General features: G+C 35.3%; 232 protein-coding genes, 3 other RNA genes, 10 pseudogenes, 4 riboswitches and 1 other annotated feature (1 of these 250 cut by a window edge). Of the genes and pseudogenes, 53 read left to right on the top strand and 192 right to left on the bottom strand.

Going from position 1 to position 230686, the window contains the following annotated elements:
* The 3 genes in view from BAQ49_RS09255 to BAQ49_RS09245 are tightly spaced (at most 5 nt apart) and all read right to left on the bottom strand, a layout consistent with a single transcriptional unit that may run on beyond the window.
* A protein-coding gene (locus tag BAQ49_RS09255; RefSeq protein WP_071745077.1) for a YndJ family protein crosses the window boundary here: on the bottom strand, window positions 1–721 show its 5' portion. 905 nt of this gene lie to the left of the window's left edge; only the first 721 of its 1626 coding nucleotides appear in the window; it begins with the start codon at window positions 719–721; its stop codon lies beyond the left edge, outside the window.
* A gap of 5 nt (window positions 722–726) precedes the next feature.
* The gene (locus BAQ49_RS09250; protein ID WP_071745076.1) at window positions 727–1338 is read right to left on the bottom strand and encodes a DUF4166 domain-containing protein; all 612 of its coding nucleotides are present in this window, start codon (window positions 1336–1338) and stop codon (window positions 727–729) included.
* A gap of 4 nt (window positions 1339–1342) precedes the next feature.
* Window positions 1343–2251: a DoxX-like family protein gene (locus BAQ49_RS09245; RefSeq protein WP_071745075.1), complete on the bottom strand. Its 909-nt coding sequence runs from the start codon at window positions 2249–2251 to the stop codon at window positions 1343–1345.
* 192 nt (window positions 2252–2443) lie between these two features.
* Window positions 2444–2630, top strand: a riboswitch (Lysine riboswitch).
* A gap of 201 nt (window positions 2631–2831) precedes the next feature.
* Between BAQ49_RS09245 and BAQ49_RS09235 the strand changes: the two genes are divergently transcribed.
* Together BAQ49_RS09235 and BAQ49_RS09230 are read left to right on the top strand one after the other, a co-directional pair.
* Window positions 2832–4061, top strand: coding sequence for an aspartate kinase (locus tag BAQ49_RS09235; protein ID WP_071745073.1), 1230 nt, complete (start codon window positions 2832–2834; stop codon window positions 4059–4061).
* A 280-nt stretch (window positions 4062–4341) separates the two neighbouring features.
* Window positions 4342–4794, top strand: a complete 453-nt coding sequence (locus BAQ49_RS09230) for a VOC family protein (RefSeq protein ID WP_071745072.1) — start codon at window positions 4342–4344, stop codon at window positions 4792–4794.
* Between the two features lie 363 nt (window positions 4795–5157).
* Here BAQ49_RS09230 and BAQ49_RS34230 read toward each other — a convergent pair.
* Window positions 5158–5286: pseudogene (locus BAQ49_RS34230) on the bottom strand (helix-turn-helix domain-containing protein); the annotation flags it as partial.
* Between the two features lie 178 nt (window positions 5287–5464).
* Complete coding sequence (gene asnA / locus BAQ49_RS09225) at window positions 5465–6448, bottom strand: aspartate--ammonia ligase (protein WP_002118166.1); 984 nt, start codon at window positions 6446–6448, stop codon at window positions 5465–5467.
* 70 nt (window positions 6449–6518) lie between these two features.
* Window positions 6519–6778, bottom strand: a binding site (T-box leader).
* Window positions 6779–7184: 406 nt separating this feature from the next.
* Between asnA and BAQ49_RS09215 the strand changes: the two genes are divergently transcribed.
* Window positions 7185–7319 (top strand): DUF3934 domain-containing protein, encoded by a 135-nt coding sequence (locus BAQ49_RS09215; protein WP_000047591.1) that lies wholly within the window; start codon window positions 7185–7187, stop codon window positions 7317–7319.
* Between the two features lie 101 nt (window positions 7320–7420).
* Here BAQ49_RS09215 and BAQ49_RS09210 read toward each other — a convergent pair whose 3' ends face one another.
* The 6 genes from BAQ49_RS09210 to BAQ49_RS09185 all read right to left on the bottom strand — a co-directional run bounded on the left by BAQ49_RS09210 (window position 7421) and on the right by BAQ49_RS09185 (window position 17561).
* Window positions 7421–10627 carry a DEAD/DEAH box helicase gene (locus tag BAQ49_RS09210; protein WP_071745071.1) on the bottom strand — a complete coding sequence of 1069 codons (3207 nt, stop codon included), beginning with the start codon at window positions 10625–10627 and terminating at the stop codon, window positions 7421–7423.
* A gap of 114 nt (window positions 10628–10741) precedes the next feature.
* Window positions 10742–11674: a response regulator gene (locus BAQ49_RS09205; protein WP_071745070.1), complete on the bottom strand. Its 933-nt coding sequence runs from the start codon at window positions 11672–11674 to the stop codon at window positions 10742–10744.
* A 2-nt stretch (window positions 11675–11676) separates the two neighbouring features.
* Window positions 11677–12975 carry an ATP-binding protein gene (locus BAQ49_RS09200; protein WP_098888141.1) on the bottom strand — a complete coding sequence of 433 codons (1299 nt, stop codon included), beginning with the start codon at window positions 12973–12975 and terminating at the stop codon, window positions 11677–11679.
* Window positions 12976–13038: 63 nt separating this feature from the next.
* Complete coding sequence (gene malS / locus BAQ49_RS09195) at window positions 13039–14751, bottom strand: oxaloacetate-decarboxylating malate dehydrogenase (protein WP_071745140.1); 1713 nt, start codon at window positions 14749–14751, stop codon at window positions 13039–13041.
* Window positions 14752–14825: 74 nt separating this feature from the next.
* Entirely contained in the window at window positions 14826–16265 is a 1440-nt protein-coding gene (gene aspA, locus BAQ49_RS09190) for an aspartate ammonia-lyase (RefSeq protein ID WP_071745068.1), read from the bottom strand.
* 24 nt (window positions 16266–16289) lie between these two features.
* Window positions 16290–17561, bottom strand: a complete 1272-nt coding sequence (locus BAQ49_RS09185) for a cation:dicarboxylate symporter family transporter (RefSeq protein ID WP_060751549.1) — start codon at window positions 17559–17561, stop codon at window positions 16290–16292.
* A 376-nt stretch (window positions 17562–17937) separates the two neighbouring features.
* Here BAQ49_RS09185 and pyrH point away from each other — a divergent pair, with 376 nt between their 5' ends.
* Complete coding sequence (pyrH, locus tag BAQ49_RS09180; RefSeq protein ID WP_071745067.1) at window positions 17938–18681, top strand: UMP kinase; 744 nt, start codon at window positions 17938–17940, stop codon at window positions 18679–18681.
* Between the two features lie 51 nt (window positions 18682–18732).
* Here pyrH and BAQ49_RS09175 read toward each other — a convergent pair whose 3' ends face one another.
* Window positions 18733–19944, bottom strand: coding sequence for a phospholipase D-like domain-containing protein (locus BAQ49_RS09175; RefSeq protein WP_071745066.1), 1212 nt, complete (start codon window positions 19942–19944; stop codon window positions 18733–18735).
* Window positions 19945–20062: 118 nt separating this feature from the next.
* Here BAQ49_RS09175 and BAQ49_RS09170 point away from each other — a divergent pair, with 118 nt between their 5' ends.
* Window positions 20063–21001 (top strand): esterase/lipase family protein, encoded by a 939-nt coding sequence (locus BAQ49_RS09170; RefSeq protein WP_071745065.1) that lies wholly within the window; start codon window positions 20063–20065, stop codon window positions 20999–21001.
* Between the two features lie 44 nt (window positions 21002–21045).
* On the opposite strand, the gene BAQ49_RS09165 is transcribed toward BAQ49_RS09170, so the two are convergent.
* The 5 genes from BAQ49_RS09165 to BAQ49_RS09145 all read right to left on the bottom strand — a co-directional run bounded on the left by BAQ49_RS09165 (window position 21046) and on the right by BAQ49_RS09145 (window position 26195).
* Complete coding sequence (locus BAQ49_RS09165; RefSeq protein ID WP_071745064.1) at window positions 21046–22191, bottom strand: ABC transporter permease; 1146 nt, start codon at window positions 22189–22191, stop codon at window positions 21046–21048.
* Window position 22192: 1 nt separating this feature from the next.
* A complete protein-coding gene (locus BAQ49_RS09160) occupies window positions 22193–23302 on the bottom strand; it encodes an ABC transporter permease (protein ID WP_071745063.1) in 1110 nt (369 codons plus the stop codon).
* A 36-nt stretch (window positions 23303–23338) separates the two neighbouring features.
* Complete coding sequence (locus BAQ49_RS09155; RefSeq protein WP_002148977.1) at window positions 23339–24277, bottom strand: ABC transporter ATP-binding protein; 939 nt, start codon at window positions 24275–24277, stop codon at window positions 23339–23341.
* A gap of 174 nt (window positions 24278–24451) precedes the next feature.
* Window positions 24452–25552, bottom strand: a complete 1101-nt coding sequence (locus BAQ49_RS09150; RefSeq protein ID WP_071745062.1) for a sensor histidine kinase — start codon at window positions 25550–25552, stop codon at window positions 24452–24454.
* A 4-nt stretch (window positions 25553–25556) separates the two neighbouring features.
* On the bottom strand, window positions 25557–26195 hold the full coding sequence (locus BAQ49_RS09145; protein WP_046959036.1) for a response regulator transcription factor: 639 nt from the start codon (window positions 26193–26195) through the stop codon (window positions 25557–25559).
* A 219-nt stretch (window positions 26196–26414) separates the two neighbouring features.
* Here BAQ49_RS09145 and BAQ49_RS09135 point away from each other — a divergent pair, with 219 nt between their 5' ends.
* From BAQ49_RS09135 to exsE, 4 genes are read left to right on the top strand one after another with little or no spacing between them, the layout of a single operon-like run.
* Window positions 26415–26960 carry an RNA polymerase sigma factor gene (locus tag BAQ49_RS09135; protein WP_341865881.1) on the top strand — a complete coding sequence of 182 codons (546 nt, stop codon included), beginning with the start codon at window positions 26415–26417 and terminating at the stop codon, window positions 26958–26960.
* A complete protein-coding gene (locus BAQ49_RS09130; protein WP_071745059.1) occupies window positions 26957–27400 on the top strand; it encodes a hypothetical protein in 444 nt (147 codons plus the stop codon). Before BAQ49_RS09135 ends, BAQ49_RS09130 begins: the two co-directional genes overlap by 4 nt.
* Entirely contained in the window at window positions 27393–28463 is a 1071-nt protein-coding gene (locus tag BAQ49_RS09125; protein WP_071745058.1) for a hypothetical protein, read from the top strand. Before BAQ49_RS09130 ends, BAQ49_RS09125 begins: the two co-directional genes overlap by 8 nt.
* Entirely contained in the window at window positions 28460–29416 is a 957-nt protein-coding gene (gene exsE / locus BAQ49_RS09120) for an exosporium protein ExsE (protein WP_071745057.1), read from the top strand. The genes BAQ49_RS09125 and exsE overlap by 4 nt, the downstream gene beginning before the upstream one ends.
* 32 nt (window positions 29417–29448) lie before the next feature.
* Here the strand turns inward: exsE and BAQ49_RS09115 are convergent, their stop codons facing one another.
* Together BAQ49_RS09115 and BAQ49_RS09110 are read right to left on the bottom strand one after the other, a co-directional pair.
* Window positions 29449–30696 (bottom strand): DUF445 domain-containing protein, encoded by a 1248-nt coding sequence (locus BAQ49_RS09115; protein ID WP_071745056.1) that lies wholly within the window; start codon window positions 30694–30696, stop codon window positions 29449–29451.
* Between the two features lie 151 nt (window positions 30697–30847).
* Window positions 30848–32185 carry a D-serine ammonia-lyase gene (locus tag BAQ49_RS09110; RefSeq protein WP_071745055.1) on the bottom strand — a complete coding sequence of 446 codons (1338 nt, stop codon included), beginning with the start codon at window positions 32183–32185 and terminating at the stop codon, window positions 30848–30850.
* Window positions 32186–32333: 148 nt separating this feature from the next.
* On the opposite strand from BAQ49_RS09110, the gene BAQ49_RS09105 reads away from it, so the two are divergent.
* A complete protein-coding gene (locus BAQ49_RS09105; RefSeq protein ID WP_071745054.1) occupies window positions 32334–32879 on the top strand; it encodes a helix-turn-helix domain-containing protein in 546 nt (181 codons plus the stop codon).
* A gap of 53 nt (window positions 32880–32932) precedes the next feature.
* Here the strand turns inward: BAQ49_RS09105 and BAQ49_RS09100 are convergent, their stop codons facing one another.
* The 6 genes from BAQ49_RS09100 to BAQ49_RS09075 form a co-directional block, all read right to left on the bottom strand.
* Window positions 32933–33613 carry a prolipoprotein diacylglyceryl transferase family protein gene (locus BAQ49_RS09100; protein ID WP_071745139.1) on the bottom strand — a complete coding sequence of 227 codons (681 nt, stop codon included), beginning with the start codon at window positions 33611–33613 and terminating at the stop codon, window positions 32933–32935.
* A gap of 17 nt (window positions 33614–33630) precedes the next feature.
* Window positions 33631–34185 carry a TlpA family protein disulfide reductase gene (locus tag BAQ49_RS09095; RefSeq protein WP_071745053.1) on the bottom strand — a complete coding sequence of 185 codons (555 nt, stop codon included), beginning with the start codon at window positions 34183–34185 and terminating at the stop codon, window positions 33631–33633.
* A gap of 18 nt (window positions 34186–34203) precedes the next feature.
* On the bottom strand, window positions 34204–34917 hold the full coding sequence (ccdA, locus tag BAQ49_RS09090) for a cytochrome c-type biogenesis protein CcdA (RefSeq protein WP_071745052.1): 714 nt from the start codon (window positions 34915–34917) through the stop codon (window positions 34204–34206).
* A gap of 54 nt (window positions 34918–34971) precedes the next feature.
* Window positions 34972–35784 (bottom strand): M56 family metallopeptidase, encoded by an 813-nt coding sequence (locus tag BAQ49_RS09085; RefSeq protein ID WP_071745051.1) that lies wholly within the window; start codon window positions 35782–35784, stop codon window positions 34972–34974.
* 1 nt (window position 35785) lies between these two features.
* Window positions 35786–36202 (bottom strand): BlaI/MecI/CopY family transcriptional regulator, encoded by a 417-nt coding sequence (locus tag BAQ49_RS09080; RefSeq protein WP_071745050.1) that lies wholly within the window; start codon window positions 36200–36202, stop codon window positions 35786–35788.
* Between the two features lie 114 nt (window positions 36203–36316).
* Window positions 36317–36715 (bottom strand): DUF3942 family protein, encoded by a 399-nt coding sequence (locus BAQ49_RS09075; protein WP_071745049.1) that lies wholly within the window; start codon window positions 36713–36715, stop codon window positions 36317–36319.
* A 544-nt stretch (window positions 36716–37259) separates the two neighbouring features.
* Here BAQ49_RS09075 and BAQ49_RS09070 point away from each other — a divergent pair.
* Entirely contained in the window at window positions 37260–37958 is a 699-nt protein-coding gene (locus BAQ49_RS09070) for a peptidase E (RefSeq protein WP_071745048.1), read from the top strand.
* Between the two features lie 54 nt (window positions 37959–38012).
* Here BAQ49_RS09070 and BAQ49_RS09065 read toward each other — a convergent pair whose 3' ends face one another.
* Together BAQ49_RS09065 and BAQ49_RS09060 are read right to left on the bottom strand one after the other, a co-directional pair.
* Window positions 38013–39422 carry an MATE family efflux transporter gene (locus BAQ49_RS09065; RefSeq protein ID WP_071745047.1) on the bottom strand — a complete coding sequence of 470 codons (1410 nt, stop codon included), beginning with the start codon at window positions 39420–39422 and terminating at the stop codon, window positions 38013–38015.
* Window positions 39423–39676: 254 nt separating this feature from the next.
* Window positions 39677–40441 (bottom strand): DUF2087 domain-containing protein, encoded by a 765-nt coding sequence (locus BAQ49_RS09060; protein ID WP_071745046.1) that lies wholly within the window; start codon window positions 40439–40441, stop codon window positions 39677–39679.
* A gap of 226 nt (window positions 40442–40667) precedes the next feature.
* Between BAQ49_RS09060 and BAQ49_RS09055 the strand changes: the two genes are divergently transcribed.
* Window positions 40668–41453, top strand: a complete 786-nt coding sequence (locus tag BAQ49_RS09055; RefSeq protein ID WP_071745045.1) for an MBL fold metallo-hydrolase — start codon at window positions 40668–40670, stop codon at window positions 41451–41453.
* A gap of 38 nt (window positions 41454–41491) precedes the next feature.
* On the opposite strand, the gene BAQ49_RS09050 is transcribed toward BAQ49_RS09055, so the two are convergent.
* Complete coding sequence (locus tag BAQ49_RS09050) at window positions 41492–41683, bottom strand: hypothetical protein (RefSeq protein ID WP_071745044.1); 192 nt, start codon at window positions 41681–41683, stop codon at window positions 41492–41494.
* A gap of 146 nt (window positions 41684–41829) precedes the next feature.
* Between BAQ49_RS09050 and BAQ49_RS34225 the strand changes: the two are divergent.
* Window positions 41830–41904: pseudogene (locus BAQ49_RS34225) on the top strand (PH domain-containing protein); the annotation flags it as partial.
* 96 nt (window positions 41905–42000) lie between these two features.
* Here BAQ49_RS34225 and fumC read toward each other — a convergent pair.
* From fumC to BAQ49_RS09030, 3 genes are all read right to left on the bottom strand, one after another.
* Window positions 42001–43389, bottom strand: coding sequence for a class II fumarate hydratase (gene fumC / locus BAQ49_RS09040; protein ID WP_071745043.1), 1389 nt, complete (start codon window positions 43387–43389; stop codon window positions 42001–42003).
* Between the two features lie 125 nt (window positions 43390–43514).
* Complete coding sequence (nhaC, locus tag BAQ49_RS09035; RefSeq protein ID WP_071745042.1) at window positions 43515–44918, bottom strand: Na+/H+ antiporter NhaC; 1404 nt, start codon at window positions 44916–44918, stop codon at window positions 43515–43517.
* Between the two features lie 334 nt (window positions 44919–45252).
* Window positions 45253–45912 carry a class I SAM-dependent methyltransferase gene (locus tag BAQ49_RS09030; RefSeq protein ID WP_071745041.1) on the bottom strand — a complete coding sequence of 220 codons (660 nt, stop codon included), beginning with the start codon at window positions 45910–45912 and terminating at the stop codon, window positions 45253–45255.
* Between the two features lie 254 nt (window positions 45913–46166).
* On the opposite strand from BAQ49_RS09030, the gene BAQ49_RS09025 reads away from it, so the two are divergent.
* Complete coding sequence (locus tag BAQ49_RS09025) at window positions 46167–47132, top strand: DMT family transporter (RefSeq protein ID WP_071745040.1); 966 nt, start codon at window positions 46167–46169, stop codon at window positions 47130–47132.
* 16 nt (window positions 47133–47148) lie between these two features.
* The gene (locus BAQ49_RS09020) at window positions 47149–47826 is read left to right on the top strand and encodes a GntR family transcriptional regulator (protein ID WP_071745039.1); all 678 of its coding nucleotides are present in this window, start codon (window positions 47149–47151) and stop codon (window positions 47824–47826) included.
* A gap of 49 nt (window positions 47827–47875) precedes the next feature.
* Here BAQ49_RS09020 and fbpA read toward each other — a convergent pair whose 3' ends face one another.
* Both fbpA and BAQ49_RS09010 read right to left on the bottom strand, forming a co-directional pair.
* On the bottom strand, window positions 47876–48046 hold the full coding sequence (fbpA, locus tag BAQ49_RS09015) for a Fur-regulated basic protein FbpA (RefSeq protein ID WP_000098300.1): 171 nt from the start codon (window positions 48044–48046) through the stop codon (window positions 47876–47878).
* A gap of 193 nt (window positions 48047–48239) precedes the next feature.
* Window positions 48240–49139, bottom strand: a pseudogene (locus tag BAQ49_RS09010) (cation diffusion facilitator family transporter).
* 212 nt (window positions 49140–49351) lie between these two features.
* Between BAQ49_RS09010 and BAQ49_RS09005 the strand changes: the two are divergent.
* Complete coding sequence (locus BAQ49_RS09005; RefSeq protein WP_071745038.1) at window positions 49352–50425, top strand: WD40/YVTN/BNR-like repeat-containing protein; 1074 nt, start codon at window positions 49352–49354, stop codon at window positions 50423–50425.
* A gap of 40 nt (window positions 50426–50465) precedes the next feature.
* Here BAQ49_RS09005 and BAQ49_RS09000 read toward each other — a convergent pair whose 3' ends face one another.
* Window positions 50466–51566 carry a DUF4179 domain-containing protein gene (locus BAQ49_RS09000; protein WP_071745037.1) on the bottom strand — a complete coding sequence of 367 codons (1101 nt, stop codon included), beginning with the start codon at window positions 51564–51566 and terminating at the stop codon, window positions 50466–50468.
* Complete coding sequence (locus BAQ49_RS08995; RefSeq protein WP_071745036.1) at window positions 51563–52129, bottom strand: sigma-70 family RNA polymerase sigma factor; 567 nt, start codon at window positions 52127–52129, stop codon at window positions 51563–51565. Before BAQ49_RS08995 ends, BAQ49_RS09000 begins: the two co-directional genes overlap by 4 nt.
* Before the next feature lie 269 nt (window positions 52130–52398).
* Here BAQ49_RS08995 and asnB point away from each other — a divergent pair, with 269 nt between their 5' ends.
* The gene (gene asnB / locus BAQ49_RS08990; protein WP_071745035.1) at window positions 52399–54222 is read left to right on the top strand and encodes an asparagine synthase (glutamine-hydrolyzing); all 1824 of its coding nucleotides are present in this window, start codon (window positions 52399–52401) and stop codon (window positions 54220–54222) included.
* A 46-nt stretch (window positions 54223–54268) separates the two neighbouring features.
* Here asnB and BAQ49_RS08985 read toward each other — a convergent pair whose 3' ends face one another.
* A complete protein-coding gene (locus tag BAQ49_RS08985; protein WP_071745034.1) occupies window positions 54269–55096 on the bottom strand; it encodes a PP2C family serine/threonine-protein phosphatase in 828 nt (275 codons plus the stop codon).
* 124 nt (window positions 55097–55220) lie between these two features.
* On the opposite strand from BAQ49_RS08985, the gene BAQ49_RS08980 reads away from it, so the two are divergent.
* Genes BAQ49_RS08980 through BAQ49_RS08970 form a run of 3 tightly spaced genes read left to right on the top strand, consistent with a single transcriptional unit; the run spans window position 55221 to window position 56837 of the window.
* A complete protein-coding gene (locus tag BAQ49_RS08980; protein WP_071745033.1) occupies window positions 55221–55631 on the top strand; it encodes a MarR family winged helix-turn-helix transcriptional regulator in 411 nt (136 codons plus the stop codon).
* On the top strand, window positions 55615–55944 hold the full coding sequence (locus BAQ49_RS08975; RefSeq protein WP_071745032.1) for a DUF3147 family protein: 330 nt from the start codon (window positions 55615–55617) through the stop codon (window positions 55942–55944). The genes BAQ49_RS08980 and BAQ49_RS08975 overlap by 17 nt, the downstream gene beginning before the upstream one ends.
* Entirely contained in the window at window positions 55905–56837 is a 933-nt protein-coding gene (locus BAQ49_RS08970; protein WP_071745031.1) for an alpha/beta fold hydrolase, read from the top strand. Before BAQ49_RS08975 ends, BAQ49_RS08970 begins: the two co-directional genes overlap by 40 nt.
* A gap of 18 nt (window positions 56838–56855) precedes the next feature.
* Here the strand turns inward: BAQ49_RS08970 and BAQ49_RS08965 are convergent, their stop codons facing one another.
* From BAQ49_RS08965 to BAQ49_RS08945, 5 genes are all read right to left on the bottom strand, one after another.
* Window positions 56856–57230, bottom strand: a complete 375-nt coding sequence (locus BAQ49_RS08965; protein WP_000461761.1) for a hypothetical protein — start codon at window positions 57228–57230, stop codon at window positions 56856–56858.
* Window positions 57231–57319: 89 nt separating this feature from the next.
* The gene (locus BAQ49_RS08960) at window positions 57320–57895 is read right to left on the bottom strand and encodes a histidine phosphatase family protein (RefSeq protein ID WP_071745030.1); all 576 of its coding nucleotides are present in this window, start codon (window positions 57893–57895) and stop codon (window positions 57320–57322) included.
* A 123-nt stretch (window positions 57896–58018) separates the two neighbouring features.
* Window positions 58019–59110, bottom strand: a complete 1092-nt coding sequence (locus tag BAQ49_RS08955; RefSeq protein ID WP_071745029.1) for a serine hydrolase — start codon at window positions 59108–59110, stop codon at window positions 58019–58021.
* 101 nt (window positions 59111–59211) lie between these two features.
* The gene (locus BAQ49_RS08950) at window positions 59212–59847 is read right to left on the bottom strand and encodes a cupin domain-containing protein (RefSeq protein ID WP_071745028.1); all 636 of its coding nucleotides are present in this window, start codon (window positions 59845–59847) and stop codon (window positions 59212–59214) included.
* Between the two features lie 161 nt (window positions 59848–60008).
* Window positions 60009–60170 (bottom strand): hypothetical protein, encoded by a 162-nt coding sequence (locus tag BAQ49_RS08945; RefSeq protein WP_002158451.1) that lies wholly within the window; start codon window positions 60168–60170, stop codon window positions 60009–60011.
* A 296-nt stretch (window positions 60171–60466) separates the two neighbouring features.
* Between BAQ49_RS08945 and BAQ49_RS08940 the strand changes: the two genes are divergently transcribed.
* On the top strand, window positions 60467–60889 hold the full coding sequence (locus BAQ49_RS08940; RefSeq protein WP_071745027.1) for a YfmQ family protein: 423 nt from the start codon (window positions 60467–60469) through the stop codon (window positions 60887–60889).
* A gap of 59 nt (window positions 60890–60948) precedes the next feature.
* Here BAQ49_RS08940 and BAQ49_RS08935 read toward each other — a convergent pair whose 3' ends face one another.
* From BAQ49_RS08935 to BAQ49_RS08920, 4 genes are read right to left on the bottom strand one after another with little or no spacing between them, the layout of a single operon-like run.
* Entirely contained in the window at window positions 60949–62217 is a 1269-nt protein-coding gene (locus BAQ49_RS08935; protein WP_071745026.1) for an MBL fold metallo-hydrolase, read from the bottom strand.
* Window positions 62217–63887, bottom strand: a complete 1671-nt coding sequence (locus BAQ49_RS08930; protein ID WP_071745025.1) for an ABC transporter permease — start codon at window positions 63885–63887, stop codon at window positions 62217–62219. Before BAQ49_RS08930 ends, BAQ49_RS08935 begins: the two co-directional genes overlap by 1 nt.
* 12 nt (window positions 63888–63899) lie before the next feature.
* Window positions 63900–64925 carry an ABC transporter substrate-binding protein gene (locus BAQ49_RS08925; RefSeq protein ID WP_071745024.1) on the bottom strand — a complete coding sequence of 342 codons (1026 nt, stop codon included), beginning with the start codon at window positions 64923–64925 and terminating at the stop codon, window positions 63900–63902.
* Complete coding sequence (locus tag BAQ49_RS08920; RefSeq protein WP_071745023.1) at window positions 64903–65895, bottom strand: ABC transporter ATP-binding protein; 993 nt, start codon at window positions 65893–65895, stop codon at window positions 64903–64905. The genes BAQ49_RS08925 and BAQ49_RS08920 overlap by 23 nt, the downstream gene beginning before the upstream one ends.
* Window positions 65896–66058: 163 nt before the next feature.
* On the opposite strand from BAQ49_RS08920, the gene BAQ49_RS08915 reads away from it, so the two are divergent.
* A complete protein-coding gene (locus BAQ49_RS08915) occupies window positions 66059–66952 on the top strand; it encodes a LysR substrate-binding domain-containing protein (protein WP_071745022.1) in 894 nt (297 codons plus the stop codon).
* 40 nt (window positions 66953–66992) lie between these two features.
* Here BAQ49_RS08915 and BAQ49_RS08910 read toward each other — a convergent pair whose 3' ends face one another.
* On the bottom strand, window positions 66993–67517 hold the full coding sequence (locus BAQ49_RS08910; protein WP_071745021.1) for a COG3014 family protein: 525 nt from the start codon (window positions 67515–67517) through the stop codon (window positions 66993–66995).
* A 109-nt stretch (window positions 67518–67626) separates the two neighbouring features.
* Window positions 67627–68895, bottom strand: a complete 1269-nt coding sequence (locus BAQ49_RS08905; RefSeq protein WP_071745020.1) for an MFS transporter — start codon at window positions 68893–68895, stop codon at window positions 67627–67629.
* Between the two features lie 119 nt (window positions 68896–69014).
* Between BAQ49_RS08905 and BAQ49_RS08900 the strand changes: the two genes are divergently transcribed.
* From BAQ49_RS08900 to BAQ49_RS08880, 5 genes are all read left to right on the top strand, one after another.
* Window positions 69015–70229 carry a helix-turn-helix domain-containing protein gene (locus BAQ49_RS08900; protein WP_071745019.1) on the top strand — a complete coding sequence of 405 codons (1215 nt, stop codon included), beginning with the start codon at window positions 69015–69017 and terminating at the stop codon, window positions 70227–70229.
* Window positions 70230–70295: 66 nt separating this feature from the next.
* Complete coding sequence (locus BAQ49_RS08895) at window positions 70296–70475, top strand: H-type small acid-soluble spore protein (RefSeq protein WP_001025738.1); 180 nt, start codon at window positions 70296–70298, stop codon at window positions 70473–70475.
* A gap of 183 nt (window positions 70476–70658) precedes the next feature.
* On the top strand, window positions 70659–70994 hold the full coding sequence (locus BAQ49_RS08890) for an antibiotic biosynthesis monooxygenase family protein (protein WP_071745018.1): 336 nt from the start codon (window positions 70659–70661) through the stop codon (window positions 70992–70994).
* A 3-nt stretch (window positions 70995–70997) separates the two neighbouring features.
* Window positions 70998–71591, top strand: a complete 594-nt coding sequence (locus BAQ49_RS08885; RefSeq protein WP_071745017.1) for a dienelactone hydrolase family protein — start codon at window positions 70998–71000, stop codon at window positions 71589–71591.
* A gap of 11 nt (window positions 71592–71602) precedes the next feature.
* The gene (locus tag BAQ49_RS08880) at window positions 71603–71962 is read left to right on the top strand and encodes a DUF2768 family protein (RefSeq protein ID WP_071745016.1); all 360 of its coding nucleotides are present in this window, start codon (window positions 71603–71605) and stop codon (window positions 71960–71962) included.
* 26 nt (window positions 71963–71988) lie between these two features.
* Here BAQ49_RS08880 and BAQ49_RS08875 read toward each other — a convergent pair.
* The 19 genes and pseudogenes from BAQ49_RS08875 to BAQ49_RS08785 all read right to left on the bottom strand — a co-directional run bounded on the left by BAQ49_RS08875 (window position 71989) and on the right by BAQ49_RS08785 (window position 86819).
* Window positions 71989–72365: pseudogene (locus BAQ49_RS08875) on the bottom strand (hypothetical protein).
* Entirely contained in the window at window positions 72358–72942 is a 585-nt protein-coding gene (locus BAQ49_RS08870) for a TetR/AcrR family transcriptional regulator (RefSeq protein ID WP_071745015.1), read from the bottom strand. The pseudogene BAQ49_RS08875 and the gene BAQ49_RS08870 overlap by 8 nt, the downstream one beginning before the upstream one ends.
* Window positions 72943–73029: 87 nt before the next feature.
* Window positions 73030–73200, bottom strand: a complete 171-nt coding sequence (locus tag BAQ49_RS08865) for a DUF3951 domain-containing protein (protein ID WP_016088508.1) — start codon at window positions 73198–73200, stop codon at window positions 73030–73032.
* Window positions 73201–73262: 62 nt separating this feature from the next.
* The gene (locus BAQ49_RS08860; protein ID WP_071745014.1) at window positions 73263–73574 is read right to left on the bottom strand and encodes an AzlD domain-containing protein; all 312 of its coding nucleotides are present in this window, start codon (window positions 73572–73574) and stop codon (window positions 73263–73265) included.
* Window positions 73565–74290, bottom strand: coding sequence for an AzlC family ABC transporter permease (locus BAQ49_RS08855; RefSeq protein ID WP_071745013.1), 726 nt, complete (start codon window positions 74288–74290; stop codon window positions 73565–73567). Before BAQ49_RS08855 ends, BAQ49_RS08860 begins: the two co-directional genes overlap by 10 nt.
* Window positions 74283–75119 carry a TrmB family transcriptional regulator gene (locus BAQ49_RS08850; protein WP_071745012.1) on the bottom strand — a complete coding sequence of 279 codons (837 nt, stop codon included), beginning with the start codon at window positions 75117–75119 and terminating at the stop codon, window positions 74283–74285. Before BAQ49_RS08850 ends, BAQ49_RS08855 begins: the two co-directional genes overlap by 8 nt.
* 177 nt (window positions 75120–75296) lie before the next feature.
* Window positions 75297–76595 carry an NtaA/DmoA family FMN-dependent monooxygenase gene (locus BAQ49_RS08845; protein WP_071745011.1) on the bottom strand — a complete coding sequence of 433 codons (1299 nt, stop codon included), beginning with the start codon at window positions 76593–76595 and terminating at the stop codon, window positions 75297–75299.
* A gap of 168 nt (window positions 76596–76763) precedes the next feature.
* Window positions 76764–77567: a flagellar hook-basal body complex protein gene (locus BAQ49_RS08840; protein ID WP_071745010.1), complete on the bottom strand. Its 804-nt coding sequence runs from the start codon at window positions 77565–77567 to the stop codon at window positions 76764–76766.
* Between the two features lie 43 nt (window positions 77568–77610).
* Window positions 77611–78882, bottom strand: a complete 1272-nt coding sequence (flhF, locus tag BAQ49_RS08835; RefSeq protein ID WP_071745009.1) for a flagellar biosynthesis protein FlhF — start codon at window positions 78880–78882, stop codon at window positions 77611–77613.
* Window positions 78883–78896: 14 nt separating this feature from the next.
* Window positions 78897–80963 (bottom strand): flagellar biosynthesis protein FlhA, encoded by a 2067-nt coding sequence (flhA, locus tag BAQ49_RS08830; protein ID WP_071745008.1) that lies wholly within the window; start codon window positions 80961–80963, stop codon window positions 78897–78899.
* A gap of 24 nt (window positions 80964–80987) precedes the next feature.
* The gene (gene flhB / locus BAQ49_RS08825; protein WP_071745007.1) at window positions 80988–82034 is read right to left on the bottom strand and encodes a flagellar type III secretion system protein FlhB; all 1047 of its coding nucleotides are present in this window, start codon (window positions 82032–82034) and stop codon (window positions 80988–80990) included.
* Between the two features lie 10 nt (window positions 82035–82044).
* Entirely contained in the window at window positions 82045–82806 is a 762-nt protein-coding gene (locus tag BAQ49_RS08820) for a flagellar biosynthetic protein FliR (RefSeq protein WP_071745006.1), read from the bottom strand.
* A gap of 15 nt (window positions 82807–82821) precedes the next feature.
* Window positions 82822–83097 carry a flagellar biosynthetic protein FliQ gene (locus BAQ49_RS08815; RefSeq protein ID WP_001098085.1) on the bottom strand — a complete coding sequence of 92 codons (276 nt, stop codon included), beginning with the start codon at window positions 83095–83097 and terminating at the stop codon, window positions 82822–82824.
* Between the two features lie 33 nt (window positions 83098–83130).
* Window positions 83131–83889 (bottom strand): flagellar type III secretion system pore protein FliP, encoded by a 759-nt coding sequence (locus BAQ49_RS08810; RefSeq protein ID WP_071745005.1) that lies wholly within the window; start codon window positions 83887–83889, stop codon window positions 83131–83133.
* Window positions 83886–84206 (bottom strand): hypothetical protein, encoded by a 321-nt coding sequence (locus BAQ49_RS08805; RefSeq protein WP_000121171.1) that lies wholly within the window; start codon window positions 84204–84206, stop codon window positions 83886–83888. Before BAQ49_RS08805 ends, BAQ49_RS08810 begins: the two co-directional genes overlap by 4 nt.
* A gap of 30 nt (window positions 84207–84236) precedes the next feature.
* Complete coding sequence (gene fliN, locus BAQ49_RS08800; protein WP_071745004.1) at window positions 84237–84578, bottom strand: flagellar motor switch protein FliN; 342 nt, start codon at window positions 84576–84578, stop codon at window positions 84237–84239.
* A 10-nt stretch (window positions 84579–84588) separates the two neighbouring features.
* Window positions 84589–85575, bottom strand: a complete 987-nt coding sequence (gene fliM / locus BAQ49_RS08795; protein WP_071745003.1) for a flagellar motor switch protein FliM — start codon at window positions 85573–85575, stop codon at window positions 84589–84591.
* 14 nt (window positions 85576–85589) lie between these two features.
* On the bottom strand, window positions 85590–85814 hold the full coding sequence (locus BAQ49_RS08790) for a flagellar motor switch protein FliN (RefSeq protein WP_071745002.1): 225 nt from the start codon (window positions 85812–85814) through the stop codon (window positions 85590–85592).
* A 216-nt stretch (window positions 85815–86030) separates the two neighbouring features.
* Window positions 86031–86819 (bottom strand): lytic transglycosylase domain-containing protein, encoded by a 789-nt coding sequence (locus tag BAQ49_RS08785; protein ID WP_071745001.1) that lies wholly within the window; start codon window positions 86817–86819, stop codon window positions 86031–86033.
* Between the two features lie 244 nt (window positions 86820–87063).
* Here BAQ49_RS08785 and BAQ49_RS08780 point away from each other — a divergent pair, with 244 nt between their 5' ends.
* Entirely contained in the window at window positions 87064–88023 is a 960-nt protein-coding gene (locus BAQ49_RS08780) for a flagellin N-terminal helical domain-containing protein (RefSeq protein ID WP_071745000.1), read from the top strand.
* Window positions 88024–88401: 378 nt separating this feature from the next.
* On the opposite strand, the gene BAQ49_RS08775 is transcribed toward BAQ49_RS08780, so the two are convergent.
* The 18 genes and pseudogenes from BAQ49_RS08775 to BAQ49_RS08690 form a co-directional block, all read right to left on the bottom strand.
* Entirely contained in the window at window positions 88402–89457 is a 1056-nt protein-coding gene (locus tag BAQ49_RS08775; RefSeq protein ID WP_116733442.1) for a P-loop NTPase, read from the bottom strand.
* A 20-nt stretch (window positions 89458–89477) separates the two neighbouring features.
* Window positions 89478–89966 (bottom strand): cyclic pyranopterin monophosphate synthase MoaC, encoded by a 489-nt coding sequence (moaC, locus tag BAQ49_RS08770; RefSeq protein WP_071744999.1) that lies wholly within the window; start codon window positions 89964–89966, stop codon window positions 89478–89480.
* Between the two features lie 46 nt (window positions 89967–90012).
* On the bottom strand, window positions 90013–90249 hold the full coding sequence (gene moaD, locus BAQ49_RS08765) for a molybdopterin converting factor subunit 1 (RefSeq protein ID WP_071744998.1): 237 nt from the start codon (window positions 90247–90249) through the stop codon (window positions 90013–90015).
* Between the two features lie 4 nt (window positions 90250–90253).
* Entirely contained in the window at window positions 90254–90718 is a 465-nt protein-coding gene (locus tag BAQ49_RS08760; RefSeq protein ID WP_071744997.1) for a molybdenum cofactor biosynthesis protein MoaE, read from the bottom strand.
* Window positions 90699–92012 carry a molybdopterin molybdotransferase MoeA gene (locus BAQ49_RS08755; protein ID WP_071745137.1) on the bottom strand — a complete coding sequence of 438 codons (1314 nt, stop codon included), beginning with the start codon at window positions 92010–92012 and terminating at the stop codon, window positions 90699–90701. Before BAQ49_RS08755 ends, BAQ49_RS08760 begins: the two co-directional genes overlap by 20 nt.
* Window positions 92013–92031: 19 nt before the next feature.
* Entirely contained in the window at window positions 92032–93048 is a 1017-nt protein-coding gene (locus tag BAQ49_RS08750; RefSeq protein ID WP_071744996.1) for a molybdopterin-synthase adenylyltransferase MoeB, read from the bottom strand.
* Window positions 93049–93091: 43 nt separating this feature from the next.
* Window positions 93092–93886 carry a formate channel gene (locus BAQ49_RS08745; RefSeq protein ID WP_063217900.1) on the bottom strand — a complete coding sequence of 265 codons (795 nt, stop codon included), beginning with the start codon at window positions 93884–93886 and terminating at the stop codon, window positions 93092–93094.
* 207 nt (window positions 93887–94093) lie between these two features.
* On the bottom strand, window positions 94094–95110 hold the full coding sequence (moaA, locus tag BAQ49_RS08740; RefSeq protein WP_071744995.1) for a GTP 3',8-cyclase MoaA: 1017 nt from the start codon (window positions 95108–95110) through the stop codon (window positions 94094–94096).
* Between the two features lie 20 nt (window positions 95111–95130).
* Window positions 95131–95928 carry a formate dehydrogenase accessory sulfurtransferase FdhD gene (gene fdhD, locus BAQ49_RS08735; RefSeq protein WP_071744994.1) on the bottom strand — a complete coding sequence of 266 codons (798 nt, stop codon included), beginning with the start codon at window positions 95926–95928 and terminating at the stop codon, window positions 95131–95133.
* A 16-nt stretch (window positions 95929–95944) separates the two neighbouring features.
* A complete protein-coding gene (locus BAQ49_RS08730; RefSeq protein WP_000041502.1) occupies window positions 95945–96289 on the bottom strand; it encodes a Na-translocating system protein MpsC family protein in 345 nt (114 codons plus the stop codon).
* 150 nt (window positions 96290–96439) lie between these two features.
* Window positions 96440–96922, bottom strand: coding sequence for a helical membrane plugin domain-containing protein (locus BAQ49_RS08725; protein ID WP_071744993.1), 483 nt, complete (start codon window positions 96920–96922; stop codon window positions 96440–96442).
* Window positions 96923–97080: 158 nt separating this feature from the next.
* The gene (fdhF, locus tag BAQ49_RS08720; protein WP_071744992.1) at window positions 97081–100029 is read right to left on the bottom strand and encodes a formate dehydrogenase subunit alpha; all 2949 of its coding nucleotides are present in this window, start codon (window positions 100027–100029) and stop codon (window positions 97081–97083) included.
* Window positions 99998–100190 (bottom strand): annotated as a pseudogene (locus tag BAQ49_RS34220) (hypothetical protein). The gene fdhF and the pseudogene BAQ49_RS34220 overlap by 32 nt, the downstream one beginning before the upstream one ends.
* A 104-nt stretch (window positions 100191–100294) precedes the next feature.
* On the bottom strand, window positions 100295–101071 hold the full coding sequence (locus BAQ49_RS08710) for a TerC family protein (RefSeq protein WP_071744991.1): 777 nt from the start codon (window positions 101069–101071) through the stop codon (window positions 100295–100297).
* A gap of 376 nt (window positions 101072–101447) precedes the next feature.
* Complete coding sequence (locus BAQ49_RS08705; RefSeq protein WP_071744990.1) at window positions 101448–102392, bottom strand: DNA-binding domain-containing protein; 945 nt, start codon at window positions 102390–102392, stop codon at window positions 101448–101450.
* Between the two features lie 546 nt (window positions 102393–102938).
* Window positions 102939–103184 (bottom strand): annotated as a pseudogene (locus BAQ49_RS08700) (response regulator); the annotation flags it as partial.
* A gap of 108 nt (window positions 103185–103292) precedes the next feature.
* A pseudogene (locus BAQ49_RS08695) lies at window positions 103293–103415 on the bottom strand (OmpA family protein); the annotation flags it as partial.
* A pseudogene (locus tag BAQ49_RS08690) lies at window positions 103412–103750 on the bottom strand (MotA/TolQ/ExbB proton channel family protein); the annotation flags it as partial. The pseudogenes BAQ49_RS08695 and BAQ49_RS08690, both read right to left, overlap by 4 nt.
* Before the next feature lie 152 nt (window positions 103751–103902).
* Between BAQ49_RS08690 and BAQ49_RS08685 the strand changes: the two are divergent.
* Window positions 103903–104505 (top strand): HD domain-containing protein, encoded by a 603-nt coding sequence (locus tag BAQ49_RS08685; protein ID WP_000400778.1) that lies wholly within the window; start codon window positions 103903–103905, stop codon window positions 104503–104505.
* Window positions 104506–104543: 38 nt separating this feature from the next.
* Here BAQ49_RS08685 and hfq read toward each other — a convergent pair whose 3' ends face one another.
* Both hfq and BAQ49_RS08675 read right to left on the bottom strand, forming a co-directional pair.
* Window positions 104544–104732 carry an RNA chaperone Hfq gene (gene hfq, locus BAQ49_RS08680; RefSeq protein WP_000400656.1) on the bottom strand — a complete coding sequence of 63 codons (189 nt, stop codon included), beginning with the start codon at window positions 104730–104732 and terminating at the stop codon, window positions 104544–104546.
* A 55-nt stretch (window positions 104733–104787) separates the two neighbouring features.
* The gene (locus BAQ49_RS08675; RefSeq protein ID WP_071745136.1) at window positions 104788–105006 is read right to left on the bottom strand and encodes an aspartyl-phosphate phosphatase Spo0E family protein; all 219 of its coding nucleotides are present in this window, start codon (window positions 105004–105006) and stop codon (window positions 104788–104790) included.
* Between the two features lie 281 nt (window positions 105007–105287).
* Between BAQ49_RS08675 and BAQ49_RS08670 the strand changes: the two genes are divergently transcribed.
* From BAQ49_RS08670 to BAQ49_RS08645, 6 genes and pseudogenes are all read left to right on the top strand, one after another.
* On the top strand, window positions 105288–105404 hold the full coding sequence (locus BAQ49_RS08670; RefSeq protein WP_002149182.1) for a YjcZ family sporulation protein: 117 nt from the start codon (window positions 105288–105290) through the stop codon (window positions 105402–105404).
* 309 nt (window positions 105405–105713) lie between these two features.
* Window positions 105714–106622, top strand: a pseudogene (locus tag BAQ49_RS08665) (MFS transporter); the annotation flags it as partial.
* Between the two features lie 145 nt (window positions 106623–106767).
* Window positions 106768–107031: pseudogene (locus BAQ49_RS31220) on the top strand (MFS transporter); the annotation flags it as partial.
* A 179-nt stretch (window positions 107032–107210) separates the two neighbouring features.
* Window positions 107211–107660, top strand: a complete 450-nt coding sequence (locus BAQ49_RS08655; RefSeq protein ID WP_071744989.1) for an ArsR/SmtB family transcription factor — start codon at window positions 107211–107213, stop codon at window positions 107658–107660.
* A 17-nt stretch (window positions 107661–107677) separates the two neighbouring features.
* Window positions 107678–108898: an MFS transporter gene (locus tag BAQ49_RS08650; RefSeq protein ID WP_071744988.1), complete on the top strand. Its 1221-nt coding sequence runs from the start codon at window positions 107678–107680 to the stop codon at window positions 108896–108898.
* Window positions 108899–109047: 149 nt separating this feature from the next.
* Entirely contained in the window at window positions 109048–109773 is a 726-nt protein-coding gene (locus tag BAQ49_RS08645; RefSeq protein ID WP_071744987.1) for a sulfite exporter TauE/SafE family protein, read from the top strand.
* 201 nt (window positions 109774–109974) lie between these two features.
* Here BAQ49_RS08645 and BAQ49_RS08640 read toward each other — a convergent pair whose 3' ends face one another.
* The 5 genes from BAQ49_RS08640 to BAQ49_RS08620 all read right to left on the bottom strand — a co-directional run bounded on the left by BAQ49_RS08640 (window position 109975) and on the right by BAQ49_RS08620 (window position 113313).
* Complete coding sequence (locus tag BAQ49_RS08640; protein WP_071744986.1) at window positions 109975–110586, bottom strand: PH domain-containing protein; 612 nt, start codon at window positions 110584–110586, stop codon at window positions 109975–109977.
* A 1-nt stretch (window position 110587) separates the two neighbouring features.
* Entirely contained in the window at window positions 110588–111133 is a 546-nt protein-coding gene (locus BAQ49_RS08635) for a sigma-70 family RNA polymerase sigma factor (RefSeq protein ID WP_071745135.1), read from the bottom strand.
* A 217-nt stretch (window positions 111134–111350) separates the two neighbouring features.
* Complete coding sequence (gene nfsA / locus BAQ49_RS08630) at window positions 111351–112085, bottom strand: oxygen-insensitive NADPH nitroreductase (RefSeq protein ID WP_071744985.1); 735 nt, start codon at window positions 112083–112085, stop codon at window positions 111351–111353.
* Window positions 112086–112269: 184 nt separating this feature from the next.
* Entirely contained in the window at window positions 112270–112587 is a 318-nt protein-coding gene (locus tag BAQ49_RS08625; RefSeq protein ID WP_071744984.1) for a magnetosome magnetite crystal formation protein family, read from the bottom strand.
* A 147-nt stretch (window positions 112588–112734) separates the two neighbouring features.
* Window positions 112735–113313, bottom strand: coding sequence for a YdcF family protein (locus tag BAQ49_RS08620; RefSeq protein WP_071744983.1), 579 nt, complete (start codon window positions 113311–113313; stop codon window positions 112735–112737).
* Between the two features lie 160 nt (window positions 113314–113473).
* On the opposite strand from BAQ49_RS08620, the gene BAQ49_RS08615 reads away from it, so the two are divergent.
* On the top strand, window positions 113474–114139 hold the full coding sequence (locus BAQ49_RS08615; RefSeq protein ID WP_071744982.1) for a DUF421 domain-containing protein: 666 nt from the start codon (window positions 113474–113476) through the stop codon (window positions 114137–114139).
* Between the two features lie 37 nt (window positions 114140–114176).
* On the opposite strand, the gene BAQ49_RS08610 is transcribed toward BAQ49_RS08615, so the two are convergent.
* Both BAQ49_RS08610 and BAQ49_RS08605 read right to left on the bottom strand, forming a co-directional pair.
* Window positions 114177–115532: an MATE family efflux transporter gene (locus BAQ49_RS08610; protein WP_071745134.1), complete on the bottom strand. Its 1356-nt coding sequence runs from the start codon at window positions 115530–115532 to the stop codon at window positions 114177–114179.
* Between the two features lie 89 nt (window positions 115533–115621).
* A complete protein-coding gene (locus BAQ49_RS08605) occupies window positions 115622–116464 on the bottom strand; it encodes a MerR family transcriptional regulator (protein ID WP_071744981.1) in 843 nt (280 codons plus the stop codon).
* Window positions 116465–116730: 266 nt separating this feature from the next.
* Here BAQ49_RS08605 and BAQ49_RS08600 point away from each other — a divergent pair, with 266 nt between their 5' ends.
* Window positions 116731–117894: a cation:proton antiporter gene (locus BAQ49_RS08600; RefSeq protein WP_071744980.1), complete on the top strand. Its 1164-nt coding sequence runs from the start codon at window positions 116731–116733 to the stop codon at window positions 117892–117894.
* A 63-nt stretch (window positions 117895–117957) separates the two neighbouring features.
* Here the strand turns inward: BAQ49_RS08600 and BAQ49_RS08595 are convergent, their stop codons facing one another.
* The 8 genes from BAQ49_RS08595 to BAQ49_RS08560 all read right to left on the bottom strand — a co-directional run bounded on the left by BAQ49_RS08595 (window position 117958) and on the right by BAQ49_RS08560 (window position 124501).
* On the bottom strand, window positions 117958–118236 hold the full coding sequence (locus BAQ49_RS08595; protein WP_071744979.1) for a DUF3986 family protein: 279 nt from the start codon (window positions 118234–118236) through the stop codon (window positions 117958–117960).
* 80 nt (window positions 118237–118316) lie between these two features.
* Complete coding sequence (locus BAQ49_RS08590) at window positions 118317–119666, bottom strand: aspartate aminotransferase family protein (RefSeq protein WP_071744978.1); 1350 nt, start codon at window positions 119664–119666, stop codon at window positions 118317–118319.
* A 188-nt stretch (window positions 119667–119854) separates the two neighbouring features.
* A complete protein-coding gene (locus tag BAQ49_RS08585) occupies window positions 119855–121405 on the bottom strand; it encodes a solute symporter family protein (protein WP_002117856.1) in 1551 nt (516 codons plus the stop codon).
* Between the two features lie 2 nt (window positions 121406–121407).
* Window positions 121408–121749, bottom strand: coding sequence for a DUF485 domain-containing protein (locus BAQ49_RS08580; RefSeq protein WP_071744977.1), 342 nt, complete (start codon window positions 121747–121749; stop codon window positions 121408–121410).
* Window positions 121750–121974: 225 nt separating this feature from the next.
* Window positions 121975–122604, bottom strand: a complete 630-nt coding sequence (locus tag BAQ49_RS08575; RefSeq protein WP_071744976.1) for a sterol desaturase family protein — start codon at window positions 122602–122604, stop codon at window positions 121975–121977.
* 83 nt (window positions 122605–122687) lie between these two features.
* A complete protein-coding gene (locus BAQ49_RS08570; protein WP_000286371.1) occupies window positions 122688–122981 on the bottom strand; it encodes a hypothetical protein in 294 nt (97 codons plus the stop codon).
* A 19-nt stretch (window positions 122982–123000) separates the two neighbouring features.
* A complete protein-coding gene (locus BAQ49_RS08565) occupies window positions 123001–123633 on the bottom strand; it encodes a LysE family transporter (RefSeq protein ID WP_071744975.1) in 633 nt (210 codons plus the stop codon).
* Between the two features lie 139 nt (window positions 123634–123772).
* The gene (locus BAQ49_RS08560) at window positions 123773–124501 is read right to left on the bottom strand and encodes a YqcI/YcgG family protein (RefSeq protein WP_071744974.1); all 729 of its coding nucleotides are present in this window, start codon (window positions 124499–124501) and stop codon (window positions 123773–123775) included.
* 262 nt (window positions 124502–124763) lie between these two features.
* Between BAQ49_RS08560 and cspB the strand changes: the two genes are divergently transcribed.
* Window positions 124764–124961 (top strand): cold shock-like protein CspB, encoded by a 198-nt coding sequence (gene cspB, locus BAQ49_RS08555; protein ID WP_001161729.1) that lies wholly within the window; start codon window positions 124764–124766, stop codon window positions 124959–124961.
* Window positions 124962–125080: 119 nt separating this feature from the next.
* On the top strand, window positions 125081–125329 hold the full coding sequence (locus BAQ49_RS08550; RefSeq protein WP_002117839.1) for a DUF2564 family protein: 249 nt from the start codon (window positions 125081–125083) through the stop codon (window positions 125327–125329).
* 33 nt (window positions 125330–125362) lie between these two features.
* On the opposite strand, the gene BAQ49_RS08545 is transcribed toward BAQ49_RS08550, so the two are convergent.
* The 3 genes from BAQ49_RS08545 to BAQ49_RS08535 form a co-directional block, all read right to left on the bottom strand.
* Window positions 125363–125539, bottom strand: a complete 177-nt coding sequence (locus BAQ49_RS08545; protein WP_071744973.1) for a zinc-finger domain-containing protein — start codon at window positions 125537–125539, stop codon at window positions 125363–125365.
* 12 nt (window positions 125540–125551) lie between these two features.
* Window positions 125552–126211 carry a ribonuclease H family protein gene (locus tag BAQ49_RS08540; RefSeq protein ID WP_071744972.1) on the bottom strand — a complete coding sequence of 220 codons (660 nt, stop codon included), beginning with the start codon at window positions 126209–126211 and terminating at the stop codon, window positions 125552–125554.
* 127 nt (window positions 126212–126338) lie between these two features.
* Complete coding sequence (locus BAQ49_RS08535; RefSeq protein WP_071744971.1) at window positions 126339–126824, bottom strand: QueT transporter family protein; 486 nt, start codon at window positions 126822–126824, stop codon at window positions 126339–126341.
* A gap of 6 nt (window positions 126825–126830) precedes the next feature.
* Window positions 126831–126875: riboswitch (PreQ1 riboswitch) on the bottom strand.
* A gap of 131 nt (window positions 126876–127006) precedes the next feature.
* Between BAQ49_RS08535 and BAQ49_RS08530 the strand changes: the two genes are divergently transcribed.
* The 3 genes from BAQ49_RS08530 to BAQ49_RS08520 all read left to right on the top strand — a co-directional run bounded on the left by BAQ49_RS08530 (window position 127007) and on the right by BAQ49_RS08520 (window position 129254).
* Entirely contained in the window at window positions 127007–127879 is an 873-nt protein-coding gene (locus BAQ49_RS08530; RefSeq protein ID WP_071744970.1) for an aldose 1-epimerase family protein, read from the top strand.
* A gap of 69 nt (window positions 127880–127948) precedes the next feature.
* Window positions 127949–128335, top strand: a complete 387-nt coding sequence (locus BAQ49_RS08525) for a reverse transcriptase-like protein (protein ID WP_000573871.1) — start codon at window positions 127949–127951, stop codon at window positions 128333–128335.
* A gap of 13 nt (window positions 128336–128348) precedes the next feature.
* Complete coding sequence (locus BAQ49_RS08520) at window positions 128349–129254, top strand: DMT family transporter (RefSeq protein WP_071744969.1); 906 nt, start codon at window positions 128349–128351, stop codon at window positions 129252–129254.
* 2 nt (window positions 129255–129256) lie between these two features.
* Here the strand turns inward: BAQ49_RS08520 and BAQ49_RS08515 are convergent, their stop codons facing one another.
* Entirely contained in the window at window positions 129257–129517 is a 261-nt protein-coding gene (locus BAQ49_RS08515) for a DUF6123 family protein (RefSeq protein WP_063224108.1), read from the bottom strand.
* Between the two features lie 182 nt (window positions 129518–129699).
* Between BAQ49_RS08515 and BAQ49_RS08510 the strand changes: the two genes are divergently transcribed.
* Window positions 129700–130260, top strand: a complete 561-nt coding sequence (locus tag BAQ49_RS08510; RefSeq protein WP_071744968.1) for a cysteine hydrolase family protein — start codon at window positions 129700–129702, stop codon at window positions 130258–130260.
* A 34-nt stretch (window positions 130261–130294) separates the two neighbouring features.
* On the opposite strand, the gene BAQ49_RS08505 is transcribed toward BAQ49_RS08510, so the two are convergent.
* Entirely contained in the window at window positions 130295–131155 is an 861-nt protein-coding gene (locus tag BAQ49_RS08505) for a GNAT family N-acetyltransferase (protein ID WP_071744967.1), read from the bottom strand.
* Between the two features lie 122 nt (window positions 131156–131277).
* Between BAQ49_RS08505 and BAQ49_RS08500 the strand changes: the two genes are divergently transcribed.
* Window positions 131278–146310 (top strand): CLIPPER-2 domain-containing protein, encoded by a 15033-nt coding sequence (locus tag BAQ49_RS08500; RefSeq protein WP_071744966.1) that lies wholly within the window; start codon window positions 131278–131280, stop codon window positions 146308–146310.
* Window positions 146311–146448: 138 nt separating this feature from the next.
* Here BAQ49_RS08500 and BAQ49_RS08495 read toward each other — a convergent pair whose 3' ends face one another.
* The 15 genes from BAQ49_RS08495 to BAQ49_RS08425 form a co-directional block, all read right to left on the bottom strand.
* The gene (locus BAQ49_RS08495; RefSeq protein ID WP_071744965.1) at window positions 146449–147996 is read right to left on the bottom strand and encodes a glycoside hydrolase family protein; all 1548 of its coding nucleotides are present in this window, start codon (window positions 147994–147996) and stop codon (window positions 146449–146451) included.
* Window positions 147997–148089: 93 nt separating this feature from the next.
* Window positions 148090–149142 carry a glycosyltransferase family 4 protein gene (locus BAQ49_RS08490; protein WP_071744964.1) on the bottom strand — a complete coding sequence of 351 codons (1053 nt, stop codon included), beginning with the start codon at window positions 149140–149142 and terminating at the stop codon, window positions 148090–148092.
* Entirely contained in the window at window positions 149139–149939 is an 801-nt protein-coding gene (locus tag BAQ49_RS08485) for a glycosyltransferase family 2 protein (RefSeq protein ID WP_071744963.1), read from the bottom strand. Before BAQ49_RS08485 ends, BAQ49_RS08490 begins: the two co-directional genes overlap by 4 nt.
* Window positions 149914–151128, bottom strand: a complete 1215-nt coding sequence (locus BAQ49_RS08480; protein WP_071744962.1) for an O-antigen ligase family protein — start codon at window positions 151126–151128, stop codon at window positions 149914–149916. Before BAQ49_RS08480 ends, BAQ49_RS08485 begins: the two co-directional genes overlap by 26 nt.
* A gap of 3 nt (window positions 151129–151131) precedes the next feature.
* Window positions 151132–152568 carry an oligosaccharide flippase family protein gene (locus BAQ49_RS08475; protein WP_071744961.1) on the bottom strand — a complete coding sequence of 479 codons (1437 nt, stop codon included), beginning with the start codon at window positions 152566–152568 and terminating at the stop codon, window positions 151132–151134.
* A 74-nt stretch (window positions 152569–152642) separates the two neighbouring features.
* Window positions 152643–153281 (bottom strand): sugar transferase, encoded by a 639-nt coding sequence (locus tag BAQ49_RS08470; protein WP_071744960.1) that lies wholly within the window; start codon window positions 153279–153281, stop codon window positions 152643–152645.
* A gap of 18 nt (window positions 153282–153299) precedes the next feature.
* On the bottom strand, window positions 153300–153920 hold the full coding sequence (locus tag BAQ49_RS08465; protein ID WP_071744959.1) for a CpsD/CapB family tyrosine-protein kinase: 621 nt from the start codon (window positions 153918–153920) through the stop codon (window positions 153300–153302).
* A complete protein-coding gene (locus BAQ49_RS08460) occupies window positions 153907–154650 on the bottom strand; it encodes a YveK family protein (protein WP_071744958.1) in 744 nt (247 codons plus the stop codon). Before BAQ49_RS08460 ends, BAQ49_RS08465 begins: the two co-directional genes overlap by 14 nt.
* Window positions 154651–155844, bottom strand: coding sequence for an acyltransferase family protein (locus tag BAQ49_RS08455; RefSeq protein WP_071744957.1), 1194 nt, complete (start codon window positions 155842–155844; stop codon window positions 154651–154653).
* A gap of 327 nt (window positions 155845–156171) precedes the next feature.
* Window positions 156172–156312, bottom strand: a complete 141-nt coding sequence (locus tag BAQ49_RS08450; RefSeq protein ID WP_001228048.1) for an FbpB family small basic protein — start codon at window positions 156310–156312, stop codon at window positions 156172–156174.
* Between the two features lie 361 nt (window positions 156313–156673).
* The gene (locus BAQ49_RS08445; RefSeq protein ID WP_071744956.1) at window positions 156674–157540 is read right to left on the bottom strand and encodes a 5'-3' exonuclease; all 867 of its coding nucleotides are present in this window, start codon (window positions 157538–157540) and stop codon (window positions 156674–156676) included.
* 132 nt (window positions 157541–157672) lie between these two features.
* Window positions 157673–158398, bottom strand: a complete 726-nt coding sequence (locus BAQ49_RS08440; protein ID WP_071744955.1) for a P-type ATPase actuator domain-containing protein — start codon at window positions 158396–158398, stop codon at window positions 157673–157675.
* Window positions 158399–158746: 348 nt separating this feature from the next.
* A riboswitch (M-box (ykoK) riboswitch) is annotated at window positions 158747–158912 on the bottom strand.
* A 183-nt stretch (window positions 158913–159095) separates the two neighbouring features.
* Window positions 159096–159482, bottom strand: a complete 387-nt coding sequence (locus BAQ49_RS08435) for a DUF350 domain-containing protein (protein ID WP_000606860.1) — start codon at window positions 159480–159482, stop codon at window positions 159096–159098.
* Complete coding sequence (locus tag BAQ49_RS08430; protein ID WP_071744954.1) at window positions 159479–160714, bottom strand: glutathionylspermidine synthase family protein; 1236 nt, start codon at window positions 160712–160714, stop codon at window positions 159479–159481. Before BAQ49_RS08430 ends, BAQ49_RS08435 begins: the two co-directional genes overlap by 4 nt.
* A gap of 3 nt (window positions 160715–160717) precedes the next feature.
* Entirely contained in the window at window positions 160718–161029 is a 312-nt protein-coding gene (locus tag BAQ49_RS08425; protein ID WP_000169032.1) for a hypothetical protein, read from the bottom strand.
* Window positions 161030–161112: 83 nt separating this feature from the next.
* Between BAQ49_RS08425 and BAQ49_RS08420 the strand changes: the two genes are divergently transcribed.
* Entirely contained in the window at window positions 161113–161562 is a 450-nt protein-coding gene (locus tag BAQ49_RS08420; protein WP_071744953.1) for a hypothetical protein, read from the top strand.
* Between the two features lie 54 nt (window positions 161563–161616).
* Here BAQ49_RS08420 and ssrS (BAQ49_RS08415) read toward each other — a convergent pair.
* From ssrS (BAQ49_RS08415) to BAQ49_RS08395, 5 genes are all read right to left on the bottom strand, one after another.
* A non-coding RNA gene (ssrS, locus tag BAQ49_RS08415) (6S RNA) lies at window positions 161617–161800 on the bottom strand.
* 21 nt (window positions 161801–161821) lie between these two features.
* A non-coding RNA gene (ssrS, locus tag BAQ49_RS08410) (6S RNA) lies at window positions 161822–162004 on the bottom strand.
* A 116-nt stretch (window positions 162005–162120) separates the two neighbouring features.
* Entirely contained in the window at window positions 162121–162954 is an 834-nt protein-coding gene (locus tag BAQ49_RS08405) for a sulfurtransferase (protein WP_071744952.1), read from the bottom strand.
* 2 nt (window positions 162955–162956) lie between these two features.
* Entirely contained in the window at window positions 162957–163229 is a 273-nt protein-coding gene (locus BAQ49_RS08400) for a YpbS family protein (RefSeq protein WP_000451820.1), read from the bottom strand.
* A 21-nt stretch (window positions 163230–163250) separates the two neighbouring features.
* Entirely contained in the window at window positions 163251–163718 is a 468-nt protein-coding gene (locus tag BAQ49_RS08395; protein ID WP_071744951.1) for a GNAT family N-acetyltransferase, read from the bottom strand.
* A gap of 70 nt (window positions 163719–163788) precedes the next feature.
* Here BAQ49_RS08395 and BAQ49_RS08390 point away from each other — a divergent pair, with 70 nt between their 5' ends.
* Window positions 163789–164043 carry a DUF3931 domain-containing protein gene (locus BAQ49_RS08390; RefSeq protein WP_000369740.1) on the top strand — a complete coding sequence of 85 codons (255 nt, stop codon included), beginning with the start codon at window positions 163789–163791 and terminating at the stop codon, window positions 164041–164043.
* 3 nt (window positions 164044–164046) lie between these two features.
* On the opposite strand, the gene BAQ49_RS08385 is transcribed toward BAQ49_RS08390, so the two are convergent.
* Together BAQ49_RS08385 and BAQ49_RS32155 are read right to left on the bottom strand one after the other, a co-directional pair.
* Window positions 164047–167706 (bottom strand): dynamin family protein, encoded by a 3660-nt coding sequence (locus tag BAQ49_RS08385; RefSeq protein ID WP_071744950.1) that lies wholly within the window; start codon window positions 167704–167706, stop codon window positions 164047–164049.
* Window positions 167707–167900: 194 nt separating this feature from the next.
* Entirely contained in the window at window positions 167901–168158 is a 258-nt protein-coding gene (locus BAQ49_RS32155) for a hypothetical protein (RefSeq protein ID WP_071744949.1), read from the bottom strand.
* A 100-nt stretch (window positions 168159–168258) separates the two neighbouring features.
* Between BAQ49_RS32155 and BAQ49_RS08375 the strand changes: the two genes are divergently transcribed.
* Window positions 168259–169422 (top strand): DUF418 domain-containing protein, encoded by a 1164-nt coding sequence (locus BAQ49_RS08375; protein WP_071744948.1) that lies wholly within the window; start codon window positions 168259–168261, stop codon window positions 169420–169422.
* Between the two features lie 14 nt (window positions 169423–169436).
* On the opposite strand, the gene pbuX is transcribed toward BAQ49_RS08375, so the two are convergent.
* From pbuX to BAQ49_RS08310, 13 genes are all read right to left on the bottom strand, one after another.
* Window positions 169437–170759 carry a xanthine permease PbuX gene (gene pbuX / locus BAQ49_RS08370; RefSeq protein ID WP_071744947.1) on the bottom strand — a complete coding sequence of 441 codons (1323 nt, stop codon included), beginning with the start codon at window positions 170757–170759 and terminating at the stop codon, window positions 169437–169439.
* A 2-nt stretch (window positions 170760–170761) separates the two neighbouring features.
* Window positions 170762–171355, bottom strand: coding sequence for a xanthine phosphoribosyltransferase (locus tag BAQ49_RS08365; protein ID WP_071744946.1), 594 nt, complete (start codon window positions 171353–171355; stop codon window positions 170762–170764).
* Window positions 171356–171463: 108 nt separating this feature from the next.
* Window positions 171464–171565, bottom strand: a riboswitch (purine riboswitch).
* A gap of 116 nt (window positions 171566–171681) precedes the next feature.
* Window positions 171682–172428, bottom strand: a complete 747-nt coding sequence (locus BAQ49_RS08360) for a type I methionyl aminopeptidase (RefSeq protein ID WP_071744945.1) — start codon at window positions 172426–172428, stop codon at window positions 171682–171684.
* A gap of 159 nt (window positions 172429–172587) precedes the next feature.
* Window positions 172588–173061: a GNAT family N-acetyltransferase gene (locus BAQ49_RS08355; protein ID WP_071744944.1), complete on the bottom strand. Its 474-nt coding sequence runs from the start codon at window positions 173059–173061 to the stop codon at window positions 172588–172590.
* Window positions 173062–173109: 48 nt separating this feature from the next.
* Window positions 173110–174627, bottom strand: a complete 1518-nt coding sequence (ypwA, locus tag BAQ49_RS08350; protein WP_071744943.1) for a carboxypeptidase — start codon at window positions 174625–174627, stop codon at window positions 173110–173112.
* A gap of 101 nt (window positions 174628–174728) precedes the next feature.
* Complete coding sequence (locus BAQ49_RS08345; protein ID WP_071744942.1) at window positions 174729–176666, bottom strand: ATP-dependent DNA helicase; 1938 nt, start codon at window positions 176664–176666, stop codon at window positions 174729–174731.
* Window positions 176667–176804: 138 nt separating this feature from the next.
* Window positions 176805–176987 carry a DUF3921 family protein gene (locus BAQ49_RS08340; RefSeq protein WP_071744941.1) on the bottom strand — a complete coding sequence of 61 codons (183 nt, stop codon included), beginning with the start codon at window positions 176985–176987 and terminating at the stop codon, window positions 176805–176807.
* A 61-nt stretch (window positions 176988–177048) separates the two neighbouring features.
* Entirely contained in the window at window positions 177049–178188 is a 1140-nt protein-coding gene (locus tag BAQ49_RS08335; protein WP_071744940.1) for a THUMP domain-containing class I SAM-dependent RNA methyltransferase, read from the bottom strand.
* A gap of 180 nt (window positions 178189–178368) precedes the next feature.
* Window positions 178369–178759: RNase P RNA component class B (rnpB, locus tag BAQ49_RS08330), an RNA gene on the bottom strand.
* Window positions 178760–178846: 87 nt separating this feature from the next.
* Window positions 178847–179182, bottom strand: a complete 336-nt coding sequence (gene gpsB, locus BAQ49_RS08325) for a cell division regulator GpsB (protein ID WP_000622426.1) — start codon at window positions 179180–179182, stop codon at window positions 178847–178849.
* A 97-nt stretch (window positions 179183–179279) separates the two neighbouring features.
* Window positions 179280–179834 carry an SLOG family protein gene (locus BAQ49_RS08320; protein WP_071744939.1) on the bottom strand — a complete coding sequence of 185 codons (555 nt, stop codon included), beginning with the start codon at window positions 179832–179834 and terminating at the stop codon, window positions 179280–179282.
* A gap of 55 nt (window positions 179835–179889) precedes the next feature.
* A complete protein-coding gene (locus BAQ49_RS08315; RefSeq protein ID WP_071744938.1) occupies window positions 179890–180312 on the bottom strand; it encodes a CotD family spore coat protein in 423 nt (140 codons plus the stop codon).
* A gap of 153 nt (window positions 180313–180465) precedes the next feature.
* Window positions 180466–181104, bottom strand: a complete 639-nt coding sequence (locus tag BAQ49_RS08310; protein WP_071744937.1) for a YppG family protein — start codon at window positions 181102–181104, stop codon at window positions 180466–180468.
* Window positions 181105–181281: 177 nt separating this feature from the next.
* On the opposite strand from BAQ49_RS08310, the gene BAQ49_RS08305 reads away from it, so the two are divergent.
* On the top strand, window positions 181282–181473 hold the full coding sequence (locus BAQ49_RS08305; RefSeq protein ID WP_071744936.1) for a YppF family protein: 192 nt from the start codon (window positions 181282–181284) through the stop codon (window positions 181471–181473).
* A 27-nt stretch (window positions 181474–181500) separates the two neighbouring features.
* Here the strand turns inward: BAQ49_RS08305 and BAQ49_RS08300 are convergent, their stop codons facing one another.
* Both BAQ49_RS08300 and BAQ49_RS08295 read right to left on the bottom strand, forming a co-directional pair.
* On the bottom strand, window positions 181501–181845 hold the full coding sequence (locus BAQ49_RS08300; RefSeq protein ID WP_071744935.1) for a YppE family protein: 345 nt from the start codon (window positions 181843–181845) through the stop codon (window positions 181501–181503).
* Between the two features lie 15 nt (window positions 181846–181860).
* A complete protein-coding gene (locus BAQ49_RS08295) occupies window positions 181861–182103 on the bottom strand; it encodes a hypothetical protein (RefSeq protein WP_001252038.1) in 243 nt (80 codons plus the stop codon).
* Window positions 182104–182188: 85 nt separating this feature from the next.
* On the opposite strand from BAQ49_RS08295, the gene BAQ49_RS34070 reads away from it, so the two are divergent.
* Window positions 182189–182368, top strand: a complete 180-nt coding sequence (locus tag BAQ49_RS34070; protein WP_083595859.1) for a phage portal protein — start codon at window positions 182189–182191, stop codon at window positions 182366–182368.
* A gap of 345 nt (window positions 182369–182713) precedes the next feature.
* Here BAQ49_RS34070 and BAQ49_RS08290 read toward each other — a convergent pair whose 3' ends face one another.
* Complete coding sequence (locus BAQ49_RS08290; RefSeq protein ID WP_071744934.1) at window positions 182714–183739, bottom strand: DUF2515 domain-containing protein; 1026 nt, start codon at window positions 183737–183739, stop codon at window positions 182714–182716.
* A gap of 102 nt (window positions 183740–183841) precedes the next feature.
* On the opposite strand from BAQ49_RS08290, the gene recU reads away from it, so the two are divergent.
* Together recU and BAQ49_RS08280 are read left to right on the top strand one after the other, a co-directional pair.
* The gene (recU, locus tag BAQ49_RS08285; protein ID WP_071744933.1) at window positions 183842–184444 is read left to right on the top strand and encodes a Holliday junction resolvase RecU; all 603 of its coding nucleotides are present in this window, start codon (window positions 183842–183844) and stop codon (window positions 184442–184444) included.
* 65 nt (window positions 184445–184509) lie between these two features.
* The gene (locus tag BAQ49_RS08280; protein ID WP_071744932.1) at window positions 184510–187224 is read left to right on the top strand and encodes a penicillin-binding protein 1A; all 2715 of its coding nucleotides are present in this window, start codon (window positions 184510–184512) and stop codon (window positions 187222–187224) included.
* A 23-nt stretch (window positions 187225–187247) separates the two neighbouring features.
* On the opposite strand, the gene BAQ49_RS08275 is transcribed toward BAQ49_RS08280, so the two are convergent.
* The 17 genes from BAQ49_RS08275 to BAQ49_RS08195 form a co-directional block, all read right to left on the bottom strand.
* Window positions 187248–187766 (bottom strand): YpoC family protein, encoded by a 519-nt coding sequence (locus tag BAQ49_RS08275; RefSeq protein ID WP_071744931.1) that lies wholly within the window; start codon window positions 187764–187766, stop codon window positions 187248–187250.
* Between the two features lie 3 nt (window positions 187767–187769).
* The gene (gene nth / locus BAQ49_RS08270; RefSeq protein ID WP_000933020.1) at window positions 187770–188417 is read right to left on the bottom strand and encodes an endonuclease III; all 648 of its coding nucleotides are present in this window, start codon (window positions 188415–188417) and stop codon (window positions 187770–187772) included.
* A 15-nt stretch (window positions 188418–188432) separates the two neighbouring features.
* A complete protein-coding gene (gene dnaD, locus BAQ49_RS08265) occupies window positions 188433–189140 on the bottom strand; it encodes a DNA replication protein DnaD (protein WP_071744930.1) in 708 nt (235 codons plus the stop codon).
* Window positions 189141–189261: 121 nt separating this feature from the next.
* Window positions 189262–190449, bottom strand: coding sequence for an aspartate transaminase AspB (gene aspB, locus BAQ49_RS08260; RefSeq protein WP_071744929.1), 1188 nt, complete (start codon window positions 190447–190449; stop codon window positions 189262–189264).
* Window positions 190450–190467: 18 nt separating this feature from the next.
* Window positions 190468–190971 carry a cell wall elongation regulator TseB-like domain-containing protein gene (locus tag BAQ49_RS08255; protein WP_071744928.1) on the bottom strand — a complete coding sequence of 168 codons (504 nt, stop codon included), beginning with the start codon at window positions 190969–190971 and terminating at the stop codon, window positions 190468–190470.
* A 7-nt stretch (window positions 190972–190978) separates the two neighbouring features.
* Window positions 190979–191149 carry a YpmA family protein gene (locus BAQ49_RS08250; RefSeq protein ID WP_000358352.1) on the bottom strand — a complete coding sequence of 57 codons (171 nt, stop codon included), beginning with the start codon at window positions 191147–191149 and terminating at the stop codon, window positions 190979–190981.
* A gap of 250 nt (window positions 191150–191399) precedes the next feature.
* Window positions 191400–194204, bottom strand: a complete 2805-nt coding sequence (gene dinG / locus BAQ49_RS08245; RefSeq protein WP_071744927.1) for an ATP-dependent DNA helicase DinG — start codon at window positions 194202–194204, stop codon at window positions 191400–191402.
* A 128-nt stretch (window positions 194205–194332) separates the two neighbouring features.
* Window positions 194333–194716, bottom strand: coding sequence for an aspartate 1-decarboxylase (gene panD, locus BAQ49_RS08240; protein WP_071744926.1), 384 nt, complete (start codon window positions 194714–194716; stop codon window positions 194333–194335).
* A 12-nt stretch (window positions 194717–194728) separates the two neighbouring features.
* On the bottom strand, window positions 194729–195577 hold the full coding sequence (gene panC / locus BAQ49_RS08235) for a pantoate--beta-alanine ligase (protein ID WP_071744925.1): 849 nt from the start codon (window positions 195575–195577) through the stop codon (window positions 194729–194731).
* Complete coding sequence (panB, locus tag BAQ49_RS08230; protein WP_071744924.1) at window positions 195577–196413, bottom strand: 3-methyl-2-oxobutanoate hydroxymethyltransferase; 837 nt, start codon at window positions 196411–196413, stop codon at window positions 195577–195579. The genes panC and panB overlap by 1 nt, the downstream gene beginning before the upstream one ends.
* Before the next feature lie 342 nt (window positions 196414–196755).
* Window positions 196756–197736: a biotin--[acetyl-CoA-carboxylase] ligase gene (locus BAQ49_RS08225; protein WP_071744923.1), complete on the bottom strand. Its 981-nt coding sequence runs from the start codon at window positions 197734–197736 to the stop codon at window positions 196756–196758.
* The gene (locus BAQ49_RS08220) at window positions 197721–198914 is read right to left on the bottom strand and encodes a CCA tRNA nucleotidyltransferase (RefSeq protein ID WP_071744922.1); all 1194 of its coding nucleotides are present in this window, start codon (window positions 198912–198914) and stop codon (window positions 197721–197723) included. The genes BAQ49_RS08225 and BAQ49_RS08220 overlap by 16 nt, the downstream gene beginning before the upstream one ends.
* A complete protein-coding gene (bshA, locus tag BAQ49_RS08215) occupies window positions 198901–200046 on the bottom strand; it encodes an N-acetyl-alpha-D-glucosaminyl L-malate synthase BshA (RefSeq protein ID WP_071744921.1) in 1146 nt (381 codons plus the stop codon). Before bshA ends, BAQ49_RS08220 begins: the two co-directional genes overlap by 14 nt.
* The gene (gene bshB1, locus BAQ49_RS08210) at window positions 200043–200747 is read right to left on the bottom strand and encodes a bacillithiol biosynthesis deacetylase BshB1 (RefSeq protein ID WP_000015676.1); all 705 of its coding nucleotides are present in this window, start codon (window positions 200745–200747) and stop codon (window positions 200043–200045) included. Before bshB1 ends, bshA begins: the two co-directional genes overlap by 4 nt.
* Window positions 200748–200758: 11 nt before the next feature.
* Window positions 200759–201154, bottom strand: a complete 396-nt coding sequence (gene mgsA / locus BAQ49_RS08205; protein WP_000684753.1) for a methylglyoxal synthase — start codon at window positions 201152–201154, stop codon at window positions 200759–200761.
* A 14-nt stretch (window positions 201155–201168) separates the two neighbouring features.
* Window positions 201169–201969 (bottom strand): dihydrodipicolinate reductase, encoded by an 801-nt coding sequence (dapB, locus tag BAQ49_RS08200; RefSeq protein ID WP_071744920.1) that lies wholly within the window; start codon window positions 201967–201969, stop codon window positions 201169–201171.
* Window positions 201966–202310: a nucleotide pyrophosphohydrolase gene (locus BAQ49_RS08195; RefSeq protein WP_002158575.1), complete on the bottom strand. Its 345-nt coding sequence runs from the start codon at window positions 202308–202310 to the stop codon at window positions 201966–201968. Before BAQ49_RS08195 ends, dapB begins: the two co-directional genes overlap by 4 nt.
* Before the next feature lie 384 nt (window positions 202311–202694).
* Here BAQ49_RS08195 and BAQ49_RS08185 point away from each other — a divergent pair, with 384 nt between their 5' ends.
* Window positions 202695–203576 (top strand): YitT family protein, encoded by an 882-nt coding sequence (locus BAQ49_RS08185; RefSeq protein ID WP_071744919.1) that lies wholly within the window; start codon window positions 202695–202697, stop codon window positions 203574–203576.
* 28 nt (window positions 203577–203604) lie between these two features.
* Here BAQ49_RS08185 and BAQ49_RS08180 read toward each other — a convergent pair whose 3' ends face one another.
* The 30 genes from BAQ49_RS08180 to BAQ49_RS08035 all read right to left on the bottom strand — a co-directional run bounded on the left by BAQ49_RS08180 (window position 203605) and on the right by BAQ49_RS08035 (window position 229413).
* The gene (locus BAQ49_RS08180) at window positions 203605–204246 is read right to left on the bottom strand and encodes a uracil-DNA glycosylase (protein ID WP_071744918.1); all 642 of its coding nucleotides are present in this window, start codon (window positions 204244–204246) and stop codon (window positions 203605–203607) included.
* Window positions 204247–204377: 131 nt separating this feature from the next.
* Window positions 204378–205058, bottom strand: a complete 681-nt coding sequence (locus tag BAQ49_RS08175; RefSeq protein ID WP_000499538.1) for a zinc metallopeptidase — start codon at window positions 205056–205058, stop codon at window positions 204378–204380.
* A gap of 105 nt (window positions 205059–205163) precedes the next feature.
* Window positions 205164–205949, bottom strand: a complete 786-nt coding sequence (gene ypjB, locus BAQ49_RS08170) for a sporulation protein YpjB (protein WP_071744917.1) — start codon at window positions 205947–205949, stop codon at window positions 205164–205166.
* Between the two features lie 108 nt (window positions 205950–206057).
* Entirely contained in the window at window positions 206058–206744 is a 687-nt protein-coding gene (lit, locus tag BAQ49_RS08165) for a lipoprotein intramolecular transacylase Lit (protein WP_071744916.1), read from the bottom strand.
* A gap of 25 nt (window positions 206745–206769) precedes the next feature.
* Window positions 206770–207360 carry a lipoprotein heptaprenylglyceryl N-acetyltransferase LhaT gene (gene lhaT / locus BAQ49_RS08160; protein ID WP_116733441.1) on the bottom strand — a complete coding sequence of 197 codons (591 nt, stop codon included), beginning with the start codon at window positions 207358–207360 and terminating at the stop codon, window positions 206770–206772.
* 119 nt (window positions 207361–207479) lie between these two features.
* Window positions 207480–208247, bottom strand: coding sequence for a menaquinol-cytochrome c reductase cytochrome b/c subunit (gene qcrC / locus BAQ49_RS08155; RefSeq protein WP_071744915.1), 768 nt, complete (start codon window positions 208245–208247; stop codon window positions 207480–207482).
* Between the two features lie 43 nt (window positions 208248–208290).
* Complete coding sequence (gene qcrB, locus BAQ49_RS08150; protein ID WP_000932700.1) at window positions 208291–208965, bottom strand: menaquinol-cytochrome c reductase cytochrome b subunit; 675 nt, start codon at window positions 208963–208965, stop codon at window positions 208291–208293.
* Window positions 208966–209478, bottom strand: a complete 513-nt coding sequence (gene qcrA / locus BAQ49_RS08145) for a menaquinol-cytochrome c reductase iron-sulfur subunit (RefSeq protein ID WP_070141534.1) — start codon at window positions 209476–209478, stop codon at window positions 208966–208968.
* 143 nt (window positions 209479–209621) lie between these two features.
* Window positions 209622–210077, bottom strand: coding sequence for a YpiF family protein (locus BAQ49_RS08140; RefSeq protein WP_071744914.1), 456 nt, complete (start codon window positions 210075–210077; stop codon window positions 209622–209624).
* Between the two features lie 155 nt (window positions 210078–210232).
* Window positions 210233–210769 (bottom strand): ReoY family proteolytic degradation factor, encoded by a 537-nt coding sequence (locus BAQ49_RS08135; RefSeq protein WP_001095919.1) that lies wholly within the window; start codon window positions 210767–210769, stop codon window positions 210233–210235.
* Between the two features lie 73 nt (window positions 210770–210842).
* Window positions 210843–212105, bottom strand: coding sequence for a tetratricopeptide repeat protein (locus BAQ49_RS08130; protein WP_071744913.1), 1263 nt, complete (start codon window positions 212103–212105; stop codon window positions 210843–210845).
* Between the two features lie 108 nt (window positions 212106–212213).
* Window positions 212214–213488, bottom strand: coding sequence for a 3-phosphoshikimate 1-carboxyvinyltransferase (aroA, locus tag BAQ49_RS08125; RefSeq protein WP_071744912.1), 1275 nt, complete (start codon window positions 213486–213488; stop codon window positions 212214–212216).
* 157 nt (window positions 213489–213645) lie between these two features.
* Window positions 213646–214758 (bottom strand): histidinol-phosphate transaminase, encoded by a 1113-nt coding sequence (gene hisC, locus BAQ49_RS08120; RefSeq protein ID WP_071744911.1) that lies wholly within the window; start codon window positions 214756–214758, stop codon window positions 213646–213648.
* 117 nt (window positions 214759–214875) lie between these two features.
* Complete coding sequence (gene aroB / locus BAQ49_RS08115) at window positions 214876–215961, bottom strand: 3-dehydroquinate synthase (RefSeq protein WP_071744910.1); 1086 nt, start codon at window positions 215959–215961, stop codon at window positions 214876–214878.
* Window positions 215961–217133: a chorismate synthase gene (gene aroC, locus BAQ49_RS08110; RefSeq protein ID WP_071744909.1), complete on the bottom strand. Its 1173-nt coding sequence runs from the start codon at window positions 217131–217133 to the stop codon at window positions 215961–215963. The genes aroB and aroC overlap by 1 nt, the downstream gene beginning before the upstream one ends.
* A gap of 230 nt (window positions 217134–217363) precedes the next feature.
* Window positions 217364–217810, bottom strand: coding sequence for a nucleoside-diphosphate kinase (gene ndk, locus BAQ49_RS08105; protein WP_002064527.1), 447 nt, complete (start codon window positions 217808–217810; stop codon window positions 217364–217366).
* 124 nt (window positions 217811–217934) lie between these two features.
* Window positions 217935–218897, bottom strand: a complete 963-nt coding sequence (hepT, locus tag BAQ49_RS08100; RefSeq protein WP_071744908.1) for a heptaprenyl diphosphate synthase component II — start codon at window positions 218895–218897, stop codon at window positions 217935–217937.
* Window positions 218898–218928: 31 nt separating this feature from the next.
* Window positions 218929–219642: a demethylmenaquinone methyltransferase gene (locus tag BAQ49_RS08095; RefSeq protein ID WP_071744907.1), complete on the bottom strand. Its 714-nt coding sequence runs from the start codon at window positions 219640–219642 to the stop codon at window positions 218929–218931.
* A gap of 29 nt (window positions 219643–219671) precedes the next feature.
* Window positions 219672–220424, bottom strand: a complete 753-nt coding sequence (locus tag BAQ49_RS08090) for a heptaprenyl diphosphate synthase component 1 (protein WP_000332838.1) — start codon at window positions 220422–220424, stop codon at window positions 219672–219674.
* A gap of 271 nt (window positions 220425–220695) precedes the next feature.
* Entirely contained in the window at window positions 220696–221265 is a 570-nt protein-coding gene (folE, locus tag BAQ49_RS08085; protein WP_071744906.1) for a GTP cyclohydrolase I FolE, read from the bottom strand.
* 121 nt (window positions 221266–221386) lie between these two features.
* The gene (locus BAQ49_RS08080) at window positions 221387–221659 is read right to left on the bottom strand and encodes a non-specific DNA-binding protein Hbs (protein ID WP_001043860.1); all 273 of its coding nucleotides are present in this window, start codon (window positions 221657–221659) and stop codon (window positions 221387–221389) included.
* A gap of 297 nt (window positions 221660–221956) precedes the next feature.
* Entirely contained in the window at window positions 221957–223435 is a 1479-nt protein-coding gene (gene spoIVA, locus BAQ49_RS08075; protein WP_000416521.1) for a stage IV sporulation protein A, read from the bottom strand.
* A 242-nt stretch (window positions 223436–223677) separates the two neighbouring features.
* The gene (locus BAQ49_RS08070; protein ID WP_071744905.1) at window positions 223678–224391 is read right to left on the bottom strand and encodes a YphF family lipoprotein; all 714 of its coding nucleotides are present in this window, start codon (window positions 224389–224391) and stop codon (window positions 223678–223680) included.
* A 65-nt stretch (window positions 224392–224456) separates the two neighbouring features.
* On the bottom strand, window positions 224457–224660 hold the full coding sequence (locus BAQ49_RS08065; protein ID WP_001289003.1) for a DUF2768 domain-containing protein: 204 nt from the start codon (window positions 224658–224660) through the stop codon (window positions 224457–224459).
* Window positions 224661–224887: 227 nt separating this feature from the next.
* Entirely contained in the window at window positions 224888–225139 is a 252-nt protein-coding gene (locus BAQ49_RS08060; RefSeq protein WP_000369757.1) for a stage VI sporulation protein F, read from the bottom strand.
* Window positions 225140–225257: 118 nt separating this feature from the next.
* Complete coding sequence (locus tag BAQ49_RS08055; protein ID WP_071744904.1) at window positions 225258–226280, bottom strand: NAD(P)H-dependent glycerol-3-phosphate dehydrogenase; 1023 nt, start codon at window positions 226278–226280, stop codon at window positions 225258–225260.
* 18 nt (window positions 226281–226298) lie between these two features.
* Window positions 226299–227609, bottom strand: a complete 1311-nt coding sequence (gene der, locus BAQ49_RS08050; protein WP_001125887.1) for a ribosome biogenesis GTPase Der — start codon at window positions 227607–227609, stop codon at window positions 226299–226301.
* A 124-nt stretch (window positions 227610–227733) separates the two neighbouring features.
* Complete coding sequence (locus BAQ49_RS08045; protein ID WP_071744903.1) at window positions 227734–227919, bottom strand: capping complex subunit for YIEGIA; 186 nt, start codon at window positions 227917–227919, stop codon at window positions 227734–227736.
* Window positions 227916–228809, bottom strand: coding sequence for a YIEGIA family protein (locus tag BAQ49_RS08040; protein ID WP_071744902.1), 894 nt, complete (start codon window positions 228807–228809; stop codon window positions 227916–227918). The genes BAQ49_RS08045 and BAQ49_RS08040 overlap by 4 nt, the downstream gene beginning before the upstream one ends.
* Complete coding sequence (locus tag BAQ49_RS08035) at window positions 228802–229413, bottom strand: YphA family membrane protein (RefSeq protein ID WP_071744901.1); 612 nt, start codon at window positions 229411–229413, stop codon at window positions 228802–228804. The genes BAQ49_RS08040 and BAQ49_RS08035 overlap by 8 nt, the downstream gene beginning before the upstream one ends.
* Window positions 229414–229531: 118 nt before the next feature.
* On the opposite strand from BAQ49_RS08035, the gene BAQ49_RS08030 reads away from it, so the two are divergent.
* Complete coding sequence (locus BAQ49_RS08030; protein WP_000513901.1) at window positions 229532–229666, top strand: YpzI family protein; 135 nt, start codon at window positions 229532–229534, stop codon at window positions 229664–229666.
* Window positions 229667–229850: 184 nt separating this feature from the next.
* Here the strand turns inward: BAQ49_RS08030 and fni are convergent.
* Window positions 229851–230686 (bottom strand): type 2 isopentenyl-diphosphate Delta-isomerase (fni, locus tag BAQ49_RS08025; protein ID WP_071744900.1); only part of this gene is annotated, 836 nt, incomplete at its 5' end.

The following is a 230686-nucleotide window of genomic DNA, read 5'->3' as shown; positions in this document are numbered from 1 at the left end:
GTGCACTAGAAGAAATAACTAAAAGTACCTTTGCACTTATAGCATTGAATTTCGTTCTCCATACATAAATTCCATATCCATAAATGGCACATAAATATATGAATACTGCAAAGAATTCAAACACCCTCGAATACGTAATTCCTATTGCAACTGTCATTGGAGAAATGACGATGATAAACATAATAGCGTCATATAACTTACTTCCCCGTTCTCTTTTTCTTCCAAGTAAACCCGCTGATAACGGCAATAAAAATGCCGAGTAATGAAAGTGTGCAGCTGTGAGTAAAACAATGTCAGAACTAAAGTGCATAATTGAAAGTTTTGCTACAGAAGCAAAAAACCAGAAACCACCTAAAAACAAATACATAAAGGCACTATCAATAGCTGTCTCTTCTAACGGTTTCCATCCTCTTTCTAGCAATCTACTTACACCAAATAACGCGACAATTCCTGTATATACAAACCAAAATAGCGCAAAGAAATAGTGATTTGTTACGAAAGCTAACATTGCACTAATTGCTGCGATTGGATATAAAAACGATACAAATTTATAAAAGAATACATACGATCCATTTCTTGTTTTCTTATCAATGATGCAAAATGACATCGGTATAAATAACAAAATAGATAATAAAATAATTGCTTCAACAGGATCTACATTCGACCACTCGTATATTAGAAATACAATATAACAAGCAAATCCAAATAGTATATTTTTCATCTCGTTTATTTCCTTTCCACAAATGTTCCCTTATATGAAAATAACGAACCAATTAACGGATTCCGTACTTGTACATGAATTCGAAAACATTGTAGTGTTTCATCATAACTTTCTACAATTTTTGCCTCTCCGTATAAAAATCTAGGTAACGGTATTTTTCTTCCAAACATAAAAAACCATTGTTTCTTTGAAGAAATATGTATCCCGCCTTTTTCATCAATATAAAAACTCAATGTAGAAACAAGTATATGTGGCTCACCAAAATAATCTACAATTTCATTATTCTCTTCATCCAACTTCATAACAGCGTTAAAATATCTTTTCTTATTATGAAAATAAAAAGTACGATTCCATGTTACAAATTCTTTCCCATATTCATCTCGCTCAGCGGTATTATGTATCGTAAATGGCACTTTCTTTCCTCGCTCAGAGAAAAACATTCGAAACTTCGATGCAATTTTCAAAATCAATTTAACGAAAAAAGAGCCACCGTAAATTTCATCCATTTCCCCTTCTCCTGTAAAACTATTCTCTTCTGTAATCGCATATCGCTTCTGTAATTTTGGATGAAGATTTTTATAGGTATCTCCTAATAATCTTTCATAAATATTAGCCATATATTTATCCCTTTCTCTTCCTCTTACAATTTTTTGCGCTTGGCAAATTAGTGCAATTCATATAACCGACGATTGATAACCCTATTAGAAGAAAATTCAATGTAATCGGATTAAACGGCTCTGTAAAACTTGTGATATTCGTAACTCCTGCCACTATAGTTAAACCTATTAACATAACAATATGTAATATAAACAATTTTCGTTTTTGAAATGGCAATAGCCACATAACACCCCATATTATTTCTAAAAATCCAACTATTTTAAGTATAAAAATACTACTTTCATTCGATCCGATTAACTCAGAAAGCATCTTCAGTTCCTCTGGATGAGTAAAAATCACTTTCGGTACAATCCCTTGATATAACCATACGAAGGCAAATAAAAAGCAAACGAGCCAATACGTCATCGTTCTTCTAATTAACAACTTCGGATGAAGTCCCTTTTCTAACCATAATTTTAAAGCATCAAAACTCCAAGCAGTCGCAGAGCCTAATAAAGGTCGAAAAACATATGAATCTATCACATTTCCTATACGACCAAACCTTGTATCATAATCATATTTCGTCTCAAAATAAATATGTTCTTCATTCGGTGTATATTTCCAATAACCACGCCCGATTTGTATAAGTGATAATTGATTGTCTGTCCAAAATTTTAAAGAAGAAATGCGCTCTCCAGTTTCTTTTCTTACTTCACCTATCGATTCTCCTTCTCCAGCTATTTCAAGTCCGAAACCAATCTTCGTTTTATATAAAAACTTCTGCGGCTCCCCCTCCTTTTTCTCCAAATACGAGATTTCTGTAAAACGTGCATCCCACTCTGTATGTAGGTCCGGTTCTTGCGTATATTTCCATAATTTCTCCATTGTTGTTTTCATTTCTATCGCTACATAAATAGGCTTTTTCTTGCCCATCCTTCCACCTCCCATGCTCTATATTTTTAATGTACATGCAACGAATTTATTTTGCTACACTTTTCACAAACTAACCTTCAAAAAAGATAGAATTTTTAAAAAATATATAAAACACTTGATTCCCTGAAAAATTTAAATTATTATAAAACAAATGTTACCAACAACTTCATAAATCAAACACTCTCGCCTAAAACGTGAGATAGAGGTTGCAACGCTTATAAGTATTCTAAAGGAGACACAGAGATGTCTATGAATTTAGAAGAAAGGAAGTGTTGCCGAAATTGATAAATTTCTCTGCATTTATCAATTGGGGCTGTTTTCGAATAGAAACAGAACTGTCATATGTACAGACATGTACGTGTGAAGAGCTATCTACAAAAAAGAGATATCATCTTTATGATATTCCTTTTTTGGCGGTTTTTTTATTAGCTCCGTTTTCTGTTTCCCTTTTCCTGTAACAGCACCATCCTCACTTATTTGAGATGGTGTTTTTTGTTTTTCTCTCTGGTAACTACAGGAATATTGGGATTTGTATATGTCCTAACCTATTCTTAAAAATGGACGAAAGAAGGAATTCGTAATGGAAACGATTGTACAAAAGTTTGGCGGTACTTCTGTTGGAAGCGTCGAACGCATTCAACATGTAGCAAGCTTAATTATTGAAGAATATGAACGAGGACATAGCATTGTCTCTGTCGTTTCAGCAATGGGAAAAAGTACAGATGAACTTGTCGCACTTGCTAACGCTATTACTGAAAATCCAAGTAAACGTGAAATGGATATACTCCTATCTACAGGAGAACAAGTAACCATTTCACTATTAACAATGGCACTACAAACAAAAGGTTATAATGCAATTTCATTAACAGGATGGCAAGCTGGTATTACGACTGAATCTGTACATAGTAGTGCACGGATTACTGACATTAATACTGATCGTATTCAGTCCTATCTTACTAAAGGCACGATTGTTATAGTAGCTGGTTTCCAAGGAATAAGTGAAGAAAATGAAATTACAACACTTGGCCGCGGTGGCTCCGATACGACTGCTGTTGCATTAGCAGCGGCATTAAAAGCAAAAAAATGTGATATTTATACGGATGTGACCGGCGTATATACGACTGATCCACGTGTTGTAAAAACTGCTTATAAATTAGATGAAATTTCTTATGACGAAATGTTAGAGCTTGCCAATCTCGGTGCTGGCGTGTTACACCCACGCGCTGTTGAATTTGCTAAAAATCATAATGTAGTTTTAGAAGTACGATCAAGTATGGAACAAGAAAACGGAACAATTGTAAGGGGAGAATGTAACATGGAACAACAATCAATCGTTAAAGGTATTGCATTTGAGGATAACATTACACGCGTCACAATTAAAGGGTTAGAACAAGGTGCACTTTCAACAGTTTTCTCTACGTTAGCAGCGGCACATATTAATGTAGATATTATTATTCAAAGTATTACAAATGAAGGAACTGTTCACCTCTCTTTCTCAATCCATTCTAATGATTTAAGAGAAACATTAGAAGTATTGGAACAAAATCAAGAAGCACTTCACTATGAATCTGTGGAATATGAAAATCATTTAGCAAAAGTATCAATTGTAGGATCAGGTATGGTATCTAACCCAGGTGTCGCTGCAAATATGTTCACTACTTTAAAAGAAGACGGTATTCATATTAAAATGGTAAGTACATCTGAAATTAAAGTATCAGTTGTCATTGATCGAATTCACTTAGTAGATGGTGTGGAAGCACTACATCAATCATTTATGGCGAAAATTGAGCCTTTAGTGCAAATGAGCTAATTTCCGCCAGTAAAACTTACAACAAATTATATTAATCTATTTCCTTCCTATATAAATAGAAAGCTGTTTGCATAGTGGAAAGTGAGAAAAAGGTTATTTAGTTTAAAATAAAGTCGTTTGAAAAATAATAAAATTGTTAAAAAATAGAAGCAAGTCGTTCTCTTCAACAATTGGGCAGTTATCTACCACCTAACTTCCTCGCATTCGCCGAATTTTGAGGTGGGAATCTTACTGCCTGCAAATAGCGGGATAAATTTTTACACATAAGGAGATAAAGACTATGACAAAAAACAAATTACTAAGAATGGACAATGTCAGCATCGTTGTAGAATCCCTTGATGACGCAATCTCTTTCTTCGAAGAGATTGGCCTGAACCTCGAAGGGCGAGCCACTGTCGAAGTTGAATGGGCTGGTCGCGTAACTGGACTCGGTTCTCAGTGCGTAGAGATTGCTATGATGGTTACGCCAGATGGCCACAGCCGAATTGAACTTTCACGATTTCTCACCCCACCTACTATAGCAGATCATCGGACAGCTCCTGTAAACGCTCTCGGTTATCTGCGTGTCATGTTCACCGTTGAGGACATTGACGAAATGGTATCCAGACTTACTAAGCATGGTGCAGAGCTCGTTGGCGAAGTAGTTCAGTACGAGGACTCGTATCGACTCTGCTACATTCGTGGAACCGAAGGAATTTTAATCGGTTTAGCGGAAGAACTCGGTAACAAATAAGTAAGTGACGTTTTATAAAGTGAAACTTTAATCAGTGGGAGGGTGTTCCTCCCCACTGATTATTAGCTCTCACCAATCGGGCTTTAGCGGGATAAAAAGTCGTTGGCTATGCCAAACAGAAATTCATTCAAAATTAAATAAGTATAACCCCGTCCTAAAGTTAGGACGGGGTTATACTTATTTAATTTTGAAACTTTATTATCATTTTACACATGGATTTCAAGCCTCTACACAAACAGCTTTTTAACATATTATCAACATCAAAAAATTATTATAAAACAATTAAATTATTCGTTATATCCTTTCCTAGGAAATATAACTGACTCCTCCCACTCTTCATTATATATCTTATCGCTCTTTCCCTTGAATTCCTTCATAGTCAATGAAAGCACTCATAATTAATAATCCGCAGCCAATATAAAAACCAAACTCATTCTCTTTCTCAAAATCCGCCTCTTCTTCATCAATATGTATTTTCTCTTTAAAGCTTTGATTCTCGTAGTTTTTTTAGCGGTTCTCCTATGCTCATAACGTCTCCTCCTTTAATAAATTATGACATGAAAGGAGATACAAATGACAGAAACTATTGGTAAAAGCCACTGTAAACTATTCGTTTACACAATAAAAAAAGAGAGAATAGCTCTATATTTAAGCTATTCTCTCTCTTCTATTAAAACAGATGAATGTTTTCTTTCTTACAAGCTTCACGTAAATCATCAGGCCATACAGAAGATTGAACTTCACCGATATGTGCTTTACGTAAGAAGTACATGCACATTCTTGATTGTCCAATACCACCGCCAATTGTTAATGGTAGTACGTCTTCTAATATACCTTTATGGAAATCATACTCACGTTTGAAGTCATCACCAGTTTTCGTTAACTGTTCATCAAGTGATTTACTATCAACACGGATTCCCATGGATGATAATTCGAATGAAGCTTGTAGTACTGGGTGCCAGAATAAAATGTCACCGTTTAATTTCCAATCATCATAGTCAGCTGCACGTCCATCGTGTTTTTCACCTGAACGGAGTGCATCACCAATTCCGATAATAAAGACTGCACCGTGTTCTTTCGCTATTGCATGTTCACGATCTTTCGGTGTTAATTCTGGATATTTATCTTCTAGTTCTTGGGAAGTAATGAAAACAACATCTTCTGGTAAATACTTTCCAAGGAACGGATACTTTTCAAATAAGTGATCTTCTAAATCTTTGAATATTCCATAAATTGTTCGTACTGTTTCTTGCAAGTATTCTACAGTGCGCCATTCTTTTTGAACAATTTTTTCCCAATCCCATTGGTCAACGTAAATGGAATGTGTTGCATCTAGTTCTTCATCACGACGAATCGCGTTCATGTTTGTATATAAGCCTTCACCAGCTTCATAGCCGTATTCATGTAGTGCGAATCTTTTCCACTTCGCTAGTGAATGAACAATTTCTAATTCTTCTCCTGAATGTAGCATATCAAATTCAATTGGACGTTCTACACCGTTTAGATGATCGTTTAATCCTGATTTTTTCGTTACGAATAATGGTGCAGATACGCGGAATAGTTCAAGACGTTTTGCTAATTGGTCCTCGAAAAATGTTTTAACTTCCTTAATTGCGATTTGAGTCTCTCTTACTGTCATTAATGATTGATACATGGTGGTTTCCTCCTAAAATGTTTGGATGTTGTGAAAAGAAGCCAACAAAAAAAGCCCTTCTATCCCAAAAAACTGGGACGAAAGGCTTTGGTTCCGCGGTACCACCCAAATTAGCAACAGAGGTTGCTCACTTATACAATACGGAGATGAAAAAATCTCGATACTGTTCTTCTTGTAACGGCGAAGTTCCCGGCTAAGTCTACTTTCCTATAAAGGATTTCGGTTAGCGACTCCAGGAGGTTCTTCATAATAGGCTTCGTATCAGGCTCACACCGTCCCTGACTCGCTTAAACTACATCCTACTACTACTCGTCCTTTCATAGTCGTTTTGTTGTCACATCTCTGAAACATTTTATTAATGATTATTCTATACAAAAAACAAAGAAAGTCAACAAAAAGTTTTAAAAAATTTTTCAATTCTTTATTTTACGGCTTTATTGATTGTTGTTAATTTAACATCTTTACTTCTTCTGTCTCGTCATTCCAAAAAATGTTTCACTAACCGAAACTAACGTATACACAACTATTAGTGTAATCGTTCGAAATATAGAATCCGCAGTATTTCTTATTATTTTCATTTTCTTTGTAATTCCTTTCAGTTTACTTGCAATTTCATGATATACTATAGCATTCAAGCAGTTTGTTTTTACTTAAAGCAAACATAGTCATTTATCAAGAGTATTTTCTAATTCATTGACTATTATCAAACAAGATTTTTATATAACGGAGTGATCATATGAGCAAAACGAAAGCGAAACCGAAAAAAGGTGTAGGACAAGGTACAGGAAGTAAGGGATGGAACCGTTGGCAATCAAGTGCAAAGAAAAAGAAAGCAGCAAAACCATACAAAAGTAAAGGCACAAAGAAGTAATTTAAATACCATTTGATTTCTTTACTTTGTTCAAAACAAAATATAATTATTACAACAAAAAAGCTATGCTCTCATAAATTTGAAAGCATAGCTTTTTTATTTTAAATCATAAGAATTTCTCGAATTTCTTCCTCAGTTATGGAGGATAATTTCCCTTCTCCTGGCTCAATTACTTCAGAAATTAAATTTTTCTTCGTTTCTTGTAGTTCATGCATTTTCTCTTCAATTGTTCCGTGGGCTACTAACTTAATAACTTGCACCGTATTTTTTTGTCCCATTCTATATGCTCTATCTGCTGCTTGCTGTTCAACAGCTGGATTCCACCATAAATCATATAATATCACTGTATCTGCACCAGTTAAGTTAAGACCCGTACCACCAGCTTTTAAAGAAATAAGAAATAAATCACCTTCACCTTCGTTAAACCGATTGCATAGCTCTACACGCTCTTGCGAAGGTGTACTCCCGTCTAAATAAAAGTATGGAATCGCTTGACGGTTTAACTCACGACCGATAATGGAAAGCATCTTCGTAAATTGAGAAAAGATTAAAATTCTCTTCCCAGTACTTCTACATTCTTCTAAAATCTCTAACAGTTGTTCAAATTTAGCTGAACTGCCTTTGTAATCATCAACGAATAAAGCGGGATGATTACAAATTTGTCGTAATCTCGTTAAACCAGCTAAAATTCTAATTTTATTTTTACGTAACGTATCTTTATCTAAATGCTTTAACGTTTCTTCCCTTAATTTCGCTAAATATGCAGCATACAATCTCTTTTGATCTGGTAACAACTCCGATGACTGTAAATGCTCTATTTTATCTGGCAACTCATTTAATACGTCCTCTTTTAATCGTCTTAATACGAATGGTTTCACTCGCTTCGCTATATCCTCACGTCTTAAATCACCGAACTCTTTTCTTCCAGGTAATAATTCTGGGAAGACGACATGGAAGATAGACCATAGCTCTTCTAACGAATTTTCTACAGGTGTTCCTGTTAATCCGAAACGATACTCCGCTTGAATCGTTTTCACCGCTTTTGCAGTTTGCGTTGTAGGGTTTTTAAACGCTTGTGCTTCATCAAGAAATAGTGTATGAAACGGTCTTGCATACAACCTTATATCTCTTCTCAGCAATGGATATGACGTAATTATGACATCAAATTCTGCTATATCTTTTAAAATTTTTCGGCGCTCTATTTGATTTCCATCTGCAATAACTGCTCTAATATGCGGGGCGAATTTTTTCAATTCACTCAGCCAATTATAAACGAGGGATGACGGAGAGACGACTAATATAGGCATGTTTTTCTCTCGAATTTCCGGCAAAACAGAATCTATAAAAGCAATGCTTTGCAACGTTTTTCCTAGTCCCATATCGTCTGCTAAAATACCCCCAAAACGATAATGTGCGAGTGTTTTCATCCACTGAAATCCGTATACTTGATACTCTCTCATTTCTGCATTTAACGTATTTGGCACAGCAAACTTTAATTTTTTCGGATTTTGAATATTTTCTACTAACTCTTGAACAGACTCATCTAAACTTAAAACATGTCCTTCGTGAAGTCCGTTCATCCATTTTACACTACGGATAAGCGGAACATTCACTTCTTCCCCATGTAAAAATTCTTTCCGAATACCCGTTTCTTTTACAAATTGATTAATTTCATTAAACTCTTTACTCTCCAGTGATAATAAAGAACCGTTCGCTAATCGGTAATATTTACGTTTCTCTTCAAGAGCTACTAATACCCCTTTAATTTCAGCTTCTGGAATACCTTTTATATCAAAGCGAAATGATAACCAATCAATTCTCTCCTTCCTCCTAACTCTTATAAGAGGAGCTGTGTCTCCTTTATGAATTCGTAATTTGATTGCTGTCGTCGCATAAATATCAACTAAACCTTTTAACGTTGGAACAACATGATATAAAAAATTATACTCAGCTTCTTCATTATGCATAAAATAACCGCCTTCCGTTTTCGCAAAGGCACTTTCACGCATAATGTCTAAAATCTCTTTTTCCTTTTTCTCATCACGATTAAAAACAGACGGCTGTCCATCCTCTTCTAACGGATTAATTAGGACGTTTCCATAGTGAAATTCAAGACCTGCTAATAAGCGATTTTTCACTCGATCTAAATATAATTTCGCTTTTAATGCGGGTGTTTCAACACGATCTGATACTACCTCATCTATTCGCACAGTTCCTAGCTTCATTAACCCTGGTACAACTTTTTCTACAAAGTGCTCCATCTTATCTGCTGGAATATACAATTGGTTACTACTAGAACGATTCATCATTTTTTGTAATTCGATAAGCCGCTTGCAATCCTCAGCGTTCAACTGATACAGTTTCCCTCCAAATAGAGCATAACTATACGTATCCATTACGTCTACTTGTTGTAAGCCGTCAATATAAAGTGTAAACCCACCGTTACTCCCTTTATTAAACTCAAAATGTAAAGGAAGTAGTCCTTTTGAAATTTGTAAACCGTGAAAAGATTGTCCATCTTGATTAAGTCTGACAAACTCAGCTTTAGAAAGGAAAGAAAGCATATCCATCCACGAAGCTGGCGGTATTAAAATCATGCTATCATCTCGTTTTGCATGTACTTCTAGTGTATCTTCATACATTTTTTCATTATGATACATTTTAATAAGTTGCTGAATAATCGTATCCGTTTCTTGCCTAAAGCTATGTACATCTGGTGTGTATGTGAATTCATTAGAACAATTAAAAGGTTCTCTTTTTTCCACATTAGAAAGAAATTCTCTAATATGATTTACGAAATACGTTTTGGCAAGTATCAACTGAATTCCCAGAAGTGCCCCGCCCTTTTTCGTAACTACTGGTGTACAAATAAATTCAACATGAAGTAATTCACGTGTATCAAAGCGGTGTTGTTTACTTTTTGGCCGCAGTGGTTTGTCTGCAAATAACTGAAACATCCCGCTTGTTAATTGTTCATCTCCGCTCATGCTTTCGCTACTAGCGGGGAGCATTCCACCCGTTTGCTGATTATAATTTATTTGTATCAATACTGCTGCAACATGTTGACAATACGTTTGAAAAGAAGCTAACGACGGACAACTACATTTCGCAACAACATCACCTTTTTTAGCTTTTTCTACTGTAACATGAAAATCTTCGTTCCCTTTTACCGTCGCCTCGCAAATTTCTTTATTTTCATCATAATGATTTACTATCACTTTATTTGCTTTATAATAAGCTTCGCCTCTTTTATATGAGGTTTCTCCGCATACTTCTTTAATAATCGATTTGTTTAATGTAAAACTCATTTTTTACACTTCCTTAATTTAAACCAGTTTCTCTCAACTAACATTTTACATGCTCCAAGAGAAAATATAAAATGTAGATTTAACAAAAAAAGATGCTTATTTATAAGCACCTTTTCACTCTATCTCCATCAACCGTTTCGCCTCAAAATACAACACTTGAATAAACTTTTTCGTATTAATTCGCGTATGTCCGGAAGTTGCTACTTCTTCCTTTGTCATTTCTGTCATACGTTTTCTAACTACAGTGAAATCAAAAAATTTCGGAGCATAGCTTTCAAATTTCGGATTTGAAAAATCTGTTAATCCAAGGGAAGCTAAGTGATTTAACGATTGATAAATCGCTCTACGTACCCTTTGTTCAGATGCTTTTCTCTCCTTATCTATATGTGCATCTGAAGCTATATTCTCTAATTTCCTTATAGTTATATGGTGAAAGATATCTTTTAGCGCAGGAAATCCAAAGTCAAATGTTTGTGCTTTTTCTTGTCCATATAAATATTCCAGCATACTAAGTAAATCTTTACTTCCATTCTCTCCCGCAATACCAAGTTCTGATAATAAATAGCGTCCTGAATCCGTTATTTTTTTCCCTTCTTGCATTGGCTCATTTCGAACTTGCGGCTGTTCCCACTTAAAAACGTTATTCAATGATTTTTGAATATCATGTATAGAGCGCTCTAAACGAATACGTTCCATTACTTTACGTACAACAGATATAACCTCAATTTTATTTAATGGTTTTGTAATATAATATTCAACACCAAGTGTATACGCCTCACCTATAAGCTGCTTCGATTCAACTTGAGAAATCATAATAATTTTCCCAGTAAAAGAGGATGCGATATGGAGAACTGTTTCAATGCCGTCTCGCATTGGCATTAATAAATCAATAAATAAAATATCTACTTTTTTAAAATTTAGTTGATCTGCTTCAATAAAAGCTCCGTCTTCCGATTCTCCAATTACTTCCCCAAGATCACCATCTTCAATAATTTGTGAAAGCATGGAGCGGAAAACTTCATCATCATCTACGATATAATAAAACAACTTTATTCCCCTTCCCGCTTTAAACTACACTCCGGCAAACAAACGACAAACTTACAGCCTTCCCCAATTTCCCCATCTTCCAATCTTACTTCTCCTCCGAGCTCAGTTACCATTTCGTTTATGTAAGAAAGTCCAATTCCCGTAGATGGTGTTCCTGTTTGATCATACTTCGAAGTAAACCCTGGCTTAAATACTAGTTTCTTATATTTTTGCGCAATACCAGGCCCATCGTCAATTACTTCAAAAAATATACGTTTATCAATTTTATATAACTTAATAATGATAGCACCACTACCCTCAATTGCTTCAACCGCATTTGCAACTAAATTATTAAAAATTGATAAGACCGTATACACATGATATTCTGCATGCTCACCTTCTATATGTTTAGAAAAACAAATATCTTTTTCCAACATTTCAGCATACTTCTCATTTATTCTCACAATCATTTCTGCAAGCTCATGTCCTTCTACATACTCAGCTACATTTTTATCTAATAATAGTTTAGATAGTCCTGCAAAAATCCTTTGATTATCCTTTTTTATTTCGTGCACTTCTCCTGCTATTTTCAATGCTGTTTTACTACTTGAATCATCGTTCGCTTGTAAATTCCGATATAATTGATACGCTTCTTGTGTAATTAACTCCGCATTTTGCAACGTTTTTTTCAAATGAACAGATTCCACATATAAGTTAGAAAGGTGCATCAACATTTTTTCATTTTCTTTTCGAACTTGTGATTCTTTTAATTTTGTTTCATATAAATTCATCATATTTAAAAAACCAAGTGCAAAGAAACTACGGAAAATAGCAATTATGATTAGTTTATTTATTTCAGAAACTGTTATTGTTGTACTGAGCACTACCATGTGATAAATCGCAAGTTCTGACATACTTGCGATAATTTCAATTGTAATTCCAAGGCACCCAATTACAACTGGATTCTGATGGAACTTATTCACTCTACAAAGCGAAAATAAGCTTCCATAAACAAAATAATAAAAGAACACAGGATAGCGCAAATAAAATGATTCTGTCATATAAAATGAACCTTGCAATACCCAGTCAAGACATACACGGAATAAGACTACAGATATACCAACAAGAATACCTGCAACCGCTGCTGGTATTCTTCTTAAAAATAGTAATAAAAAGAAGAAAAGCGGTGTCCCAAAGCTAACGCGAAACGTATCATTAAAAGGATGAAAATTTAGCTCTCCAGCAATCGGAACAACAACCATTAAAATAATTAAAAGAGATATATCTTTTTTCCATAATTGATTCCAATTCAAAAGTGCCACTTCCTATGTATTTTTTCAATATTATACAAGTAAGCCCGTTTATTATTATAAACGGGCTTTTTTCTATATGTTAACCTTTTCTACCGCTTTTATTTGACGATACTCAGGCGTCCACATTGATTCTTTCACTGCTATCTTAATATCGTTATCACTTAAGTTCTCTCTAGCAACACCTTCTGCAACAGCAACTTTCGCTACTTCAATTGCAACCATTTCAGAGATATTACGTAACTCTTCAACTTCTGGCAAGATAGGTGCTCCTGGTTTACTTGCATCTACCATACTTGCAACTGCTTCAGCAGCTGCTGCGAACATACCATCAGTCATAACGCTTGCACGAACAACAATTGTACCAAGACCTAGTCCCGGGAAAATAAGTGCGTTATTTGACTGCCCAATCACATACGTTACACCGTTATATGTAACTGGTTCAAATGGACTTCCTGTTGCAACTAACGCTCTTCCTTCTGTCCACTCGATTAAATCTGCTGGTTTCGCTTCCGCAAGTGGCGTCGGATTCGACATTGGTAATATAATTGGTCTCTCTATATGAGAAGCCATTTCTTTAATAATTTCCTCTTTAAATGCGCCGGCAACAGTAGATGTACCAATTAAAATTGTCGGTTTTACATGTTTCACAACTTCAGCAAGTCCGATCACACCATTTTGTTTCCACTCACTTACTTCAGCTTCTTTTCTGGCATACGGAATTTGGAAATCAAGAAGATCTTCCATATTATCTGTAACTAACCCGTTACGGTCGATACACCAGAAACGATTATGAGATTCTTCGTCTGATAAGCCGACGCGAACCATTGCATCTCTTACTTGGTCTGCGATACCGATTCCAGCTGTACCAGCACCAAACACCACTACACGGTGTTCACTTAATGGTACACCAGAAGCTTTCACTGCCGATAATACTGCAGCAAGTGAAACTGCACCTGTACCTTGAATATCATCATTAAATGTACAAACGTCATGACGGTATTTATCTAAAATTTTTCGTGCATTGCGAGAACTGAAGTCCTCCCAATGTAAAAGTGCTTTCGGGAACTTATTGCCTACCGCTTGTACAAATGTATCAATAAATTCATCGTAAGCTTCACCAGTTACACGTGGATGACGATTTCCAATATAAAATGGATTGTTCAATAATTCCTCACGATTTGTACCTACATCTAAAATTACTGGTAACACACGACTAGGATCGATTCCAACTGCGGCCGTATATACAGCTAGCTTTCCAATCGCAATGTTAATACCACCAACACCCCAGTCACCAATTCCTAATATACCTTCTCCATCTGTTACAACAACTAAATCAATATTATCAGCTGTTGCACCGATATTTGCAAATGCTTCTTCAATACCTGAAGGATCATTAACTGATAAATAAACACCGCGTGGTTTACGATATTCATGGCTATATCTTTGAATTGCTACACCAACAGTAGGTGTATATACGATTGGTAACATTTCACGTAAATGATTTGTTAAAATACGATAAAATAATACTTCATTTCGATCATGTAACGCTGTTAAGTATACATTCTTTAATAAATCATCCGGCTGAGAACAAAATTGCTCATACGCTCTACGTGCTTGTTCATCTAGCGTTAAAACTGCTGGCGGTAATAACCCTTTTAAACCTAATTCTTCTCTTTCTTCTTGCGTGAAAGCTACCCCTTTATTTAAAAGTGGTGTTGATAATACTTCTACTCCTCTTAATGTCGTTTCTAATGAACCATTAGAAGCCACTGTAAACTTACTCATAACATCCCTACCTCTATTCATATATAACATTTCTATATTGTAAACAAAAAAGAGGGGATTGTCCCCCTCTTCTTTTAATTTTTCTTTAAAAGAGTTGCTCCTGCAATCCCTGGATGTGTCATTTCGAATGGATCTAGAATTAACTCTAATTCTTCTTGTGACAATACACCATTTTTCACACATAGTTCTCGAACGGATTGCCCTGTCGCAATTGCTTCTTTCGCAACGCGAGCTGCTGCTTCATAGCCGATATGAGGGTTCACGGCTGTAATAATTCCTACACTCTTCTCAACATACTCTTTTAGGCGATCTTCATTCGCTTCAATTCCTTTTAAGCAATTATCTGTAAAGGCACGGAAACCGTTATTCATAATGCTAATAGATTGAAGTAAGTTGAAAACAAGTACTGGCTCCATAACATTTAATTCTAATTGTCCTGCTTCTGAAGCAAGGCAAATTGTATGGTCGTTACCAATTACTTGGAACGCAATTTGATTAATTACTTCTGGCATAACAGGGTTTACTTTCCCTGGCATAATAGATGAACCTGGTTGACGAGCTGGTAGCATGATTTCCGCTAATCCAACGCGTGGACCTGATGCCATTAGACGAAGGTCGTTCGCAATTTTAGACATGTTCATCATACATACTTTAAGTGCTGCAGATACTTCAGTGTACGCATCCGTATTTTGGGTTGCATCTACTAAATCTTCTGCACCAACAAGTGGTAGTTCACTAATGGTAGCTAAATGTTTTACAACTGCTTCAATATATTCTGGATCCGCATTTAAGCCTGTACCAACTGCAGTTGCTCCCATATTTACTTCATATAGATGTTGACGTGATTGCTTGATACGTTTCATATCACGTTCAAGTACGCGAGAGTATGCTTTAAATTCTTGTCCAAGACGAATTGGCACAGCATCTTGTAAATGTGTACGACCCATTTTAATAACATGATCGAACTGTTCTGCTTTTAATTCAAATACATCATGCATATAACCCATCGTTTGTAATAAGCCTTCTAATGCATTTAATGTTGCAATATGAATTGCTGTTGGGAATGCATCATTTGTTGATTGCGCCATATTTACATGACTGTTTGGACTAATATAATGATAGTCTCCCTTTTCCATTCCTAATAATTCAAGAGCACGATTGGCAATGACTTCATTTGCGTTCATATTCATTGAAGTTCCTGCACCGCCTTGAATTGGATCAACGATGAAATGATCATGCCATTTCCCATCAAGGATTTCTTGTGATGCTTCTGCGATAGCACCACCCTTTTTCAATTCCAATCTTCCTACATCTGTATTAGCAAGTGCTGCCGCTTTTTTTACAATTGCTAACGCTTTAATTAAACCTTCATGGACTTTATATCCTGTAATTGGGAAATTCTCTACTGCACGCATTGTTTGTACACCGTAGTACGCATAATTTGGCACTTCTTTTTCACCTAAAAAATCTTTTTCAATTCGTACTCCATTTTTAACTTCAGTTAATGTTGACATGACTTTTCACTCCTTAACGATTTCTTATGCTGCTTTTGTTTGTTTGACTGTTTCTACATATTGTTTTGCTTTTTCATCATCGAATTCGCCTTCCCACTTCGACATAACAATGGCCGCTAATGCATTTCCTAATACATTGACAGCTGAGCGAATCATATCTAAAATACGGTCAATTCCCGCAATTAATGCGATGCCTTCTAGCGGTAAGCCCATTGATCCTAACGTCGCTAATACAACAACGAATGATGCACCCGGAACTCCCGCCATACCTTTGGATGTTAACATGAGAACGAATAATAACGTTATTTGCTCTGTCAGTGACATGTGCACACCATACATTTGTGCAACAAACAATGCCGCTAACGCTTGATAAATAGCCGATCCAGTCAAATTAAATGTATAACCTGTCGGAATTACGAAAGAGGCAACTGCCTTTGGACAACCGAACTCTTCCATTTTTCTCATTATATTAGGTAAAACAGCTTCTGAACTTGCTGTCGTAAATGAAAGAATAAGTTCTTCTTTTAAAATTTTCATTAATGTAAAAATGTTTACGCCAACCATTCGTGCATTAATACCTAATACAATCACAACGAATAGTATAACAGTTACGTATACAGCTAGCACTAGTTTTCCTAAAGGAAGTAGTGTTGCTACACCAAATTTTGCAACCGTAACAGCAATTAATGCGAATACACCAAATGGTGCGAATTTCATCACTTGATTTGTAACCCAAAACATCGCTTCGAGTACACCTTCAAAAAAGTTAAAAACAGGCTTTCCCTTTTCACCGATTGCTGCAACTCCTAAACCGAATAGTACTGAGAAGAATATAATCGGTAATAAGTCACCTTGTGTAATAGACTCAAATATATTTTTCGGTACAATATGAACAATCGTTTCTGCGAAGCCTTTCTTCTCTGTTGCATCTGCTGTTTGTTTATAAGAAGAAATATCACTTTGCTGTAAATTACTCATATCAACGCCAGTACCTGGTTGGAATATATTTGCCGCAAGTAATCCCATTAAAATAGCAATCGTCGTAATAATTTCGAAATAAAGAATTGTCTTCCCGCCCAGTTTCCCAAGCTTCTTCATATCTCCTACACCAGCTACCGCAACAATTAATGCTGAAATAACAATCGGTACTACAATCATTTTAATTAAGTGAATAAATATATCCCCAATTGGTGTGATATAAGAAATCGCCGTTTTATTGCCATAAAAGATTGCCCCTACTACAATCCCTAAAACAAGTGCGACAAAAATTTGTGTTGCCAATCCGAATTTTTTCATTTATGTTCATCCCCTTCATGCGAACGCTTTCATTTAATATTTATAAAAGCTTACTCACACATGATATAAGTGAACCTACAAAATCATACAAAAACCTACAAGTTCGTCACAAAAAATTCAATTTTTTTCTTATATTTTTCATTGACACCATTTTGTTAAAAAGCGATAAAATATACTTGATAAGTAATCGGATTATTTTGTATAATCAAAAAGATATACACTTACAATAAATTGGAATGAAAAGGAGTGGATGTTATGAAAAATTATGTACAGAAATTCAGCCTATCTTCTTCTTTTCTTTTTCATTTTCTCAGCAAGGAACAAGGGCATTCGCCTTTGTTCCTTTTTTATTGCCATTTATATAGGGGGAATTGTTATGAAACCATATAAACGCGTCTTAATTAAACTGAGCGGTGGCGCACTTGCTGATCAATCTGGAAATAGCTTTAACTCCAAACGATTAGAGCATATCGCAAACGAAATTATATCCATTATTGACCTAGATATCGAAGTATCCATTGTCATCGGCGGCGGTAACATTTTCAGAGGTCATCTAGCTGAAGAATGGGGAATTGATCGTGTAGAAGCTGATAATATCGGTACGCTAGGTACGATTATTAACAGCTTAATGCTTCGCGGCGTTTTAACAAGTAAAACAGATAGAGAAGTACGTGTTATGACTTCCATCCCTTTTAATGCAGTAGCTGAGCCATACATTCGCTTGCGTGCAGTACATCATTTAGATAACGGCTATATCGTCATTTTTGGAGGCGGGAATGGGCAGCCATTCGTTACGACAGATTATCCAAGTGTACAAAGAGCCATTGAAATGAATAGCGACGCCATTTTAGTCGCAAAACAAGGGGTCGACGGCGTCTTTACAAGTGATCCGAAACATAACAAATCAGCGAAAATGTACAGTAAACTGAACTATAACGATATTGTTAGGCAAAACATACAAGTAATGGACCAAGCCGCTTTGTTGCTTGCTCGAGATTATAATTTACCGGCACACGTCTTTAACTTTGATGAGCCTGGAGTGATGAAAAGAATTTGTTTAGGTGAGCATGTCGGGACGTTGATTAATGATGATGCGTCGATGCTTGTGCATGAAAAATAGTTATTTTCATTAACAAAAGGGTGCCTTTTATAGACACCCTTTTGTTAATCATCACAAATAAAAATCAACCCATCCAACTACTTTCTCTTTACAACGCTCCCAGAAAGATAAGTTGTCAAAAAATGTTTCTGTCATCTCTTTCGAATCACCAATGTCTTGCGTTAACGCCTCATTCACTTGCGCTATGATAGGTCCACCGTGAATATACAAATTCATCTCATCATTTATATAGAAGCTACGTGCAGTTATGTTCGTTGTACCGATAACAGTTAATTCATTATCAATCAGCATTAACTTTCCATGAAACATCCCTTTTTTATAACCATACACAGTAATCCCATTTTTAACAGCTTGACGGATGTAAGGATATGCCGCCTCTTTAATAAGAGGTATATCCGGTTTATATGACCAAAGTATTTTCACTGTAACACCACGCTTTTGCGCTCCAATTAAAGCATTCATTAATTCTTTATTTTTCGCTATAAAATATGGTGTTGTAATGACAATTGAATGCTTCGCTTGGTCTATTAACTCTATATATTTTTCAGCGACGTGGTGTCCATTGTAACTAGTCATAGTATGTAATGTGTTCCCTTTACTAGCTTTATTCGTACTTCTCTTTATATCTTCTTTCGTATCTCGTTTCCAATCTAAAGCAAACTGTTCCTCTAAGTCCTTTGCTCCTTCTCCTCTTATCCGCACATGATAGTCACGCCAATATCCAAAACGCTTATCTTTCCCTAAGTACTCATCCCCCATATTAAAGCCACCCGTATAGCCAATCCCCCCATCAATCGTCGTAATACGGCGATGATTACGATGGTGCAGTGAATAAAATCCGAATGGCAATTCAGGTTTTCTACTATATGTAAAATGTACACCACTTTCCCGCAATTCATTTTTCATCTTTCTTTCAAATGATAAATCATTAATGCGATCAACTGATAAATAGACGTTTACTCCTTCTTTTGCCTTCTCTTTTAATAAGTTTAAAAAAGTATGGCTACTTTTATCATCCGACAAAATAAAAAAATACGTGTAAATAGATTGCTTCGCTTCTCTTACATCAGTAAATAACTTTTTATAAAATGACTTTCCTTCTACATATAATTGAAAATCACTATAATGAGGCGCGTACTCTGTCGGCATATTTTTTCCGGCTTCCATTTTTCTTCCGAGCGTAACGTCAATATGCATCCAAATTAATATAAAAATAACAATAGCCATAATAATAGAAGTAACTCGCAATATTTTTTTAATCATTTTGATTTCCTTCCGCTCAAATTACGTTCTACTCCGTAGTGTTTCATTTAAATATGTTTTCATACGAAATGTAGTTCTTAATTTTTATCGATGTTAAACAGGTAAAGGAGAGAAGAGTATGAGAAAAGGAAAAATCCCTATTATTTTTATCCCAGGTCTTTTCGGTTCAATGAGTAATATTATTATTCCGGATACTGGTAATTGGAGCTTTGGACTTTCTTCGTTTATCTATGAACCATTCATCATGATGTTAGAAAGTATAGGCTATGAACGAAATAAAAACCTGTTTATCTGTTTTTATGACTGGCGTCAGCGTATTGCTGTTTCTACTCAAAAATATTTATTAAAAACGATTGCTTATGTTAAAGAATTTACAGGGTACGATAAACTAAATTTAGTTTGTCATAGTATGGGTGGACTTCTTGCACGTTCTTACGTTCAAAGTGAAGAATATGAAAATGATGTGGAGCAACTTATTATACTCTGTACACCAAACGCTGGATCTCCTCCCAATTATAGTTATTGGACTGGGGGTAGTCTCCCTGTTCATGCCTCTTCTAAAATAAATATTGTTCATTTTTATATGGAACAATACATTCACTACGTAAGCACCTTACACAAAATGAATAAAATTGAAGCAATACACCGTTACTTTCCAGGATTACAAGATGTTATTCCTTGTAAAGATTACGGAAATTATTTATTTATAAGATCCGGCTCTTCTATTACATTTCTTCCTTATAACAAGATGAAAACGAAAAATCCTTTCCTCGATACATTAAATAAAAATAGATTTATTATCGAGAAAAGAAATATTGAAACTACACTCATTGCAGGAGATGGAGTAGAAACGATTCAATATTTACAAGTCGTCCCTTCATATTCAAAACTGGAATGGACAGACGGAAAAGTCGTCGGTGATATACTTACAAAACATGGTGATGGTAACGCTGTTCTACATAGCGTTTTTCTTCTAGAGGGAAATAAATATGTTGTGCATGCTTCACATAACGAAGTGCTCTACAAAAGCATTCCTATATTACAAAAGATACTTTAAATTACGAATACAAAAAAGGTGTGGCATTGCGCCACACCTTTTCATTAAATGAAGTTCCTTGCATCATTATTTCTTCCAAACTTATAAATCGCAATTAAGAAGAATGCTATCGCGAAAGCGAATAAGATTAAAATGTTTAAATACAACTCTGAAAACGGAATTCCTTGCTGTAATTTCGAAATCGTGTCCATTAGCCAGCGTTGCGGTAAAAAATCAGCTATTTTTTGTACTGTTTTCGGCATAATATCATATGGAAAATAACATCCCGCTAATAAACATGTCGGTACAATAACAACATTTTGCATCGCATTTGAAGCAGTTGAACTTTTTGAAAAAGACACAATGACTAATGATAAACCAATTGCGATTAAAGCAAATATCATGAGTACACCAATCATCACTGTGAAAGGCATATTTATATTTGTATGGAAAACATACTTCATAAATAATACGGCAATTACAATTTGCACTGTTAGTATAATCATATTCACCGCGACATTAGATAATATAAATTTCTTTCCATCTATCGGTGTCGATAATAATCTAAAATACGTTCTGTTCTCTTTTTCTTTTAAAATAATTCCAGATAAATTCGCTGCCGAAAATAGCATAAACATGATAAGATAACCAATCGTTTGATTTGTCATATCCTTATTTTTCGAAGTATCTTCAAGTGTCTCTGCTTTTACTTTAAATGAACTTTTTTGATAACCAGCGTACATACTATCAAACGTACTTTGATCCGCCCCTGCCACTTTACTAATCGCAGCTATATTATCAACATAGTTATATAAATATGATTTTATAAATACTGTTACTTGATCACCTTTAATCGATGAAACTTCAATATGACTCGGTTTCCCTGCTCGAACACTTTCGGAAAAACCAGACTGTAATGTAATAACACCATCAAGTTTTTTTGAAATGAGTTTATCTTCCACTTCGGATTCCTTAATTTTACTAACATTTACATGATTGAGTCCTTCTAAAAATTTTACTGTATCATTTGCGATAGGCTGATTTTCTTTATTTATAACCCCAATATTTAACGTTCCTTGCCCTACATTACCATATATTGAAAAAGAAATGAGTGTTCCTATTATCGGCAAACTTACAATAAGTAATAATCCTTTTTTATTTTTAAAAAGCGCAGCTAATGTTTTTCGTATGAGCCATAAAATATCTTTCATATTACAGCCCCTCCCGTCTACGTAATGCGATAATCGCAATTAATAAAAAGATTGCTGAAATTCCAAGATTTAAAGAAATAACCGGCAGTGCTGCTCCTATGTCATTTGCATAAATAATTTTCATAATAGCTGTGTTGGCCCACGTTAATGGTGATAAATTCGTAACGACATTTTCTTCCACTACGAAATACGCACCACCAAAAATAGAAGCTAATTGCACAACAACCATAATAATTGCTCTAGATGCCTCACCTGTTTTTGTAATAAATCCGATTCCTAAACCGAAACTAATTGCTAGAAAGACTTCTGTTAGTAAAATAATAAATATGATTCCAAGATGGTCGCCCCAATTCGCTTGAAAAACAAATTTACTAAATATAACGACGAGTAATAGACAAAGTGCATTTGCTACAAGACTACCGAGCACTTTCCCAATGAAAATTTCAGCCTTACTTATAGGTGCTGCAATTAAACGATCTCCTGTTTTACGTACTCGTTCTCCTCGAATTAAAAAACTCGCACCCATTGCAGCATACAATGCAATCATTGTCGTCATTACAACCGCGTAGTAATCCATAGAACCTGGTTTTTTAGCAGCTTGTAAAGATGTTTCTTTAATATAATCATTATGATTTCCATTTGAAATAACTGTGCTAACCTTACTTGGATCTACTTTTGCAACTTCTGCCGCTACATTGTACTTATCAACAAATGTCGTAAGCATTCCTTCAACAATACTTCCTTCAATACTACTTCTGTCGCTTCCGTAAAATTTCGCACCATCTTTATTCAATTCTACATATGCAGCATATTTATTTTGCTTCACTTCTTCTTTCCCCTCTATACCTTCGGAAGCTTTTTTAAAATGGATACCCGATTTATCGACCTCTTTCGTAAATGCTTCATATGATTGAGAAAACGTGCTTCCCGCTTCATCTTTATAAAGTACTTGTATATCTTTAATCGAATGACTATCGCTATTAAATGCGTTACTTAACGCTGTTCCTAATACAAGCATAAGCACAATCGGAAATGCTAACATAAAAACTAAAGTTCTTACGTCCCTGAAATCTCTTTTAATGTGCATAACTGCAATATTGAAGATGTTCAATCGATGAACCTCCCTTTTCCTATTCTTACAATCACTTTATTTATCTCGTAAGTTTCTTCCGGTCAATGTAAGGAATACTGTTTCTAAATTCGGAGCCTGCTCTTCTAATGAACGAATTTCAATATCATGATTAATAAAGTGTTGAATAATTTTATTTAAATTATTTAATCCTGCATCAGAATTTACTTTGATTACGTTCTCTTCAATTTGAACAGCTTTCACACCGTTTATCTCTTTTAATTTTTCGACGTCTAGATTTTCTACTGACTTCACTTCAATCCAAATGTCTTTCGTATCGGTAATAATCGCTTTTAACTGTTCTTTCGTGCCTTCTGCAATTACTTTACCGTGATCTACAATTGCTATTTTCGTACAAATCTCTTCTACTTCTTCCATGTAGTGACTTGTATAAATAATCGTACTTCCCATTTCATTTAATTTCCGAACAGACTGAAGGATATAGTTTCTTGACTGTGGATCAATTCCAACTGTCGGTTCATCCATAATAATTAACTTCGGTCTATGAGCGATTGCACAAGCGATATTCAGCCTTCGTTTCATCCCGCCAGAAAAGTTTTTCGGGTAACTTTTATGTTTATCACTAAGGCCTACAAATTGAAGTGCTTCCTCTACTCTCGCTTTTAGCTCGGCTCCTCGTAATCCATACAATCCAGCAAAGAATTTCACATTTTCATAGGCAGTTAACTCTTCATAAATCGCAATATCTTGCGGAACGATACCAATATTCATTTTCGCAAATCGATTATGTTTCTTTATATTTTTTCCTAGTATGCTAATTTCACCTTCATTACTTCTTAATAAGCCAGCAATCATATTAATTGTTGTACTTTTACCAGCACCATTTGATCCTAAAAATCCAAATATTTCTCCTTCTTTAATAGATAAAGACATATTATCTACCGCGATGAAATCACCAAATTTTTTCGTTAAATTTTTAATTTCTAATGTGTTCATCATTTCACCCCTATTTCGGTTTCTCTGCTTTTATCCCGCTATTTGCTATCAGTAAGACTCCCACTGATTGAAGTTTCACTTTATTATAAGCAAAAAGAATGAACCTGCTCAGTGCAGAAGTTCACTCTTTTCACATGAGATTATTCACTTTTTTCATATGAGATGATTCATCCCTCATATCGGCAACAACATCGTTACTGAAAAACCACTTGTTCCATCTATAATAATTTTTCCGTTTACTGATGCTGTTCGCTCCTCCATCCCCATAATCCCGAGACCTTTCTTAACAAGAGCTGCACCTTTTCCATTATCCTTTACTTGTACTTTGATCATCTTGTTCAGTACATGAATATCGATTGAAATGACTGTCGCATCAGCATATTTCATCGCGTTTGTTAGTGCCTCCATAACATTTTCACCGATAATCTTCCACTGAATCGGTGAAATCATATCTAAGTTCCCTTTATATACGAATGGAATATTTATATCATGCTTACCAGCAAATTCCTCTATGAATAATTTCATACGATGAATTCCAATTTGTTCAGTTGGCGGCTTCATATTTTTTAATGTAATCCGAATGCTTTCGATTCCATCTTTTGAAATATGAATGGCATTTTGTAATAATTCCGCAGATTTTTCTTTATCTATTTCCATTAATCTCTTTGCTGCTTCCATTTGAATTAGTGCACCTGTCATTGAGTGACCGATTTTATCATGAATTTCTTGAGATAGTCGATTTCTCTCTTCTAACTTAAATGTGTACTCTGATTGCCTTATGTACTCTTTATTTTCATTTAGGCTTTTCGTCAGTCGTTGCATATCTTTTCGCATCTTATCATTTTGTGATTCAAGCTTTAATACACGAGGGATATAACGATCTGCCATAGTTAAAATGAGAAAAGAAAATGCAACAATTAATCCATAGGTCATTCGAATACTTTCATCTGTAATCGTAATTGGGAGCATCATAATCACAAAGCGTGACCAATTCTTTTCTATGTAATGGAATGTAATTTCGTATAAGTTCAAAGGTAAAAACAAAATAAAAAATGGATGAACCCTCCATGTTAATAACATAACTACACTAATTGAAATACAGATTAATATTTTTTTGTACGTATCTTTTTTAAATATAGAGATCAGCACGTTTACAGAAAGATATAAAAGCAAAGCAAATATAACCCATGGTAAGTTCGTAACATTTGAATGTATGTAACTGAACACAATATATATAAAGACAATTAATTTACTTACAGTTAACCAAAATTCCATATCATTAATCTACTTTCCCTGTTAAGTAGTAAATCGCAATTTGTGTGCGGTGTTCAAGTCCCGTTTTCCCTAAAACTGATGTAATATAATTTGCGATTGTTCCTTCAGATATAAAAAGCTGTTTCGAAATTTCTTTATTTGAGAAACCTTTTGCAATTAATGCGATAATACTAAGCTCCCTTTCTGTGAAAAGGCTCTTATCAATTTTACATTCTTCCTCTTTACTTTCCATTAAATTAGACTTAATTTTATCAAGGACTACATCTTGCATAACAGTTTGACCGTTATATACTCCTTTTATCGCATCACGAATACGCTCCGGATCGTTATTTTTTAATAAATAACCTTTCGCTCCGTTTTTTACTGCATCCAAAATATATTCATCATCATCAAACGTCGTTAAAATAAGCGGTTTTGTTTTTGTCTCTTCACAAATTATTTTCGTCGCCTCTACCCCGTTCATGTTTGGCATACGAACATCTAAAAGCGCAATATCAACTTCATGCTTTTTACAATACGCTACAGCTTCTTTTCCATCATTTACAGTATCTAATACTTCGAACTCTTCATATGTATTTAAAATAATTTTCATACCTTCTCTAATAAAAGAATTATCATCGGCTATTAATATTTTAATTTTCATGTTTGTTAGTATGGACCTTATCCTACTAACATTCACATCCTTTCTCCATGTAGCATTTCCTCTTTGCTCATTATATACTTCTCTTTACCATTTTTTCACACCTTTTTCATATAGCCCTCCTGCTAAAAATATATTATTCTTTTTTTACAAAATGTGTAGGGTGACTTATCATTCTTTACGTCTATATAATAGAATGCGTCAAAAAGGAGGGAGAGACCGATTGAGGAAAAACAATTAATTGAAAAAGCACAGCAAGGAAGCGAGCATGCTTTTCGTATCCTTGTACAAACATATCGTCATTATATTTTTCAAGTTATCTTTTCTATTTTAAGACATGAAGAAGATGCTAAAGATGTTACACAAGAAGTATTCGTAAAAATTCACAACTCTCTCCCAAATTATCAATTTCGCGGATTAAAAACGTGGATGGCACGTATTGCCACCAATCACGCTATTGATTATAAGAGAAAGAAAGCTAGAGAAAACGAAGAACTCTCCTTATGTAAAGAAACAGAGGAAAATATAAAATCCTCTCATAACATTGAAGCTTTACTATTGACGAAAGAGCAAAAATTACTCATTGCTCAAAAACTAAGAGAACTTCCCGACAATTACCGTGACGTCGTTCTCGCGCATTACTTAGAGGAAAAAAGTTATCAAGAAATTGCTTTCCAAGAAAACATCGAAGTGAAAACGGTCGAAATGAAACTGTATCGGGCAAGAAAATGGATTAAAAAACATTGGAAGGAGGAAGAGTTTCTATGATGCATTATTCAAAAGAAGATTGGCACAAGTATACATTAGATGTTATAGCAAGCAATGAACGTGAATCTATGGAAGAGCACCTTTATGAATGTGATCATTGTTTAGCACTTTATATGGAAAATATTGATGAACAACATGAAAACCTTCCAATGATAAATGATGATTCATTTACGAACGAAGTTATATCGCAAATTAATTTCGAAACGTTACAGCCTAATGAAAATATGAAATCAAACCAGCTAAAGCGTACGATTATTCACTACATAATTGCGACGGCGGCTACAATTATTTTTATGGTAAGTGGTTTATTCCATTATATTTTCACAGCGACATCAAATTTCGAAAAATCTTCGAAACACAATGAGACTTCTATCTCACAACAAATTGTAAACAAATCGGTAGACACACCAAAAAAGGACGGAGGTTCAAAGCATGAATAAAAACCCCTTTTTAGCACTTGTATTAGGGCTAATTCCTGGGCTTGGACATTTATACTTAAAAAAGCTAGGACGGTTTATTTTATATAGCGGAGGATCTTTATTTCTATTCTCCTTTGCAGTATTTTGTACCATAGTAGTAAGAGAACGTGATATTGCTTTTCTTTCTCTATTTTTACTAGCTGTTCTATGGGTAATTAACTTACTAGATTTAGTTATCACCATTATAAAACAAACGAAAAAACAAGAAACTGGAGAATTGATAAATTCCTCTAAAGAGAGCGAACGATTTTATATCATTCTCCTATCCATCATCCCTGGACTTGGCCATTTCCAATTAGGACTTATGCAACGTGGTCTTACATTTTTAGTCGCTTGCGCTGGCTTGGGCAGCATGATTATATTTGTGACTTTATTAACATCTCAAGGAAGTTTCCTTATCTTTCTTATTACGTTACCTGTTTTATGGATTTATAATTTCTTCGATGTCGTTCAGCAACTACAGAAAAAAGAACGTGGCGAGCAACTAGATGATCGCACTATTTTCGAAGATTTTGAAGAACATCGGGAACAAGGAAAGAAAAGTAAAACATTTGCTTCTATTTTAGCGATGTTCCCTGGAGCAGGACATATGTATTTAGGTTTACAACGTCGTGGTCTTCAGCTTATGGCAGCCTTTTTACTATCTATTTATTTACTCGATTTATTACGACTCTCTGCATTTTTATTTTTAGTACCAATCATTTGGTTCTATAGCTTTTTTGATGCGTTACAGCAAACAGCAAAATACGGAAAAGAACGAGTACAAGACGAACCAATTATCGATTATTTTATAAATCATCAAAGATGGATTGGTATCGGATTAATCGCATTAGGTGTTTATTATTTATTAGATCAAACAGTCCTTCCTATTTTGAATGATTATTTTGTAACTATATTTAATATTCATCTTAGTGAACTATATTATCGCTATTTCCAAACATCTATCGTTGCGCTCCTTTTAATTGGCGGCGGCTTTAAATTGTTACTTGGAAATAAAGAAAACAAAGGTGGGACAAGCGAATGAGGACTTGGCGTGTTGGAACATTCTCAATGGGGCTTTCTATTATATCGTTAGGATGCTTTTTACTATTTTCAGTCGTAAAAGGAATTCAAGTATTAGATACACTAACTGCATGGTGGCCAGTTTTACTTATCATACTTGGAGCTGAAGTTTTACTATACCTTTTATTTTCTAAGAAGGAACAATCATTTATTAAATATGATATTTTTAGCATTTTCTTTATCGGCGTTTTAGGAAGCGTCGGAATTGCTTTTTACTGTTTATTATCAACTGGATTACTAGAAGAAGTTCGTCACTCTATTAACACAACGAGACAAACGAGTAATATTCCAGACGGACAATTTGATATATCTGAATCTATCAAAAAAATCGTAGTAGATGCAGGACATCAACCTCTAACGATAGAGGGAAATAATACAAATCAAATTCATCTTTTGGGAACTTATGAAATGACGACGAAAGCAAATGAAAAACTCAATTTAAAACGAGATGATTTCCTTTCAGTTCAAACGGCTGGAGAAACGATGTATATCACTTTAAAATCATTACCTGTTCAGCATACGTTATTTAATTCAGCACCACAGGTGAAACCAACGCTTGTTCTTCCGCAAAATAAAAATGTGGAAATCCGTGCTTCAAATAACGAACTATCTCTTTATCCAGGTCAATTACAAAATAATTGGTTTGTACAGGAAAGCTCAAGAGTGTCTATCCATCTTGCAAAAGAGAGTGATGTATCTTTAACAGCAGTAACGAATCAAAAAGAAACACATGGAAGTACACCTTGGGAACAAGTAGAAGATTTAACGAAAAAAGAAAATAATTCTTCAGAAGAACATCCAGAATTAAACAACCAAGAACATTGGTATAAAAATTCAATTAAAACTGGAAATGGCACGTACAAGTTAAATATTGAGAAAGCTTATAATTTAAATATGAGCGTTATTGAAAAATAAGAAAAACCTTCCGCAATTGCGGAAGGTTTTTCTCATATAATCGCTTTAATTCCTTCTAACACTAATCCAATCATAAATCCGCAAACCGCCCCGTTCACTCGTATCCACTGCAAATCTTTACCGACATTATTTTCAATCATTTCGATTAATGTTTTATCATCTAACTTATCAAGGTTTTCTTGCACAAGCTTTCCAATTTTAGAATGATTTTTTTCAACAATAGTAACAACTTGTTTTTGTAACCAATCTTCTATTTTTTGAACAGTCAGTTCGTCTTCTTTTATTTTATTCATTTGTGTTTGTAAGAATGGAACAACATATTTATCGGCAAATTCTTCATTCTTCACAAAGGTAACCGCCCTACTCTGTACTTGCTCTAGCATCTCTTTTATTTTGTCAGTAGCATCCCAATTTGCAATCCATTTTTCTTTCCACTTCTCTAATTCCTGTAATAAAGATTCATTTTCTTTTACATTTATAATTTCTTGACGAATCTTCGCTAATATAAGTTGTCTTGTGCTATTATCAGCATCTTGCAAGCTGTTAATATTGCTAATAATAAACTTCTGCAAAATGCCGCCAATTTTATCTTCATCTACAATATTCATAAATGATTTCAAAGTAAACTGTAAGAATCCATCTACTTTTATATTTTCCATCGCCTTCATTCCTAAGCTTCCGAGCTGATAACGTGCTTCATCTTGAGCTGTCCAATCTTTCACTTTTACTAATATGTAATCAAGTGTTTTTTCATCATACTCTTGCACAACTAATTGATCCACGAGAACTTGTAATATGTTACTTGTGTTAATTGTATGCAAATATGTTTTCAATTCTTTTTCAATAATAACTGCTAATTTTTCCGTATCTATTTGAAGAATCGCTTTCTCAGCAATTGTTACAATCCCTTTTTTCACAGCATCAGACTGTAACTCTTTCTCAGCAATTTGCAGTACCATTTGTGCTAGCTGCATTTCTTTTACTTTACTTGTAATACTTTCTTTCGTCAGCCAGTCATTTTCTAACGTAGAAACGAGTCCCTTTGTTACCCGCTTCCGATTTTTAGGTAATAATGCTGTATGTGGAATTGGAATTCCCAACGGATGACGGAATAAAGCTGTAACCGCAAACCAATCCGCAAGTCCACCAACTAAACCAGCTTCAAATCCCCCTTGAATAATCTCTCCAGCTACCGTTCCTTGAAAAGGGATTGAAGCCGCAAAACCTACGCCCATAACCCCAAGCGAAATACCCGCTATATATTTAGTCTGTAATGACATCGTATACACATCCTCTTATTATGTAAAATAAAGCTGTTTGTTATATTTATTCAATATTAGTTATCCTTTATATATACTATAAAGAACTATTGTGAAAATAACAAAGAATTTTATGTACATGAAAAAAATGAGGCTGCAAATAGCCTCATTTTCATTTTAACGTTAATTCCACACCTGTTTTATAATACCCATTCATCACGTCTTCTGGAACCATACTCCCACCAGTTCCCCACACGATATGAGTACCTTTCTTCACCTTCTCAGTTAACTGTTGCTTTTGTAAATACCCATTTTCAGCTTTACATACATTAAGCGGACCAATCATACCCGCTAACGCAGAAGGCTCTAAATAAATATTTTCCGTATCAGCCAGTTCTTTTAATAATCTATATAACTCTTCATCACTCACTGTGTAATTTCCACTCAAAAATGGTTCCATCGTTTTACCGACAAATCCAGATGGCCTTCCTACTGCAAGTCCGTCCGCGTCTGTTACATTATCAATCCCGATATCTTGAACAGCAATTTTATCATGAAGTCCTGTCATTAACCCGAGTAACATACACGGGGAATGCGTCGGCTCTGCAAAGAAACAGTGAACGTTGTCTTTATATAATAACTTTAAGCCAAATGCCACTCCGCCAGGTCCGCCTCCGACACCACATGGTAAATAAACGAATAAAGGATGTTCTTCATCTACTACAATCTCTAACTCTTTTAATTGATTTTGTAAACGGGATGCTGCTACTGCGTACCCTAAAAATAAATCATGTGAATTTTCATCATCTACAAAATAACAGGTAGGATCAGCATCTGCTTGCCTTCTTCCTTCCTCTACTGCTTTACTATAATCAGCCTCATATTCAATAACATTTACACCTTTACTTCTTAATAAATCTTTTTTCCATTGTTTTGCGTCTGCTGACATATGAACAGTCACGTTAAAACCTAGTTTCGCACTCATAATCCCAATGCTCAGTCCTAAATTCCCTGTCGAACCTACCGCAATTGAATATTTCGCAAAAAACTCTCTACATGTATCACTATCTAAAATTGAATAATCATCTTCCTCTGTTAACATTCCATGCTGAAGTGCTAATTGCTCGGCATGTTTCAGCACTTCGTATATTCCGCCTCTAGCTTTTATTGAACCTGATATCGGAAGATGACTATCACATTTTAATAGTAATTCTCCCCATATAGATTGCCCGTAATTTTTCTCTAAAGATTGTTTCATAGTAGGTATTTTCACTAAAGGAGATTCTATAATGCCACTCGTTTTTTTCGTTTCCGGAAAAACTTTCGCAATATATGGTGCAAAACGCTTTAACCTCTCTTCGGCATCTTTTACATTTCCTTCATTCAATGGAGAATCTTTTATTGCCGTTTCATACCTTTCTGTATTCGGATTTATCCAAAATACTTCTTCCGTTGCAATAAGGTTATTTACTAATGGGAATCGTTCTTTTAATACCTCTATCTCCTTCATTCCTCTTCCTCCTCATATCCTTGTAGCTCGCCATACAATAAATTATAATTAAATTAATTTAAATATAGTTTAACATAAAATTCAGTTTCGGTTAATTTCAATTTAATTTATTTAAATATAATTTAATAATTATTAAGGAGAATGCGTTATGGAAAATATAGATATTGGAAAAAAGATTGAAAAACAAAGAAAAGAAAAAGGGTTAACTAGTAAAGAACTAGCAAAGATGGCTGAAATCACACCATCTATGCTCAGTCAAATTGAACGTGGTTCTGCTAACCCTTCTATTCAAACATTAAAGGTGCTCGCTAAAGCTCTTGATGTTCCAACATTTAGTTTTTTACTTGAAGAGACAAATACAGACGATTTAATCGTACGCTCTCATAAACGAAAAAAAATGATTATCGATAATTTATCATATGAATTGTTATCGCCTGATTTCACAGGAAATTTAGCAACAGCAATTATGACTGTTCCTCCAAATACTTCTTCATCAGAAAATCCTTTAGAACATAAAGGAGAAGAATTAGCATTTGTATTAGACGGAAAAATCACATTGCACTTAAATGAAGAAGAATACACATTAGAAACTGGTGATAGCGTAAAAATACCAGCTTATTTAAAACATAAATGGGTAAATCAATTCAAGAAAAATGCGATTGTTTTATTTTCTGTTACTCCGCCGATTTTTTAATATAAAATAAAAAGATAGCCACGCATGGACATACTCCATATGTAGCTATCTTTTTATTTTTTCGGCACGAACAAAATCCCTAAACTAATAACAAAGAAGCTCATTATTTGCTGTATTGATAAACCAAGTAGAACCGAATTTTGCTCACTAATAAGCGAAATAATAATATGAGCAACGCCCTCAATAATTAGAAAAACACTTATATTCTTTCCATTTCCGAGTCTTTCATTTTTCACCCATAACAAGCCCATTATACAAAGAGCAAGGATGATCTCATATACGAAAATAGGGTGATATAAAAATTTTGATTCATATATTTTCACACCCCAAGGCAGTGTCGTTTGTACACCTATTTTGTGGTTGAATAGAAAATAAAAAATAATACTCATACATAGTCCAATAGGCAATGCATCAAGTAAAATACAAAGCGAAAATTGTCCCTTTTTACTTTTCCAAACAATGTATACACTCGCAATTACACATCCTGCTATAATATGCTGCATACTTCCTACAGCTAATAATGCTTGCAGTGGCGCTCCAATGGCCCATACCGGATTTAAAATTGCCGGTGCGAATTTCCATGCTAATACAATGATGAGAAAACCATTCGTTACCGCATCCATCATTTTTTCATATTGAATATTTTGCTTTTTCATCCTTAGTTTCATCATAGTAAATCCAAATAGACTTCCTATTATAAGAGAAACTGGTTGTAACCTCACCATCCACTCCATCACTATGAAATCCCCTCTTAATTCTCAATTATTTTTTTAAACTTCTCTTCTAATTGATCTGGAGGTAATACACCTCGTGCATGATCTACAATAATTCCATCTTTATTAACAAAAAATGTCGTTGGTAAAGAAAATACTTTATAATCTATTCCAGCTACTCCGTCCATATCTAATAGAACAGGAAATTTAAATCCGTGACGATCTGCAAATGCACTCGCTTCTTGTACTGGATCCCCGATTGTTGCATTTACCGCAAAAATTTCAACATCCTTTTTATATTTATCATACAAACGAACTAAATCAGGAGCCTCCATTTCACATGGCCCACACCATGATGCCCAAAAATTAATAACATATGGTTTTCCCTTTGCATCATTTAACGAATGCAGCTTCCCGTCTAATCCTTTTAATGTTATGTTTGGCGCTTTAAATCCTACTTGTGGTAATACTTCTGTTTCTTGTAACTCCGCTTGTTTTGCTTTTCTTTCTTTTTCTTCTTTCTTTGTATTATAAAAGTTAACCCCTGCCCAAATTAATGCCCCGGCCAGTATAATAGCAATTAGTTTCTTCACTTTTCTTCCTCCTCATTTCTAAAATCCTGTAAATCCACCAAATATACGAATAAAAAATGCTGTAATTTTCGTCATTTGATTTGTATATAATAAAACTCCTGTTACAAGCATAATTCCACCGCCAATTTTCATCATGACATTGGCATATGTAACAATCCATTTTACCTTTCCAATAAAAAATGCCATCACGAAAAACGGAACCGCAAATCCAAGGGTGTACGCTGTAATATACAGAAGCGCACTTTCAGGATTGGTCGCACCAAGCATAAGCACTGCAGAAAATATTGGTCCAACACACGGTGTCCATCCTGCTGCATATGTCATGCCGACCAAAACTGAGCGAATATAGCCTGTCGATTTTCTTCTATATTGTACTTTTTTCTCTGCCATAAGCCACTTAGGCTGAATCAATCCAGTCATAAATAGCCCCATCAAAATAATAAATATCCCACCAATTTGCTGAATCAACCTTTGATTAGATGAAAAAGTGATCCCAATCCAGCTTACCGATAAACCTAACGCATAAAAAATAACCGAGAAACCGATCATAAAAAATACTGTATGTATAATCGCTGACTTTTGCATAATTCCACGATTTTCTTTTAAATCTTGAATAGAAACACCTGTAATATATGATAAATAAGATGGATATAGCGGTAAAGAACATGGTGATATAAATGAAAGTATCCCCGCCCCTACTACTAGCCAAATTGTTAAATCCGTCGCATTCATTTTATCCCTCCTAAAAACACTACAACGTGTAGTGTTGATTATTAAAAAAAGAGGCTATATGCACTCTCCGACAATAAGTACAATCGACATACAAAATAGCCCTAACGTTACATATACTGAATTTGTATGTAATGGCATATTCAGCTTAACAACTTTCTCATTCAATACTTGCTCAATTCGTAAATTAATTGCGGTTTTCGCAAACGACGCTGTAATACATTGATTTTCCATCGTCTTTATTTTAATTAACTTTAATAATGCACTACCTAGCTCAAATGAAGATTTCATTTTTTGCATCGCATATTTATCAGCTGATAGCTCTTGATATACATGATAACGCTGCAGCATCCCTTTTAATATAGGAATATACATCATTCCCTCAGCTAACAAGGTAAAGAAAAATAACTTTAATGGATCTCGATTTTTTTGATGATATTCCTCATGTAATACAATCGCATCAATTTCTTCCTCAGAAAATGCCTGAAACATTCCTTCTGAAATGACAATTTTCGGTCGAAATAATCCAATTGTAAATGCCGTAATCTGTAACGTTGATAATACGTACACTTGCTTTCCTTTTCTAGTAATGGACACGAGATTTCTTTTCAATCTTTTACTATAAAAAAATTGCTTCCAAATTCTTTTACTCATAATGATTACAGTAAATAACAGTAATCCGACTATCATTATACGAAGTATCGATAGTTCCCTCATATGTTTTTGTAATTCAAATAAACAAAATTGCGAAAGGAAAAATGCTTTATTTTGAAAAAGAAATGGGTATGTAACATAGTATACTAACATGCTTAAAAAAAGCACACTAATAGTCACTGCTAACAAAATGATTTTACGCATTTGCCACTTCATTTTATCGGTCCTCTTTTTTTAGCTGACTTAATTTCTCTTCTAATTTTTTTATTAAAGATGGATCAGCTTGTTCTAACTCATCTATCATATGGTTCACAACAAGAGCCCCAAATTCACCCATTAATTCCTGTGTCATTTTCTTCGTTTGATTAGATAAAAATTCTTCCTTCGTTTGTGTAGTACGATACATACCACTTCTTTTCACAATATGCTTTTCTAAATGTGCTTTCTCTACTAATCTGTTCATAACTGTCATTACAGTATTAAAATTCACCGGGGATTCTTCACTTAATTTCTGTTGCACATCTTTAATGGTAATACCCTCCGTAGCCCAAACAATCTCCATTATTTTCGCTTCAAGCGGTCCGAAAAAGTGATTTAACCCTTGCTCATTTAACTTGTAGTTTTGAGTAAACATCGTATGGCCCCTTTCACACTACAGATTGTAGTATAAAATATATAGAAGGTCAAACATAAATGATATTAACTGAATCCTAATCTCCACTAATTAGTTAGCTGTACCGCGTTCGATTCATTGTAAACCTAACTTCTCACCAAATGTATCATAGAGATAATATTCTAATATTTGCACACTAAATTTCTCATTACGCCCGAGTGCAAATAATTCCCGATCTTTAGCTACGATAGTATCTAATGGAATCGCCACATTATCCACTATTTTTGTAATTTCAATTATATTACTTTCTACGTTTACTTCTGTTTTAAATTCAATATTTTCTAATACTATATGTGAACGTCTTCCTGATGCAAAAAAAGTAAAGTTAGGATTTTTAAAAATTCCAATTTCACTCTCTAACGGATATAAATATTTATAAATTATATCTCTGTGTCCATCTTTTATTATTTTTTCATCTTTTTCATCATCTAAATATTCTTTCACCTTCGCTGCGAACTCAAATCGAAAATCCACTCTTTCACGCTCCCTCTTTTCAGTCTACGCCAATAAATATATTAATATAATTTTACCATATTATAAAATAACTTCCAATAAAAAGTAAAAACCGCTTTTGTAAAACCTCTGGTATTCCCCGCACTTTTTAAATATAAACACTCTTTCAATATTAATTAGTACGCCGTTATATTCATTTAAACATATTGTTTCCATACTTTGAAACAATATTATCCAGTATTATATATCAATAAAGTGAAACTTTAATCAGTGGGGGTTTTGTTCATCCCCCACTGATTATTAGCCTTCACCAATCGGGCGTTTACGGGCAGCAGGGCTTCCACTTAACTGCTTTGATCCAGTCGAATTTTGAGTTGGGAATCTTACTGCCCGCAAATAGCGGGATAAACTGCTTCTAATTCCTTTCTATCCACAGCTATCGACTCCTTATGCTATTCTAATATATTGTTCACTTTATTTCCCCTTATTCATTAAATCACAGAAGGAATGTAACTCCCCACTATCGAATTTTTACATAACAAATATTATTAGGTGGTGCTTTACTATGAAATTAGCTGTCATTGGTGGCGGTGATTTACAAGATCCAAATCACTTGCATATTAATGAACGACTTATAGAATTAACGAATAAACAATACCCAAAAGTATTATTCATTCCTACAGCTAGTCGTGATGATGAAGGATATATAAAGTTATTTTTAGAAACATTTGAAAAGCAATTACATTGTGAGGTTCAAATTTTACGCATTTCAACCGAAACACCTACTAAATATGAAATAGATGAGATGATTCATTCTGCCGATTTAATTTATCTTGGCGGTGGAAATTACGTTCACATGCTTGAACAATGGAAAGAACATAAACTAGATGAAAAGTTACTATTTGCTTTAAAACGTGGAACACTTATTGCAGGGTATAGTGCCGGTGCGATGTGCTGGTTCACATCTAGCATTCGTTCAGATTATGAAGGTTCTGGTTATATAGAAAGTAGTGGCTGGAGCATTGTTAATAAAAGATTTTGCCCTCATTACAATCAATTAAATAGAATGAATGCTTTCCATACGTTTTTACAAACTCACCAAGGTAATATAGAAGGCATTGCATTAGAAGATAATTGTGCTTTATATATTACAGAAGGTTCATTTGAAATTATCGGTGAGCCAGATACAGCTTGGGAGTTTTATATGAATAATGGAAAACTCATTAGACAACATTTTGACATAACTTTAAAAAGTTATTTATAAGCATTCATCAAAAAAATGTCCCTAAGTATAATGACTTAGGGACATTTTCATTTTTTAACTCACTAATCGTGTAATTCGTTTCTTCTGCCATGAAAGCTTATAATACGCATACTGTAATATTAAACTGACGATGAATGCCGCTGGGTATCCAATCCAAATTCCTTCTATACCAAGACTCGTATGGTAAGAAAGATAATACGCTACAGGTACTTCAACAAGCCAGATGGATACAACCCCAATCACAGTTGGCCAAAGTACTGTACCACTTGCTCGCATTGTCGCACTAATAATTTGTGCATGACCGAAAATTAAGTAACTCCATAAAGTAATCATAACTAAGCTATGAGCAATTTCAATTGTAGTTTGACTTGTCAAAAATAACGCTAAAATATCTCTTGAGAACAAGTAAATAAGTGATATTAATACACCACCAATGATATAATTCATGATAATTCCGGCCTTAACAACTTTCTGTAATCGATCAAATTGGTTCGCACCAATTGATTGAGCTGCAAAAATCGATACTGTAATGCCTAGGCTAACGGCTGGCATTTGTACATAACTTGCAACTTGGTTCACAACACCATACGCCGCTGTTGCATCTGATCCATAGCGATTCACAAACGCGATTACCGCAATTTCAGATAATGAAACTAATATCATATTAATACTCGCTGGAATACCAAGTCGTAACAATAGCTTTAATAACTCCAAATCCATTCGAAGATATTTTCTTACCGTTGTATCTAGTTGTAGTGGGTGATTTTTCTTCTTTAAATACACTAGCATGACAATAAACGTAATAACTGTAGATATAACTGAAGCATATGCTGCTCCGTAAACATCTAATTTCGGAAGTCCTAACCAACCAAAAATAAGAATCGGTAATAATAACATATTTAGTGCTGTACTAACGATCAAAAAGTAAAATGGCGTTTTGGAATCTCCCGTCCCTCGCATAAAAGTTGTATACGCAAAATATAAAAATAAAATTGGCATAGATATAAATAAAATACGTGCATAATGTACACTTATATTAATAATATTTTCTGGAGTTCCCATGATGCGCATAATATCCAGTGCAAACACACTTCCTACTACCGCCAACACAACTCCGATAATAAAAGTAAACGTAAGCGTCGTACCAACGATAGCTTTTAAACGTTCTTCATTTTTAGCACCAAATGCCTGACCAATTAAAATAGAACTACCAGAACCAATTCCAATTACAAATGAAACGAGTAGAAAAAATAATGGGAAGAATGCCGATATAGCCGCTAAATCATTTACACCAAGCCATCTCCCTACGACTACCATACCAAATAATTGTCCAACTGATTGTAATACATTACTTAATAGTAACGGAACTAAAAACATAGACATCGATTTCCATATTGGTTTATTTCCCTTTTCTGACTGCTGTGACTCTACACCTTCTTCATTGTTATCTGTAGGTGGTTTCAAATTTCATTTCTCCTTTTATTAAAAGTTTGCACGGTTACACCCGTGTGCTCCGTACTGTTGCATTTTTTCAATTCTACTTTCGATATTGAAATGCCCATTCCCTTTCTTTTTGAGACCTCTCATGCTTCAAGCTCATCATACTTTCAACATACGTTTTTTTGTCTTTATAATGTGCTACATATTTCAATCTCTATCTCTTTGTATAGTTGTTTTTATGATGTGCTTCTATTCACTTTCTTTGCTTTGCTTCATTCTTATAATTTCACCCAATATTGGCTTCCATCGGCTGTTCTATCTAAAAAACCATACTCGATTAAATATCTTCTTAAAGTTACAAAATCCGGATATACACTTTCTAAAACTGCGTTTACTTCTTTTTCAGTATACTTTTCATTACTATCAAACTTCTTCACTAAGTGACGTAATATAATTAATTTACGCTTTTGCTTTTTCGGAAATTTAGAAAGCGGCCCATCCAATCCTTCTGTAAAATGCGTTGTTAAAACTTCATTATTTTCTTCTTCTGTAATATTGTATCGATCATCCACCATCGTAGCTGTTCTATGAATCGGTACAAATTTCGATTGAACTTTTGATTTTTCTTCTGACAATTCCATTAACGCTAAAAATACTTTCGCTTGCTTCATCTTCTCTCGCAATGTAAATCGATGATTACGAATTGTTGATGTGCTCCCGCCATCCATCTCTTTTACAATCTCTTTATCATTAAGTCCCATATAGAAAAACTGAACCATCTTCTTTTGCAAATCGGTTAAACCTGTAAACTTTTTATCAAGATTTAATAAATACTCAAACATAGACGAATGTTCATTTTGAATATGCAATTGTACAAACTTCTCTGCTTCATACAAAACCTGATTATCTTGATAAATAACCCCCTTTATAAACGTTTCTCCGCAAGCTAAACAAATATATTCTTCTGCTACCTCGTCAAACACATACCCTTTCTTCAAATCCTCTACCGACGCATCCCAAAACTTCTCTGAAATATCACTCATACTAAACATTCCTCCAAAAAGTTTATTAAAACCATAAACAAATTAAGATATCGTTTATTATCACTCCATCATCTTAACATAACAAAAGCAAACAATTCAATATTTCGTTTGCCTATTTTACAAACTTTTATAAAAACATCTATTTATACATTATAAAAAGGACTTATCACAACAAACAGCGAATGTGTTTTAATAAACCACTTATTATTAGGATGTGAAATAAAATATGGTTACTATGAAAGATCCTTGGTTTACCATAAAACAAATCGCGAAAAATACATATGCAATTAGTGAATATGGCCATTGGGAGAAAGTACATTCCTTCTTACTTACGGGCAATACAAATGCACTGCTTATCGATACTGGACTAGGTATTGATAATATAAAACGTATTACTGACAAACTAACAAACTTACCAATTATAGTAGTCACGACACACGTTCATTGGGATCATATTGGTAGTCACGGACAATATGATGAAATCTATGTACATGCTTTAGAAGAAGATTGGCTCATTAACGGTATAAAAGGACTTCCTATTTCTCAAATCCGGAAAGACATCGCTCGTGATATCACTTTACCTCCCCCTAAAACATTTCAACCTGAAACATTCAAACCATTTCAAGGAACACCAACAAAATTACTAGAAGATGGATATCTTATTGATATCGGAAATCGGAAAGTTCAAATTATACATACTCCTGGTCACTCACCGGGACATATTTGTATATACGATTACGAGACTGCGTTTTTATTTACAGGAGATTTACTTTATGAAGGCACAATTTTTGCATTTTATCCATCAACAAACCCTGTAGATTTAGTTCAGTCTCTAAACAAAATTACAAATTTCTCTCCTATTAAACAAATTTATGGTTCACATCACACCCTTGGCCTTTCGCCTATTATATTGAAAGAAGTGAAATATGCTGTTCAATATTTAAGTGATAAAAACCTAATTCAACATGGAACCGGCATTCATACATTCCAAAACTTCAGCATTCAATTTTAACTACAAAAAAGGTGTTTCCACATATAGAAACACCCTTTTTACCCTTTATATATTTTATAAACAACTTCCACTAAAACTTTACTCGCTTGTACAAATACATGTTTTCGCTTTCCATCCTCAACGAATCTATTTGAGCAGCCACTCATAATCATCATACAACTAATTATAACTAGCACTACACTTCTATTCTTGTTAGTCACTTTATGCCACTCCACTACTAAAAACTTCATTTAAATTTATCCTATCAAAAAATTTTACACGAATAATAAACCGAAAGAATATGCAATTCTGCATATTTCCACGTTTTATTACGATGTTGTGATTTAATTTATTTAAAGAACACGTATACCGAGGTGACTAGCTTGAAATTTAAAGCGAAAAAAAATCCATTTCCCTCTTAAAAGAGAACTGCCCACATATGAAAGTAATGAATACGTCTGCTAACAAATAATATCTTTTGGAGCTTGCAGTAGTACAAGTGGAGGAAACATAAAAATGAATATCAAAAAAAGCCAAGATTCTATACTAAGAACCTTGGCTTCTTCTATTACTCTTTCGGAGCAATCATTTTTTTCGGATCTACAATTTCATCAAATTGCTCTTCTGTTAGTAATCCAGATTGCAGCGCTGCCTCTTTTAAAGTTAACCCATCTTTATGAGCATGCTTCGCAATTTTCGCTGCGTTTTCATATCCAATATGCGGGTTTAATGCTGTTACAAGCATTAATGAACGATTCACATTTTCATTAATTACTTCTTCATCTGCTTCAATACCTACTGCACAATTATCATTAAATGAAACAATCGCATCCGCTAATAAGTGAGCTGATTGTAAGAAGTTATAGGCAATAACAGGTTTAAATACGTTTAACTCAAAGTTACCTTGACTCGCAGCGAATCCGATTGTTGCGTCATTCCCCATAACTTGCGCTACAACCATCGTTAACGCTTCACTTTGCGTTGGATTTACTTTACCTGGCATAATAGAGCTTCCTGGCTCATTTGCCGGAATAATAATTTCTCCTAGACCACTACGTGGACCACTTGCAAGCCAGCGTACATCGTTAGCAATCTTCATTAAATCAGCAGCTAATGCTTTTAATGCTCCGTGTGCAAATACAACTTCATCATGACTCGTTAACGCATGGAACTTATTTGGTGCAGAAATAAATTTCTTACCTGTAAATTGACTAATTTCCTCTGCTACCATATCACCAAATTTAGGATGAGCATTAATACCTGTTCCAACCGCAGTACCACCAATTGCTAATTCTTTCATATATGTATTGCTATCCGCAATCATACGCTCTGTTTTTTCAAGCATACGGTGCCATCCGCTAATTTCTTGTCCTAACGTTAATGGTGTTGCATCTTGTAAATGCGTACGACCGATTTTAATAATATGTTCAAATGCAGTCACTTTTTCTGCTAATGTTTCTTTTAATTTCGTAATAGCTGGTAATACATGATTTTCTACCGCAATTACACACGCTACATGAAGCGCTGTTGGGAACGTATCATTTGAACTTTGAGACATGTTCACATCATCATTCGGATGAATATGTACGTCAGATCCCTTTTCTTTCAAAATTTGATTACCGCGGTTTGCAATTACTTCATTTACATTCATATTCGATTGTGTACCACTACCTGTTTGCCATACGACAAGTGGAAAATGTTCATTCCATTTCTCTGCAATTACTTCATCAGCAGCTTCCACAATGGCTCCTGCTTTTTCTTCTGATAACTTTCCTAATTTTTGATTGCTAAGTGCTGCACTTTTCTTTAAAATTGCAAATGCTTTTACAATTTCAAGCGGCATTTGCTCTGTTCCAATTGGAAAGTTTTCTTTACTACGCTGCGTTTGCGCTGCCCATAATTTATCAGCTGGAACTTTTATTTCTCCTAATGTATCTCTTTCAATTCTGTACTCCATTTTTTCATCCCCTTGAAAATAAAATACCTACATTTCTCATTTTAACAGACTCCCACCCAAATGATAAGAATTCTCACTCTTATATATAAAAAAAATACCTTCTGCCACCGCAGAAGGTATTTTTTTTATGATGCTTGCTTTCCTTTTTCAACGTCATCTACATACCAAATGAATTTGCCTGTATATCCGTAAATAACTGCCAAAATTAATGAAACGAAGCTTAACCACATAAATGGAACGTATGAGAACGTTGCCACACCTAAAATACCAGCCATAAAAATACCATTATCCGACCACGGAACCATACCAGAAGTTAACGTTCCACCTACTTCTGAGTTACGCGCTAATACACGGCGGTCTATTTTTAATTTATCATAACTATCTTCCATAATTTTCGGTGTTAAAATAAGCGATACGTACATCGCACAACCAAATATATTAGCTAAGAATGCCACGATTAATGTAGACAATGTTACATTACCTGCAGAATTTAATTTCTTCTCAAATTTTGATACGATTACTTTTAAAACACCTAGCTTTTCAAGTAGTCCACCAAAACCTAATCCGAAAATAATCACGGCTACTGAACCAAGCATACCGTTAATTCCACCACGATTTAATAACTTATCTACAAACTCAACACCCGATTGAATTGAAAATCCGTTATATGCTGTTCCAATCGCCTCTCCAAAGTTCATTCCTTGGAAAAGAGTTGCCCAAATTGCACCAATTAAAGCTCCCATAGCAATTGTTGGCATAGAAGGTTTCTTCAGCGCCAATAGCACAATAACAATGACTGCTGGAACAAGCATCCATATTTTAATATCAAAGTGCTTTAATAAAGATTCTTTTAAAAACTCTACTCTATTCAAGTCTACATTGTCCCCGCCGTACATCCATCCAGCAACAGTAAACATAATGCTGGTAATAATATAAGCCGGAACGTCTAACACGAGCATAGCCCGAACGTGAGCAATAACATCTACTTTCGCCATAGAGGCTGCAAGAACTGTGCTATCAGAAAGTGGTGATAACTTATCCCCGAAATAAGCTCCTGAAAGGACTGCACCCGCAACAAGCGGAAGTGGTAATCCAAGCCCTTCACCAATCGCCATCATAGCAATACCAGCTGTTCCAACTGTTCCCCATGATGTTCCTGTCGCGATAGAAGTTATGGAACAAATAATTAAAGTTGCCAATAAGAATATGCTAGGGTGAATGAATTCTAATCCATAATAAATTAATGTGGGTACAACACCACCAGCTATCCATGTTCCAATTAAAGCTCCAACTGCAACTAAAATAAGAATTGCTTCTAATCCATTAGAAATCCCTTTCGTAATTGCATCTTGCAATTCTTGATAACGAAATCCTAACCTTAATCCAAGCGCAATAACTAAAAACCATGAAATAAATAGCGCTAATTGAATTGGGAGATCAAAAATCGTTTGGAAGGAAAAGACGACAGCAAGAAATAGGAATAAAAGAATGATGATTTCTAGCATCGAGGGTAATCTTACACTTTTCATTTTCTTCTCTCCTTACAAGTCGATAACATGATGTATGTCGTCTTACGTGTATGTAGTATACAATTAGCGAAGACAAAACAAAATTTTCATATTATTTCGATTTATTTTTTCAGTATAATATATTCACAACCCTTTCTATTGTAAAAGTAGATGCTACTTTTCGCAATGAAAAAAATAAAAATATTATATTTTTATTTATAAAGATCAATCCAAGAGTAACTTTTTTAATATTTGCCACGACAAAACTTTTTACTATTATCCTCACCTTTTACGCAGCCCTATTATTTCCCAGATAAAAAAAGCACACATCATTAAAATGATGCATGCTCCACTTCTACTTATACATATTTTGTATTTCTTCTTTATTTTTAAGTATTTCCACAAACTTATCGCTATAACCTTTCGGAAATAATACACCAAGCCCATATGAATGCTCAAACTGAAAATGAGGGTGCTTCGCTTTAACTTCATCCCAAAATTTATACACCCCAAAATCAAGTTCTTTAACTTCAATATCATGAAATAAAACGATACCGTTATCCGCAAGTTTCGGTAACCATGTTTTATAATCATGAGAAACTGCTTCGTACGTATGATAGCCATCAATATGCAACAAATTTATCGTTCCATCTTGAAATTGATCCACAGCCTCGTCAAAAGTAGAGCGAATTAAATTACCTATATTAGGATAACTCGTATTTACTACTTTATTTACTATTTGAAAAACACCTTCCCCATATGGACCTGTATGCTCATCTCCCGTCCAAGTATCTACAGCAAAACATTTTGTACCTAATCCTCCATCTTTTACCCCTTGACAAAAACTGAAAAAGGAAGCCCCTAAATGTGTCCCTAACTCAACTAATACTTCCGGCTTTTCAAACCTTACTAAATCATATGCGAAATTTAAATGCCCAATCCACGCTGTATTCGTCCGAATAAAATGACTATAATTATCGAATTCAAATGTTGGTTTATGGGTGACCCAGCTCATCACATATCTCCTTATACACATATTTTTAACAAATCAAATTACTCTTATCTTTATTTTTTTATCCTCTTGATTATGATTTAATTTTATAATTTTATCTTGCTTTATTTAGCCTACTTCCTTGTATTATAGACCTAACTACACTTCATACGATTTCCATTTAAGGAAATCAGAAATTTCAATTTATAAATCCCCCATTTCGTGATATATTGCATATTGTATCCAATATATATTTTGGAAGGAGGACTATATACCTTATGAATCCAAATCGATTAAAAGGAATTATAATGGTCATAATCGGTGCTTGTTTATGGGGGTTGTCAGGAACAGCCGCGCAACAACTTTTTCAATATGAAAATGTTTCAGCCGAATGGTTAGTTACGATCCGTTTGCTTATATCTGGGGTTATTTTACTCATTATTTCATCATTCGGAACGAGAAAAAAAGAGATCTTTGCCATCTGGAAGCAAAAATCCGACGCTAGTAAAATGATTTTGTTCGGTCTTTTAGGCATGCTTGCTGTACAGTACACGTACTTCGCCTCTATTAAAGAAGGAAACGCTGCTGTTGCAACTTTGTTACAATATTTAGCCCCTATATTTATTACTGTATACTTACTTTTCAAATGGAACGTTCGTCCATCAAAAATTGATTATATTTCAATTACACTCTCATTAGTAGGGACTTTTCTCTTATTAACAAACGGGTCTATGCATAGATTAGCTGTATCTACACCAGCTATCATTTGGGGCATTTTCTCTGGACTATCTCTTGCATTTTATAGTTTGTATTCAAAAGAATTGTTAGAAAAGTGGTCTTCATCTGTTATCGTTGGCTGGGGTATGATTATTGGGGGGATTGGTGTAACGATTTTACACTTTATTTCCACAAACGAATTCATTTTATTATCCACTATGAACTATGTAAATTTAAGTACCCTCCCGCTCATTACATTCGTAGTCATTTTCGGGACACTCATAGCATTTTATTTATACTTAGATAGCATAAGATACCTTACGCCGAAAGAAACAACGTTATTTGGTTGTACAGAGCCGCTCGCAGCTATTATTTCTTCCGTACTTATTTTGCACGTACCGTTTCAATCTTTTCAGTTATTAGGTGCTTTTTGTGTCATTGTAATGGTGCTTATATTAAGCCAAAAGCCGGATGAAGGAAAACCGAAGCTAAAACTTATGAGTAGAAAAAAACAAAATATACAATGAAAGGATTGAATTATTTATGCCTGTCCCTCAAAATTATAAAAAACCTGGAAGAGTTTCCGCAAAGTCACTCGTTTTAACCCAACTACAAGATTGGATTATAGAAGGTGTATTACAACCAGATGAAAAAATTAATGATGGGGAATTGGCAGAAGCATTAGGAGTAAGTAGAACACCAGTTAGAGAAGCTTTACAAATTTTAGAGCTTTCTGGGCTAGTAGAAATGATTCCCGGTCAAAAAACGAAAATTGCTCCTATTAAATTAGAAGACGTATCTATCATTTATGAGACGCTGGCCGTTCTTCACTCAATTATAGGAAAACAAGCACTTCAAAAAGTTACAGATGCTGATATTAAACTACTTTCCGAGATAAATGATACTTTTCAACAATCTATGCATGAAAAAGATTCAAAAAAAGCTTTAAAACTAGATATACAATTTCACAATACAATTACTTCTATTGCAAAAAACCGATATATTGAACCTTTTCTAGAAAATATGCAGCTTCACGTTTTACGACTTGAATATTTGTTTTTCCAAAACTTTGTGCCTGCAAGTCAATCTATTAAAGAACATCACTCTATCATTCAAGCACTTCAAAAGCAGGACGAAAAACGAATGGAACAAATGATGGCTCAAAACTGGCTCCGTCCCATGAAAGAAATACAAAAAATGATTTCTATGAAAGAAGAATAAAGCTGGTTACACAAAAGTGTAACCAGCTCCTTCTTTAATAATCTATATGCTATGCCTGAATATTTGCGTAATCTTCAATATCTTCGTACTCTTTTTCCAATTCCTCTAAAGATAGCTCGTATAATTGTCGGTCGCGAATCTTAAACACCCCTGCTCCAATTAACTCATCAATTAAATGCCTCTTACGATTTTCAACAGCAAAACGGAGTTGACTACTCATCTTTTAAAAAACTCCTTTCTACGATCATTGAAAATGATAATCTTTATCAATTACCACTTTTGATTATAAAAGATGATTCTTAATAAGTAAAGTAATCTTATGAAATATTTACCTTACAAAGTATTTGTGGCCACATTATATATATGTATGCCCTGCGAAAAATGTTATGACACTTTTTCTTATCCTTTTTCTTTCATACTTTGCAAGTTGTTTCACTATGCTTGAATTCACCGTCTATTTCTACTTGAATGGTGACATGTTCTACATGAAACCTCTCCTTTAATACATCCGTTGCCTCTTCTAATACACTTTGCGTCTCATTACCTTTTATAATAAGGTGACAAGTTAATACTTGAAAATCAGATGTGACAGACCATAGGTGCAAATCATGAACTTCTTTTACAATCGGAATATTTAACAATGTACTTTTTACTTCTTCAACATTTATGTGTTGCGGTACACCTTCCATTAATATATGGACCGTATCACGTGTTACACGCCACCCACTAATAATGACTAAAATAGACACAAGAATACTAGCCATCGCATCTGCAGCAGTCCATCCGAAAAATTTAATAAGTAACGCAGCAATAATCGCTCCAACTGAACCTAATAAATCGCCTAGTACGTGTAAGAAAGCACTTCTTAAATTCAAATTACCTTTCACATCTCCGCCTCTCATTAATATCCAAGCTGATACAATATTAATAAGCAGACCAAGCACAGCAATAACGAGCATTCCATTACTGGCGATTTCAACTGGTTCCTTAAAACGACGAATTGCTTCAATAAAAATATATACTGAAATGACAATAAGAACGACACCATTACATAATGCCGCTAACATTTCGACTCGCTTATACCCATATGTTTTCGCGGCCGTTGCCGTTTTTTCTCCAAGCTTGAACGCAAGTAAACTTAAAGCTAAGGATACTGCATCACTTAACATATGCCCTGCGTCAGACAATAGTGCTAAGCTATTTGTTACAAACCCGCCAATAACCTCAGCAATCATAAAGCTTGTTGTTAATAGGAAGGCAATTAATAACGCCTTTTTATTTTTTGAATGACCGTGATCATGTCAATGTCCCATACTTATACTCCTTTAAGTGCAATATCTGTATGTTAGTATGAAACAAACTCCCCATCTTTATCCCGAATTGACTGCTCGTAAACGCCCGCTTCCTCTGTATACACTCTTCGCTACTTTTCAAACAAGTCCTTTTTCTCAACAAAAAATAAGACTACTTCTTTTTCAACTTCATATTGTTTAATAATGAAAGAATTTTTAAGGAGGTTACTAAAATGAAACGTTTATTTCTCTGCATGGAGCGTGAACTTGTTGTAATAAAAGAACAATATGGTAACTATGAAACCACATATCATTTACAAAATATGCAACCTACCTGTATTGTGGTTGATCCATTCCAAACAAATCGTGTTTATTGCGGCACCTTTGGACGAGGTTTATGGCTAAGTGACGATGGCGGAGATTCATGGAGACCGATTGGAGATTCTTATCGTTACTTTGATTTCCCTAAAGAAGATGGTATTTTACATTCTTCGATTACTTCCATTACGATAAGCCCTAATGAACAAGTTAACGGATATGGTGTCGTTTATGTAGGTACAGAACCTAGTACTTTATTCCGTTCAGAAAATGGTGGTGAAACGTGGACTGAACTTAAAAATATGAAATCATTATTATCTTCCTATACGTGGGCTTTTCCGCCTAGACCTTTTACCCATCACGTACGCTGGATTACAGTTGATCCAACTAACCCAAATACAATCCATGTTTCAATCGAAGCTGGTGCCGTTATTCAAAGTAATGATAAAGGGCATACATGGATTGATAAAAAATTCGGTGCTCCTATCGATGCTCATCAATTACTTATGCACCCTGAAGCCCCAAATCGCCTTTATGCATCATGTGGTGATGGATTTATGGGCGGACCTGATCGTGCATATCTTGAAAGTTATAACAGTGGAAACAGCTGGATCTCATGTAGTGACGGACTTGAGCATCATTATTTATACAGCATGGCTATCGATCCAGCTGATTGTAATACAATTCTCGTTTCTGCCGCACCGAGTGCTGATCTCGCTCATCACCGTATTCCTTATGAATCTTATATTTATCGAAAAACGAAAGATACTCCTTTCGAGCAAGTACAGCAAGGTCTACCATCTGCAATCGGTACAGTCATTTCGATGTTTGCTACAAATCAAGCAGAACCACATACGTTTTACACTTTAAATAACAACGGCGTGTTTCAATCCAATGATAGCGGCGAATCGTGGGAACAACTAAACATTCCGTGGAAAGATGAATATAAAACGCAGCATCCGCATGCATTGCTCGTTACTAGTCCTTAACGAAAAAAAGACTGCCTAACGATTTTAGGCAGTCTCTCTTTTATTTCTTTAAATCAATTACGATATCATCTAGAACAATATCTTTACTCTTCGCTTCTTTTTTCGGCACTTCTATTTTCTTCTCTTTTCCATTCACATACTCCACTCCACCATGATTTTCAGGTGTATGAACTCGCAAGTGTACACGAGGTGTAACGATAAGCTTTGTTGCATTTTCGTTTAACTTTTGGAATGTAGCACTCCATCGAATATTGTAAGGATCGTTGCCACTTCCCCCATTTCCTTCACCCGAATAATCATTCCCTAAATCATCCTTAACCGTCAATTCAACATCTACACTATCCCATTCTTTCCTCGCACCCTTAGAAACTTCTTGATTGTAATAAAGAATAAATGAAACCGGCGACATTGCGATCTTTTCCATATTTGCTTTTATACCTTCTTTTTCCGAACTTCCACCAATTGTTCTCTCTTTACTATCCATTGATTTTACAGTTAACGCGAAATTCCAATTACCTTGTATTGATTTTTTCCTATCTGGTATCTCTATTCCCTCTATATTCCATCTAAAGTTTATTTTGTCCTTTTTATTACTATCATGGTGCGTCGTTGTTACCATACCTACATACTTTTTTTCAGTAACTTTAGTCATTTTCCCACTTCCTGAACTACCATGAGCGTCCATTATATCCAATCCGCCTAATATGATAGGATCATCCCCTAAGTCTTGCTCACTTTCCAGTGAATACGTTATAGATAATGTTCTGCCATCAGAAATTACATCATTAATTGTAACCTTAACCCCATTACTCTCCCTCGTCATATTCAACTCAGTCGAAAACTCTTTATAATTTTCATATAACCCTGTTCTACCATTATCTAAAAATCGGAATATGTCACCTACAATTGGCAATCCCCCGGCATATGTAGGAAATCCGATACCAAGCGTTGCAACTGATAATCCTACTAAAATAGATGCAGCAGCGACACCTTTTTTCCAACTTTTCATCTTTTTCTTCGTACGTATTGATTGTTTTACATTACGCTTCACTTTTTCTTTTTCAATTTCAGAAGCCTCAATTTCCTCAAGTTCTTTTTCATCTATATCAATATCATTTAATAGTTCATAAATGTCTTTCATATTGCACTACCTCCAAAACTAATATTCGTAGCATTTTGTTGTAGTTTCTTTTTTCCACGGTACACACGGTTATCAATCGCCGCCCTGGTTAATCCTAATTTGTCACCTATTTCCTCTGTCTTCATACCGAGAAGATATTTCATGATGAATACTTTTTGATCTAACGGTTCTAATTGATTAATAAGCTTCAATAATTCTTCCCTATCTTCCATAACGATTAATTCGTCTTCTGCCGATTTTTCCGTACTTATATGAAACTCATCTGAAATGATTTCTACTTTTTTATTCGCTTTTCGGTAATAATCAATTGCCTTAAATTTTGCAATCGCTGCAATCCATTTTTTAAAATCACTCGGCTCTCCATGAAACTTATTTGCGTTATTCCAAATGGAAAGAAATATATCATTTACACATTCCTCTATCAATCCATCATTTTGAACTGGAAGAAGAACTTTGTGCGTTATCCCCTTTATGAGCGGTAAGTATGTATCGACAACAAATTCTAGCGCATCTTCTTTTTGCCGCTGTAATCTTTTTATAAAATTTTTCTCATTTGATTTCATGTAGCGATTCCCCTTATTTTTTTGTAAAAGCTTTTACACCCTATATAACGTTTTGGAAATTTTTTTCTCTCATCTTTTTTTATTTTTTGTATGTAATGGGAGACTTTTCCTTAGCCATTGTCTCATATAAATATAAGCTTGAAGAAAATTTTCTCAAGTCTGGAATTCAATTAGTGTAGTACACTGTTTATGCAGACATTCTTTAACCTGATGTACATTTCATTTAATTAATCTATTTTTATAATTTTAAATTAGGAGATGAGATATGTATGTGTGGAATTACAGGTTGGGTAGATTGGAAAAAGGATCTTTCAAATCAACATGTTATTTTAGAAAAGATGGCAAATAGTATTCAGCATCGTGGTCCTGATGCTGAAGGATTTTGGTTTTCTCCTCGTGCGGCCTTTGCACACCGACGTTTAATTGTTATTGACCCAGAAGGCGGGACGCAGCCGAAGACATTTCGTGCTGATGATTATACGTATGCTCTTACTTATAATGGAGAAATTTATAATTTCCGTGAACTGAGAGAACAACTTCGAAAATGTGGTCATGCATTTGAAACGCATTCAGATACAGAAGTGTTACTACATGCTTATTTAGAATGGAAAGAAGATTGCGTACAACATTTAAACGGAATTTTCGCTTTCGCCTTATGGGATGATCAAAAGCAACAATTATTTTTAGCACGTGATCATTTAGGCGTAAAGCCACTCTTTTATACTGAAAGAAATGACAGCATTATTTTCGGATCTGAAATAAAAGCACTACTAGCTCATCCATCTGTTCCTGCTGAAATTGATGCGGATGGCATAAATGAAATATTTGGATTAGGCTTATTTCGAACTCCTGGATGTGGTGTCTTTAAACGTATTCAGGAAGTGCGTGCTGGACATTCTATAACATTTACACGTGATAAAAAAATAGTTAAGAAGTATTGGAATTTAGAAAGTAATGTCCATACAGACTCTACCAGAGACACATCTTCACATATTTTATCTATTTTACAAGATACAGTGAAAAGACAATTAATTGCCGATGTTCCCCTCGTTTGTATGTTATCAGGCGGATTAGACTCTAGCGGTATTACTGCACTAGCGGGTAAAGAATTTGCAGCGAAAAATAAAACACTTCATACGTATTCCGTTGACTTTGTAAATAGCGCAAAAGATTTCGAACTTACATTTGCTCGCACTGGTCTAGATGCTCCTTGGGTAAAACGTGTTTCTGATTATGTGGGGACATCGCATCATGACATAATTGTGAATGCTGAAGAATTAGCAAATCACTTATTCGTTCCCCTTCACGCGAAAGATTTACCGAGTGCTGGCGAAATGGAAACTTCACTTTATTTACTATTTTGCGAAATGAAAAAAGATGCAACCGTAGCTTTATCTGGAGAATCTGCTGATGAAGTATTCGGGGGATATCCTTGGTTTCATCAAGAAGAACTATTATATGTAGATAAGTTTCCATGGTTAACAAACTGGAAAAACACATCTTCTCTATTATTAAGCGAAGTAACAAATCAATGTAATCCTGAGCATTATATTAATAAACGATTCCATGAGGCTGCTCTTGAAGTACCTACTCTTGAAGGGGAAAGTAAAAAATCCGCGAAACAACGTCAAATGTTTTATTTATTTTTAACACGATTCCTTCCGTTCTTACTCGACCGTAAAGACCGTATGAGTATGGCTGTAGGATTTGAAGTTCGTGTACCGTTTTGCGATTATAGATTAGTTGAATATTTATGGAACGTTCCTTTCAACATAAAAAGTATTGATAATATTGAAAAAGGAATTTTACGTAGGGCACTGAAACCAGCTTTACCTGATGACGTCCGAAATAGAAGAAAAAGTGCTTATCCAACTTCACAAGATCCACACTACTTACAAACAATCCGTAATTTAACACTTGATATGTGCAGTAATAAAAACAATCCTGTTTTCTCACTCATTAACCATTCCATATTACTTGCAATTGCTGATCAAAGTAATAAAGTGATTAACAATTTTGAAGCAAGAAGTGCTATGGAGTATATGCTACAAGTAAATGAATGGTTAAAAACGTATCATATTCATATTGCTTAACAAAAAAGAGTTCAAGGACAAAAACCCTTGAACTCTCTTTCATTTATTAATTGGCACATTGTCTATTTTCAGTATCAATGGACCATCCAATAATAGTGGCACAATCTCTCCCTTTCCACTGCAGTACATTTGTTAATACTGGCTCAATCTGTAAGCAACTTCCGTCGTGTAATATTTCTATTAAAGATTGATCATCATCAAACTTTCGTTTATCACATTCTAAAATACCATCTGTTGCCATTACAATGTGATTTTGACCTTTTTCTAATCCCCTTATCCCTGATGTAAAGCAAGGTGTATTCGCTGCAAAAACATTTTTTCTTCCTATATATTCATAGTTCTTACGCTTATTTAGCCTACCTTTTCCATTTTTCGTTTGCTCTGAATGGAATAAATACGCGAAGCAATCACCAACTGATAGCCAATATAAGAACTCGCCTTTTCGTAAACAAATTAAACATGCAAGTTCCTCATCATCTTGGTCACATTTCTCGATAAAGAGCTCATCTGTAAATAACGCTAATAAATACATATGTGTATGATGAAAAGCTAAATGGATTGGGTATGAAAATAACTCTTTTAGTTTTTCTTCTCTTTCTGAAATCGCTTCTATTATATAATGTATATTTTTCGTTTTATGATGTGTATCAAAAATCATAACAAATTCAAATTCTAATTTCGGATCCCACCAAGCTAGCACTGCATCTCCTCTTTCATATGCATCACTCTCTTGATTTCCTCCATATACGCCGACTGAAAGAGGACCACATTTTTCAACATGTATTTGATCTACATACATCTTTTCATGACTAATCCATTTAAATGTATTCACAGCTATCATCCTCTCTCTTGCTAAATGTATACCTTTACACATAGATTACCTTATATTTCAATAAAAATAAACTTTTTCAACATTTATTATGAAAATAACAGGAATTTAATTCTTACAAAGCGAATATATCTTATAATACGATATAAAAATCAGGGGGAATTATAATATGAAAGACATTAATCCACATTGGGAGACAATATACTATCACTTACGCTATGAATATGAAGACAATCTTTCTCATCAAGCAATTCGTATTTTACAAATCATTTCTCGAGAGAAAGATATAACAATTGGAAAAATTGCTTCTGAACTTGGTTTATCTCATAATACAGCGTCCGAACATGTAAAACGCCTTATTCAAAAAGGATTTATCATTAAAGAAAGAAATAAACAAGATGAAAGAGTTGTGAATCTTACATTAACGACAGAAGGAATTGAAGCATTAGAAAAGCATACTTTGCTAGACAAAGAAAAGATACAAATATTAGAATCACAGTTATCAAAAGAAGAACAACAACTAATAGAAAAAGCCTTTTCGTTATTAGCTAAGGAGGCAAAATATGCATTTCCTCGTTAAGGTCATCGTCTCCGCCCTCATTATTGGGGGTGTAACCGAATTTGCCAAATATTTTAGTACGCTTGGTGGCTTTATCGCAGCCCTTCCTCTTATTAGTTTGCTTAGTTTAGTTTGGATTTCTTTCGAAGGTGGGAGTAAACAGGAATTAAGTCAATTCGCTTTAGGCGTATTATATGGATTTCCTGCATCTGCACTACTATTATTTATTGTTTATATCGGTTTAAAGAACTCCTTTTCACTTAGTACATCTATACTCTTCGGCATAGTCGCCTGGTGTATCGTCTTTACTTGCCAAAAAGTATTTCAAGCTTAGGGGGAATTACTATTAATAGATCAGTAGAGATATTTGGACAAAATGTAGAAGTATATATGAGAGGTAGTAGTAAACAAACTGTAGTCATTCAAACAGGAATGGGTTGCTCATTTTACGATTGGCTTTCTATTATAGAAAAGCTTTCACAAAACTTTACGGTCATTTCATATCATCGCCCAGGTTACGGAGAAAGTGAGCTAGGAACTAATCGACGTACAACAATGCAAGTTGTAAAAGAACTACATATGTTACTACATGAACTTGATATTTATGAGCCAATCATTTTAATCGGTCATTCCTATGGAGGTTTATGCGCACAACATTTTGCAATGTTACATGAAGATAGGCTGCAAGCACTTCTTTTAGTTGATTCTACTTCCATGAACTTACACCGATTAGATGAACTGCATTTACCGGTTTCTGATCAAACTGATTCTGATGATATGTGGCTACAAAAATATCATACTTACTCCAACATGGATGCAGAAGCACTTTATAATGAACTAAAATCAATGCTTGTCCATACAACAAAACAGCATATCAAATTTTCCACATCTCCTTCCTTATATAAAGCGACAGCTGCTGAGCTGTCCGAGTGGAAATATTGCGCTCACTCAATAAAAAAACAACATAAAACATTAGTAATACCATTAATCGTTATCGGTAGAGATCCTCAATATTCTATTAATCAATTAATTGAGGGTGGTATGCCAAAAGAAGAAGCTACACAACTTGAAGATATGTGGCAAGAACTTATTCGTGAACAACTAAATCTCTCAATAAATAGCCAATATATTTTGGCTGAACATGCTAGTCATCGGATAGAAAATGATCGCCCAGATACTATCATTGAAGCCATTCACTCATTGTCAATAAAAAAAGGAAGCAACTGAAGTTGCTTCCTTACTTATCTATTCATAGTCTTCTTCGTCATCATCAACTTCTTCATAATACGAACTCCCATTGCTTACATATATAGGACCATTCGCAACATCAATACGTAATACCCATGCCCATGGCACAGCTAAACGTTTATGTATTGCTCTCCAAAAGTTCATTGATTTTCTTTCGTACTCCTGGAACTCCTGAAGTAACTCTTTATAGGAGGAACCGTCTAACTGAATATTTGCTTCTAATAAACGAGAATGGGCATAGTACTGTAACTCTAGTTCAGCAGCAATCTCCATTTCTTCTTCCGTTGCCATACCTATAATTGCTCCATCTGCTGGTGCGATTTCATATACGTTGTGAACTTCAATAAGCCCTTCTTTCTCTTTCTCAAACATGTAAACAGCCTCCTTTAACCAATATTTTTTATGTTACAAAGTCATACTTCTACAATACCTTCTCTCTTTCCTCTTTTTTTGATAAACTTTTACAAAATATTTATCCGATGACCTGTTTTCTCTATTCTTTCAGCAGAAATGAAACGATTATTATCAAAAGTTAATTTATACACATCAGGCATATGAAGGGTTTTCCAAAATTGAAAATCATATTTCGGATCAAAATAATTCATAAGTAAAACCATAATATTCCCATGAGTACCTATTACAATATTTTTACCTTTATATTTTCCCAATATATTTTGCATACATATTACAGCACGCCTTTGCGCTATATTGCTTGATTCCCCGCCTTCGTATGCAAAAGTCCAGTCTTCCCACGCTTTCTGAATAGTATCGTTAAAATCTGTTACTGGCTCTTTACTTAATAACCTCTCTCTTAAATCTTCTTCCAGTTGTATTGATAAATTATATGTATTCGCAATCCCTTGCACGGTTTGAATCGCCCTTTTATACGGACTATAAATCACAGCATCAATATGTTTATCTTTTAATAATCTTGTTACATTCTCTGCATCACAGTGTCCCTTCTCAGATAAGGGCCGTTCCCTTTCCTCCTTTGTATATGTAGAGTGAGCATGCCGCACGAAATATACTGTAGTCATTATTCAACTTCCTTTCTTAGTTTCAATCTATATTCCATGCAGTAAATAGGAAATCCTGTATCATGAATAGAAAAGAGCACCTTTTAAAAAGCGCTCTTTTGTTTACATAATAAAATTATTCCATTATAACTTTCTTCTGAATTCTTCACTTGTTATAACATCTCGAATAAAGTAATCTATATTATTTCTAAGCTTTTGGTGCGTAATTTGATTATCTATATCATTAAACATGATTACAACTTCTACCTTATTCCCCTGCTTATCTGTAGTATACAAGCTTTTTGTCAATACGAATGCGGTAGAACCACCTTTTTGACCAGCATATTCAAACTTACTATTTTCAACTGTTCCTTTAAAAACATTCTCAATTTCATCTTGCATTGATTTTGGAAAATAATTTCTACTATTTATCTTTTCCATTATACTCATATAATCTTTAGCATTTGCACCCACTAATCGATCTGACCAAATCCGCTGAAATTCCATATCTACTTTTAATGGGATATCCCGTTTTTTCCATTCTTCTTCATCTTTCATCCATTCATGTATTTGTAACACATGTTTATTATATTCATCTTTTGACATGTTACGTATCGTTTCTAACGATTGAGTTTCTGGCTCATGAAGCTCTTTTTCTACGTATCCTCTCATATATAGTGAAGCAGTATATGAGGAGAACTTGTCATGACCGGTAAGCTCTAACTCTTTTATACTTTCATTTACTCTTTCTATTCCAAGCTTTTCTAACAAATATGTTGTATTTGCATTAGAACTATAATGAATCATCCCTTTAGCGACTTCTTCTAAAGTAATCTGTCCATTTTTCACTAATTCTCTCGCTTTGGCATCTTCTAACCAGTCAGGATGTGCTCCACCATCAGTGTTTTTAACGTAATATTTTTCTAGCTCCTGTAATGAAATTTGTTCATCTCGACTTATTTTCCCTTCTGACACTTGCTTAGCAAATTCAACTGCTATTACGATTTTGGCCGTACTCGCTAATGGCAATTTTACATTTTCATTTATAGATGTTAATACTTCCCCATTTTTTCTAATCAGTAATGAACATGTTTTATCGCCTTTATGTTCTTTTATGTACTTTAATACGTAATCAGGATCTTCTTTTGACAAATAGTACTTCATAATAACAAAGAAAGCTATAACGGCTACTATAATGACTCCTGCAACAATTCCTATAATCTTTAATATGTTCACAATATGCCCCCTCTAATACATTCCCTTCTATATCATAATTATAACGAATCCAATTACAAAATTATACAAAATAGAATAACTCTTCCTAATAATAGAAAGAGTTATTCTATTTCACATGAAGTTATTTGTCCATTTAACGTAACTACTATATTTGAATCGTCAGTCTGTTTATCACTTTTTGAACGATTTGATGTGGGCGGCCCAATTACAACTGACTCTTTAATTGGTGAAAGATCCATCGCTAGCTTCTCTGCACTTACACCGTAAGCAGCTTGAAATACTTCTGGAGGCGTTAATCTAAGTACGTCCGATCCTTCTGCTGTTTCAAACTGATCGTTATTGAAGAATAAATGTAATTGTACTTCTTCTGTTACGGCCGTGATCCAGTGCCACCACCCCATTGGAATAAAGACCGTTTGCCCCGCTTTCAAATGATAATTTTGCAATTGATTCGTTTCGGGATTTAAAATGGATGTAACTGCTTCCCCTGAGACAACAACATCTAATTCCCAAGCATTCGGATGCCAATGTGGTTCTCGCATATGACCCTTCGTCATAAACAAATCAACAAATGCTCCTCCGATCATCGCCGGTAACTGTGTTGACGTAACTTCATACGCAACATTTTTCTCATCTCTTTTAAAAAAGACATTTTTTCTTGAATCAAAGAAAAGATTTGGCGTTCCTGAGCTTTTCTTTAAATTTTTATTATCTGTAACATAACCTGAATTACTCATTTTATCCCTCTTTCCCGATCCGAACATTTCTGATTTCACACTGTATCGTATGGGAATTTTTTAGGAATGTGCCTATTAACAACATAACAAAAAAACATGCTTTCATTACGAGAGCATGTTTTGTGATATTCTTCACATTGTTTAGTTAAAAAATAACTCTTTTACTTACCATGATGTAACATTAAATCACTAAGTTCTTCTTCAATGTGATTTAATTTCGCAACGCCTTCTTTCCATTTATGAATATAACGTGAAACCCCAACGAAAAATAAAATAATAATTGTGGAAAGAATAATACCATATACGATAGCTACAGTACTCATAGTTACACTTCCTTGTAATTAGTTATATTTTTATTATAAACCTTTTTTTTATAAAAAGCTTTGATTTCAACTTTTTGTAACAAAATTGTTTTTTCTAATATTTCGTTCAGGAAAAGGAAAATTTTTCACAAAATATACAAAACTTAACCATATGTACTATTACCATATGAGTTATATTGTTAAATAGGATGAAGTGAAATTTTAATCAGTAAGGGGGATCATCCCACACTGATTATTAGCCCGCACTAACCAGGATTTTACGGACCATTAATGCGGGATAAAGGGGATGAAATACTATGACGACTTGGTTTATTGTAATGTTAGTTGTATTTGGAGCATTTAAAATTATCGTTTCTAGCCTTCCTAACTCTGTTATTGAATCCATCATTAGCAAGTACGAAACACATCCACAACTTGAAGAAGAGAATGTGACTGTTACAATCAATGGAAATAATTTAGAAGGCGAACAGAAATCCAAAATTATTCATGATTTTAACGAAGGCTTATTTTTAGATCGCTATTATGCACCGCCTCACAATGAGGGCACACCTTTAATTATCAATGCAAAACGTGGCAAAAAAGAGTTTACATTTTATATTTATAGTCATGAAGAGCATGTTGATGTTGTAAAGCAACATAAAAAGAAGGTAGTTGCTTATAGTTTACGCTCTAAAAACCTTCAAAATAATGATATGTTCGTGTCAGCTGATTTAGCTTAATACTCATATATTAGAAAAAGGAATCCATATGTCTATGGATTCTTTTTTTCCTATACATGTTAAGTCAATTCTACACATTCCATTGCAAGTGAATATACATTTTCATATCCTGCTATACTAAGCTTTTTCTGCAATCGATCCGTATCTTCTTTCAAAGCGTGTACTAACACCGTATGTTCTGGTAATAGTGTATTTAACATCTCTTTCACATCACTTATACTTTGGTGAACTTTATATGGCACTCGCTTCACCCTACATTCTTTACCTACACGTTCTTTCAAAACTTTTTCTGCAAAACTCCCTTTTGCAATATACCCAGTAAAGATAATAGAATTTCGTTCTTCATGCCGAAGTTGTTCATAATATAATTGCGCTCGTTTCGTTTGCATATTTGCATCACTCATTACAACTATTCCATAACTATGTTGCATACCGCTGTCATCATCCATAACTATTATGTTTCTTTTTAAACTCTCCATTAGCTCTTCAAGTTCTTCATTATTTTTGATCCAATCTTTATATATAATCATCTCTTGGAATCCATCTAAAATTTCTTGATCTACTATAATGGGAAGTTCTTTATATTCTTTATATTTTTTATATAAATACAATACGATATCTTGCGCCCTACCAAGCGGTGGCAATGGTAGTAATGCTATTCCTTTTTTCCCCGCAGCTCGTTCAATTTCTGCATATAGTTCGTTTACTCGTTCATGTTGCGAAACATCATCAGTATGATAAGCGGCATCTACAATTGCAACTTTTATATTGTGGCCTAATTTCTCAGGTAAATTAGCTCGTAGTATATTAGACTCTGCTGAATAGTCGCCTGAATAAAATACGTATGTACTACACATATCAACTAAAAACCAAACAGCTCCTAATACATGCCCACTATATCCCCATTGAAACCGCAATGTAGGAGTAATTTGTATCCATTCATTTGGATTACTAATCTCATCAATACATACATAATTTAAATCTTTTATGTGCTGGTCGCTATAAGGTAAATTCCACCCTTGCATCAGATTGTAGTTTCTCCATTTTTCATAATATAACGGCAGTTGCTCCTTCGTATAACGAGTCGTCCAAATTTTTTTATTATATCCATACTTCGCTAATAAAGGTAAACCCATCGTATGATCTTCATGAATATGTGATAAAAATACCGCATCTAAAAATGGAACAACTTCTCTCACTATTTTTGGATAACTATCCTCATAGGATCGATTAATACCACAATCAAATAATATTTTCGTCTCTTTATTTTTTACGAAGTAGCAGGAACGACCGTATTCTCCTGCTCCTCCCCATACTTCTACCCTCATCATGCTACCCCTTTTCGTTTTTGCTCCATATGTTGCAGAAGTAATAAGCACATTGTTGTAAGTCCAACAGAAACAACGGCCATCGCCATTCCTATAGATACTTCCCCTTGTTCAAATTGAGCAAAAATAAACGTTGCTGACGTTTCTACTGATGGAGGTAGTACGAGAAGCGACGCTACTAACTCTCTTATCGAAATCGTAAATGTCATCGCCCATCCAGCAAGAACGCCCGGGATTATAAGAGGCAATATTATTTTTCTAAAAATATAAATATAATTTCCAGAAAAAATACTCCCTGCCTGTACAAGGGAATCATCAATTTGTCCGAGCGAAGCTTTTACATACTGCACCGTATAAGGTAAAAAAAGAACAACATACGTTACGATAACCATGACTGGTGTATTGTAAATTGACATAGGCATATATGGTGAATTCCAAAATAAAATAAGCCCTACAACCATCACTATTCCTGGTACCATATTCGGTAACATACCGCACATATCAAGCCATTTTTCAGAGGACTTTTTCCCCTTTCGAATCATAAGTGCTAAAAAGACTCCAATAATTACAGCAACAATCGCTGTTACAAGTGAAAAAAGAAAACTGTTCCATAAAGCTTCTAACCCTGGGGATCCCATTGTAAACAATGCCTCATAATGGTTTGTTGTAAAGTTATTTAAATGTAAGCCACCGCCTCTTAATTTTGACAAAGAAGCAATAAGTATAGAAAAGTATGGGATTCCAATTGCTACTATTAGTAAACCAATTACATAAATCCATGCTATAAAACGTGTAACTATAGACAAAGTATACCTTTTAGATTTCACACCTTTTCCACTAACCATGGCATATGAATACTTTCGATTCAATACATTTTGCATATACCAAATAAGCATACACGCACTTAGTAATAAAGAAGATAATGCTGTTGCACTACTAAAATCAATTGGCCAACTCGAAATAAATTTATGGATTTCTGATGTTAGCACGTGAAATCCTATTCTACGTCCGAATGTAGCCGGTGTTCCGAATTCAGCAATCGTCTTTACGAAAATAAGTAAAGCACCCATCACATAACTTGATAACAATAACGGTAGTATTATTTTTCTTAAACGATAGAAAAAGCTTCCACCATGAACTGCTGCCGCTTCTTCTTTACTACTTCCAATTTGAAGTAACGTATTTTTCAACATGAAGTAAAGGAATGGGAATAAATGCAGACTCATAATTAAAACCATACCACCTAAACTAAAAAACGATGATGAGATCGACTTTAAGCCTGGAAAAAATTGTTCAAAATAGCCGTTAGGTTGCATAAACAAAATCCATCCCATTGATCCGATATAAGGCGGGGTCATAAATGGAATCATAAAAACAATATCTAACTTACTATACTTTCCTACATCTGTTTTGCTCATAATGAACGCCAATGGAAATGCAAATATGGTAGCTCCTATTACAACGAGTACACCTAGGAGCATCGAATTTAGAAAAATCCCAGCTAATCCACCACTCTGCATGACTTCAAAAGGCTTTAAAAAATTCCAACCGCTATTTTCATATACACTAGAAAATAAAATGAGACAAAGCGGAATGACGATTAACATCGCCACAAGTAACAACGCTACCGTCACTCCAAATTGTCTTACTGATACGAATCGATTTACCATGTAATCACCATCTTATTGAAATACTTTCTTAAATTGTTTTGCTATTTCATCTTGTTCTTTCTCAACTGTTTTCCAATCAATATTTAATACTGGAATCTCTTCTACATTTGGTCTATTTTCAGCTTTTATATCTGTTCTACCTGGCAATAAGTACGCTTTAGAAACTTGTTTTTGCACATCATCTGATAATAAATAATCAATAAACTCTTTTGCACCTGCTACATTTTTACTATCCTTCATAATGCCTGCCGCACGTGGACTAATGACTGTTCCGCTTTTTGGATATACGATATCCACAGGTTCACCCTTTGCTTTTGCACTGTACGTCATATAATCAACACCCGCAATTACCATATCTTTCGCACCTGTTACAACTGGATCTAACGCTTCTTGGTTTGCCCCTGCTACTGTAACTTCATTTTTCTTAAGCTGTTCAAATAACTTCCATCCATCTTGTCCATTCTTTTTCACGTATCCTGTTACAAAGTCTAAAGCCGAACCTGAAAGTGCTGGATCTGGAAGATTCACTTTGCCTTTCCATTCTCCTTTCGTTATATCGCTCCAATCTTCAGGCGCTGTCTTCACATTTTTTGTGTTGTACACAATTCCTAATGCTGAAGCACTATACCCGAAATAATGTCCTTTATCATCCGACCATTCTGGACGAAGCTTATCAGCTTGTTTCGCTTCTTTATAAGCTAACGTTTGACCATCTTTCTTTAATCCTTCCATCGCTGGTAAAGAAGCGAGTACGACAACGTCAACGACTGGATTTTTCTTTTCAGCTTCCATTCTCGCTAAAATCTTACCAGTTGTTCCTTGAAACATTTCCACCTTTATACCGCTTTTCTTTTCAAAGTCCTTTTGAATTTTTTCTGCTAACCCTTTTGGCCCTGCACTATATACAACAATTTTCTTTTCATTAGTATTTTTATTTTTTGCATCTACATTACCTGTCTTTGAGCTACAACCTGCTACTACAGCAGAAAATAGTAAAGTGCATACAAATAAAGACTTAAGCGAACTGAATTTCTTCATACGATTCTCCCCCTATATGATGAATACATTTTTTTGGTACATATAACGATACCGGTTTACCGACGCTTAGCTTACTATTGTGATAAGCTGTCCATACACCGAGTGTCCCCATATTTACTTTTACTTCATAACGTTCTCCTACATATGTAACGTGCTGAATTTCACCTGTATACATGTCGCACACTTCATTTTTCGTCCAGCTCACATGCTCTGGACGAATCATTTGTTTACCCTCTACAAGCCAATTTGCCTTACCAACAAACTTTGCAACAAATTCATGAGACGGCTTCACATAAATATCTTCTGGCGTTCCTTTTTGTAATACTTCTCCTTGTTTCATGACAATAATTTGATCTGACATTGACATAGCTTCCGTTTGATCATGCGTTACATACAATGCCGTTAAACCAATAGAATGAACGATATCCATAAGCTCTAAGCGCATTTCTTCACGCAAAATTGCATCGAGTGCACTTAACGGTTCATCAAACAAAATAAAATGAGGTTTTGTTACAATTGCTCTAGCAAATGCAACACGTTGCTGCTGTCCACCAGAAAGTTCGTGCGGATATCTTTTCTCCATACCTTGCAGACGAACTCGCTTTATCGCATCTTCTACCTTTTCTCGTAAATGATTCGTTTGCTTTGTAGCCCTTAATCCAAATGCAACATTTTCAAACACTGTCATATGCGGCCATAAAGCAAAATCTTGAAATACCATACCGATATTCCGTTCATGAGGAGATGTTTTTATTTTTTTTGCACCAGAATACATGCACTTATCTCCAAAATATATTTCACCTCTATCCGGCTCTTCAAGCCCTGCAATCATTCTAAGTAAAGTCGTTTTTCCGCATCCCGAAGGCCCTAAAAGTGTGGTAAATTCCCCTTTTTTCATTACAATTTGTAGCGGTTTTAACGCCTGCATTTTTCCAAACGTCTTTTCTAATCCACTAATTTTAATATCCATCGTTTCACCTCTCTCCCCTCATTCTTAACCTGCTTTCATTCTATATGGAAGATTTATACTGAATGTTAATGTACTGTAAAGATTAAATTAAAAAACTTCTAATAAACTATTTATTTCTATAGATTTTTTCTATAGTTAAAATAAAAAAGGCGGACAATTCATAATGAATCTCTTAAAATTAGAAATTGTAGTGCTTATTAAGAAATACAAAAAGCTTACGATTGTTGCAGAAAAACTTGGCGTGAAACAACCCACTATTACATTTCATATAAAAAGCTTAGAAGAGGAACTCGGTGTGTCTTTATTTGAATTACGTTCCGGAAGGTATTTCTTAACAGAGGCTGGCGAGGCATTACATCATTATGCTTGTAAAATAGATGCACTTATGAAAGAAGCTAGGCGGGTCACACAAGAGTTTAAAGATTTTCATAAAGGTGCTATAACAATTGGTGCTAGTTATGTACCAGCGACTTATCTTTTACCAGAAGTTGTTCACCAATTTCAATGCGAATTTCCTAATATAAAAATAACACTCATGGTAAAAACGGCTCCTGAAATTCGTACGATGCTACAAAATCATGAAATTGATCTCGGGGTAATTTCTGCTGCACCATTTGATGAACCACTTTTAAAACAAGCAAATATAATACCTGATACACTAGTTCTTGCATTTTCCAAAGAACATCATTTTTCTAAAAGAGCAAATATATCATTACAAGATATTGAAAAAGAACGCATATTATTGCATCGAAACCCATCTACAACGCGAGATTTACTTACACAATGGATGCTAGCACATAACATTACATTCCAATCTGAAATTGAACTAGATTCATTAGAAACGATGAAACAAATTTTAAAATATGGTGATGGTGTCGCTTTTATTTCTAAACTTGCTATTGAGCAAGAAGTGCATCGAAATGAGCTATGCTATATACCGATCCCTGATTTTGAATTTCAGCGTAATATTTATACCATTCATCATGAGGACAGGTGGAATTCTAAAATAATTTCTTTTTTACTACATAGCATTACTTCTTTTGCAGAAAAAAATTAAAAGGCTGTCGTTATACACGACAGCCTTTTAAACTAAAACTCTATTTATTTTTCTTCGCCTCAATTTTTGCTTGTGCCTCTTCAGTCTTATCTAATGCTTCTGAAACTTTTTTCTCTTTTTCTTTCACGTCATCTATACTATCGACAGCTTTAATAAGTTTATCGATTCCTTCTTCTTCTACCTTTCTACTCTTTGCCACTCTTTCATTTACTTTTTCTTCCACATCCTTTGCTTTTTGAAGCATATTCTCTGCATTTGATGTCACAGCTGTTTCAAGTGCATCGTCTTTTTTCATTTGTAACACTTCATTTGCAATATCTTTCGCTTCTAAATACTTACCGTCTTTTAATGCTGTTGCTCCGTGATCCATTTTCTCGGCCATTTCTTTATATGATTTCGCTTCATTTCCTGATTTCTCTTTTTCTGCTTTTTCAAACCACATCGTTGCATCACTATATTTTTCATTTTTCAATGATTGCATACCTGTTTCAATATACGTATCATAATTGCTACATCCAGTCATTACTACTAACAGAAAAAGCATAACAAAACTTAATTTTTTCATGATGTTTTCTCCTTTTCTTTGCCTGCTCACTTTACTGTAACATACATGAAAAAGAGTTTCAAAAACTAAAATACTAATTTGGTCATTTTTATTCTGTTAAAATTTTCCTTTAAGCTGAAACATTCACTTTTCTTTTCGCCATATGCTGCTTTACTCCAACTAATACAACTAACAATAATCCTCCACCTATTGTCATCATAACAATGCTAGTTGGCAACATATCTAATAAGAATCCATATACAATCATACCAAGCGGCGCGATTGCAGTAGCAATTGTTTCAAGTAGGCCGAACACACGCCCTAAATAGCTCGGATCTGTCGTCTTTTGCATATGTACTTGCATCGGAATATTTACAATCATAATTGATATACCAGTTAACATCATAAAAGCAATATAGTAAATAAAACTTGCTACTTTCGGAATGGTAACTAACAACGGGAAAACTGTACATAAACTCAAACCCGCAAATAAAAACAGTCCACTATAAATAGAACGAAACAGATTATTCACTTCTTTACGCACTGATAAAGCAATCGCACCCATTAACATCCCGACTGCTAACATTCCCTCTACAGTACCGAGTTGCTTTGAAGATAAATGCAATGTATGGACGATAATGTATGGAAGTGCAACTGTTAGCCCACACGCAAAAAAGTTTACCCACAATGCTATTTTCATTAAACCATATATTTCATGCTGTCGTTTTACATATGAAAAACCTTCTTTTATACTCGTCAAGAAATGCTCTTTACTCTCAGCCACTTCTTTTTTATATAAATCAAATACAATAAATAATTGCAAAATAACCGCTAAAAAGAACGTAATACTATTTAACAAAAAGAACGACTTGATTGAAAAGAAACCAAATACAACTCCACCAATAATCGGCCCTAAAATATTTGATAAAGAAGCTGCCGTTTGATTTAAAGCACTCGCTTTTTGAATACGCCCCTCATCTACTAAACTCGGAATAGACGAAGTTAATGCAACAGAATAAAAACTTGCACAAATTGATAATAATGCTGCTGAAATATAAATAAAAAGAAGTGATGGTCCAAATATAGTAGCAAGAATAAACATAATAAGCATCGTTAAGCTACTTAATAAATCAGTGCCAATGACAAGCCATTTTCGATTAACACGGTCTGCTACAGCACCTGCAATCGGACCACAGATCATCCTTGGAAGTGATCCACAAACGAGCGTAGTAGCAAACCCCATCCCTGAACCAGTTGTCTTTAATACGTATAACCCCATTGCGAACGTATAAATACCTGCCCCTAGCAAAGACGTCATCTTTCCAATCATCATTAAAATAATATTTCTCGTTGCAGTCTTCATTTTTGAATCATTTGGAACTATACTTACATCCCCCATTATGACACTCTCCCCTCAAAAGTTAAATTGTGTTAAACTTATTATATAATTAACTTTCAAATTTTTACAACAAAAAGTTAAATTGTATTTAACTTTCTTAATTATAAAGGAGCAATAATATGGCAACTCTCGGAGAAAAAATTAAAGCATTACGAAAAGAAAAAAAACTTACACAAACAGCACTAGCAGGTTCCGAATTGACAAAAAGCATGCTTAGTCAAATTGAAAATGGAAAAGCTACACCTTCCATGAAAACATTACAATATATCGCTGAAAAACTTGGGTGCGAAACGAGTTTTTTACTAGAAGATGATGATGTAGAAATTGTAGAACTCATTCAACAAATGGATCAACTTATAAAGGCTAATAAATGTGATAAGGTGTATGAAACTTTACTTCCTATCGTTCAAAAGGAACTCCCTCTCACTTTAAATACTGCCCGATTATATAAACAATTTATTACTGGAGCAGCTATAATGAAAGATTACAGCATTGAGTCTTACGTTGAAAAAGCAACTTCTATTTTTGAAAAATATACTTTATACAGAGACAGTACTGAAACAAAATTAACATTTTCTTATACGTTATTCTCACGTAAAAAGTATGAGGAATGTTTGCAGCTTATTGCTCGTATTCGAGATGATTATGAAGCGAACCATTTAGAAATGGATCTTATTATACATATCAGATTGTGCTTAAAAGAAGCCATTATTTTACTCGCATGTGGCAAATATGAGGAATGTGAAAAAATCATATTAGAAGCATTAGCATTTTCAAAAAAACATCAAGTGTATTATAAAACAGATGAATTTTATCGCATATTATCTTATCAAAAAGTCATGACGGCTGATAAAGAACAGTATTTACATTACATTAAGAAATCTGAGCAATTCGCCATTTTTACAGAAGACACTTTATCCGTTGCGATCGTAGATATATTAAAAGCGTATTACTACAACACGATTACTAAAGAATATACAATTGCATTAGAACATGTAGAACAATTTCGAGAAAAACTAAAAGACGAACCGATTTTCCAAGAAGATGGGTTGTATTACCTCGAAACTGGAAAAGCTTTGTACGGATTAAAGAAATACGAGGAAGCTCTGGAAGCTTTTCAACGTGCTAAAATACCAGATTATATGATGCATCCACTTGATCAAGCATGGCTTACAACAGCAGGTGCATATCGTGCCCTTTGTTATGTAAAACTTAACGATAAGCAAAGAGCGCTTGAAGAAGCAATCGAAGCAGCTCAAAAAATACAACCTTATCCGGATTCCATCTTTTCATCATTTATTAAGGAAACATTACAAATAATACAAAAACTTTAAAAATGTCTATAAATGGTATATTATTCCTCCTTTTTAGCAAAGATAATAATGATGGGAGGAATATAAATGAATATTCAACGTGCTAAAGAGCTTTCTGTGTCAGCGGAACATGCTAATGTCAGTTTTCAAGGCATGCCTGTTATGATTCAACACGTCGACGAAAGCAACGAAACCGCCCGCATATATGAAGTAAAAAATCCAGGTCGCGAATTAACTGTTCCAGTTAATAGCTTAGAGGAAATATAAGAAATGCCACTTCGATTTTGAAGTGGTATTTTTCTTACTTTAGATTACTTAATATAAATTCCTTCTACCCTCTGTTTTACAACACCTAAAAAATAAGAATCTTCTACTTCTTTTCTTTGTTTAACCTGCTAAAATACAAACTATGAATTAATTATTCGCACTATACATTAAGGGGGAAAGATAATGAAATCTGATTTAGAAAAAAACAAGCCCTATTATGCAGTTATATTCACTTCTAATCTATCGAATGATACAACAGACTATAATGCCGTTGCCGAAAAGATGGAGGATCTTGCGAAACAGCAAACTGGATTTTTAGGTGTCGAAAGCGCACGTGATAATTCGGGACTCGGAATTACTATTTCTTATTGGGATTCACTTGAAGCAATTGAAAATTGGAAAAAAAACGCCTTACATAAAGAAGCGAAAAAAAGAGGCCGTGAACAATGGTATGAAAACTTCCACCTGCGTATCTGCCTTGTTGAGAAAGAATATAAGTTTCATAGAGGTACCTTGTAACTTATGAAGAAAAAATTGGCTCTCGTTGTTGTTCATGAAATATACGGTGTGAATGATCATATGCAGCACGTTATAGACCACTTCACATCATCTAATACAGATGTATTCTGTCCTAACCTTCTACAACTACAAAATTCATTTCATTATAGTGATGAAGAAAAAGCATATCAATATTTTATGAATCATACTGGATTTGATTATGGGAAAGAACAAATTAATGAGGTAATTTCTACCCTTTCAAATGATTACACGCATATAGGACTTATCGGCTTTAGTGTTGGGGCTACCATCGCCTGGCTCTGTAGTAACAATCCAAAAATAGATTTTATCATCGGATGTTACGGTTCACGTATACGCGACTATTTACAAATAAAACCTGCATGCGCTACATTGCTTATTTTCCCTGAAAAAGAAGTGAGTTTTTCAGTATCCTCCTTGATCAAAACATTACATCAACAAGACAATCCGTTATTAGGAATAAAACAACTACATGGCGAACATGGATTTTTAAATCCATCCGCAGTAACATATAACGAACAATCTACAACGCAAGTATACAAAATAATAGATTCGTTTCTTATGAAAATTATGTTGTAAAGGAGTTTCATATGCCACTAACATTACTATTGCTCATATTCATAATCATTCCCTTTATTTCAGCATTAGCTCTCATTTTTATGACAGTTAAAAAAGGAAATTTTTTAAACAGACCATACTTACAATCATTCATCGTATGTGCTCTATTTTTTGCGAATTGGATATTATATTTAACAAATTTTTATTCATTGCTACCTGAGAAAGTTAGTCGATTTATATTTCTACCTATTTGGTTTTTCCTTTGCGTTTTAGGCTTTATCGTTTTCTCACGCGAATGGAAAAACAATCGTGTTTTTTCCATCTCTATCGGTTTTCTTTCTTTTATTAGTTTTCTACTTGGATTATTGTTGTTAGTTCTTTCGGGAATGTGACTGTTGTAAAGAAGATAAAAACCTCTTTACAACAGTTTTTTTCGTTCCATGACTAAAGGAATTATTAAATATAAAGCATAAGCAATAACCATCCAAATGGTAAATGATATGATTTGCTGTGAGGATAATTGCGAAAGTATACTGGAAGAATTATACAAGATGTAAGAATCTAAAATTAATCCAATTGCTGTACTGCATATTTCGAGGAGTCTAGTTTTTCATATAACCACATCACAAAATAAATTGCTACTGCCGTTCCTAATTCTAGAAAGGTCATGTGTAGAAAAAATTTACTTGATGTGTACTCTTCTAAAACTGAAGAACCGAGGACAATAAAAAACGCTGAGGCAACAAACCAAATACCGACAGAAAACAAAATGGTAATCCATAATTTTTTATTCACTACCATTCCCTCCCTTTTGCAATCTCATAAATGTTTCTAAAAGCAAAGACAAATCGTCATATATTCTTTCTGTAGAAAAAGATTGATTGAATAAAGCTTGCAATGCCAATCCGTCAATTAATGCATTACATACAATGCTCCACGTTTCAGCTGAAATTTGAGACGTAATTGCACCTCCTACTTTTTTATCTAAAACTCTTTTTAATTCTTGATTTTCATAATGTAACAGTTCACCAATTTTATCTTTCATCGCATCATTTTGTAGTCCACTAGCTACTAATTGAAAAAACAAATGATGATACATTGAATCTTTCACACATCTACTTTTGGCCGATTGTAAAGCCTTTTCTAGCTGTACATCCCTTCCTATTTGTTCCCACGATGCTTTACAAAACGATTCAGTCACTTCAAGTAATAATTGATCCTTCGTTTTAAAATGATAATATACGGTTCCCTGTGTAACTTTAGCATTCTCTGCAACTGCTTTTAACGTTAATTTTTCCATCCCGTGCTCTGCAATAATTTCTTTTGCTGCTTCTAGCAACTTCTGTTTGTTAACAACATTCGGTTTAGCCATTTATATCACCACCTTTTAAGTTAGTTGAATAACTAACTTAAATTATACAGAAGAATCAGATAAAATAGAAGGAAGAAAAGCCAAACATCAACTTTTCTTCCTTCTATGTTTACCTTTAGATTTCACTGTCACTGACTCACAAGGTGTGTAGTAAATTTGAGGTGTCGCCTTATCCACAAACATCATAAACGTAATAAATCCGATAATAAAAAAAATAAACAACGTTAACAATATTGCTCCTATCGTTAAAAGTATCATAACACCACCCCTATATATTTCATGTTATTACACCTTTCGCTATTATATAAGCTGAATCCTTTTTAGAAAAATAAACGTAACAAAATAATCACAATAACTCCAGTTAATACTGTTCCTAATAAACTACGAGTATATATCGCAACAAGAAATGTTGGAATTGCGGCGATAAGATAATCCCATTGCATCGTCTCATGCATAAGTAATACTTGTGCTAAAAGTGCTGCTAATATCGCAATCGGTATGTAATTCAACCATTTCAAACCCCAGTCTGGAATTTGTAGTTTACTAAATACGAGTAGAGGTAATATACGGGGCACAAGCGTAACTGCTCCTGCTGCTAGTAAAAGTAATAATACTTCTAATCTCATTTCCATTTCTCAATCACCACCCCAATAGTCGCAGCTAACAGCGTTGCGATAATAACTGCTATACTATCTGGCATAAATAAGTGTGAAACATATGCGATAATAATCGCTATAATTGCAACACTTAGATGAATTGCCAGTTTCGGTTTACTACTTATTAGCTGAAGTACAAATAATCCGATAAACATCGCTGGTAATGCATAATCCATCCCGTACGTATGTGGATCTGGTATCCATTCACCAAAGAGCCCACCGATAACTGTAGCAAGAATCCAATTTAAATATGCTGTTACGTTTAGTCCTAGCATCCACCTTTCACCTAAATAACCTTTTTGCGCTGCATGCTGCACTGCAACGCCGAAAGTTTCATCTGTAATTTGCGAACCAATGATCAAGTTTTTAAATAGAGGAATTTTCGTGAAGTAGGGTGCGAGCGCTGCGCTCATTAAAAGGTGCCGTAGATTAACAAAAAATACGGTAAAAATGATTGCCGAAGCCGGAGCACCAGCTGCGTACATACCCGCTAAAATGAATTGGGCAGAACCTGCATAAATTAAAGTGGACATAAAGGCAATTTCTATAATGGAAAAACCCGCTGTTTTTGCAATAACACCAGCCGCTATACCAATGCTCAAATATCCAAATACAGTTGGTAAACAATCCTTTACACCTTGTTGAAATGTATCATCACTCTGCAATGTCATATGTGCCTGAGCTTTATTCATCTTTCTCTCCCCCCATTTCTTCCATACTACGTTTTCCTGTTACAACGTGAACTAAATCTATATTTTCTCGCCATAACGTATCTAACTTATCAGCTCCAAATTCCTTCGTAATCTCTTCCACCATAATGTCGTGCCGCACATACTCCGTAGCAACGAGAACTAAAGCTGGGTCGTACGTTGTAACGGCCCATGAAGTACTATCATTTGAGAAGTTAGCAATTAACACTTCTTCCCCATCACGTGCGATAACAGTTAAATGACCCCCCATTCTCTTTTCAACAACGTGAGGCGTCATATAATTATGATGAAATGTCGCTCCTATTTTTGTTTCTGGGGCACCAAATAAGATTGAAAATATATGTACTCCTTCCGCTTCCTTTATATGAATAAGCGGTTCAATCTCATGCACTTGATCTTCCCATACAGAAATCCATAACTCTTCCTTTGCTCTACTAATTATATTGCATATTTCTTTTAAAACACGATCATTTGAGCGAATATGCGAAATTACATCAATTTGTCGCTCCTGCTCTAAACAATTTAATTTTTGGTCTAAAAATTCAAAGGACTTTTCAAAGTCTTTTCGCATTCGATACATTAATTCCGTAGCTGGTACTGGCACATATTTCACTGGTTCAGAAGGAACGATATGTACCGCTTCTTTATCCATCAACTTACCGAGTACCTCATAAATCATTGAACGGGGTACTCCTGTTTGTTTACTAACTTCATAACCTGTTACTGGATAATGTTTTAATAGACCAATATATGCTTTACATTCATATTGAGAAAAACCTAACTTTTGTAATTCTTTTATAATTTCATCCATCGGTAATCCCTCACAATCTAAATAACTCTCATTTCAAAACGATGCATTTTATATTAGTAGTTATTACTATACCTACCAATATAAAAAAGAAGACCTATAAAGTCAATTGATAATTCCGAATTTTAAAACAGAATAAAAAGCCTTCTTGTGAAAGGCTTTTTGTACATACTATTCCACTTATTTTAACTGCAAAGTATTTGATATGTTCCCCTCCAAATGCTCACGCAAGGTTGAACCTGTATACTCTTCTCTAAATACACCTGCTTTCACAAATAACGGAATAACTTCACTAAAGAATAGATCCAATGATTTCTGAGGCCCACCTGGAATTGCAATAAATCCATCTAATGCTCCTGCTTCAAATCTTTCCATAATTTGCTTAAAAACGTCTTGTGGTGTACCGATAGCGACCCAATGAGCAGAACCAACAACTTCTGGTCGTTCTAGTATTTGCTCAACAGTTGGTTCATTTTTAATGATGAAATTCCGTAATAATTCGGCATGTGTTTTACTACGTACAGCTTGATTCCTACTTGGTAGCATACATTCAGTAACCTTACTTTCTAACGGAAACCCTCTAACGTCTAACCCGAGAACCATTTCGAGTAAAGCGGACCTCTTCTCTTTTGTAAGATGTTGATGAGCTTGCCTATGCATTCCTAGTGCTTCCTCATATGAATCACCAATAAAGAAATATAAACCAGGCAATACACGTATATCATCTGACTGACGACCATGTTGCTCTGCTCTTCTTCTTAAATCTTGACGAAGTTCGATTCCTGATTCTACATCTGGCATTGCAGCGAAAATTGCATCAGCAACAGAAGCAGCGAAATTCCGCCCTGACTCTGAAGCACCCGCTTGAAATAATGGCATTTCTCCAGAAATGTGCTGAGGGACATTAAGCGGGCCTTTCACCTCAAAATGCTCACCACGATGCTCAATTGGCTGTACCATCTCTCTAATTACATCTGCGTTATCTTCTTTCAAAACCTCATAAGGATGACTCCTCCAAAGTTTTCTTACTAACTCTGTACATTCTGCCGCTTTCGCGTATCGTTCCTCAGATGGTGGCATCCCTGCCTCACCAAAGTTTTCAGCACCGTCAATGGATGTGACAATGTTCCATCCTACTCGGCCATTGCTAATCCAATTTAAAGATTGTAGTTGCCTCGCTAGTATGTATGGTGGATAAAATGATGTTGAAGCTGTCGTAACAACTCCAATTTTTTCTGTTGCATAAGCAATAGCAGTAAATAATAATGTTGGATCTAAAATTACATTCCCCTTATTACGAGCAATTAAATCAGGGTGTGCCACTAAATAATCTGCTTTAAATACAAAATCTAACTTAGCCTTTTCTGCCCATTGTGCTAACTCTACTTGTTCATCGATTCCTGAATCAAACTTATTCTCTTGTTCTTTCTTTCTAGAAATTAAACATAATCCAATGCAAAGTTGCTTTTTAGTAGACATAAATACACCTTCCCCTTAGTTTTTAATTCACCTAGTTAAGCAAGTGATACGACCATCACAGCTTCCATTCTTATTAAACACCATAAAATGATAATGATTATCAATATCATTTTATGGTGTTACTGAAATAAATGCAATAAAAAAAGACTCCCACTAACGGGAAGTCCTTTATCTCAATATTTCATTCGCTTCTTTTTCGTAAATTTTATCAAATGAAGTCATGATGCGCTGCGATGCTTGAATCATTTTTTGATTCGTCATAAGATCGGCCATTTCTTTCGTCATATCCACATTTGAATTTTCTAGCATGTGATTTTTTACTATTCCTGTTCCGTTCAGTAAATTAGCAATATTTCCTTCTGCTAGTGTAAAGCTTTTGTTTTCACGTTGCACGAGACGAGCATTCGTTTCTGCATCTACTGTTTTTGTTTGCAACTGTGCAATTACGATTCTCTGAATATCTGGTTTTTGCAAAGTTCCCTCGTTAATTTCTCTATAAATTTCTCCATTATTAGATACGAAGAAATTCACATTTTCAGGCATACGAATACGTTCATTATTTACATCCATAACATATGCACCAGACGATGTTTGCAAATAACGATCACTATTTAAAGTAAAACTACCATCTCTCGTTAAAAATGTTTCATCGTTTTTTAATGTAACGAAAAATGATGATGTGCCGGCTTCACCGTCATCTAAAAAGAAATCTGTAGGGCTATTTGTAATTTGTACATTCCCTTGTACTAAGTTCACATGCGTCGCAGCTGGTACTACAGCGTAATCGACCGAACCGATATTTGTCGTGGATCCATCTCCGCGGCGATATGTGTCTTGCACATCAAATACTTTAGAAGTCATATTTTCTGCTTTAAATCCTGTCGTTTGAGCATTTGCAACGTTATTCGAATGAACATTAATGCGCTGCATGTAATTCATCATACCCATAGAACCTATATAAAGACCGTTCATACTCCTTCGAATAAGGCAGATGCCTTATTCTTCACCTCTCTTCTTACGATGTTTGTAACATTTGTTTCGCTAAATGTTCAGCTGTAGCGATATGTATATGTTGCTTCACGTCTTGTCCATCTGTCATTAATACAATTGGAGCTGATGATACAGCTGGAATTTTCAACAATTCACCACTGCTCGCTGTTTCATCAAATTTCGTAAACACGATACCATCTATATGAATATCTTTAAAGTTCGTAATAATTTCAATCATATCTTTACTTTTCATAGAAGCTGATAACGTTAAACAAATATAATCTGGCTCTACTTGTCCCATCGTCTCAATCATTTCTTCAATTGTCTCTGACGTACGATAATTTTTCCCGGCTGTATCTATTAATACATAATCGACGCGTGCTTCTTCTTTAAAATAAGTGAGTGCCCTTGTCATAGCTGCTTCATCTCGCACAGCAATTACTTCTGATCTAATTGTTTTTACGTAATCTTGTAATTGATGCACTGTTCCAATGCGAGAATGGTCTGTCGTAATAAAACCAACTGTTTTTCTCTTAGCGTGAAACTGCCATGCCATTTTCACAAGTGTCGTCGTTTTTCCAACACCAGTTGGACCGATTAATGCAATCGTTTGTACTTCTTTTTCAAATACGTTTTCAGTATTAAAATGAGATCTCATATCTTCCAATATGTATTCGATGACTTCCTCTTCTGTAATCATCGTTGCATTCTCAAACTTCTTTTTTAATTTTTCAGCATATGCATGAATGAAATAATGTTCCACATCGTTTTGTTCTAGCATCCGAATTACTTTTTGAATAATAAACGGTACAGATTCTTGCTTTTCTTTTTTTACAGCTTTTTTCTTTTTCGTTACTTTCGTTTCTTCCGTCTGTTTCACAACGACGATTCCTTTTTCAAACAACTTTAATAGTTTCTCTTTCTTTCTCGTCCATCCTTCACTATTTCCTGTTTGCATTGCCGCATATGACATAGAATTCGTCACGTTTTCTAAATTGTGCAAGACTGATTGAATTCCATTCGCCTTCACGATTTCTTCTGAAGGTTCATTTACAACATCCATTAATTGTTCATGAAATTGAGTTACGCCTTCGTTACTTTCTTCCTGTTTATCTTCAGGAAAAGCGACTAACATTTCATAATTCTTTTTCCAAAAAAACGGGATGTTTCGTTTTACACTTTCATCGACAACATAGTAATAATCTGTACTATATTGGTCAAATAACTTTCGATACAATTCATTTTTCGAGGCTGCTTTTATTCGCATTAACAGTTCTTTTTTTTCTGTACTTTCCATTACTTCACCCCCTACTATTCAATATAAGCAATTTGATCTACAACAATTTCTGGTGCTAGTTCACTAATACATAATACTTTAGCTTCTATTTGATAACGTTCAAGAAGTCTCACAATCGCAAATCTGAAATCTTTTCTGCGTGTTAATAATACTGGCTCTCTTCCCATTAAACGAGTTTGTTTGAAAATGCGCTGTGCTTGCTCTACTACTCGCGTTTCTAAATCTAAATCCCAGTTTAATAAATAACCTTGGTATGAATTATTCACAACATCTGCATCCAATTCAATTGAATCAGAGAAGAGCGCCGCATAGATTTTCCCATCAGGATTTTTCGCACTCTCACAAATAACTTTTGAAATACATTCACGAACAAATGCAGTGACACCATCAACATGGTTTTGATAAATTTCCTTCCCATCAATAATACCTTCGATAATGGTTGGTAAATCACGAATAGAAATACCTTCTTTTAGCAGTTGTTTAATAACATTTTGAACGAGTGATAAGTCAATTTCCTTCTTCTTAATCTCTTCTAATAAAACCCCGTTATCATTTTCAAGCGAGTTAATTAAGTCTTTTACATGTTGACGCTGAATTAACTCATGAAGATTACGTCGAACGACAACATCTAAATGCGTTATTAATATGCTAAGTGGCTCTAACACTTGATAGCCTTTCATTTGTGCATCTTGTACCATATGCTCTAAAATCCAATATCCATCTTCACCGAAAATCGGATCTTTCGCTGGTTCTGCATCTAAATCGGCCATTACATTCGGTGTTTTCAGTGCTAATAAGTAACCTGATTTTAAAACACCTTCGGCCGCCTTCGCACCTTTAATACGAATAATGTAACGTCCGCGCGGTCTAAAACTCGTATTATCTTTAAAGTTAATTCCAGGAACGTTAATACCGAGGTCGGTAATAATCGATTTCCGCATCAGAACAACTTTATCACGAGCTGTTTCCCCGTTTATCTTCTGCTTTACAAGTGCCGCTAAATCTAAACCAAGCTCTACGATAATTGGATATTTATCTGTAAACACGCCGAATGAATCTTCCACTTGTTGCAATTGCTCTTCATCGCCTTGAATCATTTCTAATTCTTTTTGAAGCTCGTCTTCTTTTTCTTTCTTTATTCGCTTTTTATTATGAACACCTAAGAAGATGATCGTGCCTCCAACGAGAGCGAATGGTAGAAGTGGTAGCGGAGTAAAAATACCCATTGCGATAAATAAACCACCGAGCGCATATACAACAACTTCATGCGCTAATAACTCTTTAAAGATTCCTTCTGTTACTGTATCAGGTGAACCGTCAAATACTCGCGTTACGATGACACCTGTTGAAATTGCAAGCATTAACGAACCGATCTGGTTTACGATTCCGTCACCGACAGTTAACTGTGTATAATGAATGGCTGCTTCTCCAAAACTCATTCCTTGCTGCATCATACCGACAATTAAACCGAAAATAATGTTTACGAATAAAATGACAATTCCGAAAATAACATCCCCTTTAATGAACTTTCCGGCACCATCCATCGCTCCGTAAAACTCTGTTTCCATATTTAATTTTTTTCGTTTTGCTTGTGCATCTTTCTCAGTAATAATGCGCTGATTCAAGTCAGCATCGATAGACATTTGTTTCCCTGGTAAAGAATCAAGCGTAAAACGAGCTGCTACTTCAGCTGTACGAGACGCACCGTTTGCAACAATAAACTGGAATATGATTAATACTGTAAAAATAACGATACCAATTAATAAGTTCCCGCCAATTACGAACTGGCCGAACTCTTCAATAACATGACCGGCATTTCCGTCTGTCAAAATCGCTCGCGTCGTCGAAACGTTAATTGATACGCGGAAAATCCCGATTAATAACAACATCGTCGGAAATGACTTTAATTCATCCCACTCGTTAATACTTGTTGCTCGCATATAAATAAGCACTGACATACTTAGTAAAAAAACGATAACGATATCAAGTATAAATGGTGAAAGTGGAATTAAGAGCGCCACTACGAATGACGCTGCTAAAAAGATAGAAAAATAGGTTCTTGCAGAGTCTATCTTAAACACAAGAGATCTCCTCCAACCGCGCTATTATACTTCAAGTTCATTCGTTTGAATTAAATAGCGCATAACTTCAATTACAGCTACATATAAATCTTCTGGAATCGCCATGTCTTCCTCGACTTGATAATATAAAGAACGAGCAAGCGGACGGTTTTCCACCATTGGTATTTCTTGTTCGCGGGCAAGCGTTCGTATATATAATGCGAGCTCATCTTCCCCTTTTGCAACGACAATTGGCGCCGCATCAACCTGTTTATTGTACCGAAGTACGACCGAAATATGAGTCGGATTGTTTACAATAAATGTTGCACCATCCATCTTCTTCGCAATTGTCCCTTGCAAGATCGCATGCATAAAGTTTTTTCGTTTCCCTTTTACTTGCGGGTCCCCTTCATTATCTTTATGCTCCCTTTTTACTTCTTCTTTTTTCATCTTAATATCTTGTTCGTACTCCCATTTTTGATAAATGAAATCAATAATAGAAAGAACGATTAAAATAATTAAAATGGCTAAAAAGATAAATTTAATTTGGCTAATAATTTCAGTTAGTGACGCTGTCCAGTTAAATCCAATCATACTAACAATCTTCTCTAAATTCTTGTTAAAGAGAACGTACGAAACGTAACCGATTAATCCCATATAAAACAGTGATTTCAAAATATCTACTAAACTTTTACGACTAAACAATCTCGTAAAATAGTTTTTCGGATTAATACGTGATGCTTTCGGCTTAAGTACTTTAGAAGAAAATAAGAAACCAACTTGGATCATATAATTGAATAAATGAAAAGCGTATACGAGTATTAATATAGGAGCCGATACTTTAAGAAGCAAAATGCCCATTAAATACAAATACTCCGTCACATCCGTATTTTTTCCAATTTGATCAAACAGCGCCGCTACGGAGTTCGTAATCTCAAACCCTAACCAATCTCCGAAAAAGTAAACGACAACTGCTAATACGAGAATGGAAAATAAATTATTTAAATCTTTACTCCGGGCAATATTCCCTTCTTCACGCGATTTCTTACGCTTCTGCGGGGTGGCCTTTTCTGTTTTATTATCCTTTGCCATACGCGTCCCCCTACTTTGTTAAGAAAAAGTTAAATAGTTTCGTATATTCCTCAAGCAATACATCTGTCATATTTTTAAACACATAACCGAGCATCGGTACACTCATCGCAATAAATAAAATACCACACGTAATTTTAATCACGTATGCATTCATAAAAACATTTAATTGCGGAGCGTTTTTTGCGATTAAAATAAGAACAAAATTAATAATGAATAAGCTGCCCATAAGCGGCAAAGCAATTTCGACCGCTGATGTAATCGCAAATAATAACGTTGCGATTAGACTATCTAAAAAACTAGTCGTCAACAATTTTGAAATCGCCTCTGTATATTGAAACGACTTTAAAATCGTGGCAACGAAATAGTTAATACCGCCAAGTGAAATAAAAATAATGAGAAAAAATATATCAAAAATTGTTGATAGTAAAGTAGACTGCGATCCTGCATTCACATCAAACAAACTCGCCTGTGATAAACCGATATCAAAGTCCAAAATATGTCCTGCCATTTTCGGAATGCTCCACAGCATCTCAACAATTTTGGAAAGTGATAATCCAATTATAATTTGCGTTCCTGCATAAGCAGCTACATCCCAAACTGTCTTTATGTGCGAGACATCAACTTGATCTGCTACTGTAATCGAAAGAGCGAGTCCAAATGTAACCTTTGCCATCGCCGGAATTGATCGCCCTGAGAAAAACGGTAAAAAATATAAAAATGAAGTAATGCGGCAAAACGCAAAAAACGTCGCCGCCCATAATTCCATATTCATTTCAATTCACCTATCTTAGTACGAACGCAATAGCGATGGAATTTTATCAAATAAATCTAAAATAAGCGTCGTTAACTCTTGAAACATCCACGGACCTAAAATGATAATAACGAGTACAATACTCGCCATTTTCGGTAAAAACGTCAGCGTTTGTTCTTGAATTTGCATCATCGCCATAATGACAGCGATAATAATAACGACAATCATACTTACGCCGGCAACCGGCATCAAAATCATAACCCCTTTATAAAAAAAGGTTTGAAAAATATCTATAATTGGTGACGTATTCATTTATATGACTCCTATCACATAGCATCAAACGCTTCAGGCGACCGTTTTAAACATAATATCGACGATTTTTGTATATCCACCTAAATATACGAAAACGAGTATTTTAAATGGTAAACTTAAAATCATCGGCGGTACCATCATCATCCCAAGGTACATTAAAAGTGTACTAATAATTAAATCAATAAAGACAAATGCTAAATAAATGAACATCCCTGTAAGTAACCCTTTTTGAATTTGCGTTAGCGTAAAGGATGGTACGAGCGTAAATAATGAAAGATCTTTCAAATCTTTCGGCAACTCTTCACCGCGTACTTTCAGCATCATTTTTAAATCATGCTTATATGTATGCTTCGCCATGTAATCTTTCATAATCGGAGCTGTCGTCTCCGCAGCTTGACTTACTGTTATTTTTTCTTTCGTCATTGGGTCCCACACATCACTCTTTAACTGACCTAACACCGGTTGCATCGTAAATAGTGATAAAAATAAAGCGAGTCCAACAAGCACTTGGTTTGGTGGTAAATTCATAACCCCAAGTCCTTGACGAGTAATCCCAAGAACGATCATAAAATAAGTAAAATGCGTAAATAAAAGAACGATAGAAGAAAATAATGATAGAAGGGTAACGAGTGCAAATAACTGTACACTTGAATTACTCGTAAACTCTTTTCCATTTTCGAAATTAATAAAACCGTTCGGGGCTGCATACGCTGGATTTACAAAAACAAATGAAAAAATAATAGAAAATGCGAAAATAACGACAAATAACGATAACTGTTTCTTTATTTTCATGATGGATCCTCTACTTTTTTCGTTTCACTCTTCACCGCGTCTTCTAGTGCTTGTTGAAACTGATTTCCTGTCCCTGTTAATTGCACAGATTGTACACCGTTATTACTTATAACAGTAAACACTTGCTTCCCGTCCACTTCAAACAAAAAGGCACTCGTTTGATGATTTAAAAAAACGCCGTCTTTCACTTGAATATGGCCATTTTCACCTTGCTTAAAAAACTGCTGTTTGCGCGTCTTTTTCGTCATATAATACGCACCGTAGCCGAGCGCACCAAACAGTAAAACGACTTGAAATAAGGTCGTCATATACGACATATGACTCCTCCTCTACTCTTTATCCTGCATTTAATTTTGCATCTTCATAAGCGCTGCATGTTTCTTGTCAGCTTCAATTTCAGAAATAATAATGCCGAACTTCTCATCCATTACTGTCGCTTCACCAATACCGACTTTCATGTCGCTTAAATATACATCTACTTTATGTCCTAAGTTTTTCTCTACTTCAAGAACATCGCCAACTTTTAATTGCTTCACATCACCAAGCGCAATAGATGACTTCCCCAGTTTCACTCCAAGTTCAATCGAAATATCTGAAACGGTATCAATATGTGCCTTCCCCGCTTCATTTCGATCCCTTGCAAATTCTTCCAACCCCATTAGTGACACAGGAAATACTTCATGTTTCATATGGATCCTCCTACTCTATAAAACTTTTAAATAGGAGCGCCTTACGCGTTCCATCTTTCCCGATAAAACAATTAAATTTATGTTTTCCATCTACATAACCACGTAGTTGGTCTGTTACTTTCGTATGGAGCGGAATTATATCACCTTCTTCAATTTGCTCAATCTCGCCCATTGTCATCTTCTGCTCACCAATCGCAACGTGTACAGGCTTATACACTTGATTTACTTTCACTTCTACTTCAGATGTATACTTTTTACGCTTATCCGAAGAATTTTCGACAATATTTTCAGACGTTAACTTATCCATAATTTCTTCAACAGATAAGAATGGAATCCCGATACGAACGGTCGTATTCCAAAAATCTGTTTTCATATTTACGTTCAGTAATGAAATAATATCGCTCGCTGTTGTAATCTTCAGCGCATTTGGGTCTGTCTCCGTCGTTACAAATTTCGGCTTTATCGCAACAACGCTTTCAAATGATTGTTGTAAATTTTTACAAAGAAGAGCAAAGATATTATCAAGCGTTAAAAACTCAAACGCAGTTAACGGTCGACGCATCGTAAAATTACGCTTACTATCCCCGCCAAGCCAGCATTCATGAATATAAATAACGAACGCTAAATCAATTTCAATTACGATTTCTCCAAGCTCTGGAAGGCCGAGATCAATAACGCAATATAAATAGTAATCTTTCGGCATTTTCTCCACATACTCACTCGTAAACGGAACTTGCTCAACAGTCGACGGCTCTAGTTCAATCGGAATACGCATACGAGCTGAAAACGTCTGTGACGTCTGTTTTCCAAAAGTCGACGCAATCGCTTGCAAACTACGTAAATGCTCAACACCAAACTTCTCCGGTCTATTAAAATCGTACTCTTGAAATTTATCTTGTTTCCCTGCTTCTTGTGCGAAAGCTGGCATTTCCTCGCCTTCATTTACCGCCTTCAGCAGGGCATCAATTTGCTCTTGGCTTAATTTATCGCCACTCATGAAAATCCCCTTCCCTACCTTTTCAATTCAACAATTTCAACGTACATTTTTCCATTCTTCGTCAAAATCTTTCCGGTTCCAATATCTTCATTCTCAAGCATAATAAGCACCGTATTTTTCGTTGAATTTTCAAGACGATACAATGTACCTTTCGTAATATGAAGCAGATCTTCAATTTTCTTTTTCGTATTTCCAATTTCAAAATAAATCGTTAACGGAATATCATCTTGTAATTTCAAATCTAGCCAACTCCCATATCATGTTCACGAACATTTCATATTCTCTATTTATCCCGCTATTTGCGGGCAGTAAGACCCCTCCCCCAAAATTCAGCGAAAGCAAAGAAGTTAGGTGGGGGATCCACTGCCCATAAAAGCCCGATTGGTGAAGGCTAATAATCAGTGGTGGATGAACAAAACACTGATTAAAGTTTCACTTTATATAAATGAAATTTCTTATTTCGAAACGTCTATATTCAATATTTTCTTTATATATCCTTGCGTTTCCTTAAATGGTGGTACGCCTCCGTACTTTCTCACATTACCAGGACCAGCATTATAAGAAGCAAGTGCTAGTATGAGATCACCGTTATTTTTCTTTAAATAACCGCTTAACTCTTTCACACCACCGTCAATACTTTCAGCTGGTGAAAATGGATTTTTTATACCCATCTCTTTCACATTTGCTGGCATAAGCTGCATCAGCCCCATCGCTCCTGCATGTGACACCGTTTTCGGATTAAAATTAGACTCTACTTCAATCATTTTTTGAATTAACGTTTTCGGAATTCCATATGTACGACTAGCGCGATCAATAATATCCTCATACTTACCTTCATTTGAATAACGTATATTTTGAATATTATACTTTTTCGTTAATCTCCACGTATCAGCAGACTCATTTTTCGTTTCTGAGAAACGTCGCTTAAACTCTTTTTGTGCGATTTGCACTTCATCCACTTTCTTCGTTTCAGCTTTCTCCGTCTCCTCAAGCTTACTCGTTTCCTCTGCTTTAATAGGCTCTATCGGCTTATTAACAACCGTTTCTATTTTCGTAGATTGTACCGACTGGTTCATAGCCTCTACTTTTTCCGCTTGTGGAGTAACCTTCGTCTCCTTCGCAGGTTCACTCTGCAATTGATCTTGAAAACGACTACTAACGAACGCCTGCGGACTACTTAACTTTTGCTGAATTAGTCCTTTTTTATACACAAGAACTTCTTTTACAATATTTCCAACTACCATAACATCACCTTTTCGATAAATAAAGATAATATAATATTAGAGTTTTTTTAAAAAATTTGCAATAATCCTTTGTAATAAAAAAACAACTAAATTGTTAAAATTTTATTTTTTTATATTTATTAATTCAAATTTTCAGTTGACACTTGATATAGCAGGACTTACAATGAATTTGAAATAGATTTTTTCGAATATTTGAATTTTTAAATTAACAGAAAAATCAATATAAAAAATGGGGGTTCTTACCATGAGAATTAATACAAACATTAATAGCATGCGTACGCAAGAATACATGCGCCAAAACCAAGACAAAATGAACGTTTCTATGAATCGCTTATCAAGCGGTAAACGTATTAACAGTGCAGCTGACGATGCAGCAGGACTTGCTATCGCAACTCGTATGCGCGCAAAAGAAAACGGATTAGGTGTTGCATCTCGTAATACACAAGACGGTATTTCTATGATTCGTACAGCTGATTCAGCAATGAACTCTGTATCAAACATCTTACTTCGTATGCGTGACCTAGCAGTTCAATCTGCCAACGGTACAAACACAAACGAAAACCGTGGTGCACTAGAAAAAGAATTTTCTGCATTAAGAGATCAAATTGATTACATTGCAACTAACACTCAATTTAACGGAAAAACATTATTAAATGGTGATAATGGATCTGTTAAAATTCATAGTTATGATGATGGACAAGCAGCAACTTCAGCTCCAGCATTAGCTGATGAGGGTACATCTGATGAAGGGGGTATTGAAACTCCAAAACCTGCTATTAACGGCACTATCGATATCACACTAGCAAATGTTACCAGCGCTAATTTAGAAGGTAATAGTAAGAAACTTAGCCAAATTTCTATCTCAGCAACAAACGCAGGCGCTGATGGAACAGCTGGTACTGAAGGTGATACTGCTGCTATCAATAATGCTAACGAAGCAATTAAAGCTATCGATGGCATGATCGCATCTATCGCAGGTAGCCGTGCTGATTTAGGTGCTACATTAAATCGTTTAGACTTTAACGTAGAAAGCTTAAATAACCAAGCTTCTAACATGGCATCTTCTGCTTCTCAAATTGAAGACGCTGACATGGCGAAAGAAATGTCTGAAATGACTAAGTTCAAAATCTTGAACGAAGCTGGTATTAGTATGCATTCTCAAGCAAACCAAACTCCTCAAATGGTTTCTAAATTATTACAATAAACCATTTGAGTTAGTTTCATGAAAGAACCTCTCTATTTATAGAGAAGTTCTTTTTTCTTTATATACAGATAAAGAGCGATAAATTCCATTTTATCGCTTAGGTAGAAAATACATCCATGCATAGAAGCAGGCAGTCCCTACTTTCCCCCTCTGTAGTAAAAATTCCATTTTTATTTTCGTACCCTTTTAATAACTTTAAAACAATGACTACATCAATTTATAAAAGAGCATATTTGGCAGTCCTAAGAAAGAATACGCATTTAATTGTTCTTAATGTAGTTTCACAAAACATTTCTAATTTACTACAGCCGTAAGTAATTCATAAAAGATAAAAGAAAGATACACATACACTATGTATCTCTCCTCTTATTTTATATACTAGTCCTCATAATAAATAATATCCTCAGCTAAAGAAGTAAAGATCTCCCCAACAAGTGAGTCTTCATCATATACACATGAGCCTTTATTTTCTTCACGCTTCGCAAACGGTATTTGGGCGATTACTTCTGCTTGCAGTTGTTCTGCTAACGTTTCACCGCCGCCTTTTCCGAAGAGATAGTTTCTTGAGCCGTCTTGTTCTTCGTAATATGCCATGTTTTCAACGATACCTAAAATATCGTGTTTCGTATGTTTTGCCATTACTCCTACTCTAGAAGCGACAAATGAAGCTACACTATGAGGAGTTGTAACGATAATTTCCTTCGCTTGCGGAATCATCGCAGCCACATCTATCGCAACGTCTCCTGTTCCAGGTGGTAAATCGAGAAGAAGATAGTCTAGTTCTCCCCAGTGCGTGTTCGCAAGGAAGTTTTGAATCCATTTGTTTAACATCGGTCCTCGCCACATTACTGGGTTATTACCATCTGTAAAGAATCCCATCGACATAATTTTAACACCGTGACTTACGACTGGAATTGCTGTTTGATCGATCATTGTTGGCTTTTCATTCGTTTCCATCATAGCAGGGATGCTAAATCCATATATGTCTGCATCTAAAATCCCAACCTTCTTTCCCATACGAGCTAAAGTAGTAGCAAGGTTAATCGTCACAGTTGATTTACCAACTCCTCCTTTTCCGCTCGTTACAGTAATAAAACGCACACCTGAATCAGGTCGAAGCATACTAGGCATTCCTGTTTCTGTTCTAGCTTCTTTCTTTAAAGACGCTGTTAATGACGCTCGTTCTTCCGGTGTCATTGAGCCAAATGTTACGGAAACTTTTGATGCCCCAACGTTTCGAAGTGAGTCTTCAATATCTTGTTGTATTTTTGCTTTCAACGGACAGCCTTGAATTGTTAAAACTACTTCTAGCCCAACTTCTGTACCATCAATTTGTATATTCCTTACCATGTTTAATTCCACAATACTTTTGTGTAATTCTGGATCTTCTACATCGCTTAAAGCGTTCATAATCTGTTCGTGAGTAATCATCATACACATTCCTTCCATTGTAATTATTTTACCTTGTGAAAAAAGTCTCCGCTTTTCCCACCCGTTTTTTGAACTAAATATGTTTCTTTCATAACCATCGTTTTATCAACAGCTTTGCACATATCGTAAAAAGTAAGGGCGGCAATCGATACGGCAGTTAATGCTTCCATTTCTACACCTGTTTTCCCACTACATTTTACTGTCGCTCGTATGATTAACTCATAGCCATCGGTTTTCTTTTCATAATGGAACGTAAAGTCTGTTCCTTGGATTAATATTGGGTGACACATAGGGATAATATCCGATGTTTTTTTAGCACCGATTATGCCAGCCACTTGCGCTACTTGGAGCGGGTCTCCTTTTTTCAATCCACCACTTTGAATTGCTTCAAATAGTTCATTTGATAAAGAAATTGTACTTTGTGCAACAGCTGTACGTGTTGAAATATCTTTTTGAGAGATATCAACCATTTTAGCTCTTCCTTCTTCATTCCAGTGTGAAAATTCACTCATAATGATCCTCCTTAACGTATGAAAGATTTAATGCTCGAATAAAAAATTACCCTCCGCTTACAGGCGGGATAAACGCGACAGTATCTCCGGCTTTTACAATATCTTCGTCCGCTACAAATTCTTCATTAATTGCTACCATAACTTTTTCTAGCGTCTGTAATTGATAGTTATCTTTCAGCCATTTTTTCAATTGATAAACATTCATCTCTCGTTTTTCTATTATTGCTAATCTCTCTGAGCCGACTTCTTCTCGTAAATTTGCGAACAGTAAAATTGTTATCATTCTCTCATTCTTCTTTCTTTGGTTTTCCTTCTGGATACGGAGTATTTTCAAGCTGATCTCCAATCCACTCCGTTCCATCTTCCCAAAATTCTTTTTTCCAAATTGGGACGATTCTCTTTATACGTTCAATTGCGTATTCATTCGCATCGTACGCTGCTTTACGATGCGGTGACGATACTGCAATGACAACTGCAATATCCATTATTTCTAATCGCCCTACTCGGTGCGTGATTGCTATTTTTGCATCCGGCCACTGTTTCTTAATTTCTTCTCCAATTTCAGTAAGCTTTTTTACTGCCATCGGTTTATATGCTTCATACTCAAGATGTAACGTTCGTTTTCCTTTCGTTAATTCTCTAACCGTTCCAATAAAAGTTGTAATTGCTCCTGCTTCTCGTCTTGCTACTTTATCCGTTACTTCTTGAACTACAATCGGATTATCTACAATTTCAAATCGTGCTTGTCCCATCAAAACCTCTCCCCACTTTACGGAATGTCCAAGGCCATTCACTACCTTCGTCATCTTCTAATAAAAGAATGTCTACAAACATCCCTTTCTTATATCCTCTCGTTCCGCCTTGTAGGACGATAAAAATGTTTGATTCTGCTAATGAAGAAACGGAACTAGATTTATCAAAGCCTGATGGATAAGCGATTAGTTGTCCTTCGTTATACTTCTGCTTACCTCGTACAAATCTTGTAAATGGATTCGGTTTTAGAAAATCTTCTCCGAGCATTGCTTTTTCTCGTTTTACATATGGTTTTTCGCTAAACATATACGTACGAATGCTAGGTTTTACAAATAACTCAAAACCTACGTAACAAGCAGATGGATTACCTGATAATCCGAATAACAATTTCCCGTTTAATTGCGCTACTGTTGTGACGCTACCCGGCCGCATGGCTACTTTATTAAAAAGAACTGACGCGCCTAACTTTTCGTATATCGCTGGTAAATAGTCATAGTCACCTACCGAAACACCACCAGTTGTAATTAGCATATCAACTTCGCTTAATGCTCTTTTCACTGCTTCGTAGCACGTATTAGAATCGTCACTAAACTTCCCAAAGTATTTTACTCTTCCACCTGCTCTTCGAATTTGAGACGATATCATATACGTATTACTATTTCGGATTTTTCCGGGTTGTAGTTCTTCATTTACATCGAGAAGTTCACTCCCAGTCGCTAATAGTCCAATTACAGGCTTTTTCGCTACTGGCACTTCGCTATAACCGAATGTAGCAAGAAGAGCTGAAATACCCGGATTAATGTAACTACCTCTTTTTGCGAGAACGGTTCCTTTCTGAATATCTTCACCTTGAAAGGATATATTGTCCCCTTCTTTAAATGAGCGCCTCACTTCCATATAGCTTTTTCCGATATTCTCATATTGACGATGACGAGTCAGTTCTAGCATGACAACTGCGTTACATCCTTTCGGAATTTGTGCCCCTGTCATAATTCGAACTGCTTGAAACGCTCCTACTTCTTTAGGAAATACGGAACCTGCTCCAATTTCACCGATGACTTCAAATACGATTGGATTCTTACGACTTGCTCGCGAAGTATCTTCTGCCCTAATAGCAAATCCATCATATGGCGAGCGATCGAAAGAAGGCACATCGTGATCCGCTACTACATCGTCTGCTAACGTACGCCCGTATGCTAATTCCAGTGGTACTAGTTCTTTTACACCACAATTAGCAAATGACATCACTTTACGAACAGCCTCTTCAACTGTAATTAGCACTCTTCTTTCCATCATTATCAATCCCTCTCTATTATCCTAATAACCGATAGTATATTTGTTTCGCTTTTTGAATTTCATTCGTGCCATGAATAAATACACGACCATCATGAAAAATGACGATGCGATACTCTTCTAATTGGCAAGAGAGCAAATACGGATTCTGATCAACTTTCCCGTGGTTTTTTAATACTTTTTCTAACTCATCAAAGTTGTAATGTCTATTATGCGCTGGTCTAATTTGAACTGTATTTCTTCCGCATAAAACAGCTGCCTTCGTTTGATTTTCGTATGATAAATAAGGATAAGTTCTATTTGTTCCGCACGAAGGACAGTTTTCCGTTTTTATTTTCCCTAGTTTGATTGAGTGATGTTGATTACTCCATATATCAAACATTAAAAAAGTTTTTCTAATTGCTTCGTAATCTTCTACTAAAATTTTGAAAGCTTCCGCCACTTGGTACGCTGCAACGATTTGAACAGCTGGACTAATAATTCCAACCGTATCACACGTCGCTCCTGTAACAGGAACACTTTTCAACACACAATGTAAGCACGGCGTTTTCTTTGGAATAATTGTATAGCTCATGCCATACGATCCGACACAAGAACCGTAAATCCAAGGAATATTATATTTTTGTGCTAAGTCATTGATTACAAAGCGAATATCAAAATTATCTGTTGCATCAATAATGACATTGACACCGTCCAATAAAGCTTCCATATTATCTACTCTTGCATCCATTACAAGAGCTTGAATTTGTACTTCTGAATTAATTTGTTGGAGACGATTCTGTGCCGCTATTACTTTTGGTAACTTTTCTATCGCATCTTGTTCAGCATAAAGCTGTTGCCGCTGTAAATTACTCCATTCTACGTAATCACGATCAATAATCGTTAATTTCCCGATACCTACACGTACGAAGCTTTCAGCACTTGCACTTCCTAATGCACCTGCCCCGACTATCAACACATGCTTATTTCTAATTTTCTCTTGTCCTTCACTCCCAATAGGATTGAACAGCTGTTGACGTGAATATCGCTCTATCATGAGATAGCCTTCCTTTCATGTGAAAAATTTGCTTCCTATTCGATCATTTTTTCAACACATCTTTCTCGATAACACTTTGTTTCTGATAACAAGAAAAATAAGCGAATCCAACAAATCCAGCTCCGCCAATTACATTTCCGATAAAGACAGGAACAAAGTTTTTAGCAAGATCCATCCACGTAAGGTGCCCCGCAAAAATTACTGCTGAAATGACAAACATATTCGCTACTACTTGCTGAAATCCAATTACGACAAAGGCCATAATCGGAATCCAAATTCCAACAATCTTCCCAATTAAATCGTTCGTTCCGTAAGCTAACCAAATTGCAAGGCAAACAAGCCAGTTACAACCAATTGCTAATATTAACGTTCTCCCGAAAGATTCATGTAACTTATCTTGAGCTATCGCTATCGTCTTATTTAAATACGCTCCCTCTGTAAGCCCGCCAAGATGCCCGAAACAATACGCAACGAAAAGCGCACCTACGAAATTAGTTAAAGTAATCCAAGCCCAATTGTTTAACACATGTTTCAATGAAATTTTCCGTGCATAAAGTGCCATGGACATCGACATCATATTTCCCGTAATCAATTCTCCTCCCGCTAAAACAACGAGCATAAGTCCAATAGGAAAAACCGCTCCTCCTATAAAATTGACTAAACTTCCCCATTGCTCCGGTACATTACCTAGAACACGAATATTAAGTAAAAATCCTAACGAAATGAATGCTCCTCCTAAAAAACCAAGAATAAGCATAGCGGATAGCGGTTGCCTTACCTTTTGAACACCGGATTCAATCACAAGCGCAGCAATTTGTTCCGGTTTATGAAATGCCATAACCAATTCCTCCATTTTTCTCATCTAAAAAAAGCAGCACCAAAAACCCTTAACATCGTAAGGATTTTTGAATGCTGCTTAATCTCTCTGCATATCTCTTACAGAAATATCAATCATCATTTTTACTATAATCATAGAAAATCTGCAAAGCTTGCACACTTTCCATTATTTACGTTAACAAAGAGAATCTACATTCATAGTAGTTTCTCAACCACCAATATGCGACATTTCAATTTTCGGCATTGTTCTGTTATTCGTATTGCTTAACCGTTCATCTGAATAACGGTCTGAACGATTATTCCAAATGTCACGAATGATATTAGTAAGCTCTTCATCCGTATATCCAAAGCGAAGTAATTCTTTAAGATCGTTTCCCTTTGAAGCAAACAAACATGTATACAATTTTCCTTCTGCGGAAATACGCGCTCTTGTACATGATGAACAGAACGAATCTGTTACAGATGAAATAATTCCTATTTCTTCATTACTACCGATATAGCGATAACGTGTCGCAACTTCACCAGGATAGTTCGCTTCAATACGTTCAAGCGGCATAACTTCATTAATCATCTTTAGTATTTCTTGCTTAGAAACTACTTCGCCTAATTCCCAACCGTTATAATTTCCGACATCCATATATTCAATAAATCGTAAAATATGCTTATTCTCTTTAAAATACTCTGCCATCTGAACGATATCTTGCTCATTTTTCCCTTTTTGAACAACCATGTTCATTTTAATTTTCATTCCTACTTCCGCTGCAGCCTGTATTCCTGCAAGAACTGTTTTTACTTTACTTCTATTTCCATTTAAATAAGAGAAACGCTCTTCATTTAAAGAATCTAAACTAACTGTCACGCGAGATAAACCGGCCTTATATAAATCAGGAGCAAACTTTTTAAGTAATGATCCATTTGTCGTTAAACCGATATCCTCTACTCCTTCAATTTCGTTTAACCGCTGTATGAGTTCAGGTAAGTCTTTTCGAAGTAAAGGCTCTCCTCCAGTAATACGTAACTTTCTTACACCTAAAGAAACGAAAATACGTGTAATCCTTTCAATTTCATCAAAAGATAAAATTTTATCATTAGACAAAAAAGAATAATCACGACCAAACATTTCTTCTGGCATACAATATCGACAGCGAAAATTACAGCGATCAGTAACAGAAATACGTAAATCCTTTAAAGGACGATCTAATTTGTCTAATGTGACAGATTTCATGATTATTGCCTCGTTTCTACTTATTTTATATTTACAACCCGTTCTGGATGCGTATATACATTAAAAGATTTATTACGAATGAAGCCTATTGTAGTAATCCCTAACTTCTCTGCTAGCTCTAGTGCTAACTCAGTTGGAGCTGACTTTGACAATATTACTTCACAGCCAATTTTCGCAACTTTTAATAGGATTTCAGAAGAGATACGTCCACTAAAAACAATAACTTTATCACCAATCGAAATGTTATTTTTTAAACAATATCCGTAAATTTTATCTAAAGCGTTATGTCTTCCTATATCCATGCGGCTTAAAACAATTCCACTCACATCACATAAAGCTGCATTATGAACGCCGCCTGTATGTTGAAACGTAGACGCAGATTGTTGCATATCATTCATTAACCGAAAACAATCCTCGGCAGAGATTTTTACGCGAATATCATTCATTTCTTTCGCAGTCAGCGCATCGTTTGCGAAAACAAACCCTTGTCTACTCATTCCACAGCACGAAGTAATATAACGTTTATTTTGCACATCACGATAATAAGGATTTGTTTTCGTCGTTTTCACATGTACATAGCCTTCTTTTTCTTGCACCCATATTTCATCAATATCTTCATACTTTCGGATAATGCCTTCAGAGGCCAAAAAGCCAATTACCATATCTTCAATATACTCTGGAGTACTAACCATTGTAACAAATTCCTGGCCGTTAATTTTAATCGTAACAGGAAACTCTGTTACAATGCTGTCCTCTATATGTTTAAATTCCCCTTGCTCATATTTAAAAATTTCCCGTTCCACTTGAATCGATTTCACGATGAGCATCCTTCTCTCACGTTATATTTTTATCAAAGACAAACACCGAAACTGCAATATCTTCATCTACTTTCATATCAGAAAACAGATGAACTAACTTCGCACCAACAAGTTCTTCTAAATGTTCATGAGGATTAGCCGCATACACTTCTTGAATCATTTTTGTTCGAGCCATATGAACCATTTCCGCACCATCCATAGTTCCCGAAATAAATTTCTCTGTAGGTGTCAAATTCCCATACAATGTGGCAATCGCCATATTTTCAGTAAATACAGTATGAATTCGTTCCGGCCCTTTCCCGAATAACTCTTTTCGAAGCTTTCGGATCATATCATTAAATTCATGTACCATTTTTGACATACTCTCATTCCTCCCCAATTATTCCATCACAACTATTTTAACAAAATGACCACTTCGTCTAAACTATTTAATAATGAGACGAAATGGATCATATTGTACACTTATCTCAAGTACGCAAGCAACATATGAAATACTATTATTGTTGCTTATCTATTCTTCTTTTAACCCTTTACCCATACCTTTTAAGAAATGCAGACCAAATCCGATAGCACGATTAATATCTGGATCTCTCAGTACTTTCATAAGGTCTAATATTCCTACTTTTTTATTATTTTGCAAATGCTGGTTTCCTTCATCCATACCTGTTAATACACTACCTATAAGCTTTTTCGTAAGTTCCGGATCAAGTTCTGTTAAAGCTCCTGCAGCGCCCATCATATTATTAATTAAATTTGTAACTGGTTCACGAGTGACTTGGCCTAGAACGATTTTTGCGATTGGTTCTTTCGCTTTCAGCATAGAATTTGCAGCTTCCAGCATCCCAATGTCATTCAGTTCACCTACTATATTAAACATTTGATTTAACGCTTCTTCATTATTCGCTAAAAGTTCTTTTAAATCTTCGAGTTTTTGTTGTTTGAGTTCTTCCTCAGTTAGCTCCTGCTTCTGGATCGCTTGAATAGGTGCTGCCATATTCTTTTTTCCTCCCTAGTTATCCCGCTATTTGCGGACAGTAAGACCCCTACCTCAAAATTCAGCGAAAGCAAAGAGTTAGGTGGGGGTTGGGCTGCCCGTAAAAGCCCTATTGGTGAGGGCTAATAATCAGTGGGGGATGAAGACCTCTCCACTGATTAAAGTTTCACTTTATCCGTTAAATGTACGTATCCTGGACGAGCCCATTTGCGATTTACCTCAATGCCGTTTTGAGGATGACGTTTTTTATTACGTGGGTTCGTTTTTGGCATAGGATTTTCACCTTCTACTTGTAACACCTCCATACGCACTTTCGTTTGTTTATATGCAGGCGTATTTGTACGTTGATCGACCGCCGGACCAGTTAAGAAATTAATCGCCGTTTCATTATCTGTCGAGCTCATCGGTAAATACAGCTCATTCGCTTTTACACGATCCGTTACAAGTACACGTAATTTAAGTGCTCCGAATGGAGAAACAAGGCGTACTAACGAACCAGTTTTCACTCCACGTTCTAGTGCAAGTTCTGGAGAAACTTCAACGAAAACACCTGGTACTTTCGATTGAATACCAGTTGATTTATTTGTCATGTTCCCTTCATGGAAATGTTCAAGCATACGACCGTTATTAATGTGAAGATCGTATTCTTCTGGGAATTCAGCAGGACGCACCCAATCAGCGATCGCAAAACGAGCTTTTTTGTCTGGGAAGTTAAATCCATCTTGGAAAAGGAGCGGTGTATTCGTTCCGTCAAAACTTCCCCAATGGAAACTGTTCCATCCTTCAAGCACCTCATAGTTTGCATGTGCAAATAATGGTGATAAGCTTGCCATTTCGGCAAAGATTTCACTTGGATGATTATAATTCCAATTTGCACCTAATTTATTAGCAATTGCCTGCACGATCCACCAGTCTGGTTTCGCCTCATCTAGCGCCGGCAGTACTTGATATAATCTTTGTACACGACGTTCTGTATTTGTAAACGTACCTTCTTTTTCAAGAGATGGTGCTGCTGGTAATACGACATCAGCGTATTGAGCTGTTTTAGAAAGGAACACATCTTGAACGACAAAAAATTCAAGACTTGATAACACTTCATGTACGTGATTTGCGTTAGAGTCTACAAGAGCCATATCCTCTCCAATAAGATACATAGCTTTCATTTTCCCTTCATCAATTGCGTGAAGCATTTCAATGTTATTAAGACCTGGTTTATTATCAATTTTTACTCCGTAAGCTATTTCAAATTTCGCACGTTCTACATCGTTAGTAACGTGTTGATATCCTGGTAGCCAGCCTGGAAGAGTTCCCATATCACAAGCACCTTGTACGTTATTATGACCACGAAGTGGATATGCACCAGCACCTGGGCGACGATAATTTCCTGTTGCAAGAAGTAAGTTTGAAATCGCAGCGGAAGTATCTGAACCACCCGTATTTTGCGTTACACCCATACCCCAAAGAATACACGTACCATCTGCATCACGAATCATTTCTGCCATTTTAACGAGCGTTTCTTTTGAAATACCTGTAATCGCTTCTGCATATTCAAGCGTATATTCTTTAAGACTATCTTTGAAATCTTCAAAGAAGTTTACATTCTCGTCGATGAACTGCTCATCATGCCAACCTTGATCAATCATATATTTCGTAACAGCCATTAACCATACTTGGTCTGTTCCTTGCTTTGGACTAATAAAGATATCTGAACGCTCTGCCATTTCAGTTTTACGAAGATCTGCAACAATTAGCTTTTGACCGTGAAGTTTATGTGCACGTTTCACACGAGTCGCTAACACAGGATGACCTTCTGTCGGATTACAACCGACAATAATAACAAGACCTGATTGCGCAATATCTTTAATCGTTCCTGCATCCCCGCCCATACCAATTGTACGGAACAACCCATCCGTCGCTGGTGATTGGCAATAACGTGAGCAGTTATCAATATTGTTCGTTTCAAACACTTGTCGTGCTAATTTTTGAATAACATAGTTGTCTTCATTCGTAATTTTAGAAGAAGAAATAAAGCCGATAGAACCTTTACCGTACTCTTCTTTAATAGAGCCCAATTTATTCGCCACTACATGAAGTGCCTCTTCCCAAGTCGATTCAACGAACACTCCATTTTTACGAATTAAAGGTTTCGTAATCCGTTTTTCAGAATTAACGAAATCCCAACCGAATTTTCCTTTTACACAAGTAGAAATTGCATTAACCGGCGCTTCAGAAGTTGGTTGTACTTTCAGAATTTTACGTCCCTTCGTCCACACTTCAAATGAGCAACCTACACCGCAAAACGTACATACTGTTTTCGTCTTCTTCGTACGGGTATCGCGCATTGCAGCTTCTACTTCTGACACAGCGAAAATACCGCTATACCCAGGTTCAACCTCTTTAATAAGGTCAACCATAGGCTCAAGAATATCCGGTTTTAATCCTGTCATAAATCCAGCTTCACCGAGCATCGATTTCTCCATTAATGCATTACAAGGACAAATCGTTACACATTGACCGCAGCTTACACAGGAAGAATCATTAATATCTACTCCTTCATCCCAAATAACACGAGGGCGCTCTGCCTCCCAATCAATAGATAACGTTTCATTCACTTGTAAGTTTTGACACACCTCTACACATTGACCGCACGCAATACATTGATTCGGATCATAGCGATAAAATGGATGAGACATATCAACTTCGCTTGCATCAACTTTTGGTTCATAAGGATATTTTTGATGCTCAATTTCCATTAATTCTGCCGTATTATGCAATTTACAATTCCCGTTATTGTTGTCACATACCGTACAGTAAAGCAAATGATTTTCTAGTAAACGGTCCATCGCCTCATGTTGTGCTGCCTTCGCACTAATAGAGGACAACTCAATATCCATACCGTCCGTCACTACTGTAGAACATGATCGCACTAGCTTTCCATTCACTTCTACAATACAAGTATCACACGTTTGAATAGGATCCACTTCCGGCACGTAACAAATTTGTGGATGTTCAATTTCGTTCTCATTAATAATGCCTAATATAGTTGAACCAGGCTCAGCACTATACTCTTTGCCGTCAATTGTAATATGAACCATGCTGTCGTTCATGGTTACTCCCCCTTTTTGAGAATAAAAAAAACTCCACCACGAAAATATACGCACCATATTTTTGGCACGTTATCATCATGGTGGAGTAGTTTATTAGCACATCTTGCTAAAATACCAATCCATTTATTCATAAATAAAATGATAGATTCATAACAGGTCATATCACGATTCCATCTTTAACACTGTAATTATAGCGTTAAATCAAAAAATACACAATATAATTATCATTAAAAAGGACAAAGCACATAATGCTCTGACCTTTTTATTACCTTTCGGGATTATTTTTGGCTGACTTATTTCCCGGTGCAAACCAGCCAATTAGTGCGATAGCAACTAATACGCTATAGAAGATTAAAGTCCAAGTTGTACTGTGCGGAAAATCATGGTCTAAAATACCAATATCCTCATGAGCCAGTGTAATTACAGCTAATTTGACACCAACCCAAGCAACAATCGCATATGCCGTTGTTTCCAGTGCTGGCCGTTTCTCAAGAAGCCCAACAAACCAAGTTGCAGCAAATTTAATTAAAATAAGTCCGGCGATCCCTCCAAGAAGTACAACAATGAACTGCCCTCCATCCATACCTCCGAAATCGTCAAGCGGTGAATCCGGAAGCCCCAGAGCAAGAGCAACCGCGGCTAATATTGAATCGATTGCGAAAGCAAGGTCCGCTAATGCGATCTTACCTACTGTGAACCAGTAGCTTTTACCTGCCGCTTCCTTTTCATCGTCCTCATGAATATTTTTACTTTCTTTGCCGAATTGCGCCTGAATAACATGCTTCAATCCTAAATAAAGAAGATAGGCTGCTCCTATTGCTTGTATTTGCCATACATTTGCAATAAATGAAATCGCAAATAGAGCTGCAAATCGAAAAACAAAGGCCATAATGATTCCGTAATTTATAGCTCTTTTTTTCTCTTCTTCAGGTAAATGTTTCGCAATAACCGCTAGGACAAGGGCATTGTCAGCCGATAACAAGCCTTCTAATCCAATTAGAATTAATAATGCCCAAGCGTACTCTAGCCATATTGACTCCATCCGCTTCTCTCCTTTCTAAAACAAAAATGAGGTAAAGACTTTGCTAACATTAGAATTTCCTATTAGGCAAAATCAAATCCTAAAAATGGCGGCTACAATATTTTAACAGTTACTTTACTGTCCCCTATTTGTTATAATTTCAACAAAAAAAGAGGTAGATTGTGCTTTTCATCCGTATCAAAACCGTAAACTAATGATATGACCTCTTTTTCCAAGTCACATCCATATCTGGTTTATTGTTGACCACACATCATTTATTTCAGTTTCACTACCAATGTTTTTACAAAATACATATTTTTTTAGAACATTTTCATACAAAACAAAAGGGAAATACATAGTGTATATGTATTTCCCTTTTGTTTTGTATCCATTTTTATTATGATATGGTCATAACCTGACCGCCACTATCAACCACAATTTTCATCTTTCCGTCTTGAGCGTTATATAATCCCAGCTTATGTAAATCTTGTTTACACTCTTTTACGAAGAAAGGCAACGTACGAATTTGATCGATGTCAGAGCCCGTGATGAAATGAATTAAATGGTGCGTCATTTCTTTAATATCATGTACAAGGTCTTCCTTCTCTCTTTTTAACCTTTCATTTTCAGTTCGTAATGAATGTACCTCACCTTCAAGACCTCGAGCATTCTTTTCTTCTTTCGAACGCTCTGCAGCCATACTAGAAAGCTTATAGATTCCCTCCATAAACTGATGTAATTCATACTCTTTCTTTTCACGGGATTGACTAATTGTCTCAAAATTATCAACGATACCAGATATAACAGTTACGAGATTCTTTTCGTCCTCTTCACTTTGGAAATCTTCTTTTACTTCCTGCTTTCTTTCTTGTTTCGCCTCAACAACGGTAGCCTTTACAGGTGTATATTTTCGTTTTCGACCCGGCTTCTGTTTTTCAATATTTTCAAACGGGATTTCTTGTTTTTTTAATTTATAATACGTATTCTGTAATTGACTTTCTGTTTTTGGAAATAAATTCAGTTCATTTTTACTAACATATTTTGAAATATTTGCGATATTTAAGCCTTGACGCTGACAAAATTGATATACTTCATACAGTAATTCTAGTTCAGACTTTAACCATGTAATTCCTGATTTTTCATAAACTCGCATACCGCCATTTTTTTCTATATCTATTTGAAATAATACCATTTTATTATATAAATCAATTAGCTCTTCATAATTTACTCGGAATTGTTTCTCTATTTTTTTAAATTCCGCCTCTAATTTCATATCGTTCGTTTTATTATTTGACATGTTTTGTAAAAGATTTAATACATTGATTGCTGTGTGGTGATACATACTCTGTGTCACTCCCCCTCATCCTTTCACAATTCTCATCTGACTCCCATGTCTTTTAAGAAAATAGCAATTTTTACATATCCATATTATAGCATTTCGAAATTATCTGTCAAATAATCAACATATTAAAAAGTATATAGAGTATATAAAAATAGATTAGATTTTTAAGTAAATCATACAAAATCCAACACGATGTTATATCGATAAAATGCATTTAGTTCTATTATATGGTATTCCCTATATAATTTCACCGAAAATTTTTGAGCTATCGCGAAATGTTACTAACACACTCTAGAGATACACTCTCTTATATTTTCAAATAAAAAAATCCTACCACTTATTAATTAAACCAATCAATAATCCCTAAATAAGAACAGATAAATATTTGAAAGAGAGTATTGTCATAAACACTCTAGAGACGCTTGTTTTTTTATACCTATACATACTAAAAAGAAACTAACCTGTACTATACGGCTAGTTCCTCTTTTCAGCTAAAAATGTATTTTACGCCGACTCTTCCAACTAAAAAACGCTTTTCAAAACCTTTTACAACACTAGATTATCAACTAAACCAATTAACTCTTGAATGTCTGGCTTACTCACTTGAGCATTCGCCCCAACTGTCTCACCTTTATAGAATAATTCGTTTGTAATTAATGAAGAGAAAATAATAACTGGTAATTGCTTCATTACTTCACTATCTTTAATTATTTTCGTTAAATGATGTCCATCCATTTTTGGCATTTCAATATCTGTAATAAGCAGATGAATATGTTCAAACATTATTTCACCTTATCATTTTCACTCATTATACAAAATAAAACGATAAAATTTAATGTTTTTTTTAAAGGAATTCTGTATTTTTATTATTTTATTACTAAAATAGAAATATATTATTCCTTAATATATTTCAAAGCGGCGGTTCTTCTCCCCATTTTGTGGTGAATCGTTTGGCGCTACTGGTTTTGCGTCTACATATCCTACCGCTGCTAACCTTTTATCATCCACATTATACACTTTTATTCATACACGTATGTATCGAGTTTTAACTTTAATTTGGAAGGAATTTGTCCTCGGTACAGCTCTGAAATTGCTTCTATTACAAACTTCTTCTCTGTATACAAATCTTCAATACCACGATACACTTTTTCAGATAGGGGTATTGCAATCATATTTGCAATACTAGATCCATATAATGTCGTCAACATTGTAACCGCCATCCCTGTACCAATTTGTGAAGTATCTTGTAAGTTTTGAAGCATAATGATAAGACCGATTAACGTTCCTATCACGCCCCATGCTGGAGCGAAATCACCAATCTTATCTAATAATGTTGCACCTTTTCTTAACTCATACACATTTTCATACATCATTTTTTTATTTTAATAATTCATTTTTACATATAACATTCATTATACACTTTCAATCTATTTATCGTAATACAATAATATAATTGACACATTTCATTTCTATACTAGAATTATAATATAGCAATGTGAGGAGGATTCCTATGGAACATAATATTTTACAGGTCATTGCATTAGCAGAAAAACTAAAATACGAAATGCGACACAGTTGGCTTTCAAACGGACGTCAAGAAAGTGTTGCAGAACATACTTGGCGTATGTCCTTAATGGCTATCTTAGTTGAGCCTTATTTGGATCAAAAAGTAAACATAGAAAAATTACTTAAAATGGTCATAATCCACGATCTTGTTGAAGCAGAAGCTGGTGACATCCCCGCCTTTGATACGATGAATAGCCGTGAATTACAATTACAAAAACAAAAAAATGAACAAGAGGCTATTTTAAATATTAAACGTACACTAGAAGGTTCTCTTGGCGAAGAATTATACGATTTATGGATGGAATTCGAAGCGAAAGAAACGTATGAAGCAAAAGTTGCTAACGCGCTTGATAAACTTGAAGTGAAAATTCAGCATAACGAAGCTGATATTGATACTTGGCTACCAATTGAGCATAAAATGACTTTCCAAGTTGGTAAACATACAGATTTTGACTCTTTCTTATCTAAATTACAAAAAATCATTGAACAAGACGGAGAAAAAAAATTACTCGCTGCTGGCATTGACGTTGAAGCATGCAAGCAGTAACCATTTAATTATGAAATAAGACACTCATTTTGAGTGTCTTATTTCATAATTGTTGATATTGCCTGCTTATAAATAAGTTGTTGTTTTCCATCTACTAACATTAATACTGTAAATCTATCTACTCCAACTACTTCCCCTACTATTCTTACTCCGCTCTTTAAGAATATAGTAACTGCACCTTTTTCTTCTTTTATTTGTTTATACAACTCTTCTTGTAAATGTTCCAATAACTGTTCTCTCCTTTATCAGTAAATAATCCTAATATAAAAAATTAAAGATTAATTACTTATATACTTTGTCTTTTATATTCATAAATTCATTAATTAGTATATCTAAATCGCGACTAAATAACAAAACTTTAACATGATCCAATCCATGCATAGCAACAAGTTGAATTAACTCTTTCTTTTTGTGTTCTATTTTATTGTGTAATTGTCCCATCTCCATCTCTATACTAAAACTCCCTTTTCCCATAATATTACTTGTAAAATTATAGTACATTTTTACCAATAAAAAAATAAAAAAATGGTTTTTTTTACAAATTTTATATTCATGAAAAGAAATTTTAATGTAATTGTAAGCTACATCCACCTATTATACGCTTCCATATTGTTTTACCCTTTTCAAAAAGTGCTATGAAAGTACGTGTATGTCATATCTAAATTAGCTCACAGGCTCTTGTCTAATTAAAAGTAAGACTTGCTCCTTTTCCAAATAAAAACATATCTTATAAAGTAATCCATTAGTTATATAGATTAATTTCCTAAAAAGGAGGAAAAAACATGAGCTTTGGTGGTAGTTGCGCTGGTTTCGGCGGTGGATTTGCTTTACTCATCGTGCTATTCATCCTTCTAATCATTATCGGATGTAGCTGCTGGGGTGGCGGAGGCGGATATTAAGATAAAATATCCTTTTCGTTAAACTCTAAATGAATGAAATATGTTAACTAAAAACTATACGAAAACAGCTCAAATATGAGCTGTTTTTTCATACTTTCGTATGAATTTATGTCCATCTTTTTTGTGATTTCAACTAACAAGAAATCGTTTACTATGGAATAAGAAACATTTTTACTAAGGAGGATTACAATGATTACAGTCTTTTACAAAGTACACTTATATGTTGAACTACTTATAGAAGAGAAAATGTATTTAAATGAATGGAAAAAACATATACAAACATCACCAATAGATCAGGATTAATTTTTTATGCCTACACAATCCATGTCGTATTCCATACTGCTTAAAACAAATAAAAACTTTAAAAAATTATTTTATGGTCAAACATTAAGTGTACTTGGGGATTGGTTTCATACTGTCGCTTTATTAACACTCGTCTATAGCATAACAGAATCTTCATTTATGTTAGCACTCACCTTTATGAGCAAAGGGTTACCTCAACTTCTTCTGAGCCCATTCATAGGCGGAGTTGTAGACCATTTTTCAAAAAAGAAAATTATGATTTTTACCGATATTTTACGAGGAATGATCGTCCTCACTTATTTATTAGCATTCTACAAAATTGAAATTATTTTCGTTTCTAATATATGCTTATCAGTACTCTCTTGCTTATTCGAGCCCGCTAAGCAATCAACTATAAAAAATATCGTACATCAAAAGCATTTAGTAACCGCTAACTCTCTTTCTAGTACAATCAATGGTTTTATGTCTATTATGGGAGCTTCTTTAGGTGGGATGATTGCACAATCTTTAAGTATCGAGATTGCCTTTTTTATTAATAGCCTATCATACTTTATTTCAGCCTATATTATTTATAAAATGAGTATTCCTGCTCATGATACTTTTACCACAAAAAAAGCATTTTTTACTGATATAAAAGATGGTTATACATACATATTACAAAGCAAAATTATTTTAACATTAATTCTTGTCGGCATTTCATGGGGCATTATTGGAGGTGCCTATCAGTTACTTCTAACAATCTATGCCGAAAGAATCTTCCACACTAACATTGGCATTTTATATACGGTTCAAGGGGCTGGACTTATGATTGGCAGTCTCCTCGTTAATCTTTATAAGTCTAAAAATGAAGACAAAATGAAAAGAGCATTTGGTTGGGCCTATTTACTACAAGGAATTTTCTTTCTCGGATTCATTCTGCCCCGCATTAACGGGCAGTAAGACCCCACCTCAAAATTAAACGAAAGCAAAGAAGTTAGGTGGGGAATCAACTGCCCGTAAAAGCCCGATTGGTTCAACTAATAATCGGTGTGGGATGCCCTCCACTGATTAAAGTTTCACTTTATCCGATCAACTTATTATCGGTATCATTACATTACTCTGTATGCGTATAGCAGGAGGAATCATCGTTCCACTTGATACGACATTACTACAAACGTATACGCAAGAAGACATGATTGGTAAAGTTTTTTCATTTCATTATTCCATCTATGAATCGCTTATTCAGTTATCTATGTTTTTTACGGGATGGCTTTTAGAGATTCTTTCTCCGCAAGTTATTGGTAGCTTGTTGGCTATATGCTGTATTTTTGTTAGTTTTATATAGCTTTTCTTGTTTTATCGCGGGGAGCTAAGTGAAGAATCTACTATCACTTAATGGCATGCATATGTACATGCCATTTTTATTTGTGTCGAAATTCACAAGAAAAAGGCGATTTATTTCTCTTACATTCTAATTTTTTAGAACGTACAATAAATTTAGATTATAGGAAAGGAGCTAACATGATGTTTGAGGATCGACTTACCATTTCAGCAGAACAACAAAAATTAATTTCCAATGCAACTCGCATTCAAATTCTTCACCTTTTAAAAGACGAAACACTCACTGCAAAACAAGTATCTACTAAACTAAATAAATCTGCTGGTAGCGTTCACTATCACATCCAAATTTTATTTGACGGAGGCTTACTTGAATTAGTAGATACAAAGGAAAAACGGGGGATTATTGAAAAGTACTATAAAGCAAAATCTGCTCACTTCTATATTGAAGAAGCAGGCACTGAAGGAACAAATACAGGGAGCCATATTGTATCTCATTTATTTTTAACTTCAGAGGAATTACAACAACTCACTTGGGAGATCTCACAAGTTTTATTACGCTGGGAAAGCAAAACCGCTCGTCAATCAGCCTCAGAGGAAGAATACGCTATTTCCTGCCGGATAAAAAAACAATGAACGAAAGGTCCATACACATGAAAAATAAACTATTATTATTGTCGGGCACAGGCATTTCTCGTTTAGGTGATTTTATGTACCTTATAGCTCTAAACTTAATGGTGTTAAATAGTACAAACTCTCCCGCTGCTGTAGCAGGCTTATGGATTGTCGGGCCAATTGCCACCGTTGTTACAAAAATATGGTCTGGTAGTATTGTAGATCGATTAAATAAACGGTCAATTATGCTCATCACAGATATTATTCGAGCAGTTCTCATCGGCTGTATTCCACTATTTGACTCTATTTGGGCAATCTATATTTTTATCTTTTTGACTCGCATTGCTACATCATTTTTCGATCCAGCTTCATTCACTTATAAAACACTGCTCATACGAGCTGAAGAACGTGCTCAATTTAATGCTTGGAATATCCTATGTACAAATGGGGCTTTTATTATCGGTCCGGCTCTTGCTGGAATACTTCTCACTACATACTCGGCAGCTTTTGTTATTTACTGCAACTCAATTTCCTTTCTACTTTCTACCATTCTCATTTACTTCTTGCCAAACATCACATTACAAACAAAACAAAACGAAGAGGTTGCAAATACTTTCGTACAAACGTTACGAAGTGATTGGAAACAAGTTTTTTCATTCGCACGAACTGAAACTTACATTATTCTCGTATTCGTTTTATTTCAAGCTACGATGCTTGTCTCTATGGCACTTGATTCACAAGAAGTTGTTTTTACACGACAAGTACTGTTTTTATCCGATGTAGAATATAGCATGCTTGTTAGTATAACCGGGGCAGCTTACGTTTGTGGTTCATTTCTTGTCTCTCTCTTTGCAAAACGATTACCGATTCAATATTGTATCGGTTTAGGTATGATTTTCACAGCAATAGGCTATGTGATTTTCGCCTTTTCAAATTCATTTACGGTCGCAGCAAGTGGTTTCATTTTACTTGGGATCGCTTCATCATTTGCTGGTACTGGATTTATAACATTTTATCAAAATAACATCCCAGTACATATGATAGGACGTATCGATAGCGTATTTGATTCAATAAAAAATTTCATCCAAATCTTTTTCATTTTAGCAATTGGAGCATCCGCACAATTTCTTTCCGTTCAAATTACTGTAATAAGTAGCTCATTACTCATTCTTTTCCTTTCCTGTTTATTAGCAATCCGGGTAATGACTCCTTCACGAGAAAAATATTTTAGAGCTACAGGATCATCATTAGAATATTAACTGCAACATAAAAAGCGGCTATTTGCCGGGAAGTAAGATCCCAATTGGTGTGGGCTAATAATCAGTGGGGGATGAACAAAACCCCCACTGATTAAAATTTCACTTTATGTTAAAATATTTATTGGATCTGATTATGTAGGGGGGCTATCTTGGAGATTATATTCATTTTCATATGTATTATATTAGTAGCTTCTATTTTACAAACAAGTACAGGTTTTGGCTTTTCTATTATGGCAACACCGTTCTTACTCATGGTATTTCTACCACAAGAAGCTATACAAATAAATATCATTTTATCGTTAATTATTTCCATATCACTCATTTGGAAAATAAGAATGGACATTGATTTTGTACTACTGAAAAGGTTAATTTTCGGTAGTATAGTTGGTGTTCCTTTTGGTATTTTCATTTTCATTTCCATTGACATCAACACATTTAAATTAGCAATTAGCATCCTCCTCTTACTATTAACGTTGATGCTAATATGCAACTTTAAGATTAAATCAACAAAATCTAGAGATTTCTTAGTGGGCGGATTATCCGGTCTTTTAACGACAAGTATCGGTATGCCAGGACCACCCCTGTTACTGTACTTTACAGGAACTGATACGAAAAAAGAGAAGCTGAGAGCAACTACTTTAGCTTTTTATCTATTTATATATTTCATTAGCCTACTAACTCAAATACTCTTTACTGGCACAAACAAAACAATTTGGGAATCAAGTTTTTACGCTATTCCAATCGTATTTCTAGGTTTGTATATAGGTCAAATTATTTTCAAATGGCTTAATCAACAGATTTTCAAAATATTTACGTACATCCTTTTGAGTTGTACGGGGGTTTATCTTCTTATTGAAAGTTTAAACTTGTTATAGAGGGTGCTTTAGATAGTGCACAATAATAGATAGGTTCAAACGAAATTATTGCTGCATTTTCAAGTGCGATGGGGCATTCTATATCAAAACTTAAATAACTTTATTGGCAGTTTACAATTAGCAATAATCGTTCTTTCATAAGACAAATATTTTAAATCGAATACTAAATAAAACGATAAAAAGCGGCTATTATGCCGCTTTTTACATTAAATATTTTATAAAGCAAAGACCTGCACTTACTATCACGAATATATTAAAAAATAAGAAAAACCCTTTTTCAAAATCTGTATACTTTTCTACTTTTACTCCGCGTTCTCTTAACTCCATAACTATCATTGCAACTTCACGTGCATACTCAATACTTCCAAATTGTATATGAGTGTTATTATATTTAATCTCAAAGACATTTTTCATTTTTTTATGTTGCGAAATGGATTGTATATCCTCTATTGGCATGCTATGCTCATTTGTTTTTTTAAAATAACAATCTAATCCTTTCATGATTACTCTTTTATTTGTTAAAACGATATAATAATAAAAAGTAGCTCCTACGTAATATATATTTGGTATTACTTTATTATTTGTCATATATCCTTCGTCTACTAATAGTTCCTTCTCAATTTCTTCACCAGTTTGTAATTCGTTCCTAATTGATTCTTCTAACATTTGTAAAGTTATTTTTTTTAGTAGATCTCCATTTCTCACATAATACTTATCTATATTGATAGACTCATTCGCCTCTTTTTCTAAACGTACAATTTCTTCATCTGAATATTGGAGCTCATTTAACATCGACAATAATCTTTTATCCATATTACACACTCCCTTTCCACAGTTTTTGAAGTTTTTTCTTCCCACGAGAAATTCGATTGTATATATAATCAGCCGTTACTTTTAATTCTTTTGCAATATCGTCAATGGAATACCCATCAATATACCTCTTTAAAAAGATATATCGATCCTTCGTATTTAATTCTTGTACGATTTCCATAATCTCTTCTTCTTGTTCTATTTCATACCTATCATGGATACCTGTATCTACTTCTACATCTTTATCGATTTTATTCTCTTTATATACTTTCTTTTTATATTCCAATGCCTTTAATTTAGTAATACCAATCATCCAAGATTTTAAGTTGCCCTTTTCTATATCAAATTGGTCGATATGAAACCAAATGACAGTAAATACATCATTATAACAATCATCCACATATTGTTTTTCAATAGGGGTACTTAATGATTTATGAATAATGTACAAAATTAATTTTCCATATTGATCAATCACTTCTTTCAAAGCATCTTGATCGCGTTTTTTCATAGCTATAATTAAATCCTCTTCAGAATCGAAAATCATAAACATCATCCTTCCTCAGTTCCCCTTTAGCAGCTGCTTTTACTTACTATTGGCATTTCATTCTCATTTTCTATCACTTTTGTAAAAATTTATTAATTATTATTTTCATTTTATATAATAACAAATAAAAACCGAAGTTGAGAAAGCGAGTCTCGCTTTCTCAACTTCGGTTTTGCATGTGATGTTATAACTTAAGCTAACATCTCAGGTTTGTCCTTTTTACTCATTTCTTATTTAATCCTTTCTCACTTAAAAACTCTTTCATATGCATTCTTTTCTCTTTGGACATAAATGAGCTCATTGATTCTGTCCATGTTACGTTTTTTTGATTTGACGATCTTTCTTTGTAATACGCACTCATCGTTTCATCATATTCGTTTAATAATTCATCATATTTCTTTTCATCATATCCATTTTCATGAAGAATGGCCGCTACCGGTAAACGTGGTTTAACTCCATGTTCTTGATCTGGCACACCGACTGTCATTCCAAACACGGGATATACTTTATCCGGTAAATGAAGCAATTCACTCACTTCTTTCGGGCTATTACGAATACCACCAATATAACAAATGCCGTATCCTAAAGATTCAGCTGCAAGTGCTAAGTTTTGTGCAAATAGTGAAGCATCTACTGTTGCTACAATAAAGTCCTCTACTCCCTCATGTTTAATTTCTGTTCCATGTTTCTCACATGCAGTTTCTAAACGTTTTAAATCCGCACAGCATACAAAGAATGCTGCGCAGTCTTTCACGTGACGATTCCCGGATAATTCAGCTAGTTTAGCCTTTAGTTCCTGATCTGTTACATATATAAGAGAATACGCCTGTACAAAATGTGAGGAAGCCGCATGTTGTGCAGCTTGCACCATTCTTTCTACTACCTCTTTTGAAATTGGTTCTTCTTTATATTTACGAACTGAAACGTGTTGCTCCATCTTATGTATCATCTCATTCATGAAAGTCACTCCTTTTTTCTCTTCATAATGAAAAATTAACATATCTTTTTCATTATTCACAACTTATAAGCACAAAAAGAGCAATTCTTTTTGAATTACTCTTTTTTATAAGTATCTTTCATTACGGTAAATGAAATTATATTAACTTACTGGAAACTACCAAGAAATCCGTACTCTATTATTGTTACGCCGTTTTTAAAACTTTAACGCCTTTTACGATATTCCAAATGAAATAATAAATCCCTACTAAAATAAACACTGCATACGTTATAACCATCCCAATTCCAACGCCCTCAGACTGATTGAAACTTAAACCGTATACTCCTGATAGTGCCAATCCTCCAAATAAAATTGCGTATGGGAAAACATGTGACCAAAATGCTTTTTTTGCATGATATTTCACTTCATCTTCCGCAACGAAGTACACGATAATTGGCAGTAAAAACGGTGCAAAAAAGATACTAAAGTAACATAGCGAAGATAAAATATTATTTCCTTTCAACCGAATCACCTCTAAAGTTTTTTGTTATCTTCATTATGTCAGGAAACCCTTTTAGAAACTATCGCTTTACCTTTCATGAACATGACACTTTTGTAAGATTTCCCTCAAAATAAATCCCGCCTAGAATTTCAGGCGGGATCACTTTCACTATATTCGATTCATAAACCAATATTGCGTAATCGCTAAATATTCTCGAACGTTCGATTGAATAATAATTGGTTTCGGTGTTTTCGCCGGAAGACCTTCTAATGTCAATCCTTGTTTTTCTGCAATCTTTTTCGCTCGGAACATATGAAAATCGTTCGTTACAATCATCCCTTTTTTCATATGTTCAGGGATAAGAGGTTTTGAAAATTTAATATTCTCATCTGTGCTCGTCGAACGGTCTTCCACTATAATGCGGTCTTCTGCAATATTTTGTTTCATTAATCCTTGTTTCATCGCTAATGCTTCTGTAATATCTTCACCTTTTCCTTGGCCTCCAGATACGATAGCAATTGTTTTCTCATGTGATTTTAAATACTCAGCTGCTTTATCAATACGATATTGCAATGAATAAGAAGGTTTTATTCCATTTACTTTCGATCCTAGTACAATTATATAATCCGCATCGTAGGTGGCATTCATATGCCCATGCTTATAGATGTTATATTGTAAAAACCCCGCATACACGGCGAAGATCATTATAACAACTAAAATGTACTTAATTATTTTCTTCTTTCTCATATCCATATACTCCTATTCCCTTTACTTCCTTCATCATAATATCCATTTATTTGTTTGTATACAGCCAAATTCCAATTCACCCTAATTCATCCTATAAAAGGTAATATTTACATTACTTTCGGGAATAGTAAGTACAACTTCACACGAAGGAGTGTCCCTCTTGCTTCTCTTTTTATTTAATGTATCGTTCTTTTTTATCTTATTTTTACTATCACTTAAGCTACTTGGTAAATCTGCATTAGCACAACTAACCCCTCATGATTTTGGGGCTATTATTTTTTTATCTTATTTAGCTTTTCAAGCGATACCAGTCGCTGGTGCTTTACAAGCATTTTTCGGCATGGTTACCATTACATGCTTACATCTACTTCTTACAAAACTAAGTTTATTCAATAAATTAAATCGCTTCATTCTCGGGCACCCCATTATTTTAATAAAACATGGAGATATTATTTTTGAGAACTTAAAGAAAAGTAGATACCCGATTGCCGAATTACTCTCAAACCTCCGAGTAGCAGGATATCCAAGTGTTCATGAAATTGAATATGCAATTTTAGAATCAAATGGATCTATAAGTATTTTGCCAAAGAGAGAACTCATACCATTGACGCCAAAAGATATGAATATAGATGTTAAGTATGCAGGGTTACCAATCGCTCTTATCGTTGATTCACAAATTCAATACGATAACTTAAAACTAATCCATAAAAACGAAAAGTGGTTACATGCAGAGTTACAGGAGAAAGGTGTTACAAACATTAAAAATGTAGCTTTCGCTTCTGTGCAGGAGACAGATGGATCTTTTGCGATTAGTTTAAAAGAATAAAAAAATCCCCTTAACTTGTTCAAGGGGATTTTTTTCACTATATTGCTTCTTTCTCTCTCGCCATGTTTATCGGAACAGGATGTTTCATACGATTCATCGTAAATACGATAATTGCTGTCAATACTTCAGCTACTGGCATAACGAGCCAAATTCCGTTTATCCCAAATAACTTTGGCATAATCCATAACAATGGAATAATAAATAGTAAACCTCTGCTCATTATAATAAGTACTGATTTTTTCGTTTGTCGCACTGATTGGAAGTACTCTCCATATACAATGTTATAGCCTAAAAATACATATTGAATAAAGAATAAACTAATACCTGTTAACGTTAACTCCAGTAGTTCTGGCGATTGAACATCAAATAAACCAATAATATATTTCCCGAAGAATAAACCGATAACAATTGCAATACCTCCGAGTACTACCGCAATTTTTACTGCGAACTGCAATCCTTCACGTAATCTTTCTGATAAATTTGCACCATAATGGAAACTAGCAATTGGTTGTAATGCTGCACCAACACCGAAGAATAATAGTAATGTCATTGCATGAATACTATTCACCATCGCATAAGAAGCTACACCTAGTTCTCCTGCATATTGAACGAACGCAATATTAAAACCGATTGTTACAATCGCTACTGTACTTTCTGCTGTAAAACTCGGGAAACCAATCACCATAATTTGTTTAATCGTATCCCATTCAAAATGGAATTTCGTCCATTTTAAAATACTACTTTTTCTAAAGAAGTGGGATAATAATACGAGGAAACCAATCGCTGCTGAAAGAATAGTCGCTGAAGCAGCACCTGTTACGCCCCATCCAAAGATAAAAATAAAGATATAATCAAACACTATATTTAATACAGCCGTTACAACAAGACCCGCCATTGCTAAATTAGGATTTCCGTCATTTCGTATAAATGTACTTAAAATATTTTCTAACACGTATATCATTCCAAATGTTAATAACACGTGTAAATAGTCTAACGCATATGGTAAAATCACTTCATTTGCACCGAATAAGTATGCTATGTCTTCTATTCTCCATAAGCAAATAGCTGCTAAACCAGCTACGATAATAACTGCCACTGTCATAGATTGAGTAAAAATAGACCTTGCTCTTTCCAGTTTATTTTCACCTAGTGCAATCGAATATAACGTTGCTCCTCCCATTCCAATCCATAATGATATCGAGAAGAAAATTGAAAACGCTGGAATAGCTACGTTTACTCCTGCTAGACCATTTGCGCCCACTCCTCTACTAATCATGACTGCATCAATCACAATATTAACTGACATTAATACCATTCCAAGAACAGCTGGTATTAAATATGAAATAAATAAACTTTTTATCGGTTTTTCTCTTAACTTTTCTGTTGTTTCCATCATATAAATGCTCCTTTTTCAATGCTCTGTTCACAGTTTAAACCTTCAAGTAACTTGAAGGTCAAGAGAGAATTGAAAAATATATAAGCCTATTTTTTATTTGTCTTTTTAATAACAGGTATTTGAATTTCCGTTACTTGCTCCTCCGGATTTTCTGTTACGGACCAATCAATTAATGCAAGTTCCAGTGCATCTCCGCACACTTCATATCCTTCGTTATCAATGTGCTTTAATAATTCCATATACGTTGTGTCTGTTTCTTCATATGGTCCATGGTGATAAGAACAAGCAAATATCCCTTCTTTTATTTCATCTGAAGTATGTACTTGAAAAGGCATGTAATCTAAAAGAATAAACACACTGTTATATGCTTGAAACTCATTTTGCATTAATGCTTTCTTTGAGACTGTTACACCGATATCTCCTGAAAATAAACTATTATCGATTTGCTTCATATTTTTTTGCAATGAATGGATATAATACTCAAACATATCATCCGTTGTATTAGGCGCAACTGCAATTGCTGTAATTTTTCGTTTCGGTATCTTTTTATAAATAATTTGATTCGCTTCAGATTTCGTCGCTTTCTTCATTAAATGGATTTTATGCTCCATTTTTGCCAAAGCATACTCAATTTCTCTTTGCTTTTTCAGCATCATTTCTTGTTGTTTTTCAAGTAAATTCAGCGCATACGATGGGTTTCTTTCATCAATATATTTCTTTATTTCCTTTAACGGGATGTTCAATTGGCGTAAAAATTTAATCGTATCTAATAGTGAAAACTGATCAATTGTGTAATAACGATAATTCGTTTGAGGGTCAACAGTTGACGGATGAAAAATCCCTTTCTCATCATAATAACGTAATGTAGATTCCGCTATATTATGCATTTTCGCCATTTCTCCAATGGTAAAACGTTGATTTAATAACATTTTTCTTTCTCCATTCATTATATGTAAACTTTATTACTTCTTATTATATAGCTATATCTCCCATTTCTAAAACGAATCCTCTCATGAAAATCTGCTATTTTTTCATTGATTTTTCATACATTTTATTATATATTAATTACAGGTTCAAATTACGAGTTCAAAAGAACTTGTAATGAGACCCTTTGTTTAATGGGTTTTACATATTTTCATTAGGCAAATTCCGAGAAATCGTATGATAAAAATAAAAATGATGAGGAGAGGATCAGATGGAATTCGAATTTTTCTTTCAAATTGCACTTATTTTATTAAGTACAAAGCTTGCTGGTGACCTTAGTGTTAGATTAGGTCAACCTTCTGTACTAGGTAAATTAATTGTCGGTATCGTTATCGGTCCAGCTGTATTAGGTTGGATTGAAAATTCAGAGCTTCTAACACAATTAAGTAACGTCGGGGTTATTCTGTTAATGTTCATGGCTGGACTTGAAACAGACTTAGAAGAATTAAACGCAAATCGTAATTCTTCTTTAGCAGTTGCACTCGGAGGTATCATTCTTCCATTCGTAGGTGGTTACGTTTCCGGTCTTGTTATGGGAATGGAACAAGGGAACGCTGTATTTTTAGGATTACTTCTATGTGCGACAAGTGTTAGTATTTCCGTTCAAACACTTCGCGATTTAGGTAAGATGAAAACACGTGAAAGTACAACAATGCTTGGAGCAGCTGTATTTGATGACATTCTTGTTGTTATCTTATTAGCATTTGCAATGAGCTTCTTAGGTACAGACGATGTTAACTTAACAATGGTTATCTTGAAGAAAGTTGTATTCTTCGCCTCTATTATTTTAATCGGATGGAAAGGTGTTCCAGCGATTATGCGTTGGTTATCACCACTACGCGTATCTGAGTCTATCGTGAGCGCGGCTCTTATTATCTGTTTCTCATTCGCATATTTCGGCGAATTATTAGGAATTGCTGGTATTATCGGTGCTTTCGCAGCTGGTATCGCTATTTCTCAAACGAACTACAAACATGAAGTAGAAAAGAAAGTAGAACCAATCGCTTACGCAATGTTCGTACCAGTATTCTTCGTAAGTATCGGTATGAATATTACATTTGATGGTATTGGTAATCAAATTTGGTTCATCCTAGCATTAACAGTAATCGCTGTATTAACGAAACTAATTGGTTGTGGATTCGGTGCACGTATGACTGGATTTGACGCTAAGTGTTCTGCAATTATCGGTGCCGGAATGGTTTCTCGTGGTGAAGTTGCTCTTATCATCGCAGGAACAGGACTTTCTTCTGGCCTATTAGCACAAGATTACTTTACAGCTATCGTTATTGTCGTTATTTTAACTACAATGATTACACCACCAATGTTAAAATACACTTTTGGTGCAAAAGATAAAGCAATGAAAGCAAGTAAATAAGTTTCATATAATAAAAGGAGATTGCTATCTTATAAGATAGCAATCTCCTTTTTCATTTTATCTTTAAACAATTCCATTCATTTTTAACCAATTTTCAAACATAGTTCGCGCTTCTTCATCATCGATATCATTACTAAATGAATACACCTTAATGCCATACTCATCTATATATTCACCTAGCTTCATTTCCTCCACTTTTTTGTAAAAATCATCTACCTCATAGTGTGGAATATAGGCATCCCAAATTGGTTCATTTATTCTTTTATACGCTGTCACTTCTAAATCATATCCATCTTCATAATATCCAATGTGATAATGTTTACTAGGGTCATATTTCTCCATTAATATCCCTTCCTTTAAAAAGCTATCCTATTTCACGTAATAAACAAAAGCGAGCTGTATATTACAGCTCGCTCAATTAATTAAATACGCTCCATCGCCGTCTTCAACGTACCAACAACGAAAGCAATTTCTTCACTTGATATAACGAGCGGCGGTGCCAATGTTAAGACATTATTATATCCTGCTGTTGTCATACCGTTACGCCCAATAATAAGTCCTTTTTCTTTACAGGCATTTACAACAGTTGCGATTTTATCATTATCAATTGGCTCTTTCGTTTCTTTATCATTTACTAGTTCGATCCCAACTAATAGCCCTTTCCCTCTAATATTCCCAACAAGTGGATGTTCTCCGATTTCTTCTTTTAATTGCTCTAATAAAAGTGAACCCATTTGCACAGAGCGCTCGATTAAATTTTCATTTTCCATAATCTCTAAATTTTTAAGCGCTAATGCACAAGCCGCTGGGTTTCCACCAAATGTATTAATATGGCGGAAAAATTCATATTCTCCCGTTCCTTTAAATGCTTCATAAATTTCCTTTTTCACAGCTGTTGCTGATAATGGTAAGTATGCGCTTGTAATACCTTTTGCCATCGTAACGATATCAGGCTTAACGTCATAGTTCATAAACCCAAATGCTTTTCCTGTACGCCCAAAACCACAAATAACTTCATCGCTAATGAGTAGTGCCCCGTGTTTTTGACATGTTTCGTGAACAGCTTTCATATAGTCTTGTGGCGGCATTAAAATACCTCCACCTGTAATGATTGGCTCCATAATAAATGCTGCTATCGTTTCACTTAATTCCCATGTCATAACACGATCGACTTCTTTCACACACTCTACATCATAAATATTTTGTGATTCCATTTCTGGCATACGGTAACAATCTGGAGGCGTCACATGTAAAAATCCTGACGCAAATGGCTCATATTGGTATCTACGCTGTGCTTGTCCAGTCGCTGCCATCGTTGCCATTGTGTTTCCGTGATAACCACGATAACGTGACATAAATTTGTAACGATGCGGTTCACCTTTTTGAGCATAATATTGTCTTGCTATTTTAAAAGCTGTTTCATTCGCTTCTGATCCACTATTAGAGAAGAATATAACATACTCTCCACCAAGCCACTCGTTTAACTTTTCAGCGAGCTTAATTGCTGGTTCATGTGATTGTGACATCGGAAAGTATGATAATGTTTGCAATTGCTTATAAGCTGCCTCTGCGAGCTCTTTTCTTCCATATCCGCTATTTACACACCAAAGACCACTCATACCGTCTAAGTATCTTTTTCCTTGTATATCTTCAACCCAGCACCCTTCTGCCTTTGCCCCTACCATTGTACTATTCGGACTAAAGGGTCGCATTCCGTGCCAAACATATTGCTCGTCTTTTGCTAATAATTCATCTGTTTGTTTTGTTTTCATCATTTCTTCCACCTTCCATAACAACTTATTTTTCACAAAGCTGCGCTGGTGCCATGATGAGTTAAATTTCTCCCTGCTATTTTCATTCCACAAAACCAAGACAAATCCTACCAAAAATAATGTAATATTTATAAGAAAATGACAAAAATAAGAGGAGCTTTTCTCATAATTCGAAAAGCTCCTCTTTTTTAATGTGTAGATGCATCACTAATTCCATGACCAGTATTAGATTTCACAAGAATTTCATCAAACTTCGCTGCATCTTCTTTCTTACTAGAGAAAATAGTTCCTAAATATGCTGCAAGGAATCCAAGCGGAATTGAAACAATTCCAGGTGTCGTATATGGGAATATCGCTTCCCCAACAAAAATAGCTTTTCCAGCTACAGGGTTCCAAACGTTTGGACTTAACGCTACGAGAACGATTGCGGATACAAGACCGACAATCATACCACAAATTGCACCCGTTGTATTAAAACGCTTCCAATATATTGTAAACAATATAACTGGCAAATTTGCACTCGCAGCAACTGCAAATGCTAGTGATACTAAAAATGCCACGTTTAATGTTTGAGCAAATAAAGCAAGTATAATAGATACTATCGCTACTCCAATAGACGCATAACGAGCCATTGACACTTGCTCTTTTTCTGTTGATTTTCCTTTTCGAATAATCTCGTTATAAAAATCATGAGCAAATGCGGAAGCCGCTGTTAATACAAGACCTGCTACTACAGCTAAAATTGTTGCAAAAGCAATCGCCGATACGAATGCGAATAAGAAATCTCCACCTAGTGCTTTAGCTAATAAAGGTGCTGCCATATTACCGGCTGGATTTGCTTTAATAATTGCCTCATTCCCTACAAACGCCGCTGCACCAAATCCTAAGAAAATCGTCATAATATAAAATGCTCCAATTAACCACGTAGCGTACACAACAGATTGACGTGCCGTTTTTGCATCACGTACTGTAAAAAAGCGGACAAGAATATGCGGTAATCCCGCTGTACCAAGAACTAGTCCTAAATTTAAAGAAAGTGTATCGAGACCATCTTTATACTTTACTCCTGGATTTAAAAATGATTCCTTCAATGGAGTAGCTGTTTTCATTTGAGCGAACATTTCTGTCACACTAAAATTAAATTTCGCGAAAACGATAACAGAAATAATAAATGTACCTGCCATAAGTAGTACAGCCTTTACAATTTGTACCCAACTCGTAGCAGTCATACCTCCAAAAATAACGTACACTGTCATGAGTGTACCAACAATTAAAACGGATGTCGTATATTCTATTCCTAATAATAATTTAATAAGTGCACCTGCACCGACTAATTGTGCAATCATATAAAAAATCGAAATAGTCATCGTGTTAAGTGCTGCAATACCGCGAACCTTCTTTGCATCAAAACGCGCCGCAATCATATCTGCTAGCGTATACTTCCCTAAATTTCTAAGCGGTTCTGCAACTAGGTACAATACAACTAAGTAAGCAACTAAGAAGCCTATACTATAAAAGAAACCATCAAACCCAGTTAACGCTATTGCCCCAGCGATACCAAGAAATGACGCAGCAGACATATAATCCCCAGCAATGGCCAGACCATTTTGCCAACCAGTTAATCCCCCTCCAGCCGTATAAAACTCACTCGCATTTTTCGTTTTTTTCGATGCGAAATACGTGATAACAAGTGTACCAAGGACGATAATTAAAAATAGTGCAAAAGCAGTAGTATTCAAATTCAGCCCCTCCCCTTTTGCATATCTTGCAGAATTTTTTGCGAGATTTCATCAAAGGATTCTGCTTTTTTGCTATAAATCATACATAATGCCCATGTCATTATAAATTGTGCAAATGCAAATACCCACGCCCATGTAACATCACCAAATATCGGTGTATTAAGCACCTTTGAATACGATGTTAAAACAGGTAATGTAATAAAAAAACTTAAAAAGAAAATACTCATCGGAATGATAAACTTCTTTTTCGTATTTAATAACAATTGAAACTCTTCAGACTGAACAACTTCTGTATAATTCACCTCATTTTGTAACTTACGTGCTGACGTATCATCTCGTTTCATTCTCTGGTCCCCTCTCTTACTTGAAATACACTTCCCCCTTGCATACCTAAAGACTAAATTTTATAAATATTCAGAAACTTATTTTTATTTTAGACAATCCGTACATTCCTGCAAAGATTTTTCGATAGACATTTTTCGGCATTTTCCCCTAAGTTTTTAATATACTTTTTCACCATAAAATCCGAGTACTTCAATCCACACCAATCGGGATAAAAAAAGTAGTGCTTATCGCACCACTTCTGTCTTTTTCTCTTTTTCTAAATTACGAGCTGTTTGGCTTAATTCTACTTCTTTTCCATCTTTAAGCGTTCCAAATATAAAATCGAATACTGGATTTGAAACACCAAACCAAAACTTTTCATTTTTATAATGGTGTAATATGTGCTGTTTTTTTAGCCATCTTCCAAACTTAGTGAAGGGACGAATCGGCTTATGTGCAATATAATGTTTCCATTCATAAACGAGGAACATGATAATCATTCCGACTCCAAATGAAAGTGTAACAGTAACACTTTTTGTAATACCATATGATATAAGTAAATATATAGTGAAACTAGGTATACTAAACCATACAGGCAAAAATAAAAGTTTCAAATCATCCGGATATACGTGATGATCATAATGTAATCTTCTTAACATTTTTAATAAAAATGCATTTTTAGGCGGCTTTAAATGGAATAAAAAACGATGTGTCATATACTCGTTAAACGTATAAAAAACAATACCAAACAGACACGCTAACATACCGATCCATGTGAAAAATTGCATTTTTAAAATAATGATAAAAATTAATAGAACACTATACATAATAACAATATCATGTTGCAAAAAGAACTCCTTTACCACTCTCTTCATCTTTCTTCCCCCTTTTCCAAAAAAACAGCCGTAACATATCGTTACGACTATTTCTTTTCTATTTTATTCTTATTCTATTCACTTTACAAATTTGCCTGCTGTTCTATTGTCGAGAAAAAAGTGTTCGGACCAAATATATTTTGCTTCGGGATAATGTGTTCTACTGCAAACACTGTTACTTCACCCCTTTGTACTTCTCCAATAATAAGCCCAAATATTTCATGATTTACCGCAAACGTTGGTTGTTTCGTTTGCAGCAACCTTGCTGCATTTTTAAATACCGCTTCATATAATGGGTTCCTGTCAGTAATTTCTTTTCGGATTTTTGGTGCTAATGTGATGATAATTTCTTTTCCGTCAATAGTGGTTCGATACATAAAAATCTCCCCTTCAATCTTATGTGAACAACTGTAAAGCTTTGTATGCAAAATGGATAGAATATCCTACTAAAATAATACCTGCTCCGGCTGTAATATAGCCAAGTGCTTTTGGTTTTAATAAAGTTCTTCCAAAATGTACAGAAAAAGCAATATTTAAGTTCCACAAAATAATACCAATAATAATGCAAAGACTGTACAAAAAAGCTTCTTGTTTCGTTACCTTTGTAAGCAATGAGCTAAGTGTACTTCCGTATATGCCAAACCAAAAAACAAGATTTAATGGGTTGGATATCGCAATTAAAAATCCCGCCATAAAGGATTGTTTAAGTCCACCTACCTCTTCTTTGTTATATTCCATATTCGAGTGGGAGATTCCTTGTTTTACACTTTGAAATCCTAAATAAAATAACAGGAAAAACCCAGTGCAGTACATAAAAGCTTGTGCATATGTATACATAAACACAGAAGATAAACCAAAATAAATAAGAAGCATAAACAAAATATCAGCAGTCATTCCTCCGATTCCAACAATCCACGCATGCCAAAATCCACGTTCAATTCCACGTTTCAACATTTCAATATTAATTGGACCTACCGGTGCAGCTAATGAAATACCCAATACTATTTGTTGTATAATTGCTCCAAACATCTCTCTATCCTTTCTACTTCTTTTACTATTAAGTAATGATGCAAATATAGAAAATAGACTAGCTTTCATAAAAATTATTCACTAATACAATACCCTTTTTTATCCAAAATATACAAAAGAGCCATCCAGTTGATGGCTCTTATTTCACTATCCTATGATGAAAAGGACATTTACCTTTAATCGGTTCTATATCATCTCCAATAAAATATTGCTTCCATTCACGATGGTCAGGATCGCCATAGTGACTAATGTTAGGATGCTTCTGTAGCTGATCCCACTTTTCAACTCGCTCACGAACCATTTGTCTCGAATATGAGCCTTTAGGACGATCTCCTTCTAAACCCTCGAAAATAGTTCGTGGCTGGAATCCAATAACGAGAGAATTTCCTAAATGCCTAGTCTTTCGCTGTTTATAAGCCGGTGCATTTCCAAACGCAAATATCGGTTCACCACCAAATGAAAATTCCCATAAATAATGATCTGGATCTGTTGGAATTTGTTGCGGCCATGTTTGATCATCGTTTTCATGTAAATATTGTAGTACGTTCCAAAAATAATCTCGATAATATTCGATTGATTTCTCTTCACATTCCGGTTCTACAAAAAGAAAAAATCCTCTTCTTACAATTGGCCGTTCTTTCATTAACTCCAAAAAAGATAACATTGTATTAGGTAAATGCCCCCAATCATTATGAGAGAGAAATGAATAACGAAGTTCATTCTTTTTCAAAGCTGTTAAACCGAAATAACACGGAAAAGTTGGTTCTAGCACGACATTCGAAAAATCATGAAATTCTTTTGCAACCCAATTCGGTATGTCGACTCTATTTTTCATTCCTTCATTATCTAATAAATAAGACTCATTCATTCTTTCACCTCATTATGTACAGCTTTCATTTAAGAATATTACATACGCGGCTTGTCCTATACCTTATTAAAAATTTGAGCGGAAAGTTATTTAAAAATACAAAAAATAAAACCGCTTACTTGACTAAATTCTACCAATACGTGTATATTTAAATTAATCATTTAGCAGAATATTCTAGAATATAGCATTTTTAAAATATATTTTCTTTTCAATGAATTTCACTAAATGAAAAAAGTAATCGTTTTTTAGGAGGAATTGTAACATGCAAGGAAAAGTAAAATGGTTTAACAATGAAAAAGGTTTTGGATTTATCGAAATGGACGGCTCTGATGATGTATTCGTACATTTCTCTGCTATTCAAGGTGACGGCTACAAAGCTTTAGAGGAAGGTCAAGAAGTATCTTTCGACATTACTGAAGGAAACCGTGGACCTCAAGCTGCTAACGTAGTAAAACTTTAATACAGCATACGACAGGAGGTTACCTAACTTGGTAACCTCCTTTGTTATTCCTTTGTATATTTCCCTTTTACAGAGCAAAAACTATGTGAAATGCGCAAAATACAAAGGAGGCAATAACAATGGGTTCACATGTAAATGATTTTGAAGAAGTAAAATTCCGTGTAGAAACTGCACAAAAAATGGTAGGTTCTGCAACCATCTCAATGGATCCGGACACATTAGAGCATGCCACTACTGCAGTAGAAGCGGCTCGTTCTCAGCTAGAAATTATGAAATCCGTTGCGACAGATTTAGATGAGCCATTTCTCATGAATGAAGAAAAAAAATTAAGTAAATGTGAGCATCAATTACACGAAGCAAAACATTAAAAAAACATCCAGAGAAAATTCTCTGGATGTTTTTTATGACAATTGCTCTCCATACTTTTTCAACTTCTCTCCAACCGTACATTGCCGTATACAAAAAGAATGGGCATAGTATTTACTATGATTTTTCCGATTATGTTCCTGCAGGAAACACCCTTCGCAATACGTCTCTAATAAGTCATTTACCTCTGTAATGAGTTGCTTTTTCTTCACCTTGGCACCTCTCTATTCGGTTATTTCTTTATGACTGTCAATTACCGTCCCCTCTAATGCTTGCGTTGCTAATTGATGCGCCTCTTTATTTTGTTTTCTAGATATCGGTTCACAAACAAGCTTTAATTTCATTTGCTTCGCTTTTTGTTCAATTTGATCTAAGTAATGATTTAAATGTTCATCATAGCAAGGCCATTCACCAGCTAATTGCTGCAGTACAACTTGAGAATCCCCCCGAAGTGTAACCGGTTCATATTTAATTCCTAATTCCTCGAGTGTATTCATCCCGTATAATAATGCTGCATACTCCGCTTCGTTATTATCATATATGCCTTCTATGTATGCATTGCGACGAATTCGGTAATTTGTATTTCCTTTTTTATAGTACACACATATACCAACCCCAGCTTCTTTCGTCTGTACATCATAACCACCATCAAAATAAACTTGAATTTCTCGGGGATCTTCCTCCACTTGCTTACTCAGTTTTTTCATTTCTTTTAATGACCATTCCGCATCCATTTCATCGAAAAATAACAGTTCTTTCGCCCTTCCTGTTTTCTCAAAATCCTCTGCAAATTGAAGTACTTCTTCTATGTTCATATAATCTGTTGTTAATTCAGTTTGTAAACCACGCTTCGTTTTGTACAACCAATGAATTTTATATTTCATACTAGATTCCCCTTATATAAGACTTCTTATATTTATTTTATTATATTTTATCAAGAGTCACAGTATTATATTCAATATAATCACATACAAAAAGAGCCCTCCTATATAAGGACGGCTCTTTCATCTATTACATAAATCTTTCAAATTGTACTCGCTTATTAATCCAGTACATTACAGGCATACCAATCGCCATGACAACAAATTCACCGACTGCACATGTTAACCAAGTCAACATAAATGGTAAATCAAATGCAAGATGAAGTTCAATTGCTATCATAAACATTGTAATTGTAAAGATAACTGTATTAAAAATCATACGAGCCCAAACACCTTTAATAAAGCGCATAGAAATAATAGTTGCAAGTAGTGCAAGAATTGATTGCCCTACTCCAAATACTAAATCATAAGCGATCATAGGTGAGAAAAAGAGATTCGTTAAAAATACACCTAATACAATACCGTAAATTGCTTTCTTATTGAAGACAACGAGATGATTAAACATCTCTGAAATACGAAACTGTACATTCGTAAAGCCAAATGGCTGAATAAGCATAGAAACAGCAATATATAATGCCGCTAAAATACCATTACCGACTAATGTTCTTATATTCATGACAAAATCTCCTTAGTTTTTTTACGTGGGATGGTTTCGAACCACGTTATTCGTTTTTAAGCAACAAGATTATATTTTACGTGGTAGCCACTCTTTCGTCAATAGTTTCCTATCATTTACTACCTTTTTTCTTTTGGACAACGTATAATAAAACATATGAAAGATTTAGGAGGTTTCACTTCATGACAGCAACAATTCAAAATGAAAAAGTGATCGTTTCCATTTCTGACAAAGGTGCAGAATTACAAAGCGTTCGCTTAAAAGCAGATAACACTGAATACTTATGGCAAGGCGATTCTACTTACTGGGGACGCCGCGCACCAATTTTATTCCCAATTGTCGGCCGATTAGTAGATAATACATACTACGTAGATGGTAAACCATATTCTTTAACACAACACGGCTTCGCTCGTGATCTTACATTTTCTGTAAAAGAACAAAGTGAAACGAATATCACTTATATTGTTACTAGTAATGAAGAAACATTAAAAAAATACCCATACGAATTCGAATTACTCGTTTCTTATGAAGTAGACGAACAAAATATACATGTTACATATGAAGTAAATAATCCTACTTCAAAAGAGATGTTCTTCTCAATCGGAGCACACCCTGGTTTCAACTTCCCCTTATTAGAGGGCGAATCATTTACAGATTATTATTTATCATTTAATGGTTCTGAACGCTTAGAAACAAACGTATTAGAAGGACCTTACCTTTCAAGTAAAAAGCAATTAATCGCTGAAAATACGAATGAATTACCACTTACATACGATTTATTCAAAAATGATGCGCTTATTTTTGAAAATATGAATACGAATGAAATCTCTATTCGTTCTCATAAACATAATAAATTTGTAAAAGTAGAATTTGACGGCTTCCCATTTGTCGGCGTATGGACACCAGGCGAGAACGCACCTTTCTTATGTATTGAACCTTGGTACGGGATTGCTGATGAAATAAATCCAGCAAAAGATTTTAAGGAAAAAAAAGGGATTCAATCTTTACAAGCGAATGAAACATTTACATGTCGTTATAGTCTTACAATCGGCTAAGTACTCTATCCCCTACTTCAAGGAAACATATAAGTAGGGGATAATCTTATAATTTGGAGGTTTCTCATTTTGATTGAAGTATATATTGATGGTGCATCAAAAGGAAATCCTGGTCCTTCTGGTGCAGGCGTGTTTATTAAAGGGGTTCAACCAGCTGTACAATTATCACTGCCCCTTGGGACAATGTCCAATCATGAAGCAGAATACCACGCTTTACTTGCAGCATTAAAATATTGCATGGAGCATAATTATAACATTGTCTCTTTTCGTACAGATTCACAACTTGTCGAGCGAGCTGTTGAAAAAGAATACGCAAAAAATAAAATGTTTGCACCACTATTAGAGGAAGCACTGCAGTACATAAAAAGTTTCGATCTCTTTTTTATTAAGTGGATTCCAAGTAGTCAAAATAAAGTCGCTGATGAATTAGCTAGAAAAGCTATCTTACAAAATTAACGGGGGTATGAGTGTGAAAAAAGATTGGATTGCTCCTCTTGCTTTATTATTTGTCTCTTTTATTTGGGGAGCTACGTTTGTTGTCGTTCAAAATGCTATGTCTTTCGTTGGTCCATTTACTTTTAATGGTATTCGCTTTTTATTCGCTGGAATTATTTTATTATTCGTTCAAATGATTTTCTCGAAAAAATCTTCAAAACAAGATATAAAACAGAGTAGTCTCGCCGGATTAATCGTTGGATTCTTTTTATGTGTTGGCTATGTATTACAAACATTCGGCTTACTTTATACAACTTCTTCAAAAGCTGGTTTCTTAACAGGGCTTAGTATCGTTATGGTACCAATTTTATCTTTTATCTTTTTAAAACAAAAAGCTACCATTTTTATCGTACTTGGTATTGCTGTAGCAACAGCAGGTTTATACTTATTAACGGCTGGTGATTCTTTTCAATTAAACATTGGAGATATACTCGTTCTCGGTTGTGCTGTTGCTTTCGCTGCCCATATTCTTGTTAACGGCTTCTTTTCTAAGAAAATATCACCTTTATTGTTAAGCACGTCGCAAGTATTAGCTGTCGGTATGTTTTCTTCTATTTGCGCCTTTTTGTTTGAAGATTGGGAAAAAATATTTTCAGTAGCACTATGGACGAATTCTTCCTTTTTATTTGCTCTATTTCTAACTTCCCTATTCGCGACATCCATTGCTTTTTTCATTCAAACATCGGCACAAAAACATACGTCTCCAACGAGAGTAGCAATTATTTTCGCAATGGAGCCCGTTTTTGCTGCCTTAACAGGTGTTCTCGTTGCAAATGAACAGCTTTCTATTTCTGCCATTATCGGATGTCTATGTATTTTCCTAGGTATGGTTTTTGTTGAACTACCTTCCAAAACAAAAAAAGAAGCGCGGGCTGCGTGAAGTTACGCTTGTAACTTCCGCATAAAAGCCTTAGCGCTTTTTTTATCTGTAATTTCTTCTTCTTTCAATCGTTCTAATAACGCAACAAAATAACTACCATCAAACTGGAATTGATGCTTAATCGTCGCTTCTATTGCTGCATTCACAATTCCATCAGACGCACCGGTGTATCCCTGTCCGAACATAATAAACCCTTGTGCTTCCTCTGATAATTTAAATCCTTTCGTATGTAAGAATGAAAGATAATCTTCTACTGTTTGCATGATATTCCCACCTACTCAAAAATTCTCCATCTCCTATCATACATGTTTTTACACGCTATGAGAATGAAATTTATTTGACAACTTTGTAAATCTATTGTCTACTCCGTAGACAATAGAGGATTTCCTTACAATATAAAAGAATATGTAAAGTGGAATTTATTTCATATTAAAGGGGATATCGAATGAAACAAGCACTATTAATTATCGATGCTCAGCAAGAATTAATTGATGGAAATAAACAAGAAAATGAAGTTTTTCGTAAAACCGAGCTATTATCTACACTAAATACAGCCGTACAGAAAGCAATAGATTCAAATGCCCTTATTGTTTTCGTAAGAGATATTGATGTCGCTTCTGGTAGCGGCGTGGGATTTGAAGTACATAATCAAATTAAAGTACCTCAGTCTGCAATCCTTATTAATAAAGCAGCAACAAATTCATTCTATGGCACTTCTTTACTTGAACTTTTAAAAGAAGAAAAAATTAATCATATTGTTATAGGTGGATGTAAAACAGAACATTGCATTGACACCGCAGTTAGAACAGCTACTGTACAAGGATTTGACGTTACATTAATTAAAAATGGTCATTCCACAACTGATTCTGACGTATTGTCTGCAGAGCAAATTATTGGTCATCATAATAAAACTCTACACGGTCATTATAATGTTGATCATTTTTCTATGGTGAGAGATATCGAGGAAGATCTCTTTCAGCCAACTCACGACCAATATCGTGATTAACGAAAAAGAATCCTTCGTTCAGAAGGATTCTTTTTTATCCAAAAATTTGTGCCGCAATACTATATAGCTCATTATTCCTTTTTAATAATTTATCGCTATTTTTCATCATAATTGGTGGTGTATTAACCTTTTTAAAACCAGTAATCTCTAATTCTTTCATGAAATCTTTCTTTCCTTCTGGTACATCAATTCTTAATTTACCATGATACTCTCTTGCTAAATAATGTACAATCTTCATTGCCATCGCATCATTTCTTGCAACGACTGGTCCTATTATTTTATTTTCTGGTGTTTGTATACTTAAACCGTAACCTAATACATTTTGTTCCTTATCCTTTACAACAATACACTGTTCACTTTGCATAATTCTTTTCGTTAAGAACTCTTCTCTATTTGTTCCAAACGCATACTCATCTAATTTTATTATTTCTTCTAAATCACACTCTTCATAATTCATCATATAATCTTCATTTCCTACACAATAATCATTCCCATTGTACGAGTTACATATGTATTTAGAAACATAGCTTACTGCTCTAAATCCTAATTTTTCATATAGAGGCTTTCCCTCATCCGTAGCAATAAGCATAATGGGAGTTTGAACCGATACGCTCTTAATGCATAAATTCGTTATCGCCTTTCCAATCCCTCTTCCCTTATAATCCGGATGTACAATCACCATTCCTATTGACGCTAACGCCTCTCCGTATAATATAATTGCAGCGCTTGCAATAAGTTTTTTTCTCTCATTCCATACGCCATATACAATACCTGAGTTAAAAATCGTTTCAACTTCTTCTCTATTATAATCCCAACCAATATAAGCAGATAACGCTACAATGTCCTCTATTTCTTCTTGCCTAAGACGCTCTACCCTCATTTCCAATTCAATCATTCTCCATCTCCTTATCTAGACATTTGAATCATTCTTTCCAAATCAACTTGTACATGTTTCCCTTTATCTGTCACACACATATCCTATTTTGACCAAGACTATAATATAAATGAGGTGACAACATGCCCATTACGAATCGATTTTCTACCACCACTAACGGCGCACTCGCTATTACAGGAAACACTCTCGGCTTAAGTAAAATTAGTAATCAAAACCGTGCTGGTACAATCGGGGCAATTGGTGCATTCGTAACTACGAATACTGCTTTACAAGTAACTACTTTTCCTGCTGGTACAACATTAAACTATACACAAAATAGTTCTACCGCTATTTTGAATATCCCTGCTGGTAGTACTATCCTTTACGCAGAACTTGTTTGGGGAGGAAACTATTTATCTCGTGATCAAAACATTACGAGTTTATTAGGAAACCCCGTTTCTTTTACAACACCTGTGTCAACATACTCAATTACCCCTTCAGCTGTTACAGCTTCAAATCAAACTTTCGTTTCTGGATCTGTCACATTTGGATTCTATACACGGTCCGCAGATGTAACATCCCTCGTTCAAGCTGGAGGATCCGGCTCTTATACAACTGGCTCTGTCCCTGGACTTGTTGACCCTTTAGATGCTTCTAACGGGGCTATCAATTCTTCTGGATGGACGCTCATTGTCGCTTATCAAAACGGTTCCTTACCCGCAAGAAATTTAACAATTTATGTAGCTGGTAACCGTGTTTCTGTAGAAACTGGTAGTGCCGATGTATCAGTCTCAGGATTTTTAACACCTTCAGGAGGACCTGTAAGCGGTAGATTATTTTTAAGTTCTACTGAAGGGGATGCTGATTTAACTGGGGATCAAGCATTATTTGGACCAAATTTCAGTTCATTAAATGCATTATCTGGGCCAAATAATGCTGTAAGTAATTTCTTCGGTTCTCAAGTTAATAATGCCGCCGGAAATTTGGATACAACGGGGACATTCGGAACACGAAATCAAAGCGCTTCTACAAGTACAAATATCTCTGCAGGAAGGCAAGGTTGGGACATTACTTCTATTGATATTTCTCCTTATTTAACAAACTCTCAAGTATCCGCCGCAATCCGTTTAACAACTAACGGAGACGCATATATGTTAAATACAGTCGGTTTACAAATCAACATAAATTCACCTAACATACAAGCAACGAAAAGCGTGAATAAAAGCGTCGCTGCAATTGGAGATGTCCTCACTTATACCGTTACTATCCCTAATACCGGGCTTCTTCCCGCCAACAACGTTATTTTTATAGATAATCTTCCTACCGGTACTTCCTTTATACCTGGCACTGTAACGGTAGATAACGTACCACAAACAAATGCAAATCCTGCTGCTGGTATATCTCTTGGAACAATTAATAACAGTGCTTCTCGTACAGTAACTTTCCAAGCGACTGTAGTCTCTCTTCCAAACCCAAATCCGATTTCTAACACTGCTAATATTACATTTCAATATACACCAATTGCTGGAGGAACAACCTTTAATGGTCTTGCAACAAGCAACTCTGCCGGAACACAAATTAACCTCGCAGATATTAATGGTACAAAATCAGTTAACAAAATTTTTACCGATATTGGCGAAACGTTAACTTACAGTATTGCCTTAGCTAATATAGGAAATATCACTGCAACGAACGTTATATATACAGATCCAATTCCAAGCGGGACTACTTTCATTCCAGGGAGTGTAACTGTTAACGGGGTTACTCAAGCAGGAGCAAATCCTGCTACTGGTATAGCAATTGGATCTATTGCTGCAAATTCTACTACCACTATTTCATTCCAAGTATTCGTTCCATCTATCCCCCAAACAAATCCAATATTAAATAGTGGTACAACAACATATCAATATACTCCTGTGCCAAATCAACCGGCAGTAAGCGGTACTGATACGACGAATATTGTATCCACTCAAGTGAATAATGCTACTGTAACAATGACGAAAGCAGTAGATAAAAACTATGCAGATATTGGTGATACACTAACGTACACCGTTTCCTTTACAGGTACAGGTAATACGAATGCGAACAATGTTATTTTTACAGATGTCATTCCCACTGGCACAACTTTTGTTCTAAACAGTTTAACAATTGATGGCACGACACAGGTGGGCTCAAATCCCGCTAACGGTGTGAACATTGGATCAATCCCAGCTGGCACAACAAAAAATATTTCATTTCAAGTAGTAGTAAATACAATACCCGCGTCAAATGTCGTATCTAACGGATCAAGTGCTTCTTACCAATACACCGTCAATCCTAGTCAATCACCCGTTACGAAAAATATTTCTTCTAATCTCGTTTCTACTCAAATTAACAATGCGAATGTAACATTAACAAAATCAACAAACAAACAATTCGCCACAATTGGCGAAACGATAAGTTATACAATCCTTATTACAAACAGTGGAAATACTGCTACAACTAACGTACAACTAACAGATCCACTTCCAAATGGAACGATATTGACTCCTGGTACTGTAACACTAAACGGAGTTTTGCAAAATGTAGATTCTCTCGTTGCTTTACCTATCGGCACAATTCCTGCCGGAGCTACTTTTACCCTTGCTTTCCAAGTAACAGTCATCAATATTACCGCCCAAAACCCTATCATTAATAATGCTTTCGCTTCTTATCTATATACTGTAAATCCAAGTCTGCCACCAACTTCAAAAACAGCAAATTCTAATTCTGTTACATCAACAATTAGACTAGCAAACCTTCAAGCTACTAAATCTGTAGATAAAACATTTGCGGAAGTTGGCGATATTTTAACTTACACTTTTTCTCTTACAAACAATGGAAATGTTACAGCGAACAATGTATTACTATCCGATTCAATTGCGAATGGTACTTCCTTTGTGCCAGACAGTGTTATAGTTAACAATGTTGCTCAACCAGGCGTTACACCAGCTAACATCAATATTGGTAGCATCAATGCTAATACTACAATTACAGCTTCATTCCAAGTAGTAATAACTAGCATTCCAAACCCAAATCCTATTTCAAATAACGCTTCCATTTCCTATAACTTTATCGTTGATCCAAACGCTTCACCTGTAAGTAAGAACACTACTTCAACCACTACATTTACTCAAGTAAACGATGCAAATGTCATTTCAACCAAAACAGTGGATCGAGCGTTCGCTACTGTTGGAGATGTATTAACTTATACTATTCTTTTAATGAATGCAGGAAGTGTTACTGCTGATAATCCGACTTTTGTAGATACAAATCCAGATGGTACTACCTTTATTCCAAACACTTTCCTTATTAATGGTGTACTCCAAAATAACGCCGATCCAAATGTCGGTGTCCCGTTACCTTCCATTCCTGCTAACGGCTCACTTACCGTCTCTTATCAAGTAACTGTCACCTCTTTCCCAACACAAAACCCAACAAGAAATTCATCTAGTACACAATATAGTTTTATTTTAAATCCGGGCGACCCGCCAACTATAGAAACATCTTTAAGTAACACTGTAAGTACACAAATCAACTTAGCAAATGTAGTTATTGTCAAACAGGTAGATTTAACTATTGCAGATGTTGGGCAACCGATCACATACACAATTGCCCTAGCTAACCCTGGAAATACTTCAGCAAATAATGTAGTCGTTACCGATATACTCCCTCCTGGTACGACTCTCGTACCAAATAGTATTTTTATAGGCGGTGCTTTACAGTTAGGTGCAGATCCAAGTGTTGGTCTTCAAGTTGGTACTATTCCAGCAGGCGGCATTACAACGATTGTTTTCCAAATTAGTGCAAATAGTTTACCTTCACCAAATCCAGTTCAAAACAGCGCTGCACTTCAATATAGCTTTATCGCAGATCCAATTTTACCTGCTGTTGTTAGAAACGCTACTAGTAATATAGTAACTACACAAATTAATACTGCTAATATTGTTGCTACGAAACTAACGAGCACAAATTTCGCTGATGTTGGAGATGTCATAACTTATGCAACGATTTTAACTAATAACGGCAATATCCCTGCCTCCAATGTAATGTTTACAGATATCATTCCAGCTGGTACTATCTTCCTTCCTAATACTGTAACGATTAACGGTGTCCCTATAGCTAATGCAAATCCTGCTAACGGCATTTTAATTGGTACGATAGGAGCGAATTCATCACGTACTGTTGCATTCCAGGTTTTTGTACCAACTATTCCTGCGGTAAATCCAATTACGAATCAATCAGGCACTACTTTCCAATACACATATGACCCATCTAAACCAGCTGTAATGCAAATGGTAGCTTCTAACACTGTACTGACAACTATTAATACCGCTACGATTACCTCTGCAAAATCTGCAGATAAACAGTTTGCGAACGTAAATGATATTATTACGTACACAACTACTTTAGCGAATAACGGGAACACACTTGCATCAAACGTGATATTTACAGATTTAATTCCAAGCGGGACATCGTTTATTCCTAATAGTGTAACAGTAAATGGGAATATACTGCCTAATGTAAATCCATCGAATGGAATAGCAATTGATCCAATAAATCCGAATGCAAATACGATAATTTCGTTCCAAGTGCAAGTAATTTCCATCCCGAATCCGAACCCAATCCCTAATCAAAGTAATACAGCATACGAATATGTCGTAAATCCTAACTTACCTCCAACATCCGCCAATGCGTTAAGTAACGTAATAACAACTCAAATTAATAACGCTACAATCGTCGCTACTAAGTCAGTGAATACACCGACAGCTGCAATTGGAGATATCGTCACCTATACGATTGCAGTAACAAATACAGGTAATATCCCTGCTAGTGCAACTGTTTTGACGGATGGACTTGGTGCAGGAGCGTCATTTATCCAAAACTCCGTAACTATCGATAATGTTCCACAACCAGGATTAGATCCATCACTTGGTGTTCACTTAGCAGATATTTCACCAGGAGATACTGTATTCATTACTTTTCAAGCACAAATTTTAGCCATACCACCTAGTGGCACATTAACAAATAATGCTCTTGTAAATTATGAATATACCGTGAATCCAAACCAATCACCTGCTGTTAGTAGTACAATTACAAACACAACGGTTACTCCAATTATTGATGCTACTCTATCTATAAATAAAACTGTCAATTCAACATTCGCTACTATTGGAGATACACTTACTTTCACTTCTACCATTACTAATTCCGGTAACACTACCGCAAACAATGTTATTTTTACAGATTTAATTCCAGATGGTACAACGTTTATTCCAAATAGTTTTACAGTAAATGGAACAACCATTCCTAATGCAAATCCACAAAATGGTATCAATATCGGTAACATAAATTCAAATGCATCAGTTATACTCAGCTTTCAAGTAAACATTACAACGATTCCAAATCCTAATCCAATCCCTAATAAATCATCGGTTCAATATAGTTTTATTGTAGATATTAATGAACCACCTGTTTCACGAACAGTTAAATCCAATAAAACTTTTACACAAGTAAATACTGCTTCCGTTATCGCAACAAAAACTGCGAGTAGTGCATTTGCTGCTGTTGGAGATACAATTACGTATACAACTACCCTCACTAATAGCGGAAATACTACTGCAAACACGCCTGTTTTTATCGATATATTACCACCTGAACTTTCATTTGTTCCTGATAGCGTACAAATTAACTCCATCCCACAACTTGGATTTAGGCCAGATAGCGGGATTTCTTTAGACTCAATTCCAGTTGGAGGAACGACAACAATTAGTTTTCAAACTATCGTTGGCTCAATACCAGCTACAAACCCAACATTGAACCAATCTAGCACAACGTACTCAATCATTGTTGACCCTACCCAGCCACCGGTGACAGAAACAGCTACAAGTAATCCAACTTTAATTCAAATTAACGAAGCAATCATTCAAGCAACGAAAAGTGTGGATCGACTATTTTCTGACATCGCACCTGGAAATTCATTTTTAACGTATACTGTTTTGTTAGAAAATATAGGAAATACAACTGCTACTCATATTACTTTTACAGATTCGATTCCAAATAATACAGTATTTATAGAAGATAGCGTTCGAGTAGGCGGGGTTTTATTACCTGGAGTAAATCCAGCGAACGGAATACCAATTGGGGATATTATTGCGGGAGATTTTATAAACGTCACCTTCCGTGTGCAAGTAGTTAGCATCCCAAATCCTATTTTTACAATCGGACCCGGAGGACCAAACTCACCGGTTGTAAACGGCGCTTCTATTAATTATCAATTTATGACAGCACCTAATTTACCACTTGTTTCACGAAATACGTCATCTAATTCTGTTTCGACACAAATAAATTCTGGGGAAATTGCACTCGTTAAATCTGTAGATAAAGCTTTCGCAACGATTGGCGATACCATTTCTTGTACAATCACATTAAGTAACCCTGGAAATGTCACTTCACAAAATATAATTTTCACGGATATTTTGCCTGATGGAACGACATTTATATCTGGCAATCTTGTAAATGATTCTGGTGCGCAGCAAATTGGAAATCCAGCGAACGGAATTCAGATTGGAAATATAAACCCTGGTAGTACGGTTTCTATTACGATAAACGTACTTGTAGCAAACATTCCAAGTATAAATCCAATTTCGAATTTTAGTTCTGTACAGTTTGCACATGTGGTCGATCCTAGCCAGCCTGCTGTATCACAAACGAATGTATCTAATACGGTTTCAACAAAAATTAAGAGTGCTATATTAACAACTACAAAAAGTGCCGATAAATCCATTATTTCTGTCGGAGATACAATTACGTATACAACTACTATTACAAATACAGGAAATACACCAGCAACGAATATAACATTCACAAGCGCTATCCCAGCTAGCACTACATTTATAGCAAATTCAGTCACAATAAATGGAGTTCAGCAGCCCGGGGCGCAGCCAGCACTTGGAGTAAACATACCCAATATCGCTCCTGGCCAAACAGTAACTGTTACTTTCCAAGTAAATGTTATTTCTATTCCTCCTTCAAGTTCGATTATGGGTAGTGACACAATTTTATATTCTTATACCGTTGATCCAAGCGGTGCTCCTGCTACTACTTCTACTTCAACGAATATCGTTACAAACCCTGTACTAGATGCTATGATAACGATGGCAAAATCAGTCGATCAAACACTTGTAACGCTAGGTGATACTATTACCTATACGACAATTTTAACGAATAGCGGGAATACAAACGCTACGAATATTACGTTCACTGACCTTATTCCAGACGGCACAACGTTCGTTTCGGATAGTGTCACAATAAATGGCATCACACAACTTGGCCTTAATCCTAATACAGGTATTACAATTGGATCAATTGCTCCTAACAGCTCAATAGCAATAGCATTTCAAGTTACCGCTACTTCTACCCCTGTTCAAAATCCAATCGCAAATACCGCTACTGCTTCCTACACATTCATCGCTGATCCAAATGCGCCAATTGTATCAAGAACCGCTACTTCAAATACAGTGTTTACTACAATTAATACAGCTACCATCCTTTCATCAAAGCAAGTTGATACATCATTTAGCCATATCGGAGACATACTAACTTATACTGTTACTTTAACAAACAACGGAAATTCATCCGCACAAAATGTTATATTCACAGATACTGTGCCGAACGGAACTACATTTATTGCAAACTCATTTTCTATTAATGGTATTCCTCAAAGTGGCGCGAATCCAGTGAACGGTGTAAATATTGGGCCTATAACAGCTGGAACTACAGTAAATGTTTCCTTCCAAGTAAACGTAATCTCCTTACCAACCGAAAACCCAATTGTAAATTTCTCATCAACATCGTACCAATTAGTCTCACCACCTGATGCAGAAACTTCGATTAGTAATCCTGTTTCAACGCAAATTAGAGAAGCCATATTATCCATGACGAAAAATGAAAGTGTATCTTATACAGATATCGGGCAAACTGCTTTTTACACTACTTCTATTTCGAATATAGGGAATACCGATGCAACTAATATTGTATTCACAGATGTATTACCAAGTGGACTCACATTTGTTCCTAACACATTAACTGTTGATGGTGTTTTACAACCTGACGCGAATCCGAATACCGGTGTATTACTTGCAACACTTCCCCCAAATGAAATATATAGTATTGTCTTTCAAGTTACAGTGAACATCATTCCACCTATTAATCCAACACCGAATACAGCATCCACGGATTATGAGTTTACTGTTGATCCAAATAATCCTCCCGTTTCAAGTACAGCTACTTCTAACACTACGCTTCTTCAAATAAACAATGCAACTATTATTAGTACAAAAACAGCAAATCTTACTTTTGCAGATGTTGGTAATACAATAACATTTACACTTAACCTTCCTAATACAGGGAATGTGGCTGCAACTGATGTAACTATTATCGATATTCTTGATAGCAATTTAAGTTTCGTTCCAAATAGTTTTACAGTTAATGGGCAAACCATTCCAAACGCTGATTTATCTACTGGTGTAAATATTGGTTCAATTATTGGTGATAATGCGGCAATCGTCACATTCCAAGCAACTGTTACTACACTTCCAACACTTAATCCAATTTCTAATTCCGCTTCTATCACATATCATTATGTCGTTAATCCTAACCTGCCACCTATTACAACTTCTAATCAATCTAATACAACATCAACACAAATTAATAGTGCTATCCTTACTGCACAAAAAAATTCAAATGTGTCAACAGTAGATATCGGGCAAGATATTGTCTACACCGTTACAATTACAAATAGCGGAAATGTTAGTGCAACGAATGTTATTTTTACCGACCTTATTCCAGACGGAACTTCCTTTGAACCGAATAGTTTTACACTTAACGGAACTAGCATCCCAAATGCAAACATCATTACAGGTGTTCCAATTGGTGATATCGCGCCAAACGAATCTGTCATCGTAGCATTTCATATTAATGCCAATGAAATTCCGCCCATAAATCCAATTACCAATCAAGCTAGCGTTAGCTTCCAGCATATCGTTAATCCGGCTAATCCACCTGTTTCAAAAAATATTACTTCTAATAGCGTTACAACAAAAATTGAAAGTGCTATTTTAAACACTATTAAAATAGGAGATAAAGCTTTTGCAACGATCGGTGATACGATTACGTATACAACCACTATTACGAATACAGGAAATATCTCTGCTAACAACGTTGTTTTCTCAGACCCTATACCGACATGGACACAATTTGTTGCAGGATCAGTCATTGTTAATGGCACTTCATTACCATCCGCTTCTATCATTGACGGTGTTGGCATAAATACAATAACTCCAAATCAAATCGTAACAATTATGTTCCAAGTGCAAATCGTAAGCAACCCAACAACATTCACACCTGAACTCCAAAACTTAGGATTTGTTAACTTCCAATATAACGTAGGAAATGCATTACAAGCACAGCCTGGAAATGTGGAAACGAACGTCTTTGTTACTTCTATTAATTCAGCGATACTTTCGGCCGTAAAAACTGCTAATACAGCCTTTGCAAATATCGGTGACACGATCACTTATACAGTTTCGATTCAAAATAGCGGCAATACAAACGCTACGAATCTAAACTTCTCAGACCTGATTCCAGCAGGAACGACCTTTATTCAAAATAGTTTTGCTGTAAATGGAAGTACCATTCCAGGTGCAAATCCAAATAACGGAGTTAATATCGGAACCGTTAGCGCAAGTAGTTCCTTAACTGTTACTTTCCAAGTCATAGTTACATCTACTCCACCTTCAAACCCAATTACAAACGTAGCATCTATTCAATACGCATTTATTGTTGACCCGGCAGCCCCTCCTGTTACAGGCACAATAAATTCTAATAGCGCTTCAACACAAATTAATAACGCTACTGTTACTACTGTTTTAGAAGCAAATCGAACAATCGTATCTATCGGAGATGTAATTACGTATACAGCAACATTAACAAGCACTGGAAACTTTCCTGCAAATTCTGTATTACTCATTAATGGAATTCCTGAAGGGGCATTATTTGTTCCAAATAGTGTTACGTTAAATGGAATTTCACTTCCAGATGCAAGTCCAACGCTCGGTATTCCAGTTGGTATTATCGCACCAGGTGATTCTGCTACTATTACGTTCCAATTTCTTGCAAGTTCTATTCCACCGCAAGGGGCAATAATAAATCAAGCCATTACAAGTTACACGTATATTGTCGATCCGAGTCAACCTCCAGTTACAGCAACATCCTCATCTAATACGGTGACTACAGCTGTCGTTGATGCATCGTTATCCGCAATTAAAAATACAGATTCTCTCGTACAATCTACTGACGGTACAATCACTTACACAGTAGTCGTTCAAAATAACGGAAATACAACTGCAAATACAGTTACTTTAACAGATTCGGTCCCAGAAGGAACTGCATTTATTCCTAATAGCGTGATCATTAATTCTGTATCAGTTCCTGGCGCCGATCCAAACGTAGGGATACCATTAAACTCCGTCGCGCCGTCAGAAATCGTCACCGTCACGTTCCAAGTTATCGTTCAATCCATTCCAAGCGTGAATCCAATTTCTAATACAGCCCGTATTGACTATACTTTTATCGCCGATCCAAACGATCCTATCATCTCTCGAACAATTACTTCTAATCCGGCATTTACACAAATTTCTGATGCCACAATCCTTTCTCTAAAAGCTGTCAACGCACCACAAGCAACCGTTGGAGATATTTTAACTTACACCGTAACACTAGAAAATTCCGGAAATATTCCAGCTTCTAATCTCATATTTTCAGATACTATTCCGCAAGGGACTACGTTTGTAGAAAATAGTTTTACACTTAACGGAACTACTATACTTGGCGCAAATCCAAATGTAGGTGTCACGCTTCCTAACCTTGCAGCAAACGCTACTCACCTTATTTCGTTTCAAATTCTTATTAATAATTCATTCTCGCAAGATTCTATTACAAATCAATCCAATACAACATATACAATTCAACCAGATCCAAGCCAGCCGCCAATTACTGAAACCTCTACAAGTAATATCGGCATTACGAACTTCGTGCAAGCACAATTGACAATTACAAAAGCCTCCAACCCAATAACTGTAGATATTGGTGGAACTATACTTTATATTTCTGAAGTGAATAATATCGGCAATGTTGACGCAATAAATACTATTTTTACAGATTCTATTCCAGCTGGGACTACATTCGTTCCAGATAGTGTTACAGTTAACGGTGTCCTGCAGCCAGGTGTAAATCCAGAAAGTGGAATACCGATTGGAACGATTTCATCAAACAGTTCCAAAACGATACTATTCCAAGTGCAAACAAACAATCCACCTACTGAAACCGAAATTATAAATCAATCTTCTGTAACTTACCAATATGTAAGTATTCCTACAGCTCCACCAGTGAATCGCTCTGCAAATTCTAATATTGTTACAACATCGATTCAAAATGCAAATATTATTTCTGTTAAAGCGGCGGATGTAACTTTTGTATCCATTGGGCAAATTATTACCTACACAAATACACTACAAAATATAGGAACCGTTCCAGCTAACAATATTGTGTTCATTGATAACACTCCAGAAGGTACTATATTCATTGAAGATAGCTTAACAATAAATAATGTGATTCAGCCTGGCGCGAATCCAGAAAACGGAGTAACCCTTGGCACGATACAACCAAATGAAACAGTCACTATTTCATTCCAAGTACAACTTACAAATATACCGTCCGGCAATACGGTCATTAACATTTCAGACACTTCGTATGAATACCAAATTGACCCTAGCTCTCCGATTATTCAGCGTAGATCGTTATCAAATGCAGTAAACACGGAAGTACGGACGGCAAATGTTAGTGCAATTAAATCCGCCAATAGATCCATTACACGTATCGGTCAAATCATCACATATACGGTCGCAGTTACAAACGCTGGTACAGTACCTATTACAAATACTCTCCTAATTGACGCAATTGCAGCTGGCACCACATTCGTTCCAAATAGTATCCTTGTAGATGGCATACCAAGACCTAACGAAAATCCAATTACCGGAATCACCCTTAATATTATCCTTCCAAATAATACGATTATTGTTACGTTCCAAGTAAATGTAGTCTCTATACCTTCTCAAAATAACATTAATAATATCGCCGTCATTCACTATGAGTATCAACCAGACCCAAGCTTACCACCAATTTCAGAAACGACCTCTTCCAATACTACAAATATACAATTTATTGATGCTATTCTTATCGCTACAAAATCCGCTAATAAAGTATTAGCTAATATTGATGAAACCATTGAATATACAGTAGTCATTCAAAATAACGGATCCACTACAACTAACTCCATCTTTTTTACAGATACTATCGAGGATGGAACAGTATTTATTCCGGGAAGTGTACTAGTTAACAATACTGTACTTCCTGCAGCGGACCCTAATATCGGCTTTTCCATTCCTAATATCGCATCAGGTCAATCGACAACAATAACATTCCAAGTTTCCGTTACGAATTTACCTGCTGTAAATCCAACACCTAATACTGTAAACATCGTCTACGACTTTATTTTCAATCCTGACTTTGCACCAATTCAAAAATCTACTACTTCCAATACTACTTTCGTTCAAATTAATGACGCTGATATCGTTTCACTGAAAACTGTTGATTTAACTTCTGTAACGATTGGTGACATTTTAACTTATACAACAACTTTAACGAATACAGGAAATACGGATGCTACTGCTGTTGTATTTACAGACAATATTCCTGATGGAACAACCTTTATAGACGGTAGCGTTTTAGTAAATAACATTCCGCAGCTTAACGCCAATCCAAGTACCGGTATACTTGTAGGAACGATTGCTCCTGACATTTCTATCCCAGTCACATTTTCTGTTACCGTCGTAGCTCTTCCGGCTAGCGGTCGCATTCAAAATCAATCACCTTCCCGCTATACAATAAACGGGGAAGAACAAATATCGAATAGTAATATTACCTTCACTGAAGTTATTTCTGCTAATGTAATTGCGACAAAAACAACGCCAATCCAATACGCTGACCTACAAACTATTATCCCTTATACAATTTCCATCATAAATAACGGAAATATACAAGTGGAAAACATTATTGTTACAGATATCATTCCAGCAAATACGAGCTTTATAGAGAATAGTGTTATTGTGAATGGCAACGCTCGTCCAAATGACAACCCACTTAGCGGTATACTAATTGATAACATTCTGCCTAATACGACAGCAACTATTCTATTCCAAGTACGGGTTACTTCCATTCCGCAAACAAATCCAATCTTTAACACGAGTACAATTGAATATGAATACACGGTACCAGATAGGCCACCTATTACCGAAACTATTCTTTCATCAGCTGCCGTAACAGAAATTCATCACGCGAATTTGAATAGTAATAAAGCTGTTAACCTTGCATTTGCAACGGTCGGTGATACGTTAACGTATACGATTACACTAAATCAAACTGGTAATATTTCAGCAAATGATATAATCATTCAAGATATTATTCCTCAAGGTACTACGTTTATAGAAAATAGCGTCATTGTAAACGGCGAAACTCTTCCGGGAGTGAATCCAGTAAGCGGCATACCAATTGGTACTATAATTGTAGGTGGAAATACTATCGCTTCATTCCAAGTAACTGTAACTTCTATTCCAACACCAAATGAGCTCAACAACAAAGCAATTACTACTTTTAACTATATAGTCAACCCAAATAATTTACCTGTTGCAAATACGACTACAACAAATACTGTCACAACAACTGTTCAAAATGATAATGTCGTTGCCATAAAATCTGTTAATGCCGCGAATGCATTACCTAGTCAAACTTTAACGTATACAATTACAATTACTAATAGTGGTAATGTAACGATTGAAGATCTTCTGGTCATAGACACCGTACCAGTAGATACAACCTTCGTTACTAGCAGTGTTACGATTAACGGAATCAATCAACCGAATGCGAATCCTGAAAACGGTATTACATTAGGAAACCTTGCTCCTAATGAATCTGCTATCATTACGTTCCAAGTAACAATATCTTCTTCGACTCTTCAACCTACAATTAATAACAATGCTTCTGTTTCCTATACTGTTATCATTGATCCAGATGAACCACCTATTACAATTACAAAGCAAACAAATACCGTTACAACAACACTAATTGAGCCAATGATTAGCATTGAGAAAACAGCCGATAAATCTATTGTCGTTATAGGAGATATTATTACATTCACATTAGAGATATTTAATCACTCCCCAATTCCTACAGTAAGTACTTCCGTTTTAGATATGATTCCAGCTGGTACAACATTTATAGAAAACAGTGTAACAATTAACGGTACTCCGGTTCCAAATATCCGACCAGACACTGGTATTAATATTGGTTCCTTGGCTGCAGATGGAGTAGCAACTATAACATTTCAAGTTCTCGTAACTTCTATTCCTTCAAACAGTACAATTATCAATTCTGCAACAGTTACAGTCGCTTTCCAATTGACACCACAGGATCCGATTATTACTTTCATTGTTAATTCGAATATTGTTCGTATACCAGTTCAATTTATAACTGCAACAGTCACGAAAACCGCTTCCGTCAGCTCTGCTTATTTAAACCAATATTTTGACTATACGGTGCGTATTACGAATACTTCTGAGATTTCACTTTCAAATATTTCGTTACAAGACACCATTCCAGCAGGTTTACAATTTATGAACGGTACGGTCTTCATTAATGGGGAACGCTCTCCACTAGCGAATCCGAATATCGGTTTCCTAGTCGCTACTAATTTGGAACCGAACGAAACAATTATCGTGTTATTCACAGTACAAGTGATAAGTCCACCTATTAATAATGAATTTAAAAACACAGCAAACGTTTCTTTACAACTTCAAGTCTCGCCTACCGATCCACCAATTACAGTAACCGTTACAAGTAACGAAAACATCGTCACCTTTATTCCAGAAAATCCAGATGAAACACTTCCAAATTTAAATTGTTTCTTTGACGGTGAACGTTTTATACGCATTACTCCTCGGAATATACGAAACTACTTTTGGACTTGGATTTGGTGGCGGTAATCGAAAAAATAAAAAGCTTGTAGTTTGATAATATTCAAACTACAAGCTTTTTTCATTCTACAGACTACACTTCCTCTTTTAAAACGAATTCATCACACCACCTAATACTTGTACAACTTATGCAAAGAGAAGAACATCTCAAGTTATTTTAGTTGTAATAAGCTGACCCGCTTCATTTATAGTAACTTTCCATTTTACTCCACCAGCAGTTTTCATAATTACACCTTTACTTGCTTCTAACTCAATATCTCCAAACATTCTTCCACCAGTTGTCGCTAACCAAGCATTTCCATTTTCCATAGAAGACCTTGCAAAAATACGATTAATTCGAAAACGCTTATGGTCTTGAGCGTAACCACTCAATGTAATTCTTACTTTATATAACAGATTAGCTTTCATATTCGATATAATTGTATCTCCAACATTTAATGGAACATCTGCCGCGATAATCCAACTCCCAGTTGCACTTAATGCATATTCAATTTTAATTTTCTTTGGGCTCTCTCCCCATCCAAAGTACATCCCAATACAATTCAACATTTTAATCGGATTTTTCGTAAAGTCCAGTTCAATAACAACTGGATTACTATCTGGAACATCGATATAATTCACACTTTGTTCATCTATTAAATTAAAACAATTAGCGATATTTCCTCCGTAAGGTAATTTCCCACTTACTTGCTTAACACTATACTTCAGTTGAGCATTTACTAAAATATCATCTTGATTTCCTATTAAATGTGGTTTATTCAGCGTCAAAGGTAACTGAATCCGTAGTGATTCTTCATAAGTAGACTTACAAACATTGTATTGTCCGTTATCTACAATAGTTGTTGAAAGTAAATTTGAAAAAAGGTAGTTACGATGAGAATTGGAAGAAAATTCAATTGCTATTTGTTCACTACTCATCCGGTACGTATCCCAAATCATACAGTTAAATGTATTATAAGCACCTGAACAACGAATTGCTTTTTTCGTTTGTTGTCTACATTGCACTTGAATATCATGAAACGTATTTCCTGAGCTTTCATTTGGTAAATCACTATTCCCATCTACTTCTATTCCATACTGACATCCATCAATAAATATAGATTGAAATACATTTGCGTTAATCCAGCAAGGTGTATTTATATCATCTATATATTCTGTCTTCAAATGTATTGCAGTTTGAAAGTTTTTAATTTGAATAAAGTTAACTTGAAAGAAACTAATATAATCCCATGCTTTTTGACAATAAAAGTGTATAGCCTTACCTTTATATGACGACGTTGCATTTATTATATTTATATTTGAAATAAGAGAGTGATTAGGAACTTCTATTTGTTGTGAACCGGAAACATAAATAACAGATGACTGAAATACTTGATTAATAACTTGAATAGTACCGCCAGTTATAGAAGCATTACTTTGTAACTCAAACACATTAAAATCTCCATCAATTTGCAGCGTTACGGTAGGATCTAACTCTAACCTTACGTTGGATTTAATAACAATCGGCTTCAATATTTTATACGTATTTACCCCTGTAATTCTTACCGTCGAAATTCGGTTCGCTACACAATAATTAATCGCTTGTTGAATCGCTAACGAACTATCACTTCCCGAATTCGGAACTGCACCAAAGCAATCAATATGAACACTATTTTCTGGCGCACACTCCTCTTGTGAAGAAATATATTCTGACAAAATAAATTCACTCCTTATATTGCCTTTTTCATATAATATGTGAGTTCTCTCTTAAAAGTTTGTATCATAAAAAAAAACAAACGACCTCCACGGTCATTTGTTTAATTCATATATATCCTTCGTTTCTTCTACCATTTTAGTTAACGAGAAATTTTTTTCCGCTTTTTCTCGCGCTTTCACTCTAATATCATTCACCTTTTCTTCATTTCCTTGTAATTCCTCCAGCACGTCTGCGAATTCGGATTCGCAATATTCAGACACCAAAACACCTGATTCTCCATTTATTACCGCTTCATTTATTCCGCCGACATCTATTGAAACAATTGGCGTTCCTGTAGCCATTGCTTCAATTACTACCATTGGAAACACTTCACGAAAAGATAATAAAAGTAATACATCCATATTTCCTATAAATTCATGTGGTTCTGAAACATTTCCTAACATCTTTACACTTTGTTGTAAACCATATTTTTCTATTTCTTTCATTATAGATTCTTTCTCCGGTCCATCACCAGCAATATAAAACATAAAATCATTTCTCGTTTTTAACACATCTGCAATTTTAACAAATAGTTGATGATTTTTCTCCTTAGATAATCTCGCTAATATGCCTATCCTATAAATAGATTCTTTCTTTCTCTGCTGGAATAAAAACTTTTGAATATCCACACCATTATAAATTGTTTTGATCTTTTCTTCAGCTACACGAATTGAAATTAAATTCTTTCTTTCAGACTCACTTACTGTAATAATATTATTCACGTATTTATTCATGAAATAACGAAAGATCATTGGCATTTTCTTTTCTAGTATCGTAACATTATGTTTCGTATACACAACTTTTATCTTTCTTTTAATAAACTTTTGAAGTAACAAAGCATATAATACCATTCGTAAACTATTTGCATGAATAATATCTATCTTTCGTTTACAAATTTCTTTTTGTAAATCATAAACATTTCTCAAATGATTCCAACGGCTGAGCAAAATGAAATTTTCTTTTTTATTTAGAGATTGATATAATTCCCCATCACCTGCCGCTGTATAAACCGTAATGTTTTCATATTGCAAATTGTTTTCCAATTTACAGAAGTAACTCTCGGCTCCCCCAGTTATCAATTTATCTGTCATCAACAATATATTCATACTTGCGTCTTCCCAACTACATTGATTTTATTTTTTCTATAAGCATGATAAGCATACTTACTAAAATAAAAAAAGGTTTGCAATGAATTAAGTGGTTTTTGTGCTCTTAACAGCTTCCAATATCGGAAGGCCGCCCTTATTTTATTTCTCGAAACAGAATTTGTAACAATCCTATATTTTGCCAATACTTGCTGTATCCCTTTCGCTTCATATCCTTTACTTAACAAGTTCAGCCATAATGCTGTATCTTCTGGCTGCACACTAGGCATTTCAATACAAGGAATCTTCTCACGATCAAGCATCACTGTTAAACACCCAATAATTGTGTTTCCTACTAAATAATGATAATCAACAAATTCTGGTACGTTCACCTCTTTATTCAGGTCATTACTATTTTCATCAATTAAACTATAGGACGTATACGAAAACGCAACATTCGTTCCTTCCATAAATAACAATTGCGTCTCCAATTTATTTGGTAGCCAAATATCATCACTATCTAAAAAGGCAATATACCTTCCTCTCGCTTCTTTAATCGCTATATTCCTAGCTTTAGCAGCACCCATATTTTCTTCTAATGATAATAACCGAATTCGCGAATCCCCTTCTATCATCTCTTTAATTTTTACAACTGAGTGATCCGTTGAAGCATCATCAACGATAAGCATTTCCCAATTTTCATAAGATTGACTCTGCACAGATGTGATTGTCTCACCAATAAAACGTAAACTATTATAAGAAGGTGTTATTATAGAAACACAAGGCGCCTCGTTATGTACTGATAGACACTTTACCATCTATCATTCCCCTTCCTTCATATGTTGAAATGTACTTCACAACAACTGCTAAAAATAGAAAGAAAGCTTCGTTAATAATAAGTGACAATGACATCATCTGAAATAAAAATGCAATCATAGTCAATAAAAGATATGGCTTTTCACGAAACAAGTTATACTTAGTCAACTTCACCATTAGAATACATAAAAAAGCGCTATATAAAAGGAAACCAATTATACCTGATTCAGATAAAATTTCTAAAAATGTATTGTGTACATATAGTTTTTCATTGAACTGATACTCATAATAATTCGAGAAATTAAAAGCACCGATACCGATATATGGATTAGATAAAAAATATTTAAAAGCAGCTTCCCATAGTGTAAATCTGCCACTCCCATTATCGTGTGAAAAATCAGAAATCCGACCATTCAATATATCATCTAGTTGTCCACCCATTACTACATTCGCTAAACTAAAAATAATAACACTAAATAATACTAAACCCATTATTATTTTTACTTTTTTAGCAAAACTGGACATGCATACATATACAAAAATGACGAGCGCAATTGCTAAAATACCGCCTCTGGAAAAAGTTAATAAACTCGTTGTAACACATAGAATCAACCCTATTACATTGGTGATATTATATAAATTCGTCATATAATACATAAAAAATATTGTATTATAAAAAATAAAGATGTTGGGATCATCTAATAATCCAATTAATCTCGGATATCCTCTATCTACTAATAATCCAGCATAAATCTCTCTCTCTTCTCCGCCATATAATCCAAAATGTTGTAATCCAACTATATAGAGTATGAGACTTACAATATTAAATACTAATCCTACATAGACAATGGCTGACTCAAGTACTACTATTTCGGTGTTCCCCAGTAAATTCCTCATAATAAAATAACATCCTAAAACAAGTAATACGCCAAAAATCATACGAATACTAGCACTTAAATATATAGAAAGAATACCACTTAAACAATAGATGAAATAAAACAGTAAAAATACAACTTCATGAAAATATAGCTTTCGAATATAAAAATCTTTAATTGTTAAACAAAAATAAATGACTAGAAAAATCATATATATCTTCAAGGAAAATCCTATATATATGTTGTATTTACTTAACATAACAAAGAAAATTAGAAGAAAAATCCATTTTATCGAAATTTGCATATTATTTTCCATAGGCTATATCCCCTGCTTCGTAATATAATCCTTTTCTCGTGTTTTTCTTATAAATGAAAGAATAAGTTTTTTAAATTCGTGATCATATAGGAATATCCCAACTACTACGATTAACGTATTAAGAACAAGTGCAATCAAATTATATGTCTGTAATACATATTGCACTCCAATAAAGGTTACACCAAAATAAATTGTATACGGTATTACAATTTGGAATACAATTTTTTTCCTCACTGTACTTACTGCTATATATCCAATCAAAGCCACTATTTCAAATAAAACCATAGCGTAAGCCGCTCCTCTGACTCCGCCAATGCTACTAAAGCTATATAGCATAACTCCTCCAATCACTAAAGCAATACACTGTACGGCAGTTCTCTTATTTTGAAAGCCACTCGTTGTTAAACCATCCGCGATAGCAATATTTAAACTTTGTAATACAATAAGAAAAGATAGTATTTGGAGCGGCTCTACTGCATTATTCCATTCCTCATGAAAAAATATAGAAATAAAATAGGGTGCTAAATTATATAAACCTATCGTCATACATATTCCCACGACCGCCATTGATTTTATTTGAAGCATATTTAATTTCGTATGTTCTTCTAAATTATTCTGATTATAGTGTTTAAAGAGCACTGGAAAAAATGCCCCTGCAATTACCCCTGGCACTTGATATAAAGCCGCTGGCATCCGATAAGCAACCGCGAAAACCCCCACCATACTTAACGGTAAAGTATAATTGAGTAAGATGGGTGCTAATTGTGGCGTACTCATTATTAAAAAACCACTAACAATAAAAGGACCTAATTGCCAAAACAATCCTTTATGAATTGCTACTTTCATATTCATGCTCGTCTTTTTTCTCATAACGTATATGCTAAATAAACCGCCAATCATATAACCAAAAGCATATAAGCGAGCTGTTGTATACACTGGTAACTCTCCGAAAATGCAAAGGCATGTAATAATAATGACAACTGATGCGGATACAACTTTAATTAGTGCTATATATTTCATACGTTCCATAAGCTGAAAGTAGGCAATCGCTATATTTTGCCATGTAAGGCCTATTAACATCAGGAACATTATGTTTAACATCATATAAATTAAATTCTTATCCTCATATACATAATGAATGGCTATATAACCAATTACAGAGATAAAAATAAGAAGAAGCATCCTTATCTTTACGTATGAAGATACAACCGTTTCTAAATCTACTCCATCCTTGGCCCCTTCTCGAAGAAATGTATTACTAAGCCCTAAATCTGTAAAAAATAACATTACAAACGTAAATGCTATTGCAACACTAAACATCCCGTAATTTTGGGCATTAAAAAAGTTGGCTAAAGCAATTAAGCTAATGGCTTGAAGAAGATTAGCTAAAATCGTACTATAAAATAGATGCACAATATTGTTTAGAATGGATCTACCCATACCAGTTCTCCTTTGCATGTAACCTACTTATATTTTTTCTGTATTATTTTAATATTTAAATAAAATTATATTTACTATCTTGCACCATTCCCGTTCAATACAATAAAAACTGTCTTACATAAAATACGAATATCCATTTTAACCGTCTTCAATTCAATATATTCCATATCCAATTCCAACTTTTCTTTCGGATCAAGATTATATCCTCCATTTATTTGTGCCCATCCTGTTAACCCTGGTTTCACTAATAAACGCTCCCTGAATTCCGGAATAGTAGCTTCAAATTTTTTATAAAAATACTCTCTCTCTGGCCTAGGGCCAACAAAAGACATATCACCTTTTAAAATATTTATTAGTTGTGGTAATTCATCAATTCTCGTTTTTCTTATAAACAATCCAACCTTTGTAATTCTCGGATCATTTTCATTTGCCCATTGTGGTCCGTTCTTTTCCGCATCGCTAACCATCGATCTTAATTTAAATAAATAAAATTTCTTTCCTTTGATTCCTAAACGCTCTTGAAAATAGATTGGAGCCCCCGATGTCTCTAAAGCAATCAAAACACAAAAAAACAACATAATTGGTATCGTAAAAAGTAACAATATGAGTGAAAATATAATATCAAACAAGCGTTTAACACTTCGATTCAAAACCTTATCCTTTTCTTGAGCCGGAATAGCATACAACTTCGCTTGATTTGTTTCACGAATCATGGATCGTTACCCCCAAATTCAAGAATATAAAACTATACCAAGTAATTCACATTCTTTCCGCTTTATGTCCGCTATTACTTTTTTCACTGTACGCAGAGAATCTTTCCGCTTTTTGACTGCCAAAATTACTCCATCACATTTCTCCGCAATAATATACGTAGTAGGAAGCTCAAATACTTCGGATGAATAAAAGAAAATGTAATCAAAATCTTCTTTCCACTTAGCAATTACATTATCAAATTCATCCATAGCAACTAAGGGCGTTCCGCTGTGTACTGTTTTTTTTGCAGGAATACAATACAAGTATTTAGACAAATCACTTGAAAAAGTTTCATAATTAGATGGAGGGGAGCTTATTATATCGTTTACTGTTGTCATATGATCACTTTGTAATAGTAGGTGTAGTTTAGGGTCCGAAAAATTCACATCGATAAGTAACACCTTTTTTTTCATTTCCGCAAACACTAGCCCCATATTTACTATAAGCGAGGCAACGACGCCTCTGTCCTTCGTTGAAATAACTGAGAATAGATGTTTTCCAGATTTTTTCAACTCGTGATATACAGTATAAAACTGCTCTTTCATCAGAGCATCATGCGGATCGAATGGTAGCTTTTTCTTTGTCTTAAACATCGACATGTTCACCTCGATATATAGATGATTGCTTATCAACCTCTGTAGGTTTCTTTTTTCTTTTCGGTTTCATATTTATATGACCAATAACAGAGACTGTCGTTATTTTCTCTAAATCTTGTTCCACGTATATACGTTCATCAAAATAATCTCGAAATATAGCTAAACCTACACCAACAAAAAAACTAACAATTAAAGAGATAGGAATGATAAGTTGAAATTTTGGAAACAATTTCTCCGCTTTTTCCTGTAAGTCTGGATTAATCAATATTTTTACTCCCTGTACATTCGTATATTGTTGAAAGCTTTTTTGAGATTGTTCTGCCAATGACTTTACAATTTCTTTCACGATTTTAGGATCCGAATCTTTTACTGTAACAGTAACAATTTGTGAGTTGTCCGTATTCACTACTGAAATTTTTTGTGCTAATTCATAGCTTGATTGTTCTAATTTCAAAGTGTTTTTTACTGTCGAAATAATAAGTGGACTTTTTAAAATGTCAACAAACGATGTTACAAGTTGCTTATTTTCTTGTGTTTTATTCGCTGTATTTTCCTTATTAAACTCATCTAAATTTCCAACAAGAATTTGCGCTGAATATTGATACGAAGGCTTTAGCACATACATAGAAATAAGAACTAGAGAAACGGTTAAACAACACATCGTCAAAATGATCGTTACAAATCTTCTTTTCAATAACTGTTGAAAATCTTTTATACTCATTTCTTGCTTCAATTATTTCACCGCCTTTGTCTGAATAACATCCTGCACATCATTTTCTACAAATAACTCTTTCCTCTCTCTATCAGCTCGTTTTGTTACATACTTTCCGACTCTAAATGCAAATTTTTCTACAAATACATACGAAATCATTGCTAGTATAAGCGAAAGAATAAGCGACAAAATTAAAACAATAGGTAACGGTAATATTTCATGGAGCACGTATATAAGAGAAAATAAAGATATGATATGGTATAAATAAAGACTGTAAGAAATCTTCCCCAAATACAACAAGTATTTATTATGCAGCAAGGACGACAAAGTTGATACTGACAAGCTTAATATGACAAATAGACATGCGCTTATCGCTACTACGTAGTCTCGAAATATAAAATTATTGAGCACTTTAATTTCTCCAATAAGCCCTTCATACATATAAAGTAAAATCGCAAATAAAAACCATGTAATTTTCGTATTTTTAGTACACTTACTATAAAAAGCTATTAAATTATTTTTATACTTCGCAACTAGTGCTCCTAGTAAAAACAGCACTGTGTAATGCAACGTTAATACATAGCTTGTTAATGTTAAACTCGAGCGAAATAAGAATAATATCACGACAGAACATATACTAAAACTAAACAATGATAGTAATGAACCCCTTACTGTTTTTCGTAAACAAACCATCAAAACTAACGGAAAAATTATAGATATTCGCATTTCATGTACAAGTGACCAAATCACACTGTTATATGTATCAGTATTATATTTCCCAACCAATAAAACATGCTGTGCTATTAGACTTGAAGAACTTTCAATCGTCCATGAGCGATTAAACCATTCGCTTAAATAAGAAATACCATATTTACTTATTGTAGTCTGGCATATAATAGCTATGACTATTGCCACAATATACGGAATATATATTCTGCATATACGTTTTAGAAGGTATGATCCATAGCTACTATATGTTTTTTGAATAGATTCATACAAAACAAATCCACTCAAAATAAAAAAGACAATAACTGATTCGTTACCACTACTAAAAATAAGACGTGCAGGCGTTTCTTTTAATAGATATACAACAAATGGTTTATTATTTTCATAACTGTAATTTTGAAATGCTGAGAAAATCATCAAATGATGACCAATCATTACTACCAATGAAGAAATTCCTCTTATAGAATCCAGTTCTTCATGCCTTTCCATCGTTTTACATCAACTCCTAATGAAATGATAATAATCATTTCAAAGCGACATCTTTATTCATATTCCTCTCCTTTCTTTTCATTCCAATTTTTCATATTAAAATGATTTTATAGTATAAATTTGAGTGTATTGTAACATTTTTTGTAATATTATGAATAGTTAATCTTTAAAATTGGCATATACCAATTTCAACCTCGAAAAATGGGTAATATTGTTAGAAAAACATTATAAAAATACCTTGCATATTTACAAAATTAAAGAGAGGAATAGTGTTTTTCAATATAAAATAAAAAAGATAGCCTTTATAGGCTATCTTTTTTATTTTATTTAATTACTGGCACCACTATATGCTACATGTCGTTTCTCTATTCTTTCTTCAATTTCTTTCATATTTTCTTTATTATTTAATAGTGATTGTTTATTTTCAATTAATAATTGTTTAAAAGATTTTCTCACTTTTTTTCTCATTTTCATTGTCCTCCTTGGGGGATGGTTTATATAAAAGATAAAGAATTATCTGGTTGTTCTTATAATAATTGATTGTTGTGAATTCTATTTGAACTTCATATGAAAATTACGTTTATTTTCTGACAACTTTGTGAACAACGCAAAAAAGAGATCATCCTAAAACCATTTTGAAGTTGCTTCATTTAATTATATAAATTGCTATTTTCGTCATCTTATATCGATTTATCTTGTCGAAATATTTATATATTTCAAGATAAATTCCATATTACCCCATTCACTAAGATACTGTTTTCCAAAACAAAAAAAGAAGGTGTCACCTAGTCAACGTTCGACTCATGTAACATCCCTCTTTCCAAACTATTTATAGCATATTGATTAATATTTCAGGTCTTCCCCAATTCATTTCGTTACAAACAAATCGTAGTTTTTCTTCGTTCATTGTGTGTAACCCTTCTTCTATTGAGCATGAAATTGGAACTTCACAATGAATTTGCGCTAATTGTAAAGAGATATTTAAGTTCTCTAAATCACTTTCAATTTTTGTACGCTGTGCTTTCGTTAATGATGCTATATTTTCTAGTACTGCCGATACTGTACCATGTTCTTGAATAAGCTTATACGCTGTTTTTTCACCAATACCTTTTACACCTGGATAATTATCACTTGTATCTCCCATGAATGCTTTTGCATGGACAATTTGCCAAGGTTCTACACCTTTCTCTTCCATGATTTTCTCCGGTGTATAATACTCATAATTTCCAATTCCTTTACGAAGAAGCATAACTGTAACGTTCTTTTCAACAAGTTGAAGTAGATCTGTATCTCCAGTTAAAATATAAACTTCCGCTTCGTTACAATATTGTTTTGCAAGTGTACCGATACAATCATCCGCTTCATAACCTTTCATACCGATGACTGGAATAGATAATTTCGCAGTCATTTCTTGCACTAAATCAAATTGTGGAATTAATTCTTCCGGCGGTGCTGCACGATTTGCTTTATAATTCGAGAACGATTCTGTTCTAAATGTCGTACTTCCCATATCCCAGCACGTTACAATGTGTGTTGGCTCAATTGCTTGTGTTGCCGTTAATAAATGCTTCATATAACCATGAATCCCATTCGTTGGGGTACCATCTTGTCTCTTCATAAATTGTCCGTAGACACTTGTTGCGTAAAAAGCACGAAATAATAGTGCCATACCATCAACTAATAATACTTTTTTCATAATACCTCTCCTACTAACAAAAAATAATAACCTCACGTTATCACGTAAGGTTATATATAGATTACCATTCTACGTTTTTGTTCAACTTTGTCTATTATACATTGTTTTTTTATATTTAGCATCATTAACAAATTAAGACGTTCTACCACAACAAGTATGAAGTATTCCTGAATACGTATTTTTACCTGTTGAAACAACTACAGCTTTTGCAGTTCCGCCAACAATATAAGTACCTTTGAAACATACATTTTCAAGTTCAAGTGGATTATAGTCTTTCATCCGTTTTAATGGAATAAATCGTTTACGTTCTAGATGATAGCAGCTTTCAAATTTCTCAATACTAGCATCGTTTCCTGTCAGCATAGATTCATTCACTAATAAATCATTTGCATAAATAATACGTACATCTGCTGGTACTGTATCGCCCTCTGAAAGAAAAATCATATCTCCAGGTACAAGCTCTTGTACTGGTAGCTTCATCATTTTCAATTCATTGTTTAGCCCTGTTAGGCTAGATGCTTCTACTCTAGAAACAGTAACTGTTTCACATTGTAATTCATCACGTGCATTTTGTTTTGAAAGACCTGGAATCATTTCACTTAGCTTTATCATCACTTCCGCAATACGCGCTCTTGTTGAAATTAATTCATTTCGGCCGTATACTTGAATTCGTTTTTGTGCTTCTTTCACAGATAGTCCGTCTCTTGTTGTTTTAAAATACGCAAATACAGATTTTACATCTCTCGTTGCAATTTCAATTAATAAATCTTTATTTTTTTGGAGCATTATTTGTTCTTTTATTGATTTTTTACTTAGTTTATATGACGTGTTACCCACAGTTTTGTTTGCATATAACATATTATCGTCTCCTCCTTTAAACATAGGAAGAAACGCTTTGTTTCTCAATTTATCCACTTTAGCGTGAAAGTATCTAGTGCTGGAATACTCAAATAAACGCTACATTATGATAAATATAAAGGGAGGAACAAGTCGTTTCCTGCCTACATCATATATTTTTGATTTGAAGCATATGGGTAACGGAACCGGGTCAGAATTTGACATGCTCCTCACCTCCTCATTTATTTTTTAGTTATAATCTATACTATGAAATTACTCATAGCTTTGTAACAAAAAAGACCCTTACTCATAAGAGAGCAAAGGTCATTGCATACACAAATAAGCGATTCCTAATATAATTAGAAATCTACGGACCTCTCCCTCGTCGAGTTTTAGCACTGTATAGCATAGGTTTATTACCAGCTACGTTAAGAAAAACCTTAATTCGATCATTCCTGTTGACCCATTGGCGTCTCTCGACATTTTTGGGCAGTAGCATTTCTCTATACAGGAGCCTCACCTAACAGAGACTTATTTTAATTACATAGAAAATGTTACTCTTATTTAAAATAGATGTCAACACTTTGCATGGAAATTTTTCCTTATTACAACAACTACCTCTCATATACACACTATTTCTCTTTCGACTAATTAAATGAATCAAGCACACATTTCAAAATTAGCAAAAATAAAAACCTTACGTTTAAACGTAAAGTTTTTAATAAGTTATACAACCAGCAATTACAATCCCAATTGAAAGCGATAAAAACATAAGAAAAAGACCGACTGCTTGATTATCTTCTTCGAGACTTTTATTTATATTAAAGCGTGGTGTAAGCCACTCAGCTAAATAAAAGACGATAATTTGAGCCAAAATCCCAACTGCTCCCCACGAAACCATATCAAGAAGTGAAATGGAATTAGCGGCTGTCGAATATAAAACAATAGCTAACCCAAGTAGTCGTCCTCCAAGTACATAGCTTACCGCCTTATTTCCTTGGGCCATTAGCTTAAATTCTTTTACTTTCGTTGTTACTTCCATTAGGAAAAGACCAATGCATAAAAGGCCTAGTGTTACTGCTAAATATAATAAAAAATTAATCATATACTTTCCTCCTTTTTTATACCTACCGGTAAATAGTACGATTCATTCCCCGTAATTTTTTCCCCCGCACGAATACCGATACTACTCGCTTTTCCGGCAATTAAAAACGAACCAAACACATACGACAGTTTCTCCATCCCTTTTTCTGTTTCCAAGGATACGACTGGAAGTTCTGTATACTTTTGAAATATCGGCAGTGACGCTTTATATGTTTGGTGTGCATTTTGAAGCATAATATGTTCGTCCTTATCGCGAATGGTAATTGTGTCCCCTTCTCTACCAAATGAAGGTTTTTGAACGAAAGAACCTTTTCCTAAAAATAAATCTGGTTCTAAATATGTAGGTAACATATATTCTTTAATCCACTGTTGTTCCTCATTTGTATAAAAGGCCTCTTCTTCTGCTAATCCCCAAATAAGACACTGAACTGATTTGGGCTGAAGTAAAAATGCTGACAATGGATTTATTATAAAAAGCTTTCCGGCTTTTACAAGTTGCAACAGTTCCACACCTACCAAATCTCCTGTTTCAGGATCTTGATCCTCAATTAAATCTTCTATCGGATATGTTTGGCGATATAACACATCAATCTGTACTCCATCCCTATCCACTAAAGCATCTTTTGTAATTCTAAGTTCTGACATTGGCACTACTTTATTCTCAACATGGCATAACTGACTCAAATACACAGTCGTATTCCAATCCTCAATATGTTCATGATGTGCTGTAAAAACAACATTTGGGTTGTCTATTCCCTTTGTCGCTTCCATTACGGCTTTTGTAATACCAGAAGATAGTAATCGTTCTTGATCCGAGTTTGGATCATCATAGCCTAGTTTCTCGCAAACTTTTCCATTCATTTGAAAGCATTCCATAATAAAAGTTGGTGTATCACTATTAAACTCAAACATTTTAATTTGGTTATCATCTGTTAAAACGAAATCAAATCGCGAAATAACAGATTCAGGATATAATCCTTTCATTCTAATGAATGATAAGCTCGCAGGAGGAAACCCAAGTTCAAGAAGCTGTTCGTCACTTAAATTACGCAAAAGTCTAGCAGTCTTAAAAAATATTTTCCCCATTCGTTCAGTTGCTAATTGCAATTGTTTCATAGTCTGATTTGTTATAGAGAAAACATGAAACAGACTATACTCACATTCATATAAATCCGACCAAAAATTCGGATATTTCAAATAAAACTCTTTTCTATCTCTTATGTATTGCGACATATTTTAGCCCCCAAATCCTCCCTTTGAACCGCTTCCAATTCCACCTTTAAATTCCGCAGACGATTGATAAGATTTAAACGCCGATGAATTTTTAAAAGTGGATTTATTTTGATAGTAACTCCCACCATAGAAGTAATGCCCACGATAACCTGAACTACTATCATCACATTGCCATACCCCAAGTTCATCATCCCAATCCCAATCTGAACAACTATTATCATTCGGTTTTGGGGGAAGATCTTGTGCGCAGCCAAATAAAGTGCCAGTCATTAAAGACGTTACGACACCACCTACTAACCATTTCGTTTTTGTCACCTTCGCACTCCCCTTTTTAAATTCTATTCCTATTATATAAGATAGCATGATAAAGTAGAAGAAAAAGGAAGAAGAGGGATAAAATGCGCTTAGAATATCGACTTAACGATGAAACGAAAGGGTATCCTGCTTTATGGAACTACGCAAATATTTCTAATTCTGAAATCATCGCACGCATGACTTGTGAATATTTTATAAAAGATAAAAATACATATGTTGTTACTGCAACTTCAGTAGATTCAGACGGAACAGCAGTTATATATATTCAAAAAGAAGAGTTTGCAAATGACCCTTCAGACCCTATATACTCCCACATCGGTTTTGAAGTTAGAGAACTACGTGAAACGAGTTCATGCATAATAGATAGTAAAGATATATGGAACTATGAAGAAATTTTACCATCTCTTCATTCAGATATTATATATATTCAGCGCGACGGCATGCATATGGAGTTCACTTTAGATTCAAGAGAGATTGATGAAGACAGAAAGTGCTATATTTATTATGGAAACTTCACAGGTGAATCCAGATAAAGTAGATATATTTATACAACAAAAAAACCTTACGTATAAAACGTAAGGTTTTTATTTAGCCCCACATATGCCGTTCTCTCTAGATGTCCATAAACCTGCTCTCACAGGTGGATGCTCTCACAAATGTTTGTAACTTCCTTCTTAAAAAGACGGCATGTTAGCTACATTTAAATATTGAACTTCCATATTAAACTTATTGGTTTAAGACATGCATAAGCTACGTACACCGTAGGAATTTTATATAATGTTAGTTGAAATAAGACCCCCGCACGTGCCGCTCCTCGTAAATGTCCAAAAACCCGCTACTCGCAGGTGGATGCCCTCACAGTTACCGTACATCTTCCTCCACAAGGAAGGCTTGATGATGGTCGCTAAATATTGAGCTTCCGTATAACTAACATCGGTTTTAGACATAAATAAGTTACGTACACCGCAGGATGTATTATTTACTTGTCGTTATATTATCACATTGTTTCCAATGTGTAAAATACAAAGTTTTTCGAGCAATCTCTTGCTTGTGACCTTATTTTAATACAAATTATTTTTGCATGCAAGTGATTAATCTTCTTCTTTTGCAATTTGATTTTCTGAATAAGAAATCCAATCACTCCAGCTACCTGCATACAATTTAATATTTTGAAAACCAGCTAATTTTAATGCAACTATATTTGGGCACGCTGTAACACCAGAACCACAATATACGATTGTTTCCTTCTCTTTATCGAGATTTTGGAAACGTCCTTGCTGTTCCTCGTTGTTTTTAAAGCGTCCTGATTCTAAAATTCCATCTTTCCAAAAATAGTTTACTGCTGTTGGAATATGCCCTGCCTTCGAATCAACGAGTTCTTCAGCACCAGCATAACGTTTTGACTCTCTAGAATCAATTAACGTAATATCTGTACCTGCATGAATATTCTCTTTGACCGTGTCCATCGTTACAAGCATATGATCTTGTATATTTGCTTTGAATGCTTTTCGTTTAGCAACAGGAATTTCCGTTGTTATCGGTAGTCCATTCTCTTTCCAAGCTGGAAATCCGCCATCTAATATATATACTTTCTCATGTCCTACATAGTTTAATAACCACCAGAGACGAGAAGCATTTGCACCCGCTTCACTGTCATATGCAATTACTGTCGTATGTTCATCAATACCAGCTTGCGAAAGCTTGTCTGCAAACTCCTCAATATTTGGCAACGGATGGCGACCACCATGTTCTGTTACAGGACTTGATAGATCTAAATTTAAATCAAAATATAACGCATGAAGAATATGTTCTTCCTCATACTTTTCTCTACCCCAATTAGGATTCGCTAAATCAAAACGACAATCGATTATACGGACGTTCTCATCTTCTATATGCTCACGTAACCATTCGACTGTAACTATCATCTTTAACGACCTTCTTTCTCTTGCAAACGACTTACATACTCCATAACCATTTCTTCTGTAACATATTTACGCTGTAGTGTAACACCATTTTTTGCAAGATCATTAATTTGCTTTGTTACAACATTAATGACATCAACCGAAAATTCTTTCCCATTTGACGCAAGAGATACGGCTGCTTCAATAGCTGCTTCACGCTGCGCATCTAATTGTAAACATGCTTTTACACTTTCATTTTGTTTACGAGAATGTGCTGTAATTGCTTTATGTACTTCCATCTTCTCTTCCCCCTAAATAAGTTATACTTTCTTATTCAATTCCATTGCAAGCCGAATCATATCACGGCATACAATTCCATTTTCAATAATCTCTTCTTCATAATGCTTCGAAAAGTAATCAAAATCAATAGAAAAAATACGAAATCCACATTTTTGATATAACGCAAGTTGTGAAACGCTAGAATTACCTGTCCCAATTTCAATTTTGTGCATGTCATATCCTTTAGCTATTTCTATCGCATGCAGCAACATTTTCTTACCAATATCTTTCCCTTGCATATGTTCTACAACCGCAATATTCATAATTTCCATCGTCTTTGGTCTTGTTTCCAACAACACATATACACCAACCACTTTCCCCTCTACTTTAGCTACATATACCATTCCTCTCTGTATATATGTAGCAATTTGCCGCTCGCTTGGATCAGCAAGCAAGAGTAAAGACTTTAGCACATTATCTTTAGAAACACGCTCTAATACAACATCCATAAAAATCCCCCTTCTCCATTGTTCTAAACCCTCCTTGTCTACCATAAGTAATAGAAAGGAGGGATTCACCATGGACAACAATGAGAAAAAATGCAACGTCATCTCCATTGATGGAAAGAAAAAGAAAAGCGACACATATTCCTATCCAAAATTAGTAGTCGAAAACAAAACATATGAGTTTTCTTCATTCGTCTTATGCGGTGAAACACCAGACGGCAGACGCTTAGTTCTTACACATATGATTTCTACTGATGAATTCGCAGGGTTCGTAAAATCTTTAGATACTGTATTACAAAAGAAAATTGAACGAATCTTTTTTTCATAGCGACTATATAACATAAATTTCTTTTTCTATTTCTATTAACTGCTTTTGAAGCTCTTCTTTACTTTGCTCATATAGTGTTACATCAATTTTTTCAGCTAAAGCGAATAATATACTTTCATAATATTTCTCAACATCTTGCTGCATCACTTTTTGGAATAAATTCCATTTTGTATCCCACTCTTGCTTATAATGATGAACGAATAAATCTTCTTCATCAGCTACATAGTTTGATACGAAAGGTTCTAGCACTCCTTTAGCGTCTTCTTGCATAAAAGCTTTATCATTTTTTTCAAAAAAGCTTTTCTCGTTTTTAAAATGCGCTAGTGCCTTTTTGAAATCTTTTATTTCTATTGAAGGAAATGGCTCTTTATGTGTAATAACTTTATATTCATAATCTACTGTTCCGCCCAGAGAAATCGATTCATTTTCTCCTTTGCAGTTCACAACAATTTCATCCTTTGCACGCTTCATCGCTTCATCTATCCATCTTTCAAGACGTAATGATGTCGCACGCATTTCTTGTAATAAATCATGTTGAATAAATGAAACTAATTCCATTACACACTGTTGCAACTGCGTTTTTACATTCCCATCTGTTCGAAGTGATGCCGGGTTAATAAATTCAGTAAACACATCGTTATAGCGTAGGAATAATCGTTGTTGTACGTAATAAAGCAATTCTTTCACTTCATTTTGCATTGCTTGTTCTTCAGCGAGCACACTATATGACGAAATAATATGAAGTAGCTGATCACGCTCTGCTTCATATTTTTTTGTTTGCTTCACTTTCTCATCATTTCCCTGCTTTGCGCCATTTATCATATTTACAAGAAGTTGATTTGCTCCTTGCAATGCACCATATAAAGCATGCACAGATACAAGCATTAAATCCCTCATCATAAAGGACGTAAATGATTCTTCAAACTTAGCAATCCCAGAGTTTTGTAAAATGCCATACTTTTCTTTGTCAATACTTTCCCCTTGTTTTTCCTCAAGCGCACATAAACTTGAAATTGCAAATAAACGTGGATTTCTAATGCCATATTGCAAGAGCTGATCCGCAATATAACCTTTTACCATTTTAAGTTCTTCTTCAGACTCTGCTAAATCGGCCGCATTAATTAAGAAGAACATTTTATCAAGCGCAAACGTATCCTTTACACGACCGAGCTGAATTAAAAATTCACGATCTGCACGAGAGAAAACATGATTATAGTATGTTACGAATAAAATAGCATCCGCATTTTTAATATACTGGAATGCAACATCCGTATGGCGGGCGTTAATAGAATCAGCTCCTGGTGTATCTACAAGAGCTACTCCTTGCCTTGTTAAAGCACAATCATAATAAAGCTCCATATACTCAACAAAGCATGATTTTTCTTCATTAGCTACATAATCAGAGAACTCCTCTAACGTAACTTGTACTTGTTCCCCTAAATGCGCAGCAACTGCCTCATATCCTTTTTGTACCGCTCGTAAAAAGCTAAATGTTGTTTTTTGCTTCCCGCTCGGTGAAGGATATTTCATAATTTTATCAATTTGCGTTAATGCTTCATCTAACGTAGTAATCTCATAGTGAAACAGCTTATAAACAGCTTTCATATCTTCTAATAGTGCTTGCTTTGATTTAAACTGAACAATTACTGTTCCGTGTGGTTTTTCCTCTGTAACCGGCAAAATTTGATTAATCGTTGCTGTCGTTGGGTTTGGTGATACAGGAAGTACCTTTTCACCGAGCAATGCGTTAGCAAATGATGATTTCCCAGCACTAAAAGCTCCAAATAATGCTACTGTAAATTGCTTCGTTTCTACACGCTGTCTTTTTCCAACTACTTCTTGCTGTAAATGTTTCAGCGCTGGCAATGGATCTAATATTGTTTCAGCTTTCTTCACTTTTTCTAATATACGCTGAATATTTAAAGCTGCCGTCCCTTTCATTTCTTCTTCACTAGCCATTTCGTTATCATTTACGATTTCTTGCTCTTGTAGCGTAAACTTCTCACTAACAATTTGTTTTTCACTTTGTAATATTTCGTCTATTCGCAATCCATCTGGTATAGAAATATGTTCATTCCAAACATCTCCTAAATAGCTCTCATATTCCTCATACGCCTTAATATATTGTAATTTCGTTTCTTTTGCTGTTTGTAACATCGTGTATTTTTCAATCTCTTCTTCAATACGAGCAACTTCTATCTTCGCTTTTTTCTGCAATGTACCCGTACTTTTCCCAAAGATTTGCTGAGATTTCATAAAGTATCTTTTTTTCAACTCATTTGCAACATCAGCTGTATATAGAAGTAAGTAATCACCGGTAAAGCCAGCCCCTTGTTTAATTGTTTCAGCCAATAATTCTGGCCCGAAAGCAATCTCTAGAGCATATATGTCCTTCCCAATTTCCTCTGTAAATAATCCCTCTTCTTTTAAGAAGGTTACAATGAATTCTTTCACATGAAAATCAAGTTGCGTTTCAACAGTCTTTTGAAGGGCGGAATGAAAAGCATCTACACGTCTCTGTTTTTCTTGCTCCGTCTTTCCCTTCGCAAATAGCAAACCAACTTTAAATTTCGTTAATTTCGTTTCTAAATACTCATTTGCCAATTCTCTCATTTCAAATGGCATTAAATACGCGTTATCTAATATAGCTTGTAAACCTTTAATAAATTCATTTCTTACATCAGACTCTTTACTCGATGCTCGATTTTTATTTTCAATTAACTCTTCCTTCTTTTCAACAATCTCTGAAAGCGACAGCGGTGACACTAATTCTTCCTCATATTTTATAAGCTGCTTTTCATTTTCAGAAAGAATAAATGAGAAATGTTCTTGCAGTAAATATTCTGTTTCTCGCTCCATTCCCGCACTTACATACTGCTCTTTTTCTTTCATGATAGAAGAGATTAGTACTTCCAAACTTTGAATCTCATTGTATGGATGATTCATCATTCGCAGTGATGTATAAAAAATACCATCTACTTCAATATCCCAGTTAGCAAAAGATTGTTTTACACTTTCTCTATACTCTTCAAAAGATAGTTCATTTTCTTTATGTTTATCTATTTGGTTTACAACAAGATAAACCGTTTTATTACGTTGTTTCAATTCTTTAACAAATTGTAAGTTTACTTCTGATTGGACATGGTTATAATCCATCATGTAAAAAATAACATCTGCAAGATGCAGTGTTGATTCTGTTGCTAATTGGTGAGCATCATCTGTAGAATCAATTCCTGGCGTATCAACTAACATAACTTCGTCAGGAATTGGTGCATCATTTCGATAAATATGAACACCAATTACTTCATCACCGTCTTTACATATTTGTTTTAATTCTTCTGCTGAATATGCGCCGTCATATTCATACTGTTCTCCAGACTTAATCGTAACAACAACGCGATCAGAACCTTTTTCAATTTTAACGACATTAGCACTCGTTGGAATTGGACTTGTCGGTAGTAATTGCGCTTTATATAGATGATTCATCATTGTCGATTTCCCTGCCGAAAAATGACCACAAAAAGCTATCATAAGCTGTTCTTGTTTATATTTTTGAATCACTTCAAACAACTTCAAACTATTCTCTGCATCTCCATGTTTTTGCCACTCTTCATAAAAACAAACAAGTTTTTTCATACCGTTTGTCTGTACTATGTTTGTCATCCCCTTGTTCCCCTTTATCCAAGATGTATATACTGTATCCCGCTATTTGTGTGACAATAATCATTTAGGACTGAGCATCCCAATGATTACAGTTTCACTTTACTATCATACTAAATTTTCAGCATATTCTCATTAAAAATAAAAAAATCCCTTTCATTCTTTTTACAAATGAAAGGGATTTTATGTAATATTATTCATTTTGTTGTTCCTACTCCATTTAATACATACTTTGTAACACCAACATATATAGCAATCGTTCCTGCAACAAGTGCATACATCATATTAACACACCAACCTTTTTTGATAATGATTATCACTTTTGAATACATTTTATCATTAAAGAGAATCATTATCAACAAATTTCTAAAAAAGAAAGCTCCTTCGGGAAAAGGAGCTTTACTGCCTGTTTTAAAGAAGTTTAAAACTTGCTGTGCACTCTTATTATATCTCATAATTCACAACTTAACAGCTTTAAAAATTGGAAATCTCCCCTATCCCCTCCCTCTTACATTTTGTATAATAAAAGGGAATTACTTATCAAGGAGGAAAAAAATGACACAAAATCTCACACAAGGCGAGAGGATACACTCAATTGATATTATTAGAGGAATAGCTGTACTAGGTATTTTTCTTGTTAACTGGCCAGTTATCGCTGGTGTTGATTCTCGAGACATTTCAGGCGTTTATGAGGGGTTAGACAGCTATATTCGCTTGTTTTTTGACATGTTTATTCAAACGAAGTTTTATACTATTTTTTCATTTTTATTCGGATTAGGTTTTTACATCTTTATGAGTCGTGCTGAGGCGAAAACAGATCGTCCGAAAACTTTATTTGTGCGTCGTTTGCTCATTTTATTATTATTTGGTTTCTTGCATTACGTTCTTTTATGGGACGGAGACATTTTACATAGTTATGCAATCGCTGGATTTTTCTTATTTTTATTTTATAAAAGAGAACCTCGTACCATTTTAATATGGGCAATCGTTTTATTAAGTATTTTTCAGTTTTTCATGCTAATCGCTGGTATTATGATTTCATTCGTTCCAAAGGCAGAATTAGGATTTTCCTTACCTATCATGCCACTTGAAGACTGGATGTCACACATACAAAATCGTTTCCATGCATTTTATGCTGATGGAATTGGACTAAACGCATTCATGCTCCCAGAAACAGTTGGGCTATTTTTACTTGGTTTATACGCCGGCAAAAAGGATATTTTCCGCCGCACGAAAGAGTTAGATCCAAAGCTTAAAAAATGGCAAATTATTATGTTCATTTTAACATTGCCAATGTGGTTCTTCATGGTCCGTTATTTTTTATCAAAACCATCTTATGAACCAATTTATATGCAGGTCTTTACAATGTTTAGTGGAAAAACATTATTCATATTCTACATTTTCACGCTCATGCGTTTATTACAAAAAGAAAGATGGCAAAAATTATTACGTCCATTCCAGTACGTTGGACGAATGGCGTTAACGAATTACATCTCACATACAATTGTTACATTACTTGTATTCGGGCTATTGTTCAAAAATGATTATCTTGCTCCATTATGGGTAGGACCTCTATTTTGCATCGGTTTCTATACGTTACAAATTTTTATTAGCCGCTGGTGGCTTTCTCGCTATCAATATGGACCACTTGAATATATATGGCGCCTTGGTACGTACGGAAAGATAATGCCACTTAAAAAGAAAAGCAAGGTCTCATAATGAGACCTTGCTTTTTACGCTTCTCTTACTGCACTTTGCATCGAAACAGGCTCTTCTTTTACTTTCACTTTACGCTGCGGTACCATATTGAATACAATATTTAAAAGTACTGCTGATGCACTTCCTAGAACAATTCCGTTATCTGTTAAAATACGAATGCTTTCAGGCAGCTGCGAGAATAACGTTGGAACAACTGTAACACCAAGCCCGATTCCGACAGAACATGCAACAATTAATAAATTTTCTTGTTTTCCAAAATCAACACTGCTTAACATTTTAATACCATATGCCATAACCATGCCGAACATCGCTAGCATTGCACCGCCAAGTACTGATTTCGGAATAATTGTTGTAATAGCTGCGATTTTTGGAATGAACCCAAGAACAATTAACATACCACCGCAAGTATAAATAATAACGCGATTTCTTACTCCGGTTAATTGAACAAGTCCTACGTTTTGAGAGTAAGTTGTATATGGAAATGCGTTAAAAATTCCACCTAAAACCATTGCTAATCCTTCTGCACGATAACCTTTTGTTAATTCTTTTTCACCAATCTTTTTATTACAAATATCAGATAATGCAAAATATACACCTGTTGCTTCTACAATCCCTACACAAGCAACGAGAATCATTGTAATAATTGGTGTTAATTCAAATGTTGGTGTACCGAAGTAAAACGGCTGAATACCATGGAACCAATCTGCCTCTCCAACCGCTTGCAAGCTTACTTTCCCCATAAATGCCGCAACAATTGTACCGAACAACAGACCAAGTAATATAGAGATTGAACGGATAAATCCGTCAAAGAAACGATACATAATGATAATAAATAATAAAACTCCAAATGCTAAAGCTAAATTTTCAAGACTTCCGAAATCTTTGCTGCCTACTCCTCCAGCCATATCATTAATAGCTGCTGGAACAAGTGTAACCCCAATGACTGTAACGACAGATCCTGTTACAACAGGAGGAAATAGTTTTACAAGTTTCCCAAATAATTTCGCGAAAATAACAACAAATAATCCCGCAGCAATAATTGCCCCATATATGGAAGACACACCGTATTGTTTACCAATTGCAATCATCGGCCCAACAGCTGTAAAGGTACAACCAAGTACAACCGGAAGCCCAATACCGAAAAAGCGATTTGATAATGCTTGTAAAATTGTTGCTACGCCGCACATTAATAAGTCAATCGATACTAAATACGTTAATTCTTGTTGATTTAAACCAAGTCCTCCGCCGACAATAAGAGGAACAATAATTGCGCCAGCATACATGGCCAGCATGTGCTGCATACCAAGCGATGCGATTTTAAATGGGTGCTGCTTCATTGTTAATTCACCTCCGCGGTTTCTTGCTGTACAAATGTAACTGTGCCGTTATCAAGTGATGCAATTTCTGCTAGTGATTCAACACGAACACCCTGTTCACGCAGCTTCTTTCCTCCATCTTGAAATGCTTTTTCAATAACAATGCCAATTCCCGCAATACTTGCACCAGCTTGCTCTACTAAACTCATTAATCCTAAAGCAGCCTGGCCGTTTGCTAAAAAGTCATCAATGATTAACACACGATCATTTTCATCGATATGATTTCGAGATAATGAAATCTCGTTCGTTTCTTGTTTTGTAAATGAGTATACTTTCGCCACATACATATTATCTTGTAACGTTAACGATTTACGCTTTCTTGCAAAGATTACTTTTACACCAAGCTCTAATGCAGCCATAACTGCTGGTGCAATGCCTGAAGATTCAATCGTCACGATTTTTGTAATGTTATCTTTTTTAAAACGTTCAGCAAATTCTTTTCCAATTTCTTGCATAAGTACTGGATCAATTTGGTGATTTAAAAACGCATCTACCTTTAATACGTCACCAGATAAAACCTTTCCTTCGTTCAAAATCTTTTCTTGTAATACTTTCATGTTTGTTCCTCCTCTTATGCAATAAAAAAACTCCAAAAGCCGCCACCACTCGTTACAAGTGAGAGACGCGCTTTTGGAGTTTCGCAAAAAAAGAATGCTAAACAAGCAAATATATTCGTCCTCACTCATAGTCAAAGTATTTACGGTACTTCGGTAGAAACTTGCAGGCCATATCCCCGCGATTATATGAGTGTAGCTAACTATTTATTTTATAGAAGGATTATAACGCACTTTTTATATTTTGAAAAGCATTTATGTGAAAAACACGTACAAATTTTATAAAAACAGTATTTTCGTTCGATTTTTGCAAACTCTTACATTTCATATTAAAGCGTCGTTAAAATGATTGGTCCATCTTTTGTAATCGCAATTGTATGCTCATATTGAGCTGATAATTTACCGTCCATCGTTCTTGCAGTCCATCCGTTTAAATCAACTTTAGAATATCGCATACCTACATTTACAATTGGCTCAATCGTAATTACCATTCCTTCTTGCAGCTTAGGTCCTTGCCTTGGTTTACCAAAATGAAAAATTGCTGGTTCTTCATGAATCTCTTTACCAATTCCATGTCCCGTAAAATCTCTTGCGACAGAAAAACCTTCAGCATTTGCATAACTTTCAATGGCATGGCCAATATCTCCTACATGATTACCGATTACCGCCTGATCAATCCCTTTATACAAAGCACTCTCAGCTACTACCAATAACCTTTCTGCTTCATCAGAAACATTTCCAACTATATACGTCCAAGCAGAATCTGAAAGACCACCATTTAAGTTTACTACCATGTCAATTGTTACAATATCGCCCTCAGTTAAAGGAACATCGGCCGGAAACCCATGACACATTTCATCGTTTACAGATGCACATATCGCATATGGATACCCGTTGTAACCTTTCTGTTCAGATGTAGCACCATGATCTCTTAAATACATTTCAACAAACGTATCAATTTCTTTTGTAGTTATACCTGGTTTCATCATTTTCGCAATTTCTTTATGACATGAAGCAAGTAATTTCCCAGATTCATGCATCAAATCTATTTCGTTTTTCGTTTTAATTGTAATCATACTATCTCTACCTCTCCTTACTAAACTTGCTATTTACTACTAAACTTCAATCATACACATCCTCTTCCAAAATTTCAAAACCTCCAATTACAGCGAGCACAAAAACAAACATCATTTATTGCTACATCAAAATAAAAAACAGAAGCTCTCCTCTGTTTTTTAATCATTTTTACATATATAATTCATTTTCAAAAACTCAAAACAACTACCATTTGTTTTCTGTATAAACGTTCCAACCGCTTCAAACCCTGCTTTTTTATACACTTTAATTGCTCTTTCATTAAATGTCGCTACTGATAGTGTTATATAGTTACAACCATATTTTTCTTCACTAAAATCTAGTCCAGCTTTTACGAACTTTAAACCGAATCCATTTCCAGTTATATTAGGTCTCATTCCTAGTCCGATATCAACCGTTCGACTATTCATTCTGAAAAAGCTAAAAAAGCCAATAAGAGTACCATTTTCCTTCACAGCAAATGTGTCGTCCCCTCTACTCTCATCATGTAAAAATTCAGCTAAATCTTCTTGATCTGCCTCTATATCATAAAAAGAATACTCCCCTTCATAATGCCAGTTGTATGCAATTTCTTCCGCTTCCGTTTGCGACATTACTGTAAATATATAGCCCATTTCTCACACTCCCTCATAAAAAAGAGCTGCAATTAAGCAGCTCCTGTGTTATAACTCATAAATCTCTTTATATTTAGCTTCTAAATAATCAGCTAAGTAGTTTGCATTTAACCCTTCACCTGTTACATCTTCTAAAATTTCAAGCGGCTTTTTCGTTTTACCATATTGGTGAATATTTTCTGTTAACCATTCACGAATTGGTGTTACGTTTCCTTCTTCTAATAATGCATCAAAGTTCGGAATGTCTTTTATCATTCTTTCCTTAAATTGCGCTGCATACATATAACCAAGCGCATAAGATGGGAAGTATCCAAATGAACCACCAGCCCAGTGAACATCTTGCAATACACCTTGTGCATCGTTTTCTGGACGAATTCCTAAATATGCTTCCATCTTATCATTCCAAGCCGCTGGCAAATCCTTCACTTGTAATGTACCATCAAACAATTCTTTCTCAAGTTCATAACGAACCATGACGTGAAGCGGATATGTAAGCTCATCTGCTTCTATACGAATGAACGATGGCTTCGATTCGTTAATCGCATCATAAAACTCATCTACTGATATACCATTGAATTGACCATCGCTATACTCTTTTAATAAATCATAATTTTTCTTCCAGAATGATTTATTACGACCGATAAAGTTCTCAAAGAATAATGATTGTGACTCATGAATACCCATAGATGTTCCACTACATAGCGGTGTACCTTCAAATTTCTCTGCAATATTTTGCTCATATACAGCATGACCACATTCATGAATTGTTCCAAACACTGCCATACGGAAATCTCTTTCGTCATAGCGTGTCGTAATACGAACATCCCCTTTATTTAATGTAATCTCAAATGGATGTACCGTTTCATCAAGACGACCTGCTTCAAAGTCATAATTCAATTGCTTTAATAGCTCTAATGTAAAGTTTTTTTGTTTTTCTTTTGAAAAATGTTCTGATAAAGCACTTGTCTTTAATCTCTTTTGTGACTCCGATATTTCTTTTACGAGCGGAACGATACGCTCTCGTAGTTGACCAAATACGTGATCTAACACTTCTACTGTAATACCCGGCTCATACATATCTAATAATGTATTGTATTTATATGTTTCGTAACCCCAATATGTAATAAATTTCTTTTTAAATTCAACTATTTGTTCTAAATACGGACGGAACATTTCGAAATCAGATTTTTCGCGGGCTTCTTCCCACACACTCTCCGCTTTCGCTTCTAATTTCACATACGCTTCATATTCCGCTTGTGGAATTTTCTTATTTCTATCATATTCTTTACGACACTCTTCAACCATTTTCTTTGTCGTTTCAGAAAGTTTGTCTTCACGTATTAAAGCTTCAAGCTCTGTTAAATAGTTCCCCATCTCATCTGAAGTCGACATGGCAAACACTTCTGATGAAAGCATACCAATTACTTCTGAACGCTGGTCTACACCTTTTTTAGGCGCACCTGTTCTCAAGTCCCAAAACATTAAGCTTAATGCTTCTCCGTAATTCTGTATCTTCTTCACATATGTTAAAAATTGTTTTTCTACTTCATATGTAGCTACTGTCATCGTATAAAAACCTCCTTTTTCTACCTCAAACTTAATTCGACATGGAAATCTAAATTCCTTTTATAATAGAAAAAAAGCTTGGCAAGCGCCAAGCTTTCTCCTTATAATTCTTTACCTTCTACTGGTAGTACGTTTTTCACCGCTTCTACCACTTTCTCATCTTCTGTATCAGATAAGAAGATTGATATAGCACCTTTATCGTCGCTCGTACGAATTAAACGGCCAATCCCTTGACGAAGACGTAAAATCATATATGGTACATCTACATCCCAGAATGGATCATTTACATGTTTACGCTTCGCTTCAAACACAGGATCGTTTGGAGGGAATGGTAATGACCAAATAATAACATGTGATAATGATGAGCCAGGAATATCTAAACCTTCCCATAAATGAACGGCACAAAGTACAGTCTCTTCTTCATTTTGGAAACGAGAAACGAGCTGACTAATTTCTTGATCCCCTTCATATAGGAACGGAACTGACATTTGCTCTTTACTTACATATTCTTTAAACGCTGCAAGCTCTTGTGTTGTACGGAATAATACAAGTGTACGTCCATTTGTTTTCTGTATATTTTCAAGTGTATATTGACACTTTCTTTCCCATTCATTTTCTTTCGTATGCGATAATAAGTTTACTGCCATTTGCTCTTCATAATCAAACGGTGAGGCAACTGAGAATGATAAGTAATCTTTTACCCCTAGGCTGTTTGCAGTAAATGCGAACGAATCATTGTCCGATAATGTCGCAGAAGAGAAAATGTATGGAATTTTCTTCGAGAATACTTTTTCTTGTAACACTTCTTCAACTGCACGCGGCATAATAACTAACGTGAAGGCACCATCACCTTCTTCACCCCACGTAATTACATTTTTCTCATGCATGAAAAGACGAAGTGAATGTTCTAACACATCTAAATGTTCATCAACGATATTTAAATCATATGTGTTTACTGTATGCATTTCACTTTCAAATACTAGTGCATCACCGACTTCACCGATTTTCGCATAAAGTCTTTTCGCTTCTGCAGTTACTTTTTCTGTCACAGTAATTTCTAAACGATCAGAACCTTCAATTTCCTTTTTATTCTCTTGTAACACATCGAAGAATCGCTCTGTTTGCCAAATTGTTTCTTCTACTAAATGTGCAAACTCTTCACGAATATCATTTTGTAACAATCTCGTTAAAAGTTGCTCCATCATCGTTTGCTTTAAACGGTACGTTAAGGCTTTTTGAGCTGCATATTCTACAAGATGTCCTTCATCGAATACAACGCAGCTACTTTCAGGTAGTAATGGAATTTGTCCTTCACGTTTACGAGCATCGTACGTCCAAATATGATCCATATAGAAGTCTTGAGAACAAATGATTAAATCTGCCGCTTTACGATAATGTTCACGAGAAAGAGTTTGTCCACAGCGATGACGTGAATCGCAAGTGAAGCAATCTTGGAAGTAATCCCAGTTTACTTTTGACCATTCCTCATCATTTAAAAGTGGAAATTCTTTTCTGTCACCATAGTGAGTAAAGTTTTGCATCGTACCATGATCAAATACAAACTGTGGTAATTCATAATATACGTCTTCAATTACTTCCGGAGCTCGTCCACTCATAACATCTTCAAGTTTACGTAAACATAAATAGTTATCCATCGATTTCGCAAGTCTTACGTCAACAGATAGTCCTAATGCTTCAGATAACTTAGCAATGTCCCCTTCTTCTTTCACAAGCTGCTCAATTAACGTTTCATCTGCACAAGCGATAATAGCAGGTTTCCCTGTATAACGTGCATAACAAATTGCATATAGAAGATATACAATTGTTTTCCCTGTTCCTACTCCCGCTTCTGCGAACATAACTTTTTTCTCTTGGAAAGCGCGCTCTAACTGAAACGCCATAAAAATTTGTTCATCACGCTCTTCAAAGCCTTTTTCCGGAAGGATGTCGTAAAATACATCTCCAATCCACTCATTCAACTTATCATAAAAATTGTCTTGTTTTCCTACTTCAAATGGTAATCTCTTCTCAGTAAACATCCTTAGCCTCCAACCAAACAGTTTTTCTATAAAAAGATTTAGTAGCTGCTACTCATATGCGTGCAGCCACTTTCCCCTGTTGCAATACATAGAAATACACGAAAAAAAATTTCCCTTTCGAAAAAGGAAAATTTTCTTCTATATTAATGACTTTAAATACCGTTTATCAATCGCTGTTTCATGTGAAAGAGCTGATAAATATTCTTCCTGCGCTTTTTGTATTTCATCTACAATTACGCCTTGACTATCCACTTCTTTTCCGAGCACATCATACGTACGGTGAATAGCTTTTTGAATCATTGATAATTGAAAACTATCCATATCACTGCCTCCTTTACGCATTACATAATAGCCAGTATATGCGTGCTGGAGGAGTTTTATACTATGAATTACGCGGTGGACGTTTTCCGAAGTATTGGTAGTAATCTGTACGGATAAATCCGTTAAATAGTTTACGTTTCTTCGACGCATCTTTTCCGTAACACTTCTCAAATGCTTCGTAACTTGTTAATAAATACATTGACCACGTATCTAACGGGCGGAATACTTGTCCCATTTCTTTATACAGTTGTTCAACGAGCGCTTTTTCACTTAAACGTTCTCCGTATGGAGGATTCGTTACGACGTAGCCATAATCCTCTTTTGTTGTGAAATCTTTTACTTGCATTTGTTTAAATGTGATTAAATCACCTAAACCTACTTCTTCTGCGTTATCTTGAGCAACTCGAATCATACGATGGTCAATATCAGATCCAATGATTTGTAATGGTTGATTATAATTTGCTAAATCTTCAGCTTCTTGACGAGCTTCACGCCAATTTTGTTTACCAACCCAGCCCCATTCATCCGATGCAAAACCTCGGTTAAATCCTGGTGCGATATTTTGTCCAATTAATGCAGCTTCAATCGGAATTGTTCCAGATCCACAGAAAGGATCCACGAAAGGACGATCTGGCTTCCAGTTCGTTAACTTAATTAAAGACGCAGCTAATGTTTCTTTTAAAGGAGCTTCCCCTTGATCCATGCGGTACCCACGTTTATGAAGTCCAACACCACTCGCATCAATTGTTAATGTTGCAATATCTTTCAACATTGCAATCTCGATACGGAATAACGGACCATCTTCTTCAAACCAAGTTGTACGTTTATATGTTGTTTTTAATTTTTCAACGACAGCTTTTTTAACGATACGTTGGCAATCCGAAACACTGAATAACTCAGATTTTAAAGATTTACCGATAACAGGGAATTCTCCGTTCTCTGGAATATAATCTCCCCAGTTTAATGCTTTCGTTTTTTCAAATAGCTCATCAAATGTTGTTGCTTTAAATTCGCCAACTTTAATTTTCACACGGTCCGCAGTACGTAACCATAAATTCGTGCGACAAATCGCCTTTTCATCTGCTTCAAATGTTACTTTGCTGTTTTCTACTTGACATTCATAACCAAGATCGCGAACTTCTCGGGCAACTAACGCTTCAATACCCATTGCCGCTGTTGCAATTAAAGTAACTTTTCCCATTTGCATTCACCTCTTATGTATATTCAAACAATAATTAATAGCAATTTGTCCTATTAATCATTACATTTTACGAAAAATTTTCTCATTAACCATTGTAACTCATAATTTATAACTTCATACAAATAAAAAGCCCTCCTCTAACAAAGGAGAGCTGAGTTATTTCATAGTTGGTTCATAACGTTCTGTAAGCCATGTTCTGTTCCTTTGTACTGCAAACGGCCCACGCCTCGTACTCCGGTGGCAATCATCTATCTACAGGTTATAAAACCTGTCCTTTCCCGTCGTTCATTTCCTTGGAAAAGATTCCCCTACCATTATTTGGGTTTCTCGCTCGTGGGGTTTACCTCGTTCCACTCCTATCATTTCTTCAAGGACTTCGTCACTGTGGCACTTTAAAGGTAGTCAAACCATATCCGAAAGGACTTAGGCTTTTTCCCTGCCGTTAAACCAGCTTTACAGCCAGAATACCCTAGCTTATGACTTGGCTAGGCACGAACACTACGACCATCTCAGGTCGTGCGAGCATGGACTTTCCTCTACAACGTTGGCGTTGCAGCGATTACCCAAACGTTATGACAAACATTAGTATAGTGGAAACAAAAAGATTTTGCAATGTTTTTTTCTATGTAAACTACTTTAACCTTTTTGTTACCCTAATTTATTCGTATAACTTACTTCCAAATACAGCTTTTTCTAAATTAGATAGACGTTTTAAAATATCCGTATTCGTATTGTTATATACTGGTTGTGCAACTGGTGTTTGTACTGGTTGTTGCGGAACTTGTGTTGCCGCTACTTTCTGCTCTTCTAATTCACGTTTTAAACGAGCATTTTGTTGTTTTAATTGATCAAATTCCTTATGAAAAGCTTCATAATCTTTAATAATCATATCAAGAAACTTATCTACTTCTTCTTGTTGATAACCTCTCATACCTGTTTTAAATTCTTTTTCTAAAATATCTTTCGCTGTTAATTTAATTTTATCCGAAATCATTTTCTTCACCTCAAATTTTTGCCAAAGCTTTCATTAACTAAATTTTTTCAGAAACAATGCCTTTTGTCAATCAAATATGCAAGTACAATATTACATATTAATCTGCATTATTCCACTGTTCCTCTTCCATTATATCTTGTAAATCAGAAAAAAGAATGAAATAACTGTGATAATTTTCTATTTCTCCTTTTTTCTTAGCCGCTTCTACTATATATTTAGGGCTCCCAGGCTTTTCTTCATCATATACAGCTAAAAGTGCATCACTTTTTGCAATAAAAAATTGATTCTTTAATTTAAATTGCTCTGGGCTTTCGTACTTCCGTTTCGTAATACTATCAATGTGATCTGCTTGCGAAAGAATAAATTCGTAATATTCACGGTTATCTTCCTTCCAATTTTCTTCTTGTTCTAAAAAAGGAGTAAATACCGCTAATTTTAAATCTGGATATTCTACTTGAATCTCAAAAACAACTTCAGCAGCCCATAATTCGACTCCTAACTGGCCACTAATAATAACCCACTCCAAACCATCTTCTACAAAAGCAGTTAACTTACGACGAAGCGCCTTTTTTATACATTCTACTCCTGGATGATCATTTTTAAAGATTCCAAGCTCAAATGGCTTATATCCTGTTACAGTAACAACTTTCATATCAACACTCCATTACAAAAAAAGAACTAGCATTTCGCTAGTTCTAACATATCATTTACTTTTTAAACATTCCACCAACGTTTGGTCCGATATTCGGTCCGATATTTGGTCCAAACGGAGATACATTCGGTCCCGGTCCAAATGGTGACACGTTCGGTCCTGGTCCAAATGGAGATATATGATGCCCGTGGTGATGATGACCATGACCACATGGTCCACATCCCCCGCCGAATCCACCACCAAATCCTGGATCACCAGGATCTACAACGTTTACATTCGAGTTTGTTTGTGGGAAGAAGCCTTGATTTTTAATTTGTTGATGGTGTACATGTGTTGTATGCGTTGGGAAAATGTGTGGCACCACCGTTGTTGAAAAAGAATGTGTTACGCATTGTTTGGTCGGATGAATGACAGGAGCAGTTGTACAAATAGGTCCTACAGGCTTATGCCCTCCAAAACAAGGATGACAATGATGCATAGTTTTTCTCTCCTCTCTCTTAAAAAAAATCTGACTACACTTTACAATATGAGAGAAGAGGTTAAGCCGCTTGTTATATACACCCATTTATTTCATAGAAATTTGACTATTGCCCTACTTCATACATAATACTATTATAGATACCCCCCACTATTATTTACCAAAAAAACCTCCAACTTGCTTAACGATTCCTGTCACTTGATTCATCGCATTCATCATTTGTCCAGCTGTGTTCATCATTTTATTTACATCATAGTTGCCATCTGATGTTTTAAATTGGGAAACAAAACTAGAAAATTGACTCGGTTGCTGTTGTTGCTTTTGTTTATTCATAGTTGGATACGGTTGTTTTGGTGGATAAAACATCGCTTGTTGATTTCCATAGGAAGATGGTGGCGGCATATAATATTGTGAATTCATATAAGGTTGTTGTTGATTCATGTAGGGTTGTTGTTGATTCATGTAGGGTTGTTGTGGTTGCTGCTGTTGTTGATTCATGTAGGGCTGTTGTGCTTGTTGCGGTTGTGGTTGCTGCTGCTGATTCATGTAGGGTTGTTGTTCTTGTTGCGGTTGCGGTTGCGGTTGCTGCTGTTGTTGATTCATGTAGGGTTGTTGTTCTTGTTGCGGTTGATTCCCAAACGACACTTCAAAAGGTTGATAATAATTTTGGTTCCCATAATGAGGCTCGAAAGGATACATATTATATCGTAAATATGTATCCTCATTATATTGGTACATATTTTGCTGTGCATATGGATTTGTTTGCTGATATACATTAGGTTGTTGAAACATGCATACTCTCCTCCTTCACATAAGTTTCTACATATAGAATATGTACCTATAAAATAAAATGTGTGACGGAGTATCTGTCTGTTTTTGTCGGAAGTTTAAATTTTTAAAAAAATTAGAAAGTAAACCCTTCCATGCTATGATAATAAGGAAGAAGATTCTCATGGGGGAGGAATCAACATGGTATTAGGGGATTTAAAACAAGCGTTTTCTCAAAAAAAGGGGTACTGTACAGAAAGTTCAAATGAACTGCTAGACTTTGCGAGACATTGTTATCTCGACGGAAAAATATGCATCTCAGATTACAGAACATTAATACGTGAATTAGAAATAAACGGCGCAACAAAACCTACAACAGCGACAGAAGCCTAAAAAAAACAAGAGGGTTTTCCCCTCTTGTTACTTACATTGATCTACGATATTTTGTAAAGTATACGAAATAGCTTGATGAGTTTCAAAGAAACGTTTACCTTTTCCCTTATTAACAAAACATTGTAGCACATTAGTTTGTAAATTCTCATACACTTGATCGATTTGTTGTACATGTATATACTTAGGCAGCTCTTCCTTTATCCATATATAAGCTAATTCTTTCCACACCTCTAACTCCGCATCTACCATATCAACAAATGGCTTCATATCCTTATAAAAATCATATTCATCCATTTCTCTTTTTTTTACATTGGCTTCATCATTATACTGCATTAACTTCTCCGAAGACTGGATTAATGCTTCATATTTCATTTTATTCCCACCTTATTATGCACTCACTACGACGTTTTGAAATGTCTTTACCCAGCTCCCTTTTTCTTCGTGATGCACTAATTTATTTTCCATATGCTCGATATGCATTTCTGTTATTTCTATCTTATTGCATATTTTTTCAACTTTATCCTTCAATGCGTGATTCATTCTAATCCCAATATTCATTTCCAGCAAATCGAGAGAACTTAACATTTGATCCATTTTTTTCATAACATCTTCCTTCTGAACCATCGCCATATTTAAAACGCCCCCTTCTTTGCCTTTCCTTTGTCATGTAATTTCGCCGATTGATTGGTTACTCCTGCTCACATGACAAAACTAGTTGATATTCGTCAAAGAAATCATTTTGTATGCCATTTTTAGAAATGGTAACAATACAAAAAGGAGGTGTATTATGATGGCAAAAAATAAAAATGAAAAAAAGAAAAAACAAAACAAACAACAAAACAAACCTGAGACTGGTAATCCAAAGCTTGATGGTCCAAATTTCCCCGCTACATAAAGTGAAACTTTAATCAGTGAGGGTTTTGTTCATCCCCCACTGATTATTAGCCTTCACTAATCGAGCGTTTACGGGCAGCAAGGCTTCCACCTAACTTCTTTGCTCCAGCCGAATTTTGAGGTGGGAGTTTTACCGCCCACAAATAGCAGGATAAAATGCCCCTTTAACCAAAGTGGCTTTTACAAATAGCTAATTTCCAGTCCAACCTTCCCTATTCGCTTTCGATAAGTGCTGAGGTTAAAGTCGTACTGCCGGCAAATAGCGAAGTAAAAAGTAATTTGTTGAAGAACATATTACTTTTAATCAAGAAGCCCCGCCTTCATGTAGGAAAGCGGGACTTTTTGATTATATCATGAACTCATCTATTCTTTTAACAAAACTACTTAATATAGAAAGAGTGTGTATTTGCTCCCTCTTCATTCTATACCATTCTGTTATATTAATTTCCCCCTTTGGCTTTTCAAGTACAAATAAAGACTCCATTTCCATCCCTTCACTAAACCAATCTTTTTCAATTAATTTTTCGTGAGCGACAATAGCGTACACATCTCTAAGAGCCGGTGTACTTGATTGTCTAACCTCTCTTATATTACATTCATAATCCATCCTTGATCCCGTATGCCTAGTTTGCAATGCAAACTTATAAAAAGAATCTTTATACTTTGAATGAAACAATAACCAAGCTAACTTCTTCCCAAGTTCTATACGTTTTTGTAACGTTTCAAATTGATAAACTGAAAACCCATACATTCTCCCTTCCATCATCGGAAAAACAACTGCACTAATGTGAAGTATTTCTTGAAATTTGAACACTGCCGTATCAAATACATGTTTTTGAAAGTATGTATTCTCGATTACTGGTTTTTGAATTTTATTTTGTTCATTAATAATAAGCGCCGTCATAAGCCTATTGATATCTTTTTTCTCCCAGAAATATGACCATTCTTTTTCCATAAAAATTGATATGTTAAAAAATTGTAACAAATGAAAGAGCGGCTCACATCGCCTTTTACTTTCTTCATACAGTAATAGTTGAGGGAATGCATCTAAAAAAATGAGCCAATTGGCTTTCTCATAACAAAGAAATAATCGTCTCTTAACTGTTTGGGGTAGAAGATTAGAATAATATTCTCCTTCTAAATCGGTCATATTCCATCCCCCATTCCTTGAGACCATACTCGCTAAAAAAGACCACCTAATTTCTTTATTTCTCAAATAATATTCTTGGTAAGATTGTGTACGTGAAATGTTATCTACGTTAGCTATATCCGTTCTCTCCTTAATATTAAGAACTATAGCTTTCTCCTCTTCTGTACACAAAATATCATTACGGTTTTGCTTAATTTTTTCGTAATCGTTCCAGCTAAACATGAATAAGTACCATACCTTTCTAGAAAAAGGTCACATCTTTTTTCATTTTTTGATATAATCACCTTTGTAAGTAATTCTTAACAAGTTGGGAGTGGACACAATATGACCATTCGTTACCCAAATGGAAAAAGGTACGATCAAGCTTCACAACCCCATAAAACACCAATAAAAAAACATACTTACAGTAATAGAGGTATGTCCCTTGAAGAGGAATTGAATGAAACCAATCAATATTACTTAACCCATAATATTGCATGCGTACATAAAAAACCTACACCTCTTCAAATTGTAAAAGTAGATTACCCCGCTCGAAGTGCTGCAGTGGTAAAAGAAGCGTATTTCAAACAACCTTCTACAACAGATTACAACGGTGTATACAAAGGGAAATACATCGATTTTGAAGCAAAAGAAACAAAAAACAAAACCAGTTTTCCACTTCAAAACTTCCACCTTCATCAAATTGAGCATATGAAGCAAGTAATCGCTCATAATGGAATTGCATTTGTTATTATTAAATTTACACTTTTTGATGAATTTTATTTATTAGATGCAAAACATATTATTGCATTTTGGAATCGTCAAAATACTGGTGGACGTAAATCGATTACAAAACAAGAAATAGAAGAGCATGGATCTTTATTATCATGCGGTTTTCACCCTCGAATTGATTATATCCGCGTACTAGACACGGTTTATTTTTCGTGATAGAGTCATCACTAAGGCTCTTTTTTCGACTTTTGGGGAGAGAATGAAAGGTAGGAGAAAGTATAATGTCAGATAATTATCGTTCTCGTACAGAACGAAATCATGTAAAAAATCAAACGAAAGAAACAAATAAAGAAGAAAAACCAAAGAAAAAAGGTTCCTTTTTCAAGAAATTCCTTATAGGTTTTCTACTTCTTAGTATCGTCGGACTCGTTGCCGGCGTTTCAGCTTTCTTTGTTATGGTAAAGGACGCTCCGAAATTAGACAAATCAAAACTTGTCAATCCTTTATCAACAAAATTCCTTGATAAAAACGGGAATTTCTTCTATGAATACGGTGCTGAAAAACGAACCCATGTTACATATGAACAAATTCCAAAAGTAGTTGAAAATGCCTTCCTTGCGACTGAAGATTCACGCTTCTATGACCATAATGGAATTGATTTTAAACGTACTACAAAAGCAGTTATGGAAAATGTCACTGGTGGTTTCGGATCACAAGGTGGTAGTACAATTACACAGCAAGTAGTTAAAAACTATTTCCTAACGATGGAAAAAACCGCAAAGAGAAAAGTGCAAGAATGGTACTTATCTTATAAATTAGAGCAACAGTACTCTAAACATGAAATTCTAGAAATGTACTTAAATAAAATCAACTTAGGTAACCGTTCGTATGGTATTGCAACTGCAGCAAAAAAATACTACAACAAAGACTTAAAAGACTTAAAGTTACATGAAGCTGCAATGCTCGCTGGTTTACCCCAAGGTCCTAACATTTATGATCCAACAAAACCAGAAAATGTTGAACGAGCAACAAATCGTCGTAATGTTGTACTAACATTAATGAATCGTCATGGCTACATTACAAAACAAGAAATGAACGAAGCTATGCAAATCTCTGTAAAAGAAGGTCTTCTTCCATCTTCAGATGCAACTGAAATGCCTTATCAAGCATATTTAGATGCCGTTTTCAAAGAAGTAGAAAAAGAGATACCTGATGTGAATATTGGCTCTGATGGTTTAATAATCCATACAAATCTTGACCTTGAAGCTCAAGATTATGCAGATAAAATAATGGATGGAAATCTTATTAAATATCCAAATGATCAATTCCAAGGTTCATTTGTATTTATGGATACGAAAACTGGAGAAGTTCGTGCAGTCGGTGCCGGTCGTAAAGAAAACAAATCAACATTTAAAGGACACAACATGGCTATCGATTTAAAACGTCAAGTTGGTTCAACAATGAAACCTATTTTTGACTATGGTCCAGCTATTGAAAATCTACAATGGTCTACGTACCATCAATTAAATGACTCAGAGTACACATACTCTGATGGTACAAAAATTAAAAATGCTACAAACAGTTATAAAGGAGATGTCTCCCTACGTGACGCACTAAAAAAATCTTTAAATATTCCTGCTTTAAAAACAGCTCAAGCGGTCGGGCTTGATAAATCAAAAGCATTCGCCAAAGATCTAGGCATGACATTTAAAGATGATACTGTATTTGAATCAACTGCAATTGGTAGTAATGAAAGCTCTCCGTTAGATGTCGCTGGAGCTTATGCAGCATTTGGAAATGACGGTATGTACAATAAGCCTCATTTCGTTAAAGAAGTTATTTTCCCAGATGGGAAAAAGAAAAGCTTTAAGCCGAAAGAAAAACGAGCAATGCACGATTATACAGCTTACATGGTTACCGATGTACTTCGTGATGTTGTAAAACCTGGTAGTGGTGGTACTGGCCCAACGGCTTATGTTCCTGGTTTTGACGTTGCTGGTAAAACAGGAACACAAAACTTTGATAAATCTGTTATTAAAAAATACGATATTCCAGCAGATGCAAACAGAGATAGTTGGTTCGCAGGATATACGCCTCAATATACAATGGCTGTATGGACCGGTTATGAAAAAGATAGTGCAGAAAATTACATTGGAGATCGTTCTACTAGAATTGCTCAGCAAATGTTCCAAGTGATGATGAGCAAATTCGCTACAGATAAATCTCGTTTCGAGCGCCCTTCTTCTGTACAAGAATTAAATGGAGAACTGTACATTAAAGGTGCGAAAAAAGATGCAGTTAAAGAAATTAAAGTAGATCCACCTAGTGGCCTTAATGTCGCTTTCGATGGTGCTAGCACAGTGACACTGAACTGGTCTGGACCATCATCAAATGTTGATGCATACGCAGCAAGCTATAAAGCTACTGACGGTTCTAGTGGTAGCTTGTCAGTAAGCGGTACGACAGCTACTCTTGGTGGTATTAAACCAGGTGTTACTTACAGCTTCTCTGTAGTAGCGAAAAAAGGTACTGGAACAAGTCCTGCAATTGGTGCATCATTCACTGCGCCTGGCGGAACTCCAGATGCGAAAACAGCTGACGAAGAGGCTAAGAAGAAAGCTGACGAAGAAGCTAAGAAAAAGGCTGACGAAGAGGCCCAGAAAAAGGCCAATGAAGATAAACTAAAACAAGAAGAAGCTACAAAAAAAGCTGACGAAGATCAGCGTAAACAACAACAGCAACAACAGCAACAAGAACAACAACGTAAACAGCAAGAAGAAGCTCAAAAGAAAGCTGCTGAAGAAGAGGCTAAGAAGAAGGCTGACGAAGAAGCTAAGAAAAAAGCTGACGAAGAAGCTAAGAAAAAAGCTGAAGAAGAAGCTAAGAGAAAAGCTGAAGAAGAAGCCAGAAAAAAAGCTGAAGAAGAGCAGCACCAACAGAATCCCGGAGGAGATACACCTCACGCAGACGGAGATGTTGTTACATCAGAGTCTTAATGACAAAAAAGAAGTCCTTACTCTTAACGAGAAAAGGACTTCTTTTTTGTTATCATTTTCTTAACATATAGCTTTTCTATTTCAATATACAACTGTGCTAATTGAATATACGAATGATAATTACTCGGTTTCTTTATAATAAATGAGTATCGTTCTATAAAATTAACAGGTTGTACTTCCAATTCATTCGTATTTACTTGCATCTCATTCAAACTATGAACAGGCTTCTCATTTAGCCAATATACAATCGATAGCAAGTGTGCTGCAAAAAGAATCATCGGGCCCTCAGCTTCTTGTTTTTTTCGGTTTCGAAATAGTGTAGCAATTTCTTCATGCCTGCTTTTCCATACATTTAACACCCCTGGAATACTTGTTTCAATTTCATTCCACGGCTCATATTGTCTTTCAATATCAAATATAAAGTAAGTATTTTGTATTATTTCTTCAAAAGACTGGTCTGTATTATACGTAATCGAATTTGCACTCTTTTTAAAAAATGGTACGTACCGAAACTCTTTCGGTATTTCTATAACTCGCTCCATCCTTTATTTCCCCTTCATTCGTTTCTTTCCTTCACGACATATTTCTAGTAATCGGCACTCTTCACATTGTGGTCGCTGCGCCTTACAGTAATAACGTCCAAAGAAAATCATACGATGGTGTGTAACTCCCCACTCATCCATTGGAATCTTCTTCATCAACGTCTTTTCCACTTCTAACACAGAATCTTTCCATCTACAAATTGCTAACCGTTTACTTACTCTCTCTACATGCGTATCAACAGCAATCGCTGGAATTCCAAATGCTACCGAAACAACTACATTCGCTGTCTTCCTCCCTACTCCTGGTAATTTCGTCAGCTCGTCACGGTCTTCTGGAACCTTCCCGTTATAATCATCTAGTAACATCCGGCACAATTTTTGAATATTTTTCGCCTTATTTCGAAACAATCCAATGGAACGTATATCTTGTTGTAATTCTTCTAAAGACACACTTAAATAATCTTCTGGTGTTTTATATTTTTGAAATAAGTTTTTCGTCACTTTATTCACAAGTGCATCTGTGCATTGTGCAGATAATGCCACTGCGATTACAAGTTCAAATGGATTATCATGAATTAATTCACAATGCGCTTCTGGATACATATCCGCCATTGTATCTAAACAATAACGAATTTGCGTTTTGTTCAACATATCTTTCCTCCTACACTACTGCTCCAACCAATTATAAAAAGGCACTTTCCCAGTAAATTTCGTCTCTTGTTTTGTCGTTTGTTGCGTGCGTTGTTGATTCGCTCTAAATTTCTGGCCTTGATTTTGCGCTTGATCTACCGTTTTAATTCCGTTCTTTTTCCACTCAAACAAAATACGATCAATATACCGGAAATTAAGTTTACCACTCATAACAGCTTCACGAAGAGCCGCTTGAATTAAATTTGGATGGTGTTGATCTTGATCTTCCCACATCCCTAATGTTTCACATTCAAATGGCGAAAGTGGTCTTCCGAATTCCTTTTCAAATACTGTATATAAATTTACTTGAATTTGTTTTTGTTCTTTTTGCTCTTCCTCTATAGATTCATTCATTAAAAAGTGCAATATTTTTTCCCATAGTGGTTGTAAAGAATAACTTTCACACATCATCGCTTCAGATCTTCGTCCACCTTCTAGTGCTAAAAAGCCTTTTTGGATTAAAATCTGAATCACTTCCATGCATTTCATTTCTGTTATCGTCATCCGTTCTGAAATCTCTGAAGGAGTCGGGAACGAATTACCTGATTCTAAAAATGTGTGTACATGAAGTACTACCATAAATTCCGTCTCATTTAAACCTAGCTTTTTATAATGCATCATAAGCAATTTAGGAATCGCTATGCTTCCCTGTTCAAACCATTGTAACATCATTTTCTTTTTCATCACCAAACACCTCGCTTTCTAGTATAACACACCTTTAGCCATTTCTTTTTGCCACAATTCGTCAAAAAAACCTCCCTATATATAGAGAGGTTTTTTTCCATTTACTACAAGAAACAGACGATTAAGCCTGTACTTTACTTTTCATGAACGTATGAATTCGTTCTAATGCTTTCTCAACTTGCTCAAGAGATGTCGCATACGATAATCGAACGTTATTTGGTGCACCAAATCCTGTACCTGGAACAAGAGCCACCTTTTCTTCTTCTAATAATGCTTTTGCCCACTCATCAACTGTATCATACCCAGCTAATGCTACGGCTTCTTTTACATTTGGGAACAAGTAAAAAGCACCTTGTGGCTTAATGCAAGTAAAACCAGGAATTTGAATTAATTTATCATAAATAATGTTCAATCTTTCTTCAAACGCTTGACGCATTGTTTCTACAGGTTCTTGTGAGCCTGCATACGCAGCAATTGCACCGTATTGAGCAATTGAAGTAGGGTTTGACGTACTATGACTCGCTAAGTTCGTCATCGCTTTAATAAGCTGCTTATTTCCTGCTGCATATCCAATACGCCAACCTGTCATAGAATGTGATTTAGATACACCATTAATAATAAGTGTTTGTTCTTTCAATGCATTAGAAAGCTGGGCAATTGAAGTATATTCCGCGTCACCATAAATTAATTTTTCATAAATCTCATCTGAAACGATTAAGATATCATGCTCTAAACATACTTCTCCAAGCTGTTGTAATTCTTCTTTGCTGTAAATCATCCCTGTTGGATTGCTCGGTGAATTAATAATAACTGCTTTCGTTTTCTCTGTAATTGCCTCACGCAGCTGCTTTGCTGTAATTTTGTACTCATTGCCTTCTAGACCTTCTACATAAACTGGTTTACCACCAGCAAGCTTTACTTGCTCAGGATAACTTACCCAATAAGGAGTTGGAATGATAACTTCATCTCCTTCATCAAGTAACACTTGGAATAATGTATATAATGCATGCTTGGCACCATTACATACAATAATTTCAGATGGATCATACACAATTCCTTGATCACGAGTAAACTTCTTCACAATTTCTTGTTTTAACGCTTGTAATCCACCTGTTGGTGTATACTTCGTATGTCCTTCTAACATCGCTTTATGCGCAGCATCCATAATATGTTCTGGCGTATTAAAGTCAGGTTCTCCTGCTCCTAATCCAATTACATCATGACCTTCTGCTTTTAATGCTTGTGCCTTTGCTGTAATTTCTAAAGTTGCAGATGGTGTTAAAGCAGCTACTCGCTTTGCTAATTTCATTTGTAGTTCCCCCTACATCTATTTTTCAATGCTGTAGTGTCCAGCATAAACCCCATTTTGAAACTCTAAATAGTAATACGTATAACGATCTTCCTGATCAATATATGTAATTTCCCACAATGGAATATCGTTTTGAGCACCTAATTTTACTTTTATGACTTCTTTTGGTTTCGGCTTCGGCTCAGCACCTTCTCCTGTAGCTTGTTCAGCCAATTTTTGCAAAGCAGCTTTTTCTGAAATACCTTCGCTCTTTTTCTTCACAAGGACATTTCCTTTTTTATCAGGCACCCAAACAATAATTTGTTCTCCTTTTTCGTCTACACCCTGCACGACTGTATATGAAGAATTTCCATTATAATAATCCACAGATTTTACCTTTGTAAGCTTTGCTTTTTCTTTAGCAATTTCTACAGATTTTGCCTCTTTAGGAATTTTCTTTTCCATTGCTTTATTATAAACATACGCCCCATATATTCCGCTAGCAACGATTACGATAACGATTGCAAAGATCCACTTTTTCATTGTATCACTACGTTCTGTAAATCGTAAATACAGCTGTTTCTTTATCTTTTTCGTCTAATGCTAATCCGAACATGAGGTCCTGCTCTTTTAACGTGCGATTCAAGCTATCAACAATTTTATACAAGTCAGACGAATATTTAATACGCGTCGTTGATAGGACTTCGATTTTCTTATCCATGAAAAAACTCCTCCGTTACACAAAAATTTCTAATTATAGAAGAACGCAATGCGGTTACAATAAGAGTACATTCTTTACAACCCCTGCTTCATCACCCATCTATTATAGCAGGACATGTACAGCAAAAAAAGGTTTCAAATCGAAAAGCAATATATTTTGTATACAAGAAGTAAGAAAAATAAAATTCCTCCTACCCACATTTTTTACGCCTGAAGTTCAAATGTACTTCAGGCGTATTTTTCTTCCAATTTTATTCATTTGACGATTCTTCTAACTGTACTAATAATTCTTCTAACGGTCCTTCATATAGCGGTACAGTTGGGATTGATTGTAAAAATCGTTTTCCATAGGAAGAACTTGTCAAACGACGATCTAATACAAATACAGTTCCCGTATCTGTATTTGTTCTAATAAGACGACCAAACCCTTGTTTGAAACGCAAGATTGCTTGTGGGAGCGCCAACTTAGCGAATACGTCTTCTCCTTGATTTTGTAACCACTCTCCTTTTGCTTCCATCATCGGCTGATGAGGAGGGGTAAAAGGAAGACGGACAATGACAAGACAACTCAGGGCATCTCCAGGTATATCTATCCCTTCCCAAAAACTACTTGTTCCTAACAAAATCGATTTGTCGAACTCCTGGAATTTGCGGATTAGACGACTTCGGCTCTTATTATTCACACTTTGCGTTAATAATAAATATCCTTCTAATGCCTCATCATTTTTCAAATTCGTATACGCTTCTTTCAACATTTCATACGAAGTGAATAAAACGAGCATTCTACCTTTTGTAGCTTTCGCTATTTTCGCAATATGTGTCGATATAGACTCAATATACTCTTCATTACTTGCTTGCTTAATAAAAGGTACATCCGTTGAAACCATTAATTTCATTTGTTCTTCAAAACGGAATGGTGATAGGACCTTTAGTGTATTGGGAGCAAAATCATGTAAACCTAGCTCCTCTTTTATATAGTCAAATGAATCATTAACAGTTAGCGTTGCTGATGTGAAAATAACACTCTTTTTCTGTGTTAAGAATTCATCAGCAAATCTTTCACCAATATGAACAGGCTGCGCATATAAAACTGTTGAATGAATCGTTCCCTTCGTTTCAGTCTCCATCCATGTCACGTATGAATTTTTTTCTAAAATGAGTAATTGTAAAGATTGTGTCATCTTTCTCAACAACTCAATTAAATGCATAAATTCACCTGTAACGACATGCATCTCCCATTCTAATTTACTTTGCAATATATCAACTTGCTTCTCAAGTGTAGTCAATAACTTTCTTACATCATACACAAATCGATTTGTTAACTCGGTAATGCTATCCCATAACTTACCTTTCTCTACTTCCGTGTTATATCGATAAATGAGCGGCATATTGCTCATCCCTTGTTCCTGCTTTGTTTGTTTAAATACGAAAGTCCGTAACATTTGGAATAGTTCATCCGCATCAAATTTCAATTCCTTCAAACTATGACTCACCATACGGAAAGTCGAACGAGATGCTTGCTCTGATTTTTTCATCATTTTATATACTTTAGAAAGTACATCATCTGTTTCTAGCGTACCAAGACGAGATAAAGCTAATTGAAAATACATGCATGAGAACTGTTCACCTAATGTTCTACTCGCCGCTTCTTCGATGTGATGAGCTTCATCAAAAATAATATGTTCATATGAAGCAAACAGTGGTTCTTCGCTTGAAAAATCTTGAAATAATAAAGCATGATTTGTAATAACAATATCCGCAAATAATGCTTTATTTTTCGCTCGTTGATAAAAACAACGACTAAACCAATTACTTTGCATCCCGCCTGGACTATATGCATCACTACAAATACGGTTCCAAAGTAATTTTCCGCCCTCAGGAATATTTAATTCATCACGATCGCCAGTTTCCGTTTGCAATAACCATACTAAAATTTTTGCCTTTGTGAGCGCCATATCATAATTTTTCTCTTCCTCTTGCAAAGCATATTCAAATTTGTGTAGACAAAGATAATGCTTTCTTCCTTTCAGAAGAGCTACTTCAAATGAAAATGACATTATTTTCTGTAATAACGGTATTTCTTTTTCTAGTATTTGTTGTTGCAGTTGTACAGTTTGTGTACTTATAATGACAGGTTCTTCTTTTTTCTTTGCGAAATAAATACTTGGAAGTAAATATGCAAGAGTCTTCCCCGTACCTGTTCCCGCTTCAATAAGTGAAAACCTAGAATCTCTTAGCGCTGTATATATTTCCTTCATCATAATCTGTTGGCTTTCTCTTTTTTGAAACTTCGGCATACTTAACTCAAGTTTATCCATTGTCTTATGTAAGAAAGCATCAAATTTAGATGAGCATGTTTCACTGAGACTTAAAGAATAATTCCGCTTTCGAAGCGCAATATTTCGATACACTTCATACCCCTCTGCCCTTTCTTTACCATGCATCATTTTCTTTAAAATATTTTCAGAAAGCACATCAGCTATATCACTTTGGAAAACATCACTTAATTCATAAAGCGATTGCAACGTGACAAGCGGTAACTTTTCGATTTCATTTAAAAATTGTATAAACAATTCCGCTGTTGCAAGAGCATCGCTATCCGCACGATGTGGTTGATCGTGCTCTAGTTCATGTTTCTTAGCTAAATCACGTAATTTATAACTATCAGCTGTCGGCAAAAGAATTTGCGCCAACTCAACTGTATCAACTTTTGGGCAATGTACTTCTGTATATCCAGCCTGCCTTAATTCTTCCGTTAAAAAATTCCAATCAAAGTGAACATTATGTGCAACGAAAGCTGCACCTTGTAATAGCTCAACAATCATCGGGGCTACATCTTGAAATAACGGGGCTTGCTTAACCAAACTCTCATCAATCCCTGTTAATTCTGTAATAAATGGTGGAATCTCTCTCTTCGGATTAATAAAAGATGAAAAAATCTCTAATATCTCTCCATCTTCCACTACAACAGCCGCAATTTGGGTGATTTTATCCTTCCCATCCTTCCAGGAGTTCCCTGTCGTCTCTAAATCAACAACGACATAACGCTTACTCATATATGTAACACCTCAATTTCTTACCTATCAAACACAAAATTATATAATGTTACTATACCACGTTTTATCTCATCTTAATGAAAAGATGCACAAAAAAGCTATCTCCGTAATAGAGATAGCCTTCCTACTTATAATATCGTGCCCGCTTTTTCAGCACCTAACATTTCAATAATTTGATTATCATCGTCTAACACTGCAATTTTTGGTTCTTGTTTATGAACATTTTCTTCTGCCACTAAACCATAGCAAATAATAATAACTTTATCACCTGGTTGTACAAGCCTTGCTGCTGCACCATTTAAACAAACAATACCACTACCGCGCTCTCCTTTAATAACATATGTCTCTAAGCGAGCACCATTATTGTTATTTACAATTTGTACTTTTTCATTTTCTACAATATTTACTGCATCCATTAAATCTTCATCAATTGTAATACTGCCTACATAATTTAAATTTGCTTCTGTTACTGTTGCGCGATGTAACTTCGCTCTCATCATTGTGCGAAACATAGATGCTCCCCCTTATTTAACCGTTAATGTTATATTATCAATTAATCGTACATTTTCAAACTTAACAGCAATTGCTAATATAATTCGTTCTTCAAGTTCATCCATTACTTTTAATGAAGGATATGCATATAAATCAGCATAATCTACAGTTCCTTTTGTATATTTCTCAATATACTCTTTCACAAGATTTGTAATAGTTTCTGGATTACGTTCGCCCGCCTCAATTCTTTCTTTCGCTATGCATAGACTGCGGTATAAATGAGGAGCCTCTTCACGTTCTTCTTGTGATAAGTACACATTACGAGAACTTTTCGCTAATCCGTCCTCTTCCCTTACAATATCCACTGGTACGATCGTAACTGGAATATTAAAATCAGCGACAAACCCTTCAATGACAGCGACTTGCTGTGCATCTTTCATACCGAAATAAGCACGCGTTGGCAATGTGATATTAAATAGTTTCATTAGTACAGTCGTAACACCAGCGAAATGACCAGGTCTTTGTTTGCCACATAATACGTCGGTACGCTTCACAACTTCCACTATTGTCGTTTGTTCTGCTGGATACATTTCTTCTACACTCGGATAAAATAAATAATCAACACCATTTTCTTTTGCTACATTTTCGTCTCTATCAATATCACGTGGGTATCGATCTAAATCTTCGTTCGGCCCAAACTGTAGTGGGTTTACAAATACACTTAAAACTACAATTTCATTTTCTTCCCTTGCCTTACGTAATAAAGTAGCATGCCCTTCGTGTAAATATCCCATCGTTGGGACAAAACCGATACTTTTTCCACTTGTACGAAGTTCGTTTGTAATTTGCTGCATCTCTTGCACTGTAGTTATGATTTTCATTATTGTTTTCCTCCGTATAACGCTAAGCATTCTTCCTCTTTCATTGTGAATGAATGTTTTTCTTCAGGAAATTGCCCTGTCTTTACTTCAGTAACGTATTGCGAAATCCCTCGCACAATTTCCTCTTGAACAGACGTATATTGCTTCACAAATTTCGGAACACGATTTACCCCGTACGAAATAAGATCATGGTATACAAGAACTTGCCCATCTACTTTTTGTCCTGCTCCAATTCCAATTGTAGGAATTGTCATTTGCTCTGAAATAAGTTCTGCTAATTGCATTGGCACACACTCTAACACAAGTGCTATCGCACCAGCTTCTTCACATTTCTTTGCGTCTTCTATTAATTTCTTTGCACTTTCAGCATCTTTCCCCTGTACTTTATATCCACCTAGTACTCCTACAGATTGAGGAGTTAAACCTAAATGTGCCACAACGGGGATTCCCGCATTCGTCAAGTAGTGAATAGTTGATATAACTTCTCCAGCACCTTCTACCTTTAATGCATGTGCACCACTCTCTTGAACAATGCGACGTGCATTAACCATCGTATCTTGCAATGAGATATGATAAGACATGAATGGCATATCAGTTACAATAAACGTCTCTTTCGCGCCGCGGCGTACAGCTTTCGTATGATGAATCATATCCTCTACCGTTACTGGAACCGTTGAATCATATCCAAGTACAACCATTCCTAGAGAATCACCAACTAAAATCATATCGACTTTAGCTTCTTCTGCTAATTTAGCAGATGGATAATCATACGCCGTTAGCATTGTAATCGGCTCACCTTGCTCTTTCATTTTCAAAAAATCTGTTTTTGTTTTCAAAAACTACTCCTCCTTTATGCAGGAGAGAGGAGATGGCCGAAATCATATAAAAAACCCCTCTGGCCATAAAAGGGCAGAAGGGTTGTGTTTTAGTCGGCATTATTCATCCCTCTGTCCCAGTCCGTTATTGGATCAAGGCAGAATCCAAAGTATTATTTTTTCATACTGCTTAAAATAATGGTGCAGTTCGCTTTGATACTGCCCATATTCGAACTAATTATAGCAAACTCTGAAAAGGAATTGCTACATTTTTTCGAAAAAATAATTTTCTATCCTAATTACGGTATGTGAAATTTATCAATGTCTAAATGACAAAAAGAAGCTCCAAAATAGGAACTTCTTTTACTTAATTTCTATATCCGCAGAATGAATGTGATGTACGTATCCTTGATGATCCTCAAGCAGCAATACACCATCCTCTGTAATCCCTTTTGCTAATCCATTAATCGTTTGCTTCATCGTTCGAGCCGTAATTTCTTTTCCGATACTAATTGCGTAACTTTCCCAAAGAATTTTTATAACAGAGAAACCATTTTTTAAATACTCTTCATACAATTTTTCTAGTTGCAAGAAAATTTGTTGCATAAGTTCCGCACGAACAATCGGCTTACCCGATTCAATTGCTAATGAAGTTGCAATTTGCTGAATTTCCTCATCAAAATGTTCTTGTTTCTGATTTGCATTAATGCCAATTCCCATAATAACAGCATTAATTTTATCCGGGTCAGCTTGCATCTCCGTTAATATACCGACAGCTTTTTTACCTTGAATTAAAATATCATTTGGCCATTTAATCCCTACGTTTACACCTGTACATTTTTCAATTGCTTGTGCTACGCTAACAGCTGCTAATAAAGTAAGCTGTGGTGCATGATGAACTGGAATAGATGGACGCAAAATAATACTCATCCAGATCCCTGTGCCTTTTGGAGAATACCATTTTCTACTTAAACGTCCTCTACCTGCTGTTTGTTCTTCTGCAACGACAATTGTTCCCTCTTCTGCTCCTTCATAAGCAAGTCTTGCTGCAATATGCTGAGTAGATTCAACTGATTCTTCAAAATAAACCGTTCTACCGATACGCTCTGTTTGCAATCCTAATTGGATCTCATTAGCAGTTACCTTATCTGGTTTACTAGCAATTCGATACCCTAAGCGGCGTACAGCTTCTAGTTCATACCCTTCATTACGAAGATCCTCCATATGCTTCCATACAGCGGTTCTCGAACAGCCAAGTTTGTCACTAAGTGTTTGACCAGATACAAATGCACCATCTGCTTCAGAAAAAACTTGTAATAACTGCTTTCTTATAGTAGATTGCATCTTTGTAGCCACTCCCTTATATTCTCTTTCTTATTGACTAAATCTCCTTGTACGATTGCTTCTTCAATGTTTTGAAGCATTTCGGCAACCCACGGACCTGGCTTTTTATCTGCCCAGCTTAATAAATCATTACCAGTCACATTCATTTCTTGACGATTTTTTATCGGCAATGCATGAAATAATGATTGTACTTGCTTAACAGACGCGCTATTATAACTTTCTATTATCGCTTCATATACTCTTTCCGCCATTTCAGCAATGTGAATTCCAGTTTTATAAAGAAGGACAGTATCCCATTCCTTCTCCTTTCTAGAACGAATTGCTAATAACACCGCTACAATATCCTTAATCTTTTTATTCGAAAACTTCCATTGACGTAAAAAGACAGATGGATGCTCTTCTCCGATACAATATAAGAAAAATGCCCACGCCTCAATGTCTGTTTCAAAAGAATCCCATTTATACTGCGTAGCTTTCAAGAGTCTTTCTTCTGACATTTGTAAATATGGCAGATGAGAAAATAGCTTCGTTTCTACCAATTCTTGAAGCCCTTTCACACAATACGTACCCGTCAATAACTTTTCGAACTCAACTGTAATTCTTTCAATCGCTATATGTTCGAGCAAATGTCCATACGTTTCAATTGCTCGTTTCGTCTTTGTTTCCAAAGAGAAACCTAACGTACTTACGAACCGAATACCACGCATCATTCGCAGTGCATCTTCTTGAAAACGGTCTGCAGCATCTCCAACCGTTGTAATTTCCTTCAGACGAATCGCTTCTTGCCCAGCAAATAAGTCAATCATTTCGCCTTCCTCTGTCATTGCAATTGCATTCATCGTGAAATCACGTCGTTTTAAATCCTCTTCTAATGAACGGACAAATTGAACACTACTAGGTCTCCGAAAATCTTCATATTCGCTTTCTGTTCGAAAAGTAGTTACCTCATACGGTTCACCATTTTCTACAACAATTACAGTTCCATGCTCAAGACCAACCGGAACATGTCTTGGGAAAATAGCCATTACTTCTTCTGGTAAAGCAGATGTTGCGATATCGATATCTCCAATTGGTCTATCGATAATAAGATCGCGTACACTTCCACCAACGAAGTAAGCCTCATGTCCGTGCTGTTTTAATATCTCAATAATTGAACTAGCTTTTTTAAATCTTTCCATTATTGTCATCCCTTAGTATGTCATAATAAATCGCCTCATACTGTGAAACGATTTTTTCCGAACGAAACTGCTCATATACAGATTTCATCGCCCGCTCTCCCATATTACGGTGAAGTTCTTCATTTTCTAGTAGTTGAATTGCTTGCTTAGCTATTCCATCTGTATCTCCAACTTCACATATATATCCTGTTTCACCATGTTGAATGACCTCTGGAATGCCCCCAACCCTCGTTCCGATACTAGGCACACCACACGCCATCGCTTCTAATATAACTAGACCAAAACTTTCCTTTTCTGATAAAAGCAGCATTAAATCACTCATCGCAAGAAGCTCTGCAACATTATCTTGCTTTCCTAGGAATAAGACACGTTCCTCAATATGTAAACTTTTCACCAATTGTAAAATAGTACAGAACTCTGGTCCATCCCCAACAAGAAGCAATTTCGCATCTACTCCCTTTACAATTTCGGCAAATGACCGCACAACATCCTGTACACGCTTAACCTTTCGGAAATTTGAAATATGAATCAACACTTTTTCATTTTCTCGTATACCATATTCTTTTTTTAATTGAGACATATCCCGTTTGAAATACACACGTTCGTCTACAAAATTGTATACCGTCTCAATTTCTTTATCTGGTTTTACAAGTTCATTCGTTTCTTCAATTAACGAATGTGACACAGCAGTAACTACATCAGATTGTTCAATACCAAAGCGAATTAAATTATTTAACGAAGGGTCGGAACCTAACACAGTAATATCTGTTCCATGTAAGGTTGTAACAATTTTAATACGCTCTCCAATCATTTGTTTTGCTAAATATGCACAAATAGCATGAGGGATTGCATAATGCACATGTAAAATATCAAGATTTTCTCTTTGAGCAACCTCGGCCATTTTACTTGCTAACGCTAAATCGTAAGGTGGATATTGAAATACTGAATATTGATTTACTGCTACTTCGTGAAAATAAATGTTTGGATACACTTTATTTAACCGGAATGGTACACCCGATGTAATAAAATGAATTTCATGCCCACGTTCCGCCAATTGCTTTCCTAATTCCGTTCCAACAACACCAGAACCACCTACAGAAGGATAACATGTAATACCTATTTTCAATCTCATTTACATCCCCCTATTAAATCAGCATGTAATAAAACCGGTTTCTTACTCATAAATCCTTCGGCATACATCACTCCAACTTCTTTCCCAAACATCTTCTCACGAGCAATTACTGTTTCAACGTAACCTTCAGTTAATGGCGTCTTAATACCATCACTTCCTGTTGAAAATTGACTTTCATACGCTTCTAACGCCTCCACCTTTTTAGAAAGGTATTCACTAATATCTATACAAAAATTCGGTTTATGAAAACCATTAATCATATAATTATAAAAAGACTCTACACGGTGCGGCGAAATCTCAGGCATATATTTACGAATTCCCGCTGAGAAGATAGCTTCTTCCACAAGTTTCGCGCAATTAGCATGGTCTGGATGACGATCTTCGTAATATGGTGCGAAAATTAGCGTTGGTTTATATGTACGAATAACCTTTACAATTTCACGTATATATTCTTCTTTCATATACAAACCACGGTCTGGCATTGCTAAATTAATTCTCGTTTTTACTCCCATAATACGAGCTGCAGCCTTTGCTTCTTCTTTTCTTAGTTCTACCGTTCCATTTGAAGAAAGATCAGCTTCTGTTAAATCGCAAATGCCTACTTCATATCCTTGCTTCGTATACTTTGCAATGGTACCTGCCATGCCGATTTCAACATCATCGGCATGAGCACCAAACGCTAATATATGTAATCCACTCATAATTGTTCCCCTCATTTTCTTAACTTTCGGTAATCTAAATCTCCTCGCTCTAATGCATGCATTAGCATTTCAGCACTTGCCATATTCGTTGCTAGTGGGATGGCATATACATCACATAAACGAAGTAACGCATTGACATCAGGTTCATGCGGCTGCGCTGTTAGTGGATCCCGGAAAAAAATCACCATATCCATCTCATTTTTTGCAATCATTGCACCAATTTCTTGATCGCCACCAAGAGGACCAGATTGATATCTTGTTACAACTAAACCAGTTGCCTCCATAATACGAAGGCCTGTCGTTCCTGTTGCAAAGAGTTCATGTTTTTCAAAGATTGGTTTATATGCGTACGCAAACGAAACCATATCATCTTTCTTTTTGTCATGTGCGATTAAGGCAATTTTCATCCGTTGTCTCCCCTTTAGTCGATAATATTTTCTAAACCGTACACAAGATGATCAAGGTTCATTACTGTTTCAATTGATAGTTTTACACCTGACATAAATGATGCACGATTGAATGAATCATGACGAACTGTTAACATTTGTCCATCTCCACCGAACATGACTTCTTGGTGTGCAATAAGCCCTGGTAGACGTACGCTATGAATGTGAATACCGTCTACATTTGCACCACGTGCTCCTTCTAATTGTTCCGTTTCATTAGGGTGTCCTTGCTCTTTTGGTACACGATTTTGACGGATTAATTCTACTGTTTTTACAGCCGTACCTGATGGTGCGTCTAATTTTTGATCATGGTGTAATTCAATTACTTCAACATCTTGGAAGTACTTCGCTGCCATTTGTGAAAATTTCATCATCAGGACTGCACCAATTGCAAAGTTTGGAGCGATAATTGTTCCTACTTCTTTTTCTTTTGCATTTTCTGTTAATTGCTTTAGTTCTTCTTCAGTAAATCCAGTTGTACCAATAACAGATCGAAGTCCACGTTCAACTGCAAGTGTCACATGTTTCTTTCCAATTTCTGGTGTTGTTAAATCTAACAATACATCTGCTTCTACTTCATCTAAACAAGTATGTAAATCCGCGTAAATAGGTGCATCTAACGCTGGCATTCCAGATAAATCAGAAATTCTTTCTCCGCCATGCTTATAATCAATTGCTGCTACTAAATTGAAATGCGCTGTTCTTTCCATTAGAAGGACTGCTTCATGTCCCATACGTCCTCTTGGTCCAGCGATAATTACTTTAATTTCTTTCATGCTTCTTTCTCTCCCTCATCAATACGTGTCCAGCGATCTTTATCACGTGTATTAAATTTATTCATTACAATGTTATGCGCTGTTTCTAAATCAATATTTAAACTATTTGCCATACAAATCATAACAAATAACACATCTCCAAGCTCTTCTTCAATACTTCGTTCTATCTCAGTCGTTTTCTTCGGTTTCTCACCATAATAATGATTAACCTCTCTTGCAAGCTCTCCCATCTCTTCAGTTAAACGAGCCATCATTGCAAGCGGACTAAAATATCCTTCTTTAAATTGACCGATATATGCATCTACTTCCTTCTGCATATCTTTCATCGTTTTCGCTTCCATACTTGTCACCTCTATTCCTTCTTCTTTCATGTTAGCCAATTCATCGCGATTTGACAAATATTATTCTCTCATATCACTATTTACGACTCTTTTTGGGATAGACTATAATAAAGTGAAACTTTCTTTTGCGTGATTTTTGCAAAAGATTAACCTGAACTAATCGGGTCCCTACGGCTAGTTTGTCCTTCTTCTTCGCCTTATCTCCTACCAGCCGTTGGGACGGGGTAAAGTGAAACTTCTTTTGCGTTTTTTGCAAAAGATTAGCCTGAACTAATCGGGTTCCTATGATATTCACTATTTTTATTAGCAGCTAGAAATAACTTATTATGTTTTGCCGTTTAAGCGGAGCAATTCCAATCATTGCATAACTAGGGGGATTTCTATATGAAAGCAAACTTGAAGATTCGAAATATCATTTTTATTTTAATCGGTTCCGCTATTTTTTCTTTCGGTATTGTAAATATCAATATTGAAAACCATCTTGCAGAGGGTGGGTTTACCGGTATTACGCTATTATTATATTTTCTATTTTCGCTTGACCCTTCCTATACAAACTTAATTTTAAATATTCCTATATTTTTTATTGGTTGGAAGTTACTCGGTCGAACAACATTTTTATATACATTAATCGGTACATTTAGCGTATCTTTATTCCTATGGATTTTCCAGCGCTACGAAGTACTCAACTTACATTTAAACTTGCAAAATGATATGACACTGGCTGCTTTATTCGCAGGGGCATTTATCGGTATAGGACTTGGAATTATATTTAAATACGGCGGTACTACTGGCGGTGTTGATATTATCGCAAGGCTAGCTCACAAATATGTTGGATGGAGTATGGGAAAAACGATGTTTATGTTTGATGCCGTCGTTATTGTCGTCTCTATTCTTACCTATTTATCATATCGCGAAGGCATGTACACGTTAGTTGCTGTTTTTATCGGGGCTAAAGTTATTGATTTTATGCAAGAAGGAGCTTATGCAGCAAAAGGTGCAACTATTATTTCTGATAAAAACGATGAAATTGCTGCAAAAATTTTATCCGAAATGGAGCGCGGAGCAACCTTTTTAAAAGCAGTTGGATCCTATACAAAAGTTGAGAGAAATGTACTTTATTGTGTCGTTGCAAAAAACGAAATCGTGAAATTAAAAAATATCATTACTTCTGTAGACCCTCACGCCTTTGTTGCTGTAAGTGATGTACATGATGTCGTCGGCGAAGGATTTACACTAGATGAAAATAAAAATCCGTTACATAATTAAATTCAACTAGAAAAGCTCTTTAGCTTTTCTAGTTTTTTATTATACATCTTTTAAGTTTCTCCAAATCCTCATAAATGAGTTCCAATAAACTCCGATTATAAAAAATTGAAGCTGGATGAAAGGTCGGAAAAATATAATGTTCTTTTTCTGTCCATATAAATTCTGTACTGCTACTATCTTTCAATTGCTGCACGGGTTGTTTTAACAATTCACCATGAACACTCGTAATTTTATTATTTTTACCAACTAAACGCTGCAGTGCAATATTACCAAGTGTGACAATAACAGGCGGATGTATAAGCTCCAACTCATAGTCTAACAAAGGTGCATGAGCAAGTATTTCTCCTTGATTTGGTGTTCTATTGTACTTCTTCTGTATTATTTCGCCATTTCGTTCCCTTTTCTCTCTCCATTTATAAGGTCTACTCCGAACCGCACTCGTAATATATACCTCTTCCCTTGTAACGTGAATACGTTCTAAAAACTCCATTAAATGTTTTCCGGCTCTCCCGCTAAACGGGATACCATTATGAATTTCCGTTTCACCAGGCGCTTCTCCAACAAGCATTAATTTCGGATTTCTAGGACCCTGTCCACTTAAAAAACCTTCTAACTGGTATGTAGCACTTCGCTCCCTCACTTGTTTAACTAAATGTTCTGGATATTCCATGTCTGTCACCTTCTTTCAACATCCCATACTTATCTTTTTTAACTAGTTCTACACCCCATATTATTTCCATTTGTAACATGTTATAAGATTCATTCCACGAAACAAAAAAAGACTATCATAATTGATAGTCTTTAATCGTCGCTACGCTGCATACCAGTATAAATTAATACAAGGCGTAATAATTCAAATACTGCTACAGCCGCCGCTGCTACATATGTTAATGCTGCCGCATTTAATACTTTACGAGCTTGACCGTACTCATCTGTCGATACGATACCAAGTGCTTCAATTTGTTGCATTGCACGTTTTGATGCATCAAATTCAACTGGTAATGTAACAAGTTGGAAAATAACACCTGCTGCCATTAAAATAATTCCTAGTAACAACAAACCAGACATTTGTGCAAATACACCAATTAGTACAAAAACCCATGACATGTTTGAACCAAAATTAGCAACTGGCACTAACGAATGGCGTACACGCATGAAGTTATAATCTTTCGCATCTTGAATTGCATGTCCTACTTCGTGTGCTGCTACAGCTGTACCAGCAACTGAATGTCCATAATAGTTATCTGTTGATAATCGGACTGTTTTTGCGGTTGGATCGTAATGGTCCGACAAATGACCCGGCGTTTCCTCTACAGCTACATTGTACAATCCATTTTCATCTAAAATTTTCCGAGCAACTTCCGCTCCTGTCATACCTGAAGTTGAATAAACTTGTGAATACTTGCTATAGGCACTACGTACTTTTGACTGTGCATACAACGGTATGATCAAAATGATCGCGAAGTAAATTAAATAAAACATCATAAACCTCCATTGAAGTTTTAATTATAGTACTTCTCATTCTATTTTTTTCTTGCACCATTGTCAATAAATAAACCTTACAATCCGTATCTTTATTTATACACATTATCTATCTTTAGAATGCAAGTTACTTCTCCGTTTCTCTCTCTCCCCTTTATACTTTCTCCATCCAACATACGTTAAAGTGAACAAAATAAGTCCTCCAGTAATGGTCATAAACCAAATGAGAGAGGGAGCAATCTCATCTTTTTTTACTGTATGAAATATTTTTTGCAAATCACCTTTAATAATCCCTAGTTGCATTTGTCCACCTTTCGTTTTTAGCATAACGTTACGAAATTCATCCAAATAAGATAAATGTGCATTTACACGCTGCGCTTCGTTTTCTGGCAGGGCAATCATTAAACTCGGATAAATAATATTAAATTCATTCAAAAATGTATTTAGTGTCTGTTGGAACTGCCCATCATCTTCTTTTTTCATTGCTTTTTCTACTTGAGAAAAAGCATCCATTATCTTTCCTTCTCTTTCCATCCAAAGTGGCTGATATTTAGATACTTGTGCATCAACAGCAAGTTGTAACGCTAACATATTATCAACTTTAACTTGCTTATCTAAATCTTCCGCGAGAGATTGTTTCGCCTTATCGTATGCCAAAGAAACGACTCTAATTTGTCCCGGAGTTACTTTTGAATTATTTTCATTTTCCTTTGATAGAAACTGCTCTGAGAAATGGCGCAGTACTTGTATTGCCTTCTCATCTTCATTTTTCTTTACTAACTGTAAAGAGTCATCTAGCAATCCAGTTAGTTCACTCCACTCTTCAGCATATATACGTACTGGAAACATTATAATTAGAAATGCTATCAGTCCAATTAATGTTCTCTTCATCCCGGTCCCCCCTATAACTACTAGTACAAAATATGTGGAGTTGGACAAGAATAGAACAGAACAAAATCAAAAAAATATATTATCTCTATGAAAACAAAAAAATTCTCTTTAGGCAGAGAATTTTTTCTTTGAAACCCTTTTCTTTTTCACTAAATATTTATACACACCGTAACAAAGTACGCTTCCACTTAAAATCAATAATAAAATAACACATGCAGCATGCATAAAGAATTCTTCCGGTAACATTAAAATAATCGGATCTGTTTCAATATCAAACATCCAATAATCATTGCTAAATAAAAGCTTATGAAATAATACGAAACTCTTTTCAAAATCAATGGCAATCGGTAACGTAAGAGCTATCGGAAAAAGAATTGTAAGAATCGATCCGTGAAGTAAAAACTTTTCTTTTTTCTTTTTTAGTAAATACGTTCCTCCTAATAAAGCAATTACAATCGTTCCATACATTATATATTGAATCTTTACTAAAATATTTTTAACATCCACAAAATGAATGCGACCATTTGTAGACATGTCTAATGTCGGCAATTGTAATGCACCTTCATAAAACGGAGATAAATATGTAATAAGCACATCATAGTTTCTTTTAATTTCATCTTTCGTCATATCCGCTAAGTCTGGAATATTTAAGAAATCAATTTCAAAATAATACAGCCATTTTCCATATACAACTACCATTGTCGCGAGAGCGAAAATAGAAAATGCTATGCTATATGAAACAACTAAAGTAACCAATCGATCCAATATGTTTATACCACTCTTATTTTTCTTCATTTTCTCCCCCTAAATGTCCTCACCATCATAAATAAAACTGTTTTCGGTTCTCACGTAAGCAATAATAATATGTAATACACAGTACAACAATACTTAGCCAAAACGTAAAATAACCAATTTTCTCTGCAAACAAATGCATAATTCCGTATCTCGGCATTTGCCAAAATAAATAATCAATTGCATCATTATGTAACGTCCATATGCCAGCTACAATGAAATGCCATTTTTTTATCCGATAAAACGGAGCATATAACACTCCCTGCACCGCCATTGCAAAATGAGATAACATTAACATATATCCCATAAGACCAATAGGACCTTTTACATAAATCAAAACCCCATTTACAACAACCGCCCAAATACCATATTTTATTAAAGTAACTATCGCTAATGCCTCTATTAATCCCCAGTTCTTCTTTATCAAAAAAGCGATTAGAACAAAGACAAAAAAGAGACTCGCCATCGGGCTATCTGGTACAAACGGCCAAAATATTAGGGACGTTTCTTTTAATTGATTTCCATACCATATAAACCCGTAAATTGTGCCTAATATGTTAACAATCAATAAAAATAATAATACTGAGCGCTGTCTTAACATTGCATACACGTAAACCAATCTGTATGTCCAACACCTTTCAAGCAAAGTAATTCATTCACTAAATCCTACTCTATTATAACAAACTTCCTCTAACTAAATAGAAAAGCTGACTACAAAATTTGTAGTCAGCTTTTCTATTATTTTTTATTATACTTTGCAACGAATTCCGAAAGCTTTTTCAGCTCTTCATCCGTTCCTTTAAATACACCTTTAGGCATTGCACCTTTACCATCTTTCGCAATTTTAGCGATTTCTTCCGGTTTTAAAGTTAAGTTTTGTAGAGCTGGTGCTGCTGCACCACCTTGTAAGTTTTCACCATGACATGTTAAACAAGTATTTTTTTGCATGAGTTTGTAGCCGTCATCATTTTTATCAACTGGTGCTGTTTTTACAATTGCTCCTTGCTTTTTTGCAGCTTCCCAATCATGGTGTGCTACAGATTCCCAAGTTAAGAAAATGATAGATGCAATTGCTAAAAGCATAAATCCAGTTGCTACTGGACGCTTAAATGGTGCTCTTTCTGGGCCACGATCAAGAAATGGTGCTAACAATAATGCTCCAAACGCGATACCTGGCATAATAAACGCACCAATTACAGTAAATGAACCCGAAGCATATGAATACTTTAATAACTGATACAAGAATAAGAAATACCAATCTGGAAGTGGTATATATCCGGCATCTGTCGGATCCGCCATTCTCTCAAGCGGTGACGGATGTGCCACTGTTAAACATAAATAACCGATTAAAAAAACTGCACCAACCATCCATTCTTTTAACAAGAAATTCGGCCAAAACGCTTCTGTTTTCCCTGGATATTCCGAATAATCTTTTGGAATATTTGGTTTCCGAGCTACTGGTACTCGAGAATCTCCTACAAACTTCATCCCTTTGCCGCGATGCATAATCTCCCTCCTTTAGTTCTTTCCCCTTTAATTTAGCAATCTCTTATAGCGGACCGGAAATACCTTGTTTGCGAATCATGATGAAGTGGAAGGCCATTAAACCTAGAAGTGCTGCTGGTAAGAAGAAGACGTGAATAGCAAAGAAGCGAGTTAATGTTTGAGCGCCAACAATTTCGGAATGACCAGCGAGTAATGTTTTAATATAAGGACCAATGAGCGGCGTTTGCTCTGCAATTTGAATCCCTACTTTCGTCGCAAATAACGCTTTCATATCCCACGGTAATAAATATCCGGTAAAGCCAAGACCTAACATAACAAAGAAAATAAGAACACCAACAATCCAGTTTAACTCACGAGGCTTTTTATACGCACCTTGGAAGAAAACTCTGAGTGTATGTAAAAACATCATTACAATTACGAGACTAGCACCCCAGTGGTGCATACCACGAACAATTTGCCCGTAAGCAACTTCATTTTGTAAATAATAAACCGATTCCCAAGCGTTTTTAATATCAGGCACATAATACATCGTTAAAAACATTCCAGATAAAATTTGAATTACAGTAACGAAAAAGGTAAGTCCTCCAAAGCAATAGACGAATGCAGAAAAGTGATGTGCCGGGTTTACATGTTCAGGTACTTCATGATCAGCGATATCGCGCCATATTGGTGTAATATCTAATCGTTCATCTACCCAATCATAAATTTTATTTAGCATCTACTTTCCACCCCCTCTTGGCTTCGCTTTTCCTAAATACAACGTTCCATCTTTCACTTTAGACTCGTACACATCAAGCGGAGCAAGAGGCGGTGTGCCTTTAATGTTAACCCCATCTTTTGTATAACGGCCCCCGTGACACGGGCAAAAGAATTGATTCGGATGTGCTTTGTCCGAATTCCAGTTAACTGTACATCCTAAATGTTTACATACCGGAGAGAACGCAACAATGTCTCCGCTTTCATCTTTATGAACCCAAGCTGATTTTGGCTCTTCAGACTTGTACCAACCATCAACCTGCTTCACCTTAAAGTCAAAACGCTTCGGCTCTGTTGTAATATCTTTTACTTGTGCAACAGCAACCATGTCCGTTCCCGCTTCTTTTCTTAACACCGGATCAAGCGCAAATCGCGTCATCGGCATTAAAATACCCGCTGCCATAAAGCCTCCTACCCCTGTAAGTGTGTAATTTAAAAATTGTCTTCTTGACACACGATGTTCTTTCTCGCTCACGAAAATTTCCCCCCTCTATCAGAAATTGTCCCCTCGTGAAAAATAATATAAAAAATAAAAACTAGGACACTATCATGATATAATACCCTCATGCACAGGTCAATATCATACTACTCATAATAATAAGAACTTTCTGTTTATTATTATTTTCCCCATCTTTCTTCTAACATTACCATAATATTTTTTATATGAGCGTGAATGACTTCTCTCTTCGCTTGATCACTAAATTGCTCTAACGCCAATGAAGGAAACCAAAATAAATCCCCTGGTAACTCTTGCATATCTTCTTTCCATGAAAAATCACTTGTAACATAAGCAATATGCTTAAAACCTTGGCTTTGCAAATGATCTGTCCACTCTTGCAAACGAGCTTTTTCTTTCTTTTGACTTTCTACTAAATACGTAAATGCAGGTAGTAAAAGCACTCTTCCTTTATATTCTCTTTCCAACTCCATACTCAACAATTCTATAAATTCACCTTGTTCTACTACCATTTTCATTTCTTTTGCTGCTGAAATTGATAAAAGAGGTATTACTCCTGTATCTACATACTCTCTTGCTTGCTCAAACTGTTCCACGTCTTTTACAATCCATTTCACATTTCTCCCCTCCCTCTAATCAAAATGACAGAACTTTCACTTTATATATATTAAACCATACTAAAAGAGGTAAAAAAAGAAAAACTACCCAAGTTAGATAGTTTTTCTTAAAAAAGAGTCTGAAATTTGTAAAAATTTAATAATCCAAATAAATTCTATAAAGTCTTTAACTCCGCTGTTAACCTATGAAACGCTTCCTTATCTTGCTTATCCAGCGCTTCATCAATTTGTTTCAAAAGACGTTCTCTTCTAAACGAAAATACACTCTCTTCTAAAAATCTCTCTGCAAGTAAACGATCCTTTTCATTTACTTCAATATGCTTTGGTAAATATGGATTGTCTTCTAATACAGCTACATAATTTGCATTTTGGAACGATGATTTAAAGTTGAGTTGAATATAAATATCCTCATCTCGATTTAAACGAATATCATGAAACGACTTTTCAGCATCTGTTGTCATAACATTTTGTTTAAAAAAGTGAAACGGTGTGTCCTTCACGCAATTTGCTGACATCACTAAGCCACGCGGACAATATTTTGCATGCTCTACGAAGTGGACTTTATGCATTAATTGGTCGTGACTCATTAAATAATTCAAAATCCATACACATTCACGCTGTTTCAGTTGGTAGTTATTCAAAAACCATTTTACAAAATCCTTCTTCTCGTTTACAGAAACAGGGGTATTCATAGCAATTAAGTCCCTCCTCTGTCTTTCTCTTTTCTTTTTAGATTCAAGAAGCGGCATTCAGTTTCCTTCCAACTTATGAAAAATCCTCTAAATTATATAACAACTCTTCAATATGAATTTGTGTCGGGTCTAGTTGTAATAACTGAACAAACACTTCTTTGGCCTCTTTTCGCATTCCTTCTTCCAATAAGAAATAGCCGTACTCTTCCAAGAAGTCTGGATGATTCTTAAAAGAAGTATATGCACTTTCATAGTGTTTTAATGCATCCGAATACATTTCTAATTGTTTTTTTGCAAACGCAAGATCCCAAAGTAATTGTGTATCTTGCTCTCCACTATCAATAGCACGCTCTACAACTGTAATTAACTCTTCATACTTTTCTTGTCCTTTTAAGATATACGCATATTTTAATATTGCACCTAAATGTCCTGGATCTAACTCAAGCGCTTTTTGAAGTACTTCCTCTGCCTCTGCTACTTTTCCTAATTTAGCTGCAATGTTCGCTAATTCTACATAAAACGGAACAGCAAGCTCATCTACTTTAATTCCTTCATGAAGTGTTTCATAGCTTTCTTGAAGCATTCCTTCTTTTTCATAGCTTTTCGCTAAATACATGTATAGTGATGCATACTCAGGGTCTAATTCTTTTAGTTCTTGCCAAGCACCAATTGCTCTTTGATATTCTTCTCCTTGATATAATGTGAACGCATATCCAAATAAGGAGTGAATATCTTTTTGTTCCTCTAAGCCTGCTTCATAGTAAGAGATCGCCTCTTCCCAGTTTCCAATCGCACTTAACGTTTCTGCAAGGCGAAGTGCAATGACAACACCACCCATTACTTTATGCTCCGCTAATAGCGACTCGTAATAAGTGATTGCCTTTTGTTCTTCACCTTTACTACTATATAATTCTGCTAATCCAAACGTAATAACAGGCTCTTCAGGCATGATTTCTTTCGCCTTCAATAGTTTTTGCTCTGCTACATCATCAAAACCTTGCATTTGGAATAAATCCGCAACAAGTAATAACGATTGAACATATAAATCATCATTTTCTGGAATATCATGAAGTACTTCAATTGCTTCATCTTCTTTGTCTAAATCAATATATAATTCTGCTAAAAATACCGTAAATTCACTTTCTTCCGGATATAATAAACGTAAGTCTTCAGTAATTGCTAACGCCTCATCCGTAAATCCAAGTGTATGATAGTAGCGAGCGATATCATACTTCTCTTCATCATTCGCAACTTGTAATTGTTCTTTTAATAATTGTAATCCTTTTTCCGCTTCACCATTTTCAATATATGTAACAGCTTGTTCAAACTTTTGCATAAACGTCTCCTTTAATTCAAAAAATATTTCTCTTCTGTTCACTTATCATAAGCAACTAGGTGTAAGAACGCAACCTTTTGAGTAAACTGCCTCTTCCTATACTTTCTCTTATAGCGCAGCTAATTGTTCAAAAAAGTTCGGATACGATACAGAGACCGCATCGCTATTCTCTATTTTTACTTCTCCATCTATAATACAAGATGCGATTGCTAGCATCATCCCAATACGATGATCGCCGTGACTATTAACAGCATTTCCTTTTAAATTTTGTTTACCATATATAATCATACCATCTGGTGTAGCTTCAATTTTCGCACCTAATTTGCCTAATTCATCTACAACAGTATCGATACGGTTTGTTTCTTTTACTTTTAACTCCTCAGCGTCTTTAATAACAGTAATTCCTTCTGCCTGCGTTGCCAATAAAGCAATTACAGGAATTTCATCAATTAACCTTGGAATAAGCGATCCACCAATCTCTATTCCTTTTAGTTTCGATGTTTCAATCGTAATATCCCCGCACGGTTCAAACTCTTCGTTTCTAATATTATCGATAGAAATAAGTGCACCCATCTTTGTTAAAACATCTAAAATCCCTGTTCGCGTTGGATTTAAACCGACATTTTCCAATACAAGCTTACTTTTTTGGACAATTGCACCAGCTACTAAGAAAAATGCAGCCGAAGAAATATCTCCTGGAACTTCTATGTCTGTCCCTTTAAGTTGTTGGCCACCTTGTAATGACACGGTACGTTCATTAACATCTACTGTACAACCGAATGCACGTAACATCCTCTCTGTATGATCACGAGACTGCATAGGCTCTGTTACTGTAGTTACACCTTCTCCTTGCAAACCTGCAAGTAAAACTGCCGATTTCACTTGTGCACTTGCTACTGGTGAATGGTAATGCATACCTTTCACCTTTCCACCACGAATAGATAAAGGTGTATATTGTCCATTTTCTCTACCATCAATTTGAGCGTTCATCTTACTAAGCGGGTCTGTAACACGTTTCATAGGACGTTTTCCAATTGATGCATCACCGATTATCGTACTATAGAACGGCGTATTAGCTAAAATCCCAAGCATAAGACGAATAGTCGTCCCTGAATTCCCCACATCTAATACTTCTTTCGGTTCTTGTAAATTATGTAATCCTTTACCGTAAATCGTGACATCGTTACCACTCTGTTCAATCTTGACACCTAGTTTTTGAAAACATGCAATTGTACTTAAACAATCTTCTCCTAATAAAAAATTTGATACTTTCGTCGTCCCTTCTGCTATCGCCCCAAACATAACAGAGCGATGCGAAATAGATTTATCTCCTGGAACAACAATTTTTCCATTCAAACTATTTTTTCGTCCTACTAGTTTCAAAATGTATCCTCCTCACATTTTAAATAAGTTATATGTACAATAGTCCTTCTTATACGTCTACTTCTATTGTAACGTTTTCTTTCTTGAACGTGCAAACAACTCCCCTTATTACAGTTCAAATAAAAAAGACTCCTATACTAGGAGCCTTCACTATTTATTAAGAATACGTTTCTTCTTTTTTCACTTGTTCTTTTACAAGTTCCGTAAGCAACTCAATAATCTCAGCATTTTCTTCTTTAAGCCCAACAGTAATACGAATACCATCATGTATACCAAATGCAGCACCAGAACGAACGATATATCCTTTTTTCATTAATCGTTCGAAAGCTTCATTACCAGGTATACCGAGCTTCAAGAAAATAAAATTCGTTTGGGATGGATAGTAGAATACGTTATATTCCTTACAAAATGCATAATATTGATTTAACCCTTCGGCATTTTTCTTCACGCACTCTTGTAAAAACTGTTGATCTTCTATTGCCGCTAATGCTACTGCTTGGGCGATAGTTGATGTGTTAAATGGCAGTCTCGCTACCTCTAGCTGCCCTATAAGCTTTGCATCCCCAATCGCATATCCAATACGAAAAGCAGCTAATCCATATGCTTTTGAGAATGTGCGTAGCACCATAAGATTTTCGTATTTTTCAAGAAGAGGCAATGTTTGCGGATAATCTTCTGCCCCAGCATATTCATAATATGCTTCGTCCATAATAACGAGCACTGACTTTGGAACTGATTCTAAAAATGAAAGTAATTTTTGTTTTTCTACATATGTACCTGTCGGGTTATTCGGATTACAAATCCATACAATCTTCGTTTTGTCATCTACTTGTTGCAACATCGCATCTAAATCGTGAATACCTTCTTTAAGTGGTACTTCACGAACTTCCGCTCCTTCAATAACAGCATGGTGATGATATTGCGAGAACGTAGGGTTCGCCATTACAACATTTGTTCCATTATGGAGCAAAGCACGACTAATCATTTGAATGACTTCATCTAGCCCACTACCAAATAAAAGTTGTTCCGCTTTTACACCTAAATGCTCTGCTACTTTCTCCCGAAGTTCAAAAGCCGCCCCATCCGGATAGAGTGCATATTGATTGGCTAACGAAGTTAATGCTTCTGTCACACGCGCAGAGCAGCCAAATGGATTTTCATTCGACGCTAACTTCACAATTTTTGACAATCCATATTCTCTTTTTACTTCTTCAATATTTTTCCCAGGTACATATGCTCTCAAAGTTAACAATTGCTCTTTTACTCTCACTTTTCTTCCCCCAGTCATTGATATGATTTATAATTCCTTACTGTCATCTTTAATCATAACCGTCACCATTACGAGAATACCTCTACATATGCATTTCATACCTATTCTACAACTTTTCTAGACCATATCCTTTTGAAATGCTTTTAACGCAATATGAACAGTCTCATCTGAAATAGATACGACATTCACTACCCCATATTCCTGCATAAGTACCATATGAATTGTTCCTGCATTCGCTTTCTTATCTTGTTTCATCAGTTGAACGAGGCGCTCTACATTCAAATCACTTGGCATCTTTGGATAGCCGTATTTCAAGAACCACTGCTTCATCTCTTCATAAGCAAGATCAACCTTGTACACTTGCTCACTTAAAAATATAGCAAATAACATACCAACCGCTACTCCATCACCGTGAGTAATATTTCCATACCCTAACTCTTTTTCAAGAGCATGTCCTAACGTATGCCCAAAATTCAAATGGGCACGTACACCTTTTTCTGTTTCGTCTTGTGACACAATGTTCGCTTTCACAGGAATCGCCTTCGTTAATATGTGAATTAATTTTTCATCACGAAGATCCGTTAATGTTTGCACTTCTTCTTTTAACCAATGATATAGCTTTACATCACCAATAAGAGCATGCTTTATCACTTCTGCATAACCTGATCTCCACTCTTTTTCAGGAAGTGAATGCAAAAATGGCGTATGATATACAACAGCTTCTGGCTGATGAAACGCTCCAATCATATTTTTTCCTAGTGGATGATTAATTGCTACTTTCCCGCCTACTGCGCTATCGTGAGCTAATAAAGTCGTTGGAACTTGGACAAAGCGAATACCACGCATAAACGACGCGGCAACAAAGCCAGCTAAATCTCCAATCATTCCGCCTCCCAGTGCGATAATTAAAGAATTTCTATCTAATTTATTTTCAAGAGCCGAAGTGTGAGCCGCATAAAAATTTTCAAAAGACTTCTCTTTTTCGCCACTCGGTACAACAAACGAAAACACGTCCTGCTCTACTTGTAATGCATCAACAACTGTCTGTAAATGTAGTGATGAAACAGCTTCATCAGAAATGATCATTATGTTAGATACAGCAGGATTCATCTTTTGAATAAACGTTGTTAAATGTGACAACGCTTCTTTTCCAACATGTACATCATATTCTTTTGATTTCGTTTGAATATGTATGTTCTCCATTAAAATCCCCTCGCATATTCATTATGTTTCTCAATATTTTCACGTATAAGATCGATACGATCCAATCCAAATTGTTCAATTAAAACTGTCGCGAGCTCCCAAGCGACAACAGCTTCAGCCACAACGCTAGCTGCCGGTACTGCACAACTATCTGAACGTTCAATACTCGCTGTAAAAGGTTCTTTCGTATCAATATCAATACTTTGAAGCGGTTTATATAATGTCGGTATCGGTTTCATCACACCACGCACAATAACCGGCATACCAGTTGTCATACCACCTTCTACTCCACCTGCATTGTTCGTTTTTCTTCTGTACCCTTGCACTTCATCCCAAAGGATTTCATCATGCACTTCACTTCCAGGTCTATGCGCAGCTTCAAAACCAATTCCAATTTCAACACCTTTAAAAGCGTTAATACTCATAATTGCCGCTGCTAATTTTGCATCTAATTTTCTATCATAATGTACATAGCTACCTACTCCAATTGGCATACCTTCTACAACTACTTCAACAATACCGCCGATAGAATCACCATTTGCCTTCGCATCATCAATTGCTTGCATCATCTTTTTACCGACCTTTTCATCTAAACAACGTACAGGAGATGCTTCTGTAGTACTTTGTAATTCCTCAATAGAGTTATACGTAATATTTTCTGCCTGTACACCACCAATTTCGATAACATGTCCCGCTACTTGTATACCTAATTCTGCTAATATCCTTTTTGCAACTGCACCAGCTGCAACACGAACTGTCGTTTCACGTGCTGAAGAACGCTCTAATACATTTCTCATATCTCTATGACCATATTTAATCGCACCATTTAAATCTGCGTGTCCAGGTCTAGGTTTCGTAACTTGCCTTTTCATTTCTTTCTCTTCCTGCTCAGTTAACGGCTCTGCGCCCATAACCTTTGTCCAATGGATGAAATCACGATTTTCAACAACAAGTGCAATTGGGGATCCCATCGTCTTCCCATGCCTAACACCACTTACAATTTGCACTTGGTCTTTCTCAATTTGCATGCGTCTACCGCGTCCATATCCTTTTTGTCTTCTAGCTAATTCTTCATTTATATCATTCGCTACTAAAGATAATCCTGCCGGAACACCTTCTAAAATTGTCGTAAGTTGCGGACCGTGGGATTCACCAGCTGTAATATATCGCATACGTTATTCCTCTTTTCACATATGTATTTATCCCGCTACATAAAGTAGCAATGGTATCTTTCATCATTTTCATAACGTTATACCTTTTACTTTACATACCAATATATCATAACAGTCCTAACTTCGTAACAAATCAAAATAAAAAAAGTGCAAGAAGAATACCCCTATTCTTCTTGCACTTTTTACTATTATCACAGTTATTAAAGCGTTTACAAATTATTTTAAAATAATTAGTAAATCCATTGATTCATTAATTTTGAGTAGTCTACCAATTCTTCTTCCTTAAAGAAAATAGCAATCTCGCGCTCTGCACTTTCTAAAGAATCCGAACCGTGGATAATGTTTTTCGCAACAGTTACACCGAAATCTCCGCGAATTGTTCCCATATCAGCTTCATGTGGGCGTGTTTTACCCATCATATTGCGCGCTGTATCTACTACATTTTCACCTTGCCATACCATTGCGAATACAGGGCCAGATGTAATAAAGTCTACTAATTCACCAAAGAAAGGTCTTTCTTTATGCTCACCGTAGTGTTGTTCAGCAATTTCTGGAGTAACTTGCATTAATTTTGCACCAACTAATTGAAAGCCCTTTTTCTCAAAACGAGCTACAATTTCCCCAATGAAGGCACGTTGTACACCGTCTGGTTTTACCATTAGAAATGTTTTTTCCATAAAAAATCTCTCCACTTCTGAATTATGTATGTAATTGTATATCCCCACACACATATTAACACCCTTATCACAATTGTGCAATAGTTTTGAAATAGAGAGATTATTTTATTTTTTAGAAAAAACACTAAAATTTTCGTTTTCCAATATACTTTGCGACATTTTGCAACGCATACTTCGCCTGTCCACGAGGGAGTGGTTTTATTATTTCTAATGCTTTATGTAAATAACGTTCACTAAACGAAAATGCTTTATCAATAGCTTCGCTCGCTTTAATATCATTAATAATTTCTTTCATTTCACTTGCTGTTGTATTTTCATGCACAGATGTAATTTTCTGACGAAGAACAGGATCTTCCATGGCATACAAAACAGGTAATGTAATGTTACCTTGTAATAAATCACCACCAGCAGGCTTTCCAAGCTTCTCTTCTGTCGATACGAAATCTAAAATATCATCAATAATTTGATAAGACATACCAACAAAATATCCATACCAAAATAGACGATTTACAGTATCACGATTAGCACCAGCAGCAATCGCTCCTAACTGACAACTCGCGGCGATTAATAATGCTGTTTTTCGTTTTATCCTTCTTAAATACGTTCTTAAATTTTGATCATAGTTATACTTATCTTTAATTTGTTCGATTTCACCTTTACAAACTTCTAAAATTGTATGAGATAGTGCCTGGTGTGCATCTGGAATTTCTATATTTGTTATACATTCAAGAGACTTCGCAAACAAGTAGTCTCCTGTATACATTGCAATACGATCTCCCCATTTCGCATTCACTGTTGCGCTACCGCGTCGTAAAAACGCAGCATCTATAACATCATCGTGAACAAGAGAAGCCATATGAATAAGTTCTAATGCAACCGCAACATGCTTAATTGCATCTAACTTATAATCCCCAAATTTCCCTGCAAGCAAAACAAAAACAGGGCGAATCCGCTTCCCACCTGCTTCAATAAGCTGTAATGCCGCTTCTTCTACTAACGGCTGCTCAGAAGCAACTGTCTTCTTCAATTCTTTTTCTATAACATTAATATCCGATCGTAAAAAAGAGTACATAAGTTGTAACTTCATATTGTTCACCTTAACCTAAAACGTCTTTTTTCTATTTTGATTCTGGTTTAACACCTAAATGCATAGCTGCTACACCAAAAGTAAATGGTTTCACTTTCACATTCTTAAGCCCAGCTTCTTCAAACATACTCGCTAACTCTTTCATCCCTGGGAATGTACTAGCGGATTCCTGAAGCCATGAATATTCTTTATAACTTTTTGCAAATATCTTTCCAAACAACGGCATGATATATTTAAAGTATAAGACATACCCTTGTCGAAAACCAATCATTGTTGGTTGAGATGTTTCTAAGCAAATTACTTTTCCACCAGGCTTTACTACACGCGTCATTTCTTTTAATACTTGCATGTAATCCGGAACGTTACGTAGCCCAAAACCAATCGTTACATAATCAAACGTATTATCTTCAAAAGGAAGTTCCATTGCATTTCCATGCATAAGTTCTACTTGCTTTAATTCTAAAGCTTCTACCTTTTGTTTACCGACAGCTAGCATATTTTCGCTAAAGTCTAAACCGTAAACCTTTCCATTTTCCCCTACAGCTCCTGCTAGCGCAATTGTCCAATCAGCTGTTCCGCAGCAAACATCGAGTGCCTTACTCCCAGGTTTCACATCCATAATTTTCATCGTTTCTTTGCGCCATACCTTATGCCTTTGAAAACTAATTACAGAATTCATCACATCGTATTTATCAGAAATTTTCTCAAATACGTCATGTACTCTTTCTTCTTTTGATTGTTGCATGCTCGTACCTTCTTCCAATGTAAAGTTGCTTATGTCCTTGATTTATCTCTTAACATAGAAATTATTTCATTAACTTCTGTATGATTCTCTAAAAATTTTTCTTCCTGCTTTTTCATTTCCATAAGCCATTCATTAATAACTGTTTCCAGATTTTTATCATCATCCAATGAGATTTTTTGAACCGCTTGAAAAACAGGTGAATTTTGTTTATCAGCATACAATTGACACTCTTTTTGAAGACGATTTTTTCCTAATACATAAGTTATATATGGTTTCCAATTGGATAAATGAAAATGATCACATGTTTTTTGCAACAGCGCAGATTCAATTATTACTACACTTTCCATTATGTCTTGAATCGTCACATGGGCTTTTTGATATAGCATAATTTTATGCTCATTAATCTCCTTAATTCCTTCAGCAAGTGCGCGAATTAAGATAATATCACAATTCATTGACAATAAGTAATAGTATAGACCACTATAATAATCGCCTGCAAGCACTGTCAATTGACGACGCTTATGAAATCCACTCGTCTCTTCGTTTGCTTTATTTGATACTTTTTCATGTGTATCAAGAGCAATTTGTACAAGCATAATCGTTACTACATAATGATCAATTTGTTCTTTATGTATATTTGCATCCTTTAATGCACCGTATAACAGCGCTATTTTTTCTTCATCAATAAATGGTTCTTCAATATAGTTTATAAAATAAGGATGGCGTAATTTCTCCATCAATTTCTCTTTAATACCAGCATACCCTCCGTAGATGTCACACACAAAAAATCACCCTTGTTTTCTAATTCATAAAATTTATTATAACACATACATTCTATTTTCTATAATCAAAACTTGGCTACTTCTGCCAAACTGTCACCGAATGCAGCCTCAACTTTCATTCATACGAATCATCTTCATCACTAACAACTACAAACATTCATTTGCACAAAAGGCAGAAATAATTTTCAACCTTTATATTCTTGCTCTTTCATACTAAAACTATATCATTTTTTTGCATATAAAAAAAAGAAAAGCAGTTTCCCGCTTTTCTTTACTTCGTCTTAATAAACGATAAAATTTCACTACGTGCTGCTGCATCATTTTCTAACACGCCGCGCACTGCAGTCGTTACTGTTTTTGCACCAGGCTTTTTCACACCACGCATCGTCATACACATATGCTCTGCTTCTACTACTACCATTACACCATGCGGCTCTAGTACTTCCATAATAGAGTTAGCTACTGTTGATGTAATACGTTCTTGTAGTTGCGGACGACGTGCAATTGTGTCTACAGTACGAGCTAATTTACTTAGTCCCGTTACTTTTCCACCTTGCGGAATATATGCAACGTGAGCAACTCCATAAAAAGGAACAAGATGATGCTCACACATCGAATAGAATGGTATATCTTTTACTAGTACAAGCTCTTCGTGATCTTCTCCGAATACTTTGTGTAAATGCTCTTTTGGATCCTCATGCATCCCTGAGAATACTTCTGCGTACATTTTCGCAACACGCTTTGGTGTATCCAGTACTCCCTCGCGATTTGGGTCGTCTCCGATTGCCTCTAAAATAAGACGTACTGCTTGTTCAATTTGTTCTAAATTAACTTTTGCCATCCGCTAGCCCTCCCGAAAAACCTAAAAGTGATACGAACACATTCTAGCATATTTATGTTTTTAAAAGCAAAAAGAAGAGTTTCCAAAAAGGAACCTCTTCTTCCCTGTTAATATGTAAGGATTATTTAACCGCATCTTTTAACGCTTTACCAGGTTTGAATGCAGGTACTTTACTTGCAGCGATTTCAATCTCCTCACCTGTTTGTGGGTTACGACCTTTACGAGCCGCACGCTCACGAACTTCGAAGTTACCGAATCCGATAAGTTGTACTTTATCACCTTGTTTTAAAGCTTCTAAGATAGAATCAAAAACAGCGTCCACTGCTTTTGTTGCGTCCTTTTTAGAAAGGGAACTTGCTTCTGCAACAGCATTGATTAAATCTGTCTTGTTCATGCCATTCACCTCCTCCCAAAGATAAGACTGTATAATGATCATAAAATGAGTCTTACTTTCATTTGTAGGCAATTTTTGCAAATTCTATACTACAAAGATGTAGATAAATCATTATCAACGCCTATATTATACGATTCTCCTTTATAATTCAATATTTTTAAGGAAATTGTTACTCTTAAAATGTGAAAATCTGATGAAACTTGACAATTTACAACAAAGTGTTAGATAATAACTGTTTATTTTACTATTACATACTCCAAAATAAAAAAATCCCTCTACAATTAGAGGGATTTTTTCTTATAATATAATCGCAATCAATCCGCCAGACCCTTCATTAATAATTCTTTCTAGCGTTTCTTTCAATTTATAACGCGCATTTTCTGGCATTAGAGATAATTTCGCTTGAATGCCCTCTCTAACAATCGAGCTAAGAGAGCGCCCAAATATATCAGAATTCCAAATTGATAGCGGATCATCTTCAAAATCTTGCATCAAATAACGAACTAGTTCTTCACTTTGTTTTTCAGTACCGATAATCGGTTCAAATGTTGATTCTACATCCACTTTAATCATATGAATAGACGGCGCAACCGCTTTTAATTTAACACCGAACCTGGAACCGTGACGAATAATTTCCGGCTCATCTAAGCTCATATCAGCTAATGCAGGCGCTGCTACTCCATATCCGGTTTGCTTTACCATACGCAGGGCATCCGCAACTTGGTCATACTCTGTTTTCGCATGAGATAAATCGAGCATAAGCTTCAATAAATGATCTTTCCCTCGAATTTCTACTCCTACTACTTCTTTTAAAATTTGATCATACAATTCATCTGGCGCATATAAATCAATCTCCGCCACACCTTGCCCCATATCGATGCCAGCTAGACTTGCTCGATCAATAAATTCATATTGACTAAACTGCCAAACGACACGGTCCACATCACGAAGACGTTTTATATCCTTTACAGTCTCTTGAACTGCTTCCTGATAACTTTGGCGTAACCAATGTCCTTCATTCAGCACCATTACCCAGCTTGGAAGGTTTACATTCACTTCTAAGACCGGGAACTCAAATAACGCTTCCCGAAGTACATTATACACATCTGTTTCTCTTAAACTCTCTACACTCATCGCAATTACTGGAATATCATATTCTTCTGATAAACTTTGACGTAACTGCTCTGTATCTGGATGATACGGCTGTACAGTATTGATAATCATAATGAAAGGCTTTCCTACTTCTTTTAACTCATTTACAACGCGTTCTTCTGCCTCTATATAATCTCTTCTTGGAATTTCACCAATTGTTCCATCTGTTGTAATAACGACACCAATTGTTGAATGCTCTTGAATTACTTTACGTGTTCCGATTTCTGCAGCTTCATGGAATGGAATAGGCTCTTCATACCAAGGAGTATTAATCATGCGTGGACCATTCTCATCTTCATAGCCTTTTGCTCCTGGAACCGTATACCCAACACAATCTACTAATCGAATATTCACTTCAAGACCTTCATCTACTTCAATAGAAACCGCTTGGTTTGGAACAAACTTCGGTTCCGTCGTCATTATTGTACGACCAGCAGCACTTTGAGGCAATTCATCCTGCGCTCTTTGACGGTCTGACTCATTTTCAATATTCGGAATAACAACAAGTTCCATAAATTTTTTTATAAATGTTGATTTCCCTGTTCGAACAGCTCCTACAACTCCAAAATAAATATCACCGCCTGTGCGTTCCGCAATATCTTTAAAAATATCTACCTTTTCCAAGTGATTCCCTCCCTCAATATTTTTGGGAATAATTCCACGTTTATAGTCAACTAATACCTTCTCTAACGTTGCCTATAATATCTGATATAATATAATGGTATTCTAGAAGTTCGGACAATATATCATATAATTTTGTCCAATTTCATATGACTATTTAAAAATACCTTTTGTTTGCATCGCAAGTTGTATAACATAAAAAACCTTTCTTCTAGAACTTATTCACTAAAAGAAAGGTTCATGACTTATGATTTTAAAAAAATTGGTTCGCCATTTTCCACTGTGTAAGGTAAAGAATATGCAGGGACAAACGGGGAATCTTTTAGTAGTATATTCCGGATATCTTCCCCTTCTTTAAATTGCCCTTCATTTTTTTTCAGCGCTTCATATAAATCGATTCTATAATCAACAAACAATTCTCCTTTTTCATTGATTACAAGAGGGAGACTTTTTCCAGAGTACGGACTTGTCACTTGAGGTACCTCTTTATATCCTAGTTTTTTGAAATCTAATTCATAAACACCATCTGTAATCACTTTTTTAAAAGGTGGATATTGATGTTCATCACGATACATCCTTAACTTTAATGCTACTTCTTGAATTTGTTCCGCCATCCTAACATCAATTAACTTTACTGTCGGATTTGTTTCAACATCTATTAATACATATTGATACACTCCCCCACTTTCATACGCATTCCCTGGTGCCTCTTGTATGTATCTCGGAGCAATTTTTTGAAAATCAATTGGATATTTTTGATAAATCGGCGTACTCATATCACGCGTCTTAATTGGCAATAAACCATTCGTTTGTTCCTTGTATGTAGTAATAGCTTTTTGAACAACTTGTAACTGATCTTCATAAGGAATAGCGTTTTGTTTCATATTTTCTCTCGGATACATACACCCTGTCAAAATGCTTATGCAACAAAATATTAAAATAATATGGATTTTTTTCACTGGTAATCACCTTTTCCCGCTAGTATGGACTGTTCCTTTTGTAACATTTACAGACTACACATCCTCTACTGCTCAATAGGGCCACTAAATACAACAAGGAAAATAATAATTCCAGATACAATCATGAGGGTGTACGCTACTAAAGCTGTAATCCCTTTCAAAATTTTATTCTTCATTTTATGCCTACTTAATAAAATAAAACTTACTGCAAGAAACATAAATCCAATTGCCCCTAAAGCAAACCACATTTTCATAAGCCCTTCCGACATATATACACCCCTTTACTTTCAATCTATTTTTATACTATTTTAACAAATTAAAATCTTTAAACAAATAAATTTCATCATTTTGCCGTGAATTGATGAAATTTATTTAAAATAATAAAACCGAAGCACGAAATGATGTGCTTCGGTTGACCAAATATGCCCTTACCAGCTCTATTCCCATTCTTTCATGACTATCATATGCATTCTCTAAACTCTTTGTTTCTCATAATTTATTTTTTAAACATTTTACTTAACGAACCAAAATCCGCTGGCATATTATTGTTAATGATAGCTTTTACAATTTGATCCTCTTGCTCTTTCGGCACTTCACGTCCTGCCATTAGAGCAACTTGATGAATCAATTGACGAAGCACTTGCTCATCACGCAAGTTCGCATTTTGTACAGATGATGCTAATTTAAAAATATCTTCTTTATTCACTTTCGCCTCTTTTTCAATGTTACTAAAAATGTTGTTATCCATTTTTTTCACCCTCTCCTCAAGTTACTCTTTATCCTATGCAAAAATGAAAAATTGGTGAAAAAACCCAGGGAATAAAAAAAAAAACGGTAGAAGTACAAAATGTACTTCTACCGTTTTTTTATAACAAATCAGGTATCGCCTCAACCTCGTGTTTTCGAACACGTCCCATCAATGAGCCTACTGCATCTTTCACATTATTCCCATTGAATAGCACGTCATATAAAGCAGCTGTAATAGGCATTTCAACTTCCATTTTCTCTGCCAATTCATGAGCAGCTTTCGTTGTTCTTACACCTTCTACAACCATTCCCATGCTTTCTAACACTTCTTCTAAAGAATGTCCTTTTCCAAGCATATTTCCAGCGCGCCAATTTCGGCTATGAACACTTGTACAAGTTACAATTAAGTCTCCCATACCAGTTAGACCAGCAAACGTTAACGGATTTCCGCCCATTTTTCTTCCTAAACGAGCAATTTCCGTTAAACCACGTGTCATTAATGCCGCTTTTGCATTATCACCTAACCCTAGACCATCCGTTATCCCAGCAGCTAATGCGATAATATTTTTTAACGCACCACCGAGCTCAACTCCAACGATATCTGGGTTTGTATACACACGGAAATAGCTATTCATAAACAGATCCTGTACTTCCTCAGCCGCTTCCATACGTTTGGCTGCAGACGTAACAGTCGTCGCTTGGCGCAAACCTACTTCTTCAGCATGACTCGGTCCAGACAGTACAACAACATCTTTAATCAAGTTCTCTGGAATTTCTTCCTCAATCACTTCCGAAATACGTTTTGACGTACCTGGTTCGATTCCTTTACTTGCATGAATCCAAGTAATTGGTTCCGTAACAATCCCCTTCATCTCTTGCAATACGTCACGATACGCTTTCGTCGGTACTACTAGCAGTACTGTATTTACATCTACTAACGCTTCTTCTAAAGAAGAGTAGGCTGCGATTGTGCTTGGCAATGTAATCCCCGGAAGATATTTACTGTTCTCATGTTTCGTATTAATTTCATTCATGAGTTCAGGACGGTTTCCCCAAATACGTACATCATGTCCATTGTCAGCTAATACCATCGCTAACGCTGTTCCCCAGCTACCTGCTCCTATTACTGTGATTTTTGTCATAAAATCACATCCTCTCCATTAGTCTCTTGCTCGAGCGATAATGTGAATCGGCGTTCCTACAAAACCGAACGCTTCACGTAAACGATTCTTTAAGAAGCGCTCATATGAAAAGTGCATTAATTCTGTATCGTTTACAAACACAACAAATGTCGGTGGTTTTACCGCAACCTGTGTCGCATAGAAGATTTTCAGACGGCTACCATTATGAGTCGGCGTTGGATTCATCGCTACCGCATCCATAATTACATCGTTTAATACGTTCGTTTGTACACGGATGCTATGACTTTCATTTACCTCATTGATAACCGGTAATAACGTTTGTGTACGTTTTTTCGTTTTCGCAGATAAGAATACAATCGGTGCATAATCCAAGAATTGGAAATGAGCACGGATGTTTTCTTCAAATGCTTTCATTGTTTTTTCATCTTTTTTCACTGCATCCCATTTGTTTACAACGATAATAACAGCTCGTCCTGAATCATGAGCATATCCAGCGATTTTTTTATCTTGCTCAATAATTCCTTCTTCTCCGTCTAAAACAACTAAAACAACGTCAGAACGTTCAATCGCTCTAAGTGCACGAAGTACACTATATTTTTCTGTACTTTCATATACTTTCCCTTTTTTACGCATACCAGCTGTATCGATGATTACATAATCTTGACCATCTTTGCTATATGGCGTATCAACAGCATCACGTGTCGTTCCTGCTATATTACTTACAATTACACGTTCTTGACCAAGAAGTGCATTTACAAGTGATGATTTCCCTACGTTTGGACGTCCAATTAAAGAGAAACGGATTGTTTCATCGTCATACGCTTCTTCTTCAATCTTCGGAAAATGATTTGCAGCTTCATCTAACAAATCACCAAGTCCTAAACCGTGTGTACCTGAAATCGGGAATGGCTCACCGAATCCTAATGCATAGAAATCATAAATATCACTACGCATTTCTGGATTATCAACCTTATTTACCGCAAGTACAATAGGTTTTTTAGAACGATATAAAATTTTAGCAACTTCTTCATCTGCTGCAGTTACACCATCGCGACCATTCGTCATAAAAATGATAACATCTGCTTCATCAATCGCTACTTCCGCCTGTTGACGAATTTGTGTCAAGAACGGCTCGTCTCCAATATCAATTCCACCTGTATCAATAATGTTAAACTCATGATTTAACCATTCTCCCGCACTATAAATACGGTCTCGCGTTATACCTGGTATATCTTCTACGATTGAAACTCTTTCTCCAACAATTCTATTGAAAATAGTAGATTTTCCCACGTTCGGGCGGCCTACTATTGCTATTACTGGTTTCGGCATATACTTTCATCCTTTCAACTTGCTTCTGTTTATTATGTAAAAAACCCTTCTTTGTGCAAGAAGGGATTTGCATTCCAGAATATTTCTCAACGTATCAAAACACCTCATATTATAACACACGTTGCTAATGTTTCACAATAATATATACATTCTCTTGTAAGCGATGCGCAATACCATCTAATATCGCCTCTAAATTATTCGCAACAAATTCTAGTTCCTCTGTCGTCTCACAAGTAAATAAGGGAGCTCCACCTGCAAACTTTTCCGGTGTTGTTGTAATTACTGCGAGAATAACACTTTCTAACATCATCTTTTATCTTCCCTTCCTTTCGGGGCTTCCGATGACATATGAACAGCACTTTCTAGCGTTGGCACATTCCCTATGACACCTATCGCTTTCTCGGCATCTTGGTCTTGCGGCAAAACAAAAATCCCAACTCTTCCATCTTCTAAATCACGCTTTGCTAACGGTACAAGTGCTGGTGTACCTGAATCCCTATATATCCCTAGAGCAACAGAGACATCATGTAAAATAGCTTGCCGTTGTCCTAAATTTGCAATTGTAACCATCGCATCAATTGATTTCGGTTTTAAAATAAAACCCATTCCATATTTCATAATTTCTTCTTGCCTTGCTGGTAATCCAATATTCATAATGTAAATATTATCAATATAAAGTCCCGCTCCTTCAAAACGAAGTGGAACGTGCTCAATTTCTACAAGATCATGAAGCCTTTTACCTGACATTAATTTTCTCGCAATGAAAAAACTTACCATACCAGTAATTACCCCAGCAATCCATGAATGGAATCCTATATACGCAAACGTTGTTACAAACGACGTTAACATCGCCAAATAGTTACGACTTTCAAAGACTAATGCAATCCCTTCAATGTATGTATTACCACGTGGTACGAGCTCATATCCATCTAATTGTTGAAGCGTATTTCTTTCCATATTACGCACATCACGAAATTGCGTCGCCGCTAACGTAAGAAATGTAATTGCAGAAAAATCTTTTTTCAAAATAGACGGAATCGCAATTGCCCCTAAGGCAGCCGCAATTAACCCCATCGCAATATGAATAATTTTCCCGTGAAGCCTCGTCGGATATTGCCTCGTATCGGTACGAAGCATTAACACCCTAGTTACCGTCCCGGCAATTACGCCACATAAAATGGCTGGTGTATATTCAGTCATGTATTACCCTCGCCCTTCTTTTACGCGTTTTCCTCTTAAATTGTTCCATATATACTGATACTTTTGTAATCCATAGTAAAATCGCCATAAATAAAGTAGAAACGGCAACAACATCAAAAAAGGCTAAACTGCCATATTCATAAGGAAAATGTAATTTATGAAAAATAAGCGTCACCAACAACTCTCCTTGTAACATCCCTATATACAAGGTGCACAATCTTAATATGCGATCCCCGTACAATAAAATTGATGCATACACAAGTGCACCACTTAGCAGCAACAACCTATCAACCACAATCCAAATCGGATCATATACTTCTAACAAATGGAAACTTGTATATAACATTGCAATAATAAGCGCCGAAAGTAAGGTGTATAATTTTTTCCAAATAGAGTATAGTGTGATGCCTACAAAAGAAATAATACAAAGCAAAAGGGCATTTACCGATACAGTAAAAGAAGCAATCGTCACATTTAACGGGGAACAAATAATAAAAATTAATATACAAGCACCTATCTTCCAACGAATAGGTTCTTTTTTCATAAAAAAGGTCACGACAATCCACCCTATCCAAGCCACAAAATAAAAAGTACTCCCATCCATCATTTCACCTCCTATGTTTTCCATTATGGGAACTTTTTATGAAAGTTAATCCTACCTTTTCTTTGTGCATAGTTTTTCTCATAACAGCAAAACTTTTAATAAGGAGGTGGAACTCACAATGGGTAAAGATCGCCAAGAACGAAAGCTAAGAGAATCACGCCGCGTTGAATCTGATCGCGACCAATCACTTCAATATCCTGGTGCAACTAGTCTTGATACACCGGAGCAAGCTCGAAAGCAAAATCAGCACTAAAAATAAAAAAAGACGGTTTCAGTATTGTATGAAACCGTCTTTTTTCGTATTTTTTTAATAAATTCTTTTGTTTTCGTATTAATATCTCAATCATAATATATTCTCTTTTTTCATTCATAGAATTATATAGCGCAATATCTCACTTCTTTATTTTATAAAAAAACCAACCACACGGTTGATTTTTTTATCTCCTACTATAATGCGTAGTATCAATACCACGCTGCATTAACCAATGATAGGTTTCGCCTTTTACAACAAGAGGTACAGATTGTAACTCTTCTATCGTCTTCGCGCCAAGAGCTGTCATAATAAATTTTAAATCTGTATGTAAAAGATCGATTTCATCCACTAACTTCTCGATACCATCTTGCATTAAAACACGTAAAAAGTATCCAGCAAACGCAGTTGTATTCGCCCCTAATGCGATTGCCTTTGCCACGTCAAGCGCTGTTTGTATACCCCCAGATGCAATAAAAGAGAGGTTATTATTTGTAGAGGTTGCTTCAATAATCGAGGTAACAGTTTGTATGCCCCAGTTATTAAAATAAGAAAGCATTCGCTGTCTTCTTTCATTTTCAACAGCAGCAAAATTCGTACCACCTTGTCCACCAATATCAATTGCTGTTATACCTATACTCGCTAACTGCTGTACTGTTTCCTTACTCATTCCAAATCCTACTTCTTTTACAATGACAGGAACTTTACTGTTTAACACAATTTGTTCAATTCGCCGAAGTACACCCGTAAAATCACGGTCTCCTTCTGGCATCGTTAACTCTTGTATGACATTCAAATGAATTTGCAGTGCATTCGCTTCAATCATATCAACGGCACGCTCCGCCTGTTCGACAGTTGCCTCACTCCCCAAATTAGCAAAGAAAATGCCATTTGGGTTTACTTTTCTGACGATTTTATACGAAGCCGCCTCACTTTCATTTTTTAAGGCTGCCATTTGCGAACCTACAGCCATAGCAAGGTTATGATGTTTCGCTACATATGCTAATTGCTCATTAATATGTA

Origin of the sequence: Bacillus proteolyticus, assembly GCF_001884065.1 — a bacterium.
GTDB classification, from domain to species: Bacteria; Bacillota; Bacilli; order Bacillales; family Bacillaceae_G; genus Bacillus_A; species Bacillus_A proteolyticus.
Note: the sequence above shows the minus strand (reverse complement) of the source record. Positions and strands in the feature narration are given on the sequence as shown.

Excerpts from the sequence above, each read along its gene's own strand:
- BAQ49_RS09250 (WP_071745076.1), bottom strand. The coding sequence starts at position 1,338 with ATGGCTAATATTTATGAAAGATTATTAGGAGATACCTATAAAAATCTT.
- BAQ49_RS09245 (WP_071745075.1), bottom strand. The coding sequence starts at position 2,251 with ATGGGCAAGAAAAAGCCTATTTATGTAGCGATAGAAATGAAAACAACA.
- BAQ49_RS09235 (WP_071745073.1), top strand. The coding sequence starts at position 2,832 with ATGGAAACGATTGTACAAAAGTTTGGCGGTACTTCTGTTGGAAGCGTC.
- BAQ49_RS09230 (WP_071745072.1), top strand. The coding sequence starts at position 4,342 with ATGACAAAAAACAAATTACTAAGAATGGACAATGTCAGCATCGTTGTA.
- asnA (WP_002118166.1), bottom strand. The coding sequence starts at position 6,448 with ATGTATCAATCATTAATGACAGTAAGAGAGACTCAAATCGCAATTAAG.
- BAQ49_RS09215 (WP_000047591.1), top strand. The coding sequence starts at position 7,185 with ATGAGCAAAACGAAAGCGAAACCGAAAAAAGGTGTAGGACAAGGTACA.
- BAQ49_RS09210 (WP_071745071.1), bottom strand. The coding sequence starts at position 10,627 with ATGAGTTTTACATTAAACAAATCGATTATTAAAGAAGTATGCGGAGAA.
- malS (WP_071745140.1), bottom strand. The coding sequence starts at position 14,751 with ATGAGTAAGTTTACAGTGGCTTCTAATGGTTCATTAGAAACGACATTA.
- aspA (WP_071745068.1), bottom strand. The coding sequence starts at position 16,265 with ATGTCAACATTAACTGAAGTTAAAAATGGAGTACGAATTGAAAAAGAT.
- BAQ49_RS09185 (WP_060751549.1), bottom strand. The coding sequence starts at position 17,561 with ATGAAAAAATTCGGATTGGCAACACAAATTTTTGTCGCACTTGTTTTA.
- pyrH (WP_071745067.1), top strand. The coding sequence starts at position 17,938 with ATGAAACCATATAAACGCGTCTTAATTAAACTGAGCGGTGGCGCACTT.
- BAQ49_RS09175 (WP_071745066.1), bottom strand. The coding sequence starts at position 19,944 with ATGATTAAAAAAATATTGCGAGTTACTTCTATTATTATGGCTATTGTT.
- BAQ49_RS09170 (WP_071745065.1), top strand. The coding sequence starts at position 20,063 with ATGAGAAAAGGAAAAATCCCTATTATTTTTATCCCAGGTCTTTTCGGT.
- BAQ49_RS09165 (WP_071745064.1), bottom strand. The coding sequence starts at position 22,191 with ATGAAAGATATTTTATGGCTCATACGAAAAACATTAGCTGCGCTTTTT.
- BAQ49_RS09155 (WP_002148977.1), bottom strand. The coding sequence starts at position 24,277 with ATGAACACATTAGAAATTAAAAATTTAACGAAAAAATTTGGTGATTTC.
- BAQ49_RS09150 (WP_071745062.1), bottom strand. The coding sequence starts at position 25,552 with ATGGAATTTTGGTTAACTGTAAGTAAATTAATTGTCTTTATATATATT.
- BAQ49_RS09145 (WP_046959036.1), bottom strand. The coding sequence starts at position 26,195 with ATGAAAATTAAAATATTAATAGCCGATGATAATTCTTTTATTAGAGAA.
- BAQ49_RS09130 (WP_071745059.1), top strand. The coding sequence starts at position 26,957 with ATGATGCATTATTCAAAAGAAGATTGGCACAAGTATACATTAGATGTT.
- BAQ49_RS09125 (WP_071745058.1), top strand. The coding sequence starts at position 27,393 with ATGAATAAAAACCCCTTTTTAGCACTTGTATTAGGGCTAATTCCTGGG.
- exsE (WP_071745057.1), top strand. The coding sequence starts at position 28,460 with ATGAGGACTTGGCGTGTTGGAACATTCTCAATGGGGCTTTCTATTATA.
- BAQ49_RS09115 (WP_071745056.1), bottom strand. The coding sequence starts at position 30,696 with ATGTCATTACAGACTAAATATATAGCGGGTATTTCGCTTGGGGTTATG.
- BAQ49_RS09110 (WP_071745055.1), bottom strand. The coding sequence starts at position 32,185 with ATGAAGGAGATAGAGGTATTAAAAGAACGATTCCCATTAGTAAATAAC.
- BAQ49_RS09105 (WP_071745054.1), top strand. The coding sequence starts at position 32,334 with ATGGAAAATATAGATATTGGAAAAAAGATTGAAAAACAAAGAAAAGAA.
- BAQ49_RS09100 (WP_071745139.1), bottom strand. The coding sequence starts at position 33,613 with ATGGAGTGGATGGTGAGGTTACAACCAGTTTCTCTTATAATAGGAAGT.
- ccdA (WP_071745052.1), bottom strand. The coding sequence starts at position 34,917 with ATGAATGCGACGGATTTAACAATTTGGCTAGTAGTAGGGGCGGGGATA.
- BAQ49_RS09085 (WP_071745051.1), bottom strand. The coding sequence starts at position 35,784 with ATGAAGTGGCAAATGCGTAAAATCATTTTGTTAGCAGTGACTATTAGT.
- BAQ49_RS09080 (WP_071745050.1), bottom strand. The coding sequence starts at position 36,202 with ATGTTTACTCAAAACTACAAGTTAAATGAGCAAGGGTTAAATCACTTT.
- BAQ49_RS09070 (WP_071745048.1), top strand. The coding sequence starts at position 37,260 with ATGAAATTAGCTGTCATTGGTGGCGGTGATTTACAAGATCCAAATCAC.
- BAQ49_RS09060 (WP_071745046.1), bottom strand. The coding sequence starts at position 40,441 with ATGAGTGATATTTCAGAGAAGTTTTGGGATGCGTCGGTAGAGGATTTG.
- BAQ49_RS09055 (WP_071745045.1), top strand. The coding sequence starts at position 40,668 with ATGGTTACTATGAAAGATCCTTGGTTTACCATAAAACAAATCGCGAAA.
- BAQ49_RS09050 (WP_071745044.1), bottom strand. The coding sequence starts at position 41,683 with ATGAAGTTTTTAGTAGTGGAGTGGCATAAAGTGACTAACAAGAATAGA.
- fumC (WP_071745043.1), bottom strand. The coding sequence starts at position 43,389 with ATGGAGTACAGAATTGAAAGAGATACATTAGGAGAAATAAAAGTTCCA.
- nhaC (WP_071745042.1), bottom strand. The coding sequence starts at position 44,918 with ATGAAAAGTGTAAGATTACCCTCGATGCTAGAAATCATCATTCTTTTA.
- BAQ49_RS09030 (WP_071745041.1), bottom strand. The coding sequence starts at position 45,912 with ATGAGCTGGGTCACCCATAAACCAACATTTGAATTCGATAATTATAGT.
- BAQ49_RS09025 (WP_071745040.1), top strand. The coding sequence starts at position 46,167 with ATGAATCCAAATCGATTAAAAGGAATTATAATGGTCATAATCGGTGCT.
- BAQ49_RS09020 (WP_071745039.1), top strand. The coding sequence starts at position 47,149 with ATGCCTGTCCCTCAAAATTATAAAAAACCTGGAAGAGTTTCCGCAAAG.
- fbpA (WP_000098300.1), bottom strand. The coding sequence starts at position 48,046 with ATGAGTAGTCAACTCCGTTTTGCTGTTGAAAATCGTAAGAGGCATTTA.
- BAQ49_RS09005 (WP_071745038.1), top strand. The coding sequence starts at position 49,352 with ATGAAACGTTTATTTCTCTGCATGGAGCGTGAACTTGTTGTAATAAAA.
- BAQ49_RS09000 (WP_071745037.1), bottom strand. The coding sequence starts at position 51,566 with ATGAAAGACATTTATGAACTATTAAATGATATTGATATAGATGAAAAA.
- BAQ49_RS08995 (WP_071745036.1), bottom strand. The coding sequence starts at position 52,129 with ATGAAATCAAATGAGAAAAATTTTATAAAAAGATTACAGCGGCAAAAA.
- asnB (WP_071745035.1), top strand. The coding sequence starts at position 52,399 with ATGTGTGGAATTACAGGTTGGGTAGATTGGAAAAAGGATCTTTCAAAT.
- BAQ49_RS08985 (WP_071745034.1), bottom strand. The coding sequence starts at position 55,096 with ATGTGTAAAGGTATACATTTAGCAAGAGAGAGGATGATAGCTGTGAAT.
- BAQ49_RS08980 (WP_071745033.1), top strand. The coding sequence starts at position 55,221 with ATGAAAGACATTAATCCACATTGGGAGACAATATACTATCACTTACGC.
- BAQ49_RS08975 (WP_071745032.1), top strand. The coding sequence starts at position 55,615 with ATGCATTTCCTCGTTAAGGTCATCGTCTCCGCCCTCATTATTGGGGGT.
- BAQ49_RS08965 (WP_000461761.1), bottom strand. The coding sequence starts at position 57,230 with ATGTTTGAGAAAGAGAAAGAAGGGCTTATTGAAGTTCACAACGTATAT.
- BAQ49_RS08960 (WP_071745030.1), bottom strand. The coding sequence starts at position 57,895 with ATGACTACAGTATATTTCGTGCGGCATGCTCACTCTACATATACAAAG.
- BAQ49_RS08950 (WP_071745028.1), bottom strand. The coding sequence starts at position 59,847 with ATGAGTAATTCAGGTTATGTTACAGATAATAAAAATTTAAAGAAAAGC.
- BAQ49_RS08945 (WP_002158451.1), bottom strand. The coding sequence starts at position 60,170 with ATGAGTACTGTAGCTATCGTATATGGTATTATTCTTTCCACAATTATT.
- BAQ49_RS08940 (WP_071745027.1), top strand. The coding sequence starts at position 60,467 with ATGACGACTTGGTTTATTGTAATGTTAGTTGTATTTGGAGCATTTAAA.
- BAQ49_RS08935 (WP_071745026.1), bottom strand. The coding sequence starts at position 62,217 with ATGAGGGTAGAAGTATGGGGAGGAGCAGGAGAATACGGTCGTTCCTGC.
- BAQ49_RS08930 (WP_071745025.1), bottom strand. The coding sequence starts at position 63,887 with ATGGTAAATCGATTCGTATCAGTAAGACAATTTGGAGTGACGGTAGCG.
- BAQ49_RS08925 (WP_071745024.1), bottom strand. The coding sequence starts at position 64,925 with ATGAAGAAATTCAGTTCGCTTAAGTCTTTATTTGTATGCACTTTACTA.
- BAQ49_RS08920 (WP_071745023.1), bottom strand. The coding sequence starts at position 65,895 with ATGGATATTAAAATTAGTGGATTAGAAAAGACGTTTGGAAAAATGCAG.
- BAQ49_RS08915 (WP_071745022.1), top strand. The coding sequence starts at position 66,059 with ATGAATCTCTTAAAATTAGAAATTGTAGTGCTTATTAAGAAATACAAA.
- BAQ49_RS08910 (WP_071745021.1), bottom strand. The coding sequence starts at position 67,517 with ATGAAAAAATTAAGTTTTGTTATGCTTTTTCTGTTAGTAGTAATGACT.
- BAQ49_RS08905 (WP_071745020.1), bottom strand. The coding sequence starts at position 68,895 with ATGGGGGATGTAAGTATAGTTCCAAATGATTCAAAAATGAAGACTGCA.
- BAQ49_RS08900 (WP_071745019.1), top strand. The coding sequence starts at position 69,015 with ATGGCAACTCTCGGAGAAAAAATTAAAGCATTACGAAAAGAAAAAAAA.
- BAQ49_RS08895 (WP_001025738.1), top strand. The coding sequence starts at position 70,296 with ATGAATATTCAACGTGCTAAAGAGCTTTCTGTGTCAGCGGAACATGCT.
- BAQ49_RS08890 (WP_071745018.1), top strand. The coding sequence starts at position 70,659 with ATGAAATCTGATTTAGAAAAAAACAAGCCCTATTATGCAGTTATATTC.
- BAQ49_RS08885 (WP_071745017.1), top strand. The coding sequence starts at position 70,998 with ATGAAGAAAAAATTGGCTCTCGTTGTTGTTCATGAAATATACGGTGTG.
- BAQ49_RS08880 (WP_071745016.1), top strand. The coding sequence starts at position 71,603 with ATGCCACTAACATTACTATTGCTCATATTCATAATCATTCCCTTTATT.
- BAQ49_RS08870 (WP_071745015.1), bottom strand. The coding sequence starts at position 72,942 with ATGGCTAAACCGAATGTTGTTAACAAACAGAAGTTGCTAGAAGCAGCA.
- BAQ49_RS08865 (WP_016088508.1), bottom strand. The coding sequence starts at position 73,200 with ATGATACTTTTAACGATAGGAGCAATATTGTTAACGTTGTTTATTTTT.
- BAQ49_RS08860 (WP_071745014.1), bottom strand. The coding sequence starts at position 73,574 with ATGGAAATGAGATTAGAAGTATTATTACTTTTACTAGCAGCAGGAGCA.
- BAQ49_RS08855 (WP_071745013.1), bottom strand. The coding sequence starts at position 74,290 with ATGAATAAAGCTCAGGCACATATGACATTGCAGAGTGATGATACATTT.
- BAQ49_RS08850 (WP_071745012.1), bottom strand. The coding sequence starts at position 75,119 with ATGGATGAAATTATAAAAGAATTACAAAAGTTAGGTTTTTCTCAATAT.
- BAQ49_RS08845 (WP_071745011.1), bottom strand. The coding sequence starts at position 76,595 with ATGTCTACTAAAAAGCAACTTTGCATTGGATTATGTTTAATTTCTAGA.
- BAQ49_RS08840 (WP_071745010.1), bottom strand. The coding sequence starts at position 77,567 with ATGAACGGTCTTTATATAGGTTCTATGGGTATGATGAATTACATGCAG.
- flhF (WP_071745009.1), bottom strand. The coding sequence starts at position 78,882 with ATGGAAAGTACAGAAAAAAAAGAACTGTTAATGCGAATAAAAGCAGCC.
- flhB (WP_071745007.1), bottom strand. The coding sequence starts at position 82,034 with ATGGCAAAGGATAATAAAACAGAAAAGGCCACCCCGCAGAAGCGTAAG.
- BAQ49_RS08820 (WP_071745006.1), bottom strand. The coding sequence starts at position 82,806 with ATGAATATGGAATTATGGGCGGCGACGTTTTTTGCGTTTTGCCGCATT.
- BAQ49_RS08815 (WP_001098085.1), bottom strand. The coding sequence starts at position 83,097 with ATGAATACGTCACCAATTATAGATATTTTTCAAACCTTTTTTTATAAA.
- BAQ49_RS08810 (WP_071745005.1), bottom strand. The coding sequence starts at position 83,889 with ATGAAAATAAAGAAACAGTTATCGTTATTTGTCGTTATTTTCGCATTT.
- BAQ49_RS08805 (WP_000121171.1), bottom strand. The coding sequence starts at position 84,206 with ATGTCGTATATGACGACCTTATTTCAAGTCGTTTTACTGTTTGGTGCG.
- fliN (WP_071745004.1), bottom strand. The coding sequence starts at position 84,578 with ATGAAACATGAAGTATTTCCTGTGTCACTAATGGGGTTGGAAGAATTT.
- fliM (WP_071745003.1), bottom strand. The coding sequence starts at position 85,575 with ATGAGTGGCGATAAATTAAGCCAAGAGCAAATTGATGCCCTGCTGAAG.
- BAQ49_RS08785 (WP_071745001.1), bottom strand. The coding sequence starts at position 86,819 with ATGGTAGTTGGAAATATTGTAAAAGAAGTTCTTGTGTATAAAAAAGGA.
- BAQ49_RS08780 (WP_071745000.1), top strand. The coding sequence starts at position 87,064 with ATGAGAATTAATACAAACATTAATAGCATGCGTACGCAAGAATACATG.
- BAQ49_RS08775 (WP_116733442.1), bottom strand. The coding sequence starts at position 89,457 with ATGATGATTACTCACGAACAGATTATGAACGCTTTAAGCGATGTAGAA.
- moaC (WP_071744999.1), bottom strand. The coding sequence starts at position 89,966 with ATGAGTGAATTTTCACACTGGAATGAAGAAGGAAGAGCTAAAATGGTT.
- moaD (WP_071744998.1), bottom strand. The coding sequence starts at position 90,249 with ATGATAACAATTTTACTGTTCGCAAATTTACGAGAAGAAGTCGGCTCA.
- BAQ49_RS08760 (WP_071744997.1), bottom strand. The coding sequence starts at position 90,718 with ATGGGACAAGCACGATTTGAAATTGTAGATAATCCGATTGTAGTTCAA.
- BAQ49_RS08755 (WP_071745137.1), bottom strand. The coding sequence starts at position 92,012 with ATGGAAAGAAGAGTGCTAATTACAGTTGAAGAGGCTGTTCGTAAAGTG.
- BAQ49_RS08750 (WP_071744996.1), bottom strand. The coding sequence starts at position 93,048 with ATGATAGAGCGATATTCACGTCAACAGCTGTTCAATCCTATTGGGAGT.
- BAQ49_RS08745 (WP_063217900.1), bottom strand. The coding sequence starts at position 93,886 with ATGGCATTTCATAAACCGGAACAAATTGCTGCGCTTGTGATTGAATCC.
- moaA (WP_071744995.1), bottom strand. The coding sequence starts at position 95,110 with ATGAAATCTGTCACATTAGACAAATTAGATCGTCCTTTAAAGGATTTA.
- BAQ49_RS08730 (WP_000041502.1), bottom strand. The coding sequence starts at position 96,289 with ATGTCAAAAATGGTACATGAATTTAATGATATGATCCGAAAGCTTCGA.
- BAQ49_RS08725 (WP_071744993.1), bottom strand. The coding sequence starts at position 96,922 with ATGGCAGCACCTATTCAAGCGATCCAGAAGCAGGAGCTAACTGAGGAA.
- fdhF (WP_071744992.1), bottom strand. The coding sequence starts at position 100,029 with ATGAACGACAGCATGGTTCATATTACAATTGACGGCAAAGAGTATAGT.
- BAQ49_RS08710 (WP_071744991.1), bottom strand. The coding sequence starts at position 101,071 with ATGGAGTCAATATGGCTAGAGTACGCTTGGGCATTATTAATTCTAATT.
- BAQ49_RS08705 (WP_071744990.1), bottom strand. The coding sequence starts at position 102,392 with ATGTATCACCACACAGCAATCAATGTATTAAATCTTTTACAAAACATG.
- BAQ49_RS08685 (WP_000400778.1), top strand. The coding sequence starts at position 103,903 with ATGGAACATAATATTTTACAGGTCATTGCATTAGCAGAAAAACTAAAA.
- BAQ49_RS08675 (WP_071745136.1), bottom strand. The coding sequence starts at position 105,006 with ATGTACTATAATTTTACAAGTAATATTATGGGAAAAGGGAGTTTTAGT.
- BAQ49_RS08670 (WP_002149182.1), top strand. The coding sequence starts at position 105,288 with ATGAGCTTTGGTGGTAGTTGCGCTGGTTTCGGCGGTGGATTTGCTTTA.
- BAQ49_RS08655 (WP_071744989.1), top strand. The coding sequence starts at position 107,211 with ATGTTTGAGGATCGACTTACCATTTCAGCAGAACAACAAAAATTAATT.
- BAQ49_RS08650 (WP_071744988.1), top strand. The coding sequence starts at position 107,678 with ATGAAAAATAAACTATTATTATTGTCGGGCACAGGCATTTCTCGTTTA.
- BAQ49_RS08640 (WP_071744986.1), bottom strand. The coding sequence starts at position 110,586 with ATGGATAAAAGATTATTGTCGATGTTAAATGAGCTCCAATATTCAGAT.
- BAQ49_RS08635 (WP_071745135.1), bottom strand. The coding sequence starts at position 111,133 with ATGTTTATGATTTTCGATTCTGAAGAGGATTTAATTATAGCTATGAAA.
- nfsA (WP_071744985.1), bottom strand. The coding sequence starts at position 112,085 with ATGAATGAGATGATACATAAGATGGAGCAACACGTTTCAGTTCGTAAA.
- BAQ49_RS08620 (WP_071744983.1), bottom strand. The coding sequence starts at position 113,313 with ATGAGAAAGAAGAAAATAATTAAGTACATTTTAGTTGTTATAATGATC.
- BAQ49_RS08610 (WP_071745134.1), bottom strand. The coding sequence starts at position 115,532 with ATGGAAACAACAGAAAAGTTAAGAGAAAAACCGATAAAAAGTTTATTT.
- BAQ49_RS08605 (WP_071744981.1), bottom strand. The coding sequence starts at position 116,464 with ATGTTATTAAATCAACGTTTTACCATTGGAGAAATGGCGAAAATGCAT.
- BAQ49_RS08600 (WP_071744980.1), top strand. The coding sequence starts at position 116,731 with ATGGAATTCGAATTTTTCTTTCAAATTGCACTTATTTTATTAAGTACA.
- BAQ49_RS08595 (WP_071744979.1), bottom strand. The coding sequence starts at position 118,236 with ATGGAGAAATATGACCCTAGTAAACATTATCACATTGGATATTATGAA.
- BAQ49_RS08590 (WP_071744978.1), bottom strand. The coding sequence starts at position 119,666 with ATGAAAACAAAACAAACAGATGAATTATTAGCAAAAGACGAGCAATAT.
- BAQ49_RS08580 (WP_071744977.1), bottom strand. The coding sequence starts at position 121,749 with ATGAAACGAGATGATACGTCAGCACGTAAGTTACAAAATGAGGTGAAT.
- BAQ49_RS08575 (WP_071744976.1), bottom strand. The coding sequence starts at position 122,604 with ATGAAGAGAGTGGTAAAGGAGTTCTTTTTGCAACATGATATTGTTATT.
- BAQ49_RS08570 (WP_000286371.1), bottom strand. The coding sequence starts at position 122,981 with ATGTATCGAACCACTATTGACGGAAAAGAAATTATCATCACATTAGCA.
- BAQ49_RS08565 (WP_071744975.1), bottom strand. The coding sequence starts at position 123,633 with ATGTTTGGAGCAATTATACAACAAATAGTATTGGGTATTTCATTAGCT.
- BAQ49_RS08560 (WP_071744974.1), bottom strand. The coding sequence starts at position 124,501 with ATGAATGAGTCTTATTTATTAGATAATGAAGGAATGAAAAATAGAGTC.
- cspB (WP_001161729.1), top strand. The coding sequence starts at position 124,764 with ATGCAAGGAAAAGTAAAATGGTTTAACAATGAAAAAGGTTTTGGATTT.
- BAQ49_RS08550 (WP_002117839.1), top strand. The coding sequence starts at position 125,081 with ATGGGTTCACATGTAAATGATTTTGAAGAAGTAAAATTCCGTGTAGAA.
- BAQ49_RS08540 (WP_071744972.1), bottom strand. The coding sequence starts at position 126,211 with ATGAAATATAAAATTCATTGGTTGTACAAAACGAAGCGTGGTTTACAA.
- BAQ49_RS08535 (WP_071744971.1), bottom strand. The coding sequence starts at position 126,824 with ATGAATATAAGAACATTAGTCGGTAATGGTATTTTAGCGGCATTATAT.
- BAQ49_RS08530 (WP_071744970.1), top strand. The coding sequence starts at position 127,007 with ATGACAGCAACAATTCAAAATGAAAAAGTGATCGTTTCCATTTCTGAC.
- BAQ49_RS08515 (WP_063224108.1), bottom strand. The coding sequence starts at position 129,517 with ATGCAAACAGTAGAAGATTATCTTTCATTCTTACATACGAAAGGATTT.
- BAQ49_RS08510 (WP_071744968.1), top strand. The coding sequence starts at position 129,700 with ATGAAACAAGCACTATTAATTATCGATGCTCAGCAAGAATTAATTGAT.
- BAQ49_RS08505 (WP_071744967.1), bottom strand. The coding sequence starts at position 131,155 with ATGATTGAATTGGAAATGAGGGTAGAGCGTCTTAGGCAAGAAGAAATA.
- BAQ49_RS08500 (WP_071744966.1), top strand. The coding sequence starts at position 131,278 with ATGCCCATTACGAATCGATTTTCTACCACCACTAACGGCGCACTCGCT.
- BAQ49_RS08490 (WP_071744964.1), bottom strand. The coding sequence starts at position 149,142 with ATGAATATATTGTTGATGACAGATAAATTGATAACTGGGGGAGCCGAG.
- BAQ49_RS08485 (WP_071744963.1), bottom strand. The coding sequence starts at position 149,939 with ATGGTAAAGTGTCTATCAGTACATAACGAGGCGCCTTGTGTTTCTATA.
- BAQ49_RS08480 (WP_071744962.1), bottom strand. The coding sequence starts at position 151,128 with ATGGAAAATAATATGCAAATTTCGATAAAATGGATTTTTCTTCTAATT.
- BAQ49_RS08475 (WP_071744961.1), bottom strand. The coding sequence starts at position 152,568 with ATGGGTAGATCCATTCTAAACAATATTGTGCATCTATTTTATAGTACG.
- BAQ49_RS08470 (WP_071744960.1), bottom strand. The coding sequence starts at position 153,281 with ATGATTCGTGAAACAAATCAAGCGAAGTTGTATGCTATTCCGGCTCAA.
- BAQ49_RS08465 (WP_071744959.1), bottom strand. The coding sequence starts at position 153,920 with ATGTCGATGTTTAAGACAAAGAAAAAGCTACCATTCGATCCGCATGAT.
- BAQ49_RS08455 (WP_071744957.1), bottom strand. The coding sequence starts at position 155,844 with ATGGAAAGGCATGAAGAACTGGATTCTATAAGAGGAATTTCTTCATTG.
- BAQ49_RS08450 (WP_001228048.1), bottom strand. The coding sequence starts at position 156,312 with ATGAGAAAAAAAGTGAGAAAATCTTTTAAACAATTATTAATTGAAAAT.
- BAQ49_RS08445 (WP_071744956.1), bottom strand. The coding sequence starts at position 157,540 with ATGAAAAAAGTATTATTAGTTGATGGTATGGCACTATTATTTCGTGCT.
- BAQ49_RS08440 (WP_071744955.1), bottom strand. The coding sequence starts at position 158,398 with ATGTTATATGCAAACAAAACTGTGGGTAACACGTCATATAAACTAAGT.
- BAQ49_RS08435 (WP_000606860.1), bottom strand. The coding sequence starts at position 159,482 with ATGATTAATTTTTTATTATATTTAGCAGTAACACTAGGCCTTTTATGC.
- BAQ49_RS08430 (WP_071744954.1), bottom strand. The coding sequence starts at position 160,714 with ATGTCGCAATACATAAGAGATAGAAAAGAGTTTTATTTGAAATATCCG.
- BAQ49_RS08420 (WP_071744953.1), top strand. The coding sequence starts at position 161,113 with ATGCGCTTAGAATATCGACTTAACGATGAAACGAAAGGGTATCCTGCT.
- BAQ49_RS08405 (WP_071744952.1), bottom strand. The coding sequence starts at position 162,954 with ATGATAGTTACAGTCGAATGGTTACGTGAGCATATAGAAGATGAGAAC.
- BAQ49_RS08400 (WP_000451820.1), bottom strand. The coding sequence starts at position 163,229 with ATGGAAGTACATAAAGCAATTACAGCACATTCTCGTAAACAAAATGAA.
- BAQ49_RS08395 (WP_071744951.1), bottom strand. The coding sequence starts at position 163,718 with ATGGATGTTGTATTAGAGCGTGTTTCTAAAGATAATGTGCTAAAGTCT.
- BAQ49_RS08390 (WP_000369740.1), top strand. The coding sequence starts at position 163,789 with ATGGACAACAATGAGAAAAAATGCAACGTCATCTCCATTGATGGAAAG.
- BAQ49_RS08385 (WP_071744950.1), bottom strand. The coding sequence starts at position 167,706 with ATGACAAACATAGTACAGACAAACGGTATGAAAAAACTTGTTTGTTTT.
- BAQ49_RS32155 (WP_071744949.1), bottom strand. The coding sequence starts at position 168,158 with ATGAGATATAATAAGAGTGCACAGCAAGTTTTAAACTTCTTTAAAACA.
- BAQ49_RS08375 (WP_071744948.1), top strand. The coding sequence starts at position 168,259 with ATGACACAAAATCTCACACAAGGCGAGAGGATACACTCAATTGATATT.
- pbuX (WP_071744947.1), bottom strand. The coding sequence starts at position 170,759 with ATGAAGCAGCACCCATTTAAAATCGCATCGCTTGGTATGCAGCACATG.
- BAQ49_RS08365 (WP_071744946.1), bottom strand. The coding sequence starts at position 171,355 with ATGAAAGTATTACAAGAAAAGATTTTGAACGAAGGAAAGGTTTTATCT.
- BAQ49_RS08360 (WP_071744945.1), bottom strand. The coding sequence starts at position 172,428 with ATGATTACAATTAAAACGAAAAACGAAATAGATTTGATGCATGAATCT.
- BAQ49_RS08355 (WP_071744944.1), bottom strand. The coding sequence starts at position 173,061 with ATGGGCTATATATTTACAGTAATGTCGCAAACGGAAGCGGAAGAAATT.
- ypwA (WP_071744943.1), bottom strand. The coding sequence starts at position 174,627 with ATGACAGTAGCTACATATGAAGTAGAAAAACAATTTTTAACATATGTG.
- BAQ49_RS08345 (WP_071744942.1), bottom strand. The coding sequence starts at position 176,666 with ATGTTTACTGAGAAGAGATTACCATTTGAAGTAGGAAAACAAGACAAT.
- BAQ49_RS08340 (WP_071744941.1), bottom strand. The coding sequence starts at position 176,987 with ATGGATAGTTTTCAATTATCAATGATTCAAAAAGCTATTCACCGTACG.
- BAQ49_RS08335 (WP_071744940.1), bottom strand. The coding sequence starts at position 178,188 with ATGGGAAAAGTTACTTTAATTGCAACAGCGGCAATGGGTATTGAAGCG.
- gpsB (WP_000622426.1), bottom strand. The coding sequence starts at position 179,182 with ATGATTTCGGATAAAATTAAATTAACAGCGAAAGATATTTTAGAAAAA.
- BAQ49_RS08320 (WP_071744939.1), bottom strand. The coding sequence starts at position 179,834 with ATGAAAGTTGTTACTGTAACAGGATATAAGCCATTTGAGCTTGGAATC.
- BAQ49_RS08315 (WP_071744938.1), bottom strand. The coding sequence starts at position 180,312 with ATGCATCATTGTCATCCTTGTTTTGGAGGGCATAAGCCTGTAGGACCT.
- BAQ49_RS08310 (WP_071744937.1), bottom strand. The coding sequence starts at position 181,104 with ATGTTTCAACAACCTAATGTATATCAGCAAACAAATCCATATGCACAG.
- BAQ49_RS08305 (WP_071744936.1), top strand. The coding sequence starts at position 181,282 with ATGGTATTAGGGGATTTAAAACAAGCGTTTTCTCAAAAAAAGGGGTAC.
- BAQ49_RS08300 (WP_071744935.1), bottom strand. The coding sequence starts at position 181,845 with ATGAAATATGAAGCATTAATCCAGTCTTCGGAGAAGTTAATGCAGTAT.
- BAQ49_RS08295 (WP_001252038.1), bottom strand. The coding sequence starts at position 182,103 with ATGGCGATGGTTCAGAAGGAAGATGTTATGAAAAAAATGGATCAAATG.
- BAQ49_RS08290 (WP_071744934.1), bottom strand. The coding sequence starts at position 183,739 with ATGTTTAGCTGGAACGATTACGAAAAAATTAAGCAAAACCGTAATGAT.
- recU (WP_071744933.1), top strand. The coding sequence starts at position 183,842 with ATGACCATTCGTTACCCAAATGGAAAAAGGTACGATCAAGCTTCACAA.
- BAQ49_RS08280 (WP_071744932.1), top strand. The coding sequence starts at position 184,510 with ATGTCAGATAATTATCGTTCTCGTACAGAACGAAATCATGTAAAAAAT.
- BAQ49_RS08275 (WP_071744931.1), bottom strand. The coding sequence starts at position 187,766 with ATGGAGCGAGTTATAGAAATACCGAAAGAGTTTCGGTACGTACCATTT.
- nth (WP_000933020.1), bottom strand. The coding sequence starts at position 188,417 with ATGTTGAACAAAACGCAAATTCGTTATTGTTTAGATACAATGGCGGAT.
- dnaD (WP_071744930.1), bottom strand. The coding sequence starts at position 189,140 with ATGAAAAAGAAAATGATGTTACAATGGTTTGAACAGGGAAGCATAGCG.
- aspB (WP_071744929.1), bottom strand. The coding sequence starts at position 190,449 with ATGAAATTAGCAAAGCGAGTAGCTGCTTTAACACCATCTGCAACTTTA.
- BAQ49_RS08255 (WP_071744928.1), bottom strand. The coding sequence starts at position 190,971 with ATGAAAAAGTGGATCTTTGCAATCGTTATCGTAATCGTTGCTAGCGGA.
- BAQ49_RS08250 (WP_000358352.1), bottom strand. The coding sequence starts at position 191,149 with ATGGATAAGAAAATCGAAGTCCTATCAACGACGCGTATTAAATATTCG.
- dinG (WP_071744927.1), bottom strand. The coding sequence starts at position 194,204 with ATGAGTAAGCGTTATGTCGTTGTTGATTTAGAGACGACAGGGAACTCC.
- panD (WP_071744926.1), bottom strand. The coding sequence starts at position 194,716 with ATGTTTCGCACAATGATGAGAGCGAAGTTACATCGCGCAACAGTAACA.
- panC (WP_071744925.1), bottom strand. The coding sequence starts at position 195,577 with ATGAAAATCATAACTACAGTGCAAGAGATGCAGCAAATTACAAACGAA.
- BAQ49_RS08225 (WP_071744923.1), bottom strand. The coding sequence starts at position 197,736 with ATGCAATCTACTATAAGAAAGCAGTTATTACAAGTTTTTTCTGAAGCA.
- BAQ49_RS08220 (WP_071744922.1), bottom strand. The coding sequence starts at position 198,914 with ATGGAAAGATTTAAAAAAGCTAGTTCAATTATTGAGATATTAAAACAG.
- bshA (WP_071744921.1), bottom strand. The coding sequence starts at position 200,046 with ATGAGATTGAAAATAGGTATTACATGTTATCCTTCTGTAGGTGGTTCT.
- bshB1 (WP_000015676.1), bottom strand. The coding sequence starts at position 200,747 with ATGAGTGGATTACATATATTAGCGTTTGGTGCTCATGCCGATGATGTT.
- mgsA (WP_000684753.1), bottom strand. The coding sequence starts at position 201,154 with ATGAAAATTGCCTTAATCGCACATGACAAAAAGAAAGATGATATGGTT.
- dapB (WP_071744920.1), bottom strand. The coding sequence starts at position 201,969 with ATGAAAGAAATTAAAGTAATTATCGCTGGACCAAGAGGACGTATGGGA.
- BAQ49_RS08195 (WP_002158575.1), bottom strand. The coding sequence starts at position 202,310 with ATGGAAGCGAAAACGATGAAAGATATGCAGAAGGAAGTAGATGCATAT.
- BAQ49_RS08185 (WP_071744919.1), top strand. The coding sequence starts at position 202,695 with ATGAAAGCAAACTTGAAGATTCGAAATATCATTTTTATTTTAATCGGT.
- BAQ49_RS08180 (WP_071744918.1), bottom strand. The coding sequence starts at position 204,246 with ATGGAATATCCAGAACATTTAGTTAAACAAGTGAGGGAGCGAAGTGCT.
- BAQ49_RS08175 (WP_000499538.1), bottom strand. The coding sequence starts at position 205,058 with ATGTTTTATTTAATTTACTTCGCGATCATTTTGATCATACCGTTGTAT.
- ypjB (WP_071744917.1), bottom strand. The coding sequence starts at position 205,949 with ATGAAGAGAACATTAATTGGACTGATAGCATTTCTAATTATAATGTTT.
- lit (WP_071744916.1), bottom strand. The coding sequence starts at position 206,744 with ATGAAGAAAAATAAGAGTGGTATAAACATATTGGATCGATTGGTTACT.
- qcrC (WP_071744915.1), bottom strand. The coding sequence starts at position 208,247 with ATGCATCGCGGCAAAGGGATGAAGTTTGTAGGAGATTCTCGAGTACCA.
- qcrB (WP_000932700.1), bottom strand. The coding sequence starts at position 208,965 with ATGCTAAATAAAATTTATGATTGGGTAGATGAACGATTAGATATTACA.
- BAQ49_RS08135 (WP_001095919.1), bottom strand. The coding sequence starts at position 210,769 with ATGAATACCCCTGTTTCTGTAAACGAGAAGAAGGATTTTGTAAAATGG.
- BAQ49_RS08130 (WP_071744913.1), bottom strand. The coding sequence starts at position 212,105 with ATGCAAAAGTTTGAACAAGCTGTTACATATATTGAAAATGGTGAAGCG.
- aroB (WP_071744910.1), bottom strand. The coding sequence starts at position 215,961 with ATGGAGAACATACATATTCAAACGAAATCAAAAGAATATGATGTACAT.
- aroC (WP_071744909.1), bottom strand. The coding sequence starts at position 217,133 with ATGCGATATATTACAGCTGGTGAATCCCACGGTCCGCAACTTACGACA.
- ndk (WP_002064527.1), bottom strand. The coding sequence starts at position 217,810 with ATGGAAAAAACATTTCTAATGGTAAAACCAGACGGTGTACAACGTGCC.
- hepT (WP_071744908.1), bottom strand. The coding sequence starts at position 218,897 with ATGAAGTTACAACTTATGTACTCTTTTTTACGATCGGATATTAATGTT.
- BAQ49_RS08095 (WP_071744907.1), bottom strand. The coding sequence starts at position 219,642 with ATGCAACAATCAAAAGAAGAAAGAGTACATGACGTATTTGAGAAAATT.
- folE (WP_071744906.1), bottom strand. The coding sequence starts at position 221,265 with ATGGCAAAAGTTAATTTAGAACAAATTGAACAAGCAGTACGTCTTATT.
- BAQ49_RS08080 (WP_001043860.1), bottom strand. The coding sequence starts at position 221,659 with ATGAACAAGACAGATTTAATCAATGCTGTTGCAGAAGCAAGTTCCCTT.
- BAQ49_RS08065 (WP_001289003.1), bottom strand. The coding sequence starts at position 224,660 with ATGTCGGAAGGGCTTATGAAAATGTGGTTTGCTTTAGGGGCAATTGGA.
- BAQ49_RS08060 (WP_000369757.1), bottom strand. The coding sequence starts at position 225,139 with ATGGATAACAACATTTTTAGTAACATTGAAAAAGAGGCGAAAGTGAAT.
- BAQ49_RS08055 (WP_071744904.1), bottom strand. The coding sequence starts at position 226,280 with ATGACAAAAATCACAGTAATAGGAGCAGGTAGCTGGGGAACAGCGTTA.
- der (WP_001125887.1), bottom strand. The coding sequence starts at position 227,609 with ATGCCGAAACCAGTAATAGCAATAGTAGGCCGCCCGAACGTGGGAAAA.
- BAQ49_RS08045 (WP_071744903.1), bottom strand. The coding sequence starts at position 227,919 with ATGATGTTAGAAAGTGTTATTCTCGCAGTAATTACAACAACACCGGAA.
- BAQ49_RS08040 (WP_071744902.1), bottom strand. The coding sequence starts at position 228,809 with ATGACTGAATATACACCAGCCATTTTATGTGGCGTAATTGCCGGGACG.
- BAQ49_RS08035 (WP_071744901.1), bottom strand. The coding sequence starts at position 229,413 with ATGGATGGGAGTACTTTTTATTTTGTGGCTTGGATAGGGTGGATTGTC.
- BAQ49_RS08030 (WP_000513901.1), top strand. The coding sequence starts at position 229,532 with ATGGGTAAAGATCGCCAAGAACGAAAGCTAAGAGAATCACGCCGCGTT.